The sequence below is a fragment of the Pelomonas candidula genome, assembly GCF_043555985.1.
GTDB lineage: Bacteria > Pseudomonadota > Gammaproteobacteria > Burkholderiales > Burkholderiaceae_C > Pelomonas > Pelomonas candidula.
In genome coordinates, this window is the sequence record NZ_JBIGIC010000001.1 from 551,490 (window position 1) to 740,543 (window position 189,054).

A 189,054-nucleotide genomic window follows, 5' to 3' on the forward strand; every position below is an offset into this window, starting at 1 on the left:
ATTCAATGCATCCGATCCACACACCCGAGAACGCCATGAAACTCGTCGCCTACGCTGCTGCCCTCCTCGCCTGCACCACACACGGCGCCCATGCCGAGCCCGGCACGCTGGACAAGGTGAAGGCGTCCGGCACCTTCACCGTGGCCTACCGTGACTCGTCCATCCCGTTCTCCTACCTCGGCGCCGACGCCAAGCCCACGGGCTTCGGCTGGGATATCTGCGCCAAGGTGGTGGAGCAGGTGAAGAAGGCCACGGGCCGCGCGGACCTGCACGTGGCCACGCAGGCCGTCACGTCGGCCAACCGCATCCCGCTGCTGTTGAACGGCACCATCGACATCGAGTGCGGCTCCACCACCAACAACAGCAGCCGCGGCAAGCAGGTCGCGTTCTCGATCAACTACTTCTACACCGGCACGCGGCTGCTGGTGAAGGCGGGCTCACCGGTGCATGGCTTCGGCGACCTGAAGGGCAAGAAGGTCGTGTCCACCACCGGCACCACCAACATGCTGGTGCTCCGCCGGTTCAATGCCGAGGAAGAAGCCGGCTTCGAGCTGCTGGGCGCCAAGGACCATGCCGAGGCGGCGCTGCTGGTGGAACAAAGCCGCGCCGATGGTTTCGGCATGGACGACATCCTGCTGTTCGGCCTGCGCGCCAGCGCGCCCGACCCTGCCGCACTGGCCATCGTGGGCGATCCGCTGCAGGTGGAGCCCTACGCCATCATGCTGCGCAAGGACGACCCGGCATTCAAGAAGCTGGTGGACGACACCGTGGCGACGATGATGAAGAACGGCGAGTTCGAGGCGCTGTACAAGAAGTGGTTCCTGTCGCCCATCCCGCCGCGCGGCATCAACCTGAATGCGCCGATGAGCAAGGATCTGCGCGACAACCTCAAGGCCTTGTCGGACAAGCCGTCCGTGTGAGCATGGACACCGTCGGCGTTCTCGGCGGCATGGGCCCGCTGGCCACCATCGACTTCATGCGCAAGGTGCTGGAAGCCACGCCCGCCGCGCGCGACCAGGATCACGTGCCGATGATCGTGTGCAGCCTGCCGCAGATCCCGGACCGCACGGCAGCCTTTCGGGGCGACGGCGATTCGCCGCTGGATGCCATCGTCGCGTGCGGGCGGCGTCTGCAGTCGGCGGGCGCGGACCTGATCGTCATGCCCTGCAACACCGCCCATCTGTGGTTCGACGACGTACAGCAGCAACTGCAGCTGCCCATGCTGCACCTGGTGGACGCTGCACTGCGCGAGGCGCTGGACCTGGCCGGCTCCGACGCCCGCATGGGCCTGTTGGCGACGGACGCGACGATCGCCTCGGGCCTGTACATCAACCGCCGCCTGCCCGACGCGCCGCCGCCGAACTGGCTGCTGCCCACGGCCGGTGAGATGTTGGAGCTGGTCATGCCGGGCATCGAAGCCGTGAAAGCAGGCCGCCTGCCCGATGGCCAGGCGTTGCTGGCCGCTGCAGCGCGGGCATTGGCGCAGCGCGGTGCCGACGTGCTGGTGCTGGGCTGCACGGAGATCCCCCTGGTGCTGGACACGGCCGCCTGCGGCCTGCCGGTGGTGGATGCCACCGCGGCGCTGGCGCGCCAGGTCGTCGCCCGCTGCCGCGATGCAAACAGGGCCTAGCCGTCCGACATCAGCGGCTCGCGCCGCAGGTTGGCGTCCACGTCCATCACACGCTGGCCAGCTCCAGCGTGCGCCACAACCCTTCGGGCATGGCCAGGATGGCCTCGGGGTGCGCGCCTGGCTGACCCAGGCGCCGATCTCGGCATGCTGTTCATCGGTCAGCAGGCAGCGGTCACGCGTCTCGTCGAGTGTCTGCGCGCGGAGCCTTTCACCGCGGAGACGCCGTTGGGAAGGCCGGCAGCGACTGGCTGCCGGCGTTGCAGCACAGGGCGCAGGCTGGGCTGAGCTTGCGAACCCCAACGTCCTGAGTCTGGATTGGCTGGGGTTCATCGCCTTCGCAACAGCCTGCCGCGTTGAAGTAAGACAAGCACGATCAGTTTGCGGCTCAACGTTCCAGACGGGCGGCCGGCTCTTGGCTGCCCGAGTCATTGCAGGGTGGGACGTCATCGCCCCCTGTCAAATTGAGGCGCATAGAAACCACCGGCGATTGCGTCTGTACCTGGATGCCAGCCGTGTATGTTGTACCGATCCATGGAAGAACGAACGTCCGGAAACGAGCACACGCCTCGTGCATCAAGTCGAAATTGAACGTGCGGCCCCCAACAGACAACGCCACTTTGCTAACCCATGTTCGATTCACCACATCGAACACACAACCGTTGTATGTCGTCTCCCCGATCTGCGCACCAGCCAATACCGTGTGGTTAAGCATTGGATCATCAGGGGCGATCCAGGACAGCGAGCCCCAGACCGGAAAGTTGTTGCCCGGCTGCTTCATCAGTTCCTTGCGAAGGTGCTGGATGTAGTGCCGAAAATCCTCTGCAAGCGACGTGGCATCAAGGAAAATTCGCACTTCTGTCGTCTTGACGCTCAGGCCTGGAATGGACTGCGCAATCTCGCGTATGCGATGTACTGCATCAACGAACGACCAGCAGCGTTCGAACGCGACCGGCAGCCTCTCTGGCGACGACTGCAATGTCGAGCAGAGTGGATGCAAATCGGCGTGAAGGTAGTCGATGACCGCGAACGACATCGCTAGGCCATCGAGGCAGCGGATAAGGCGGGTATCGGTCGACGGACGCATATTTTCTGACGTCTAACGATTGCGTTCTTCCGCGCCGTTAGGCACCGGCTGCAGCTGCGGGTTAGGGTGCATCGCTACAGGCGAGGCCATGTAGCCCAGTCTTCGAGATGGTTCTGGAGATCTACGCCGGAACAAATGAGGCGACCGTCGTCGTGGAGCACCATATTGAGTTGCCGGTAGTCGCCGGCCGGTGTCCCCAGGTGATTGTTCCGCACGTAGGCTCTGAGAACCGGCCGATCCATGAGCAAGAAGTGCCAAACACGCCCCTTGCGCATGACGAACACAAAGTGAAGTTCCGGCGTCTGTGCATTCTGAATCGCAGTCTCCCGCACCCGAAACTGATACGCGCGCGAGGTTGCTTGTGTTCGACCAAGCGAAGTCTTCACCTGTAGACGCCACATTGCACCCGTGGCGTCGTTGACTACGAAGACATCATCGCCTTTGTCGATCTCTGGCATTGCAGCGTTGTAGCCGCGCAAGCAGAACTCACCCATTACCGCTAGGTGGCCGGCCTTCCCCGTGTATTGAGTTCCAGGCATTGATACTCCCTTTGTTGTATGCGTTCTAACGCGCTTTAGGCAGATCGTTGACGATTTACGCCAAAACATTTGAGCATGCGCCCAGGCTGGCCGCCAGGCCGTTGCCACGCACTGCCACGCACACACCTGCCAGCGCCTGTTCCCGGCGACAACCACCCAGCCACGTGAACACCGATGGCCTGCGCCAACACCTGCGGCAAACTCCGCGCCAGCGATGACCCCGCCCCGGCCGCTGGCGCCGGTGGCCGCATGACCGACGCAGGGAGGGAGCGAACATGGACGACGCGGGCTTGAACGGCCTGACTGGTGGCACCGCCGCCGTGGCGGCCTCGGCCGAGCTGGCGGGGCTGGCCGCGGGCAGCAGCAAGCACGGGCGGCATGGCCACACGGGGCGCTGCCTGAACTGCGACACGGTGCTGGCGCCCGACGCCCGTTTCTGCAGCCAGTGCGGCCAGGACACGGCCAACCACCCGCCGTCGCTGTTCGAGTTCGTGCACGAGTTCGTCAGCCACTACATCGCCGTCGAGGGCACGCTGTGGAAGAGCCTGTGGGGCCTGATGGCCAAGCCCGGCTTCCTGACGCGGGAGTACCTCGCCGGCCGCAAGCAGCGCTACGTGCTGCCGTTGCGCCTGCTGCTGACGCTGGGGTTGCTGTTCTTCCTCGCGCTCAAGCTCATGCCCGGCAGCACGCAGACGCTGGGGCTGGAGCGGGAGGTCGACGAACAGATCACCGGGGTGACCGCGCCGGCCTCTGCACCAGCAGCGGCCTCCGCTGCCGCCTCGTCGACGGCCGCCCGGGCTGCGGCCAAGCTCGACACGGCCAGGGCCCGCATCGCGAAGGCCGACGTCGAGGCCCGCATCCTCAGCCCGGAGCTGGCGGCCAGGCTGCCGCAGAGCCTGCAGGAGCGCGTCCACCACGCCGAGGCGCGCTGGCGCGCCGACCCCAAAGACGCCGTGCGCGCAATGGGCGCCACGATGCTGGGGCTGGCGCCCTACGCGGTGCTGTGCTCGCTCCCCTTCTTCGCCGGCCTGCTGAAGCTGCTGTTCTGGCGCCAGCCCTATGGCGCGCACTTCGTGTTCGCGATGCACCTGCACGCGGCCTGGTACGGCATGCTGCTGGTGGCGGTGCTGCTGCCCTGGAGCGGCGTGGTCTTCGCGGCCTGGCTGTGGTCCAACCTCTACCCCGTCGTGGCGCTGAAGCGGGTGCACGCGGCCGGCTGGATGACGACGCTGCTGCGGGCCGGACTGCTGGCGGTGCTGCACTGGGGGCTCATCAGCCTGGGCGTGATGACGCTGGTCATGGTGGGCGTGCTGGCGGGCCACTGAACACCGGCCATCCGCGGCCGGTGCCATTCGCGCCCCGCAACCCGCCATCCAACCGAGGAGCCGGACCGCCCGCAGCGGCGGCCCGCATACTGCCGCCCACCGCAGCTTCCGAGAGTTCACGCATGCGCACCCTGGGCCGCCTCGCCCTGTTCGCGGCAACGTCCCTGCTGGCCTGGCCAGCGCTGGCCGCCTCGCCGCCCCTCAAGCCCTGCCGCATCGACGGCATCCCCAACGAGCTGCTGTGCGGCAGCGCGCAGCGCCCGCTGGACCCGGCGCGGCCGGACGGCGTGAAGATCGACGTGCACTACCTCGTCGTACCGGCGATGGCGCGCAACAAGCAGCCCGACGCCGTGCTGATGCTGGCCGGCGGCCCCGGCCAGAGCGCCATCGGCATCGCCGCGCGCGTGCTGCCGCGGCTGTCACGGCTGAACAACCGACGCGACATCGTCTTCATCGACCAGCGCGGCACCGGCAAGTCGGCGCCGCTGGAATGCCACGAGGACAAGAAGCCGGCCGACACCGAGCAGCTCGACACCGCCGCGCAGATGAAGCGGCTGGACACCTGCCGCGCGGCGCTGGAGACGCTGCCCTACGGGCGCGACGGCGGCCTGCGCTTCTTCACGACGACGATCGCGATGCAGGACATGGACGCCGTGCGCGAACAACTGGGCGTGCCGCAGTGGAACCTCATCGGCGGCAGCTACGGCACGCGCGCCGCGCTGGAGTACCTGCGCCAGTTCCCGACCAAGGTGCGCCGCACTGTCATCGACGGCGTGGCGCCGCCGGACATGGTGCTGCCCGCCAGCTTCTCGCCGGACACGCAGGCCGCGCTGGAAAAGCTCTTCGACGCCAACGCCAAGACCCACCCGCAGCTGCGCGCCGACTGGCAGGCGCTGCTGGCCTCGCTGCCCCGCGCCGTCACGGTGGCGCACCCACTGACGGGCAAGCCCGAGCACTTCACCGTTGACCGCGACCTGCTGCTGCGCGCCGTGCGTGCACCGCTGTACCAGCCGTCGCTGGCCGCAGCGCTGCCGGCCGCGCTGCACGCGGCTGCCACCGAGGGCCGCTTCGAAAGCCTGTTCGGCCTCACGTCGGCGTTCGGCGGCGGCAAGGGCGTGCAGCTGGCGACGGGCATGCACTTCTCCGTCATCTGCGCGGAAGACTACCCGCGCCTGCCGCAGGCCACCGACCGGCCCGGCGCGGACTACGGCCGGCTGGACGCCGAGCTCTACGCCCGCGTCTGCAAGACCTGGCCCCAGGGCGAGGTGCCGGCGGCGTTCTACACGCTGCCGCCCGCGCCCAGCCCCGTGCTCGTGCTCAGCGGCGGCGCCGACCCCGTCACGCCGCCGCGCCACGGCGAGCATGTGGCGAAGGCCCTGGCCAGCGGCCACCCGGAGCGCGTGCAGCATGTCGTCGTGCCCGAGTCGGGCCACGGCGTGATGGCCATCGGCTGCATGCGCGACGTCATGTTCCGCTTCATCGACGCCAAGACGGACGCCGCGGCGCTGCCGCAGGACGCCGGCTGCGCGACCCGCATCCCCCGCCCGACCGCCTTCCAGCCCGTGCAGCAGGAGGCCACGCCATGATCGAGATCCAGGACGTTCACAAGCAGTTCACCAGCCGCACCGGTGCGGGCCTGTTCAAGCGCGGCACCAAGCGCGTCGTGCAGGCCGTGCAGGGCGTGACGCTGCAGGCCGGCGACGGCCGCATCACGGGCCTGCTGGGCGCCAACGGGGCCGGCAAGACGACCACGCTGCGCATGCTGGCCGGGCTGTTCCCGCCGGACGCAGGTCACATCGCCGTCGACGGCATCGTCGTGAAGGACGAGTCACTGAAGGCTTTGGCCCGCATGGGCATCCTCGGCGACGCGCACGGGCTGTACCCGCGGCTGTCGGCGCGCGAGAACATCGTCTACTTCGGCCGCCTGCAGGGCATGGATGCCGACACGGCCAACGCACGCGCCACGGAGCTGGGCAAGCTGCTGGAGATGCAGGCCATCCTGGACCGCCGCGCCGACGGTTTCAGCCAGGGCGAGCGCATGAAGACGGCGTTGGCGCGCGCGCTGGTGCACGACCCCGCCAACATCGTGCTGGACGAACCCACCAACGGCCTGGACGTGCTGGCCACGCGCGGCCTGCGCGAGGCGCTGCGCTGGCTGCGCAGCCCCGAGGGCGGCGGCAAATGCATCGTCTTCTCCACGCACATCATGCAGGAGGTGGAGCAGCTGTGTGACGAGGTGGTCGTCGTCTCCAAAGGCCGCAGCGTGGCGCGGGGCAGCGTGCCGGCACTGCTGGAACAGGCCCAGGCGTCCCGCTTCGAGGACGCCTTCGTGAAGCTCGCATTCCCTGAAGAGGTCACACCATGAAATACACGACTGGCCATACGCGGGCCGAGCGCCGGGCCGCTCCCAAGCCGGCCCGCATCCCCTCGGGGGATCGGCCGATGTACTCATCGGACGAGGGGCTGACATGACTCAGACCTGGATCGTTTTTGCGAAGGAACTCGCCGACGCGCTGCGCGACCGTCGCACGCTGCTGCGCATCCTCATCCCCGCGCTGATGATGGGGCCGCTGCTGCTGGCCGCGCTGTCCAGCCTGATCGCGTCGCTGGAGGAACGCGCGGACCGCCGCGAGATCCTGGTCGTGGGCATGGCGCAGGCGCCGACGCTGCAGAACTTCATCGAGCGGCAGACCTACACGGTCAAGGAGGCGCCCAAGGACTACGAGGCCCGGCTGCGCGCGACGACGCTGCTGGAGCCGGTGCTGGTGGTGCCGGCCGACTTCGAGGCCAAGCTGCTCAAGGGCGAGGCGCCGACGGTGGAGATCGTCAGCGACAGCGCCAACCAGCGCGCCGGCGCGGGCGTCGGCCCCATCCAGCGCCTGCTGCAGGGCTTCAACAACGAGCGGGCGTCGCTGAGCCTGGCGATGCGCGGTGTGTCCATCTCGCTGCTGCAGCCGGTCGACATCGAGGAGCGCGACCTCGCCAGCGTGCAGGCCCGCGCCACGCGGCTGACCAGCATGATCCCGATGTTCATCGTCATGGCCGTGCTCTACGGCGCACTGACCGCCGCGCTGGACAGCACCGCCGGCGAGCGCGAGCGCGGCTCGCTGGAGCCGCTGCTGATGAACCCGGCCCCGCACGGCGCCATCGTCGTCGGCAAGTGGGGTGCCGTCGCGCTGCTGGGCCTGGTGGTGGCGCTGCTGTCGTCGCTGAGCTTCATCCCGGCGCAGTGGCTGCTGAAGAGCGATGTGCTGCAGGCGCAGTTCCAGTTCGGCATGGGCGAGGTGCTGGCCTTCTGGCTGCTGCAGTTCCCGCTGGCCGCCGGCCTGTCGGCGCTGCTGATGGCGCTGGCCATCCGCTCCAAGACCTTCAAGGAGGCGCAGGCCGGCAGCACGCTGGTCGTCACGGCCATCAGCCTGACGCCCATGGTCAGCCTGCTGAACCCCGGCGGCGACGCACCCTGGTACCTATGGGTGCCGGGCCTGGCGCAGAACACGCTGATGCTGCAAGTGCTCAAGGGCGAGGTGCTGCGCTGGAGCCAGGTGCTGCCGGGCGTGGTTGTCGGCTTCGCCATGGCGGCCCTTGCTTTGCTTTACGTGGCGCGGTCCATGCGGGCAGCGGTCGCGCGGTAAGCTGCGCGGCCCATGAAACGCATCGTCTCCCTGGCCGCCACGGCGCTGCTGCTGTCCGGCTGCGGCAGCTTCCAAGCCTTCCAACCCGCCACGCCGCCGGACTACACCGGCGCGACGGCCAACGTGGCCGACCAGGTCGTCGTCGTCAGCCCGCAGCGGCTGCACGTCTTCGAGATCACGCAGGTCGACGGCCGGCGCCTCGCCAGCAGCAGCACGGCCAGCACGCGGGCCGGCAAGGGCAGCGGCATGACGGTGACGCCGGTCTCGCTGACCAACGAGCTGCCGCTGCGCGAAACCAGGGTGCGGCTGCAGGCCGCGGTGCAGTACGCCTCGCCCGTGGTGTCCATGTCGAACCCGAGTTGCCGCACGGTCGGCGAGGTGAGCTTCACGCCCGTGGAAGGCAGGCGCTACACCGTCAACGGCCGCATCGCCGCCGATGCCTGCGAGGTCTGGATCGAGGACCTGGAGACGAAGCAGCCCGTCACCGGGAAGGTCACCGGGCCGGGCACGAGCCGCTAGGCCCACCGGCACCCATCGCCGGGATAGCCGCAAGCGATTGGCCGGCGGCGATGAGAATCATTAGCATCCAGCTATTCGATTCACTCAAGCGATAGCCACCATGGCCAAGACTCTCAGCTTCGGCGTCATGCACCTGGGCACCTCGTTCACGGTGACCTATGCGCTGACCGGCAGCATCGCGGTGGCCGGTGCGGTCACGTTCGTCGAGCCGCTGGCCAACACGGTGCTGCACTACTTCTTCGACAAGTACTGGGACCACCCGCGCTTCGAGGCATGGCGGGCGAGCTTCGGCCGCGGCCGGGCCGTTCAGCTGCTGCCGGAGGCCTGAGACGGCGCCGTCTGCTGCTCCATCCAGCCCAGCCAACGCATCGCCTGCTCGCGGCTGTCGCCGCACATCTCCTCGTGCGGCGGCAGCGAGCCGCAGACGGCCGGGCGCTCAGGCCGGCCGAAGATGCGGCAGCGCAGTTCATCGTCGAGCTGCACGCAGCGCACGCCTGCGGGCTTGCCTTGCGGGTGGCCCGGGATGGGCGAGCTGATCGATGGGGCGATGCAGCAGGCGGCGCAATGGGGGCGGCAGTCCATGGCCGGATTGTCGTGGCGGACGAGCGCCCTCAGCGCTGCTGGGGCTGGCCCGGTCAGTCGATCTTCTTCTTGCGCAGCTCCCAAGCCGGGTCGGTGCACAGGCCGCACTGCGCGCCGACGAAGGCGCGGGCGGCCTGCCGGTCGCCGCGCAGCTGCCAATCCAGCCAGGCGACGACGGCGGTTGCCGCCTTGCCGCCGTTGGGCTGCCCGTAGGTGCCGCCGTGGCCGACACCCAGCAGGTTGGCCATGGCCACCGGCACGTGGTTGATGCGGGCGAAATCGTCCATGCCGTTGTCATAGGCGATGTCGCTCGGGCCGCCAAGGATGTAGAGCGTCGGCGTGTGCAGTACATCGAGATGGGACTTGGGCACATCCATCTCGGGGACGTTGAAGCCGGTGCCCGGCCTGAAGAGGCCGCTGTTCATGACCACCACCGTGCGCACACGCGGATCGCCAGCAATGCGCAGCGCCTGGATGCCGCCGCAGCTGTAGCCGGACGCGGCCACCGCCCGCTCGTCGAACTTGCCGAAGTAGGGGCTCTTCGGGTCGGCGTTCTGCGCCGTGGCCCAGTCGATGGCCGCCAGCATGCCGGTGTAGCTCGTGGGCAGCGCCGCCATGATGGGGCGGCCCTGCGCGTCGAGCTGGCGCGGCGCGGCGGGCTGTGCCGGCGCTGCGGCACCCGGGCCGACGTGGATGCGGCCGAGCGCAATCGCCACGTAGCCGTGTGAGGCGATCTCCAGCAGGTGCAAGCGCGCCATGGCGCCATCGTCGGAGCAGGCACCATTGCCGAACACGTAGAGCCCGAGCTGCCGCGGCTTCACGCCGTCCAGCCTTGCGGGACGGTAGACGACGTGATCGGGCAACGAGACGGTTTCCTCCTTCAAGGCCGGGAACGGCCCGCTGCCCGGAGGATCGCCCGCCTCGGCCTGCGGCGCGGACGCTGCGGGCGCGGCCGGTTGGGCGTGGGCCGTGATGGCGAGTGCGCCGGCGAGCAGCAGCGCGAATGCTGACGGGAAAGCGGGGCGGGAGCGTGTCATGCAGAGACCTCGTGATGAAGGCCTGCACGACGGCCATCGTGCAGGCCGGCATTCTCCCTGCCCGAGAAATCCGGCGGGTGACTTATCCACAGCCACTTCGTAAAATTCGCGGTTCGCCTGGGCGCCCTGCCCAAGCGATCGCTCTTGCAGGAAACAGATGCTCTACCCCAAGGAATTCGATGTCATCGTCGTCGGCGGCGGCCATGCCGGCACCGAGGCGGCGCTGGCCGCCGCGCGCATGGGTGCGGCCACACTCCTGCTGACCCACAACATCGAGACCCTGGGCCAGATGAGCTGCAACCCGAGCATCGGCGGCATCGGCAAGGGCCACCTCGTCAAGGAGGTCGACGCGCTGGGCGGCGCGATGGCGCTGGCCACCGATGAAGGTGGCATCCAGTTCCGCATCCTCAACGGTTCCAAGGGTCCGGCCGTGCGCGCCACCCGCGCCCAGGCCGACCGCATCCTCTACAAGGCTGCCATCCGTCGCCGGCTGGAGAACCAGCCCAACCTGATGCTGTTCCAGCAGGCGGTGGACGACCTGATGGTCGAGGGCGACCGCGTCGTCGGCGCCGTCACGCAGGCCGGCATCCAGTTCCGCGCGCGCGCCGTCGTGCTGACGGCCGGCACCTTCCTGGACGGCCGCATCCACGTCGGCCTGCAGAACTACAGCGCCGGCCGCGCCGGTGACCCGCCGGCCGTGAGCCTGTCGGCCCGGCTGAAGGAGCTGAAGCTGCCGCAGGGCCGGCTCAAGACCGGCACGCCGCCGCGCATCGACGGCCGCACGATCGACTTCTCGAAGTGCGAGGCCCAGCCCGGTGACCTGGAGCCGGTGCCCGTGTTCAGCTTCATCGGCAACCGGGAGATGCACCCGCAGCAGGTGCCGTGCTGGATCACGCACACCAACCTGAAGACCCACGAGATCATCCGCAGCGGCTTCGACCGCAGCCCGATGTTCACCGGCGTCATCGAGGGCGTGGGCCCGCGCTACTGCCCCAGCATCGAGGACAAGGTCAACCGCTTCGCCGACAAGGACTCGCACCAGATCTTCCTGGAGCCCGAGGGCCTGACGACGCACGAGTTCTACCCGAACGGCATCTCCACCTCCCTGCCCTTCGACATCCAGCTCGCCGCCGTGCGCAGCATCCCCGGCCTGGAGAACGCCGACATCCTGCGCCCCGGCTACGCCATCGAGTACGACTACTTCGACCCGCGCGGGCTGAAGGCGTCGTTCGAGACCAAGGTCATCCAGGGGCTGTTCTTTGCCGGACAGATCAACGGCACGACTGGCTACGAGGAGGCCGCGGCCCAAGGCCTGTTCGCCGGCCTGAACGCGGCGCTGCAAGTCCGCGGCGACGGCCCGTGGACGCCCGCGCGCGACCAGGCCTACCTGGGCGTGCTGGTGGACGACCTCATCACCAAGGGCGTCACCGAGCCCTACCGGATGTTCACCAGCCGCGCCGAGTTCCGGCTGCAGCTGCGCGAGGACAACGCCGACCTGCGCCTGACCGAGGTCGGCCGCCAGCTGGGCCTGGTGGACGACGAACGCTGGGCCGCCTTCAACCGCAAGCGCGACGCTGTTTCACGTGAAACCGAGAAGCTCAAGAGCACGTGGGTTCACCCCGGCGTGTTGCCGGCGGCGGATGCCGAGCGGCTGGTCGGCAAGGCGCTGGAGCGTGAGTACAACCTGGCCGACCTGCTGCGCCGGCCGGGTGTCGTGTTCGACACGGTCGCCGAGGTCGCCGCGATTGCCCGACCTGACGCCGGTGTTTCACGTGAAACCTTGAACACCGAGCTGGGCGCTGAACTGGCGGCCCTCGTCACCGAACAGGTCGAGATCAGCACCAAGTACGCCGGCTACATCAACAAGCAGGTCGACGACGTCGCCCGTGCTGCCCACTTCGAGCACCTGAAGCTGCCGGAAGAGCTGGACTACAGCCTGGTCCACGCGCTCTCCTTCGAGGCCCGCCAGAAGTTGAACAAGCACCGCCCCGAGACATTGGGCCAGGCCTCGCGCATCTCCGGCATCACGCCGGCCGCGATATCGCTGCTGCTGGTGCACCTGAAGAAGGGCAAGTTCAAGGGCTTCACCGAGGCGGAAGCGGCATGAGGGAGACGCTCGGAAGCGCCGCCCGCGAACTCGGCCTCGAACTCAGTGACTCCCAGGTCGACCAGCTGCTGGCCTACCTGGCCCTGCTGCAGAAATGGAACAAGGTCTACAACCTGACGGCCGTGCGTGACCCGGCGCAGATGCTGAGCCACCACCTGGTGGACAGCCTCTCCGTCATCGCGCCGCTGAAGCGCCACGGCGCACCGGCCCGGCTGATGGACGTCGGCGCCGGCGGCGGCCTGCCGGGCGTCGTCATCGCCATCTGCTGCCCCGATACCGACGTGAGCTGCGTGGACGCCGTCGCCAAGAAGGCCACCTTCATCCAGCAGGTGGCGGCCGAACTGAAGCTGCCCAACCTGCATGGCGTGCACAGCCGCGTAGAGCAGCTGGCCACTGAGCCGTTCGGCGTCATCACGTCGCGCGCCTTCGCGTCACTGGTCGACTTCACCACGCTGACCCGCCAGCACCTCGCCGAAGGTGCCGTCTGGATGGCCATGAAGGGCCAGCATCCGGCCGACGAGATCGCCGCGCTGCCGGCCGACGTGGATGTGTTTCACGTGGAACAACTGGCCGTGCCCGGCCTGGATGCCCAGCGCTGCATCGTCTGGATGCGGCCGCGCTGAGCCCTGACTGACGCACTTTCGCGGGTCGAGCCCCAGGGCTGGCCCGCCTTCCGCCCGGTACGATGCCGGTTGTTCCCGGGACCCTCGCCATGGCCAAGATTTTCTGCATCGCCAACCAGAAGGGTGGCGTCGGCAAGACCACCACCACCGTCAACCTCGCCGCCGGCCTGGCGCAGATCGGCCAGCGCGTCCTCGTCGTCGACCTGGACCCGCAGGGCAACGCGACCATGGGCTCCGGCATCGACAAGCGCAAGCTGGAGCTGACCGTCTACGACGTGCTGCTGGAGTCCGCCTCCATCGCCGAGGCCAAGGCCCATGCCGACAAGGCGGGCTACGACGTGCTGGGCGCCAACCGCGAACTGGCGGGCGCCGAGGTGGACCTGGTGGCGCTGGAGCGCCGCGAGGCCCGACTGAAGGCCGCGCTGGCCGAGGCCGGCAAGGACTACGACTTCGTCCTCATCGACTGCCCGCCGTCGCTGTCCATGCTGACGCTGAACGGCCTGTGCAGCGCGCATGGCGTCATCGTGCCGATGCAGTGCGAGTACTTCGCGCTGGAGGGCCTGACGGACCTGGTCAACACCATCAAGCAGATCCACGCCAACCTGAACGCCGACCTGGAGATCATCGGCCTGCTGCGCGTCATGTTCGACCCGCGCATCACGCTGCAGCAGCAGGTCAGCGACCAGCTCAAGGCCCACTTCGGCAACAAGGTCTTCGACTCGGTCATCCCGCGCAACGTGCGCCTGGCCGAGGCGCCCAGCTACGGGCTGCCGGGCGTCGTGTTCGACCCCAGCTCCAAGGGCGCGCAGGCCTTCATCGACTTCGCCAAGGAGATGGTGAGGCGGATCGAGACGATGCGGTGAAACCCATTGGCTTGACCTGCTGGTCGCGATTAGCCGTACTGGGTCTGACATGCGGCATTGCGTCGGCCGCACACGCGGCACAACTCGTCCACTTCTGCGGCATTGCACAGATGGACAGGCCATCGCGCACAGAGTTGCGCGTCTATTTCGACGTACCGGATCCTGCCTTTCCTAGAAGAAAAAGGATCGTTTCCGACGCCGCCGGCCAGGAGCGTGATGTTCCGATTGCTGCGAACGATGGGAACTTGCTTGTAAAACCGGGGGAGAGACTGTCGATGTCTGACGGCCATCACGTGAGCTGCGTCGTCAGGGTCGAACAAGATGGCCCTGCTTTGCGCGCGAAATTTAGGTTGACGGTGTGCATGCCAAATCTGCCATGCGATCGCTCGGACAGAGAGTTTGAGTTCGCAGCTACCGATGACTGACATTCGCAGCAGCGTCCCAAAGCCAGAGTTAGCCCTCCGCGCCGAACTCGCCGGCCTGGACGCCTCCGCGCCACCACAGGAAGCAAACATCGACGGCTGGCTGATCCGCCTGTCGCCTGGCAAGGCCAAGCGCTCGCGCTGCATCAACGCGCTGCGCCAGGGCACGGTGCCGCTGGACGATCTGCTGGCCCGCTGCCAGCAGGCCTACGACGCCGCCGGCCTGCCGCTGGCCGTGCGCGTGACGCCCTGGAGCCAGCCGGCCGACCTGGACGCCCGCCTCGCCGCCAAGGGCTGGGGCGCGTTCGACGCGGCCGACGTGATGCTGCTGGACCGCCTCGTGCCCGAGCCCGCACCGGTCACGCTCCAGGCGCTGGACGCCCCGGCCTACGCCGCCCTCGTCGGCGCACTGCGCGGATCATCCGACACGGCCATCGCGGCGCACGCCGAGCGCATCGCTAATGCGCCAGTCACCTACCAGGGCTTCGCGCTGAACGACGCGGCCGGCGCGGTGCTGGCCTGCGGCCAGATGGTCGTCGACGGCGACCTCGTCGGCCTCTACGACATCGCGTCGGCCGTGCCCCGGCAAGGCCACGGCGAGCGCCTGTGCCGCGCGCTGCTGGCCCTCGCGCACGCACAAGGCGCCCGGCAGGCCTACCTGCAGGTGGGCAGCGACAACGCCGTCGCCCAGCGGCTCTACGCGCGCATGGGTTTCGTCTTCGCCTATCGGTATCACTACCGCAGCCCCGAGCGCGAGCTGGTCTGAAGGCAGCGGCCAGGGGCCGCGTCAGACCTTGTCACCAATTCGGCCGGATTCACCAGCCCGTGTCCCATGTTTGCAGGTCGGCCCCGCCACGGGCCGGCGCGTTGGCTGCGTCAACATCGCGCCACCCCACCCCCTGCAGCTCATGACGCCTACCCGCGCCGCTCTCGCCCTCCTCGCCTCTCTCTCGCTCGCCACCACGGCACTGGCCGAAGCCCCCAAGGCCGACGTCGCCAGGAGCGCGGACCACCCCGTCCTCAAGCGCTTCACCGGCAGCGTGCTTGCAGGCTACGCGCAGCAGGACTGGGAGCAACGCAGCTTCCCGGACGCCAGCGGCGTGTCCAAAAGCGACGACAAGTTCAACCGCCCGGTGAACATCGAAGGCAAGGTGACACGTCTGTTCTACCTGGCGCCCGTGGGCAAGAGTCCGCTGGAGGTCTACCGCAACTACCAGCAGGCGCTGGCCGCTGCCGGCTTCAAGGTGACCTGGCAGTGCGAAAGCGAGGCCCAGGGCTGCGCCAAGGCCTACTTCGCCCTCGACAAGTACGAACGCATGAAGGGCATGCGCTGGGCCGAGGGTGACCTGCCCGCCACCGGCGGCGAACACGCCGGCAGCAGCTGGAGCCTGGCCGGCGCCATCAGCTACGAGCAGGGCCGCATGCTGGTGGGCGCGCTTGCCAGCGGTGGCCGTTCGCTGAACCTGCTGCTCTACACCTCGGTCGCGGAGAACACCCACACCGGCCGCGCCGCCACCTACATCGAGATCGTCGAGCCCAAGGCCATGCCCACCGGCCAGGTCACGGTGGACGCCAAGGCCCTCGGCCTCGGCCTGCAGGCCGAGGGGAAGATCGCCCTCTACGGCCTGTTCTTCGACACCGGCAAGACCGACATCAAGCCCGACAGCAACGCGCAGCTGGACCAGATGGCCGCCGTGCTGAAGGCCCAGCCGGCGTTGAAGGTGCTGATCGTCGGCCACACCGACAACGTCGGCAGCATCGACGCCAACCTCGCGCTCAGCGAGGGGCGCGCGAAGGCGGTGGTGGCGGCGCTCACGCAACGCGGCATTGCGGCCGGCCGCCTCCAGGCCCGCGGCATCGCCAACTTCTCACCCGTGGCGTCCAACGCCGCCGAGGACGGCCGGGCCAGGAACCGGCGCGTCGAGATGGTCGTCCAGTAACCCCTCACGGAGCCCACGCCATGACGATGCGAACCCTCGCCCTGCCCACTGCCCTGCTGACACTGGCGCTCACCGCACCCGCTGCCCGCGCAATGGAAGGCATGCCCACCGCCGACGTGAAAGGCGGCGTCGACCACCCCGTCATCAGCCGCTTCACCGGCAGCCTGCTCGTCGGCTACGGCCAGCAGGACTGGGCCGCCACCGTGCTGCCGGGTGCCGGCGGCACCTCCAAGACCGAGCGCAACAAGTTCGCCGACCCGGTGCAGCTCGAAGGCAGGATCACGCGGCTGTTCTACCTCAGCCCCGAAGGCAAGACGCCGCTGGAAGTGTTCCGCAACCAGCAGCAGGCCCTGATGGCCGCCGGCTTCAAGCCGCGCTTCCTGTGTGAGGTCAAGGACTGCCTCGCGCCCGCCTATTTCGCGATCACTGACGAGGACCGCGGCAAGTCCATGAACTGGGCCAAGGGCTACCTCGTCGGTGTCAGAGGCAGCAACTTCAAGGGCGCGCGCTGGGGCATTCCGATGTCCATCACCTGGGAGGAAGGCCACATCCTGGCCGGCACGCTGAGCCGCGGCGGCACGACGCTGCAGGTCCTCGTCTTCACGTCGCAGGCCGCCAACGAGTACACCGACCGCGCCGCCAGCTACATCGAGATCGTCGAGCCCAAGGCCATGCCCACGGGCCAGGTCACCGTCGACGCCAAGGCCATCGCGTCGGGGCTGCAGGCCGAGGGCAAGGTGACACTGAATGGCATCCTGTTCGACACCGGCAAGACCGAGCTCAAGCCCGACAGCAACGCGCAGCTGGACCAGATGGTGGCCGCGCTGAAGGCCCAGCCTGCGGCCAAGGTCTTCATCGTCGGCCACACCGACAACGTCGGCAGCGTGGACGCCAACGTCAAGCTCAGCCAGGGTCGTGCGCAGGCCGTCGTCGCGGCGCTCACGCAGCGCGGCATCGCCGCCAACCGGCTGGCCGCCTACGGCAACGCCGGCTACGCGCCGGTGGCGTCCAACGCCAGCGAGGACGGCCGAGCGAAGAACCGCCGCGTCGAGATGGTGCTGCAATAACTTTTCAATCCGGCTGACCGATGAAAGCCACCTCCCGCCTCGCCGCCACGCTGCTGGCCGCCGCCTTCGCCACCGCAGCCTCGGCCGCCGACAAGCCCGTCACCGACGTCACCGGCGCCACGGACCACCCGCTCATCAAACGCTTCACCGGCTCCTGGCTGGCCGGCCAACGCATCTCGAACTGGGACGCTGCCCAGCTGCCCGGCAGCGCCGAGCTGTCCAAGGCCGACGCGCGCCAGTACCGCGAGCCGATCAACCTCGAAGGCAGGATCACCCGCACGCTCTACATCGCGCCGCGCGGCAAGTCGGCGCTGGAGGTGTGGCGCAACTACGAGCAGGCGCTCACCGCTGCCGGCTTCAGGAAGCGCTTCGCGTGCGAGGCCAAATGCGCCGACCTCTACTTCGCGTGGTGGAAGACCAGCGAGCCCAACAAGGGCATGACCTGGGCCAGGGGCGATATCGAGACCCCCACCGGCAACCGCTACAGCCTCACCTCGGCCACGTCCGTCGAGGACGGCCGCATGCTCGTCGGCACGCTGGGCAAGCCGGGGCAGGAAACGCATGTGCTGCTCTACAACTCGCTGGCCGCCAACGCCTCGACCGGCCTTGTCGCGACCTACCTCGAGATCATCGAACCCAAGTCCATGGCCACCGGCCAGGTCACGGTGGACCCCGCCGCGCTGCAGGCCGGCCTCGCCGCGGAAGGCCGCGTCACGCTGACCGGCCTGTTCTTCGACACCGGCAGGACCGAGCTCAAGACCGAGTCCAAGCCCCAGCTCGACGCGATGGCCGAGCTGCTGAAGAGCCAGCCCACGCTGAAGGCCTGGATCGTCGGCCACACCGACAACGTCGGCGCCTTCGAGGCCAACGAGAAGCTCAGCCTGGCCCGCGCGCAGGCCGTCGTCGCGGCGCTGACGGCGGCGCCGTACAAGGTCGACGGCAAGCGGCTGACGGCCAAGGGCCTGGCCTCGCTGGCGCCCGTGGCGGGCAACGGCGACGACACGGGCAAGGCGAAGAACCGGCGCGTGGAGCTGGTGGCGCAGTGATGCCATGCGTGCCGCCGCCGAGATTACGGCAGGCCGCGAACATCGGGCGGACGGACGCGGCGCTGGCCCTAAAGTGAGCCCATGCCCCGTGTCTCGTACTTCCTCTCGCTGCTCTCGCTGGCCTTTGCCTGCAGCGCCTTCGCCGCAGGAGGCGGCAAGCGGATCGCCATCACCATCGACGACGTCCCCGCGGCATCTGCCACGGCCATCACCCCCGACGAAACCACACGGCTCAACCAGGCGCTGCTGGCCGCCCTGAAGCGCCACGGCGCCAAGGCGGTGGGCTTTGTCAACGAAGACCGCCTGCTGGTTCCCGGCCACGTCGACGAAGGCATCGCCATCCTCGACGCCTGGCTGACGGCCGGCATGGAACTGGGCAATCACAACTTCGGCCATCTGGGTCTCTGGCAGTCGTCCCTGGAAGATGTCGAAGCGGCCGTGCTGAAGGGCGAGGTGCTCACCCGCCGGGCCGCCGAGGCCCATCACGCACCGCTGCGCTACTACCGGCACCCCTACACGCAGACGGGCCGGACCGAGGCGGAGCGGGAGGCCTTCGAGACCTTTCTCGCCACACACGGCTACACCGTGGCGCCGATGACGGTGGAGCACGACGACTACGTTTTCGCCTGCGTCTACGACCACCTGGTCGCCCAGCGCGACGACCCGGGTCGCCAGGCCGTGGCCGATGACTACGACGCCCACCTGCGCGCGTCCGTGCAGGTGTTTGAAACCATGTCGCAGGAACTGCTCGGCCGGCAGGTCCCGCAGATCCTGCTGATCCACGCGAGCCGACTCAACGCCGACACCCTCGACCGCACGCTGACGACGCTCACCGAACTGGGCTACAGCTTCGTTCCCCTGGACGAGGCCTTGCGTGACGAGGCCTACCGCCTGCCGGCGCGCGCCAGCGGCCGGTTCGGGCCGTCCTGGCTCGCGCGCTGGGCCCGCGCCCAGGGCGTCAAGCTCAGCGTCTACGGCCAGCCCGACCCCCAGGGTCGCACGGCGCAATGGCACACCCAGCTTTGCTCGCACTGATGCGGGCGTTCAGACCAGCCTCCCCATGACCACGCCCACCATCCTCTCGGTCGCCCCGCTGTCCATGCCCTGGGCCACGCTCGACCCCTTCCTCTTCTGCGTCCACCACGACGACGCCTACCCGCCCGGCAACGGCCATCACGGGCCCGACCCCGCGCTGCTGGCCGGCCGCCAGATCGGCTCGGACTTCTCCGGCCAGGCCGGCTGGAGCATGTACCACGGCGAGCAGGTGCCCGGCTTCCCCGCCCACCCGCATCGCGGCTTCGAGACCGTGACCATCGTGCGCCAGGGTCGCGTCGACCACTCGGACTCGCTCGGCGCCGGCGCGCGCTTCGGCGGCGGCGACGTGCAGTGGCTGACGGCCGGCAAGGGCATCGTGCACGCCGAGATGTTCCCGCTGCTGCACGAGGACCAGCCTAACCCGCTGGAGCTGTTCCAGATCTGGCTCAACCTGCCGGCCGACAGCAAGATGGTGGCGCCGCACTTCACGATGTTCTGGGCCCAGGACATCCCCCGCCACCGCTTCAGCGACGACGCCGGCCGCGAGACCGAGGTCGTCTGCATCGCCGGCGCCCTGCCCGCGCCCGACGGCGCGCTGCAGCCGCTGGCCCCGCCGCCCGACTCCTGGGCCTCGCACGAGCAGGCCGACGTCGCCATCTGGACGCTGCGCCTGGCGCCCGGCGCGCACTGGACGCTGCCCGCCGCCCTCGGCGACGGCACGCGCCGCAAGCTCTACTTCTTCGCCGGCCGCACGCTCACCATCGACGGCCAGTCGGTGCCGGTGCGCTCGGGCATCGAGGTGAAGGCGGGTGTCGCCGTCACGCTCGTCAACGGCGACGAACCCGCCGAGCTGCTGATGCTGCAGGGCCGCCCCATCGGCGAGCCGGTGGCGCAGTACGGCCCCTTCGTCATGAACACCGAGCAGGAACTGCGGCAAGCCTTCGAGGACTACCGCCGCACCCAGTTCGGCGGCTGGCCCTGGCCCGACGCGGCCCCGGTGCATGGCGACGACCCCACCCGCTTCGCGCGGCATGCGGACGGGCGCGTGGAGCGGCAAGGCCCGGCGGCTTGAGGCCGAAGCGCCTCACCCCCGGGCAAACGCGCAGTTCCGGCGGCCCCGATTGACGCGCCGCTGTACCGCCAGCCGGGTAGAGTCCGCCGGCCCTCTTTGAAAGCGCTTCCAAGCACGGCGGGGAAGCGCCGCATGCCATGAAATCGATGAATGCATCCCTGGTGGCCACGGCTGTGGCGCTCATGCTCTGCGCGGCCCCGGCGGGCCATGCTGCCACCGGCGCTGCGGCGCCGCCGACGACCGCTCAGCCCTGGGCCGACCAAACACGGACCTCCGCGCAACGCACCGAGCTGCTGCTCAAGGCGATGACGCTGGACGAGAAGCTGCTGCTGGTGTTCGGCTATGCGTCGGGCGACCAGCTGGCGCAGATCGACAGCAGCGTGATCCCCGGCGTCAACGTGAAGGAAGTCGTTGCAGCGGCCATCCCCGGCTCGGCCGGCTACGTGCCCGGCATCCCCCGCCTGGGCATCCCGGCCCAGCACGAGGCCGACGCCTCCATCGGCGTGCGCAACCCCAATATGCCGCGCACGTCCCTGCCCTCGTCGCTGGCCACGGCCGCGAGCTGGGACCCGCGCGTGTCCGAGGCGGGCGGCAGGATGATCGGCCAGGAGGCGCGGCTGTCGGGCTTCAACGTGCTGCTGGCCGGCGGCATCAACCTCACGCGCGAACCGCAGAACGGCCGCAACTTCGAATACACCGGCGAAGACCCGCTGCTTGCCGCCGAGATGAGCGCCGGGCTGATCCGTGGCGTGCAGTCCAACCACATCGTCTCGACGATCAAGCACTACCTGATCAACTCGCAGGAGACCGGCCGCCACATCGTCAGCGCGCAGGTCTCCGAGCCCGCGCTGCGCCAGAGCGACGCGCTGGCGTTCGAGCTGGCCATCGAGAAGTCCAGCCCCGGCTCGGTGATGTGCTCGTACAACCGCATCAACGACGTCTACGCCTGCGAGAACGACTGGCTGCAGAACCGGCTGCTCAAGGGCGACTGGGGCTACAAGGGCTACGTCATGTCCGACTGGGGCGCCGTGCACTCCACGGTGCGCGCCGCCACGGCCGGGCTGGACCAGCAGTCCGGCTTCCCGTTCGACAAGGTGCCCTACTTCGCCAGGCCGCTGAAGGATGCCGTCGAGGACGGCTCGGTGCCGCTGGCCCGCGTCGACGACATGGTGCGCCGCATCCTGTGGGCGCTGTTCGACAAGGGCGTCATGGATCACCCGGCCCAGGCCGGCCCCATCGACTTCGCCGCCAACGCGCAGGTCTCGCTGTCGGCGGCCGAGCAGTCGCTGGTGCTGCTGAAGAACGAGGCCGGCATGCTGCCGCTGACGACGCCGAAGCGCGTGGCCCTCATCGGCTCGTACGCCGACAAGGCCGTGCTGGCCGGCGGCGGCTCCGCCTCCGTCACGCCGATCGGCGGCAACGCGGTGCCCGGCCTCGGCCCGGGCGGCTGGCTGACCCAGGTGTGGCAACCCTCGTCGCCGATGAAGGCCCTGCAGAAGCTGCTGCCGGACACGCAGTTCACGTTCGACGCCGGCACCGATGCCACCACCGCGGCCCAGGCCGCGGCCGCGGCGGACGTCGCCATCGTCTTCGTGCACCAGTGGACCGCCGAGTCGCTGGACGCCTCGCTGAGCCTGGAGGGCACCCAGGACGCCGTCGTCGCCTCGGTCGCCAAGGCCAACCCGAATGCGGTCGTCGTCGTCGAGAGCGGCGGCGCCGTCCTCATGCCCTGGCAGAAGGACGTGAAGGCCATCCTCGCGGCCTTCTACCCCGGCGAGGCCGGCGGAGAAGCCATCGCACGCATCCTCACCGGCGCGGTGAATCCGTCCGGCCGGCTGCCCATCACCTTCCCCGCCGGCACCGATCAACTGGTGCGTTCGCAGATCGGCGGCAAGTCGGAAGGCCCGCCGTTCACCGTGCGCTACACCGAGGGTGCGGCCGTGGGCTACAAGTGGTTCGACCTGCACGGCCACAAGCCGCTGTACGCCTTCGGCCACGGCCTGTCGTACACGCGCTTCGAGCTGGGCGGCCTCCAGGCCCGGCAGGCCGGCGCGCGGGTGACCGTCAGCTTCTCGACCCGCAACGCCGGCAGCCGCGACGGCTCCTCCGTGGGCCAGGTCTACGTCCGCGCGCCGCAGAGCGCCCGCTGGGAAGCACCGCGGCGCCTGGCCGGCTTCGACAAGCTGAGCCTGAAGCCGGGCCAGGCCGGCACCAGCGCCGTCACGATCGACCCCCGCCTGCTGGCCACCTTCGACGCGGCGAGCGGCGAATGGGTGATCGCGCCGGGAACTTACGAAGTGCAGCTCGGCGCCGGCTCCGACGACATCCGCGCGACGACCCCGCTGACCCTGAAGGGCAGCCGGTTCAAGTCAGCACAGTTGCGGCGCTAGGCCGCGCCGGATCAGGCACCGGGTGCATGGCACACCGCCTCGATGTTGTGCCCGTCCGGATCGGTGACGAACGCCGCGTAGTAGTTCGCGTGGTAATTCGGGCGCAGCCCCGGCGGCCCGTTGTCCGCGCCACCCGCGGCCAGCGCCGCACGGTGGAACGCATCGACCTGCTCGCGCGTCTGCGCCACGAAGGCCAGGTGCAGGTGCGCCGGCTTCTCGTCCGTCTGGAACAGGCACAGCGTCGACACGTGGCCATCAACGAACAGCTCGATGCCGTATGCAGGCGAGCCCTCGGCGCCGGCCTTCACGCCCAGCGGCGCCAGGGCCTGCAGGTAGAACGCCCTGCTAGCGCTGTAGTCGCTGACGCCGAACTTGACGTGGTCGAACATGAACCCTCCTACATCGTCGACGGTTGCGCCGGCCGCCGCCTGCCTGTCTAGCGGGTGAGCTGCTTTCGGCAGCCAACGTCGGGCACAACGCTGCAACTCTCGACCGACCTCCACTGATTCGACTGGGTGTCGAAACAAGACCGGGTGGCTACATACGCACCCGGGCCGCCCCTGAACTCGGTCACAACGCAACCTTTCGTTCGGGCCAGGGCCGGCGCCGACGTTCCTGCAAACGAAGGGTCGCGCCGGAAGCTCTTGGCCTCGGGGTCGTAAACGTAGAGGTCGAACTCGACATAGGGGCCGCCACCAGCGATGTCGGTGCTGACGATGAGATCGAGGTAGCCGTCACCCGTGGCGTCGAGCAGACTGGCGCTGAACATCTCAGTACTGAGAGGCGACTGCACCACCAGCTTCTGAAGCACTTCGCCGGAACCGTACCTGATGTCGAGCAGATAGCTCTGATCCGGGTACCTTGTGTCATCGAGCGGGCAGCTGATCAGGACGACTTCGGTCATGTCAGCAGGCTGTCTGACGCGCTGCATGTGCCGCGTGGCCTCCTCGCTCTCGGTGAAGCTGCAATCCGGCAGCGGTCGCGGTGGCTGAGCCGGCCCATGCGCCTTCTTGATGGGCCGGGCGACCTTGAGCGCGCCTTCCGCTTGCGCACCCGTCGTCATCACGGGAATCATTGACGCCAGCAGCAAGACGGCTGCACTGGAAATGCCTCTGAAGGTCAGCATGATGGAATAGGCTCTGGCTCGATTCTGCTTGGCCCCACAGTTGCAAGCGGCACCGCGCTCACCGCAGCCGCCCGTCCAGCCAGCTCAGCACCCGCAGGTCCTGGAAGTAGTTGGTGTGATGCGTCTCGGCGCTCACGCCCAGGTCTTCCCATTGCGGCGCGGCCAGCGTCAGGTCACCCAGCCGGTTCATCGCCGCGCTGTCGACGACGAGGTCGTTGGGTTGGTCGAAGATCAGGTCGGCGCCGTAGTACATCGCCTGGCCCTTCAGGTTCGTCACGCGCTTCCAGAACTTCCACAGCGGCTCGTTGACCTCGCTCGGCATGAAGCTGCCGCCGATGGCGCGCACCTCGACACCGACGGGCAGCGGGTAGAGCTGGGCCAGCTCGAGGTTGTTGTTGACGCGCCCCTGCGCCAGCAGCCCGGGCACCAGGCCCACGGCAGCGTCGGCCAGCGGCGTGCGGGCGCCCAGCTGCAGCACCTTGCCCAGCACACAGGCCAGGCCGGCCACGCCCAGCGCCAGCGGCTGCAGGCCCGGCGGCGCGGCCTTGCCGGCCTTGAGCGCGGTCTCGGCCATCGCGTCGGCAAAGCTGGCCAGCGTGTCCAGCGCCTGGCGCAGCTTGTCCGGCGCGGCCAGCGACGTGCCCGCGAGCGGCGAGCCGACGAACAAGGCCTGGCGCGCCCGCAGCCCCGGCGCCAGGCGCAGCAGCCACGAGATGACGAGGCCGCCGCGGCTGTGGCCGACGAAGTCGAACTCGGCCGGGCAGGCACCCAGCGCGTCGCGCAACGCCAGCGCGTTGAGCCACGGCGCAACGGACAGCGTCGGGTGGTCAAAGGCCAGCACGGCGGCGTAGCTGCCGCTGGCGTCGGCCAGGCGCTGCAGCAGCGTCTGGCCATCCACCGTCGCAGTGAACTCCTTCGCGTACATCGCGCTGGCGCTGAAGGTGCCGTGCACCAGCACCAGCACACGGCCGGTCAGCGCCGCCAGCTCGCCGGCGGCCAGCGGCGCCCAGCCCTGGCCGTTCCAGCGGCGCAGCCCCTGGCCGGGCGTGGCGAGTGCGGCTAGCACCGGGTTGAGTCGGCGGTCCAGCCCCTGCAGCGCCTCGGTCAGCCGGTTGGCGCCCTGCTCGGGGAAGGCGATGCGCTGCACCGTCTCGCGCGGCTCGGTCCCGAAGGCCCGCCAGGCGCGCCGGCCCGGCATGGCGAGCGCGCGGGCGGGCGGCTCGTAGACCCAGCGCAGCAGGCCCTCGTCGCGCACCAGCCGCACGGCGGCGCGGCCATCGGCGGCCTGAGCGTCGAAGCCGCGGCGGCGGCGTTGCTGGATGGGCGCGCGCACCGCGTCGCCGGCGGGCGCAGCCACGTCGAGCTGCCCGGCCGCGTCGGCCCACAAGGTCTGGCTGGCGGCGGTCACGATGCGTCCCTCATGTCCATCAGCAGCGGCAACGGCGTGATCTGCCGCTGCCGCGCGGTGATGATGTCGAGCATGGAGTCGTAGTCCGCGCGGTCGCAGAGCGCGTCGACGCCGGCCTCGATGGCCTCGATGAAGCCGCAGTGCTCGGTCAGCCGCACGGTCTCGATGGGCACCAGCTTGCGCTGGCGGATGAGGTCGCGCACCTCGTCCCAGCTGGCGCGGCCGGCGTGCCAGGGCACCACCTGCGCGTTGGCAGCCGAGCTGCTGGTCTCGTTCGCCTGCACGGCGCCGCTGTAGTTGCCGGTCATCTGCATGTACTCGTCGCGGAACGACCCGTGCCGCCACCAGCCCGGCAGCGCATGGCCTTCGAGCAGGAAGACGACGGGGTAGATGTCCACCAGCTCCAGGCAGGCCGCGAACAGCAGCGCCAGGTCGATGCAGGTGCCGGCGCGCTCGGCCAGCACGGTCGACGGGGTGCGCAGCCGCTGCGAGTCCAGCTGCTTGCTGTAGCTGGGCGGCGGGTTGATGTAGGCGAGCTGCCAGTCGTGCAGCAGCGTGGCCCAGATGGCCTCGACCTGGCGGTCCACGCCGCGCAGCAGTTCCTCGTCGATGCGGCCATCGGCGGGCACGGCGCCGTCAGGCACGCACTGGTAGCCCTCGAAGCCGGCCGTGGGGTCGTCGCGCAGCACGCGGTTGTAGCGCTGCGACTGCGACACCGCACGCACCACGGCCGGGTCGCGCGGCAGCACGAAGGACGGCAGCCACTGGCCGTCGCGGCGGTTGTCGCGCCACTGGTCCACCGGCAGCAGGCGCAGCCGGTGGCTGTCGTGGTACAGCACCTTGTCGCCCTGGCGCACGCGCACCTGCAGACTGGTGTTGATGGCCTCGTGCACGCCGCGCGCGACGTCGGCCGTCAGCGGCACGTGGATGTCGCGCTTGAGGTTGTGGCGCACGTGCTGCAGCACGAAGCGGCTGGCGTAGCGCGCCTCCTCGCTGCCCATGTGCACGGTCACCTCGATGTCCAGCGGCTCGGCGCGCGCGGGCTGGTCGCACAGCAGCACGAAGTCCTCGAACAGCGGCTCGGCGTTGTGCAGCACGGCGTAGTTCAGCTGATCGAAGGGCTTGATGACGCAGCGCACCTCAGCCGTGGCCGGCGGCCCGGCGGCGGCCGCTGCGGCGCTGGCGCGCGCCTGGTGGGCGCGGTGCGTGGCCGCGTCCACAAAGACCGGCCCGTCAAGCCACAACGTCACGCCCGTCGCGTCCACCGACTCGGGCAGCACCCTCACCTCGCCCCACGCGGCGGCGAAGGCCGCGGGCAGGTCGAAGCCGCCGGCGAAGAGGTGGCGCCACAGCCTCGTCAACGCATACTCGGCCAGCGAGTCGTCGAAGGCGTCCTGGAAGCCCAGCGCCGCGCGCGTGGCGCCCTCGGCGACCAGCATGGGCGCGAGGCGGGCGGCGCTGTTCCAGACGTTCAGCGTCGTCAGGTAGGCCGGCCTGCCCACGCTCGCCAGCCGCAGCGCCAGCGTCTGCGCCGGCACCAGCTGCGGCATGCCGTTGCTGCCGCGAAGCAGCAGGCCGTCCACCATGCGCTGCCGGTCGGCGATGACCTCGGCCGCGCGGCAGATCTCGCCCAGGCCGACCATGCGCTGCGAGGCCGCATCCCAGCCCACCGGCTCGACCCACGCCGCATCGCCCTTGGCCTCGACCAGCTCACGCAGGCCCTGGTGGCTGTCCATCCCCGCAAAGTGCAGCAGGTGCGGCGGCCGGGCCTGGAGCTCGGCGGTCAGCTCGTCCAGGCTCGGGTAGTTCAGCACGCGCGGGGCCGGCACCCCGGGCGGCAGCGCCGCGGCCAGGTTCTTCAGCTCGGCGTCCACCGTCCAGCGCTCACCCAGCTCGGTGGGCAACGCGTTGACGAACAGCACGCGGAAGTCCTTCCACGCCGGGAAGACGACCGCCTCGCGCGGCACCGGCCGCCACTGGCCTTCCACCTCGTGCTGCACCTGCAGTTCGCGGATGACGGTCAGCGGCTTGCGCCCGTCGGCGCGGCGCTGCTCGCGCGTGGCGGCGGCCAGCACGTACTCCCAGGGGAAGACGCGCCCCTCCCAGCAGAGCGCCTCGTGCCGGTAGGGCACACGCACCACCAGCGTGTCAGCGCCACCCAGCGCCTGCAGATCGGCCGCGCTGAGGCCCAGCAGCTTCAGCGTCTCGGCCGCGTCGAGCTGGTGCTGCTCGCGCACCTGGGCGTCTCGCAGCCAGCGCTGGCGCGAGCGCAGCACATAGGTCCAGCGCAGCGCCTGCTGGGCCATGCTCTGGCGCGAGCGCTCGTCCACGCTGGCAAGTGCCAGGCCCTGCGCATCACCGGAGCTGGCGATGTGCACGGCTTCGAGCAGCCGCTCATGCCCGGGACTGCGCTCGGGCGGGGGCTGGCGGGTCTTCTTCGCTCTGCCGGAGGTGCTCACGGTCGGGCCTCTTCATCAAGACGGCCCGCAGTATCGCGACGCCGCGCTCCCGCGCAACGCCACGTTTCGGCTTCAGACCAGGCCCAGACTTTCTTCCAGGCCCAGGTGCACGTTCATGCTCTGCACGGCCGCACCGCTGGCGCCCTTGCCGAGGTTGTCCAGCCGCGCGATGACCAGCGCCTGCGTGTCGCTCGCGAACACGAAGATGTCCACGCGGTTGGTGTCGTTGCAGGCCTGCACGTCGAAGAAGCCGGTCTCCAGCGTGGCCGCGTCGCGCAGCGGCTTCACGCTGATGAAGCGCTCGCCCTCGTAGTGCGCGGCGAGCGCCGCCTGGATCTGCTCGGGCGTCGTACCGGCCTTGAGCTGGCTCAGGTGCAGCGGCACGCTGACGGCCAGGCCCTTGTAGAAGCTGCTGACGATGGGCATGAACACCGGCGGCGAGGCCAGCCCGGTGTGGGCCATCATCTCGGGCAGGTGCTTGTGCTTCAGGCCCAGCGCGTAAGGGCGCGGCGCCTTCAGGTGCTCGGGCAGCGGCTGCTGCTCGTACTCGGCGATCATGGACTTGCCGCCGCCCGAGTAGCCGGTGATGGACGTGGCGCTGACCGCCGCATCCTTCGGCAGCAGGCCGGCATCCACCAGCGGCCGCACCGCCAGGATGAAGGCGCTGGCATGGCAGCCCGGGTTGGCGATGCGCTTGGCCGCCCGGATGGCGCCGCGCTGGCCCTTGGCCAGCTCCGGCAGGCCGAACGCCCAGCCCGGCGCCGTGCGGTGAGCCGTGCTGGCGTCGATGAGGCAGGTGCGGTCGTTGTTGACCATGAACGCGGCCTCGCGCGACGCCGCGTCGGGCAGGCACAGGAAGGCCACGTCGGCGGCGTTCAGCAGGCGCGAGCGCTCGGCCGGGTCCTTGCGCTTGTCGGCGTCGATCTTGAGGACCTCGATGTCGGTGCGGGCCGCGAGGTACTCGTGAATCCGCAAGCCGGTCGTGCCCTCCTGGCCATCCACAAACACCTTGAACGTCATCGCCACTGCTCCAACCACTGAAAATCGAACTGTGCAGGATAAGGGCAAACCATGAAATCTGAGCGTGTACTGCTTCTCCCCGGCTGGCAAAACTCCGGCCCCGCCCACTGGCAGACCCGCTGGGAGACGCTGTATGGCGACCAGCGCGTCGAGCAGCACGACTGGGACTGGCCGCGCCGCGGCGACTGGATGGCGCGGCTGGACGAGGTGCTGCTGGCGGGCGACGCGCCGGCGCTGCTGGTGGCGCATTCGCTGGGCTGCCAGCTCGTGGCGAGCTGGGCCGAGCATTCGCAGCACACGGCCCGCGTGAAGGGTGCCCTGCTGGTCGCCCCGCCCGACACCGAGCGCGAGGACATGCCGCCACAGCTGCACAACTGGCGGCCCATCCGCCGCCCGCGCCTGCCCTTCCCCAGCATCACTGTCATCAGCAGCGACGACCCCTTCGGCGCCGCCGAGCGCAGCACGCAGATGGCGGCGGACTGGGGCGCCAGCGTCGTCATCGCCGGGCCGCGGGGGCACCTGAACGCCGATTCCGGCCTGGGCGACTGGCCCGAGGGGCGGGCGCTGCTGGAAAGCCTGGCCAGGGCCTGAAGGACAATCCGCCCCCATGGCAACGAAGAAACCCAAAGGCCTCGGCCTCGGTCTGGAAGCCCTGCTGGGCCCCAAGGTGAGCGACACCCCCGCCCCCGAGCGCGACGGCACGCCGTCGACGCTGAAGCTGGAGCAGCTGCAGGCCGGCAAGTACCAGCCACGCACGCGCATGGACGAGGGCTCGCTGTACGAGCTGGCCGAGAGCATCAAGAGCCAGGGGATCATGCAGCCCATCCTGGTCAGGCCGATCACGCCGGCCGGTGGCGTCAGCTACGAAATCATTGCCGGCGAACGCCGCTTCCGCGCCGCCAAGCTGGCCGGCCTGCGCGAGGTGCCGGTGCTGGTGAAGGCGGTGCCCGACGAATCGGCCGCCGCGATGGCGCTGATCGAGAACATCCAGCGCGAAGACCTCAACCCGCTGGAAGAGGCGCAAGGCCTCAAACGGCTGACCGACGAGTTCGGTTTGACGCACGAACAAGCCGCGCAGGCCGTGGGCCGTTCGCGCAGTGCCGCATCGAATCTGCTGCGCTTGTTGAACCTTTCCGCGCCGGTGCAGAACATGCTGATGGCCGGCGACCTGGACATGGGCCACGCCCGCGCGCTGCTGCCGTTGGACGGCGCCACGCAGATCACGACGGCCAGCGAGATCGCGGCCAGGAAGCTCAGCGTGCGCGAGGCCGAGAAACTCGTCGCCAAGACGCAGGGCGCCGCGCGCCAGGCGCCGCTGCTGCGCGTGAAGGCCGACAAGAGCCGCGATGTGCTGCGGCTGGAAGAGGAACTGGCCGATGCGCTGGGCGCCACCGTCGAGGTGCGCGTGAAGAAGGCCACCAAGCGCGGCGGCCAGAGCGGCGAGCTGGCCATCCACTTCGACTCGCTGGACGCGCTGTCCGGCATCCTCGACAAGCTGCGCGGCAGCTGAGCCGCCACCTCGCCGCCGCGCAACGCGGCGGTGTCCGACATCGTGACGGGGCCAGCCATCCAACACTAGGATCGACGTAACGGCGATGCCTCGCGCCGTCACGGAAGAGTGTGGCTTTCTCAACAGTTCTTCACCCCTGTCTGCACAGCGCCACAAGGCCCCCGGGTTCGTGTGGTTTGCCCGAAAAGTGCCAGGTCTTGCCTGAAAGCCGGGCGTATGCTGGACCGATCCTGTCAACCAAACATCGACATCGATTGTTGGAGGGCAGACGACGGCTTATTCTTGAGATTGACGAGGTGACGGCGAGCGGAAGCTGCTGATCAACCGAGTGGAGAGTTCTGATGACGCCTTGCAGTTGAGGCGCGATCAGAACCCCCCAGCCGACCATGGGCACGTATCGTGCTCACGGCCCTGTGGAGTTCAAACCGCAGGAGGTGGGGCATGGACGTCATCAGCCATTTCGCAGCGCGCTACGAGCGCACGAAGGTCGAGGAACTCTCGCTGGAGGAGTACCTCGCAGAATGCAAGAAGAACCCGTTGGTCTACGCCACGGCCGCCGAGCGCATGCTCCAGGCCATCGGCGAGCCACAGATGCTCGACACGCGCAACGACCCGCGGCTGTCGAGGCTGTTCGCGAACAAGACCATCAAGATCTATCCGGCCTTCGCCGAGTTCTACGGGCTCGAGGAAGCGATCGAGCAGGTGGTGTCCTATTTCAGGCACGCCGCGCAGGGGCTGGAGGAAAAGAAGCAGATCCTCTACCTGCTGGGCCCGGTGGGCGGCGGCAAGAGTTCCATCGCCGAGCGGCTCAAGCAGCTGATGGAGCAGGTGCCGTTCTACGCGCTGGCCGGCTCGCCGGTGAACGAGAGCCCGCTGGGCCTGTTCGACCCCGTCGAGGACGCGGCGCTGCTGGAGCGCGACTACGGCATCCCGCGCCGCTACCTGAACCGCATCCTGTCGCCCTGGGCCGTCAAACGTCTGGACGAGTTCGGCGGCGACATCCGCAAGTTCAAGGTCGTCAAGCGTTACCCCAGCGTGCTCAAGCAGCTGGGCGTGGCCAAGACCGAGCCGGGTGACGAGAACAACCAGGACATCAGCTCGCTGGTCGGCAAGGTCGATATCCGCAAGCTCGAGACCTACGCGCAGGACGACCCCGATGCCTACAGCTATTCCGGCGGCCTGTGCCTGGCCAACCAGGGCCTGCTGGAGTTCGTGGAAATGTTCAAGGCGCCGATCAAGGTGCTGCACCCGCTGCTGACCGCCACGCAGGAAGGCAACTACAAGGGCACCGAGGGCTTCGGCGCCATCCCCTTCGACGGCATCGTGCTGGCGCACAGCAACGAGAGCGAGTGGAAGACCTTCCGCAACAACAAGAACAACGAGGCCTTCCTTGACCGCGTCTACATCGTCAAGGTGCCGTACTGCCTGCGCGTCAGCGAGGAAGTCAAGATCTACGAGAAGCTCATCCGCGGCTCGTCCCTCGCCGAGGCCAAGTGCGCTCCCGGCACGCTGAAGATGATGAGCCAGTTCGCCGTGCTGACGCGGCTGAAGGAGCCGGAGAACTCGTCGCTGTATTCCAAGATGCAGATCTACGACGGCGAGAACCTCAAGGACACCGACCCGCGCGCCAAGAGCTATCAGGAGTATCGCGACTACGCCGGCGTCGACGAGGGCATGAGCGGCATCTCCACGCGCTTCGCCTACAAGATCCTGTCCAAGGTCTTCAACTTCGACTCGGCGGAAGTCGCCGCGAATCCGGTGCACCTGATGTACGTGCTGGAGCAGCAGATCGAGCGCGAGCAGTTCCCCAAGGAGCAGGAAGAGAAGTACGTCGGCTTCATCAAGGAGCAGCTGTCGCCGCGCTACGCCGAGTTCATTGGCAAGGAGATCCAGACCGCCTACCTGGAGAGCTACAGCGAGTACGGCCAGAACATCTTCGACCGCTACGTGACCTACGCCGACTACTGGATCCAGGACCAGGAGTACCGCGACACCGACACGGGCGAGGTCTTCGACCGCGCGGCGCTGAACGCCGAGCTCGAGAAGATCGAGAAGCCGGCCGGCATCTCCAACCCCAAGGACTTCCGCAACGAGATCGTCAACTTCGTGCTGCGGGCGCGCGCCAACAACGCGGGCAAGAACCCGCTGTGGACCAGCTACGAGAAGCTGCGCACCGTCATCGAGAAGAAGATGTTCTCCAACACCGAGGAGCTGCTGCCCGTCATCAGCTTCAACGCCAAGGCCAGCGCCGAGGACGCCAAGAAGCACGAGAACTTCGTGCAGCGCATGGTGGACAAGGGCTACACGGCCAAGCAGGTGCGGCTGTTGTGCGAGTGGTATCTGCGCGTGAGGAAGAGCAGCTAAGAAAGCAGGCGCTCGATGTCGCTTCAGCAAATCATCGATAGACGGCTGTCGGGCAAGAACAAGTCCATCGGCAACCGCGAGCGCTTTTTGCGCCGCCACAAGGACCAGATCCGCGAGGCGGTGAAGCGCGCGGTGGACGGCCGCGGCATCCGGGACATGGAGCGCGGCGAGGACGTGAAGATCCCGAAGAAGGACTTGAACGAGCCCGTCTTCGGCCACGGCGACGGTGGCGTGCGTGAGGTCGTGCGGCCCGGCAACACCGAGTACGTGAAGGGCGACCGCGTCGCCAAGCCCAAGGGTGGGCAGGGTGGCGGCGGGGGCGGCGGCGAGGCCAGCGACCAGGGCGAGGGGGACGACGACTTCGTCTTCCACCTCAGCAAGGAAGAGTTCATGCAGGTCTTCTTCGACGACCTGGCCCTGCCCAACCTCGCCCGCACGACGCTGGCCGATACGCCCGAGTGGCGATCACAGCGCGCCGGTTTCGTGTCCGACGGCACGCCCACCAACCTGCACGTCGTGCGCTCGATGCGCGGCGCCCTGGGCCGGCGCATTGCGCTGGGCATGGACAAGCGCCGCGAGCTGCACGAGCTCGAAGCCCGCGAGCAGGAGCTGCTGAAGGAAGACCGCCCGGAGACACCGCGCCTGCTGGCCGAGACGCGCGAGCGCATCCAGCACCTGCGCGAACGCCTCAACGCGATCCCCTTCCTCGACCCCATCGACCTGCGCTTCCGCGCCCGCACGCGCATCCCGGTACCGACCACGCGCGCCGTCATGTTCTGCCTGATGGACGTGTCAGGCTCCATGGACGAAGGCCGCAAGGACCTCGCCAAGCGCTTCTTCATCCTGCTCTACCTGTTCCTCACGCGGCACTACGAGAAGATCGACGTCGTCTTCATCCGCCATCACACCCAGGCGCAGGAGGTCGACGAACAGAACTTCTTCCACGCCACCGAGACCGGCGGCACCGTCGTGTCGTCGGCCCTCGTGCTGATGGAGCAGATCATCAAGGAGCGCTACTCGCCGACCGAGTGGAACATCTACGGCGCCCAGGCCAGCGACGGCGACAACTGGCACCACGACAGTGGCCGCTGCCGCGAGCTGCTGGCCGACAAGATCCTGCCGCTGTGCCGCTACTTCGCCTACGTTCAGGTCGCCGAACCCGAACAGAACCTCTGGGAGGAATACCAGAAGCTGCAGGAAGACGTCGGCCACTTCGCGATGCGCAAGGCCGTCGAGGCATCGCAGATCTACCCCGTCTTCCGCGAGCTGTTCAAGAAGGAAGGGGCCACAGCATGAGCACCCGAGAGGATCGACGCCACCCTGAACGGCATGCCACGCCGCCCAACGGCATGCCTGACCGCCGCCAGCGCCAGCCGCTGCAGCGCATGAAGCCGCTGCTGCAACGGCCCGGCCAACCGCTGCCCTCGCCCAACGACTGGACCTTCCAGCTCATCGAGGACTACCACGCCGTCATCAAGGAGACCGCCGAGCGCTTCGGCCTGGATACCTACGCCAACCAGCTGGAGGTCATCACCGCCGAGCAGATGATGGACGCCTACGCCTCCGTCGGCATGCCGGTGAACTACCGGCACTGGAGCTACGGCAAGGAGTTCATCGCCACCGAACGCAGCTACAAGCGCGGTCAGATGGGCCTGGCCTACGAGATCGTCATCAACTCCGACCCCTGCATCGCCTACCTGATGGAGGAGAACACGCTGGCCATGCAGGCCCTCGTGATCGCTCACGCCTGCTACGGCCACAACAGCTTCTTCAAGGGCAACTACCTGTTCCGCATGTGGACGGATGCGTCGTCCATCATCGACTACCTCGTCTACGCGAAGAACTACGTCGCCGACTGCGAGGAGCGCCACGGCCTGGACGCCGTCGAGACGCTGCTGGACAGCTGCCATGCGCTGATGAACCACGGCGTGGACCGCTACCGCCGGCCGGCCAAGCTCTCGCTCGCCGAGGAGCGCGCGCGGCTGAAGGACCGCGAGCACCACGCGCAGATGCAGATCAACGACCTCTGGCGCACGCTGCCCAAGAAGGCCGACCGCCCGGACGAGGCCGCCGAGAGCCGCCGCTTCCCCGAGGAGCCGCAGGAGAACCTGCTGTACTTCATCGAGAAGAACGCGCCACTGCTGGAACCCTGGCAGCGCGAGATCGTCCGCATCGTCCGCAAGATCGCGCAGTACTTCTACCCGCAGCGCCAGACGCAGGTCATGAACGAGGGCTGGGCCACCTTCTGGCATCACCGGCTGCTCAACCAGATGTACGACGACGGCTACCTGTCGGACGGCATGATGATCGAGTGGCTCAAGTCCCACACCAACGTCGTCTACCAGCACCCGGGCGCCAACCTCAACCCCTACGCGCTGGGCTTCGCGATGTACACGGACATCAAGCGCATCTGCGAGAACCCGACCGCCGAAGACCGCGACTGGTTCCCGGACATCGCCGGCAGCGACTGGCTGCCCACGCTGGACCACGCGATGCGCAACTTCAAGGACGAGAGCTTCATCGGCCAGTACCTGAGCCCGAAGATCATGCGCGACTTCCGCCTCTTCGCCATCCTCGACGACGAGGCCAAGAGCGAGTACGAGATCTCCGCCATCCACGACGAAGGCGGCTACCGCCACCTGCGCCAAGCCTTGTCGCGCCAGTACGACCTGTCCACGCGCGAGCCCAACATCCAGGTCTGGAACGTCAACCTGCGCGGCGACCGGTCGCTGACGCTGCGCCACCAGCAGCACCTGAACCGCCCGCTGCACGACAGCGCGCAGGAAGTGCTGCGCCACGTCGGCCGGCTGTGGGGCTTCGCAGTGAACCTGGAAAGCGTCAACGGCCGCGGCGACGTGACTCGGCGCTGGAGCGTGCCGGCGCAGGTGGGCTGATACTGGCCGGCATGCTCCGGCCCCTGCTGCTCTCCACCCTCGTCGCCACCGCCATCACCGCGGCCCTACCTGTCCACGCCGCCGGCCTGACCGAACGCCAGGCCTGCCTCAAGCTCATCGCCACCGCACACGCCGTGAAGCTGGCCGGGCCGAACCGGCGCGGCGACTACCGCTGCCGCCGCGATGCAAACGTGGAGAACGACTTCGTCTTCACGCTGCGCTTCGACGGCCCGAAGGAGCCGGCCGACGCCAGCCACCTGCTGGGCCGTTACGCCGTCGACAAGGTCACACGAGAGGCCTACGAGTGGGACGCCACGCTGCAAAAGCGCGGCGCTCCATTCGTGCCGCCGCCTCGCAAGCGCTGAGCCTGCGTCGCCCTCAGGACGCCAGCTTCAGCCCCACGATGCCGGCCACGATCAGCCCCAGGCTGACCAGCCGGCCCACGCTGGCCAGCTCGCCGAACAACACGATGCCCAGCGCCGCCGTGCCCACCGCGCCCACGCCCACCCACACCGCGTAGGCCGTGCCCACGGGCAGCGACTTCATCGCCACGCCCAGCAGCCCGACGCTCAGCACCATGGCCGTCACCGTACCCACCGTGGGCCACGGCCGCGTGAAGCCCTCGGTGTACTTCAGGCCGATGGCCCAGCCCACCTCCAGCAAGCCAGCGACGACGAGCAACAGCCAAGCCATGGTCAATGATCCGTTGATGAAGAAAAGCCTGGCATTCTGCCGACCCGGCCTTGCCGCCACGGCCCATGAGGCCATGCGCAACGGCTAGCCGCCGTAGGTGCGGATCTCGATCAGATGCCGGTTCGGGTCGTTGAAATACAGCGTCGGCGCCGGCCCGCGCGCGCCGACCTCGCTGCCCGGGCCGGTATTCGTGCCCACCGCATCGAAGGTCGGGCCGTAGCCCAGGCCCGCGGCACGGATGCGCGCAAAGATCGCGTCGAACTCGGCGGGCGACACCGCGAAGGCGTAGTGCTCGAAGCCCGGCGTGCCCCAGGGCGCAAGCTGCAGCTGGCAGTCCGGTCCGGCCCTCACCACCGTGAACGGGCCGTCGCGGCCGGCGTCGGTGAAGCCCAGCACCTCCGTGTAGAAGCGCAGGCTGGCCTCGAGGTCGTTGACCTTGAGGATCAGGTGGTCGAGCGTGGCCATGTCATCTCCCTGATGGCGGCAAGGCGCCTGGCCGGCAGGATGACCGAGGCGGGCAGCGGCAGCAATCCCTTCGTCAGCCAGGCCGGCTTGCCGGGGTAGGAAGCCATGCACTGCGCGTTGTGGCCGAAGTCGGCGAGACGGCTGCGAACGACCCACGCTAGCGCCGTGATGAAGGCCGCAGGCTGCCCAGCAAGGTGGTGTAGGCCGGGTGGTACTTGCGGTACTGCTCCTGCGGGGCCTCGATGCTGATGGCCACGTAGCCCCCGGAGGGCAGCAGGACATGCACCGACTCGCGGACGACGGCAGCCCCCGCCGTGACCGACGTGGCAATGAATCGATAGCTCGCCAACGCGCGCAACCGACGTGGCTCGAACCGCTGGAGCGCCAACTCCGAAGCCTCGGTGCGGGCCTCGAAGCCGTGCAGGTCCTTGTAGGCCGCCGTCGCCAGGGTCGCCTCGAAAACCTCGGGCGCCGCATCGATGGAGATCGAGCCGCCGCCGGGCAAGGGCAGGCTGCGTCCATGGTCGCCCATGCAGATACAGCCGTCGGGCGTCTGCGGCACGCATCTCGCGGAATTCCACCAGCCCTCCAGGCCCTTGGGAATCACGACGGTGAAGCCGTAGGAGTAGTTCCGATACCGCCCGGTGGTGGGACGCTCATCGGCGCAACCCACGTCCGCCGCCAGCGCCGTGGTCGAGGCGCAGAGCGCGGCAACGAGCGGCAACAGCCGCTTCGACAGGCGCATGGCCACCTCAGGCCTCCACGCGCTTGGCGTAGGCGTAGTAGACCTCGTCGCGCTGCCAGCCCAGCGACTCGTACACCGACTGCGCCGTCTTGTTGGTGCGGGCCGTCGTCAGCTCCAGCCGCGTACGGCCGGTGTTGCGCGCATGGCGCTCGGCGGCCTGCAGCAGGGCGCGGCCGGCGCCCACCCGCCGGGCCTCGGGCGCGACGAACAGGTCCGACAGCGAGTAGATGGGCTTGGCGTCGATGGAGCAGAAGATGGGGTAGAGCTGGCAGAAGCCGATGGCCTGCTGGGCCTCGTCCAGCGCCAGCAGGATGACGGATTCATCGCGCTGCAGGCGGTCACGGATGAAGTGCCGGGCCGCCGCGATGTCGGGCGCCTGCTCGTAGAACTGGCGGTAGGCATCGAAGAGCGGGGCAACGATCTCAAGGTCGGCCAGCGTGGCGATGCGGGTGCGAAGCGTGTTCATGGCGCGCGTTGTACACGGAGCGACCCACTCGCCGCTGACGCCTCAGCGCAGGCCGCCGACGTAGCGTGTCGCCACCGGCACCGCGCTGGCGCTCTTGGGCGACGGCGCGGGGGGTGGCTTGGGGAACAGCATGGCGCGCAGCCGCGCGCCCCAGTCGGCCACCTCCGGGTGCTCGGCCTGCTGGCAGGCCAGGCGGATGATTTCCTGCGCGTAGTCCGCATTGCGCACCAGCCACTCCACGTCCGTCACACGGCCCATCTTGCGCCGCATCAGCACGTGCAGGTGGGCCGCCACGGCCATCTTCTCGCTGTCGCTGTGCATCGTCGCCACCCTCACGCCACCTGCTCGCCATGCTGGCTGAGGTCCAGCCCCTGCTGCTCGCGCGCGGCATCCACGCGCAGCCCGCCCAGCATCAGGTAGACCAGCAGCAGGATGCCCGCCGTCATGCCCGCGCTGAAGGCCAGCGTGGCCACCACCGCCAGCGCCTGCGTGCCCAGCGACCCCGCCACGCCGCCGACACGCGGGTCGGCCAGCACACCGGTCAGCAGCGCGCCGACGATTCCACCCACGCCATGCACGCCGAACACGTCCAGCGAGTCGTCGGCGCGCAGCCAGCGCTTCAACCCGGTGGCGCCCCAGAAGCAGGCCGCACCGGCCACGAGGCCGATGAACGCCGCCGACCCCGGCGTGACGAAACCGCAGGCCGGCGTGATGGCCACCAGCCCCGCCACAGCACCGCTGCACAGGCCCAGCAGCGTCGGCGTGCGCCGCGTCACCCACTCAGTCGCCATCCAGGACATGGCCGCCGCGGCCGCGCCCAGCTGGGTGTTCAGCATCGCGATGCCGGCACGGCCGTCCGCCGCGCCGGCCGAGCCGCCGTTGAAGCCCATCCAGCCCACCCACAGCAGGCCGGCGCCGGTCATCGTGTAGGCCAGGTTGGCCGGCGTCAGCGGCGCGCGGCCGAAGCCCTGGCGCGGGCCCAGCATCCACGCAGCCACGAGGCCCGCAACGCCTGCATTGATATGCACGACGGTGCCGCCGGCGAAGTCCAGCGCACCCAACTGGGACAGCCAGCCCTGCGGCGCCCAGACCCAGTGCGCCACCGGCACGTAGACGCACAGCGACCACAGCCCGAGAAAGGCCAGCAGTGCCGCAAAGCGCATGCGCTCGGCCACCGCGCCGATGATCAGGCAGGGCGTGATGACGGCGAAGCTCAGCTGGAACAGCACGAACGCGGCCGCCGGCACGCTGGGCATCAGCGCATGCACGGCTACCGTGCCGGCCGCCTTGTCGTGCAGCACATTACCCAGCCCGGCGCTGCCCAGGCCGCCGATCCAGCGCTCCCACCCGGGCGCGCCGGGCTCGAACGCCAGGCTGTAGCCGCAGACGGCCCACAGCAGCGACACCAGCGCCGCGCAGGCCAGCGTTTGCGCCATGACGGCCAGGATGTTCTTCTTGCGCACCATGCCGGCGTAGAACAGCGCAAGACCTGGCAACGTCATCAGCAGCACCAGCGCCGTGGCGCTGAGCATCCAGGCGGTGTCGCCGGCGCTGATCTGGGTGACGGGAACCTGCTCGGTGGCCAGCGCGGGTGCGGCAAGCAGGCTAGCAAGCGGCGTGGCAAAGAGGCGGGGATGAATGGGCATGCGGAGGTGGCAAGTCGTTCCGCCGCACTGATAGCAATCTCTGCGCCAAGGGTGAATGCGGCGTTGCGCCGCACGCTGCTCAGCCCATCGATCAGCGCGGAGAAGAAGCCGCCAGTCGCAGGCGAGCCTTCAACTCGAAAGCCTTGCCGATGAGCTTGGTCTGCACTTCGTCGGAGGCCTTGTACAGAAAGATCACCTCGCCGTCCTCCGACACAGTGTTGGCGTCGGGATCGGGCTTGTCGAGGAACACGATCTCCAAGGTGTCCGGGTTGCCATCCGACTTGAACTTCGCGACCGGCCCGTCGATACCCATCCTGGCGTTGACCTGGGTCTCGGCCATCAGCTTCTGCCGCAGCTTGGCCAGCTCCTGAGGCGCTGGCTCCTGCGCCATCACGCCCAACGCATGAAAGGCCAGCGCAAAGGCGAGCAATCGGCGCATGTCGTCTCCCTGACGAAATTGTGTCCTCGCACTATGCAGAGGGACCGGTCATCAGTGATCACGCATCAACCCTCGGATTCCTCTCGTAACACGCTGCACGCCAGCACCTTCTTTCCCGGTGGCGTCACCCGCAGTTCGCGCGAATCGGGAGCTCGCCGCAGCCACCCCTTCGCCACCATCGCCTCCAACCACACCACCGCCAACGGCCCCGCAAAATGGTCGCGGCGTTCGGACCAGTCCACGCAGTCGTAAAGCACGCGGCCCGACGCGGAGAAGCCCTCGGGCATCAGTTCGGCCAACGCCACGCGGCCTTCGGCGCTGAGGTCGTAACGGCCCTCGGCAGATGCCGTCACCCAGCCCCTCGTCAGCAGCGTCTCGCGCCACCGCACGCCCAGTTCGCCGGCCAGGTGGCCGTAGCAGCTGCGCGCATGCCGCAGACCGCGCATCTCGGGCTTCTGCCAGCGTTTCAGGTCGGCGGCCGGGCCGGCATCGCGGCCATCGGCCACACGCAGCAGCGCTTCCAGCGCGTGCGCCACGTCGCCATCGGCCAGGCCGAAGTAGCGGTGCCGGCCCTGCGGCCTCACGCGCGCCAGGCCTTCGTCGACGAGCAGCTTGAGGTGGGCCGACATCGTCGCGGCCGTCACGCCCGCGTGCGCGGCCAGCTCGCCCGCGGTGTGCAGCCGGCCGTCAAGCAGCCGAGCGAGCACACGCGCCCGTGTCGGATCGGCGATCGCCGCGGCAACGCGGGCCAGTCGCGGCTCTGCGCTCATGCCGGCACCTGGGCCCGGTCGTTCAGGCCGTAGTCGCGCACGACATGGGCCACGCGCAGCCGGTAGTCGGCGAACAGCCCGCCGCGCCCGGCCGCCTGCGCCTCGCGGTGAAGGGCCATCTCACGCCAGCCCCGCACGGCGTCCTCGTCGCGCCAGAAGGACAGCGAAAGCAGCTTGTCCGGGTCGTGAAGGCTCTGGAAGCGCTCGACGGAAATGAAGCCGTCCATCTGCACCAGCAGCGGTTTCAGCGCGGCGGCGTGGTCGAGGTAGGCGGCGCGGCCTTCAGCGGTCGGCTGCACTTCGAAGATGACGGCGATCATGGCTGCACATCCTCACAGAAAGTGCGCTGCTCGCGGCGGATGAAGCGCTGCTGTTGTGCGAACTCGAAGTTGGCGCGCGCCTCGGGGTCGGCCTTGAGCTGCGTGCGGTAGGCCTCATAGGCCGCGAGCGAGTCGAAGCCGACCAGCCCCCAGGCCTCGTCGTTGGTGCCTTCCCACGGCAGCCAGTAGCCCAGCAGCCGGCCGCCCAGGCGCGGAATGATGCGGCCCCAGCTCTCGGCATAGCGGCGGAAGGCCTCGCGCTGAAAAGGATCGATCTCGTAGCAGATGAAGCAGGTGATGGGCATGGCGGGCTCGTGTTCAACAAGGAGGGCGCCAGTCTGTGCCGCAGCGCCCCCGCGATGCTTCGCCGTGCAACGAACTGTGTGCCCTCTCCCCCGGGCGGCGCGGCGGCGGCTATCCTCGTCGGCGCCCGCCTTCACCCACCGCCTCCACCGTGCCGGACACCCCGCCCCGCTCCTCGCCCGCCGCCACCGGCTGGCTGGACTGGCTGCTGGGTCCCGAAGGCCACGGCCGCGGCGCCGTGAAGCTGACGCTGCTGGCGCTTGCGGTCTACGGCCTGTTCGCGGTCAACGTGGCCGTGCAGGTCAGGCTGGGCCTGATGGACGCCAGCCCCGGCGCCTGGGTCAGCGGCATCAGCCTGGCCGGCATCGCGGCCTTCTACCTGCTGCTTCGCAGCGGCCTGAGCCGCCACCTGGCGAGCGACCCGACCTTGACGCTACCGCAGTCGGTCTTCGGCGTGCTGATCACGGCCTGGGGCTATGCCATCGACCCGCCGCTGCGCGGCGCCATCATCGCCATCATGCTGCTCAACCTCGTGTGGGGCATGTTCGTGCTGACGCAGCGCCAGGCCTTCGGGCTCTACCTGTTCGGGCTGTTCGCGCTGGGCGGCGCGATGGCGTTCGGCGCCACCACGGACCCGGTCCGCTTCCCGCCGGCCGTGGAGGCGCTGCACTTCAGCTTCGCGGCCATCCTGATGACGGCGGTATCGGTGCTGTCGGTCAACATGGCGCGGCTGCGCGCCAAGCTGGGCCGACGCACGGCCGAGCTGCACGCGGCGCTGGAGCGCATCCAGTACCTGGCCCACCATGACGAGCTCACCAGCATCAGCAACCGCCGCCACCTCAGCGAGCGCCTCGCCGCCGAGCAGCTGAACCAGCGCCACAGCGGCCAGACCATGAGCCTGGTGCTGATCGACATCGACCACTTCAAGCTCGTGAACGACCGCCACGGCCACGCGGCGGGCGACGCCGTGCTGCGTCATTTCGCGGCGACGCTGCAGGCCACGCTGCGCAGCACCGACTTCGCCGGCCGCTGGGGCGGCGAGGAGTTCCTCGTCGTCACGCCGCAAGCCAGCGCCGACACGGCCGCCGCGCTGGTGGAGCGGCTGCGCGAGGCACTGGCGGCGACGTCGTTCGACACCGCCGTGCCGGGCCTGCGCATCACCTTCTCGGCCGGCGTGGCCGAATGCGCGCCGGGTGAGGACCTGCACCTGGCCATCGACCGCGCCGACCGCGCGCTCTACCAGGCCAAGCAGACGGGACGTGACCGCACGGTCAGCGAGTTCGCACCGCTGTGAGCCCCTCGCTCAGTCTCGGCCCGCAAGACCGGGTCACAGCGGAGCGACAGGAATGCACAGCTCGCAGTCGAACACACCCGTCTGGTAGTCGAACCTCGACGCCGGCCGGTAGTGCTCGAAGCAGGGCCGCGCGTCCAGCTGCAGGCCGCTGCTGGGCAGCCAGCGGCCCATCATGGCCTGCCAGGCCGCGCCGATGTCGGCGGCCGTGCCTTCGAAATCCAGCGCGGCATAGCGGCCGCCCGGCAGTTCGGTGACGAGGGCACCGCCGTTGGGCACCCAATCGTCGGGCACCGCCACGCCGCAGTCGTAGCGGCATTGCTCGGGCGGCACGAGGCTGGGGTCGTCGTGGCCGATACCGAAGCGCGCCACGGGGCCGAGGTTCTGCGTGGCGAGCCAGGGGTTGAAGGTCTCGGCCCAGAAGCGGCCCAGCGCCGGGCCGTAGGCGCCCTGGTAGCGCAGATAGCCCATGCGGACGGGCGGTCGGTCGATGAGGCGGACGTTCACGGGATCTCCTTCGTCAGGGTTGCGGGAGAAGCCATGCTCGTCGTTGCTCCACGCGCCACCCTGATCCGGATTGCTGTCGGCCTGATCGAGCTTGCGCCACTGCGTCGGCGGCAGGCCGAAGCGCGCCTTGAACGCCCGCGTGAACGCCTCCGCCGAGCCATAGCCCACACCCAGCGCGATGCTCAACACCGTCGAATCCGGCTGGCCACGTAGCCGCTGGGCGGCCTTCTCCAGCCGGCGGCGCGCCAGGTAGTCGCCCAACGTCTGCCCCGTCCAGGCGAGGAACAGGCGGTGGAAGTGATAGGGCGAGAAATGCGCGACGGCGGCCACCGCCTCCAGGTCCAGCGGCTGGTCCAGGTGCAGGTCGATGTAGGCCTGCACGCGGTGCATGCGGACCTCGTACTGCCGGCGGCTGGCGTTGCTCATGACCAGGCCTTCACGAGCCAGCGCATCGCGCCCGCGTGCACGGCCGAGAGCGCGTCGGTCGATGCGCCCGAACCGGACTGCAGCGCGACGACCACCCACGGCGCGCGCCCGCCCGGCGGGAAGACCAACGCCACATCGTTGATGGCGCCGCGGCTTCCGGTGCCGGTCTTGTCGATGACGCGCCAGCCGGCGTCCGGCACGCCCGCGCGCAGCCGCTGCAAACCCGTCCGCGAGGCCTGCAGGTCGGCCCACAGCCGCGCCTGGCTGGCACGCGTGAGGCCCGGGCCGAGCAGCAGATGCTGAAGCGTCTTCGCAAAGGCGCGCGGCGTGCTCGTGTCGCGCTCGTCGCCGGGCGCGTTCTCGTTGAGCTCGGTCTCCCAGCGGTCCAGCCGCGTGACGGCGTCGCCCTGCTCGCGCAGCCAGGCGGTCAGGCCCGCCGGCGAACCGCAGCAATGGCGCAGCAGCACGTTGGCGCAGGGGTTGTCGCTCTCGACGACGATGCCCTGCACCAGCGCCGCCAGCGTGGCCCGGCCGCGCGGCAGCAGGCGGTCGAAGGCCGGCGCGTGCGGGACCCGGTCGCCGGCGCTCAGCGCCACCTCGTCCTCCCAGCGCCAGCGCCCGCCGTCCACGCCATGAGCCACGCGAGCGGCCAGCAGGATCTTGAACGTCGATGCGGTCGCGAAACGCTCGTCCGCGCGGTGGCCCAGCGTGCGGCCGCCGGCGGTGTCGATGGCGAAGAAGCCCAGCCGCCCCTGCGCTTCGCGCTCCAGCGCGGCGAGGTCGGGAAGCGGGGCCGCGTGGGCGGCCAGCGGCACGAGGGCCAGGCCGGCGAGCAGGGGGCGACGTTGCATGCGGCGCAGTTTGCCTCCCGCCGGGGCCCCTGGCCCGATCCCGGTGCGGTGCGCACCAAGCTCGCCCGTCTGGAAACTGACTACTCCGTCAGACTTGCGCAACAGCCCCCAACGTGACGGGTTTCACGTCACGAAACGGTCCGCACAATCGCCGCCGGCCCTGGATTTGGGGCCGTTTTCCTTTCCGGAGTTGTTGTCAGATGAATGCACCGCGCCTCAGCCTGCTGGCCATTGCCCTGGTCACTGCCCTGCCCGCCCTGGCCCAAGAAGCCCCGGCCAAGGACCGCAGCCAGCTCGACACCGTCGTCATCACGGCCGAGCGCCGTGCCGAGAACATCCAGGACGTGCCCAACGCCGTCAGCAAGATCAGCGGCGAGAAGCTCGACGTGCTGGCCTCCGGCGGCCAGGACCTGCGCTTCCTGTCGGGCCGCGTGCCCAGCCTGAACATCGAGTCCAGCTTCGGCCGCGCCTTCCCGCGCTTCTACCTGCGCGGCTACGGCAACACCGACTTCCGCCTCAACGCTTCGCAGCCCGTCAGCGTCATCGTCGACGACGTGATCCAGGAGAACCCCATCCTGAAGGGCTTCCCGATCTTCGACACCGCCGCGGTGGAAGTCGTCGCCGGCCCGCAGGGCACGCTGTTCGGCCGCAACACGCCGGCCGGCGTCGTCAAGTTCGACTCCGTCAAGCCCAGCCAGAAGCAGGACGGCTACGTCAGCGCCACCGTGGGCAACTACGGCACGGTCAACCTCGAAGGCGCGGCCAACCTGCCGCTGTCCGGCGACTGGGCCGCGCGCATCTCCGCGCAGAACCAGCGCCGCGGCGACTGGGTGGACAACACCGCCGCCAACGCCGCCACGCCCAAGACCGAGGGCTACCGCGACAGCGCCCTGCGCGCCCAGGTGCTGTACCAGCCGCACGCGCAGTTCAGCGCGCTGGCCAACCTGCACTTCCGCGACCTGGACGGCAGCCCCCGCCTGTTCCGCGCCAACGCCATCAAGCGCGGCACCAACGACCTGGCCGACGGCTTCTCGGCCGACACCGTGGCCTTCAACGGCGTCAACCAGCAGACGCTCAAGCAGACCGGCGGCAGCCTGCGCCTGAAGTGGTCGCTGCCCGAAATCAACATCTACTCGATCACGGGCTACGAGCACGTCAAGCCGCTGTCCCGCGGCGACATCGACGGCGGCGTGCCCGGCCAGACCGGCGTGCCCTTCCAGTCCGAGACCGGCAGCGGCATGAACGGCCACCGCCAGCTGACGCAGGAGGTGCGACTGGAGTCCAACGCCGCCGGCCCACTGAGCTGGCAGGCCGGCGTGTACCTCTTCGACGAGAAGTACACGATCGACAACATCACCTACGACACGACCTCCCACGTCGACACCGACCACATCTACACCGCGCAGACCAACAAGGCCTGGGCTGCCTTCGGCTCGGTGAACTACGCCGTCAGCAAGGACCTGACGCTGCGCGGCGGCCTGCGCTACACCAAGGACAAGAAGGACCTGTCGACGACCCACGTCGGCAGCGGCCTGTTCAACACCTCCACCGGCACCACCGCCAGCACCGACGACGGCAAGTGGAGCGGCGACCTGTCCGCCACCTACAAGCTCGACGCGACGACCAACCTCTACGCCCGCTACGCCAACGGCTTCCGCGCGTCGTCGATGCAGAACGCCTCGGCCTTCGCCGGCCAGTCGCAGGCCGGCCCGGAGACCGTCAACTCGTACGAGATCGGCTTCAAGAGCGAACTGCTCAAGCGCACGCTGCGCCTGTCGGGCTCGCTGTTCACCTATGACGTCAAGGACCTGCAGTTGACCGCGGTCGGCGGCAGCAGCAACGCCACCCGCCTGCTCAACGCCAAGAAGGCCACCGGCAACGGTGCCGAGCTGAACCTGGAAGCGCTGATCACGCCGGACTTCCTGGTCACCTTCGGCGGCTCGCTGAACAACACCAAGATCAAGGACCCGGCGCTGGGCGTGCCCCCGGGCGGCTCGCTGAAGGTCAACGGCGCCTACCCGACGGTGCTGAACCCCGTCGTCAACGGCAACGCCATGGTCGACGGCAACCCGCTGCCCAACGCGCCCAAGTACACGGTCAACCTGACCGCCCGCTACAGCTACCCGCTGCCCAGCGGCGACGAGGTCTACGTCTACACCGACTGGGCCTACCGCTCCAAGGTCAACTTCTTCCTGTACGAGGCCACCGAGTTCACCGGCAAGGCCCTCACCGAAGGCGGCCTGCGCGTGGGCTACCTGTGGAACAACGGCAAGTACGAAGTGGCCGGCTTCGCCCGCAACATCACCAACCAGATCCGCGTGACGGGTGCCATCGACTTCAACAACCTGACGGGCTTCATCAACGACCCGCGCACCTACGGCGTGCAGTTCAAGGCGCTGTTCTGAAGCCCCTCGCCTGGACTCGCACGCTGCACGCGAGCGAGTCCAGGCGGTCCCCCGAGGGGACGGCGATGCTTGCCGGCTCGACCGGCAAGCACATCGCCAGCGCGGGCCGGCTTGGGAGCGGCCCGGCGCTCGGCCCGCAATACTCGCTGGGAAGCAATCAGGCCTTGGGCAGTCGGTACACCGCGCAGAGCTTGTTGCCGTCCGGATCGCGCACGTAGGCCAGGTGCATCGCGCCCATCGCACTCTCGCGCAGGCCCGGCGGCTCCTCGATGGGCGTGCCGCCATTCGCCACCGCCACGTCGTGGAAGGTCTTCACCTGCTCGGGTGACTCGCACTTGAAGCCGATCGTGCCGCCGTTGGCGTGGCAGGCCGGCTCACCGTTGATAGGCTGGCTGATGCCGAAGCTGTTGCCTGCATGGCGGTAGAACACGCGCTGGTGGCCCGACGGCCCGGTGTTGGGAAAGCCCGCCGGTGCGCCGAGCACGGCCAGCACGGCGTCGTAGAAGCGCTTGCTGCGCTCGATGTCGTTGCTGCCGACCATGATGTGGTTGAACATCGTCTGTCTCCTGGATCAGGTGGAAAAGCGCTGCATTGTGGTCAAGTCCGCCCGGGCCGCTGTCACGCCGGCGCCGCACGGCACCCGCTACGCTGCGGCCCCATGACCCTGCGCTGTCTCCCCATCACCCTGTGGCTCGCCGCCAGCCTGGCGGCCTGCGCCGTGGCGCCGCTGGAGGTGATGCCGCCAGCCTCGCTGGCCGGCGTTGCGCCCTGGGCCGTCAGCGGCCGCCAGGGCTGGATGCCCAACCGCGCGCTGCGCTTTGGCGACTACGCCACGCGCGACCTCAAGTCCCGCGAAAGGGATCGCACCACGGCCTGCCCCGGCGGCTGCACCCACGTGGACCTGGGGCTCTACCAACGCCGCTACGACGACGCCTTCCGCACGGCCTCGCAGCAGTTGCGATTCACGCTCGTCGGGCCGGCAGGCGCCGAGGCCGACGTGCAGCTCACCAGCCAGCTCGACCAGCAGCGCCGCGACTGGATCACCCGCTGGTTCGGCGTGCCCACGGATTTCGGCGCCGACTTCACGCGCCAAATCAGCGTCATCGGCACCGTGCAACCGGCCGATGCGGCCCAGCCTGGCTGGCGCTTCGCGCTGCGAGACGACGGCACGCTGCCGCTGCAAGGCTGGGCCGAGGACGACACCGGCCGGCGCGTCACGCTGACGCCGCTGCAGCAGTTCAAGGGCCGCGATGGCCGCGCGGCGACGATGCCCGGCTTCGCGCAGGGGCAGGCATTCGGCTACGCCTTCGAGCTGGAGGGGCAGGCGGTGGCCGCCGTGTCCACGCACGGTGCCGGCACCGTGTGGATCAAGCCCGACGCGGCGCCCGAACTGCGCCTGTCGCTGGCCGGCCTCGCATCGGCACTGCTGCTGCGGCGCGAGTTCGGGCACTGACCCCACGGGTCAGCGCACTCGCGCCTTCAGCGTCATCGACAAGCCCACCGGCCCCATCGCCAGCTGCAGCAGCTCGCGCGGCGCCTGGCCGTCGGGCGTGTCCACCGACGTGATGTCGAAGTGGCGCAGCAGCGTGGCACAAGCCAGCTTGATCTCCATCAGCGCCAGGTAACGCCCCGGGCAGATGCGCGGCCCCGCGCCGAAAGGCATGGACAGCCGCTTGGCCATGCCAGCCTGCTTGGCATCGCGCAGCCAGCGACCGGGGTCGAACGCGGCGGCGTCGGGCAGGTGGCGCTCGCTGGTGGCGTCGTGCCGCATGACGGCCATGACCAGCGTGCCCGCCGGGATCTCCACATCACCCAACCGCGTGTCGCGCAGCGCCTGCATCGTGTTGATGGGCGCCACCGGCCGCAGCCGCATCGTCTCGTGCGCGCAGGCTTCGACGAAGTCCAGCGCAGCGAGTTGCGTCAGATCCGGCAGCGCCGCATCGCCCAGCACGCGGTCCACCTCCTCGCGCGCGGCGGCCAGCGCCTCGGGGTGCTGCCACAACAGCCAGATCATCCAGGCCAGCGTGTTGGCCGTCGTGTCCTCACCGGCCAGCAGCATCGTCAGCACGTTGCCGGCCACCTGTGCGTCATCGATGCTGCTGCCGGGCTCGTCGGCCGCCACCAGCATCGCTTCCAGCAGGTTGGACGGTTCGGCACGCAGACCCGGGTCGGCGGCCAGCCGCCCGCGCGCCTTCGTGATGAAGCCCTGCACGGCCACGTCGATCGCCGCCACGCTCTTCGTCAGCGCCCGGTCCTCGGCCGACGGCCACCAGCGCCAGGTCGGGAACGGCGCGAACATTCGCCGGAACAGCGCCGGGAAGATGCGGTTCAGGTGCTGCTGGATGATGTCCTCGTCGGACTGCAGCGTGTTGACGTCCTCGCCGAACGCCAGCCCCGCCACGGCGTCCACCGTGAAGCGCATCAGGTCCGCCTGCAGCTCGATGCGCCGGCCGTCGCTGGCTGCGATCTGCCAACGCGAGACGAGCCGCTGCGCTACGCGCAGCAGCGCCGGGTAGTAGCGCTTCACATGCACCGGGTCGAACCCGGCCATGACCATGCGGCGCTGGCGCTTCCACACCTCGCCGTTGGACGCGAACAGCCCGGCAGTCAGTCCCATCTCGGAGCCCACCTGCTCCAGCCGCTCCGTGCGCCGGAATCCATCCGGCCGGTCGCGCAGCAACGTGCTGATCAGCTCGTGGTCACCGACGACGACGACGCGGCGCTTGCCCAGCCGCAACTTGAAGACGCCGCTGTAGGCCTGGCACCAGGCCTCCACCTGCTGGTGCACGCGCGTCGAGTCCATCTGCAGCAGGTTGCCGAACACCGGCACGCCGCGCGGGCCGGGCAGGTCGTCGAAACGGCGCGGGGCGGTAGTGGTGTTGTCCATCGGGCCAGTCTAGGAGCCGAGGTTGCCGCGCGGGTCGTTCAACTTGAGGACGGCGCCACGAGGGTTTCGGGACTGGGTGCAGTTCGGTAGGTTGGGCTGAACGAAGTGAAGCCCAACAAATTCCGTTGGCCCAGATGCTGGTATTCGCGTGCTCATCCCAATAGATTGTTTGCGAAAACGCTGGGGTTCGCATAACTCACCCCAGCCTACCGAGATTTTTGGGGAAGCTTACGGTCCCTCTCGACGGAATTTTCAGGCGCTTTGAGGAAGTGCGCAAAAGTAAACTCTTGGTGCTGGCTCATAGTGAAGACGCAGATCAAAGTGCTCGAATGTATTGGAAAAGCTAAACCTCAATATTGACTCGCCTTCCCATGACTGGAAACCCCATGTGGCAACTTCTTCAACCGACAAGTTTGAAGTAGTGCCCTCTTTTTCGGTAATCAAGACATGAACCGACGACGAGTAACCCATCTTGAACGTGACAGTAAGTAGCCTGAAGTCTTCATAGCTTCGACAGAATGACAGAACAGCCTCTTCTGGATCATGCTCGGCGGCTAGCCCAAAGCCGTGATCGAACATTTCTAGTTCATCTGGTGGCTGAAATGGAGTTAAGAATCTCATTTCGCCCAACGTGTTTTCTGGAAACAGCCAACGCCGCTTATGCAGGCGCACTGCGCTATAAATCGCCGCGTGGCGTCATTGCCAAGTGATTGAATCTCCATAGAAACTCTCCCTTTCGGCTGCATTCCCTACAGCATTGAATTTCCGGCGGAAGCGGCACGTCGTGACAAGTTCTCCAGCAGCCGCTGACCACTTCAACCGGCGAATATCTTCCCCGGATTCATGATCCCCGCCGGGTCCAGCGCCGCCTTCACCGCCCGCATCACCGCCACCGCTTCCTCACCCGTCTCGTCCAGCAGGAAGCCCTGCTTGTGCAGCCCGATGCCATGCTCGCCGGTGCAGGTGCCCTCCATGGCAATGGCTCGCGCCACCATCTGGGCGCTGAGCCGCTCCGCCGTGGCCAGTTCCTGCGGATCGGCCGGGTCCAGCAGATAGGCCATGTGGAAGTTGCCGTCGCCCACGTGGCCGACGACGAAGTAGGGCAGGCCGGCGGCCTCGACCTCGGCGATGGACGCATTGATGTTCTCGGCCAGCCGCGAGATCGGCACGCAGGTGTCGGTCGTGATCGCGCGGCAGCCGGGGCGCATCTGCAGGCCGGAAAGGTAGGCGTGGTGCCGCGCCGTCCACAGCCGCGTGCGGGCCTCGGGCGTCGTGGCCCACTCAAAGGCCTCGCCACCAAACTCGGCCGCCACATCCTGCACGACGGCCGCCTGCTCGGCCACGCCAGCCTCGCTGCCGTGGAATTCCATCAGCAGCATCGGTGCTTCCTTGAGCCCCAGCTTGTCGTGCGCGTTGACGGCCTTGATGGCGTTGGTGTCCAGCAGCTCGCAACGGGCAATGGGCACGCCGATCTGGATGACCTGCATCGCCGTGCGCACGGCCGCGTCGATGCTGGGGAAGAAGCACACCGCCGCCGACAGGGCCTCAGGCAGCGGATGCACCTTCACGGTCAGCTCGGTGATGACGCCCAGCGTGCCTTCGCTGCCGATGACGAGCCGCGTCAGGTCATAGCCGGCGCTGCTCTTCTTCGCGCGCGAGCCGGTGCGCACGATGTCGCCGTTCGCGGCCACGAAACGCAGCGCCAGCACGTTCTCGCGCATCGTGCCGTAGCGCACGGCGTTCGTGCCGCTGGCGCGCGTGGCGGCCATGCCGCCCAGACTGGCGTCGGCGCCGGGGTCGATGGGGAAGAACAGGCCTTCGTGCCTGAGCGCCTCGTTCAGCGCCTTGCGCGTGACGCCGGGCTGCACGGTCACGGTCAGGTCCTCGGCGTCGATGCGCAGGATGCGGCTCATGCGCGACACGTCCAGGCTGATGCCGCCACGCACGGCCAGCAGGTGGCCTTCCAGCGACGAGCCGGCGCCATAGGGGATGACCGGCACGCGGTGCGAGGCGCACAACATCACGACACGCGCCACCTCCGCCTCGGTCTCGGCGAAGACGACGGCCTGCGGCGGCGGCACGTCGAAGATGGATTCGTCCCGGCCATGCTGCTCGCGCACGGCCAGCGCGGTCGAGCAGCGCTCGGCGAAGTCGGTGCGCAACGCGTCCAGCAGGGCGGCCGGCAGCGGCGGAGCGGAGAAGGGCGTGTCGGGCGCGTTCATGGCGGCTTCCAGGAGCGAAGCAGGAATTGTGTTGCAGCGCCCGCGCCGCAGTGACAGCATCACCACACCGATGTCCTGGGAGAGCCGCATGGACCCCACCCTGACCTGGCTGCTGCTCATCGCCGCCGCCGTCCTCATCATCGTCGGCGCGACGCGCTTCGACTTGTTGAGCATTCCTTGGCGCGAGGTCGCTGATAGCGCACCCAAGCCCCCGCAAAATGCCTCGCCGGCGCCACGGTGGCGTCCAGCTTCAGGCTTTCAGCCACACGACGCCCCCACGCGCAAGCCGGCCTTCCACCGTAGCGGCCGCCGACACTGACCGTCGGCGTGCGGGGTCACGCACGACTTCAGGGAGATAACACCATGACCCCGCAGACCAACTCAACGAGGACCAGCCTCACCATCAGCCGCAAGCTGCTGCTGCTGGCTTTGCTGGTGCTGATCGCCATCAGCATCCCTTCGGCCTTCCAGGTACGCCAGGCCCGCCAGCTGGCCCAGGCCGCGCAAGGTGAGCTCGACGGCCTGGCCCCCGCACGCCAGCTCGTGCGGCTCACCCAGCTGACGCAGCAGCACCGCGGTCTGTCGGCGGCGCTGCTGGGCGGCAACGACACCGTGCAGGCTGCGCGCTCGGCCAAGAACGCCGAGGTCATCAAACAATTCGCCGACGTCGACGCCCTGCTGAAAGACAGCGGCGCCACCGACGCGATGCGCGCCACATGGTCGGACGCACAGCAGCGCTGGCAGTCCCTGTCCAGCCAGGTCGGTGCCAGGGGCCTGAAGGCAGCCGAGAGCAGCACGCTGCACGCCCAGCTCATCCAGGTCTATTTCCGGCTGCTGGACCAACTCATCGATCAGACCGGCCTCATCCTCGACCCGCAGGCCGACACCTACTTCCTCATCAGCGCCACGCTGGCCCGCCTGCCCACCGCCACCGAGGCGCTGGGCCAGACACGCGCCCGCGGCGCCGGCTTCCTGGCCGAGGGCAGGATCGGCCCCGAAGGCCGCACGCTGCTGGCCGGTCTCGTGGCGCAGGCCGAGGAGCAGCACCACGGCATGGGCATCGCGTTCGACAAGAGCTTCGCCGTCAACGACGCGCTGAGGACGCGACTCAGCGGCAAGATCGCCGCGCTGGACGAGCAGGTCAAGGGCTCGCTGAAGCTCACGCGCGACGAGCTCATCGGCAAGGATGAACTCGGCTACGCCGCGCCCGACTACATCGCCAGCTACACCCACACCATCGACGCGATGTACGTTGTCGCCGACGACGCGATGACGGCGCTGGACGAGCTGCTCGCCGAGCGCGTCGCCGGCCTGCGCCGCAGCAGCTGGATCGTCGGCGCGCTGCTGGCCGGCATGCTGATCGTCGTCCTCGTCATCACCCGCAGCATCTCGCGCAGCATCACCGAGCCGTTGAAGCACGCCGCCGCCCTGGCCGAGCAGATCGCCGCGCGCGACCTGAGCGGTGAGGTGGTCGTGCGCAACCACGATGAGATCGGCCAGCTCACGACCGCGCTGCTGGCCATGCGCGACAGCCTGTGCGGCGTCATCGGCGAGGTGCGCAGCAACGCCGGCGAAGTGGCCCAGGCCTCGCAGGAGCTGGCCTCCGGCAACCGCGACCTGTCGCAGCGCACCGAGCAGCAGGCCTCGGCGCTGGAGGAAACCGCCAGCTCCATGGAAGAGCTGACCGCCACCGTGCGCAGCAACGCCGACCAGGCCAGCGACGCCAGCAGCCTGGCCCAGCGCGCCAGCACGGTCGCGGCCTCGGGCGGCCAGGCCGTCGAGCAGGTGGTCACGACGATGGGCGCCATCGAGACCAGCAGCCGGCGCATCGAGGAAATCATTGCCGTCATCGACGGCATCGCCTTCCAGACCAACATCCTGGCGCTGAATGCCGCCGTGGAGGCCGCGCGGGCCGGCGAGCAGGGGCGCGGCTTCGCCGTCGTCGCGTCCGAGGTGCGTGCGCTGGCCGGCCGCTCGGCCGAGGCGGCCAAGCAGATCAAGCAGCTCATCTCCGAGAGCGTCGGCCAGGTCGAGAGCGGTTCCCGCCTCGTGCAGGATGCGGGCACGACGATGCGCGAGACGGTGGATACCATCCGCTCGCTGGCCGAACTCGTCGCCAGCATCAGCCGCGCCTCCAGCGAGCAGAGCAGCGGCATCGGCCAGATCAGCGAGGCCGTGTCGCACATGGACCAGCTGACCCAGCAGAACGCCGCCCTCGTCGAGGAAACCGCCGCCGCCGGCATGAGCCTGCAACAGCAGGCCGAGAAGCTGGCCGGGCTGGTCAACACCTTCCGCATGCCGGCCGCACGGCATTGAGTGGCAGGATGCAGGTCCGTCCAACGACCTGCATCCGACCATGGGCAACCGCCTTTCCCAGATCGCCACCCGCACCGGCGACGACGGCACCACCGGCCTCAGCGACGGCAGCCGCGTCCCCAAGGACCACCTGCGCGTGCAGGCCATGGGCGACGTCGACGAGTTGAACTCCAACCTCGGCCTGCTGCTGGCCGAGCCACTGCCCGACGACATCCGCGACCTGCTGATCACGATCCAGCACGAGCTGTTCAACCTCGGCGGCGAGCTCTCATGGCCTGGTGGCGAACTGCTGAAGGACGCCGCCGTGCTGCGGCTGGACGAGGCGCTGGGGCACTACAACGAGCATCTGCCGCGGCTGAAGGAATTCATCCTGCCGGCCGGCACGCGCAGCGCAGCCATCGCGCATGTCTGCCGCACCGTGGCACGCCGCGCCGAACGCGCCGTCATCACACTCGCAGCGACCGAACAGATCCGCGCCGCGCCGCGGCAATACCTGAACCGCCTGTCTGACCTGCTCTTCGTGCTGGCCCGCGTGCTGAACCGCGCCAACCTCGACGGCCTGGGCGGCGACGACGTCTACTGGCAGAGCGAGCGCATGAAGCGGCTGGACGCGGTGGAATGAAGCACGGATTCGCCATCGCGTTGCTCGCCACCGCCAGAGCGGCACACGCCACGGCCTTCTTCGAGCCCTGCGAGTCGGCGCTGAAGACACCGGCGTTCAACGCGCTGCAGGTGTTCTACGCCGGCAAGCCCGAGTTGCCCAAGCCCGACGCCTGCTTCCGCCTGAACAACCGCGAATTCCTCGTCGTGGTCGCCGACACGGCGCCCATCGCGCAAGGCCTCTACTTCTTCGACGCGAGGACAGGCAGCTACGACTTCCCGGACGGTGCGCAACGCCGGGGCATCAGCGTGGCCATGGAGTTCGATGATCGCTCCGGCAAGCACTTCGCGCTGCTGAAGACCTCAGCCCTGGGGGGTGGCGAGTGGTTCACCGGCTATCAGGTGCTGCTGCTGCAACGCGGCAAGGGCACCGGCAGCTTCGCGCTGCAAAAGGTGATCGAGGTGCAGCCGACCCCGAATCCGGCCTGTGCGGCACCCACGTGAGCAAGGGCTCGGCCGCCGAAGTGAAAAGCGTGCGGTCCGACAGCGACGGCCAACTGGTGTTCCAGCTGGAAGAACAGCGCTGCCCCGCGGGCAACGACGCGTCAGGTCGAGAAGCGCTTCGTGTGGGACGGCCAGCGTTTCCAGCCGCGTTGATCCGTCAGCGCCTGCGCCAGATCCGCCAGGCCAGCCAGGCCCAGCGCAAGGCGCCCAGCAACTTGCCGCGGCGCTTCTGCCCCGCCGTCGCGAAGAAGGCAGCCGCGCCGCCTGCCGCTGCCAGCACGGTCGGGTCGGACAGCCAGCCGCGCACGACCAGCACACGGTGCACCACGGCGTCGGCGCGCTCGCCGAGATCGTCCACGTCGCGGCCCACCTGGCCTCGCAACAGCTCCGATGCCAGCAGCAGGTTGGCCTTGCGCTCGTCACGCAGCCGCGGGTCGTCGGGGATGGTCGGGATCATGGCCGGCGGCGCAGCGCGTCCGCGTCCTCGCACAATTCGCCGATGCTGGCGCGGAACAACGTCGTTGGCTGGGCCAGCAACGCCTTGAGCTTGGCGAACGCCACAGCCGCGGCCGCGAGCAGCACCACGGCAGCTCCACCGATGGCCAGCAGCCGGTAGCTGTCCCACAGCGCCACGACGACGAGCAGCAGCACCATCAACAGGCCGAAGCCCGCCAGCAACGCCGCGAGCACGGCCCACAGCGCCAGGCCGGCGACACGCTCCTTCTCTTCCTGCGCCTCGATGGCCAGCAGTTCGAGCCGGATGCGGCCCAGCGTCAGCAAGGAAGTTCCGAGCCGCCGCAGCGGCCCGGAAACGGGCTCCTTGGAATCGCTCAACGGCGGCCGATCAGCACGCCAAGCGCCAGGCCGACGGCCGCTGCAGCGCCGATGGCCTGCCAGGGATTGGCATGCACGTACTCATCGGTCGCGATCGCAGCATCCTTGGCGCGCTTCACCGCCTCATGCTGGGCGTCCAGCAGCTTGTCCTTGGCGCCGTCGAGACGGTCCCGGATGCGCTCGCGCAGCGCCTTGGCTTCGCCCGTGGCCTCCTTGCCGGTGGCCGTCATCAGCGCATCGATATCGTCCATCACGGCGCGGAAGTCCGACGCCAGCTTTTCTTTCGCCTGGATTGCATCACTCATTGCCAGCTCCTCAGTCGTGGATGACGGGTCAAGCCTAACGCGGTTGCCCGCCGGCCGACATGACATCCCTCAAACGAAGCGGGCTTGTCCTACAGGCCCGCCACCGCCTGCCGCAGCCGCTGCGCATAAGCCTCGCGCAGCGCCGCCGGCGCCACCACCTCGACCTGCCCAGCGTGGCGCAACAGGTCCATCAGCAACTCGGTGTCGTCGACGTAGGGCAACTGCAGCCGCCAGCGGCCGTCGGGCAGGAACTCGCTCTTCTGCGCCGGATGCCATTCCTCGCGCGACACCCAGGCCGCCGCTTCCGGGCTGAACAGCAACTCGGCCTCGCGCGGCGTGCCGCCGGCGAAGATGCCGTAGCCGCGATCCAGCTCGGCCTCCAGCTCGTCCAGGGCCAGGGCTTGCGCCTCGGCGTCCAGCAGCGTCGCCGCCTCGATGCCGTCCAGCGCGAAGCGGCGCAGGCCCTGGCTCCGGTGGCAGAAGGCGTCCAGGTACCAGGCGTGGCGGTGGTGCACCAGCCGCTGCGGCGACACCTCGCGCTCGCTGACGCCGCCGGCACCGGTCTTCTTGCGATAGCGGATCTGCAGCCGGCGCCGCTTCACGACGGCGCTGCCGACGGTCTCGAAGCTGTCGCTGGCCATGCGCCTTCTGGCCGTGCCGATGAGCTTGACGCGCCGCCGCAGTTCCTCGGCCTCGGCAGCGTCCACGCCCAGCATGCCGGTGATCTTGTCGAACATCGGCTGCAGGTGGCGGCCGACGACGCCCTGCTCATCCAGCCCCGCCAGCATCTGCTGCATCGTCAGCAGCGCGTGCAGTTCGGCCTCGTTGAACCATACGCCCGGCAGCTCGTGCTTGCCGCCGCGCCACTGCTGGCCGAAGCGGTAGCCGTTCTCGCCGGCGTCGTACTCGATGGGCGCGTCCAGCCGCTCGCGCAGATAGGCCAGGTCACGCTTGAGCGTGGCCGGCGACACCTCCAGCGCCTCGATCAACTCGGCGAACGACACGCAGCCGCGGGAGCGGATCAGGTGCTCGATCTTGTAGAAGCGTTCGGTGCGATCCATGGCGCGGCGGGTTCCTGAAAATATCCACAGTGTTTTCTCGGTGGATCATCTCATGAGCCACCAGGCTCACAGACTGCTTGCAAGGCCCGCGACTCATCGGCGTGCCTCTCACCTCAGGAGCACCGACATGCAAGCCGTCTTCAACACCCAAGCCGCCGTCCAGACCGCCTTCGTCCAGTTCGACCTGGACATGGACGAAGCCCCTGCCGCCATCAGCGCCCACGAACGCATCGGCCTGGCGCTGGGCCGCGACTACGCACTGCACGGCATCACGCCGCCCATCGCCCACCTCTACCCGCAGTCGCCGCTGCAGCGCGGCTGGATGGCCACCCGCGGCCGCCCCGTGCGCACGCCGGCCAGTCCGCAGGTCGAACTCTGGCTGGCGCTGCGCACCCACGCCTGGACGCGTGGCCGCAGCTTCGAGGACATCCAGCTCACGCCGCACCACCTCGCCCAGCTGGACACGACGCACTGCCCCATCACCCGCGAGCTGCTGGGCGACGACAACCGCAGCATCGACCGCGTCCGTGACGACGCCGGTTACGCGGCCGGCAACCTGGCCGTCATGAGCCAGCACGCCAACCGGGCCAAGGGCAGCCGCGGCCACCAGGCACTGCTGGACATGGCCGCCAGCTGCGCCGCCGGCCCGATCACGCGCATCGGCGGTCTGGCTGAAGCCGAATGGGAACGCCTGGCCGTGCTGGCCAGCTTCGTCACGCCGCTGAGCCACGAGGACGCCGCGCGGATTCCGCTGCGCGTGCTGCCGCCGAACCGGCTGCGCCTGTTCAACCCCATCCAGGCGTTGCAGGCCCTGGTCACACGCCAACTCGCCACGCCGGGCTGGAGCGCCCGCCTGAGCCGGCTCGAGGCGCTGCTGCCGACCGACGCGCTGCGCGGCGACTTCAATCGCTTCCTGCTGGCGCTGGCGCCGCGCGTGCTGGCTGCTGCGGAGCTGCAGGAGCCGCACGAAATCCGCTGGGCGCTGGAAGACGCCTGGGCGCTGCCGTTGGTGCAGAAGCGCTGGGCGCGTTTTGCGCTGCAGCTGACACCGGAGCAGGCCGAAGCGCTGGTGGAACGTGCCGCCGCGAAGAAGCTGTGCCCCGTGCATGTGCAGCGTCATGACGACGCGACCGACGGCTGGGCGCTGGCAACGGGAGGCTACATGTGAGCCCCTCGCCCAAGGAGTACCTTGGTCGGTCCCCCGAGGGGACGGCGATGCTTGCGGCATCGAGCCGCAAACACATCGCCCAAGGCGGGCCGGCTTGGGGCGGCCCGGCGCTCGTCCCGAAAAACTCTTTTAGACCAGCGAGCGGAACAGGCGGATTTCCTCGACGCGGGCGCCGCCAACTTCCGTCGTGCGGGCGCTGCCCAGCTCACGCTTGAAACCGGCCAGCTCGAAGAAACGCAGCGCACGCTCGTTGCGCAGGTAGCACCAGAGCGTAGCCTTGGTGCAGCCTTCTTCCTGCAGGCCATCGCGCGTGGCATCCCACAGCGCCAGGCCGACGCCCTTGTCCAGATGCTCGGGGCTGGCGAACAGCGCCCAGACCTCGCCGGTCGTGGCGGGCGTGCCCTTGTCGCGCGAACGGTCGAAGCCGGCGAAGCCCATGATCTTGTTGTCCAGATGGGCCACGATGACCTGCGGCTCGCAGAGGTCGATGGCCTCGCGCCAGAAGGCCTGGCGCTTCTGCACCGACATCGCGTCCAGCGCGGCGGCAGGCAGCAGGGACTTGTAGGCATCCTGGCTGGCGGCGACGTGGATCTCGGCGATGGCCTTGGCATCGCGCAGGGTGGCGGGGCGAACCTGGATCACGGACATGGAATTCTTCTTGAGCAATACACGGGCACGAAAGGCCGGGATTGTCCTTGCCCAAGTCGGTGCCGTTGGCTCTTGACAGAAATTTTTCCTTTGCTCAAGCCGGCTGTTTCTGCGCCTTTACATGCTCCACCAGGCCGCGCCTGAGCCAGCGCAGCGGCGTGCGCTGCAGGCAGGACAGCAGCGCGTGATCGACTTCCGCGCCATTCAGGTCCATCGCGAAACGGCTTGCGACTTCGGCACGCACCTTCAGCAGCAGCTCGGCCGTCACGAGTGCGTCGGCCATGGCGCGGTGCGCGCGGCCGCTGAAGCGGATGCCGTGAAAGTCCGTCATGGCGCCCAGCGAGTGACTCTTCGCCTCGGGCCACAGCCGCCGCGACAGCAGCACCGTGCAGGCGAACTCGTGTGCCGGGTCGGACGCGACACCTGCCTGGGCCATTTCGGCCTGCCAGAAGCCCCGGTCGAAGGACGCGTTATGCGCCACCAGCGGGCAGCCCTCGGTGAAGCGCGCGAGCTCACGCATGACGGAGGTCGAGTCAGGCGCATCGGCCAGCATCTCGTTCGTGATGCCGGTCAGGGCCTGGATGTAGGGCGGCACCCAGGCGCCGCTGTTCATCAGGCTGCTCCAGCGGTCCACGACAACGCCTTCGCGCACGAGCACGGCGGCGATCTCGGTGGCACGCCCTCCACTCGTCGGCCCGAGTCCGGTGGTCTCGAAGTCGACGACGGCGATGGTTTCCGTCCTCATCAAGACTTCTTCAGTGGCGGGTGCTTGATGGCGTTCATTGCCAGCTTGCGCTCGACCGCGGTTTCCAGATCCACGCCGCCGTGGTCGGCGATCTGGACGAGATAGAGCAGCACGTCCGACAACTCCTCACCAAGATGGCGACGCTGGTCGTCACTGAGCGACAGCGACTGCTCGGGTGTCAGCCACTGAAAGATTTCCAGCAGTTCGGCGGCTTCCACCGTCATCGCCATCGCGAGGTTCTTGGGGGTTTGGTAGGGCTGCCAGTCGCGCTCGTCGGCGAAGTGGCGCAGCCGACGCTGCAGGGCGGGGATGTCCATGGAGGAAAAGTTGTCCTATGTATTCCAAACTGTATTGAAGATTTAAAGGTAGTCGTGGTGGTAGAGGGCCGCCTGCGCTGTGGACAAGACCAAAAACCCGTTGCGTGGCAAGCGCTTGGCTGCAGCAAAAGCCTGTGCGCCACCCCCCGGACGAGTTGTCTCGCATTTGGGAACAACTCCGCGGACCGCGGCCGGCCTGTGGATATCTGGACGGTTGTCCCAGCACCATCCACAGGGTTGCTCAGGCCGAGTTAGAGGCTGCAACCTAAAGCGGTTTTCCGACCCTTCCAGAGCCCTTCTACGTTGTTCTTTACGCGCATTCAGGGAAAAAACGAACGACCGTTCGAAAAATGCCGCTATAGAGTTGCCCTCCCCGAATTTCATGCGACTGATGTAGTGCTGTCGCCTAGGAGACATTGATGAAACCCTTCCTGACCCGGATCGCTGCGGCCTCTGCCGCGCTGTTGAGCGGCCTGCTCGTATCGGGCTGCGGTGGCGGCGCCACGGCGGACACGACGCCCAAGGTCTCCATCAGCTCGGTCAAGGTGTTCGGCGACAGCCTGCAGGACAGCGGTACCTTCGGCTACAAGTTCACGGTCCAGGCGGCCAGCAATCCCATCTACGTCGAGCGCATTGCGTCCAACTACGGTCAGACGCTCTGCAACTTCTTCGCCTACAACGGCACGACCTTCGTCGCCAACACGGCCAAGACCGGCTGCACCAACTTCGCCATCGGTGGTGGCCGCATCACGGTGGCCGCGAGCCAGGGTGGCGCCGCGAACCCGCAGACCATCGGCACGCAGATGGCCACGTTTGCTGCAGCAGGCAGCTTCACGGCCAGCGATCTGGTCATCGTCGACGGCGGCGGCAACGACGCGGCCGATCTGGTCGGTGCCTACCTCGCGGCACCCAAGGACAGTGCGGCCAGCTACTCGGCCCTGCTCGGCACCCTGCTGACGCCTACCCAGATCACCACGGCGCTGACGGGTGGTGCGACGACGACGGCTGCCATCGGCGGCGCCTACATGACGGCCCTGGCCGACAAGTTCTACGCGTCCATCAAGGCCAGCGTGCTGGACAAGGGTGCGACCCACGTGGTCGTCATGAACATCCCCGACATCACGTTCACGCCGCGCTTCCAGATGGTGCTGGATAGCGTCGCCGCGGCCTACGGCGGCGGCACGGCCGGCGCCACGGCGCGCGCGCAGTCGCAGGCGCTGTTCCAGAGCTGGATCTCGGCCTTCAACACCGAGCTCGCCGCCAAGCTGGCCGGCAACGACAGTGTCATCGTCGTCGACTTCTACAAGGCCTTCCAGGATCAGATCGCCACGCCGGCGCAGTTCGGCCTGACCAACGTGTCGACGCCGGCCTGCCCCGCCACCGGTGTCGACAGCAGCGGCCTGCCGTCCTACACCTTCCCGACCTGCACGGACACCGCGCTGTCGGCGACTGCGGGCAAGACCAGCACCGACTGGTGGAAGAGCTACGGTTTCTCCGACAGTTTCCACCCCACGCCCTACGGCCACCAGCTGACGCAGCAGCTCATCGCCAAGTCCCTGTCCATCAAGGGCTGGCTGTAAGCCGCGGCATCACAGAATCGGAGACTTCCCATGAAAACCAAATTCCTCTTCGGTACGCTGGCCGCCCTCTTCGCCGCTGGCAGCGCCTTTGCGCAGTCGGCTGGCAGCATCGTGGTCTACGGCGGCGCCGCCCAGATCACGCCCAAGGTCGACAGTGGCGACCTCAGCGCGCCCAGCCTGGCCGGTACCAAGATCGACGTGAAGAAGGCCACGGCCTTCGTCGGTGGCATCACCTACTACTGGACCGATCACATCAGTATCGACCTGCCGATCTCGGCACCGTTCACGCACGATATCGTCGGCGCGGGCGCGATCCAGGGGGTCGGCAAGCTCGGCACGGTCAAGTCGCTGCCAGCCACGCTGCTGGCCCAGTACCGCTTCGGCGAAGCCAGCAGCGCCTTCCGTCCCTTCGTCGGTGCGGGTGTCACCTACGGCTACTTCTACAAGCCCAAGGCCACGTCGGTGCTGTCCGGCATCACCGGCGGTACGCCCAGCAACCCGACCACGCTGTCCATGAAGAGCCGCTTCGGCACGACGGTGGAACTGGGTGGCGCCTACAACTTGACGAAGGACTGGTCTGCCAGCCTGTCGGTCACCAAGACCTTCATCAAGACGACGGGCTCGCTGTCCACCGGCCAGACCATCGAGACGACGCTGGACCCGGTGTCCATCAAGTTCGGCGTCGGCTACCGCTTCTGATCGCGCTTCACGCCGATCAACGAAAGGGAGCCTGCGGGCTCCCTTTTCTTTTGCATACTGAACTTCATGAACCAAGCCGACGTCGTCGTCCTCTACCGCCCCACGGGGCCGGAGGAACTTGCCCTGGTCGAACAGTCAGGCTTTCGTGCCTGGCCGCCGCGTTTGCCGGATCAGCCGATCTTCTATCCGGTCACGAACGAGGATTACGCCATCCAGATCGCAAGAGACTGGAACGTGCCGGCAAGTGGCTACGGTTGCGTCACTCGCTTCGAGGTCAAGGCCGAATTCATGGCGGAGTTTCCCGTGCAGCAAGTGGGCGGCGGCCTTCACACGGAATGGTGGGTGCCCGCCGAACGGCTGGAAGAACTGAACGCCAATATCGTCGGCCTCATCGAGGTCGTCCGCGAGTTCGGCGTTCGCAAGCTGCCTAACCGAGGCTGACCTCAGGCGATCCCGACCACCTTGTGCATCTGTACCGACAGCCGCCACTGCGGGTGCCGCATGCAGTAGTCCACCGCCGCCTTCGTGTGCTCGCGCTTGAGCACCGAGTCCATCGGCTGCAGGAAGAAGTTCTGGAAGTTCAGCCCGGCGAAGCGTTCGGGCTGGGCCAACGGCTGCGGATAGACGAGCTTCAGCTCGTGGCCCGATGTCAGCACCAGCGGTGCGTCGGCCTTGGGGCTGACGCAGATCCAGTCCAGCCCGGGCGGCGCGGGCTGAGTGCCGTTGGTCTCGACGGCGATCTCGAAGCCGCGGGCGTGCAGCGCGTCGATCAGTGGTGTGTCCAGCTGCAGCAGCGGCTCGCCGCCGGTGCAGACGACGTACGGTTTCCCGCCGCCGGGCCACGTCTTCGCAATCGTGTCCGCCAGCTCGTCGGCCGTTGCGAACTTGCCGCCGCCCTCGCCGTCCGTGCCGATGAAATCGGTGTCGCAGAAGGTGCAGACCGCCGTCGCGCGGTCCTGCTCGCGGCCGGTCCAGAGATTGCAGCCGGTGAAGCGGCAGAACACGGCCGCGCGGCCGGCCTGGGCGCCTTCGCCCTGCAGCGTGTAGAACAGCTCTTTGACCGAATACGTCATACGGGAATCAATTCCTCGGAGTCAGCCCGGCTGACGATGGCACCCGAGCCGCGGGTTTCGTACAGGTCCACGCGGTCGATCTGCGGCAGCACGCCGCCGCCTTCGCGCAGCACCCAGGCGGCAATCGATGAGGCGTCACCGTCCGGCAGGTTGGCGATCTCGTACAGCGGGTGGTGATCCAGCCGCTTGAAGATGGGATTGAACAGCGACTTCACGTCGCCGAAGTCCACCGTCCAGCCCATCACCTGGTCCAGCGGCGCGGCCAGGTGCAGGCGCAGCGTGAACGTGTGGCCATGCGTACCGGCCAGCGGGTGGCCACCGGGCGCGTGCTTCATGCGAACGGCGCTGTCCAGCGTCATCTCCTTCCAGATGCGGTAGCTCTGGCCGTTGAAGTTGGCGCCGCTGGAGCCGGTCTCGTAGACGGTCACCCAGCTCAGCTCGGGCAGCGTCGGCTTGAGCCGATCCCACAGCCAGGCCGAGATGTTCTCGCTGGTCGGGTTCTGCAAGCCCGGGATGTCGTTCAGGCAGCGGTAGTTCAGCTCGAAATGCAGCGGCGCCCAGACCTCGTCGAGGTGGTCGTAGTCGATAGCGAGGTCACGCTCGCCGAGGTCCGCGTTGGCATGCAGGATGACCTCGAAACCGTGGCCATGCATGCGGCCGCACTGGTGGCCGGCCGGCACGTTGGGCAACTGGTGGGCGGCCTGGAAGCGGTAGCGCCGCCACACATGGGCGTGGCCGGCGCCGTCCAGGTCCACGCCGCTGTGCGTCGTGCTCTGCACGCCGACCTGCACGATGCCGGGAACGTCGGCGTTCAGCCGGCTGCGTACCCAGCGGGCCAGGTTCTCGTCGGTGGGCTCGGCGAGGTGGTCGTTCAGCAGCGCGTGGTCCAGCGGTGCGACGGTGTCGGCCATGCGGGCGCGCAGCGCCTCGACCTCGCCGCCAGGGAAGGCCGCCCAGCCGGCGGGCAAGGCCGTGCGCACGGTGGCGAAATAGCTGTGGCCATGCAGGCCGTGGCTGCGGTGCGAGGCGGGCAATGCGGGAATGCGGCAGGCCGACTCGAAGCCGGCCGAGGCGCAATGGAGGACCGAAACTGACATGCCCCGATTGTCCCCCGGGGTTCCCGAACCTGCTTGACTTGAAGTGGGCTTGAGCTTCTACGCTGCAAGCCATGAACCTCGCCGATCCCGTGACCCCGCCCATCGCTGCCTCCGAAAGCCTGTTCGCCCCCGGCCGCCGCGCCGCCTGCATCGGCGCCGTCGCGCTGATCTCCATGCTGGCCTTCGAATCCATCGCCGTCGCTACCGCGATGCCGGCCGTCGCCACGGCGCTGAATGGGCTGCCGCTGTACGCACTGGCTTTCGGTGCGACGCTGGCGACCTCTGTGCTGGGCATGACAGCCGCCGGCCAGCTGTGCGACAAGCGCGGGCCCTACCGCGCGTCGCTGGCCGGGCTGGCGGCCTTTCTTGCCGGGCTGCTGCTGGCCGGCTTCGCGCCCGACATGACGGTGCTGGTTGCCGGCCGGGCGCTGCAGGGCCTGGGCAGCGGCGTGCTGGGCGTGGCGTTGTACGTCGGCGTGGGTCAGGTCGTGCCGGCGCCGCTGCACCCCAGGCTGTTCGCGATGTTCGCCGGCGCCTGGGTCGTGCCCGGGTTGGTCGGGCCGGCGCTGGCGTCGTTCCTCGTGCAGGGGTTGGGCTGGCGCTCGGTGTTCCTGGCCGTCGCAGCGGCGGTGCCGGTGGCGGCGGCGCTGATGTTGCCGGCGTTGAAGCGCGCGGGCCGCGGCAGCGGCGAGGCCTTGCGGTGGGATGCGATGCGCTGGGCGCTGCTGGCCAGCGCCGGGGCGCTGATGCTGCACGCGGCCAGCCAGCAGCGCGGCGCCGGTGCGGCCGGGTTGTTCGGGCTGGGGCTGCTGGCCGCCTTCATCGCCGCACGCCGGCTGCTGCCGGCCGGCACGCTCAGGGCCGCGCGCGGCTTGCCGACGGTCATCCTGCTGCGCGGCTTCATCGCGGCGGCGTTCGCCAGCGCCGAGGCCTTCCTGCCGCTGCTGCTGACCCAGCATTTCGGCTGGAGCCTCACGCAGGCCGGCGTCGCGCTCAGTGCCGGCGCGGTCACGTGGAGCATCGGCAGCGCCGTGCAGGCGCGCGTCAGCGGCGAGGCCGCGCGGCGCCGGCTGCTGCCGTCAGGTTTTGCGCTGGCGGCAGCGGGGCTGGCCGTCGTCATGACACCGGTGGTGTGGGCAGCGCTGCCATCGTGGCTGGCGCTCGTGGGTTGGGTGGGCGTGGGGCTGGGCATCGGGCTGTCGTTCCCGATGCTGTCGGTGCTGCTGCTGAAGCTGTCGCCGCCAGCCGAGCAGGGCAGCAACACGTCCGCGCTGCAGTTGAGCGACGCCTTGGTCAGCAGCGCCGCGCTGGCGCTGGCCGGCCTGCTGTTCGATCCATCGACGCAGCAGGTGCTGCCGGTGCTGGCGATGGCCTGGGTGCTGGCTGGCGTGGCGTCGGCGCTGAGCCCGCGGGTCTGGCGCGTCGGCTAGCACTGCCAGAACAGATGCCCTTGGGGCGGTGATGCCTCGGTGTCCACGAAAAGGTAGGCCAGGCCTCCGCCGAAGTTTGGGCCGTCGCACCACAGCGAGGTGCCGTCCTCGTCGTTTGGGTTCAGGCGCGTGCGGGGCGGGCGCTGCAAGCGGTGGGCGCCCTCCAACTGGCCGACAAAGCGCCAGCCGTTCCCGTCGGGGGCCTCTTCCGGGCTCTGCACCCACAGCGGTACGCTGCCCAGGCGCGTGACGCCGGTGGGCAGATCACGCACCGCGTCGGGCAGCGCCAGGTAGGTGTCGAAGTCGCGCGCCAGGAAGGACTGCGCTTGCTCCGGTGTGATGCCGTCGTCCTGCGCGATCCAGTCCACCACGCGCAGTTCCAGTTCCAGAGGCACGCCGTCTTCGGGCACCGCCGTCGGGCTGTCCTGCAGCTGTTCGGGTTCCAAGACAAGGCAGGCGTTGGCGCCGGACGTGCCATCCCACGTCTCACACACGCCCGGGTCGTGCATGCACTGGAACGCGAACAACATGCGTCCGGGGCGGCCGAGATTCAGCCGCTGCGGGTGGTGCACGAACTGCGAGAGGAATGTTTGCGGTAGACCGCAGTCGGCACAGACGGGCCACAACTGCGGTGGCAGGCCCCAAGGTAGGCCGCCGAACTTGTCTTCCAGCGCGGTTTGCGTGGGCAGTTCGTCAGGGGCGACAAGATCGGGAATGAACGTGTTCATGGGCTGTGAGGTTAGCGCAGCGTCGCAGAACTTATGGCCGCTGGAACGCGGCCCCCAAGTACGAAGGCCGAGGCGCCTTGTCGGGCACCTCGGCCTGGACCGGGGGAGCGCTGTGCGCCGGTCAGCCGGCGCTGGGCCGCAGATCGGTGGCGCGCCGTCCGCGCCGCGACGCCGCCGTGCGCAGGTGCATCAGCGATTCGACGCGCTTGAGCAGCTCACGGTCGTTCCAGGGCTTCTTGAAGATGCCGTAGACGCCCTCGATCTGGCCCACGCGGCCGTGCAGTTCGTCGTGGCCGGTGATGGCGATGACGGGCAGGTCCTCGGTGGCCAGGCTGCCGTGCACGTCGGCGATCAGCTCGAAGCCGTCCTTGTTGGGCATTTCCAGGTCCGTGATCAGCACGGCGATCTCGGGCCGGCTCTCCAGCTCGGCCAGCGCCTCGTTGCCGTCGTTGACCTGCACGACCGTGAAGCCGGCGCCTTCGAGCAGGCGCTTGAGCTTGGTGCGCACGACGGCGGAGTCGTCGGCGATGAGCACGGCCGGCGGCCCCTCGGGCACCGGCGGGGGCGGCGGCAGCATCGGCGTGGGGGCGGTGACGAAGGCGCTGGCCATCGTCGGGCCGGCGCCGGGCTGGCCCGGCAGCGGCGGCAGCACGACCGGTGCCTGCGCGGCCCGGGGGCGCTGGCCCTCGGGCGGACGCGGTGGCGGCGTGTACTCGCGCGGCGGGCGGTAGTCGTCACGCTTGAAGGCGGCGATGAGCACGATGACCGCCAGCGGTATCGCGATCAATACCGGCATCAGGTAGGCGCCCAACAACTCCTGCAACTCGTGAAACATCGACTCCATCCCCGGGGTGTTTGGGCGGGAAGCCTATCACCCGTCACCATGCCTCACCATCGAGGAAAGCCGACTTTTCCGGGGGCATGGGCCGCAGATTTCCCCTCTTTGCGCAGTTTTTACAGTGGGCCGGCGGCGGGCGAGGGGTCAAAAGGTCACGACGAAGCAGGCGCCGCCACCCGGCCGCTTGGCGTGGCGCACCGTGCCGCCCAGGCCGTGCACCAGCTGGCGCACGACGGCCAGGCCCACGCCGCTGCCGCCTTCGCGAGTCGTGAAGAAGGGCGTGAAGATGCGCTGCTCCAGCCCCGGCGCGACGCCCGGGCCGTTGTCGGCCACCGTCAGCCGCAGCCGTGCGCCGCGGCTCAGGCGGGCGTCGACGGTCAGCTGGGGCGACGGCCGCCCGGCGCAGGCCTGCAGCGCGTTCTGCGCGAGGTTGATGAGCACCTGCTCCAGCTGGGCCGCGTCGGTGCGCAGCGCCAGCGTCTCGGGCGCCACGGTCACGACGACCGAACCCCCCGCCGCCTCCCAGGCCGGCGACACCAGCCGCTGTACGGCCTGCAGCAGCGGCTGCAGCGGCGTATCGACCAGCGTCGGCGCCGGTGGCTGGCTGACGCTGCGGTAGCGCTCGACGAAACCCTGCAGATGCGCCGCCCGCCGCGCCAGTGCGGCGAGCGCGGCCTGCAGTTCCTCGTGCTCGCCCGCCTCCAGCAGTGCCGGCGCGCTGGCGGCCAGCGACGCGATGGGCGTCAGCGAATTCATGATCTCGTGCGTCAGCACCTGCACCAGCTGGCGCCACGCCACCAGCGTCTCGGTCTCCAGCTCCGACTCGATGGGCGCCAGCGCCGCCAGCCGCCAGGCCTGGCCCTGCACGGTCAGCGCCGACACGGCCAGCACCGCGCGTTCCTGGCCGTGCTCGGTGGGCAGCGTGACGACGCGCCGGCCGGGCTGGGCGTCCAGCAGCGCGAGCAGCGCCGCGGGCTCGACGGCGCGGCCCGGTGCGATGAGGCGGCGCGCGGCGGCGTTCAGCGCCAGCGGCGCATGGCCGGCGACAAGGCGCCACAGCGCCAGCGGCGCGTGCTCCAGCGCGGCGTCCAGGTTGGGCTGTGGCACGGGCGGCGGGTCGGGTGGCAGTGGCGCGGGCCGGTGGGCGAGGCGGCTCAGCGCGGCCCAGCCGAAGGCCGCAGCGAGGAGGCCTACAAGCCCGCAGGCGACCAGCAGCCGCGGCGAGTCTGGCCACGCGGCCACGCCGGCCGTGCTGGCGGCCAGCAGCAGCGCCGCAAGGGCTGTGCGTGTCCTGTCAGAGCCCATGCTTCTCGAGCCGGCGGTACAGCGCCGCACGGCTCACGCCCAGCAGCCTGGCGGCCTGGCTGATATTGCCTTCGGCCTGCGCCAGCGCGGCCTGCACGGCCTCGCGCTCGCGTTGCTCCAGGTCCAGTGTGGGCTCCTCAGGCGCGGCCGGGGCCGTTCTGTCGACGAGGCCGAAGTCTGCCCACGTGAAGACCGGTCCGCGCGCCAGCAGCGTCGCGCGCTCGCAGGCCTGGCGCAGCTCGCGCACGTTGCCGGGCCAGCGGTAGGCGGCCAGGCGCGCGAGCGCGTCGGCATCGATGTCGCGCGCCGGCTTTGCGCCAGCGAAGTGAGCGAGATAGTGGCGCAGCAACCCCGTCACGTCAGCGGCGCCACGCTCGCGCAGCGGCGGCACGCGCAGCACCACGGTGTTGAGGCGGTACAGCAGGTCCGGGCGGAAGCGCCGCGCGTCGAACAGCTCGGCTTCGGGCACGTTGGTAGCGGCCAGCACACGCACGTCGACCGGCACCGGCTTGTCGCTGCCCACGGGCGTCACCTCGCGGCGCTCCAGCGCGGCCAGCAGCTTGGCCTGTTGCGGCAAGGGCAGGTTGCCGATCTCGTCCAGGAACAGCGTGCCGCTGGCCGCCGCGACGAAGCGCCCCGGCCGCGACTCGCGCGCATCCGTGAAGCTGCCGCGCTTGTGGCCGAACAGCTCGCTCTCCACCAGCGCCTCGGGCAGCGAGCCCATGTCCACGGCCAGCAGCGGCCCCGCCGCGCGGGGCGACGCACGGTGCAGCGCACGGGCCACCAGCTCCTTGCCGACGCCGTTCTCGCCGAGGATCAGCACGCTGGCTTCACTCGCGCCGACCTGCGCGATCTGCGCGCGCAGCGACTGCATCGCGGCCGATTCGCCCAGCAGCTCGCCGACGGCAGTTGCCGGCGCCCGGCGGGCAAGCGCGGCCTGCACGCAGGCGACCAGGCGTTCGTTGGGCCAGGGCTTGGTGATGAAGTCCACCGCGCCGCCCTTGAGCGCCTGCACGGCCAGCTCGACCTCGGCGTAGGCCGTCATGACAACGACGGCCGGCGCGTCGCGACGCGCGACGACCTCGCGCAGCAGCGCCAGCCCGGCCGCGCCGTCGCTGGCGCCGGGCATGAAGTTCATGTCCAGCAGCAGCACGTCGGGCGCGATCTCGTCCAGCGCCGCGATCAGTTGGCCGGGGTCGTTGCGTACGGCGACGGCACCGAGCCTGCGCAGCGCCAGCCGCGCGGCCAGCGCCACGTCGGGGTCGTCGTCGAGGATGAGGATGCCGGGCATGGAAGGCCGCGACTGTAGGTGTGCGGTGTCCGCCTCGGCAAGGCGGTGTCCGGAACCGGACAGTGCGTGTGTCCGCAAGCGGACGCTCAGCGGCCGAATGACCTCGCTTCCCGGGCAGAACCCGCTGGCCCGCCTTTTGCAGAAAGCCCGACCATGACCCTGATCACCGCCACCACCTGGCGCAGCGCCTGGCGCCAGCTGCGCGCCGAGCCCGGCACGTCCGCCCTCGTCATCGCCGGCCTCGCGCTGGGCCTGGCGCTCACGCTGCTGACGGCCAGCTTCCTGCACGACATGCTCTGGCCCGACGGCGACCTGCCCGAGCCCGAGCGCCTGGTCACCTTCGAGTGGCGGGTGCGGGGCCCCGGCGGCAGCACGACCCCCTGGTTCGGCAACGTGCCGGCCGTGCCCCTGCACGCCGCGCTGCTGGCCAACGGCGCGCCCATCGAGGCCGCGACGCGGGTGCTGCGCTCGCAGCTGCCTGCCCAGGCGGCCGAATCGCAGGGCGTGCAGCGCAGCACCCGGCTCGTCATCGCACTGGCCGACGCCGATGTGCAGGCCTTGTTCGCGCTGCGTCCGCTGGCCGGCGATCTGCAGGCGGCGCTGGGCTCGCCGGACGCTGTGGCGCTGAGCGTGGATGCCGCGGAGCGCCTCTTCGGCACGACGAAGGTGCTCGGCCGCAGCTTCACCATCTCGCTGCCGCCCGCGCCCGACGGCAGCGCGCCGGCCATGCAGTTCCCGCTGACCGTGCGGGCCGTGCTGCCCACGCCCAACCTCAACGGCTCGCTGACCTTCGACGTGCTGACAGGCTTCCACTCGCCTGCCGCCAAGACCTATCTCAAGCTGTCGGACAGCTGGAGCTCGTCCAACGGCCAGCTGTTCGCCCGCCTGCGGCCCGGCGCCACGGCCGGGCAGATGACGGCCCTGGCGCAGCGCCTGCTGGCGCAGCAGCCTACGCCCCCAGGCTTGCCCGCTGACTTTCTGAAGGGCGGTGGCGCCTGGGCCTACCTGCGCGCGATGCCTGTCGTGGACGTGGGCCTGTACGGCGCGGGCAGCCCGCAGCGCCGGCTGCAGCTGGGCAGCCTGGCCGCGGCGGCGGCCGGTGTGCTGGCACTGGCGGTCATCAACTTCGTCAACCTGTGGAGCGTGCGCACGCTCAGGCGCCAGCGGGAGATCGGGTTGCGCAAGTCGCTCGGCGCCGGGGCGGCGAGGCTGGCGATGCAGTTCTTCCGCGAGGCAGCCGTCGTCGCCGGCCTGGCCGGCATGCTGGGCCTGCTGCTGGCCTGGTGGGCCGTGCCGCTCGCCGAGGTGCTGATGCAGCATTCCTTCCACGCGCCGGTGCTCAGCCCCGGCATGGTGGCGCTGACCGGCGCACTGTGCGCCGGTGTTGCCGCACTCAGCGCATTGCCGCTGACGACCATCGCGCTGCGCGTGCGCCCCGCCGAGTCGCTGGCCGGCCGCAGCCACACCGAGGGCGCCGCCAGCCGCTGGCTGCGCCGCCTGATGACGACCGGCCAGTTCAGCGCTGCCGCGCTGTTCGCCGCGCTGGCGCTGACGGTGCTGTGGCAGACGGAGCACGCCGGCACGATGCCGCGGGGCTTCGAGCTGCAGGACCGCGTGGCCATCGAGCTGCCGTGGTGGTGCGAGCCCGCGCAGACGACATCGCTGCTTGACGAGGTGCGACGCTGGCCCGAGGTCATCGCCGCAGCGGCGGCCGACGACGTGCCGGGGCGCGACTTCGCCAGCTGGTATTCGGACTTCCGCGGCCCTGGCGGCGTGGCGGCGAACCTGCGCACCGGTGTCGATTTCACGCCGGGCTATCTGCAGACCTACGGCATGCGCATCGTCGCCGGCCGGCTGTCGGCCGACCACGTGGCCGAGGCCGCGCAGAACGCCATCGTGCTGGATCGCAGCGCCGTTCGTGCCCTCGGCTTTGCGAGCCCCGAGGCGGCCATCGGCCAGACGCTGGGCGTGGCGCCCACCTACCGCGACGGCAAGCCGGCCACGGTGGTGGCCGTCATCGACGACATCCGGCTGGAGGAACCGCGCAGCCCACCTCGGCCGCATGCCATCGCGCCGGTGGCCGGCCGAAGTGCCGGCGTCATCAGCGTGCACTCGCGTGACCCGCTGGCCACGCGCAACAAGCTGACGGCCCTCATCAACAAGACCTTCCCGGACGCCGAGGCGAGCGCGCTGCCGGCGCGCGACATGGTGCTGCAGCGGATGGCCGACGACACGCGGCTGGGCCGGCTGGTGGGCCTGGCCGGCCTGATGGCGCTGGGCCTGGCGGCCGTGGGCATCTACGCGCTGGCTGCCTACACGCTGCGATTGCGCGAGCGCGAGATCGTGCTGCGCAAGCTGCATGGCGCGGGGGCCGGTGCCGTCGCGCGGCTGCTGACGATGGAGTTCGCCGGCGTGCTGGCGGCGGCCTGCATCGTCGCGCTGCCGGTGGCGGCCTGGCTGTCGCAGCGCTACCTCGCGGGCTTTGTCGAACGCGCCCCGATGGGGCCGGGCTCGCTGCGGGTGCTGCTGGCGGTGGTCGTGCTGCTGGCCGTCGTCACGGCTGGCGCCGTGGCGCGCCACCTGCATGCTGCACTGGCGTTGCGGCCACTGCAGGCGTTGCGGCAATGAAGCCCCTCGTCCAAGGAGTACCTTGGTCGGCCACCCGCGGGGACCGCGAATCCAGCGGCGTTGAGCCGCTGGCACATCGCCAGGACGGGCCGGCTCGGGCGCAGCCCGGCGCTCGGCCCGTGGGCGCGAATTCCGGCGCCGCGATGGACCGCCGCGTGGTAGTGCCGCGGCGCTATGGGCTGGCCGCGTCGGCCGTCCTGGTCGCGTTGGTGGCGGCCTGGCTGCTGGTGCGCTACTGGCCGCGCGGCGTGCCGGTGTCACGGGCCGACGTGGAGATCGCCGCGGCCAGGGCCGGCGTCTTCCGCGACGTCGTCGTCGGCCGCGCGACGGCGCAGCCGCTGCAGTCCGTGCTGCTCGACGCGACGGAGGACGGCCGCGTCGAGCAGGTGCTGGTGAAGGACGGCGACCGCGTCGAGGCGGGGCAACTGCTGGTCGTGCTGAACAGCACGCAGCGGGCGCAGGAGCTGATGGCGCGCAGCAGCGAGGCCGCCCAGCAGCTGGCCAACTTCTCGACGCTACGCGCCGCGTGGATGCAGGCGCAGGCAGCGCAGCGCCGCACGCTGACCGAGGCGCAGTTCGAGCTGGAGCGCGTGCGCCGCCTGCACCGGCGCAACCGCGAGCTGGCGGCCACGGGCTTCCTGTCGCCGGCGGCGCTGGAGGATTCGGCGGACAAGCTGGCGATGGCTGAACGCCTGTTCGCGCAGCAGCAGGCCGACGGCCGCGAGGAGCTGGCCGTGCGCGAGCAGTCCGTGCAGGCCATGCAGCGTGCCGTGACGGACCTCGACAAGCGGCTGGACGCGATGCGCGCCGCCAGCGCGGGCCTCGCCGTGCGCGCGCCGGTGGCCGGCCGCGTGACCGGGCTGGCGCTGCAGGTCGGCGAGAGCGTGCGCAGCGGCACCCGCATCGCGAGGCTGGACAGCCTGGGCCGCTTCAAGCTGGACCTGCGGCTGGACGAGTTCCACCTCGGCCGCGTGCGCGAAGGCCTGGCCGCGCAGCTCACGCACGAGGGCCGCGAGCACGCGCTGCACGTTGCCCGCATCGACCCGCAGGTCAAGGACGGCCGTTTCAGCGTCGAGCTGACCTTCGACGCCGACCCGCCGCCGCTGCAGGTCGGCCAGGGCCTGGACGTGCGGCTCACGCTGGGCGAGGCCAAGCCCGTGCTGCTGCTGCCCGACGGCGGCTTCTACGCCGACACCGGCGGCGCCTGGGCCTTCGTGCTCGACGCCGACGGCCGCCACGCGCCGCGCCGCCCGCTGCAGCTGGGCCGCCGGGCTGATGGCGTCATCGAAGTCCTCGGCGGCCTGCAGCCCGGCGATCAGGTCGTCGTCTCTCCTTACCGCGCCTTCGTGGGCGCATCAGCCTTGGATCTCAACTGACATGTTCCAGCTCAAGCACCTCACCAAGACCTTCCGCACCGGCGACATCGAGACCACGGCGCTGGATCGCATCGACCTCGACATCGAGGCCGGCGAATACCTCGCCATCACCGGACCGTCGGGCTGCGGCAAGTCCACGCTGCTGGGCATCCTCGGCCTGCTGGATGCGCCCAGCGGCGGCGAGTACTGGTTCGACGGCCACAACGTGGCGGGCTGGAGCGAGAAGCAGCTCAACACGCTGCGCCGTGGCCGCATCGGCTTCGTGTTCCAGAGCTTCAACCTCATCGACGACCTGACCGTGGCCGAGAACATCGCGCTGGCGCTGGAGTACGGCGAGCTGCCCGCCCGGCAGCGGCGGGCGCGCGTCGCCGAGGTGATGGAGCGCCTGGGCCTGACCCACCGTGCCGGCCACCGGCCCAGCCAGCTCAGCGGCGGCCAGCAGCAGCGCGTGGCCATTGCCCGCGCAATCGCGGCGCGGCCCGCGCTGCTGCTGGCTGACGAACCCACCGGCAACCTCGACAGCGCCCATGGCGCCGAGGTCATGCGCATCCTGCGCGAGCTGAATGGCGACGGGACGACGCTGGTCATGGTGACCCACTCGCTGGAGCATGCGGCGCAGGCGTCGCGGACGTTGCGGTTGCTGGATGGGCGGGTGGTGGTGGATGCGGTGGCGGCGGTGGTGTGATGCTTAGGGTTGGCGCGTCTGAGACGTGCCGGGACGAAAACCGAAGGTTTCGCCGAAGGCAAATCCCGGCATGGGCCTTGGCGAAAAACCGCTGCTGCATAGTTCCGCATCCGATGTGCGGAACCGTGATGCTCGCCTCCCAATTCGTCTTCCACCTCGCCCTGCAGCGCGACAAGGTCGAGTCCTTCGACCGCTATCCGTTCAACCTGCCGGCGGTGCGAACGCTGGACCATCCGTTGGAGCTGCACCCCAAGGTGACGTTCTTCGTCGGCGAGAACGGCTCCGGCAAGTCGACGCTGCTGGAGGCGCTGGCGGTGTCGCTGGGCTTCAACGCCGAGGGCGGTAGCCGCAACTTCAACTTCGGCACGCGGGCGTCGCACTCCGTGCTGCACGAATACCTGCGCGTGGCCAAGGGCGTGAAGCGGTGGCGGGACGGGTACTTCCTGCGCGCCGAGAGCTTCTTCAACGTCGCCACCGAGATCGATCGTCTGGGGGTCGTGGACTTCTACGGCAACCGCTCGCTGCACGAGCAGTCCCATGGCGAGTCCTTCCTCAAGCTGCTCACCGAGCGCTTCGGCGGCCGAGGCCTCTACCTGCTCGACGAGCCCGAGGCGGCCCTCTCGCCGCAGCGCCAGCTGGATGCGCTGGAGCGCATGCACGATCTGGTACAGCAAGACTCGCAGTTCGTCATCGCGACGCACTCGCCCATCCTGATGGCCTACCCCGACGCCTGGGTCTACCGCTTCGACGCCGACGGCATCCACCGCGTGGGCTATGAAGACACGGAGCACTTCCGCGTGATGCGGGAATTCATGGCAGATCCGTGCAGGATGCTGGATCGGCTGCTGTCCTGAGGGGCGCCGGCACCGCCCGAGGCCCGGCCCGGCGCTTAGGATGCGTCTCATGTTCCACCCCCTAGTTCGTGGGCCCCTGGTGGCCCTGCTGATCGTGCTCGTCCTGGGCGTGGCCCGGGCCGATGCCGGGGCTGGCCCGCTGGAGGTGCAGTTCCGCAGCGTGACGGTGCCGCAGAACTCGGTGCCGGCCATCGCGCAGGACCGGGCGGGGCTGATGTGGATCGCGACGAGCAAGGGCCTGACACGCTACGACGGCTACCGGCTGCGGCCCATCGAGCTGGCCGGTGACGAGGCTTCGCCCAAGCGGGGCCTGGGCTGGGTGCGGGCGATGGCGCCATCGGCCGGCGGGCGGATGTGGATTGGCACGGAGTTCCTCGGGTTGGTGGCCTACGACCCGCTGACCGACCGCGTCGAGCGCCACGCCGAGAGTGCACCGCAGGCGCCCATCCGGGCCGTGGCCGAGGGCCGCGACGGTGCCGTCTGGGTCGGCACGATGGGCCGCGGCCTGTACCGCTACGACCCGGGCACGAAGCAGGTCGAGCCGCAGGTGCTGGCCTCGCACGGCGAGCCCGAGACGCGCGTGCTGTCGTTGCTGGCCGGTGCCGACGGCACGGTCTGGGCCGGCCACTGGCGCGGCCTGGCACGGCGCGTCGGCAAGGCCTGGCAGGAGCTGCCGCTGCCGGACCTGCCCGACCCGTCCCAGGGCGTGCCGGTGCTGGCTCTCGCCGAGGACAACCAGGGCCGGCTGTGGCTGGGTACGCAGGACGGGCACCTCGGCGTCGTCGAGCAGGGCCGCGTGCGCTGGGTGCAGGCGCTGGGCCTGCCCATCCAGGCGCTGGCGCAGGGGGGCGACGGCCGGTTGTGGGTGGGCAGCAAGAACGGTGTGTTCTGGGTCGACGCGGCCAGCGGCGCCGTCCAGGCCCGGCTGCGCCAGGACCCGCGCCGCGCGATGGGTCTGGCCGGCAACGACATCAGCGGCCTGCTGCGCGACCATAGCGGCGCGATGTGGGTCAGCGGCTACGGCCTGGGCGTGCAGCGCCACCTCAGCCACCCGGCGCTTGCCGTGCGCGGGCCGGACGCCGACCCCGGCGGCCCGCTGGCCGAGGCCGACGTGCGTGCGCTGCTGGCGTTGAAGAACGGTGAGGTGCTGGCGCCCACGCAGACCGGCCATGTCGTGCGCCTGGACGGCCGCCCCGGCCGCGACCTGGCCACGCTGGGCGAATGGCCGCGCGAGCGGCACACGGTTGTCGAGATCATGGCCGAGGCGGCGGACGGCAGCCTGTGGATGGCCGCGGCCGGCCGGCTGGAGCATCGCGCTGCCGACGGCCACCTGTTGCGTGACTGGGCGCTGGACGGCGGCCGTGCCCAGCAACTGCTGCTGCGCGCGGACGGCAGCGTCTGGCTGGGGATGCAGGAAGGCCTGTACCGGCTCGCCGGCCCCGACGCGGCGGCACTGGAGCGCGTGCATGCGCTGAACGACCAGAAGCTGCACGGTGGCATCTACGTGCTGCGCCAGGCACCGGACGGCCGGCTGTGGGTGGGCGGCCAGCCGGGGCTGCTGCGCGAGCGCGAGCCCGGCCGCGGCGGCCTGGAGCCCGTGCCGCAGTCACCGGACGAGGGGCTGGGCAGTCCGGCCGTCATCGCGCTGCTGTGGGCGCACGACGGGCGCCTGTGGGTGGACACCACGGCGGCCGGCCTGCACCGCCTGAAGGGGTGGGACGCCCAGGGCCGCGCGCGCTTCGAGCGCGTCAGCGAGCGGCTCGGCCTGGAGGGCGTGTTCGGCGGCCACCTGCACGAGGATGCGCAGGGCCGCATCTGGAGCCAGCTCTACGTCTACGACCCCGGCACCGACCGGCTGGACAGCTTCGGCAATGCCGAAGGCGCCAACTTCGGCAGCTTCTGGTTCTTTGCCAGTACCGAGCTGCCGGGCGGCGGCCTGCTGTTCGGCGGCAGCCGCGGCCTGCTGCGCGTGCTGCCCGATGCCTGGCAGCCCGAGCGCGGTGCGCCGCCGCTGGTCATCAGCGGCCTGCGCGTGAACGGCCATCGCTGGGCGCCACCGGGCACGCCGGGCCAGGCGCTGACGCTGCCGCCAGGCAAGCGCACGCTGTCCATCGAGTTCGCGGCGCTGGACTACGCCGACCCATCCCGCCTGCGCTACGAGTACCGGCTGCAGGGCCTGGAAGACGACTGGACGCGCGTCGACGCTGCTGGCCGCAACCCGAGCTTCGGCCCGCTCCGGCCCGGCCACTATGTGCTGCAGGTGCGCGCCACGGCACATCAGTCGCTGTGGAGCGGCGAGACGCTGCAGCTGCCCATCGACCTGGAGCCCGCCTGGTGGGAGACGGACCTGGCGCGCGCCGCCGGCCTCGTCGCGCTGCTCGCCGGCGTCTGGGGCTGGACGCGCTGGCGCACCCGCCAGCTGCGCCAGAACGAGGCCGAGCTGCAGGCGTTGGTGGACGAGCGCACCGCCGAGCTGCGCGAGCTCAGCCTCACCGACACGCTGACCGGCCTGCGCAACCGCCGCTACCTGGAGCTGCGGCTGGACGACGACCTTGCGTTGTGCCTGCGCCGCTTCGAGACGCCCGACGATGCCGGCCCGGGCCCGGACGCCGACCTGCTGCTGCTGCTGCTGGACCTGGACCACTTCAAGCGCATCAACGACCAGCACGGCCACGCGGCCGGCGATGCCGTGCTGGTGCAGCTGGCCGAGCGGCTGCGCGGCGTGTTCCGCGAGACCGACTCGCTGGTGCGCTGGGGCGGCGAGGAGATCCTCGTCCTGGCCCGCGAGACCGAGCGCCGCGACGCCGCCGAGCTGGCCGCGCGCGTCTGCGCCGCGGTGCGCGACAAGCCCTTCGACATCGGCCCCGGCGAGACCGTGCACGTGACCGTGTCCATCGGCTTCTGTGCCTTCCCGCTGGACCCGCGCCATCCGCGCCTGTGGGACTGGCGCGCCTGCCTGGGCCTGGCCGACTCGGCGCTGTACGCCGCCAAGGCACAGGGGCGTGACGGCTACGTGGGCGCCGTCCGCAGCAACGGGCTGAGCCCGCGGGAGGCGCCCGACAGCCTGGAGGCCTGGCAGCGCGAGACGCGGCTGGACGTGGCCCGCAGCGTGGACGACGACGCCTTCAGCCCGGCCTGAACAGGAATTTCAGCGCCGCCGGCAGCTCGGCGCGCCATGCAGCCTCGTTGTGCTGTGCCTCCGCGGCGATGTGGATGCCCAGCTGTTCCGGCGGCAGCTGACGTGCCAGCCGCCTGTGCATCTGACGCGTCTGCCCGGCCATGCTGCCGCCCTCGCGGCCGCCGCAGTACAGGTGGACGCGCGTATCCGTCGGCAGCGTGGCCCGGGCCGTGTCGTCGAACAGCTGCGGAGCGGCCCAGTACGACGGGCTGAACAGGCCGAAGCGGCTGAACGTGTCGCCATGCCACAGCATCGCCGCGTGGCTGATGAGGCCGCCCATCGAGCTGCCGATCATGGCTGTGTGCTCGCGCCCGGCCTGCGTGCGCCAGCCGGCGTCGATGAACGGCTTGACCGTCTTCACGATGAAGTCCAGGTAGGCCCGCCCTTCGGCCTTGCCCAGCTCCGGGTGGTCGTAGGGTGCCATCTCGGTGTTGCGGTGCTCGCCCCCGTTGTCGATGCCGACGACCAGCGCCTCGAAGCCGAGCGTCTGCATCGTTTCGTCCACGCCCCATTCGCCGGCGAAGCTGGTGGCCGCGTCGAACAGGTTCTGGCCGTCGTGCATGTAGATGACCGGGTAGCGCCGGCCCGGCTCGCTGGCGTAGCTGGCCGGCAGGCACAGGCGCAGCGTGCGCTGGCGGTCGAGGCCGGGCATGGCCAGCGGCGGCTCGATGACCCGGACGCTCGGCAGCGCCGTGGAGGCCGCGGCGCGCGCCGGCAGGGTGGTGAGCAGGGGCAGGGTCAGCAGCAGGCGGCGTCGCATGGAGGGCTTGGATGGGGTGGCGGCCGTGCGACGCTACCCGGCCGCCGCCGCCATGCCGCTCGTCACGGCGCCGCCGTGCGGAACCGGGCCATCAGCTCGCGCAGCGCCTGGGCCTGGCGCTGCAGGCTCTCGGCGGCGGCGGCACTCTCTTCCACGAGGGCGGCGTTCTGCTGGGTCGTGTCGTCCATCTGGTGGATGGCCACGCCGACCTCGTCCATGCTGAGGTGCTGGTCACGCGACAGCGTGCTGAGCTCGCCGATCACGCCCGCCACGCGGCCCACGGCCCCCACCACGCGCTGCATCAGCATGGCGGCCTCTTCGCCCTGCGCATGGCCGGTGCCGATGCGCTCCACGCTGCTGCCGATGAGGCTGCGGATCTCGCGCGCCGACGTGCCGGCGCGTTGGGCCAGCGCCCGCACCTCGCCGGCCACCACGGCGAAGCCGCGGCCGTGCTCGCCCGCGCGGGCGGCTTCGACGGCGGCGTTCAGCGCCAGGATGTTGGTCTGGAAGGCGATGCCGTCGATGGTGCCGATGATGTCGGCGATCTTCTGCGAGCTGGTCTGGATGTCGCGCAGCGTGCTGGCCAGCGTGCCCACCAGGCTGCCGCCGGACTCGGCCAGCTGGCGCACCTCGGTCGCCAGCTCGGCCGCGTGGCCGGACTGCCGCGCGCCGTGTTCCAGGCCTTGCCGCACCGTGTCGACGGACGCCGTGGTCTGCTCCAGAGCGGCGGCCTGCGTTTCGGTGCGCGAGGACAGGTCGGCGCTGCCCGAGGCGATCTCCTGGCTGGCGGTGGCCACCTCGTCGGCGCGGCTGCGCACCGTGCCGACCACCTCGCTGAGCCGGACCGCCATGTCCTGCAGGGCCACCGTGAGGCGCTCGCCCTCGTCGCGCGACTGCCGGTCCACGTCGGCACTGTGGGACAGGTCGCCGTCGGCGACGGCCTGCGCGATGCCCAGCGCCCGGTTCATCGAGCGCGAGGTCTGGCGCGCGATGGTCCACAACAGCCAGCCGCCCAGCGCGGCGAGCAGCAGGCAGAGCATGGCGCCGCCGACGAGCAGCCGGCGGTCACTGGCCAGTTGCCGCTCGAGATCCTGCTGCAGCGCCGTTGTGGCGGCGTCGCCGAGCGCGTACTGCGCATCGATGGCCGCCGTCGTGGCGGCCCACCAGTCCGTGGGCTTGATCTGTGGCGTGTCCGGCTCGATGACGCCCTTCAGCGCCAACTGCCGTGCGTCGGCGAGGCGGCTGTCCAGTTGCTCGGCGAGCGACTTCAGCCGCTGCTGGTCGGTGTTTTCCAGCGTCACATGCGACAGCGCACGCCGTGCGTTGGCCTGATCGGCCATCGCGCGTTCCACCAGCACGGCCAGCCGTTGCCGGTCCGCCGGTGCCAGCTCGCCCTTGGCCAGCATGCCCATGCCGGCGCCGCGCAGGCGGCCCAGCAGTTCGGCGCTGTGCGGCAGATGCTGCAGGGCGGCATCCTGCAGGAAATAGCCGTTGGAGAACGGATGCAGCACCAGCTCGGACGTGACCGAAGCTTCGTAGATCCAGGCCAGCCGGGTGTCGATCAGCTCGGTGTGGCGGCGGAAGCTGTCGGCCGCGTTGGTGGCGCGGCTGCCGACATCGGCAGCCAGCTGTTCCTGGGCGCGCCAATAGGCCTGCAGATCCTGCGTGAGTGCAGGGTTCAGCGCCGCTTCGGTCGCAGCGAGGCTGGGTGCCTTCAACGCCAGCAGCTCGGTCCAGACGGCGCTGCGCTTGGACTCGGCCGACGCGTCGCCGTTGAGCTGGCTGTTGGCCAGCCCGCGGTGCTGCGCCGTCAGCCGTGTGAGCTTCAAAGCCAGCGTGATGGCGGGCAGCGCATGAACTTCCCTGCTCATCTGCGCCTGCGACAGCATGGCCCGGTGCAGGAACAGCCCCGTTGGAATGCCGGTCGCCAGGGTGCACAGCAGTGCCACCCAACTCAGCTTGGCGCGTACGCTCAGTCGCTCGATCCAGCCTCTCATCGGCCTCTCCCGCAGTGGAGAACAAAGGTTAGCCGGGCGAGATGTGAGGGTCTTGCGCTGAAACAAACGCGGGGCCTGTCGCGGCGGTTTTCTAGAATCCGGCATGCTCGACAAGTCCTGTATCCGTGTAGAACTTCTCGCCCCCGCCCGCGACGCCGACATCGGCATCGAGGCCGTCAACCACGGCGCGGACGCCGTCTACATCGGCGGCCCCGGCTTCGGCGCGCGGGACAAGGCACCCAACGAGATCGGCGACATCGCCCGGCTCGTGAAGCACGCGCACCGTTTCAACGCGCGCATCTTCGTCACGATGAACACCATCCTGCGAGACGACGAGCTGGATGGCGCACGCCAGCAGGCCTGGCAGCTGTTTGAGGCGGGCGTGGACGCCCTCATCGTGCAGGACATGGGCCTGCTGGAGCTGGACCTGCCGCCCATCCAGCTGCACGCCAGCACGCAGACCGACATCCGCACGCCCGAGAAGGCGCGTTTCCTGCAGGACGTGGGCTTCTCGCAGATGGTGCTGGCCCGCGAGCTGGACCTGAAGCAGATCATCGCCATCCGCGAGCAGGTGCAGCACGCGACGCTGGAGTTCTTCGTGCACGGCGCGCTGTGCGTGGCCTACAGCGGCCAGTGCTTCATCAGCCATGCCCACACGGGCCGCAGCGCCAACCGCGGCAACTGCAGCCAGGAATGCCGGCTGCCGTACACGGTGACCGACACGAAGGGCCGCGTCGTCGCGCACGACAAGCATGTGCTGAGCCTGAAGGACAACGACCAGAGTGCCAACCTCGAGGCGCTCATCGACGCCGGCATCCGCAGCTTCAAGATCGAGGGCCGCTACAAGGACATGGCCACCGTCAAGAACGTGACGGCCCATTACCGCACGCTGCTGGACGCGATCATGGAACGCCGGCCCGAGCTGGCCTCCACCGGCCACGGCCGCTGCAGCTTCACGTTCGCGCCCGAGCCCGAGCAGGCCTTCAACCGCGGCGGCACCGACTACTTTGTCAACGGCCGCAAGATCGACATCGGCGCCTTCGACAGCCCCAAGCACGCCGGCCTGCCGCTGGGCGACATCGTGCGCGTCGGCACCGAGGACTTCGAACTCGACACCGGCGACGCGGTCAAGGTCGTCAACAACGGCGACGCGTTGACCTGGTGGGATCGCCAGGGCGAGCTGCAGGGCGTGCCGGTCAACGTCGCGACGCCCATCGGCGGCACACGCTGGCGCATCGAGCCGAACCTGTCCAAGGGTCAATCTTTTGCCGACCTGAAGGATCTGTTCCCCGGCACGGCCGTCAGCCGCAACCGCGACATGGCCTGGGAGCGGCTGCTCGCCAAGCCCAGCGCCGAGCGTCGCATCGCCGTGGACGTGACGCTGGCGCAGGTGAACGACGGCTTCGAGCTGACGCTGAAGGACGAGACCGGCGTGAAGGCGTCGGTGCGGCTGCCGCACGCGCACGAACCCGCACGCGACTCAAGCCAAGCCGACGCGCAGATGAAGGACGCGCTCGCCAAGCTGGGCGACACGATCTTCGAGGCCCGCCGCGTGCGGCTGGCGATGCGCGGCGAGCCGCTGTTCCTGCCGGCCAGCAAGCTCAACGCGCTGCGCCGCGATGCCGTGGCCGCGCTGGAGGCCGCCCGTGACGCCGCGTTCGAGCGCCTGCCGCGCGCCACGCCCGACGAGCCACCGGCGCCCTACCCCGACGACACGCTGACCTACCTCGCCAACGTCTACAACACACGGGCCGCCGCGTTCTACGCCCGCCATGGCGTCAAGGTCATCGGTGCCGCCTACGAGAGCCACGAGGAGCTGGGCGAGGTGCCGCTGATGATCACCAAGCACTGTGTGCGCTGGAGCCTGAGCCTGTGCCCCAAGCAGGCCAAGGGCGTGACCGGTGTGCAGGGCACCGTGCGCGCCGAGCCGCTGACGCTGACGCACGGCGAGGACACGCTGACGCTGCGCTTCGACTGCAAGCCCTGCGAGATGCACGTCGTCGGCGCGATGCGCAAGAACGTGCTGAAAGCATTGAAGGCCGAGCCGATGACGTTCTACAAGACGCGGCCCGCAGCGCGGGCAAATCCCGACCCGAATCCGGTCTGATCCTCTGACCGCCGCGCCGGCGCGGTGACACACTCGCGCTCCAAATCGAACAGAGGGAGACCGGTGTGTCGCAGACCCCGAACGGGCCATTCCAGCTGACGCGGCGCCGCGTCATCGGCAGCGGTGCCGCCGCCGTGACGCTGCTGGTGCACGACCTGGCGCTGGCCTTCAAGCCGCCCACGCCCCGCCTGACCGGCGCCCGCCCGCAGCCCGAGGGCACGCCCACGCAGCCGCACATGCCGCCCGGCGCGCCGGACTGGTCCGGCGGCCCCGGCAAGGCGCGTTTCCGCATCGACGGCCTGGCCAAGGTGACGGGCCAGAAGATCTACGCCCGCGACTTCCGCGCCGCCGACATGCCCGGCTGGCCCACCACCGAGCGCATGGCCATGATCCTGCGCGCGACGACGCCCAACCTCGCGTTCACGGGGCTGGACCTCAAGCGGCTCACCGAGGCCAAGGCCGAGCCGCTGCTCGTCATCACGCAGACGCCGCTGGGCGACTACACCGGGTCGCAGCGCGACCTGGCCTCGCTGAACCTGACGCTGCCGTTCTCCAGCGCGGGTGCCGACGGCGTCAGCCAGCTGCTGGTGCCGGTGGGCCAGGCGCCGCAGTTCTACGGCCAGCCGGTGGCCATCCTGATCTTTGCCGACGCCAACACCTACCGCCGCGCCAAGCGCGCATTGCAGTTCCAGCCCGACGTCGTGCTGACGGGCGGACCGGCTCCGGCGCCGAAGCAACCGTGGGTCATGGCCTACAGCCCGGTCAACTACTTGACGCGCTACGACGCACCCGGCCTCAAGCCGTTCTCGCAGGTGCAGGTGGGCTACGCGTCCGACCCCTACCAGCCCGACTCCTCCAGCCAGCCCTTCAACAGCACGGCCCGCGAGCTGCGCCTGCGCATCAACGCCACCTTGCAGGCGAGCGACCCACACGTGCTCCAGCTCGGCGGCAGCTACAGCACGCAGGTGCTGGACCCGATGTTCATGGAGCCCGAGGCGGGCCTGGCCTGGCTGGACCGTTCCGGCACCGGCACGCTGAACCTCGTGCTCGGCACCCAGGCCACCAACGGCGATGCGAGCGACAGCTGGACGATGTTCAGCAAGGACTGCCCCATAGCGGTCAAGACCGTGGTGCTGAACTCCTGCTACCCCGGTGGCGGCTTCGGCGGGCGTGACGTGTCCACCTTCCCGCCGCTGCTGGCCGTCACGGCCGCGCTGGCGGACGGACCCGTGCGCATCGCGCAGGACCGCTACGAGCAGTTCCAGGGCGGCCTGAAGCAGCTCGCCAGCAACATCACGCAGCGCATTGCCGTCGACGCGAAGACCGGCAAGTTCCTCGCCTTCGCGAGCAAGCAGGTGCTGCCTTCCGGCGGCCAGAACAACTACAGCCAGTTCGTCGCGATGCTGGCGGCCTACTGCGGCCTCAGCGGCTACGACATCAGGCAGGCCTACGTCGACGCCATCGCGCAGCCGAGCACCGGCGTCGTGGCCGGCTCCATGCGCGGCTTCGGCGGGCCGCAGGCGAGCTTTGCCGTCGAGACGCTGGTGGACGAGGTGGCCGTGGCGCTGAAGCGCGACCCCATCGAGCTGCGCGAACTCAACGCGCTGCGCGAGGGCGACCGCACCATCACCGGCGCGCCGCTGGAGCAGACCATGCGGTTGCACGAGATCTGCCGCCGTGCGCGCGGGCACGCGCTGTGGCGCGACCGCGAGGCGGTGAAGGCGCGCAAGGCGCGCGAGGGCATCCGCTACGGCGTCGGCTTCGCGCTCGCCAATCAGGCTTATGGCACCGGCAAGGACGGCGTCATGGCCGAGGTGGCGCTGGCGCCGGACGGGCGGCTGACTGTGCGCACCAACTGCGTGGACATGGGCAACGGCTCGGCCACGACGCTGGCCATCTCCACCGCCGGCTGGCTGGGCCGCAACGCGCACGACGTCGTCATGGGCGATGTCGGCAGCTTCAACGCGCTGGACCTGAACAGTGATCCCAAGGGCAACTGGAACGACCCGCGCTGGACGGCCGCGTTCTCGATGTCCAGCAGCGCGTGTCTCACGGCCTTCCACCAGGTCCACGTGACCGAGCAGGCCAGCCGCGTGCTGTTCGAGGCCGGCCTGCTGCCGGCGGCGGCGGCGCTCTGGGGCGTGCCGCTGGCGCAGGTCAGCGGCAAGACGCGCTGGGTCGGTGGTCATCTGGAGGCGCCGGGGTTCAAGGCCTTGCATCTGGCCGCGCTGGCCGCCAAGGTCCAGGAAGCCGGGCTGACGACCGCGGCCATGGTTCATGGCCTGTACGAAGCGGCCTGGGTGTCGGCCACCTACGCCGTGCCCACGGGGCCGGCGCTCAAGCTGCCCATCGACGGCCTGTCGCTGCGCGCGGGCGGCACGTCGGCGTGGACCTCGGTGCTGCGGCAGGACGTGGTGCCACCCAGGCCCGAGGCTGGGCTGTACGGCCGCAGCCTGTACGCGCCGTCGGGCGTGCTGGTGGCCGTGGAGATCGGGCCCGAGCACTTCGAGCCGCGCGTCGTCGCCGTCGAGCTGATGGTGGATGCCGGCAAGGTGCTGCAGCCCGACCTGCTGCTGGGCCAGGCCCAGGGCGGCGTGGCGATGGGCATCGGCTACGCGCTGCTGGAGAACCTGCCGCTGGAGGCGGGCGGAGCGGGCGACGGGCGCTGGAACCTGGACCGGTATCACGTGGCGTTGTCGGGCGATGTGCCGCTGGGACGGTTGAACATCACGACACTGCCTTCCGATGAGCCGACGGCCAAGGGCATTGCTGAGGCCGTGCTGTGCCCGATTGCACCGGCGATCGGGAATGCGATCGCGCACGCCACGGGAAAGCGGTTTCGGGCGTTGCCGATCACGGCGGCTGACATCGGGAGGGCCTTCGGATGAGTGGCTTCGTGCCTGCGCCCAGCCGGGAATTCGCCCCGGCGGGCGACCTTCTTTTTGAGCGACCAAAAAGAAGGCAAAAAGTCGCCCCTGCTCCGTCGCCCCTCGCTGCGCGAGGGGTTCCCTGCGATGCTCGCGACCCGATGCTCGCGCAGAACTCGCTTCGCTACGCTGCGCTCAGGCAGCTGCGCGAAGTCAGTCCACGCAGCGCGCTGCGCGCGCGCCTCGGGCCGCTGTGCTTCTCGGCTCCTCCAAAGGGGAGTGATGGAACAGCCAAACAGCCAACAGCCAAACCAGGAGGCCGGCTGGTGCCGGCTGTTGGGTATGCCCCCTTTAGCACCGCCGAGGAACGGAAGACCCGAGGCCCGCGTGCGCAGCACGCCTCGTCAACTGACTCGCGCCGCCTGTTTGAGCAGAGCGTAGCGGCGCGAGTTCGGCGCGGGGCCTCGGGTCTGAGTACCGCAGGGAACCCGCCGCGCAGCGGTGGGCGGTGCGGTCGGGGGGAGCTCTTTGCCTACTTTCTGGCGGTCCAGAAAGTAGGTCGGCCGCCGGGCCGAAATCCCGGCACCACTCTCGGCAAAAACCAACCCCAACGAGAGGCCTCCGAATGACCGACCTCGTCAAAGTCCAATTCCACGTCAACGGCAAACCCGTCGACGCCCAGGTCCCCACCGACCTCCCCCTCGTCGACTTCCTGCAGGAAGAACTGCGCCTCTCCGGCACCCGCCTGTGCTGCGGCATCGGTGTCTGCAAGGCCTGCACCGTCGCCGCGCGCCGCGTGCCCACCAGCCAGGCGCAACCGATGCTCGCCTGCTCCACGCCGGTGGCGCTGCTGCAGGGCCAGTCCATCACGACGGTGGAAGGCACTGGCAGCCCGGAAAAACCGAGTGCCATCCAGCAGGCCTTCCTCGACCACTTCGCCTTCCAGTGCGGCTACTGCACGCCCGGCTTCGTCATGGCGACGGAAATGCTCGTCGAGCGCCTGCGCGTGCAGCCGATTGCGCGCGAGCAGATCGACGCGGCCATCGAGGACGCCGTCGGCCAGCACATCTGCCGCTGCACCGGCTATGCCCGCTACCACCAGGCCATCCGTGCCGTCGTGCTGGCGGAGAAAGGGCTGGTGACCGCATGACACGCGCCCTCCTCTTGCTGCTGCTGGCCGGCACCGCCCAGGCCGAAACGCTGTTCGAGTACGGCCGCCAGTGCGCTGAACAGGTCACCGAGATTCCCGCGTTCAGCTGCATGGCCGGGCAGGAGATCCCCATCACCGTCGACGGCAAGCCCGTCCGGGCCGACACCGCGCCGGAGCGCTGCGACCGTCCGTCGCTGCTGCACCAGCCTGACGCCGTCAGCCAATGCGTGCCGGGCAGCCGCGCACTGGTGCTGCGCGACGACAAGACGGCGCAGATCAGCGCCATCTGCCGCAAGCAGCTGCCGCGGCCGGCCGGCAGCCCGTGGTTCGACGAGATCAACGTCGTCTCGCACAGCCTGAAGAACGGCAAGACCTGCTGGTTCACCGCCAAGGTCACCCCGCCGCCACCGTCCACGCCGGCCAGTGGCATCGACGGCCGCTGGGTGCCGTCGCCCAGCACGCTGACGCGCAAGCCCCAGCCTTCGAGCCCTGAGGGCCTGCAGCCCCTGCCGCCCGACAAGGTCTGGCAGACGCCGCAGCAGGTGGCCACCAGCAAGCCGGCCTGCATCCACTGCCACGACAGCGGGCCGTTCATGTATTCGCCCTACATCGCGCAGACGACGCAGCTGCCCGGCGACCCCTTCGGCTTCTACGAGCCCAAGGCCATCGGCGAAGACTTCAAGCGGGCCTGGGCCACGCTGCACGCCTTTGGCATCACGACGCGCGGCAACACCTGCACGGCCTGCCACCGCATGGGCAACATGAACTCATGCAATGTGGCAATGCAGCAGTCCACCGGCAACGCGGTTCAGGAGGGCGGTGACGAGTGGTCGAAGAAGTACCCGCAGTCGCACTGGATGAGCCCCGGCAACCTGCACAGCCGCGCGCAGTGGGACGAGCAGTTCAGCGAGAGCCTGAAGAAGCTGGCGGCGTGCTGCAAGGACCCGAAGGGGGCGGGGTGCAGGGTGGTGGAGTACGGCCGCAAGGACGCGCGGCGGTGAACGAGGCGGTGGTCGCCGAGGTGCTGCAGTCTAGAGGCTGCGTCATGCAGGCGTTTGAGCATCACGCCCACTTCTTTGGCAACTGGCGAGCGCGCTTCAGCCACGGCCAGCGCGGGTTCGAGGTCGTCAGCGACCATCGCGACGGCTGGATGGATATGTGGGAATACCCGCCCGATTGCACAGGCAGGCAGTTGCACGAACAACGGTCGCACACCTTCGACCAGGCCGACGAACTCGCCGTCCTCGCGAGCTGGCTCGACGAGACGCTTGTCCGCTAGCGTCTTAGCTCGTCAAGTCGCTATCCTGCTGCAAAGTTGCTGAGACCTTCGCTGAACTGCAGGTACTGGAACGGACTGGCCTCGAGCGCGTTCTTCAGCTCGGCGGTGACGAAGAAGTATTCGTCGTTCATCGTCAGGATGCGCATGCCTTCGAGGGGGATATCCCGTAAATCGTCTGGCCTGAAAAACTGGCTGACGACGATGCGGGAGTGCGTTCTATGCTCCTCGCCCGTTCCGCGATTGACGAGCACCGCTGGCTCGTAGCGTACGCGTTCTATCGGAAGACATTGCAGAAATTCGGCAAGACTGGATTCGACAAGCAGATGGCGATAGCCGGTCATTAGCGGAGCGATAGGCCCCTGCTTGATCAGCTGAAACCTGCCGTCAGCAAGCTCGTATAACCCGACGGCGGGCTCGGAACAGGTCAACAAAAAGGGCAACTGCACCGGCTACGTCTCAGCTCATCAAGTCATACGGCCCGCCCCGCTCCAGCGCCTTCTTGTACGCCGGCCGCGCGTGGATGCGCTCCAGAAACGCCTTGATCTTCGGGTAGCCGTCCATCGCCCCACCGCGCGCCGCGGCGGCTTCCAGCGGGAAGCTCATCTGCACGTCCGCGGCCGACATCTCCGCACCGGCAAACCACGGCCGCGCGGCCAGTTCGGCTTCGAGAAACTTCAACTGCGCGTCGATGTTGGGCTGCACGAAGCTGGTCAGCACCTTGTCGGCGATGCCCTTGGCGATGGGCTTCACGAAGAAGGGCATGGGTGCGCGCTTGATCTTGTTGAAGATCAGCTTCATCAGCAGCGGCGGCATCGCCGAGCCTTCGGCGAAGTGCATGAAGTAGCGGTAGTGCAGCAGGTCCTGCTCGCCCGTCGGCTTGAGCCGGCCCTGGCCGTACTTCTCCACCAGGTACTCCAGGATGGCGCCGCTCTCGGCCACCGTCAGCCCGCCGTCGGTGATGACCGGGCTCTTGCCCAGCGGATGCACGGCCTTGAGCTCGGGCGGTGCCAGCGAGGTCTTGGCATCGCGCTGGTAGTGCTTGATCTCGTAGGGCAGGCCCAGCTCTTCGAGCAGCCAGAGCACGCGCTGCGAGCGGGAGTTGTTGAGGTGGTGGACGGTGATCATGGCCGTGAGTTTAGGGACGGACCACCGCCCGGTGCCGTGGCAGTCAGAGCGCCATCATGGAACTCTTGTAGACGCCGCAGCCCACGTACAGGTCACCGGCCTTGACCACGTAGGACATCTTCTCCTGCGGCTTCTGGGTCTGCGGATGCGGCATGGTGTATTGCACCCAGCCCGGGCCTGCATCGGCCTGTTCGATGATGGCCCGCACCAGCCCGGCGCCGGCCGCGCCCGCCACGTCCTGCACGCGCTGGCCCACGCGGGCGGGGTTGCCGGCAAAGCCCAGGTAGCGGCCGTCGGCATCGAGGGCGAAGACGTACATGTCGCGGTCGAACAGGCCGCTGTCGGGTGCGTTGATGCGGCGCAGCAGCGCCTCGCGCCCGCCGCCCTCGCGGTGCAGGGCCAGCGTGCGGTCCACCAGCGCGCGGGCCTCGTCGGCCGTGCCCTGGGGCAGCTTGAACACGGCCACCGACTCGGTCAGCAGCTGGGCGCGGTTCTGCAGGTCGTTGGCCTGGGCCACGGCCTGCTCCACCATGGCGCCGTTGCGTTGCGTCAGCGTGTCGAGCTGGCGGATGGCGGTGGTGATCTCGGTGAGGCTGGCACTTTGCTCGGCGCTGGACGCGGAGATCTGCGACATGTGCTGGGCCACTGCACGGACGCCGCCGGCGATGGCCTCGATGCGGTTGCCGGCGGTGCGGATGAGCCCCACGCCGGCGTTGACCTGGTCCGAGGAGCTGGTGATGAGCTGGCGGATCTCCTTGGCCGATGCGGCCGAGCGCTGGGCCAGCGTGCGTACCTCCGACGCCACGACCGCGAAGCCGCGGCCGGCCTCGCCCGCGCGGGCCGCCTCGACAGCGGCGTTGAGCGCCAGGATGTTGGTCTGGAAGGCCAGCGAGTCGATGACGCCGACGATCTCGTCCATGCGCTTGGCGCCGGCGGCGATGGCCTCGATGGAGGCAATGGCGTCCTTCATGCCCGCAGCCCCCTGCTCGGCCGTCTCGCGCACCTGCTGGGCCGAAGCGTCGGAGGATTGCGCGGCCTCGGCGTTGACCTGCACGGTGGAGGCCAGCTCCTGCACGCTGGCCGAGGTCTCTTCCAGGTTGGCGGCCTGCTGCTCGGTGCGCTCCGACAGCGCCTGGTTGCCCTGCACCAGCTGGTCTCCCGAGCCCGACAGCAGGGCTGCGTTGCTGCGCACCGTGGCCACCATGAAGGCGATGTTGTGAACCATCACGGCCATGGCGCCGGACATGTCGGACAGCTCGTCGCGGCCGCGGAAGCGCACCAGGTGCTGCAGGTTGCCTTCGGCCGTGCTCTCCATGAAACGCAGCACCTGGCGCAGGTCGGCCAGGAAGCTGACCTGGAAGGCCAGCATCAGGTAGGTGAACAGCAGCATCACCAGGCCCGAGCCGCCGGCGACCAGCCAGGCCTTGCGCACCAGTTCGCCGCGCCGGGCCTGCAGCGTCTCGCGCATGGCGGTGTTGACGTCGTGCTGGTAGGCGCCCAGCACCTCGACGACGGCACCCGTGTCGGCGAAGTAGCGCTCGGCCTCGTCGGTGCGCATGCCGGTCTTGAAGCGCTGGCGGTGGTCCTGCACCAGCTGGTCCACCGCCGCGACGGCCTTGTCGAAGGTGGGCGTGGTGAAACCCTTCTCGGCCAGGATGCGCTGGCCTTGCCGCACGGTGCGCGTGTCGGAGGCGAGCTCGTCGACCAGCAGCCCCATGGTGGCGATGTCGGCGCCGTCGGCGCCCGGCGAGCTGAGGACAGTGGCGCCGCGCCCCCGCACGAGGCCCAGCTGGTCGCGCCAGCTCGGCAGCCGCATCACGGCCATGTCCATCAGCAGGTAGGTCAGCGGGTCGGGGTCGTAGAGCAGGTCGGAGCGTTCCGCCAGCTCGTAGGTCAGCCGTGACAGCTCCTCCACCAGCTCGCTGTGCAGGCTGAAGGCCGCGCCCACGGGCTGGCCCTCGAGCTTGCCGTACAGCTGACGCAGCCGGTCGCGCAGCGCGGGCCAGGCGGGCGGCGCGTCGGCACCGGCCGCCTGCATGGAGGCATCCAGGGCCACGATGGCCTTGTCGAGTTCGGCGCGCACGGCATCGCGGCGCGCCGCCAGCGAGTCGTCACCCAACAGCATCATGTTCGTCAGGCCCCGGTGGGACTGCAGGGCCCGCGTCAGCGTGTTGGACTGCTCGATCCAGCCAATGCCCTCCAGCTCGGTTGCCGTGAGGCGCAGGTCGTCCTGGTTGCGCAGCAGCATCATGGTGACGATGCTCACGAGCGGTACGGCCGCCAGGATGAACAGCAGCGTCAGCTTGGTGCCGAATCGCAGCTGCCGGACGGCCCACATGCCGGGGTTGAGCAACTCTTGAGCGCGCATGGATGACCTCCCAGAGTCTGCCAATGTGCCAGTGCTGCCCGGCAATTGCGCATCGATTGCAATCCGACCCGTGACCCAAATCACGTGAGATGGCCGGGTGGCGTCAGGCGGGCGCCGGCGGCGTCTCCTCCGGCGCCAGCAACTGCCCGAACAGCAGCTTCACTACCAGCAGCCCGACGCCTGCCGCTGCAACCAGCACCGCGTGCAGACCCCAGAACTGCGAACCCGGCAGCACGTCCAGCAGCCCAGCCAACCAGCCGACGAAGCTGTTGCCGAAGAACAGGTGCAGGTAGTAGATGCCGATCATCACGCCCTGCAGCCCGCGCGGCGCGGCGCGCGAGTACAGCGCCAGGCCTACCGGCATGATGTTGGCGAAGCCGATGTCGTTGACCAGCGTGTAGGCGAAGGTCCACAGGATGCTGATCTTGCCGCCGCCGGCTTCGATGGCCATGGCCGGGATCAGCAGCAGCGCCGGAGCACCGGCGGCGACGAAGCAGCCCAGCGCGATCTTCGTGACCTCGTCGGGCTCGCGGCGGCGCGTGGACCACCAGCGCCAGAAGGCGATGGAGCCCAGCATGGTCACGAAGCTCACCGTCGCGTCCACGGCCTGCAGCCAGGTCACGGGTACCTCGAAGCCGCCGACCGACATGTCCATGAACTTCTGCGACCACTGCGGGTAGGCGTTGTTGAACTGCTGGTTGCCGACGATGGACAGCATCAGCAGCGGCAGGATGGCCACCAGCAGCACCACCTGCAGCACGCCGCGGCGGCCGATGGGCGGGCGCGGCGCCGCCTCGGCGGTGGCCTGGCGCGGTGTCTCGGGTGGCAGGTAGCGCCGGCCGGACAGGTAGACCACCAGGCCGATCAGCATGCCCACGCCGGCGGCGCCGAAGCCCCAGTGCCAGCCCACGCGCTCGCCCAGCGTGCCGCAGACGATGGGCGCAGCGATGACGGCGATCTGCACCGCCAGCATGAAGATCTGGAAGGCGCTGGCGCGGCGCTTGTCGCCCGGCGCGTACAGGTCGCCTACCTGCGCGGCGATGTTGCCCTTGAAGCAGCCCACGCCCAGCAGCAGGCAGCCCAGCGCCGGCAGCAGCGCGGCCTCCAGCGCCATCAGGAAGTGGCCGGCCGACATCAGCAGCGCGCCGATGACGACCGTCTTCGTGCGGCCCAGCACGCGGTCGGCCAGCAGCCCGCCGAAGATGGGCGTGAGGTAGACGAAGCCGGTGTACAGGCCGAAGACGATGGAGGCCAGCTGCTGCGTCGAGCGCGGGCCGGTGATGCCTTCGATGAGGCGGCGGAACCCGTCCATGCCGGCCACGACGCCGACATGCTCGGGCATGAACAGGTAGTTGCTGAGATAGAGGATCAGCAGCGCCTGCATGCCGTAGTAGCTGAAGCGCTCCCACAGCTCGCAGAAGGACAGCCAGCCGAGGCCGGCAGGGTGGCCCAGGAAGGACCGGTCGTGGCGGGCGCGTGCGTCGCTTGTGGCGTCGGCGGCCGCCTTCAGGGTGGCGGAGGTCAAGGGGGTGTCCCGTCAGATTCGAAAGCCGCGACTGTCTCCTGCCGTGCCCGGGCTGGCAATTCGCAGTCGCCCGCGGGTGACGAGGGTCATGGTCCTGTCGGCTGAGCACCGTCCAAGTTCTGGTGCAATGCGCCGCATCAAGGGGAGATCGAATGGACGTCGAGAACACATCGGGCCAAGGTCCGGCGAGCCGCGTGCCACCGGAAATCCGGCGCTGGAACTGGGGTGCGTTCCTGCTGAACTGGATCTGGGGCATCGGCAACAACACGCTGGCGGCGTTGCTGGTGATGGTGCCGTTCGTGGGCCTGATCTGGATCTTCGTGCTGGGCGCCAAGGGCAGTGAATGGGCCTGGCGCAACAAGCGCTGGGAAAGCGTCGAGCAGTTCCACGCCACGCAGCGCCAGTGGGCTAAGTGGGGCGCCATCGTGTGGGGCGCCTCGCTGGCGGTTTTCGCACTGATCTTCGTGCTGGTCTTCGGCCTGCTGAAGGACTCCGAGGCCTACAAGATGGCGCAGGCCCGCCTCGCCGCAGACGCGCGCATCGTGGAGATCGTCGGCCAGCCGATGTCGACCGGCATTCCGATGGGCAGCATCCAGGTGTCCGGCCCTGACGGCTCGGCGCAGCTGTCCTTCAGCGTGGAAGGCCCCCGCGGCAAGGGCACGGCCTACGTCGCGGCGCGCAAGTCGCTGGGGCAATGGAAGATCGAGGGTCTGGCCTTCCAGGAAGACGACACGCAGCGGCGCATCGAGCTGGTACCAGACACGCATGGCGCCGATGTGGAGTCCGCCACGTGACCGCGTTGCCACGCATCCTCGTCACCGGCGGCACCGGCTACATCGCCGGCGTGCTGATCCGCCAGCTGCTGGCCGCGGGCTGGCAGGTCCACACCACCGTGCGCGACCTGGCGCGCGAGCCCGCGCTGCGCGGGCTGCTGGGCGTGGCGCCGGGTGACGAACAGCTGCGCTGCTTCCGGGCCGACCTGCTGCACGACGCCGGCTGGGCCGAGGCCGCGGCCGGCTGCAGCCACGTCGCCCATCTCGCGTCGCCGCTGCCGCCCGGCGTGCCGCGCGATGCCAACGAGCTCATCGTGCCCGCCCGCGACGGCGCGCTGCGGGCGCTGAAGGCTGCGCGGGATGCGGGCGCGCGGCGGGTCGTCATGACATCGTCCGTTGCCGCCATCGCCTACGGCCACGGTCCCGGCGAGCACCACTTCACCGAGCGCGACTGGACGCGGCTGGAGACGCCGGGCATCCCGGCCTATGTGCAGTCCAAGACCATCGCCGAGCGCGCCGCGCGCGACTGGGTGGCGCGCGAGGGCGGCGGGCTGGAGTTCTGCGCCGTGAACCCGTCCGTCGTGCTGGGCCCGGTGGCCAGCGCGGACTACTCGGCCAGCGTCTTCCTCGTGCAAAGCCTGCTGCAGGGCAAGCTGCCCGCCCTGCCGCGCATCGGCTTCGGCGTCGTGGACGTGCGCGACGTGGCCGAGCTGCACTGGCGCGCGCTCAACGCGCCCGGCATGGCCGGCGAACGCTTCATCGCCTGTGGCGGGTTCACGTGGCTGCGCGATGCCGCGGCGCTGCTGCGCGAGGAACTGGGCGACCAGGCGAGGCGGGTGCCGACGCGGCCATTGCCCGACTGGGCCGTGCGCCTGCTGGCGAAGGTCAGCCCGACCGTGCGTGCAGCGGCGAGCGAGCTGGGCGTCGTGCGGCACCAGGATTCGACGCATGCGCGCGACGTGCTGGGCTGGGTGCCACGGCCGCCGCGGGAGGCCATCCTGGCGTCGGCGCGGGACTTGATCGCGCTGGCACACGCCCCGGCCGGGCGGCCGGCGCGCTGATGCGGCGGCTGGCGCCCGTCAGCCCAGCCACTGGCGCAACCAGGCGTACACCTCGGCACTCGACAACAGGTCCAGGTGGCCCGTGTCGTGCACCAGGGCCTGGTGCTCCGGCTCGAACCCGAGGCCCAGCGCGCTGGTGACCGGCACCAGGCCGTCGCCCTGCAGCGATGCCTTCGCGCTCCCGCCGGCCGGGCCGACGCAGGCGGCAACGGCAAAGCAGCGGGCACCGCCCGGCAAGCCGATCCGGTCGGCTTCAGTCGTGCCATCGTCGCTGGCCGGACCTTTCAGGACGTTGCCCAGCCGGAAGTCGTTGATGCCAGCACTGCGCATCTGGCCCAGCCGGGCCAGCGGGGCCGCGTACAGAGCGCCGCCGAGCAGTGGGTCCACGCCATGACCCGTGGGGTCCGGCGCGCCGAGGTGCGGCGTGCCCAGGCAGACCAGATCGTCCACGCGCCCCGGCCAGCGCAGGCCGCCGCGCTGCATCAGCGGGCCGTGATGGATGGCGCTGCGCGCGACCAGGCCACCCATGCCGTGCCCGACCATCACCAGCCGTTCGACCGGCTGCGGCCAGGCGCTGTACAGCCCCTCCATCAAGGGCGCCAGGATTCGGCCGTTGGTCGAGACGCTCAGGCCGCTGTTGTAGTGCAGGTAGACAGGCGTGTAGCCCAGCTCACGCGCGAGCGCCTCGCCATGGTCGTGCCCGGCGCGCTGCCATTGGAGGTCGTTCAGGCACAGGTCGTGCAGCAGCACCAGCAGCTTTGGCGTCGTTCCGCCCGGGCGCGAGCGCAGCGCATGGCGCTCCAGCGGCAGCGGGCGGCCGGCATGGCGGAATTGCATGGCAATGGCCAGCGGGTGGTCCGTCGTCGCGAGATGGTCGCCCAGCACGCCGTTGAGCGCCGCCAGCGTGGCCTCCCGCTCCGGGCTCGGGGCCTGGCGCGCATCGGGGCCAGCCAGGGCCGGCGCCAGCCAGCCCAGCAGGGCTTCGGCGCTGTCGTCCGCGTTGCGTGTCGCGCCGTGCTCGTGCGGCGCGGTGGCGCCCGGCCCCGGCTGCTGCGGGAGGCTGCTGACGCGGGTATGTATCGCCTCGACGAGGCTGGCCAGGCCAGCCACGGTGTCGGCCGTGAGATGCGCGGCACCGCGCAGGTCGGCGGCTTGCAGAAGAGGTTGCGTCATGGTCGGGCAGGGCTCTCGCCGGTGGTCAGGGTCATCAGCACGTCGGCGTACCAGGCGCAGTTCAGGCCCAGTGATTCGTCCAGTACGGCGTCGCGCGTCGCCATGTCCATGCGGCTGGAGTGCACGCCCAGCAGGCACCAGCGCGGCCGGGCCGGCGTGGCCGGGTCGACCCGCGTCAGCACCGGCGAGCCGCTGCAGCCCCGGTGCATGCGCCCATCGGTCAGAAAGTAGCCCAGCCCCTGGAAGCGGATGCCGTAGCAGGAGGCGACGCTGGCCTGCCGCACGACGGGCAGGTGATGCACCGTGTCGAAGAACCCCAGCGGGAATGCCGGGATGGCGAGTCGGTCGCCGACCTCGAACAGGTCGAATCCGACCGCCAGGTGCTGGGGCCCGAAGGCGCACACCACGCAGTGGGTCGGCATCGCCGCCCGGTCGATCTCCAGCAGCGCGACGTCGATCTCGCCGCCGCTGTCCTGAGCCTGGCGCCACACGGCCACGCCGTCACGGTGCAGCAGGATCGACAGCCGGCTCACCTGCGTCAGGTCACTGGCGTCGGTGTGAAGCTCGATCTCGATGCGATCCGGCGCATGCTGGGTGGGAGCGTCGAACAGCACATGGCGGCTGGTGACGAGGTAAAGCCGGCCATCGCGCTCGAAGAAGAAGCCGCTGGCGGCCGTCAGCGCCGTGTTGCCGGAGAAGGTCAGCACCCGTGTCACGCCGAAAAGGGCTTCGTCCTGGGTGCGCTCGTTGGCGGCGGTGCCGGGGCGGGTCAGCAACGCCACGGGCAGCTGCCGCGAGCCGTGCCCGCGCTCCCAGGCGTCGCGCCGGTCGGACCACACCTGCTCGGTCTCACCGGTGGCGCCGGGCTGGTTGACGGCATCGAGCATCGGGTTCGACGCCAGCGACTCGCCGCGCGCTGCCGACTTGGCGCCTTGGCGCTGCAGTTCGGCGTGCTCTGCGGAAACGGTCGCAACGGGCGTGTTGTCCGGCTGCTCGCTGGCGGCAGCCGGAGCCGCATCAGCGATGGGGGTATCGGATCGGGACGACATGGGACAACTCCTCTCAAGGACTTGTCCCGACAAGGGCGACGCTTCCGCCGGTGGCGCTTCAAGCTAGCCAGTGCGGGGCGGTGTCACTGCAGCGTGCCCCGGTAAGCGGCTAATGTACTGCCAGGCCCTGCGGCACGCCTGCCGGGCGCTCACCGCCCGCGCCGCTGCCACAACGCCTTCTTCCCCTTCAACTGCCGCTCGATGCCGTCGTTGAGCCGGCCGCGCAGGTCGATGACCTCCTCCACGTAGCCGAACACGCCGGGGAAGCGCAGGTCCAGCCACAGCCACAGCGTGCAGATGCGCAGTGCCTGCTCCATGCGGTCCAGGCGGCTGTGCTGGTCGACGTCGTCGAGGAAGTAGGGCTCGCCGGCCTTGCCGGTGCGCGCGTGGTTGGCGGCCCAGCTGCCGTACTGCTCCACCAGCATCGGCAGCCGCGAGTCCACCGGCGCCTGCGCGTAGCGGAAGCGCTCCTGCAGCGGCAGCGCGCCGGCGTTGCGGTCCAGCATCTCGGCCAGCTCCAGCATCTGCTCCAGCTCGGCCACGGCGAAGTGGGCGTCGTCCAGGCGCAGCTGCTGCATGAAGATGTTCAGCACGGCGTGCAGCTTGTCCTCACCCAGGCGCTTGGAGATGGTGTGCACATGGCGCCAGTTCGGCGCCACCGGGCACTTGAAGTCGCGCGGCGCGCGTGGCTCCTTGGGCAGCAACTGGCGCAGCGTCTTCATCGCGTCGGCCTCGGCTTCCTTCAGCACGCTGACGAAACCCTCGTCGTGCATGCCGTAGCGGCCCGCGCGGCCGGCGATCTGGTGCACCTCGCTGACGGAGAGCTCCCGGTCGCCGACGCCGTCGAACTTGGTCAGCGTCGAGAACAGCACGCGGCGGATGGGCAGGTTCAGGCCCATGCCGATGGCGTCGGTGGCCACCAGCACGTCGCTCGCGCCGACGGCGAAGCGCTCGGCCTCGCGGCGGCGCACCTCGGGCGGCAGCGCGCCGTAGATGACGCTGACGGCGCGGCCGTCCTGCGCGATCTGGTCGCGCAGCATCAGCACGTCGCGGCGGCTGAAGGCCACCACCGCATCGCCCGACTGCAGGTGCGTCATCGGCACCGGCGCAGGCATCAGCTGCACCTGCTGCTTGCGCTCGAACACGCGGATCTCGGGCTTCTCGCCGCACAGCAGCAGCAGGCGCTCGATGGCGGGCGCCGCGTAGGCGGACGCGATGATGATGACCTCGCGCGCGGGCACGCCGACGATGGCCTGCGTCCACGCCCAGCCGCGCGAGTCGTCGAAGATCATCTGCGCCTCGTCGATGACGGCCACGTCGATCTCGTCGCGCGTGTTGACCATCTCGATGGTGCTGGACACCACGCGCGCATCCGCCGCCGGCACGTTCTCCTCGCCGGTCAGCAGCGAGCACGGCACGCCGCGGCCCACCAGCCGGTCGCGGCCTTCCAGCGCCAGCAGCCGCAGCGGCGCGAGGTAGGCGCCGTCCAGCGCCTGCGCCAGCCGCTCGAAGGCGGCATACGTCTTGCCGCTGTTGGGCGGGCCGAGGTACAGCGTGACCTTGCGGCCCAACTTGCGCGCGGAGTCGAAGCTGTCCGGGTAGCCCTGGAAAGCCAGCTCGCGCCCGAGGCTGGCCAGCGTGTCCTGCTCCTCGACCTGCTGTTCCCAGCGGTCCTGCGCGCGCGTCAGCGCGGCCTTCAGGTCGCCGAACGGCATCGGCACGCCGCACTCGGCCTGCAGGCGCGGCAGCAGCGAAGCCAGCTGCGCCTCGTTGCCGAAGGCCTCGCTGCGTGCGACGAGGTGGTTCAGGTGCAGCGCCAGCTCGGCGGTGTACGAATACTCGGGCGCCTGGCCCAGCGCGTGCCGCAGCGCGGCCTGGTCGCCGTCGCGGAAGAAGGCCCAGACGGGCTCCTCCGGCACCGGCACGCGGTGCGACAGGTCGATGCGCCAGCCGGCGTGCGCCAGCGTGATCGGGTGGATGCACAGCCGCGTGAACACCAGGCCTTCGCGGCGCAGGCCCAGGCTTTCGAGCTGGTGCAGCCGCTGCTGCATCAGCGGGCGCAGCGTGTTGGCCAGTGGCGTGGCGTCCAGCTGAGCGATGGCGACGGCGACGTGCTGCGGCAGCAGCCAGCGACTCGGCCGGCCACCGCCGGCGGCCTTGGAGACCTGGATGCAGCCCAGACGGTCCAGTGCGTCGTCGCTGCCGTCGTCGAGGTCGGCCGGCACCAGCACCTGGGGCAGCGCGTGCGCGGCCTGACGGATGCGGGCCCAGTCTTCGGGCGCGAGACCTGCCGGCAGGCGCGCGGCGTGACGGGGTTGGGGCAGGGGGAAGGCCGGTGCGGGCGGCCGGGCCGGCTTGGCGGCTTGGGGGGACGGAGGGACTTCGGAATTCACGGCGGAAGTGGAACACAGGCGCGTCGGCGCCTGCCCGCCGGCCCGGGCAGCCTCAGCGCAGGGATCGCCCGCCGGCGCGGTTCAGCAAGGTCGTGAGGTGCTTGCACACGTTCTCGCCGGTCGTCGTCAGGCGCAGCGTGCCGCCCTGCCATTCGAGCCAGTGCAAGGCCACGTAGTCGTCGATGTAGTCCTCGGGGATCTCGCCCGCGCGCCGCTGCTTGAGCAGGTCGACGGTGGGTAGCAACCGGTCACGGAGCACGTCGCGTCGCGTTGCAGCGGGGGACGAGGCGGATGAGGTCATCGAGATCTCCGGAAAGGATCAACGCGGACGGGGCTTCGTGCCGGAGTGGAACACAGGTGGGGGGAAGGTTGATGTCAGGGGTGCGAAATCGGCGTGGCGGCGCCCGGGTAGGTTGGGGTGAACGGAGTGAACCCCACCGAACCGTGCCGGCCCGACGTTGGGGTTCGCGGGCTCACCCCAACCTACCGAGCTGGCACCAACCCAGGCGAATAAAGCCGCTGCTGCATAGAAAGCGCCGAAGAGCCCTCCCGCCAGAGCCTCTGTACGCGAAAGCTCGAAGGTCTCCACCGCTCGTCCCTGTTGCGTTTGGACGAGTACGTAGAGCAACCATGCAGCAAGTTGCGCCACAAAGACTCCGGCAAGCCAAGGCGGGAAACCGTCACGCTTCGTGATAAGCAGGTAGACGCAGAAGGCCCTCCAAATCCATTCGATGATGGAAAAGACAGTGACTGTTGCGGCGTGCAGCTTTCCTGATCGAATCAAGCAGCAATCCAGCACCTGCGCAGCGCCGATTGCCAAGGCGCAGAGCATCAACGGCGATTCAAGCGCCATTTGTTTGGTGCTGGTGTTGAGGTGAAATCACAAGGCCTTCGGCCTCGTCGCATCCGACGGACTCGCGATCCACCCCTGCAGCTCCGCCGCCCGCGCATGCTTGGGCGCCAGTTCCAGGAAGGTCTTGTAGGCCGCCATGGCCTTGGTGTCGTCGCCGGCCTGCAGGCGCGCGTCGCCCAGGTTGAGCCAAGCCAGCGAGCGGCTCGCGTCCATGTCGACTGCCTTCTCGAACCAGCCGGCCGCATCGCTGAACTTGCCGCGGCGATACAGCACGAAGCCGAGGTTGTTGGCCGCCAGCGCGAACTTCGGCTGCAACGTCAAAGCCTCCTTGAACGCGGCCTCGGCCTCGTCGTAGCGGCGCTCGCGGTAGAGCTGCAGGCCGCGGTCGTTGGCGCGTTGGGCGGTCACACGGGCGCTGGCGTCGACACGGGCCGTCGGCGCGGCCAGCGCCTGGTCCTTGCCGTCCAGCCCTTTGATCGTCACCTGCACGGCGCTCGCCGCGCCACTCGCGGCCGACGGCTGGCGGCCGGCGGTGCTGGCTTCGTCGACCTTCAACGCGAGCTGGCTGGCCTTGTCGTCCAGCTGCGCCACGGCGCCGCTGAGCGCGGGCTCGGCCGACTGCGGCAGCTCGAAGACGAACTCGCCGCCTTCGCTGCCCGGCAGGCTGCCGAAGGCCGGCGTCTGGTGCGCGATGGCCGACACGGCCGGCGCCACGTAGGCGGCCAGCTCGGTGGCGGTGATGAGGCCGTCGCCGTTCAGGTCGGCCTTGCCGCTCAGCGCCTGCAGCAGCGTCCACGTGAAGACGGAATGGCCGCCGGGGCCGTCGTCGGCCACCTGCTGGTCGGCGCCGCCGGCGGTCATCATCTGGCGGCCGATGCGGCGCGCGTTGGTGCGGGCGAAGTTGCTGTCCGCCGCAGCGCTGCCGCCGCGCGTCAGGCCCAGCCCCGAGTAGCAGGCGTCGATGACGAACAGCGCGTGCTTGGCCGTGATGGCCTCGGCCACCTCCTGCAGCTGCGGCATCGCGATGGCGTCGGCCTGCAGGTCGTTGAGGCCCGCGTCCACCGGCACGATGTAGCCCACCTCGCGGCCGCTGGGCAGCTGGCGCGTGCTGCCGTGGCCGGCGAAGAAGACGAACACGCGGTCGTCGCGCTTGACGCGCTTGGGGTCGCCGAAGCGTTCGTTCAGCGCCTTCAGGATGTTGGCACGCGTGGCGTCGGCATCGGTCAGCAGCGTGACGTGGTCGGCCGCGAAGCCGAAGCGCGTGACCAGCGTGTCGCGCATGGCCTGGGCGTCGCGCACCGCGTGCGACAGCTTGGGCCAGGCCGTGTAGCTGTTGATGCCGATAACCAGCGCATGGCTCTCGCGGTACAGCTCGCCCGGCGCGGGGGGCGGCGCGGCGGCGGTCTTGTCGCTGGTGACGACGAACTGGCCGTTCTGGTAGCTCGCGAAGCGCCAGCCGTCGGCAGCCAGCTGCGCCAGCACCAGCGGCAGCGCCTGCACGGTGCGGGCGTGGATGTCGTGGAACAGCACGATGCCGCGCTGCTGCTTGTCCAGCTCGTCCAGCACGCGCGCGGCGATGCTCTTGGGGATGGGGTCGCTCCAGTCCAGCGAGTCGACGTTCCACATCATCGAGCGCAGCTTCAGTGCCTCGATGGTGCTCAGAGCGCCGTCGTTGCGCGCGCCGTACGGGAAGCGAAACAAGGCGTCGCCGTTGCGACCCGCCGCATCCAGCAGCGCCTCCGTGTTGGCGGCTTCTTCCTTGACCTTCACCAGCTCGAACTTGCTCATCAGCCCGTGCGTGAAGCTGTGGTTGGCGATCTGGTGGCCGGCGGCCAGCACGCGCTTGGCGACGGCGCTGCCGTTGCCCGGCAGCGGCTTGCCGTCGGGGCCGACCTTGCCGAGGTTCTGGCCCAGCTCGAAGAACACGGCCGGCGCGTTGTAGCGCTTCAGGATCTCCAGGATCTCGTCGGTGTAGCGCGCGTGCGGGCCGTCATCGAAGGTCAGCAGCACGGTCTTGGGCGGCAGCTTGTCGCCGAAGACCTCGCGGTCCTTGGCGGCGACACCACGCATCGCGCCTGACGCGGCGGACGCCGGCGGCTCGGGCGCCAGGTCGGCGGCAGCCGGCAACTGCGCGCCGTACTGCTTCATGATGGCCTCGCGCGTGTGCAGGCTTTTCAGCTTGGCAATGTAGTCGGCCCACTTCTCGCGCTTGAGCTCGATGCCGCGCTTGGCGAAGCCGCCGAACACCTCCTTCAGCTCCTGCTCGTAGGCCTTCTCCACCTCGGCCAGCGTGTCGAGGTCGTCCTGTGCACGGCGCGAGAGCTTGATGCCGTCCAGCGTCTGGGCGCTCTTGAGCCCCGTGGCGAGCTGGGCCAGCACCTCCTTGAAGGCCAGGCGGTCGGCGTCGAACCAGTCAGGCAGGCTCTCGATGCGTGTGAGCAGCGCCGTCGTCGCGTCCAGCGCCTCGGGCTTCAGTGCTGCGTCGGCCAGCTGCTGCTGGCGTTGCAGCAGCTCGTGGAAGAGCTGCTGGCCCAGCGCCTGCACCTCGCGGCGCTGGGCGGCCGGCAGCGCGGCCTCGCCGTCCATCAGCACGACGATCTGGCGGTGCAGCGTCAGCAGCCCGTCGGCCTGCGTGCGCAGCTGCGTCGTCGCGTTGGCGTCCTGCGGGGCGGAGGCCGCGGGCAGGGCGGCGGGAACATCGTTGACGCGCTGGCAGGCGGCCAGTGCGAGGGCGGCGGTCAGCAGCAGGGCGGTCGGGGCGTGGCGCAGGACGGGCATGGTCAGGGTGGGGCCGAGGACGGGCGTGATTGTGCTGCCCGTCATCTGCGCGCTTGCCGGCATTCGTTACTTCGAGTATTCTGGAAATATGGATGAACAAGACGTCGTCAAAGCCCTGGCCGCGCTGGCCCAGCCGGTGCGGCTGAAGGTCTTCCGTGCGCTGGTCGTCACGGGCGAAGCCGGGCTCACGCCCGGCACCATGGCCGAGGGGCTGGACATCCCGGCCAACACGCTGTCCTTCCACCTGAAGGAGCTGGTCAACGCCGGCCTCGTGACGCAGGAGCGGTCCAGCCGCAACCTCATCTACCGCGCCGCCTATCCGCGCATGAACGCGCTGCTGGGCTACCTGACCGAGAACTGCTGCCAGGGTGCTGCCTGCGCAGTGCCCGCCTCTTCATCTTCCTGCTGCTGAACAAGGAGTTCCCATGAAGCGCTTTCACGTGCATGCCCATGTCGAGGATCTGCAGGCCAGCGTGGCCTTCTACGCCAAGCTCTTCGGCGCGGCGCCCACGCGGCTGGAGAGCGATTACGCCAAGTGGATGCTGGACGACCCGCGCATCAACTTCGCGATCTCCACGCGCGGCGGCAAGCCGGGGGTGGACCACCTCGGCATCCAGGCCGACACGGCCGAAGAGCTGGCCGAGCTGAAGGCCCGCGCCCGCGCGGCGGATGCGCCGGTGCTGGACGAGGGCGCCACGACCTGCTGCTACGCGCAGAGCGAGAAGCACTGGGTCACCGACCCGCAGGGCATCGCCTGGGAACACTTCCAGACGCTGGCCGACATCCCCACCTTCAGCGCCAGCCAGGCCACCGCGCCGCAGGCGGCCTCGGCCTGCTGCCCCGGCGATGCGCCGCGCGGCAAGCCGGTCGGCATCGCCGTCAAGCCCGCGTCGAACTGCTGCTGACCCATGACCACGCACGTTCTCATCCTCTGCACCCACAACTCGGCCCGCAGCGTGCTGGCCGAGGGCATGCTCAACCACTGGGCCGCCAGGCTCGGCGTCGACGTGCGCGCCCACAGCGCCGGCAGCGCGCCCAGTGGCCGCATCAACCCCTTCGCGCTGGAGGCGCTGCGGAGCGCCGGCGTCGACACTGCGGGTGTGCGCAGCAAGAGCTGGGACGAGTTCACGACGCCCGACGCGCCGCCGCTGTCCATCGTCATCACGGTCTGCGACAGCGCCGCGGCCGAGAGTTGCCCCGTCTTCTTCGGGGACGGCAACCAGCCGGTCAAGGTGCATTGGGGCTACCCCGATCCGTCCAACGCCGACGGCGGCGACGAAGGCAAGCGCCGCGCGTTCGAGCTGACCCGCCAGGCCATCGGCTATCGCATGCTGCAGCTTCTGGGGCTGCCCCTGGCCACGCTGAGCCGGGCCGAGCAGCAGCAGCAGCTCACCGCCATCGCGGCGTCCTGACGATGGCCCTGCCCCGTCGCCTGCTGGCCGAGTGCCTCGGCACGGCCTTGCTGCTGGCCGTGGTCATCGGCTCCGGCGTCATGGCCGAGCGCCTGTCGGGCGGCAATGTCGCCGTCGCGCTGCTGGCCAACACCCTGGCCACGGTGGGTGGCCTGTACGTGCTGATCGAGGTGTTCGGGCCGGTCAGCGGCGCGCATTTCAACCCGGCGGTGTCGCTGACCCTGGCCGTGCGCGGCGAGCTGTCTGCCGCCGCGCTGGGGCTTTACGTCGCCGCCCAGTTGCTGGGCGCGGTGCTGGGGGCCTGGCTGGCCCACGCGATGTTCGACATGAGCCTGCTTCAGTTCTCCACCAGGCCGCGCGGCGGCACGGGGCAGTGGATCGCCGAAGCCGTGGCCACGTTCGGCCTGCTGCTCGTCATCCTGCGCGCGCCGCCCTCCCGGGTGGCGGCGATGGTGGCGGCCTACATCGGTGCGGCCTACTGGTTCACGGCTTCCACGTCGTTTGCCAACCCGGCCGCCGCCTTCGGCCGCATGTTCAGCGACAGCTTCGCCGGCATCGCGCCAGCCAGCGTGCCGGGCTTCATCGCGGCCGAGCTGGCCGGTGCTGCGTTGGCGCTGTGGGTGCATCGTGGTCTTGGGGCAGACTCGCGAGATGGCTGACATCACCCTCTTCCACAACCCCAGGTGCGGCACGTCGCGCAACGTACTGGCGCTGATCCGCCACGCCGGCCTGGAGCCGCGCGTCGTCGAGTACCTGAAGACGCCGCCGAGCCGCGACGAGCTCCGCGCGCTGGCCGCGGCCACCGGCCAGCCGCTGCGCACGCTGCTGCGCGACAAGGAGGCCGTGTTCGCCGAACTGGGCCTGGCCGACCCGGGCTTGAGCGACGACGCGCTGCTGGACGCCATCGAGCAGCATCCCATCCTGCTGAACCGCCCCATCGTCATGACGCCGCTGGGCACGGCGCTGTGCCGGCCGTCGGAGGCGGTGCTGGAGCTGCTGCCGGTCGGTCCGCTGCCGCCGTTCACGAAGAGTGACGGCGAGGTCGTGGTGGACCATGGCCGGCGGCGCGGCTGACCATGCGCCGGCTCCGCTACAACTGCGCCGCCACGCTGGACGGCTTCATCGCCACGGCCGACGGCGGCTACGACTGGATCGTCGATGACGCGAGCATCGACTTCGGCGCGCTGTTTGCCGAGTTCGACACCTTCGTCATGGGCCGCAAGACCTACGAGGTCATGCAGGCCCAGGGCGACGCGAATCCGCTGCGCGGCAGACGCGTCGTCGTGGCGTCGCGCACGCTGGCGGCGGCGGACCACCCGGACGTGACGCTGGTGCGCGACGACATGGCCGGCCACATCGCCGCGCTGAAGGCCGAGGCGGGCGGGCGCGACATCTGGCTGTTCGGCGGCGGCGACCTGGCCGGCCAACTGCTCGAAGCCGGGCTGGTGGACCGCGTCGAGGTCGCGCTGATGCCGGTGCTGCTGCGCGACGGCATTCCACTGCTGCCGCCAGGGCCGCGGCAGCGGCTGAGCCTTGTGTCGGCGACCTCGCTGGCCAGCGGCATCCAGATGCTGGTCTACGACGTGCTGCGCTGAGGCCGGCCTCAGACGATGCCGCCGTTGGCGCGCAGCGTCTGCCCGTTGATCCACGCGCCCTGCGGCCCGACCAGCAGGCTGACGACGTTGGCGATGTCCTCGGGCTGGCCCAGCCGCTCCAGCGGCGCCATCTTCGCGAGCTGCTCGACGCGTTCCGGGGTCTTGCCGTCCAGGAACAGCGCCGTCGCCGTGGGGCCGGGCGCCACCGCGTTGACGGTGATGTTCCGGCCGCGCAGTTCCTTGGCCAGGATGTTGGTCATCGTCTCGATGGCGCTCTTGGTCGCCGCGTAGACGGCGTAGCCTGGCAGCGCCAGGCCGATGACGCTGGTCGAGCAGTTGACGATGCGGCCGCCAGATCGCAGCCGCTTCGCCGCCTCGCGCATCGCGAGGAAGCTGCCCTTCACGTTGATATCGAACAGGCGGTCGAAGGTCGCGTCGGACGTGTCGGCCAGGTGCGGCAGCTCACCCGCCATCGCACCGGCGTTGTTGACGAGCACGTCGACGCCGCCGAAGGCCTCCGTCGCGGCGTCGAAGAGGAGCCGGGCGGCGTTCGCGTCGGCCACGTCGGCCTGCACCGCGATGGCGCGGCCGCCGCGGCCGGTGATGGCGGCGACGACCTTTTCGACCTCGGCGCGGCTGCCGGCGTAGTTGACGACGACGGCATGGCCGTCCGCCGCCAGCCGCTGCGCAATGGCCGCGCCGATGCCGCGCGAGGCGCCGGTGACGATGGCGACGGGGGAGGAAGAGGCGTGGGTCTGGGTCATGACAGGGCTCCGGTTCGGTGGGGTGAAGTCACTGTATTGATCGCCCCTAGTCGGATAAACAGGCTGTCCAACACATCACAATCCATTCCGTCTAAACAATCGGAGCTGCCATGGACCGACTTGACGCGATGCGCCTGTTCATCCGCATCGTCGACCTGGCCAGCTTCACGAAGGCGGCGGACGAGTTGCAGCTGCCGCGCGCCTCGGTCAGCCTGGCCATGCAGCAGCTGGAGGCCCGGCTGGGCGTGCGGCTGCTGAACCGCACGACGCGCCACGTCAGCCCCACGCCGGACGGCGAGGCCTATCACGCGCGCTGCCAGCAGATCCTGCAGGACGTGGGCGAGGCCGAGGACCTGTTCCGCAGCACCCAGCTGCAGCCCCGCGGCCGGCTGCGCGTGGACATGCAGGGCAACCAGGCGCAACGCTTCGTGCTGCCCTTCCTTGGCGACTTCCATGCCCGCTACCCGGACATCGAGCTGGAAATCGGCCTCGGCGACCGCCTGGTGGACCTGGTGCGCGAAGGCGTGGACTGCGTGCTGCGCTCGGGCGAGCCGCGTGACTCGTCCATGGTGGGCCGGCGCGTCGCGCAACTGCGCCAGGTCACCTGCGCCAGCCGCGGCTACATCGACCGCCGCGGCCTGCCCGCCACGCTGGCCGAGTTCGCGACGCACCAGGCCGTCAACTACGTCGGCAGCAGCGGCCGCGTGCTGCCGTTCGACTTCGTCGTCGACGGCCAGCCCACCAGCCTGACGCTGGCGGGCCCGGTCACCGTCAGCAGCGCGTCGGCCTACGGCGCCTGCTGCCTCGCGGGCCTTGGTTTCATCCAGGCGCCGCGCTACAACTTCGAGGCGTCACTGGCCAGCGGCGAGCTGGTCGAGGTCTTCCCTGACTGGCAGCCTGCGCCAATGCCGGTCTACGTGCTGTACCCGCACGCGCGGCAGCTGTCGTCGCGGGTGCGGGTGTTTGTGGACTGGGTGGCGGAGAGGATGGCGGCGGCGAGCTGAGCCGCGAGAGCACTGCCCAATCGCGCCGGCAGGTTCAGTCCAGCGGCCAGGGCACGCCCTTGGGCATCTTGCCCGGGTCGTCCGGCTCGGCCGGCTTCACGCGCTTGCCGGCGGGCTTGTCCGCCGCCCGCCACCACGGCGCAGCCCGCTCGCCGTGCGATGGCTCCACGGCCTCGCCCAGCCGCGGCATCAGCAGCTGAGCGCCCTGCTTCGGACCGAGCTCCAGCAGCGTCTCGGCCGGCTGGTCCCAATCGTGCAGCGCCAGCGAAAACGTGCCCCAGTGCACCGGCAGGAAGGCGCCGCCGCCGAGGTACTGCAGCGCCTTCAGCGCGTTCTCCGGCCCGAGGTGGATGTCGCCCCACGACGGGTGGAAGGCGCCGACCTCCAGCATGACGAGGTCGAAGGGCCCGAGGCGCTCACGGATGGCCGTGTACTCGCTCGTCAGGCCGGTGTCGCCGCTGAAGAACACGCGGTGCTTCGGCGACTCGATGACGATGGACGACCACAGCGTCGCGTTGCGGTCGTTCAGCGAGCGGCCCGAGAAGTGCTGCGACGGCGCCGCGTGGATGCGCAGCTCGGCCGCGGGGTGCTGCCAGTGCTCCCACCAGTCCAGCTCGACGATGCGCTCGGCCGGCACGCCCCAGGCCTGCAGGTGCGCCCCCACGCCCAGCGACGTGATGAAGGGCACGTCCTGCAGCGTCACCAGTTCCTTGATGGTGCCGATGTCGAGGTGGTCGTAGTGGTCGTGCGAGATGACGACGGCGTCCAGCGGGGGCAGCGCCTTCAGCGTGAGCGGCACGGGCTGGAAGCGCTTGGGCCCGGCCAGCTGCGACGGCGACGCGCGCTTGCCCCAGACCGGGTCGGTCAGCACGCGCAGCCCGTCGATCTCGATCATCACCGTGGAATGGCCCAGCCACGTCGCCCGCAGGCCGCTGCCGGCGGGCTTGAGCCAGGCGTCCAGCGGGTTGACCGACGGCAGTGGGCCGGCCGGCGTGCGGCGGCCTTCGGCGCACAGGAAGTCGGACAGCGACGGCCGCTCGGTACGGTCCCGCAGGCCCGGCTGGATGGGATGGACGTTGTGGAAGCCTTCGCCGCTGTCGGTGACGCGGTAGCGCGGCGACGCCCGCATGCGTTCGAGGCGGAGGCCGGTGGCGCGTTTGCCGAGGGATTTCATCGGGGAGCCGAAGCAGCTGCAAGACCAGCCGATGTGGCGGCGCCAGCCAGCGTTTCAAGCCCATGCGCCGCCCGCGCCTTCAAACACTGCGCGTCGCCCGGCTGCACGCCGCGACAGGTGCTGGAGCGCTGCTCGTAGATGCCGCAGCCGACCGACCGCCCCACCTCGCCCTGCAGCGCGACGCAGCGCACCGGCCGCGCCTCGGTACCGGCCATACAGCGGTGCAGCGCGCCGACCGGCCGCGTCAGCGCCACGGGCACCGTGCCGCCGGGCGCGTCGTCGGCTTCGGCCCAGTAGAAGGACACGCGGAAGACGGCGCAGCAGGCGCCGCAGCGCTGGCAGTCGAATTCGTCGTCCATCGGGGGTGTCATGCGGTCGCGGCGGGTGAAGGTGAACAGCCAGGTTGCCGGGCCGGCGCTGAGCCCGGGCCTGCCTACACTGGATCTTCCGTCCGCCGGAGTTTCCACGATGTCCATGAGCGCCAAGTCCCTGCTGCCCGGCCTGCTGGCCTGCGTGCTGCTGCCACTGACCGCCGTCGCCGGCGACCTCGAGGTGCTGCACCGCTACACCCTCGGCGGCGAAGGTGGCTGGGACTACCTGAGCTATGACGCGCCGTCGCATCGCCTCTTCATCTCCCGCGGCCAGCATGTGCAGGTGGTGGACCCACGCAGCGGCAACGTCGTCGGCGACATCCCCGACACACCGGGCGTGCATGGCATTGCGCTGGCGCCCGAGCTGGACAAGGGCTTCACCAGCAACGGCCGCGACAACTCGGTCAGCGTCTTCACCGTCAGCAGCCTGAAGACGACGGGCAGGATCGCGACGCCGCTGGGCCAGAACCCCGACTTCATCGCCTACGACGAGAGCACCCGGCAAGTGCTGGCCTTCAACGGCCGCAGCCACAACGCCAGCGTCATCGACGCGGTGGGCGAGAAGCTGGTGGCGACCATTGCCCTCGCCGGCAAGCCCGAGGCCGCCGTGCCGGATGGGCGCGGCACCGTCTTCGTCGACATCGAGGACAAGAACGCGCTGCAGGTCATCAGCCTGAAGACCGGCGCCGTCGTGGCCACATGGCCGCTGGCCGGCTGCGACGAGCCCGCCGGCCTGGCCATGGACCGCAGCGCGCGCCGGCTCTTCGTGGGCTGCCACAACAAGACGCTGCTGGTCGTCAACGCCGACACCGGCAAGACCGTGGCGCAGCTGCCCATCGGCGAGGGCGTGGATGCCAACACCATCGACGCGCAGCGCCAGCTCGTCTTCAGCTCGCAGGCCGACGGCACGCTGTCGGTCATCCAGGCCGCGGGGGCCGACAGCTTCAAGGTCCGGCAGACCGTGGCCACGGCCCGCGGTGCCCGCACGATGGCGGTCAACACCGCCGACCATGAGGTCTATCTGGTGACGGCGGAGTTCGACGAGCAGCCGCCAGCCCAGGGCCAGACGCGCCCGCGCCGCACCATGAAGCCCGGCTCGTTCACGCTGCTGGTGGTGGGCGAGAAGTAGGCCACGGCCAACGGCGCTACGGCGCCTTCTGGCCGGGCGCGCGCCGCATCGAGCGCACCAGCGCGAGCGCCTGTGACGTGGGCTCGGCCGGCTCGCCGTTGACGAGGATGGTGAAGGTCACGCGTAACTCGCCCATGCCGACGGCACCCTGCGACATCGACTTGAAGCCGCCCGGCTCCGGCGCCGCGTCGGTGGCGGAGAAGTAGTAGCCCACCTTGCCAGTCGCATCCAGGTCGTGCAGCTTCAGCTCGGGCTCCACCGCGCGGGGCCGGATGCGGTCGGCCGAGCGCTGCACCATCGAGCGGATGTCGTCCGGCGTGGGCGCCTTGGCGCCGCCCGTCGGCCACAGCGGCGTGACGAGCACCTGCAGCGTCGCGGCGTTCGGGCCGGTGATCGCGACGGTGGGCGGCAGGTCAGCGCGCGGCCGCTGCACCTGGCCGTGCCAGCCGTCCGGCACGTCGATCACCAGATCGTCGCGGTTGGGCAGCGGCACGCGCAACTCGGCGGCGAGGGCCGGCAGGGCCAGGATCAGCGCGACCAGCGCGGCGGCGGTCTTGAGCATGGGGGATCTCGGAGCGGCGGAGGGCTGATGTTGCCTGATGGCGAGCCACGCCGGGCTCAGGCCTCGGCAATCGCCGCGACCGACACCTTCAACCCCGGCACGCGCGCCGGCAGCTTGGCGCCCTGGCGGGCTGGCGGATTGCTCGGGAACCAGCGCAGGTATTCCTCGTTCATGCCGGCGAAGTCGTCCTCGTCGGCGAGCACGAGGGTCACGCTGACGATCTTGTCCATCGAGCTGCCGGGCGCCTCGAGGACGGCGGCGATGTTGGTCAGGCACTGGCGCGTCTGCGCCTGCACCGTCAGCTTGTCACGCCCCCAGGTCTTGAAACCCGGCGCCGTGGCGGCATCTGCGGGTCATGGCTTCCGTCATCCGTCTCACCGTCCCCACCGAACTCTTGCCGTTCGTGCGCTATGCCCAGCTGCTGCAGGCGCTGGACGGCCAGGGCGGCGCGGCCGACCCGCACCAGTACCGGCTGCTGGTGCAGAAGATCGGCGCCGAGTTGCAATCCCATCAGGGCCACGAGGCCCTGCCCGCGCTGCTGGACCACTTCCCGGCCAGCGCCGAGATCTACGAGAACCTGCAGTACGCCCATGCCGGGCTGGTGCGGGCGCCGCTGGAGCAGTCGCTGGATTCGGAACTGGCGGCGAGGGATCTGCTGGAGCGCGTGCGGCGCGGGTGATTCGTCATCGGCGGAAAGCACCGGCCCGGATCTGCTCCTCCTGTTGTTTTGACAAGCGGTTCAGCATGGCGCCCGAAGGCAGCAGGAAGCGCAGCGTTCGCGTCGACAGGTCGAACTCGCCAACGAATTGGCGCATGCCGATGTAGAGCTTCTTCTCATCGGGCGAGAGCACGGCGGAGGTCGGATACAGGCCGCTCCACGGCATGTCGGCGGCGAGCACATCGACATGGCGTCCGCCGTCAAAGGCGACCAGGCTGTCCGACAGCACGACCAGGCTCTCGCCCTGTTTCGTCACGGCGATCGCGTAGGGCGCGGCAGGCAGCTGTGCCGCCGTGTCGACTCGCCATCGATCCTGGAGCGTGTCGCGAACGATGCGGATGATGGAACCCCTGGAGACCAACATGTGGTTCAGGCCTTGGATGGCCCCCAGTTCATCGCCGAGGGCAAAGAAATCGACCACCTGCGGATCGAGCTGGTTCTCCGACATCCGGTAATGGCGCGTCCCGTCCGTGCTGAACCAGTACAGCGCAGCGCCGAACTCGCCGTGATTGAACGCAACGAGCCAGCCGTCCGCCACGCGCGCGAAGCGTGACGCGCCCCGAAAACCGTCGGCTTCGGCCTTGAATGCAGGGCGCGCGCCGACCAGATCGCCCCGCTTGTAGGTGTCGGCGCAGATGCGGCCGTCCACTAACGAGACACGCCACGCCTGCGGCGAGTAGTTGGCGGCATAGGTCCATAGCGCATGTGAGACCCGGTCGCTGGGCGGTGGCATGTCGATTTCGCTGGCCTGAGCGACGTCGTGAGCACAGGTCTGCGCGCTGGTCGGTGAGGCCAACGTGCAGGCCGACAGGGCCGCGATCGAAGCGATGCTGCGGAGACGGGAAGTGTCTAGCTTCATGAGTTCTATGCCTGACGCCTGAGGGCGATCTCGAAGACGACGCCATCATCCACATTGCGCGCGCCGATGCTGCCGCCCATCTTCGCGAGGTACGTCTTTGCCACGAACAAGCCCTGCCCGCGCCGCACGCCGTCCTGCGGTTCGGCGTCGCTGACGCCGTAGTCGAAGACGCGCGTGATCACGTCGTCCGCGATCTGCGGGCCCTGGTTGTGGATGTCCACTGCCGCCAGCTCCGCCTCGACGCGCAGCGTCAGCGTGATCGGCGTGCCCGGCACGCGGTAGCGGTCGGCGTTGGTCAGCACATGGGTGATGGCGTCCTCCAGCGGGTACTCGTCGGCCTGGACCCAGACGGGCTCGGGCGCTGGCGTGTAGCTCACGTCGGCGATGCCGGCGTAGGCCGCGTTCTCGGCCACGCCGCGCAGGAAGGCGTCCAGGTCCAGGCGGCCGATGGCCAGCGTCGCCGCGGCCAGCGCCTCGCTGGGCGAGGCCTGGCCGTAGAGCACCTTCACGGCCTGCTGCATGCGCTGCACGTAGCGGCGGCTGGGGTCGTCTTCCGACCCGTGCAGCAGCATCAGCGACTGCAGCGGCGACATGATCTCGTGGCCCACGGCGTGCCACTGGTCGTGCTCGCGCTCGGCGCGCAGCTGCTCGCGGCGCAGGCTGTCGCGGGCGTGCTGCAGCAGGTCGGCCAGCGTGCCGGCCAGGATGCCCAGCTCGTCGCGGCCGCGCAGGTCGGCCACGTCCAGCGTGCCCAGCTCGAAGCGCTCGGGCTGCTGCAGCTGGTGCGACAGCGTGGCGGCGCGCTTCGTCAGCGTCGCCACGCGGCGGATCAGCCCGATCTCGATGATGAGCCAGGCCAGGCCCAGCGCGGCCAGCATCGCGCCCACCGGCCAGGCCAGCCGCGCGGCGCTGGCGCTCAAGGACCGGTCCAGCCCCTGCAGGTCGCCGGTCAGCGTCACCTCGAAGCGGCCGACGGGCGTCGTCACGGTGTCTCGGGCGGTCAGCGTGCGCGGCGTGGCTGGCGCCGGCAGGTGCTGGATCAGCGCGGTCAGCCACGGTGACGGCGGCGTGCTGGTGTCGTCGGCGCCCTGCAGCAGCGCGACGACGTGGCTGCCGCGCGTGATCGTCAGCGTCTCGCCGGGCGACAGCGTGCCGGACAGCCGCGCCAGCGTCAGCGGCGGCTGCGCTCCGGCGGCGGCGCTGTCGAACAGCGTCGTGCCGCCGGGGCCCAGCAGCGCCAGTTGCAGGCCGGTGCGGGCCAGGTCGGCGGGCGGCCACTGTGGGCCGCCGGGGCGGAACAGCGCCTCGCGGAAGGCCTCCACCGGCAGCCGCAGCGAGATCGTCGTGCGGCGCGGGCAGGGCTCGCCGCCGGCGCCTTCACCGTTGGCGAGGCAGGGCCCCTCGCGCCAGACCCAGCCGCGGAAGTCGCGCTGCGGCCGGGCCTTGTGCGGCAGCACAGCGGTGTCGCCGGCCCCGACGGTGAAGCCCGGCAGCTGACCGCGTTGCGCGTCCAGCATCTCCACGGGCGCGAGCCAGTGCTGCTCGGCGCCGTTGCGCGTCAGGCTGATGCGCACGCGGTGCACGTCGGCGATGTCCAGCGCGCCGCGCTCGCGCGACACCAGCGGCGGCGCGTCCAGGCTGGCCACGAGGTAGACGAAGCCGCCCGCGTAGGCATTGCTGCCGACGGCCGCGCACAGGCTGGCGCCGCCGGGGTATTGCAGGCCGCAGCCGGCCATCTCGATGGCGCGCTGTGCCTTGGTCGCGTCGTCGAAGTCGATGGCGCCGAACGGCAGCACCAGCGGCGCCACCCAGCCGGCGTCGACCTGCGGCGGCTCGGGGTTCAGCAGGGCGAGCTGGCCCGACGGATGGCGCAGCTGCGCGACGACCTCGGCCAGCGACTTCGCGAATGTCTGCTCGTAGCGCTGCGCGTTGCGCTGGCGCTCCTCGTTCAGCAGCGCCACGGCCAGCGCCAGCGTGGCCAGCGTCAGCGCGATGAAGACGAGGTGGAAGACGATGCGGTTGCGGAACGCCGCGAGGCCCAGGCGCGGCATGTCGGGCAGCGGGAAGTCGACCCGGCCCAGCTTCATCCGCCAGGCGTCCAGCGAAAGCCCCGCATCGGGACGTTCTCGATGCCGTCGAACGTCGGGTCCACGTCGCGGAAGGCGTCGCGGATGGTCGCGACGTGCTTGCGCACGTTGTCGCGGTTGCGGCCGCTCTTGACGACGTCGAACAGCTCCTCGTAGCTGACCACCTCGCCGGCCCGCGCGTGCAGCGTCGCGAGGATGCGCTGCGCCGTCAGCGGCAGGTTGATGCGCTGGCCGCGCCACATCGGCGTGCGCTGCTTCAGCGGGTCCAGCTGCAGGCTCTCGTCGGCCTTGGCCGACGCCGGCTTGGCCGCGGGTTCCTTCAGCCGCGCGGTGCGCAGGATGTCGAGGAAGGTCTCGACGAACTCGGCCTCGTCGAAGGTCGTCTTCTGCAGGTAGTCCCAGGCGTCCAGCGCCTTCATGATGCTGCGGTAGATGGCCGCCGGCATGGCCGACACCACCAGCACCGGCGTTCCCAGCCCCTGCTTGTTGATCTCGTTGATCAGCGCGACGCCGGCGTTGCGCTCGCGGCCCAGCTCGATGTCCAGCACGACGAGGTCGTAGCGCTCACGCAGCAGCGCGGCCTCGGCGGCGTCGCGGTCGAAGTGCTGGTCGACGACGAGCTCGGGGCGGGCGGTGCGAATCCAGCCGGCCAGCTGCTCGCTGGTGGTGGGGTCGTCTTCGATGACGGCGATGCGGGGCATGGCGTTGATTATGGGGAGCGAGCCCCAAGCCCAGGCGGAAGGATTCTTCCGCGTGCTCCTTGCTTCAGCTCATGAAACGAGGCGTCGCATCGCCGTGCGCAAGCCGGACCATCGAGTGGTGCGATCCATCGAGATCGGCACCAGGCGCCAGCTGCCCCAAGGGTTGGTGTAAAGCGAGTTGTCGCCGTGGTCGGGGCCGGGATCGTCATGCAGTCGATACACAGGAGCCCCGTTTTCCGTGCTGAAGGTTTGGCCTGCGAGCAGGGTGGGCGATTCGATGACCAGGTAGCGCGTGAAGACTCGTAGCAACTCGACCGCGGCTGCCGTGCCGGCGTTCTCGATGATGGCATCACGCAAACCGAGGTTGTGCATGCCACAGGAGTAGACCTGCGGCCCGGTGATGTAAAGCACATAGGCGCGGTGGGCGCTGAACAGATGGATGTCGGTGCAAAGGGCACGCCAGTCGTCGGGGCTGTGCGCGACGCCGCTGCTTTCGACCTTGACGCCCAGACCGCCTGCGTCCAGCAGCGCTGCGGCGGCGAGCATCAGCGCGTGGGCGTCGCCGCGGAAGCCACCGGGGCCGATCAGATAGACGACGCTGGCGTGCTGGCCAATGGCGTTCATCGCCGGTGTGTCGCGCCAGTGCGGCCCCGCCGCGCGGAACGCGTCGGCCATGCGCGGGTCGTGGGCGTGGAACTCCAATTCGAACGCCTGCCGGGTGGGCGCGTGCATCAGGATCTGCCCGGCATACAGGTAGCCGCGTTCGCTGCGGGCGATGGCTTCGATCAGTTCGGTGCGCGATGACCACATCCCTGGCACGCAAAGGATGATGGATGGGCGCGGCTGGCTTGCGGACACCAAGGTCAATTGCCAATCACTCCACACGCCACCCGCGCCCCACCACCACCCAGCGGCGCGGGATGGTCAGCATGGTTGTCGCCGCCGGCGTGGATCATCAGTGCGCGGTTCTTCACGTCGGCGAGCTTGAGTCGAGGGCCCAGCACGGGAGACGTGGCAGCGCCGTCGGCGCTCACGTACAGCGGCGGCAGGTCGCCCAGGTGGCCGTCGCCCCAGGGCTCGCCGTGCTTCCTGGTGCCGGCCGGGTCCAGGTGGCCGCCGGCGGCGCCGGCCGGGACCGTGGCGCCGTTGGCCTCGGCTGGCGCGCAGGAGGGCTTCTCGTGGACGTGGAAGCCGTGCAGGCCGGGCGGCAGGCCCTTGAGGTCGGGGTAGAAGGCCAGGCCGTAGGGTGTCTCGACGATGCGCACGGTGCCCAGCGCCTGGCCGGTGCCCTGTTTCTCGGCCGCGTTGACGGGCACGGTGATCTCGGCGCTCTGGGCCAGCGCGCTGGCGGCGAGGCAGGTGGCGGCAATGAACGTGGCTTTCATCGGTGTTTCCCTTCAGGTGAGGTCGCCGAGGATAAGCAGCCGTCGTGACGATGGATAGCCGGCGCGTCCCGGCTTGGGGCTACAGCACCCCTTCGGCGCCAGGGCTGTTCCGTCGGCCGCTGGTGGCCGTGTGCCGCGTTCGAGGGCAGGACCGGCCCGGAAGAATCCTTCCGCCCGCGCGGAAGACACCCACCCTGCGGCACTCTCGTCCCTTCCCGCAGCACCGGGAACCATGGCCGCCATGCATCAAGCCGATGCAACCGGCCCAAGGAGCCACCATGCTGCAACGCCTCAAGACCCTCGCCGCCTCCCTCCGTCACGCCTTCAGCCGCGGTGCCAGCCGTGGGCTGGAGGCCGCGTCCACTGCCGCGCCGGGCGCCGGCCGTTCGCTGCGCCGCGCGCTGCCGCCGCTGCTGGCGCTCACGGCCGTGACGGCGGCTGGCTACGCCGTCGTCATGCACCCGCCCGTCCAGGCCGTGCCGCACGGCCAGGCCGCGGTGCGCACGAACCAGTTCAGCGGCGGTACCAGCGAGTTCCGCGACGGCAGCTTCATCCGCATCCCCGGCCTGCACGAGGTGCGGCTGTTCCCGCTGCGCGACCAGAGCTTCCGCCCCGAGGCGCTGGCCAAGGCCACCGGTCCGGCGCCGCTGCAGTCGGTGGAGGGCCTGTCGCTGGGCCTGGACATGACGGTTCGCTGGACGGTCGACCCGACCCGCCTGGCCGAGCTGTCGCGCAAGCTGCCGGACGACATCGAGGGCGACGTCATCAACCCTGCCGTGCAGGCCGTCGTCTACAAGCAGATCGCCAAGCACACGGTGCGCGAGATCTTTTCCAGCCAGCGCGCCGAGATCGCCGCGTCGCTGGAGGCCGAGCTGCGCGCCCGGCTGGCGCAGGACGGCATCCAGTTGAAGGGCGTACAGATCGGCTCGGTGGACCTGCCGCCCGACTACCGCCAGGGCATGGACCGGCTGCTGGCCGACAGCCTGGCCAGCGAGCGCATGCGCTACACGCTGGAGATCAGCGAGAAGCGCGTCAAGGAGACCGAGTTCCAGGCCGCCGCCGACAAGGTGCGCCGCGAGACGGCCGCGGAGGCCGCCGGGCGCGAGCAGATCATCGCGGCCCAGGCGCAGGAAGAAGCCATGAAGCACGTGCTGCCCTTCAAGCAGAAGCAGATCGAGCAGCGCGCGCTGGAGGCCCAGGCCGAGAACGCCGCGCGCGTGAAGCAGGCCGAAGGCGCGGCCGAGGCGCGCCGCATCGAGGTGGCCGCCGAGGCCGCCGCGCGCCAGAAGCTGGCCGACGCCGAGGCCTACCGCGTGGCCCAGGTCGGCAAGGCCAACGCCGGCCAGATGGCCACCGAGGGCGAGCTGTTGACCAAGCACCCGTTGCTGGTGCAGAAGGCCATGGCCGACAAGCTGTCCGACAAGGTGCAGGTCATCATCGCGCCGCCCGGCTCGGGCGGCTTCATCGGCAGCGCGCTGCTGGCCGGCGTGTCGCCGGCGCCGAAGGCCGCGCCGGCCGATGGCAACGCCGACGCGCAGAAGGAGTAAACCGCCATGCGTCGCTTTGCTCTCGTCGTGGTGGCCGCCACGCTGGCCGCCGTCTTCATGACCGAGGCCCGTGCGGCCGAGTTCCCGCGCGCCGGGCTGGTGTCCCAGGACTCGCCGCTGCGCGGCGCGCCGCGCGACACCGCGTCGCTGCAGGCCCAGCTGGGCCGCGGCGAGGCGCTGGAGATCCGCGCCGAGCGCGGTGATCATTGGCAGGTGTGGGACTACCGCCGCGAGCGCGGTGGCTGGCTGCGCAAGAGCCAGGTACTCGTCATGCCGCGCGGCGACGGCGCCACGGCCGAGCTGTTGTCGCAGCTGCGCCTGGCTCGCCAGCAGTGGGGCACCGAAGGCCTCGGCCTGGGCCTGGCCGCGGCCTATGTGCAGGCGGCCACGCCGGCCGAGCTGGCCGGCCCCGGCGGCGCGGAGGCGCTGGACGCTTTTGGCACCTTCGCCGAGCGCATCGCCGACCGTGCGTCGTTGCCCAATGCCAAGCTCGGCGAGGGCCAGCTCGCCGCGCAGCTGGACGTGGCGGCGCGCTACGGCCTGAAGTTCGAGCAGTTCGACGCCGAGGACGGCCGCGTGCAGGTCTGCTACGACGGCGATGCCTTCCGCCGCGTGCTGGCCACCGCCGCGACGCCCGAGCAGCGCGTGCGGGCCGCGCTGGCCGTCACGCGGCCCGACTGCCTGAACCCGAAGGCCACCGTGCGCGAGCAGGAAGCGCGCGACCAGTGGCGTGCGCAGGTGCTGGCCCAGGTCGATGCGGCGACGCTGCCCGTGCACTGGAAGAACCGGCTGCTGATGCGCCGTGCGTCCGTCTCCGCGAGCCTGGCCTTCGCGCAGGCCCGCCGGGGCGATGCGGTGCAGCCGCAGGCGCTGGCCGACTTTGCCGGCATCGTGCCGACGGAGCTGACCGAGGACGACCAGGCCGCCTACGCCGACGCCGCGATGCGCGTGAACGCCGCGCGCTGGCTCGGCACGGCACAGGCGTCGCGTGACTTCGGCGCGGTGCAGCTGGCGCTGCTGCCGGGTGCCGACGGCGAGCGCTGCGTCGAGCTGAAGGAGGGCAGCAAGCTGGCCGTACGCCGTTGCAGCTTCGGCCAGGTCGCGCTGGCGTCCGCGTCGCTGAACCGCGAGGGCCGCGCGCTGGCGCTGGCCGTGCAGCCGCTGGATGGCTGGCGCGAGCTGTGGCTGTTCGTCAAGGATCGCGAAGGCTGGCATGTCGAGGTCATGCCGCCTGCGCCGGCCCAGCCGGGCCTGGGCGTCGCCGAGTTCGCCGGCTGGGTGCCTGGCGGCGCGCAGATGCTGGTGGCACGCGAGTTCCGCGCCGAGGGCAAGTACCGCCGCAGCTTCGAGGTCGTGTCGCTGGCGACGCTGGCCACCGAACGCCAGTCCGCCGAGCCGGCGCTGATGGGGGCCTTCCAGCGCTGGAGTGACCCGGCCTGGCGCGGTGGCTCGCCGATCCGGCGTTAGGCGGCGAGGGCGAGCGACGCGGTGGCCTGCATCGGCAGCTCCAGCGTCGCCACCGTGCCCTCGCCCTGCCGGCTCTCCAGCTGCAGGCTGCCGCCCAGCATGCCGCTGACGAGGCTGTGGGCGACGAACAGGCCCAGACCGCAGCCGCCCTGGCCGAAGGTGGTCGTGAAGAAGGGCTCGAAGGCGCGGGCCACGTCGGCGGCGGGCATGCCCACGCCGTTGTCATGCACCTCCAGCGTCAGCCGCGCATCGCTGCTGCGCCGCGCGCTGACGCGGATGTAGCCCGAGCGGTCGTCGCGGAAGCCGTGCACGCAGGCGTTCTCCAGCACCTGCTCCAGCACCTGCTGCAACACCTCGGGGTAGCCGTCGAGCACGAAGCCGTCGGGCAGCTCGCAGGCCAGGCGCACGCGGTCCACGCTCAGGCGGGTCTGCACGCGCGCCCAGGCCAGCAGCACGGCCCCGCGCAGGTCGAAGCGCGAGCGCACCGCGCGGCCACTGTCCTCGGTGAGCTGCTTGAAGCGGTTGATGAGCCGCAGCGCGCGCTCGACGTTCTGCTCCACCAGCTCGGTGCCCGCGCGTGTCTGCGCGACCCAGTCGGCCAGCTCCTGGCGCTTCAGCGGCGCGCCGTCGGCCATGCGTTCGGCGAAGCTGGCGCTGCCGTCGCGCAGCGCACTGGCGCTGAGCAGTGCGTTGCCCAGAGGCGTGTTCATCTCGTGCGCGATGCCGGCGAGCAACTGGCCCAGGGCGGCGAGCTTGCGGCTGTTGACGAGCTCGTCCTGCGTGGCCAGCAATTCCTTGGTGCGGGCCTGGACCTGGATCTCCAGCCACTGCGCGGCGCGGCGGCGCTCCTCGGTGCGGCGTTCCTGGTCGATGGCGATACCGGCCAGGTGGCTGGCGGCGTTCATCGCGGCCAGCTCATCGGGACTGGGCTTGCGTACCTCGCGGTAGTACATCGCGAAGCTGCCGATGACGCGCTGGTCCGGCCCGTGGATGGGCGCTGACCAGCAGGCCCGCAGGCCGTGGGGCATGGCCAGGTCGCGGAAGTTCGTCCACAGCGGGTGGGTGGCGATGTTGTCGACGACGACGAGGCGGTCGTCGAACATGGCCGTGCCGCAGGAGCCCACGGTAGGGCCGATCTCCAAACCCTCCAGCGACTGCAGGTATTCCGGCGGCATGCGCGGGCCTGCGCCCACGTGGGCATGGCGGCCATCCAGGTCCAGCAGCAGCACGCTGCAGTACAGGCCGTCGAACTGCGACTCGACGACGGCCGTCAACCGGTTCAGCACCTCGTCCAGTGGCCGGCCCGTGGCGACCATCTCCAGCAGCTCGTTCTTGGCCTGGTTCAGCGCTTCGGCGAACTGCATGCGGCTCATGTCCACCAGGCAGACGGCCAGCTGCGGCTCGCCATCGCGCTCGCTCAGCGTCAGGTGCAGCACGTGGGGCCGGGACTCGCCGGTGCGGGTCTGGAAGTGCCATGGCAGGCTCAGCGAACCGGCCTGCTGCACCTGGGCCAGCACGTCGTCCAGCGTCTCGCCGGAGGCGCGGCCATCGGGCTGACGCAGCGGGCACAGCAACGCCAGTGGCATGCCGCGCAGCGCCTGCGGGTCGTAGCCCAGCACCTTGGCCCGGCCCGAGGCCGCGCCGATGATGGGCAAGCCAGGTGCGGCCTTCACGAGCAGTATTGCGACACGGGTCATGTCGTCCATCTCGGCCTCCGCTGAGTTGCGGCCTTATGCCGGAGCAATGCCGCTAGGCCCCCAACTGTGCCGCATCTGGGGGATGACGCAACCGAATTCACCGGAGCCCCTCGTCCAGCCTGTTGCCGCTGAACACAGGCGCGGCGCTCGGCCCGGATGCGCGGGCAACTGACATATCCGTGACACCGGTGCCGCCAGAATCTCGGCCATCGTTTCTCGACCGCGGACCTGCCATGCCCCAGATGCTTTTCATCGTCGAACCCGTCGGCCAGCGCGCCGAGCGCGGCCGCGCCGCGGGCGAGGCCGTCTACCAGCGCATGCTGGACTTCACCGCCGAGCTGCAGGCCGAAGGGCTGCTGCTGGGCGTCAACTCGCTGGGTACCGCCGCGAAGCGACTGGCCAAGCGTGACGGCACTGCCCAGGTCTGGGACGGCCCTTTCGCCGAGGCCAAGGAGATGGTGGGCGGCTATTTCCTGCTCGACACCGAGGACCCGGACGTCGCGCTGGCCTGGGCCGAGCGCTGCCCGGCGGCAGAGTGGGCGACGGTCGAGATCCGGGGCGTGGGGCCCTGTTACATGTGAGCCCCTCGTCCGGTTGGGTACCGCTGAACGCGGGCCGGATACCCCAAGCTTCGAAATACGGGTAGTTACCCGAAGACTGTCGAATCCGGCGCGCATGGATCGTCGTGGGAATGAAGGCGCGAACAGACGACCGCGCCGCCTCAGCCATCCCAGGAAGGAAATGCCATGCGATTCATGATCCAGGTCCGCGCCACTGCCGTCAGCGAGCGCGGCGACCCGCCCGGCCCCGAGTACGCCAAGCTGTTCGAGGAAATGGGCGCCTTCCACGGCGAGATGGCGCGTGCCGGCGTGCTGCTGGACGGCGCCGGCCTGCGCCCCAGCCGTGACGGCTGGCGCCAGCGCTACGAGGCCGACGGCCGCGTGCAGGTCATCGACGGCCCGTTCACGGAGTCCAAGGAACTGATCGCCGGCTACACGCTGATCCAGGTGCGCTCCGAAGAGGAGGCGCGCGCCTGGGCCAGCCGCTTCCCGATGCCGTTCGTGGGCATGGCCTGCGAGATCGAGGTGCGCCGGCTCTACGAGGACGCCGACTTCGCGCCCGGCGGCGACATGGCCTTGCGCAGCGAATGAAGGGGGCGGCCATGAGCAACCTCTCACTCATCCTCGTGGGTCTCGGCGTCGCGCTGCTGATGCTGCTGGCCTATGCCGCGACGCGGCCCGGCGAGTTCCGCGTCGAGCGCCGCCTGCGCATTGCCGCGCCGGCCGAAGCGCTGTGGCCGCTGGTCGGCGAGCTGCGCGGCTTCAACCGCTGGAATCCCTACGAGCGCAAGGACCCGATGCTGAAGAGCGCCTACAGCGGCGCGGCCAGCGGCATCGGATCGCGCTACGACTGGGACAGCAAGGCGGTCGGCACCGGCAGCCTGGAGATCACCGGCCAGCAGCCCGGCCGCGCCGTGCAGATGAGGCTGGACTTCGTGAAGCCCTTCGAGGCCCACAACCAGGCGGAGTTCGCGCTGCAGGCCGCGCCCGATGGCTCGACCGAGGTTTGCTGGACGATGAACGGCCCGGCTAACTTCATGAGCAAGCTGATGGGTATCTTCATCGACATGGACCGGATGGTGGGCCGCGACTTCGAGGACGGGCTGCAGAACCTGCGCCAGATCGCCGAGGCCAGGCCGTGAAGGATCTGCAGTTCGGGGTCGACATCGCGGGGCCCGCCGGCATGCACCTCGCCATTCAGCTGCGCAGCCGCGGAGCGATCGCCACAACGCCCATCTGACCGGGAACACACCATGCAGATCAAGATTTCCACCGTCTTCGTCGACGACCAGGAGAAGGCGCTGGCCTTCTACACGGAGAAGCTCGGCTTCAGGAAGATGGCCGACATCCCGATGGGCCCCACCTACCGCTGGCTCACGGTCGTCTCGCCCGAGGGCGCGCACGGCGTGGAGCTGGCGCTGGAGGCGCTGGGCTTTGCGCCGGCCAAGGCCTTCCAGAAGGCACTTTACGACGCCAACATGCCCTGCACGGCCTTCATCACCGACGACGTCGAGGCCGAGGCGCAGAAGCTGCGCGAGCGCGGCGTCGTCGTGCGCGGCGAGCCCGTCGACATGGGCCCGATCAAGGCCGTCATGTTCGAGGACGGCTGCGGCAATCTCATCCATCTCGTCCAACCGCTGATCAAGCCGGAGTGAACCTCATGCACAAGCAGATCTACGTCAACCTGCCCGTCAAGGACCTGGCCAGGACCAAGGCCTTCTTCGAGGCCGTGGGCTATCGCTTCAACCCGCAGTTCACCAACGACAAGGCCGCCGGCATGGAGCTGGGCGACAACCTCTACGCGATGCTGCTGTCCGAGGACTTCGCGCGCACCTTCACGCCCAAGGCCTTCCCGGATGGCAAGACGGCGACGACCGGCTGGGTGTGCCTCTCCTGCGAGAGCAGCGAGGAGGTCGATGCGCTGGTCGCCAAGGCCAGGGCCGCCGGCGCCACCATCCCGAGCGAGGCGCAGGACCACGGCTTCATGTACGGCCATGGCTTTGAGGACCCGGACGGCCATCACTGGGAGCTCGTCCACATGCGCGGCATGCCCCCACAGGGCTGAGGAGCTTCCCATGAAGATCCAGCAAAAGCTCACGCCCTTCATCTGGTACGAGAAGGGCGTCGAGGACGCGGTGGCGCATTACCTGAAGGTGTTCGGCGACGGCCAGGTGACGCACACGCAGCGCTGGGGCGAGAACTCGCCCGGCGCGGCGGGCAGCGTCATGGTCGTGCAGTTCGAGCTGCTCGGCCAGCAGATGACGGCCTTCAACGGCGGCCCGCACTTCAAGCTGAGCGAGGCCTTCTCGTTGATGGTCGCCTGCGAGGACCAGGCCGAGGTCGACCACCTCTGGGAGCGGCTGCCCGCCGGCGGCGGCCGGGAGAAGGCGTGTGGCTGGGTGGAGGACGCCTGGGGCCTGTCCTGGCAGATCATCCCGAAGGCCTGGTTCGACATGATCCGCGACCCTGACGCCGCCCGCGTGCAGCGTGTCTTCCAGGCGATCTGGCAGATGCAGAAGATCGACCTCGCGGCCCTCCAGCTGGCCTACGACGGCGCATGACATGAATGCCCCCACGCGCACTGCGTTTGCTGCCTCCCGAGGGGGCGCGCCTGTGGCTTCGGGCGGCCGGGCGCCACGGCCGTGAGCCATGCCGACATTGCTGCCGGCGTCTGGCGTATCGAGCGCAGCCGCCTCGTCGGCGCGGCGGCCAAGCTGCTGCGTGACCTCGACGAAGCCGAGGACTGTGCGCAGGACGCCCTCATCGCCGCGATGGAGCACTGGCCGCGCGACGGCCAGCCTGCCAACCCTGCCGCCTGGCTGATGACCGCCACCCGCAACAAGGCCCTGGACCGACTGCGCCGCCGCGCGATGCTGGAGCGCGAGCACGAGCACCTCGCGGCCGACGACGAGGCAATGGGCACCCATGTCGTGCCCGACTTCAGCGACCACCTCGATGCCGCGCGCGACCAGGCCGAGATCGGCGACGAGCAGCTGCGCCTCATCTTCATTGCCTGCCACCCGGTGCTGCCGCGCGAGGCCCAGGTCGCGTTGACGCTGCGGCTGCTGGGCGGCCTGGAGACGGCCGAGATCGCGCGCGCCTTCCTGCAGCCCGAGGCCACCGTCGCGCAGCGCATCGTGCGCGCCAAGAAGGCCCTGCACGGCCAGGCCTACGAGCTGCCCGGCCCGGCCGAGCGCGCCCAGCGCCTGGGCGCCGTGCTGGCCATCGTCTACCTGATCTTCAACGAGGGACACAGCGCCGGCAGCGGGGCGACGCTGCTGCGCCCGGCGCTTTGCGACGAGTCGCTGCGTCTCGCGCGCCAGCTGCAGCACCTGCTGCCGGGCGACTCGGAGGTGCACGGCCTGGCTGCGCTGCTGGAGATCCAGGCCTCGCGCCTGCCAGCGCGGCTGGATGCGCAAGGCCGCCCCGTGCTGCTGCCCGACCAGGACCGTCGCAAGTGGGACGCGCTGCTGATCCGCCGCGGCCTGGCCGCGCTGGAGACGGCGCTGGGCCTGGGCGAACCCGGTCCCTACACGCTGCAGGCCGCCATCGCTGCCTGCCACGTGCGCGCCGCCCGCAGCGAGGACACGGACTGGAACGCCATCGTTGCTGGCTACGACCGCCTGCTGGCGCTGAATCCCTCGCCCGTCATCGCGTTGAACCGCGCCGTGGCCGTCAGCTTCGCCCATGGGCCGGCGGCGGCGCTGCCGCTGCTGGAGGCGCTGGCCGCCGAGCCGCAGCTCAAGCGCTACCCTTTCCTGGCCGGCGCCCAGGCCGACGTGCTGGAACGCCTGGGCCGCGTCAGCGACGCGCGCGACGCCTACCTGCGCGCCGCGGAGCTGACGGACAACGACGTGCAGCGCGACCTGCTGCTGGCGCGGGCGAAGCGGCTCGCGAGTTGAACCTGGAGAGACCGGCCATGACCTCCGACGAACAGGCGATCCGTGACATGCATGCGGTCTGGATGACCGCCGTCAACGCCGGCGATCTCGCCCGGCTGCTGACGATGATGAGCGACGACGTCGTGCTGCTGAACCCCGGCGGCCCGCCGCTCGGCAAGCGCGAGTTCCCGGACAAGTTCCTGGCCGGGCACGAGCAGTTCCAGCTGCGCTGTGTCAGCGAGCCGCTGGAGGTCAGCGTCGCCGGCGACCTGGCGTACACGCTGTGCCGCGATGCCTTGCACCTCGTGCCGAGGGCCGGCGGTGAGGCCATCGACCTGGCCGGCCACCGGCTGACCGTCTATCGCCGCGCCGCCGACGGCCGCTGGCTGCTGGCGCGCGACTCGCACAACCTCTCGCTGGCCGCCTGACGACGCGTGCCGGCGCGGCCTGTCAGGACCGTGCCAGCAGCGCCTTGGCCGCCTCGATGCGCAGCGCCAGCGTGACGGTCTCGTCGTTCAGCACACGCTGCAGGAAACGCCGCGGGTCCACGTCGGGGGTGTCGCCAGAGGCCGGGGCCAGCGTCGCAGGTGGCATGGCAGCAGCGGCATCGCCGGGCTGCAGGCCCTGCATCGCGGCGTCGAATGCGGCGGGCCTGATGCTTTCCAGCCGGGCCAGCAGGTCGGCCTGCCCCTCGGCGCCGGGCGGGATGTCCAGCCATGGCGTGTCGACGAAGACCGCCGCGAGGTCGGGCGCGACGAAGGCGGACCAGTTGCCCGTGGCCGGCTGCTCGGCCGGCACCGGTGGCAGCTCGGCCGCGGGCGGCGTCAGGCGCAGGCGCGCCGGGGCGATGTCGGCCAGGTAGCGGGCGCGCAGGCCCGCCAGGAACTCCGCGCCCCGGGCTGCGTTCACCGGGGCTTGCAGCGAGAACCACAGCTGCAGCCCGTCGCTGCCCGACACGGCGATGGCCGGCGCAGGCAGGGCCAGGTCCGCCTGCACGCCGCGCCAGACGCGCGACAGCGCCTCCCAGTCGGCCGGGCGGCCCAGCTCCAGCACCAGCGCGCGCACATCGCCCGGCGCGGCGGTGGAGGGTAGCCGGTACAGGCGTTGCAGCTCGGACTCGAGTCGGTTCATGGCGATGGTTTTGAGAGGCAGGCGAAGCGAGGGGCTAAGCCTGCCACACCGCGTAGCCCTGCTCACGCAGCGCGATGGCGAGTTCCACTTCCATGTCGCGTGCCGCCTCGTAGGGCATGGGGTTGTAGACCTCGTAGAGCTCCGGAACGAGCCTCACGCCGTACTTCAGCACGAAGCGGTTGGCCTGCACGCCGGCCATGTGGCGGTCGAAGCGCAGGTCGGGGTCCAGGCCGGTCATGCCGACGTACAGGCAGGGCTTGAGGATGTCGTGGCCCGGGTTGGCCTTGCGGAACGCCGGCTCGTTCCAGACCTGCTCGGACAGCAGCACGACGTAGACGTGGTGGTGGTCGCGGGACGGCCGGCGCGGCATGGCCTGGGCTGACGGCAACGGGCGCAGGTCAGTGCTCGGTCGTGTTCTCGCGCAGCATGCGCTGCATCAGCGTGAAGAAGCGGTCGTAGAACTCGCCGGCGGGAATCGTCTCGGAGGCGACCTTGACGAGCGAATCCTCGCTGGACGACAGCGGCACCGAGATCGAGCCCAGCGCGCTGACGCCCAGGCTGGCGCCCTGAGTGCTCTTCTTCAGCGCGTAGCGGTCCTGCTGGGCGCTGACGTAGGCGGTGGCGATCTGCTGCTTGGGGCCGTCGCCGACACAGACCACGTTGAAGGCGATCTCCACGTGCACCTCGCCACCAGGCTGGAAATGCTTGCTGCCGCGCACGACGCCGCTCTCGGCCTTGCTGATCACGTAGCCCTGGCTCAGCAGCGCACGTCGCGCGGCTTCGCAGGTGGTGTCGACGTCGGCGTCGAACAGGCGCGAGAACGTTTCTTCGGCGGCGAAGCTCTCACGCTGGTAGACCCGGCCGGCAGCCTTCTCGGCCGAGGACGGGGGCAGCGTGTTGCACCCGGCCAGCAGCGAGCCGAGCAGCAGGGTCAGGATCAGGGAACTGAGGCGATGCATGTCGCGATTATTCCGTCGTCGGGTGAGCCCGGGGTGACCGCGGGCCGGCATGGCGGCAGTCGTCGATAGCCGCCAACGCGCCAGGTACCACCACCGATGACAGGGGCTGGTCTTTTCCTGGTGAGCCGGCGCTCACTTGACGCCGACCCGGCTCGGATGGCACGGCGGGAGGGGGCAGCCCGAGCGAGCATCGCATCGCCGTCAATGTCCTGGCCACCTTCGAAAACTGGGCATGTTTGCACCATGAACATGCCCGGTTTCCGTGCGCGACGAAAAAAAGCCCCGAGTTGGTTCAACCCGGGGCATGAATCCATCCAGGCGGATGGAGGAGACAACTTTGACTAAGCAGTAAAAGCAGGAGTCGTGCCAGCGAAGAGGCGCATCTGGCGGCGATCAGGCAGGCCGCAGACATGCGCGCGAGCGTCACAAAGCAGGTGAAGACGGCGAGCTCGCGCCATACGGACCTGCGTTGAGCCGACGCTTGCCTGGGGGGCGCCTGCGGGGACATGAGCGCTGTGCCCGACGGGTAGCCTACTTCAGCTGGGCGACGAGCTCCTCGGGGCCTTTCTCCAGGCCGACACGGGCGGTGCTCATGGCGTTTGGGTACCCGCTGCTGAGCAGCCGCCCACACGAGCTTCGGCACTAGGAACGTGGTGGGTGCCCGCCAGAGCCCTGGCGGTTGACTCTGAACGGCACCAGCAACCAAGCGCTTGGATACTTTGACATCTGCCGGCTGCTGGCTTCGGCCAGGTGGTTCGATACATTGATCCCCAGTTCGACATTTTGTTATCAACTACCTATCTCAGCAGGAGCCTTCGATGGACAACCCCAGCGTCACCCTGATCCAGCGTCAGGGCTACCAGTTCGAACACCACTACGCGCCGGACCTGCCGGTGCTGCTGTCCGACGAGCCTGCACCGTTCGGCACGGGCCTTGGCCCCGACCCGGTCGAGCTGCTGGCCTCGGCCGTCGGCAACTGCCTGAGCGCGTCGCTGTGGTTCGCCTGCCAGAAGTACAAGGACGACCCCTCGCCGCTGCGCACGGAGGTCAAGGCGACGGTCGGTCGCAACGCGCAGGGACGCAACCGCGTGCAAGGCCTGGCGGTGGGCCTGCATCTGGGCCGGCCGGCCGCCGAGCTGGGCCACATCCAGCGCGTGCTGGACACCTTCGAGGACTACTGCACCGTCACGCAGAGTGTCGCGCCGGCCATTCCCGTCACGTTGCGCGTGCTGGACAGCACGGGCGCCGTGCTGAAGGGTTGAGGAAGCGCTGAACCCCTCCCTCGCGGCGTTGCGTCCCGCTGCCAGACGCGCCCGCTCGCCGGGACGGGCTCAGTGCTTCCTAAGCCGGCATCTCCAGGCCCAGCTCCTTCAGGATCGCCTCGCGCAGTTGGTCCATCTCCGGGCTGATGAGCCGCCGCGGGTGAGGCATGTCCAGCTCGAACCGGGCCTGGATGCGCGTGGGCCGGGGCGACAACACCAGCACGCGGTCGGCCATGTAGAGGGCCTCGTCGACGTCGTGCGTGATGAGCAGCACGGTGTGCTTCTCCTCGGCCAGGATGCGCAGCAGCTCGTTGCGCATGCGCAGGTTCATCAGCGCGTCCAGTGCCGAGAACGGCTCGTCGAGGTAGAGGATCTCGGGCTTGACGATGAAGGCCCGCGCCAGCTCCACACGCTTGAGCATGCCGCCGGACAGCTCGTGCGGGTAGGCGTTCTCGAAGCCCTTCAGGCCCACCATGGCCGCGTAGTGGTCGGCCAGCTCGGCGTTGGCCGTGCCGCTGGCCCTGGCGTCCAGGCCGAACATCAGGTTCTGCTGCACGGTCAGCCACGGGAACACCGAGCCGTGCTGCGAGATGACGATGCCCTGCGGGCTGGGGCCGGGGTGGGGCTTGCCGTCGAGAGCCAAGCTGCCGGCGTCGGGTTGCTCGAAGCCGGCCAGGATGTTCATCAGCGTGGACTTGCCACAGCCCGACGGGCCGACGATCGCCACGAATTCGCCTTCGGCGACGTCGAAGTCCACGCCGTCGATGACGGGCAGCAGCTTGCCCTTGGCGGCCTTGAAGCTCTTGCTCAGGGCCTTGACGGCGATCTTGGGAGGCTTGTTTTCAGCGGACATAGCGCCACCGCACGGTCTTGAGTTTTTCGAGCAGACGGGTGATGCCGTCCAGCAGCAGGCCGATGATGCCGATGAGGACCATCGCGGCGATGACGAGGTCGTAGCGGTTGCCGGCGTTGCGCGAGTCCATGATGAGATAGCCCAGGCCCGAGCGCAGCGCGATCATCTCGGCAGCGACGACCACGAGCCAGGCCACGCCGATGCCAATGCGCATGCCGATGATGATCTCGGGCAGCACGGCCGGGATGACGACGCGGCGGAACAGCACGCCGCGCGTGACGCCGAAGTTGGCTGCCGCGCGCAGATAGCGCCGGTCGATGGTGTGCACGCCCGACGTGGTCTGCACGATGAGCGGGAACACCGAGGCCATGAAGATCAGGAAGATCGGCGACGCGTCGCCAACGCCGAACCACAGGATGGCCAGCGGAATCCATGCGATCGGCGAGATGGGGCGCAGCATCTGGAAGATCGGGTTGAAGGTGCGGTACGCGCCGCCCACCCAGCCCATCCAGAGCCCGAGCGGAATGCCCACCAGCATGGCCAGGCCGAAGCCGATGCCCACGCGGATCAGCGAGGCGCTGATGTGGTCCCACAGCGTGCCGTCCTGCGCCAGCTCCAGCGTGCCGGTGACGACGGCCCAGGGCGTCGGGAAGATGGGGCTCTCGGTATAGACGACGATGCCCCACCAGGCCGCAATGACCAGGGCGATGACCGCCAGCGGCGGGAGGATGCGACTCAGGCGCAGGTTCACCGGTTCTCCTTCTTGCTTGTCCACTGTTGCCAGCGCCACTTCAGCGTCGGCCAGCCACGCGCGGGCGTGGGCGCGACGACGATGCTCATCTGGCCGCTGGCGTGCGCCGTGCAGGCGAAGCTGTAGGTCGAGGCGACCTCGAACGGCAGCCGGAAGCTCTGCCCCGGCATGACCAGCACCGGGCCGAACTGCTGCGGTACGTCGTCGAGGTTGCGCAGCAGCAGCTGGTCGTTCAGGCCCAGCGTGAGGTGGATGGTGTCGGGCAGGATCTCGACCTTGTCGCCGGCCATGCGGCGGGCGTAGGTGCCCTTGGGGATCTCGAACAGCTCGTCGCGCGTGGGCGGCTCGATGGGCGCGAAGGCGGCCCAGGCGAGGGGTGCCAGCACGATGACTGACAGGAGCAGCCAGAGCCAGCGCTTCACGTGGTTTGCCTAACTCGGGCTATGCATGCGGGCCCAGCGCTGGGCTGCTCCCGAGCCGGCCCGTCCTGGCGATGTGCCTGCGGTTCAATGCCGCAAGCATCGCCGTTCCCCCGGGGGAACGGCCAAGGGACTCCTTGGACGAGGGGCCTCATTTCGCCAGCAGCAGTCGGATGTCGTGCACGAAGTCCTTGGCGTCGTGGCCGTAGGGCATCATGGCCCGCAGCTTGCCCGTGCGGTCGATGAGCCAGACCGACGTGGAGTGGTTCATGCCGTAGGCGTTGGCCTGCGGAACCTTCTCGGCGACCACACCGTAGCGCTTGCGCATCTCGGCCAGCCTGGCCGGCGTGTCGGTGCCGCCGATGAAGGTCGTGTCGAAGGCTGCGAGGTACTGGCGGATGCGCTCGATGCTGTCGCGCTCGGGGTCCACGGTCACATAGACGACCTGGACGTCGGCCGCATCGGCGCCAAGCTGCTTGCGGGCCTGGGCGAGGGTCGCGAGCGTCGTCGGGCAGACCTCGGGGCAGTTCGTGAAACCGAACGCCAGCAGCACCAGCTTGCCCTTGAAGCGGGCCAGGCTCAGCGCGCCGCCGTCGGTACCCTTGAGCGAGAACTCCGGCGCGGCCTGGGCGGGCTCGAAGACGCCGGCCTTCGGCCGCTCCGTCGCCGCCAGCGACGGCAGCGGCAGCGTGGCCAGCAGCAAGGTCCGGCGCTTCATATCGGGATGGGGGCGGCCTTGGCGGCCTTGACGAAGCTGTCGTCGACGTAGCGCTCGTAGGCCACTGGCGCCTTCAGCGTGCCGGCCTCGATGGACAGCTGCATCAGCTCGTCGAACTCGGCGCGGATCATGCGCAGGTCGCCGTAGGTGACACGGTCCGTCGGGTTCTCCATGACGAAGCGCAGGATGTTGGGGTCCTGGTTGAAGAACTTGCGGCCCGCGGCGATCTGGATGGCCTTCTCGCGGTTGGCGGGCTGCAGGTCCAGCCAGTTGCCGGCGCCCTGCACGTGGTTGACGAGGTCCTGTACCAGCGGCCGGTTGCTCTTGATGAGTTCCTCGCGCACGGTCAGCACGCAGCAGATGTAGTTGCGCCACTCGTCGCGCGTCATGCGCAGCGGCTTGGCGTAGCCGGCGCGCTGTGCCGCGGCGCCGAAGGGCTCGCCGGTGCAGTAGCCGTCCACCGCCTTGGCGAACAGCGCGGCCGGCATGTCGGGGGGCGGCATCTCGACGATCTGCACGTCCTTCGGGCTCATGCCTTCCTGCGCGAGCATCTTGCGCAGGAACAGGAAGTCCACGGCGAAGCGGCTGGGGATGGCGATGCGCTTGCCCGTGAGGTCGCGGAACTTCTTGTAGGGCGAGTCGGTGCGCACCATGATGACGGCGCCCGAGCGGTGGCCCAGCGAGACGATCTTGACGGGAATCTTCTTGTCCGCCAGGTCCATCACCAGCGGTGCCAGCATGTAGGCGGCCTGGATGCCGCCCGTCATCAGCGACTCCTTGATCTCCGGCCAGCCGTTGTACTTGCTGTACTCGAACTGCAGGGCCGAGCTGCCCGACGCCTTGTTGGTCGCGCTGCGCGCCGTGCACGCGATGGGCAGCGTCAGGTTGCAGGTGACGGGCAGGCCGCCGACGACCAGCGGCTTGTCGGCCGCCAGCGCGGGCAGGCCCAGCGCCGGCAGCGCGGACGCCACGGCGCCGCGCAGGAGTTGCCGACGATCCAGGCCGGTGGAGATGGATGGGGGCAGGTCGGGCATCATGGCAACAGTCGCAAGGCCCGCAAGACTGGGCCCGATGGCCCGGTCCGTCCATCGGTGCTGACAGAATTGTGCCTACGTACCTACGTCACGGATGTCCGAAGTTTCGGCCGGGTTACGCGTCGACGGGTAGCCCGTCGCGGTCGGTCAGGGGTACAGGCCGCGCTCCTCGCGCGCCTGCAGCACGCGCGTGCAGGCCACCGTGAAGGCCGCCGTGCGCAGCGGGATCTTGTGCTGCTCGCCGGTCTCCCAGATGTGCTTGAAGGCGCCGATCATGATCTTGTCCAGGCGCACGTTGATCTCGTCTTCGGTCCAGAAGAAGGACGAGAAGTCCTGCACCCACTCGAAGTACGACACCGTGACACCGCCCGCATTGGCGATGACGTCGGGCACGACCGTGATGCCGCGGTCGGCCAGCACGGCTTCGCCGTCGGGCGTGGTCGGGCCGTTGGCGCCTTCCAGTACCACGCGGGTCTGCAGGCGCTGGGCGCGCTCGGCGGTGATCTGGCCTTCCAGGGCGGCGGGGATGAGCACGTCGCTCTTCACGTCCCAGAAGTTCTCGTCGGCGATCTTGTCGCCGCCCGCAAAGCCGGCGACACCCTTGTAGGTGTTCACGTGCTCCAGCAGGTTGGCCATGTCGAAGCCGTTCTCGTTCAGGATGGTGCCGGTGTGGTCCTGCACGGCCACGACCTTGGCGCCGTTGGCCGCGAACAGCTTGGCCGCGATGGAGCCGACGTTGCCGAAGCCCTGCACGGCGATGCGGGCGCCGTCCAGGTCGATGTTCAGGCGGCGCAGGGCTTCACGCCCGACGACGAACACGCCGCGGCCGGTGGCGGCCACGCGACCCAACGAACCGCCCAGCGGGATGGGCTTGCCGGTGACGACGCCGGTCGCCGTGGCGCCGGTGTTCATCGAGTAGGTGTCCATCATCCAGGCCATGATCTGGCCATTGGTGTTGACGTCCGGCGCGGGGATGTCCTGCTGCGGGCCGATGATGATGCCGATCTCGCTGGTGTAGCGGCGGGTCATCTTTTCCAGCTCTTTCTGGCTGAGCAGCTTGGGGTCGACGCGGATGCCACCCTTGGCGCCGCCGTAGGGCAGGTTGACGGCGGCGTTCTTGACCGTCATCCAGGCCGACAGCGCCATCACTTCTTCCAGCGTGACGTCCGGGTGGTAGCGCACGCCGCCCTTGCCGGGGCCGCGCGTCAGGCTGTGCTGCACACGGTAGCCCTCGAAGTGGGCGATGGTGCCGTTGTCCAGCTCGATGGGGATGTCCACGATGAGCGCGCGCTTGGGGCGGCGCAGCGTCTCGACCCAGCGCGCCAGGTGCCCGAGGTAGGGCTCGACGGCGTCGATCTGGGACAGATACGTCCCCCACGGGCTGTTGCGCGTGGGCGAAACGAAGGACAGGTTGGGCATGAAACGCTCCGTAACTTTGAGTGGGGCGAACGGTAGCGCGAAGGCTGGGTTCGCCTCAACAACTTGTCTAGCCAAGTGAGTATTGGCTTATGCAAGCAACGCATGGCCTTGCGAACCTGTGAGGGATTTCACTCCCAGGCGGCCCCCAAGGGAAGCCCCTGAGGCGCCCGAATACCATCGGGAGGTGACCTCCCTGGACCTCGCTCTCCTCTATCTCGTCGCCGCGGTGCTGGGCGTCGTGGCCTGCCGTTCGCTGAAGCTGCCGCCCATGCTGGGCTACCTGGCCGTGGGGGTGCTGATCGGGCCCAACGCGCTGGCCTTCGCCCACGACTCGGCCAGCATCCAGTACCTCGCCGAATTCGGCGTCGTCTTCCTGATGTTCGCCATCGGGCTGGAGTTCAACCTGCCCAAGCTGCGCGCGCTGAAGACGGCGGTGTTCGGGCTGGGGCTGTCGCAGGTGGTGCTGACCATCGCCGGCGCCATCGTGGGCAACGTACTGCTGATGACCGGCCTGACGCTGCTGGGGCGCGCCTGGGACCTGCGCTGGGAGGGCGCCCTCGTGCTGGGCGCGGCGATGGCCATGAGTTCGACGGCCATCGTCGTCAAGCTGATGGCCGAGCGGCTGGAACTGGAGAGCCCGCACGGCAAGCTGGTCATGGGCGTGCTGCTGTTCCAGGACCTGGCCGTGGTGCCGCTGCTGGTGTTGATCCCGGCCCTGAACAGCAGCGGCAGCGAGATGGCCGAGGCGCTGGCCTGGGCCGGTCTGAAGGCCGTCGTGTTGCTGGGCCTGCTGCTGTTCGGCGGCCAGAAGCTGATGCGCTGGTGGCTGACGCTGGTGGCCCGGCGCAAGAGCGACGAGCTGTTCATGCTGAACCTGCTGCTCGTCACGCTGGGCCTGGCCTGGCTGACCGAGCACGCCGGCCTGAGCCTGGCGCTGGGTGCGTTCGTCGCCGGCATGCTGATCTCGGAGACCGAGTACCGCCACCAGGTGGAGACCGACATCCGGCCCTTCCACGACGTGCTGCTGGGCCTGTTCTTCATCACCATCGGCATGAAGCTGGACTGGCATCCGCTGGTGGACAGCTGGTGGCTGGTCATCGCGCTGACGATGCTGCCGGTGCTGGCCAAGTTCGCGCTCATCGCGGCGCTGGCGCGGCTGTTCAAGTCGCCGCCGGGCGTGGCGCTGCGTACCGGCCTGTACCTGGCGCAGGCCGGCGAGTTCGGCTTCGTGCTGCTCACGCTCGGCGCGCAGCAGAACCTCATCGCCGCGCAGTGGGTCAGCCCGGTGCTGGCCAGCATGGTGCTGTCCATGCTGGCCACGCCCATCCTCGTGATGTACAGCAACCGCATCGTCATGAAGCTGTCCAGCAGCGACTGGCTGATGCAGTCCGTGCAGCTGACCAGCATCGCCAAGAAGAGCATCAAGACCGAGGCCCACGTCATCATCTGCGGCTACGGCCGCTCGGGCCAGAACCTGGCGCGCCTGCTGGAGGGCGAGCACATTCCCTACATGGCGCTGGACCTCGACCCCGACCGCGTGCGCCAGGCCGCTGCCGCGGGCCAGAGCGTCGTCTTCGGCGACGCGGCCAAGGTGCAGAGCCTGATGGCCGCTGGCCTGGCGCGCGCCAGCGCGGTCGTCGTGAGCTATCACGACACGCCGTCGGCGCTGAAGATCCTGGACCTGGTGCGCGCCCACGCACCGCGCGTGCCGGTCGTCGTTCGCACCATCGACGACGCCGACCTGGAGCGGCTCAAGACCGCCGGCGCGACGGAAGTCGTGCCCGAGGCCATCGAGGGCTCGCTGATGCTGGCCTCGCACGCGCTGGCGCTGGTGGGCGTGCCGATGCGCCGCGTCATCCGCATCACGCGCGACGCGCGCGACAAGCGCTACGGCCTGCTGCGCGGCTACTTCCACGGCGCCGACGACGACACGGTGGACGAGATCGAGCAGGCCCGCCTGTCCTCCGTCACGCTGCCCACGGCCAGCGCGCATGCCGGCCGGCCGCTGGACGACCTGGCGCTGCATGCGATGGGTGTGGCCGTCGTGTCGCTGCGCCGCGCCAACGGCAAGGGCCAGTTCGTCGACGGCGCCACGCTGGAAGGCGGCGACACGCTGGTGCTCAGCGGCATGCCGGCCGCGCTGGCGCTGGCCGAGCAGAAGCTGCTGGCCGGCTGACCGTGCTGATGCCTGGGTGACAAGCGCGCGGACGCGGCTGCGCCACACTGGCGCCGTCGCACAGGAAACCCGCGCCATGAACTTCGACTACAGCCCCAAGGTCGCGCAGATGCGCGAACGCCTGCTCGCCTTCTTCGACGAGCACATCTACCCGAACGAGCGGCGCTACCTGGAAGAGGTCGAGGCCAACCGCCGGGCCGGCAACCCCTGGCAGGCGACCAAGGTCATCGAGGAACTCAAGCCCAAGGCCCGTGCGGCCGGGCTGTGGAACCTGTTCCTGCCGCGCTCGGACCGTGCGCCCGAGGGGCTGTCCAACCTCGAATACGCGCCGCTGTGCGAGATCATGGGCCGCGTGTTCTGGGCCCCCGAGGTCTTCAACTGCTCGGCACCGGACACCGGCAACATGGAGACGCTGGAGCGCTACGCGAGCGAGTCGCTGAAGGACCGCTGGCTGGAGCCTTTGCTGCGCGGCGAGATCCGCTCGGCCTTCCTGATGACGGAGCCGGCCGTGGCCTCCAGCGACGCGACCAACATCGAATGCCGCATCGAGCGCGATGGCGACGACTACGTCATCAACGGCCGCAAGTGGTGGAGCTCCGGCGCCGGCGACCCGCGCTGCGCCGTCTACATCGTCATGGGCAAGACCAACCCCGAGGCGGGCCGCCACGAGCAGCAGTCCATGATCGTCGTGCCGGCCGATGCGCCCGGCATCACCGTCATCCGCCCACTCAGCGTGTTCGGCTATGACGACGCGCCGCACGGCCACATGGAGGTGGAGCTGAAGAACGTGCGCGTGCCGGCCGCCAACATCCTGCTGGGCGAAGGCCGCGGCTTCGAGATCGCGCAGGGGCGCCTGGGCCCGGGCCGCATCCACCACTGCATGCGCAGCATCGGCGCCGCCGAGCGCGCGCTGCAGCTGCTGTGCGAGCGCGCCATCGCGCGCACCGCCTTCGGCAAGACCATCGCGCAACAGACGGTCACCCAGGAGCGTATCGCCGAGTCGCGTTGCGCCATCGAGCAGGCCCGTCTGCTGACGCTGAAGGCCGCCTACATGATGGACACGGTGGGCAATAAGGTCGCCAAGGCCGAGATCGCGATGATCAAGATCGTCGCGCCCAACATGGCGCTCAAGGTCATCGACTGGGCCATCCAGGTCTTTGGCGGCGCAGGCGTGTCGCAGGACACGCCGCTGGCCATGATGTGGGCCCATCAGCGCACACTGCGCTTGGCCGACGGCCCCGACGAGGTGCACCGCAACTCGCTGGCCAAGCTGGAGCTGGCCAGCCACATGAAGCTGCCCGCCGACAAGATCACGATGCCCGTCACGCGGGGGAGCTGAGGCCCCTCGTCCGGTCCTGCCACGCTGAACGCGGGCAGGGCCAGCCGGGACCGCTCTGCGGCCAATGGCCGCAGAGCGTCGGCAGGCACAGGCCGTCCACTGGACGCCCCGTGTCCGGCCTCAGCCCCCAAGGGGACGGCGATGCGTGCGGCGTCGAGCCGCACGCATATCGCCGCGCGGGCCGGCTTGGGAGCGGCCCGGCGCTCGGCCCGAATACTGCGACGCCCGTCACGCGCGGGCGCTGATCCCCGCTGACGGACGCCTCGCAGCAAGGCAGCGCCGCTAGAGTCCGTGCTCCAACGAAGGAGCATGACCCTGTCCATGGAAGTCCATCCGCAGTTCGACCGACACGTGAGGTACCTGGAGTCCCAGGCCCTTCCGTTCGCCACCGGCTGGGTGGAGGCCATGCTGCAGGCCATGCGCGATCCGGCCGAGGCCGGCCTCACGGGGCTGGTGGACCGCAAGCACCTCTCCGGCCTGCTGCTCGCCACCGAGCCGCTGCGCATGCACATCGGCGAATGCCTCGCCGGCCACCTGCTGCACGGCATCCAGGGCGCCGAAGCCCGTGCGCTGGGCCGCGCGGCCGTGGCGTCGGCGCTGAGCGGCTTCGACATCGACGAGCTGACCCTCGTCGACGAGACCCAGGCCGAGAAGGACATCGAGATCTCGCGCGTCGTGCAGCTGGCCGACCTCAAGCTCGAATGGGAGCTGCGTGAGCTGCAGGGCCTGGCCGCGCTGATGTTGCCGGAGGTGCGCTGGGGCGAGGACCCGACCGCCTGCGGACCGGCCGTGTTCGCGCGCGCCATCAGCCAGACCATCTACGAGCAGGTGCTGGAGCCCGAGCAGCGGGCGCTGTGGATGCGCCTCGCGGGCCCGATGCTGGTCGCGCAGCTGCGGCCCTTCCTGCCGGGCGTGACAGAGCGACTCAAGGCCGCCGGCCTGCAGGCGCCGCGCTACCGAACCATCCTGGCGCCCAACTCCGGTGGCGTCGTGAAGGACGCTCCGGGCGAGGCCGGCGCCGCCGCCCTGACCACCATCCCGGCCGATCAGCTGCAGGCCCTGCTGCGCAGCATGCCGCTGCTGCAGCGCGGCCTGCCCGGCGGTGGCGCGCGGGCCGCGGCGCCCGCCATGCCACTGGCCGAGGGCGAGCCCGAGTTCCGGCTCGAGCCCATGGGCGATGCGGGTGCCGAGAGCACGGGCGTCAGCCATGCGCTGCTTGGCCGGCTGTTCGAGCGGCTGCTGGCCGACCCGCAGGTGGCGCCGGCGCTGCGCGGGTCGCTGGCGCGGCTGGAGACGCCGGTGCGCGCACTGGCCGCCAGCGACCCTGGCGTGCTGAGCTCGGAGCAGCACCCGGCCTGGGCGCTCATCAACAAGATCGCGGGGCATTCCAGCGCGCTGCCGGCGCAGGACACCGAGCGCGGCGAGGCCTTCCAGCGCTTCGTCGACCCGCTGGTCGCGCGGCTGACCCAGGGCGCACCCGACAAGCCCGAGGCCTACGCCGCAGCCCTGCAGCAGGTGCAGGCCTACATCGATGACGAACAGCAGGAGCAGATCGAGCGCACGCGGCCCTCGATGGACGCGCTGGGCCAGATGGAGGCCGAGCGCCGGCTGCTGCCGCTGCTGCGCGACCAGGTCGAGGTGCAGCTGGGCAAGGCCCAGGAAGTCAGCCCCGCGTTGCAGACCTTCCTGCGCGGCCCGTGGATCGAGGTGCTGGCCAAGGTCATGGCGACCGAGGGTGCGGAATCGACCGAGGCCCAGGCCCTGGTGGGTACCGTGGACGAGCTGCTGGCCAGCCTGCAGCGGCCCGAGACGGCCGACGGGCGGGCCGACCTCCGCCGTCGCCTGCCGACGCTGATCGGCCGCGTGCAGCAGGGCATGGCCCTCATCGACCTGCCGCAGCAGCATCGCAACCGCGTGCTGGCCGAGCTGATGCAGACGCATCGCCGCAACCTGGCCGAGACCGTGCCGGCCCAGCCTGCATCCCAGGCCACGGCGCCGGTCCCGGCGCCCGTGGCTGCCGCAACGACCCCGCCGCCGGCACCGCCCGCTGCCCGGCCGCCGGAGCCCGCGGCGCCCCTCGAGACGGCGGCGCCGCGCGACTGGCAGGGCCACGACACCCACGTCGGCACGCTGCCGACGGTGCCCATGCAACTCGAAGGCGCCACCGATGGCGACCCGGCGAACGACTGGATCGCCGCGCTGCGGCCCGGCCTGCGCTGCAAGCTCAACCTGCAGGGCGCCTGGGCCACGGCGCAGCTGGCCTGGATCAGCGACAACGGCGCCTTCTTCATGTTCACCAGCAACCTGGCCGGCGGCATGCACTCCATGACGCGCCGTGCGCTCAAGCGCCTGCGCAGCGAGGGCCTGGCCACCGAGGTGGCCGAGGCCAGCCTGGTGCAGCGCGCGCTGGGCGGCCTGCTGCAGGAGCTGGGCACGGCGGCACGCTAGCGCGGCGGCCGTGAGCGCGCGGACAATGCGCGCCATGGCCAAGTCCGCACCCAAGCTCTCGCCCGACGAAATCAAGCGCGTCATCGCCACCGCGTGGGAGGACAAGCCGCCCTACAGCCAGGTACTGCGCGAGCACGGCATCGGCCACGGCGAGCTGGTGGCGCTGCTCAAGCGCGAGCTGACGCCCGCCGCCTACAAGCTGTGGGCGGCCAAGGGCAAGACGGCCAAGGGGCCGGTGTCCAAGTCGACCTGGCCACATGGCCGCTGACGTGGCGGGCCTGCGCCGCCGGCCCGTGCTGGCGCTGCTGGCCGCGCTGGCGGCCTGCAGCGACCCGGCCTCGCGCGACCGCAGCCGCATCGACGCTGCCTGGCATCGCGCCGACCTCGACCGCCTGTTGCAACGCTGGCTGGCGCACGCGCCGCAGCCGGGCGGCGGCTTCCAGCTGCTGTTCAGCCGCGACTGGCAGCCGCAGCCGCAGCCCGAACTGGAGCTGACCGGCCAAGCCCGCCTCGTCTACGCCTTCGCGGCCGGCCACGAGATCACGGGCGATGCGCGCTGCCTCGACGCCGCGCGGCGTGGTGCGGACTACCTGCTGGACCGCTTCGTCGACCCCGTGCACGGCGGCTTCTTCCACACCGTGGCGCCGGACGGCAGCCCGCGAGCCACCATCAAGCGCGCCTACGGCCACGCCTTCGTGCTGCTGGCGCTGACGCAGCTCTACCGGACGGGCCGGGACGCGCGCCACCGCGATGCCGCGCTGAAGGCCTGGAATGCGATCCGGACCGGCTTCTTCGAGGCCGGCGGCGGCCTCGTCAACGAGTGCAACCGCGACTTCAAGCCCATGGGCGGCATGCACACGCAGAACCCGGTCATGCACATGTTCGAGGCCTTGCTGGCGCTGTCCGAGGCGACCGGGGACAAGGGCGTGCAGGCCGGTGCGCGGCTGCTGGGCGACTTCGTCTGCTACCGGCTGCTGCAGGGGCAGGCCGATGGCGGCGCGCGCATTCCCGAGTGGTACGACGCGGCCTGGCAGCCGCTGGCCACCAAGGAGGCGGGCGGCTACATCGACCTGGGCCATCAGTTCGAATGGGCCCACCTGCTGACGTCGGGGGCGGCGCTGTCGCCGGTCTACGCGCAGGTCGCGGAGCGGGTGCTGGCCTATGCGTTGTCGGCCGGCTATGACGACAACGACGGCGGCTGCGGCCAGCGTGCCTTTCCGGACGGCGCCCGCACCGATGCGAGCAAGGGCTGGTGGCAGCAGGCGGAGTGCCTGCACGCGCTGGTCGTCACGGCCGGCACCAGCGGCCGCAACGACTTGTGGCGGCGCTACGAGCAGACGCTGGGGCTCGTGCGCGAGCAGCTCGCCGATGCCGAGCAGGGGGGCTGGCGCGCGGCCTATGCCCTGCCATGCAAGAGCGGCGGCTGCAAGGACGAACAGCCCGACCCGTATCACATGGTGTCGCTGCACCGCGCGGCGCTGCAGCAGGCCGGCGCACTGCCGGCAACGGGCGCGGCCTCGCGCTGACGGCCGCCGCCGGCGCCCGGGCCTCCGGCCGCGCGGGACCTCTTCCACGGCCCGCCGCCCGTGCGCCATGGGCGCTGTTGTGAAAGCTCTACATCGGTCAGCGACGAGCAAGCTGCGTCTCACGGCCGTCCTGTCCCAGGTACAGCCGGTTTCTTCTAGGGAGATCTCGGGGCTAACCCGGACGCTCGATGCAAAAACGGGCATCGAGAAATCCAAAAATGTGATTAGTCGCAGATCGGTCCGACCCATAGCATGAAATCAGACCCCAGCCCCACAGGCCCGCCACAGAGGCTCTGGACGGTTGCCGAGGTTGGCCGCTCCCTCCCATAACGATCCCGGAGACAAGATGAAGAAACCAGCCCTGGTGCTGCTGCGTGCAGGCACCGATACCCAGCGCTTCGCCCTCAGCCTGACGGCCGCCGCCGCCCTGGCCGCCCTGTCCGCCACTGCCGTGGCCCAGGAAGCCGCCAAGCCCGCCGAGACGCAGCTGGAAACGGTGACCGTCACCGGCGTGAAGGCCTCGCTGACCAAGAGCCTGGCGATCAAGCGCACCAGCGACCAGGTCGTGGAATCGGTCGTCGCCGAAGACATCGGCAAGCTGCCGGACAACAACGTCGTCGAAGCGCTGCAGCGCGTGACCGGCATCCAGGTCACCAACCGTGGCGGCGGCGAGGTCGGCGCCCTGTCCATCCGCGGCATGCCCGACGTGGCCACCACCTGGAACGGCCGCAACATCTTCACCGCCTCCGGCACGCAGGTCGCGCTGCAGGACATCCCGTCGACGCTGGTGCGCCAGATCGACGTCTACAAGACCCGCGACGCCAGCCAGCTGGAAAACGGCATCGCCGGCCAGATCGACGTGAAGTCGCTGCGCCCGTTCGACTTCAAGGGCGCCAAGCTCTCGCTGTCGGCGCGTGAAACCTATCTGCAACCCGCCGACAAGGCGAACCCGCAGCTGAGCGTGCTGGCCAGCAACCGCTGGAAGACCGGCGCGGGCGACATCGGTGCGCTGGTCAACCTGTCGGTCAACAAGACGAACTACCGCGACGAAAGCGTGACGCCGGGTGCCATGGTGCCGTTCGTCAGCGCCACGGCCGGCCAGATTCCGGCGGGCTACACCGCCCTGCAGCGCGTCTTCGACGCCAACGTGTGGACGGCTGGCACGTACACCGGCCTGTCGGAGGCCGCGGGTGCCACGCTGAACTTCAACGGCACGGCCTACCCGTACTACCTGTCGCGTGACGCCGTCTTCCAGGCCGACGGCCGGGGCGAGCGCGAGCGTCCGGCCGCGAATGTCGCCCTGCAGTGGCAGCCGAACGAGGATTCCGTCTACACGTTCGAGGCGATGTACAACGGGTACCGCAACAAGTACTACAACCAGCTGCTGTTCAGCTTCGTGGACTGGTGGCAGGCTCTCGGCAGCAACCCGGCGGCGTCGTTCACCACGTTCCCCGGCACGAACATCATGAAGACGCGTACGGTCGGCTCGGTCTACGGCTTCAACAGCGGCGACTACACCACGTCGGCGACCGACTCCTTCGTCTACGCGCTGAATGGCAAGTGGAACCTGGGTGACCGCCTGCGCCTGGAAGGCGATGTGTCGTACCAGACCAGCAAGTACCACTCGGAGTTCACCGCCCAACGGATCGATCGCGTCGCACCGTCGATCACCGTCGACTTCAATTCCGGCGGCGGCAACACGTCGTTCCATTTCGACGACGACACCGCGCTGACCAAGGCGTCCACCTGGAACGTCGCGCAGTTCTACGACAACGCCAACCGCAACGAGGGCAGTGCCGCGACGGCCAGCCTGGGGGGCTCCTATGACGCCGACTGGGGTGCGGTCAAGACGATCCACTTCGGCGCGCGCTTCGACGACCGCAAGGCGTCGGAGGCCAACCGGACGCAGTCGTCCTTCCTGGGCAAGAACCTGTCGACGCTGGATGCGAAGTACCAGTACGTCAACTCGGGCTTCGGCACGGACATCGCCAGCGTTCCGCAGTCGTGGATGGACGTCAACGGCTACGCCGTGCGCGACAACATCGACGCCTGGCGCAAGATGTACGCCGCCGTCGATCCGAACTTCCTGACGACGGACAAGCTGTTCCTGCAGAAGACCTTCGACGTCGACGAGAAGACGTCCAACCTCTACGTGATGGCGGATACCGACAGCGAGCTGTTCGGCCATCGCCTGCGGGGCAATTTCGGCGTGCGCTATGTGCAGGTCGACACCAGCATGACGGCCTACAAGGTCGATGCCACCACCAAGGCGGTGACACCGACCTTTGGCAGCAAGACGGCCAAGAAGTTCCTGCCCAGCCTGACGCTGCGCTACGAGCCGGTCAAGGATGTCCTGGTGCGCTTCAACTACGGTGAAACGCTGCGCCGTCCTGGCTTCGGCGACCTGAACCCCATCGTCCAGCCCAGCGACGACGTCTCCAAGGTGGGCTACGGCGGTGGTAGCGGCGGCAACCCCAACCTGGAACCGACACGCTCCAAGAACCTCGACCTGACGGGCGAGTGGTACTTCCAGAAGGACAGCGCGCTTTATGGCACGGTGTTCGACCGCAAGATCGACGGCCTGGTCGTGCCCCTGCGCCGCCGCATCCACCTCTCCGCGGCAGACGATCCGTTCCGCAACTCCACCTCGGGCCTGAGCCACGCCAACGGCTATGACTACGTCATCAGCTCGCCGGTCAATGCGTCCAACGGCAAGATCAGCGGCCTCGAGCTGGGTGCGATCTACTTCCCGAAGGGCCTGCCGTGGTACCTGGACGGCCTGGGCTTCCAGGGCAGCGTGACGCGCCTGACCTCGTCGCAGAACGTGCCGACCGCCGACAGCGCCGGCAACATCGTTTCGGAGCTCACGACGGGCTTCTTCGGCGTGTCCAAGCTGTCCTGGAACGCCACGCTGGCTTACGAGAAGGGCCCGATCGGCGCACGCCTGTCGTACGTCCATCGCTCGGCCTTCCTGTCCGCCAACGAAGCCGCGCTGTTCGCCAACCCGATCGGCATCTGGCGTCGCCCGGAGCAGAGCGTGGACTTCCAGCTGAGCTACGAAATCAACAAGGACATGTCGGTGGACTTCAGCGGCGTCAACCTGACGAACGAGATGCAGCAGCAGTACTACCACTTCGGCAATGCAGGCAGCCCGGACACGACCAATTTCGGTACGTTCCAGATCGGCCGCTCGTTCGCGCTCGGCTTCCGCTGGAAGATCTGAGCCTGACATGCGCACGGGCCTCGTGTCGGAAGGGGGAGACCCCTTCGAACTCGACGCATGAGGCTCGCGTGCGCTTGATCGGCTGGCCAGTGCGCTGGCAGCCGTCACCGAGGGGCTGAACCCATCCTCGTTCGGGCGTTGCACGGGCCCTCCCGGGCAACGCCCTTTTTCCTTTGCGCAGTACCCCATGTCCGACCTGCTTGAGCCGCTGATCCGCCAGCGCGCCGATCCCCACATCTCCCGGCACGCCGACGGGCTGTACTACTTCATCGCCTCGGTGCCGGAGTACGACCGCATCGAGCTGCGCCGCGCGCCGACGGTCGAGGGCCTCGCCAGTGCGCCGGCCTTCGTCGCCTGGCGCAAGCCGGACGCGGGGGCCTGGTCCGAGCTGGTCTGGGCGCCGGAGCTGCACTTCAACCAGGGCGCCTGGTACGTCTACTTCGCCGCGGCCCACACCCGTGCGCTGGATGAGCTGGGCATGTTCCAGCACCGCATGTACGTGCTGCGCAACACGGCGGCCGACCCGTTCACGGGCGAGTGGGAGTTCCTGGGCCAGGTGGACAGCGGCATCGACAGCTTCTGCCTGGACGCGACGACCTTCACGCACAAGGGCCAGCTCTACTACCTGTGGGCGCAGAAAGACCGGGCCATCGCCGGCAACTCCAACCTCTACATCGCGCCGATGAAGACGCCCTGGCAGCTGGCCGGCACGCCCGTCATGCTCAGCAAGCCCGAGTTCGACTGGGAATGCCGCGGCTTCCTCGTCAACGAGGGCCCGTCGGTGCTGCAGCGCCATGGCAAGGTGTTCATCAGCTACTCGGCCAGCGCGACGGACGAGAACTACGCGATGGGCCTGCTGTGGGCCGACGACGCTGCCGACCTGCTGGACCCGGCCAGCTGGCACAAGTCCGCCGAGCCGGTCATGAGGAGCGCGGCCGAGGACAGCGTCTTCGGCCCCGGCCACAACAGCTTCACCGAGACCGACAACCCCGACGAGGTGCTGCTGGTCTACCACGCCCGCACCTACACCGAGATCGTCGGCGACCCGTTGTGGAACCCCGATCGCCACACCTTCGTGAAGCCGCTGCGCTGGTCGGCCGACGGCATGCCGCTGTTCGGCAAGCCCTCACGCGTCGATTGATATCAAAAACAACATCGGTACGCCGAGGAAATTGATTGGATTGCAATTCCCCCGGCCTCTAGCATCGTTTCAAAGGGCTTCGCGCGCGTCTCAGGACAGCGCCACCCCGCCCGACACCATGAAACCCTGCGCAACCGCCTAGTCAAGCGATCCTCCGCGCGCCTCCAGAACGACATCGAGACAAGACATGACGACTGACGACAAGAAGAGCAAGGTCAAGCTGCGTTCCGCCGAGTGGTTTGGCACCCAGGACAAGAACGGGTTCATGTACCGCTCCTGGATGAAGAACCAGGGCATCCCCGACCACGAGTTCCAGGGCAAGCCCATCATCGGCATCTGCAACACCTGGAGCGAGCTGACACCCTGCAACGCCCACTTCCGCAAGCTCGCCGAGCACGTGAAGAAGGGCATCCTGGAGGCGGGCGGCTACCCGGTGGAGTTCCCGGTGTTCTCCAACGGCGAGAGCAACCTGCGCCCCACCGCCATGCTGACGCGCAACCTCGCCAGCATGGACGTCGAGGAAAGCATCCGCGGCAACCCGATCGACGCCGTCGTGCTGCTGGTCGGCTGCGACAAGACCACGCCCGCGCTGCTGATGGGCGCGGCCAGCGTGGACGTGCCGGCCATCGTCGTCACCGGCGGCCCGATGCTCAACGGCAAGCTCAACGGCAAGAACATCGGTTCGGGCACGGCCGTGTGGCAGCTGCACGAGCAGGTCAAGGCCGGCGAGATCAAGATGCACGACTTCCTGGCCGCCGAGGCCGGCCACTCGCGCTCGGCCGGCACCTGCAACACGATGGGCACCGCGTCGACGATGGCCTGCATGGCAGAGTCGCTGGGCACCTCGCTGCCGCACAACGCCGCCATCCCCGCCGTCGATGCACGTCGTTATGTCCTGGCCCATCTGTCCGGCATGCGCATCGTCGACATGGTGTGGGAAGACCTGCGCCTGTCCAAGGTGCTGACCAAGGAAGCCTTCGAGAACGCCATCCGCGTCAACGCGGCCATCGGCGGCTCGACCAACGCCGTCATCCACCTGAAGGCCATCGCCGGCCGCATCGGCGTGGACCTGGAGCTGGAAGACTGGACCCGCATCGGCCGTGGCACGCCCACCGTGGTGGACCTGCTGCCCTCGGGCCGCTTCCTGATGGAAGAGTTCTATTACGCCGGTGGCCTGCCGGGCGTCATCCGCCGCCTGGGCGAAGCCGGCAAGCTGCCCAACCCCGGCGCGCTGACCGTCAACGGCAAGAGCCTGTGGGACAACTGCGCCGACGCGCCGATCTACGACGATGAGGTCATCCGCAAGATCGACAACCCGCTGATCGAAGACGGCGGTATCTGCATCCTGCGTGGCAACCTCGCGCCGCGTGGTGCCGTGCTGAAGCCCTCGGCGGCCACGCCCGAGCTGATGAAGCACCGCGGCCGCGCCGTCGTGTTCGAGAACTTCGACGACTACAAGGCCCGCATCGGCGATCCCGACCTGGACGTCGACGCCAGCTGCATCCTCGTCATGAAGAACTGCGGCCCCAAGGGCTATCCCGGCATGGCCGAGGTCGGCAACATGGGCCTGCCGCCCAAGATCCTCGCCACCGGCGTGAAGGACATGGTGCGCATCTCCGACGCGCGCATGAGTGGCACCGCCTACGGCACTGTCGTGCTGCACGTGGCGCCCGAGGCACGTGCCGGCGGCCCGCTGGCCGTCGTCAAGGAAGGCGACTTCATCGAGCTGGACTGCGCCGCCGGCCGCCTGCACCTGGACGTCTCCGACGAGGAGCTCAAGGCCCGTCTGGACGTCTGGGCCGCCGCGCAGACCGTGGACCCGGCCGACGCCACCGGCTACCGCCACCTCTACGTGCAGCACGTGCTGCAGGCCGACGAGGGCTGCGACTTCGACTTCCTGCGCGGCTGCCGTGGCTCCGCCGTGCCGCGCCACTCCCATTAAGGATTCATCATGAGCAACACGATCCAGGGCCTGGCCCTGATCAACGGCCAGGCCGTGCGCGGCGCCGGCAAGCCCTTCCAGGCTTTCGACCCGAGCAAGAACGAAGCGATCGGCCCTGACTTCAACGCCGTCGACGTGGCGCAAGTGGAAGAAGCCTGCGCCCTCGCCGGCGCTGCCTTCGACGCCTTCCGCGCCACCAGCGACCACGAGCGCGCTGACTTCCTCGACCTCATCGCCGCGCAGATCCTTGCACTGGGCGACGACCTCATCGTCCGCGCGATGGCCGAGACCGGCCTGCCGCGCGCCCGCCTGGAAGGCGAGCGCGGCCGCACGATGAACCAGCTCAAGCTGTTCGCCGAGCTGCTGCGTGAAGGCTCCTGGCAGGACGCCCGCATCGACACCGCGCTGCCCACGCGCACGCCGCCGCGGCCGGACCTGCGCCTGCGCTTCGTCGGCGTCGGGCCCGTGGCCGTGTTCGGCGCGAGCAACTTCCCGCTGGCCTTCTCGGTCGCCGGTGGCGACACCGCCGCGGCGCTGGCCGCCGGCTGCCCCGTCGTCGTCAAGGCGCACTCGGCCCACCCGGGCACTTCCGAGCTTGTCGGCCGCGCGGTCGTCGAGGCCGTGCGCCAGTCCGGTTTGCCGGCCGGCGTGTTCGCGCTGCTGACTGGCAGCGGCCACGGCATCGGCGACACGCTGGTGCGCCACCCCGCCATCCAGGCCGTCGGCTTCACCGGCTCGCGCAGCGGTGGCACGGCGCTGATGGCCGCCGCCGCCGCCCGCCCGCAACCCATCCCGGTCTACGCCGAGATGAGCAGCATCAACCCCGTCGTCCTGCTGCCTGGCGCGCTTGCCAAGCGCGGCGCCGACATCGCGACCGGTTTCGCCGGCTCGCTGGTCATGGGCGTGGGCCAGTTCTGCACCAACCCCGGCCTGGTGCTGGGCATCGCCGGCGCCGACTTCGACCGTTTCGCCGCGGCCGCTGCCGAGGCGCTGAAGCCCGTGCCCGCCGCGACCATGCTGACCCCCGGCATCGCCGGCGCCTACCAGCGTGGTGAAGACCAGCTCGCAGGCCAGGCGCAGGTCGACACGCTGCTGCGTGGCCAGTCGGCCGGTTGCCAGGGCGCGCCCAGCCTGTTCAAGACCACCGGCGCGGCCTTCCTCGCCAACCACGCGATGTCGTCCGAGATCTTCGGCCCGGCCTCGCTGCTGGTCGCGTGCAAGGACCTCGCCGAGCTGCTGGCCGTCATCGAGGGCCTGGAAGGCCAGCTGACGGCCACGCTGCAGCTGCAGGATGATGACGAGGCCGACATCGCCGCCGCCCGCACGCTGCTGCCCGCGCTGGAGCGCAAGGTCGGCCGCATCCTGGCCAATGGCTATCCCACCGGCGTCGAGGTGTCGACGGCCATGGTCCACGGCGGCCCGTTCCCGGCCACGTCGGACGGCCGCAGCAGCTCGGTCGGCACGGCCGCCATCCAGCGCTTCCTGCGCCCGGTCTGCTATCAGAACCTGCCGCGTGCGCTGCTGCCGGCAGTGCTGCGCGAGCCGAACGAGCGCGGCGTCTGGCGCCGCCGCGACGGAGTCCTCACGCGCAACTAAGACGCGTCGGTTCCATCAAGAACAACCCCTACGGAGACAAACCGATGAAGAAGCAATTGCTGGCCCTCGTGGCCACGCTGGCAGTCGGCGCGAGCGCGCTGGCCGCCGACGTCAAACTGGTCGTCAAGGCCGACCAGCCCGGCCCCGTCATCCACCGCAACATCTACGGCCAGTTCGCCGAGCACCTGGGCACCGGCATCTACGAAGGCATGTGGGTGGGGCCCGAGTCCAAGATCCCCAACGTGCGCGGCTGGCGCAAGGACGTCGTCGCGGCGCTGAAGGAACTCAAGGTGCCGCTGGTTCGCTGGCCGGGTGGCTGCTTCGCCGACGAATATCACTGGCGCGACGGCATCGGCCCGCGCAGCAAGCGCCCCGTCAAGATCAACACCAACTGGGGTGGCGTGCCCGAGAACAATGCCGTCGGCACGCACGAGTTCTTCGACCTCGTCGAGCAGCTGGGCGCCGAGGCCTATGTGAACGGCAACCTCGGCACCGGCAGCGCGCAGGAGATGTCGGAGTGGCTGGAATACATGACCGGCGAGGGCAAGTCCACGCTGACGGACCTGCGCCGCAAGAACGGCCGTGACAAGCCCTTCCGCGTGCACTACTTCGCCGTCGGCAACGAGGCCTGGGGCTGCGGCGGCAACATGCGCCCCGAGTACTACGCCGACCAGTTCCGCCAGGTCGCCAGCTTCCTGAAGACGCCGCCGGACAACCGCCCCATCCTCATCGCCAGCGGCGGCAACGGCATGCAGACGGAATGGACGGAGGCGCTGAGCAAGGGCGTGCACAGCGTCAACGCCATCTCGCACCACTCCTATACGCTGCCCACCGGCAAGTGGGAGCACAAGGGCGCGGCCGTCGGCTTCCCCGAGAGCGAATGGATCTCGACGCTGGCCAACGTCGGCAACATCGACACCATCATCACCAAGAACAGCGCGGTCCTGGACAAGAACGATCCGTCCAAGAAGATCGGCTTCTACTTCGACGAGTGGGGCAGCTGGTACGACCCGGACCCGGGCAGCAACCCCGGCTTCCTGGTCCAGCGCAACACGCTGCGTGACGCGCTGCTGGCGGCGCTGCATTTCAACGTGTTCCACGCTCACGCCGACCGCGTGCAGATGACCAACATCGCGCAGATGGTCAACGTGCTGCAGGCCATGATCCAGACGTCCAAGGACAAGCTGGTGCTGACGCCGACCTACCACGCGTTCGCGCTGTACACGCCGTTCCAGGACGCGACCTCGCTGCCCGCGACGATCGAGAACAACCCGGTCTACAAGGTCGGCGACACCTCGATGCCCGAGCTGAGCGCCACCGCCGCGCGCGGCAAGGACGGCAAGCTCTACGTCGGCCTCGTGAACGCCAACGCCACGCAGGGTGCCGAGCTGACGCTGCAGGTCGGTGCCGGCGCGCCCAAGGCCGTCAAGGGCAAGCTGCTGACCGCCGGCGCGATGGACGCTCAGAACGAGCTTGGCAAGCCCGCGCAGGTCACGCCCGTGGCCTACGAGGCTCAGGCCGTCGACGGCAAGCTCACGCTGAAGCTGCCGGCCAAGTCCATTGTCGTGGTGGCCGTCGAAGGCTGATCGCCCCGCACGGCCGCAACCTCCCCGCTGCTGATCGCCAAGCCTGGGCCCGCCATGTTGCTAGCCCAGGCTTTGCGCTGCGTCCGTGCCCCGCATGTGGCATATCAAAACCAGGATCGACCGCGCCTGCAATGTCATTGGTGTGCCGCCGCCGAGCCTCATAGGCTGCGCCGGCAATCAACACCCGACGCGGAGACAAACACACCATGGCCCTTCAGAATCGACGCAACTTCCTTGCAGGTTCCGCCGCCCTCGCCTTGACCGCCTGTGGCGGCGGCGGTGGTGGTGGTAGCGACAGCTCCGGCAGCACCGGCACCACGCCTGTCACCCCGACGCCGACGAACCCGAACGCGGTCCAGACCGCGCTGACCTTCGGCAACGCGTCGGTGCATGACCCGTCCGTCATCAAGACCAACAGCACGTACTACGTCTTCGGCTCCCACCTCGCGGCAGCCAAGACGACGGACCTGATGAACTGGACCAAGCTGGCCGACGGCGTCGACAACAACAACCCGTTGTTCGGCAACAAGGTCACGACGGAGCTGGCCGCCACCTTCGCGTGGACCACCGTGACCGACCTGTGGGCCCCCGACGTGGAGCAGCTGCCCGACGGCAAGTTCTACATGTACTACTGCTCGTGCCAGGGCAGCAGCCCGCTGTCGGCGCTGGGCGTGGCCGTGGCCACCAGCGTCGAAGGCCCGTACGCGAACAAGCAGATCCTGCTGAAGTCCGGCATGGTGGGGGTGTCGGAAGACGGCACCACCTACGACGCGACCAAGCACCCCAACGTCGTCGACCCGCAGGTCTTCAAGGACGCGTCGGCGGCAGGCAACTGGTGGATGGTCTACGGCTCGTACTCCGGCGGCATCTTCATCATGAAGATCGATCCGACGACGGGCCTGCCCGTGGCCGGCCAGGGCTATGGCAAGCACATCCTGGGCGGCAATCACGCCGAGATCGAGGGCGCCTACATCCTCTACAGCCCGACGAGCAAGTACTACTACCTGTTCACGTCCTGGGGCGGCCTGGCGGCCAACGGCGGCTACAACGTGCGTGTCGCTCGCTCGCTGAATCCGGACGGCCCCTACCTGGACGGCTTCGGCACCGACATGGCCACCGTGCGGGCCAGCGTGCCCTTCGACCGCCCCAGCATCCAGGACAACGGCATGAAGATGATGGGCGGCCACAACTATGTGAACGCCGCCTTCGAGACCGGCACGGCGCTGGGCTACGTCTCGCCGGGCCACAACTCGGCCTACTACGACGCGACGACGGACAAGTACTTCATCATCTTCCACACGCGCTTCCCGAGCCTCGGCGAGTACCACGAGATCCGCGTGCACGAGATGCACCTGAACGAGGACGGCTGGCTGGTCATCGCGCCGCTGCGTTATGCGCCGCTGAGCCTGGCCAGCCCCGCGCAGGCGGCCACCGTCACCGCCACGGATGCCGCCGGCACGTACAAGCTGGTCAACCACGGCAAGGACATCACGGCGACGAGCAAGGCCTCCATCGTCGTGACGCTGAACACCGACGGCAGCGTCGGTGGCACCGGCGGCATGACCGGCACGTGGACGCACAACGGCAACAACAAGATCACCATCGTGAGCGGAGGCGTGACCTACAAGGGCGTACTGTCCCGTCAGTGGAATACGAACTCCAGCGCCTTCGTCGTGAGCTTCAGTGCTATCTCGTCGACCGCCTCCACGGCGGCCGCGACTGGCGTCTCGCTGTGGGCCGTGCGCCTGAGCAGCTGACCATGAAACGCCTGCTGGCCGCATTCGCGCTGGTGCTGTGTGCTCACGGTGCGGGCGCGGCGACGCAGGCCTTCCCGCTGGATCGGGTCCGTCTGCAGGATGGGCCCTTCCTCGACGCGCAGAACACCGACCTGCATTACCTGCTGGCGCTCGACCCCGAGCGCCTGCTGGCACCCTTCCGCCGCGAGGCCGGCCTGCCCGTGCCGGTGCCCAGCTACGGCAACTGGGAGTCCTCGGGGCTGGACGGCCACATGGGCGGCCACTACGTCTCGGCACTCGCGCTGATGTGGGCGTCCACCGGCGACCCGGTCGTCAAGCAGCGGCTGGACTACGTCATCGCCGAGCTCAAGCGCTGCCAGGACAAGATCGGCACCGGCTACCTCGGCGGCATCCCCGACGGCGCCAAGGCCTGGGCGGAAGTCGGCGCGGGCAACCTCAAGGTCGACAGCTTCTCCGTCAACGGCCGCTGGGTGCCCTGGTACAACCTGCACAAGCTCTTCGCGGGCTTGCGCGACGCCTGGGTGCACGCCGGCAACGCCGACGCGAAGGCGATGCTGATCCGCCTGAGCGACTGGGCGCTGCGCCTCACCACGCCGCTCACCGACGCGCAGATGCAGGACATGCTGCGCGCCGAGCACGGCGGCATGAACGAGGTGCTGGCCGACGTGTCGCAGATGACCGGCGACCTGCGCTATCTCGCGCTCGCGCGGCGCTTCTCGCACCAGGTCATCCTGCAGCCGCTGGCCGCCGGCCAGGACCGGCTCACGGGCCTGCACGCCAACACGCAGATCCCCAAGGTCATCGGCTTCCAGCGCATCGCACAGCTTGCGGGCGAGGACGAAGGCCACCGCGCGGCCGAGTTCTTCTGGAAGACGGTGACGGAGAAACGCACCGTCGCCATCGGCGGCAACAGCGTCAAGGAGCACTTCCACCCGGCCGACGACTTCCGGCCCATGCTCAACGAGGTGGAAGGCCCGGAGACCTGCAACAGCTACAACATGCTGAAGCTGACGGCGATGCTGTCGGAAGTCCAGCCCGAGCAAGGTGCCTACACCGACTTCTACGAGCGCACGCTCTACAACCACATCCTCGCGTCGCAGCATCCGGGCGAGGGCGGCTTCGTCTACTTCACGCCCATGCGGCCACAGCATTACCGCGTCTACTCCAAGGTGGACGAGGCCATGTGGTGCTGCGTGGGCTCCGGCATCGAGAGCCACGCCCGCCACGGCGAGTTCATCTACACGCACGACGACGACTCGCTCTACGTCAACCTCTTCATCGCGTCGAAGCTCGACTGGCGCGAACGCGGCATCCACATCACGCAGAGCACGCGCTTCCCGGACGAGCCACGCACGCGGCTGACGGTGAACGACGACGGCGAGTTCGCGCTGAAGATCCGCTACCCTGGCTGGGTCGCGCCCGGCGCGCTGAAGGTCAAGCTCAACGGCAAGCCCGTCGCGGTGACGGCCAAGCCGGGCGGCCACGTCGAACTGCGCCGTGCGTGGAAGGCGGGCGATCACGTCGATGTCGAGCTGCCGATGCGCACGACGCTGGAGCCCATGCCCGGCCTGAAGAACTACGTCGCCGTGCTGCACGGCCCCATCGTGCTGGCCGCCAAGACGCCGCAGGCCGGCGAGAAGCTGGCCTTCACGGCCGATGGCTCGCGCATGGGCCACATCGCGCAGGGCGCGGTCTGCCCGCAGGACGCCGCGCCCGTGTTCGTGAGTGACCAGGCCGACTTCATCCGCCGCTTCAAGCCCGTGCCGGGCCAGCCGCTGACCTTCACGGCGCCCGGCCTGATCCAGGGTCGCAAGGATGCCGACAAGCTGCAGCTGATTCCCTTCTTCCGCCTGCACGACTCGCGCTACATGCTCTATTGGCCGCGTGCCACGACAGCCCAGCAGAGCCTGCTGCGCGTGGAGCTGGCCAAGGCCGAGGAAGCCCGCCTGGCGCTGGACGCGCAGACCATCGATCAGGTCGCGCCCGGCGAGCAGCAACCCGAGTCCGACCATGGCTTCAAGGGCGAGGGCGCCGAGAACGGCATCGCGCCGGCCGGCCGCTGGCGGCATGCGAAGCAGTGGTTCAGCTACGACCTGAACGACGCCAAGGCCGAAGCCCGCGCGCTGAGGTTGAGCTTCGCCAAGGGCGACGCCGGTCGCCGCTTCGACCTCGTCGTCAATGGCCAGCTCATCGCCGAGATCACGCTCGACCGGCCCGACACGCCGGACGAGATCTACACGCGCGACTTCCCGCTGCCCGCCGAACTCGTGCGTGCGGCCGGCGGCAAGCTCAACGTGAGGTTCGTTGCCAAGCCGGGCAGCATCGCCGGCGGGCTGTACGGACTGCGTCTGATGAGGTGACCGAATGAAGCGAAGGCAGGCTCTGAAGCAGTTGTCCGCCCTGGCTTCGGCCGGGGCGCTGCCGTTGGCACGGGCGGCAGATCCGAAGGCGGCATTCCAGCCCAGTTGGGAGTCGCTGGCCGGCTACGCGACGCCCGACTGGTTCCGCGACGCCAAGTTCGGCATCTGGGCCCACTGGGGCCCGCAGTGCCAGCCGGAGTTCGGCGACTGGTATGCCCGCGAGATGTACGTGGAGGGCAGCCGCGCCTACCGGCATCACGTCGCCACCTACGGCCACCCGTCCAGGTTCGGTTTCAAGGACGTCATCCACGAATGGCGTGCCGAGCACTGGGACCCGGACGAGCTGCTGGGTCTCTACAAGTCGGCTGGCGCGCGCTACTTCATGGCGCTGGCCAACCACCACGACAACTTCGACCTGTTCGACAGCCGGCACCACGCGTGGAACGCCACGCGCATCGGCCCGCAGCAGGACATCGTCGGCCGCTGGGCGCAGGCGGCGCGGCGTCAGGGTCTGCCCTTCGGTGTCAGCGTGCACGCGGCTCATGCCTGGACCTGGTACGAGACCGCCCAGCGTGCCGACAAGACCGGCCCGCTGGCGGGCGTGCGCTACGACGGCCGGCTGCGGCGCGAGGACGGCCGCGGCCAGTGGTGGGACGGTCTGGACCCGCAGGCGCTGTACGCGCAGGACCACCCCTTCAGCGCGGGCAGCGAGGCCGACCACCGCGCCATCCACAAGCAGTGGGAATGGGGCAACGGCGCGAGCCCGCCGTCGCCGGCCTACTGCCGCAATTTCCTCGCCCGCACGCTGGACCTGCTGGACCGCTACCAACCCGAGCTGCTGTACTTCGACGACACGGCGCTGCCGCTGTGGCCCGTCAGCGACGTGGGCCTGGAGATCGCGTCCCACTTCTACAACCAGCACCTGCGTGCCGGTGGCAGGACCGACGCCGTCCTGTTCGGCAAGATCCTCGACGAACAGCAGCGCCGCTGCATGGTGTGGGACATCGAGCGCGGCCAGAGCCAGCAGATCGAGCCGCTGCCCTGGCAGACCGACACCTGCATCGGCAACTGGCACTACGACCGCGCTGTGCTGGAGCGACATGGCTACAAGTCCGCCGCCACCGTCGTGCAGACGCTGATCGACGTGGTCAGCAAGAACGGCAACCTGCTGCTCAGCGTGCCCGTCAAGGGCGACGGTCGCATTGACGCCGACGAGCGCCGCATCGTCGAGGGCGTCGGCGCCTGGATGCGCGTCAACGGCGAAAGCATCTACGGCACGCGGCCGTGGACGACCTTCGGCGAAGGCCCGGCGCTGGCCGCCTCGGCGCCGCTGACGGCCCAGGGCTTCAACGAAGGCAAGGGCCTGCCGCTGGGCGCCCAGGATTTCCGCTTCACCGCCAAGGGCGAGGCCGTCTACGCCAGCAGCTTCGCGCTGCCTGCCGATGGCCGCTGGCTGATCCGCAGCCTGGCCCAGGGCCGCCACCCGACCGTGCGCCGCGTCGACCTGCTGGGCGGCCCCGAGGCGCTGGCCTTCGAGCAGACGGCCGAGGGCCTGCAGGTCCAGCTGCCCGCCGGCGTGGCCCCTGGCCCGGCCCAGGTGTTGAGAATCACCTGACGCCGGCGCCGGAAGTCATATCGAAAGTGACATGACTCCGGCCAAAAAAGTCATTGGCCGCACATCACCCACCTTCTAGCATCCGCCTACAACACTGGAGACAACCGAATGATGAAGCTGATCGCCCGCCGCACGTTGCTTGCTGCCGCGCTGGCCCTGCCCTCTGTCGGCGCCCTGGCCGCCGGCTTGACGATGGGCTTTTCCCAGGTCGGTGCCGAAAGCGAATGGCGCACCGCCAACTCCGCGTCCATCAAGGCCGCCGCCAAGGAGGCCGGCATCACGCTGAAGTTCGCCGACGCGCAGCAGAAGCAGGAGAACCAGGTCAAGGCCATCCGCAGCTACATCGCGCAGAAGGTCGACGTGATCGCCTTCTCGCCGGTCGTCGAGAGCGGCTGGGACACGGTGCTGAAGGAGGCCAAGGCCGCCGGCATCCCCGTCATCCTGACCGACCGCGCCGTCAAGGTCGCCGACCCGTCGCTGTTCGTCACCTTCATCGGCTCCGACTTCGTCGAGGAAGGCCGCAAGGCCGGCCGCTGGCTGCTGGAGCGTGCGGCCAAGACACCGAACGCCAGCCTGAACATCGTCGAGCTGCAGGGCACCGTGGGCTCGGCGCCGGCCATCGACCGCAAGAAGGGCTTCGAGGAAGTCATCAAGACCAACCCCAAGCTGCAGATCATCCGTTCGCAGTCCGGCGAGTTCACGCGCGCCAAGGGCAAGGAAGTGATGGAGTCCTTCCTGAAGCAGCGCGACAAGAAGATCGACGTGCTGTATGCGCACAACGACGACATGGCCATCGGCGCCATCCAGGCGATCGAGGAAGCCGGCCTGAAGCCGGGTGTCGACATCGTCATCATCTCCATCGACGGCGTGCGCGGCGCGTTCGAGGCGATGAAGGCCGGCAAGCTGAACGTGACGGTCGAGTGCAACCCGCTGCTGGGCCCGCAGCTGATGCAGCTGGCCAAGGACATCGTCGCCAAGAAGCCGGTCGACAAGCGCATCACGGTGAACGAGGGCGTGTTCCCGGCTGAAGTGGCCGCCAAGGAACTGCCGAACCGGAAGTACTGAGACAGCAACTGGGACGGGCGTTGGGGCCCGTCCGTTGCCTCATGAAGGGCTCGGCGCCTGAGGGCGCCGGGCATGAGCGAGAACTATGAACGTCGACAAATCTGCGCCGGTGCTGGCGCTGTCCGGCATCCACAAAGGCTTCCCCGGCGTCAAGGCGCTGAGCGACGTCAGCCTGCGCCTGTTCCCGGGCGAGGTCCACGCGCTGATGGGCCAGAACGGCGCCGGCAAGTCCACACTGATCAAGGTGCTGACCGGGCTGTACCAGCCCGATGCCGGCACGATCACGCTCGACGGCAAGGTCATCGCCCCCAAGCGCACCGAAGACGCGCAGGAACTGGGCATCCGCACGGTGTACCAGGAGGTCAACCTCTGCACCAACCTCAGCGTCGCGGAGAACATCTGCGCCGGGCGCTTTCCGCGTAAATGGGGTCGCATCGACTGGGCCGCCGTCAACGCCGAAGCGAAGCGAGTGCTGTCGCAGATGGATATCGACATCGACGTCACCGCGCCGCTGTCGCGCTACTCGCTGTCCATCCAGCAGATGGTGGCCATCGCCCGGGCGCTGCGCATCTCGGCGCGCGTGCTCATCCTCGACGAGCCCACGTCCAGCCTGGACGACGCCGCCGTGCAGCGCCTGTTCACGGTGCTGCGCCGCCTGCGTGACCAGGGCCTGGCCATCCTGTTCGTCACCCACTTCCTCGACCAGACCTATGCGCTGGCCGACCGCATCACGGTCATGCGCAACGGCGAGACCGAAGGCGAGTACCTCGCGAGCGACCTCAGCCGCCTGGCCCTCGTCAACAAGATGGTGGGCGCGCCGCCCGACCAGCAGCCGACCCGCCTGGACAGCCGCGCCCCGAAGACCGGCGCCCCTGTATTGAAGGCGGAAGGGCTGAGTCGGCGCGGCGCGCTGCACCCTCTGGACCTTGAACTCAGGCGCGGCGAAGTGCTGGGCCTGGCCGGGTTGCTCGGTTCCGGCCGCACCGAGGCTGCGCGGCTGCTGTTCGGTGCCGATGCCGCCGACGCAGGCCACGTCGCCACCGAAGGCCGCACGGGCCGCTGGCACTCGCCGCGCGAGGCCATCGCCGCGGGCGTGGCCTTCTGCTCCGAAGACCGCAAGCACGAGGGCGCCATCCTGGACCTTTCGGTGCGCGACAACATCCTGCTGGCGCTGCAGGCCAGAGCCGGCCTGCGCCTCGTCATGAGCCGCGAGCAGCAGCAGGCGCTGGCTGACGACTACATCAAGCGCCTGGGCATCAAGACGGCGAGCGCCGACACGCCCATCGGTCAGCTGTCCGGCGGCAACCAGCAAAAGGCGCTGCTCGCGCGCTGGCTCGCGACCGAGCCCGCCGTGCTCATCCTCGACGAGCCCACGCGCGGCATCGACGTGCGCGCCAAGGAAGACTTGATGGACGCCGTGCGCGCGCTGGCTCACAAGGACGATGGCACGGGCATGTCCATCCTCTTCATCTCGTCCGAACTGCCCGAAGTCCTGCATTGCAGCGACCGTGTCCTCGTGCTGCGCGACCGCCGCGCCGCCGGCGAATACCGCCGCGGCGAGCTGGACGAACGCAGCGTGCTTGAAGTGATTGCCGCGGAGCCTGCAGCGGCATGAATTCCCCGAGTCTCCCCATGTCCACCCCAAGTGCCCCGTCCGCCGTATCGCGGGCCTGGAAACATCCGCTCGCGCGGCCGGTCGCCGCGCTCGCGCTGCTGCTCGCCGTCGCCGCCCTCTTCGTGCCCGGCTTCCTGCATCTCGAGATCAAGGACGGCCACCTCTACGGCAGCCTCGTCGACATCCTGAACCGCGCCGCGCCGCTGATGCTGGCGGCCTTGGGCATGACGCTGGTCATCGCCACGCGCGGCATCGACGTGTCGGTGGGCGCCGTCGTCGCCATCGCCGGCACCGTCGCCTGCGTGCTGGTCGGTGAGCACGGCCTGGCTGTGGCCTTCGCGGCCGCGTTGGGCGCCGCAATGCTGTGCGGCCTGTGGAACGGCTTGCTGGTGTCCGCCCTGGGCCTGCAGCCCATCATCGCGACGCTGATCCTCATGGTTGCCGGCCGCGGCCTGGCGCAGCTCTTCACCGACGGGCAGATCATCACCGTCTACGAGCCTGCCTCGTTCTTCTGGTTGGGCGCCGGCCATCTGCTGGGCCTGCCGGTGTCGCTGTTCGTCGTCGCCATCGTCGGCGGCCTGACCGCGCTTCTGATGAAGCGCACCGCTTTAGGCCTGTTCATCCAGACCGTCGGCATCAACCCCGTTGCCGCACGCCTGGCGGGCGTGCGTACGGCGGCCATCGTCTTCTTCGTCTACGTCTACTGCAGCCTCGGCGCGGGGCTGGCGGGGCTGATGATCTCGTCCAACATCAAGAGCGCCGACGCCAACAACGCCGGCCTGCTGCTGGAGCTGGACGCCATCCTGGCCGTCACGCTCGGTGGCGGCCAGCTCAGCGGCGGCAAGTTCAGCCTGGCGGGCAGCCTCATCGGCGCCCTCATCATCCAGACGCTGACGTCCACCATCTACGCCCTCGGCGTGCCGCCGCAGGTCACGATGGTCGTCAAGGCCGTCGTCGTGTTCGCGGTCTGTATCTCGCAGTCCTCCGCCTGGTCCACCTGGAGGAAGGCATGAAGGTCCCGAAAGCACTGAACGCGGCCATGGCCGCGCCCTCCTTCACCGCCTGGGTCAGCGTCGTGCTGATGGTGATCCTGTTTATCGCCGGTGCCACCTGCTACACCGGCTTCGGCTCCACGCAGGTCGTGCTGAACCTGCTGATCGACAACGCCTTCCTGCTCGTCATCGCGGTGGGCATGAGCTTCGTCATCCTGTCCGGCGGCATCGACCTGTCCGTGGGCTCGGTGCTGGCGCTGACGACGATGGTGGCGGCCTGGCTGCTGCAGGTGGCGCACTGGCCAGCCGAGCTGGTCATCCTCATCGTGCTGCTCGGCGGCGCGGCGTTCGGTGCGCTGCAGGGCGTGGTCATCCACGTGTTCAAGCTGCAGGCCTTCATCGTCACGCTGGCCGGCATGTTCCTGGCGCGCGGCCTGTGCTTCCTCATCAGCGTGGACAGCATCACCATCGATTCGCCGCTGTTCGTCACGCTGTCGCAGACACAGATTCCGCTGTTCGGTGGTGCCTTCCTGTCGCCCGGTGCGGTCATCGCGCTGGTCGTGCTGGCGGCGGGCCTGTACGTCGCGCACTGCACGGCCTTCGGCCGCACCGTCTATTCGCTGGGCGGCAACGAGACGTCGGCACTGATGATGGGCCTGGCCGTGGGCCGCACCAAGATCGCCGTCTATGCCTTGAGCGGCTTCTGCGCGTCGCTGGCCGGCCTGCTGTTCGCGTTCTACATGCTCAGCGGCTACGGCCAGCATGCGCAGGGCGTGGAGCTGGATGCCATCGCGGCGGTCGTCATCGGCGGCACCGTGCTGACGGGTGGCTATGGCTACGTGGCGGGCGCGCTGTCGGGCGTGCTGGTGCTCGGGCTCATCCAGACGCTGATCGCCTTTGACGGCACGCTCAGCTCCTGGTGGACCAAGATCGTCATCGGCGCGCTGCTGTTCGTGTTCTGCGCCGTGCAGCGGCTGCTGTCCCTGAAGAAAGCCCAAAGCTGATGAAGAAGCTCCTGCTTGCCGCCGCGCTCGCGTGCGGCCTGGTGTCGGCGCAGGCCGCCATGAACCCGCTGTTCGCTCCGCTCTACACCGCCGACCCGGCCGTGCTGGTGGATGCGGGGCGCGTCTACCTCTTCACCGGCCGCGACGAGGCCCAGCCCGGCGGCAAGGACTTCGTCATGCACGAGTGGCGCGTGTTCTCCACCTGCGACATGGCGACCTGGAAGGACGAGGGCGTCCCCATCAAGGCCAGGGACTTCGCCTGGGCCAAGGGCCGTGCGTGGGCGTCGGACATTACCAAGCGCAACGGCAAGTACTACTTCTACGGGACCGTCGAGCACGCCACCGTGCCGGGCTTCGCCATCGGCGTGGCGGTGTCGGACTCGCCCACCGGGCCCTTCGTCGATGCGCGCGGCACCGCGCTCATCACCAACGACATGACGAAGCAGACCGACATCGCCTGGGACGACATCGACCCGGCCATCTTCATCGACGACGACGGCCAGGCCTATCTGTACTGGGGCAACACGGTGCTGAAGTACGCCAAGCTCAAGCCCAACATGACCGAGCTGGACGGGCCGATCATGGACGTGCCGGTGGCGAACTTCGTCGAGGCGTCCTACCTGCACAAGCACAAGGGCACGTACTACCTCAGCTACTCGCAGCATTTCCCCGAGGAGACGGCCTACATGACCGGCCCGTCACCTACCGGCCCGTGGACACCGCAGGGCGTCGTCATGGAGCGCAACACGAAGACGCCCACCATCCACCAGGCCTTCTTCGACTTCAACGGCAAGAGCTACGTGGCGTATCACAACGCCGAGCTGCCGGGCGGTGGCGAGTACCGGCGCTCGGTGGCGGTCGAGGAGTTTGCGTACCGGGCGGATGGGACGATTCCGTTCATTCACCAGACCCAGTCCGGCCCCAAGCCGAATCCGTCGGCGGGTTGCAAGCCCTGAGTTAAATCCGCGTCCGGCGACGAATAGCGGCGGGTGATGGCCGGCTGAGCGACGCCTTCTGAGGGCGGCTCCGCGGCGACCGGTGCCGCGCCATCTCGTGTCTGGCAGCCTGAAGCGGCGATGCGCATCGCCGTGTTCCGGCGCCGGCCATATCTGCAGTTGGCTGCAGCGAGTATGGATTCAGAGGCTCTACAGAATCTCCGGTAGATCCTGATTCCTCTATCTCAGATAGCGCATCACGCCACAAATCCGGATTGAATGGCTCGACGCCGCTGCCAGGGCGTCATGGTGCCGTCTCCATGTCGATATCAGCAGCGGAAGGCTGCGGGCGACGATATTGCACGCAAAGCCAATCGTCAGTTTGACTCGTGCCATTCGGCGGTGCCACCAGGCCACGGATCACCCCCGAGAGCCCTGCGGGCTGGATGACGTCACCGATACGAATGAGGGTGCTATCTCGCTGATAGCGATATCTCAAGCCCTCACATCAGAAATTCTAATATTTTAGTAGACGCCTTCTCCGTGTTTACCATGAGGTAGCGGTACCACGTTTACAGGGCAGCAACGGGCAAACCCCCAATTTTTACTTTTGGCATTGAACTAGATTTCTCCGCTGATGCTTTGGTGGCCTCACAAGGTAGCGCAATCATCCGCTGGCTGAGCGTGCGTCGGATCAGATGTCTGGCTTGCGTGGCAGTCCGCCGAGCATTTCTAGGCCCCAACCGAAAACATAGCTTGGAGAGAGACATATGAATTGCCAAAAGACTCGTCGGCTTGACGCCAATCGAGGCCGCAAAAAGCCGGTCGTCATCGCCTGCCATTTGACGGCCGCCCTTTTCGCGACTACCGCCGTTCACGCCCAGGAAGAGAAACAATCCCTCGAAACCGTGGTCGTCACGGGTATCCGCAAGTCGCTGGAGACGACGCAGAACCTGAAGCGCATGGCCACCGGCCTCGTCGACGGCATCGTGGCCGAAGACATCGGCAAGTTCCCCGACACCAACCTCGCCGAGTCGATGCAGCGCATCGCCGGCGTGTCGATCGACCGCAACATGAGCGGTGAAGGCTCGCAAGTCACCGTTCGCGGCGTCGGCCCGCAGTTCAACATGGTGCTGCTGAACGGCCGGCAGATGCCGACCTCCAACGGCGCCGGCCGCGCCTTCGACTTTGCCAACCTGTCGTCCGATTCCGTCTCCGCGCTGGAGGTGTACAAGACCGCCCGTGCCTCGTCGCCGACGGGCGGTATCGGCGCCACGATCAACGTCAAGACAGCCCGCCCGCTGGATGTGCGCGAGCGCATTGCCAGCATCGGCATCAAGGCCAACTATGACGAATCGATCGGCCGCCTGCCGAGCGAGATTGCGGGCTCCAAGGTCACGCCCGAAATCTCCGGCATCTATAGCGACAGCTTCGCTGACCGCAAGATCGGCATCGCCATCAGCGGCAGCTACTCCAAGCGCAACTCGGGCTCCAACAACGCATTCACGGGCAACGGCTGGCAAACCGAACCCATCACGACCGGCACGACCGGGACTGCCTATGCGGGTGTGCCGGCCAGCAACCTGGCCAATTTCCCGACCAGCGGCTACGTGACGCACACGAATGATGTGCGTTACCGCGTGACCGACCTGGAGCGCGAGCGTTGGAACGGTCAGGCCGTCCTGCAGTTCGCCCCGACGAAGGACCTGAAGTTCACGCTGGACCACACGCTGGCCATCAACGCGACCAAGCAGAACGCCGTTGAGAACTCCTCCTGGTTCGGCCCGTCGTTCTCGGGCCCCTTGAATGGCCAGCCGCCCACGACCTTCGCCGCGACGAGCCAGGTCTACGACCCGATCATCCAGACGGCCACCTGGGACGGCACGCACGACTACGCGATGTATGTCGCCCAGCAGGCGGTCAAGACCAAGCTGAACTCCACCGGCTTCAATGCCGCCTGGAAGGTCAGCGAGAAGTTGAACTTCGATTTCGACGCTCACCATTCAACGTCCCGGACGAATCCGGACAGCCCCTATGGCGACACCAACGTCATTGACCTGGCACTGTTCAACCAGGGCAACACGACGATGTACTACGACCAGAAGTTCCCGGTCATGAGCTCGCCCGGCTTGAAGTACGACCCCACCAAGACGACTGTCACGGGCTCGCAGTTCACGAACAACATCTCGTACCAGGATGTGGACCAGGTCCAGGCCAGCGGCACCTACAAGCTGAGCGCCGAGGACAAACTGCTGGCGGGTCTCGGCTTCACCAAGCTGAAGAACCGTTCGGCCGGCTCCAACAACTTCCACGGCGACTGGGGTGGCATCGGCCCGCAAGGCTCGTTCAAGGACATGAACGTGGCCCAGTACAGCATCGCCAGCTTCTACGGCCGGATTCCCGGCAGCAGCGACCCGCGTCAGTTCCCGACGTTCTTCGTGCCGAACTTCGACCAACTCCGCGCGCAGGCCGTCAAGAACGCGCAGTTGTATCGTCCGACGTCGCTTTCGGGCACCGGCGGGCTGACCGCGGCGGAGGCAGACGCCTATTTCAAGCCGTACACCGACTTCACCAACGGCAACGACTGGCGGACCACCGAGAAGTCGACGTCGGTCTACGGTCAGTGGGACCACGCCTTCGACACCCAGATCCCGATGAACCTGTCGGTCGGTCTGCGCTATGAGCAGACGAAGATCACATCCTCGTCACAAGTCACTTCCTACAACGGCACCACCTGGTATGCGGAAAACGAGGTGAGGCTCGATGGCGCAACCACGACCTTCGGTACCAAGGACGGCAAGTACAGCTATGTGCTGCCCAGCATCGACTGGGATGCCGACCTGACGGACAAGCTCAAGGTGCGTGCGAGCTTCGGCGAGAACATCGGTCGCCCGAACTTCGGCGACATGCTCGGCGGCGTCTCTCTGAACGCGAACTCGGGCCGCTACAACATCCATGGCGCCGGCTCGACCGGTGACCCGGCACTCAAGCCGCTCAAGTCCAAGAACTTCGACTTCTCCGCCGAGTACTACTACGCCAAGTCGTCGTATGTCGCAGCGGGCGCCTTCTACAAGAAGGTGACCGATTTCACCAGCACGAAGACGGTTCAGCAAACCTTCGCCGGCCTGAACCAGCCCGCCAGCGGCACGTACTACGACGCCGCCCGTGCATCGGGTATTCCTGCTGACAGTCCCAAGCTGCTGCGTAACTACATCTTCCAGCACTACAACGGCCAGCCGGGTGTCACGGTCACCGATGCCAGCGACCCGACCTTCCTGAAGGGCAACATTGCGGGCACCATCCCGGGCGCCCAGCCGCTGATCTTCGACATCACGACACCGTCCAATGCCGGTGGTGACAACATCAAGGGCCTGGAGTTCAACTTCCAGCACATGTTCAACAACAGTGGCTTCGGCGTCTCGGGCAACTACACGCTGGTCCGCACTGGCCTGAAGTACCGCAACGACGCGGCAAGCACCGATGTGCAGTCCCCTCTGCCGGGCGTCAGCGATTCCGCCAACTTGGTGGGCTTCTTCGAGAACGACCAGTGGTCGATCCGTGCCGCCTACAACTGGCGTGATTCGTTCCTCTTGGGTAACGACAACGGCAACAACCCGCGGTACACCGAGGCCTATGGTCAGTTGGACGCGTCCATCGGCTACAAGATTGGCAAGAACCTGACTCTGCAGGCCGACTTGCTGAACCTGAACGATGGCTACATCCGCACCCACGGCCGCAGCAAGAACGAGATCATCTCGGCGATCCAGACAGGTCGCCGTTACCTGGTCGGTGCTCGCTATCGCTTCTAGGCGCTAGCCGCTGGCGACCCCGGCCCCGCGTCATCGCTGGGCCGGCAGGAGTTCAGCCTGGATTCCGATCTGGGCTCATCGCCCCTCACGCAAAACCGGCCGCGGCCGGTTTTGCTTTTCGGGCTCAACGGCCGTCGGCGCGCTTTCGCGCCGACACTGGGGTCATGCGCCTGCTCACCTTCGACCTCACCGACAGCTCCGACGACATCCTCACGCTGGAAGCCATGGCCTCCACCCGTGAGGCCGAGCATGCGGCTGTGATGGCTGAGGCGGAGCAGGTACTGGCCTGGGCGCAGGCCGAGTTCGGTGGCCGGCAGGGGCCGGTGGAGGACGGGAACGCCTGGGACCACGAATTGCTGGTGCAGCGCGAAGAAGGTGGCTGGGTGACGGTGACGCTGACGTTCAGCGCGTCGGCCGAGTTTGCCGAGGCGTTTCAGGCCAGGTTCGCTGAACCCGACGAGGACTGAAGCCGCGGAGTCGGCACATCAGCGCCGCGCCGCCCGAGCGGTGCCGCATCGGCTTTCCAACTCGTGGGCACGGCGTGCCCTTCAGCGATAGACAGGACGATGAGACGTATCTACACCGCATGGAGCGACACCGAAGGTGGCGATATCACGGGCCTCTCGCGTGGCGAGGACCGGCCGACGACGGCTGACGGCGAACCCCTCCCGGGCCACGTGTTCCCGGTCTGGCGGCTGGAGGCCGGAAGCCATGAGGAGGCGATGGCGGTCTACAACATCCGGCGCGGCTTCGGCCCGTACAAGCCATTGGGCGAGCCGGCGCCGTGCCCGGCGTGCGGTGCCCCCTACTACCCCGAAGGCAGCGCGCAGTGCTGGAACTGCGACCACGAGGGCTGAAGCCGCACCGCTCGTGCAGACACCCCTCCTGTCGGGCCGGTGTCGCCGGTGGCTCACTTCACCGCGTCGAGCTTCAGAATCCAGTCGACCAGCTGGCGCGCATCGGCCTCCTTGATGGCCACCTCGTTGGGCGGCATGGCCAGCCCGCTGACCTTGCCCTTCCAGTGGCTGCTGTACGGGTTGGAGCCGGCCATCACGGTGCGTGTCAGCTGGTCGGCGGCGCCCGGCGTGCCGCGGTAGCGTGCGGCGACGTCGCGCCACGCGGGGCCGATCGGGGCGAGGCCGTCGGGGCCCTTGGCGCCGGGCTCGATGTGGTGGCAGGTCATGCAGCCGCTGCCGCTGGCCAGCTTCAGCATCGTGGCGTCGTCGGCCGCAGGCGCGCCCCAGGCCGGCAGTGTGGCCATCGCGATGGCAAGCAGTGAAATGGTCCGTGATGTCATGGTGTCCCTCCGTGAAAGAAGCCGAGTTCGAGCTCAGGCTAGGGACGGCGGCATGAGCCGACTTTGACGATCGTCAAGCGCATCGGCGGAATTGCCAGGGTGGAACACGGGGGCGTCGTCGCCGCAACGCAGCTGCTCCGGCCTGGAGCAGCGCCGCCGACCCGGGTTGTCCCGGTTCGGTACAGGGGCCTTGAGGCCTGGCGATGACAGGTTGATCGGCCGCGAACCCCGCTTGCGCGACAGGCAAGTCCCGAGGGCGGAGTTCGTGACGCGGTGCTACGTTGTCGCCCGCACTGGGTTGGCCATCCACCGGTGCGGTGAATCCACACGATGGCGACGGAGGCGAACATGGCTTGGCAATGGTTGAAGGCAACGGGCATCGCGGCGTTGGCCGTCGTGGCGGGGTTGGCGGCGCTGCCGGCCCAGGCGTCGGGCGAGGGCTTCGGCTCGCGGGACCGGCCGGACGTCTCGTTCATCCAGTTCTCCTCGCCCAACCTGCTGGCGCCCGGCACGCCGCTCACCATCCAGGGCAAGCTCAGCATCCCGCGCCGTGACGGCGACTGGGGCCACGGCCGCCGCAAGCTGCCGGCCGTGCTGATCCTGCACGGCTCGGCCGGTGTCGATGCGCGCGGCGATTTCTATGAGGCGGCGCTGAACGCGGCGGGCATCGCGACGCTGCAGATCGACATGTGGCAGGCGCGCGGCTACACGGCGCCCGGCCAGCGGCCCGCCGCGCCCATCCTGACCTACCCCGACGCGTTCTCGGCGTTGGCCTTCCTGGCGCAGCAGCCGGGCATCGACGGCGCGCGCATCGGCGTGCTGGGCTTCTCGTGGGGCGGCCTCGTCAGCCTGGGCGCGGCCGAGCGGCTGTATGCGGGTCAGTTCGGCGGCGGCCTGACGTTCAAGGCGCACGTGGCGCACTACCCCGTCTGCTACGCCTGGAACAACACGGCGCTGCTGGCCGCGGTGCACAGCACGCCGGCGGCGTATGGCGTGCAGTGGATCAACCTGACCGGCGCACCGGTGCTGATCGAGGTCGGCACCAAGGACGACTACGACAACAGCAGCGCGCCGTGCGAGGCGCTGGCGCAGTCGGCCAACGCCGGCAACGGCGGCAGCGTCGTCAGCGTGAACGCCTACCCTGGCGCCACGCATGGCTGGGACCGCCTGATGGTGCCGATGACGGTGACCGACCCGTTCGCGAACCAGGGCAGCTACTTCAGCACCGGCGTGCCGCCGACGGTGCACTTCACGCCCGACGCCGAGCAGGCCTGGCAGTCGCGCGCCCGCGTGGTGCGGTTCTTCGAGAAGAAGCTGTAGCCGGCGCGGCGCGCCGGGCGTCAGTACAGGTCCCGCGCCGCCAGCCGCACCTCGTGCAGCAGCTGGCGCGCCGCCGGCGACATCAGGTGGCCCTCGCGGGTGATGATGCCGAAGGCGTCCATGTGGCAGGGCAGCTCGATGGGCAGGATGGCCAGCACGTTGAGCGATGCGTAGTAGCGCGCCACCTCCACCGGCATCACGTGCAGCGAGTCGGTCTGCTGCAGCAGCGCGGTGATGAGCAGCAGCGCCGTCGTGTCGACGACGTTGCTCGGCGGCTCCAGCGCGGCGCGGCGGAACATCAGCTCCCAGCGATGGCGCAGCACGCTGCCTTGCGGCGGCAGTATCCACGGTTGCGGCGCGAGGTCGGCGAGCTTGAGGTTGTCGGCCTTCAGCAGCGGGTGGCCCACGCGCGCGACGGCGCAGGCGGGCTCGACGGTCAGCTCTTCGTAGTGCAGGCCGGCGGCGCCCTCTTCCTCGACGATGCGGCCGATCATGAAGTCCAGCTTGCCCCGCTGCAGCATGTCGACGAGCACCTTGCTGGCCTCCATGTGCACGCCGATGCGCAGCTTGGGCGCCTGCAGCTTGATGCGCGAGATCGCGCGCGGCAGCAGGCCCATGGCCGGCGTCATGATGACGCCGACCTCGACCTGGCCGGAGAGGCCGTGCTTGAGCGCGACGATGTCGTCGTGCGCGGCGGACAGGCTGGTCAGCGCCATGCGCGCGTGGCGGATCATCGTCTCGCCGTACAGCGTGGGCTCCATGCCGCGCGGGTGACGCTCGAAGAGCTTCACGTCCAGCATGTCCTCCAGGTCCTTGAGCTGCTTGGACGCGGCCGGCTGCGTCATGCACAGCACCTCGGCGGCGCGGTGGATGTTGCGTTCGTCGTCCAGCGCGATCAGCAGCAGCAGCTGGCGCGTCTTCAGCCGCGCGCGCAGGAACCAGTTCGGGTTGGGGCTGGCGTCGGTCAGCGCGCCGTGGTCATCGTCATCGTCTTCGCGGGCCATGTTGTTGTTCTTCCTCAGGCGAGATTGACGCGGCCATCATTGGCCAGGACGCTGTTGATGTCGTCGCCGGTCTCGTCCAGCTGCACCAGCGTCGCCTGGCGAGCACCCAGCGGGTCGCGGGCCTGCAGCGCGGTCAGGATGGCCTTGTGGCGCGGCAGCGAGAGCTCGTGCGTGTTGGGCAGCTGGCTGCTCAGGATGATGGATTCGCGCAGCGCCAGCGACAGCATGTTGCCGATGTACGCCAGCAGGTCGTTGCCGGTGGCCTCGGCGATGCGGCGGTGGAAGGCGAGGTCGGGCTCCAGCAGCTCGGCCGTCGTCTTGGCCGCGGCCATGCCCTCGTAGGCGGTGGCAATGCCGGCCAGCTGCTCGTCCGTCGCGGCGCGGGCCGCCAGCGCGGCGGCGGCGGGCTCGAAGATCTGGCGCACTTCCAGCAGCGTCTGCACGAAGTCGCGTTGCGGCTGGGCCTGGATGAGCCAGTACAGCACGTCCGGGTCCAGCATGTGCCATTCGTTGCGCGGGCGCACGATGGCGCCGGCGCGCTGGCGGGACACGACCAGGCCCTTGGCGACGAGCACGCGCACGGCTTCGCGCAGCACGGGGCGGCTGATCTCGTAGCGTTCGAGCAGCTGGGCTTCGGGCGGCAGCTTGTCGCCGGGCTGCAGTTCGCCGCCGATGATGGCCAGGCCCAGCTCGCTGACGATGCGGCCGTGCTGGCTCTTGCCCTCGGCCGGGGCGCTGTAAGTGGAGTGATCCGCGCGAGTCTTCATCGGCGCCAGGCTGGTGAATAGGTCCCGCATTATCGAAAGCGCGCGACGAAGCCGCCGTGGGGCGCCAGCGTCAGCTTCCCCGCCGGGGCGGCAAGCTTGCCTTGCGAGAACTCGCGCGGGCCCTCGCCGTCCGTGATCAGCTGGCCTTCCCGGGCACCCAGCCAGGCCAGATCGAGCGTGACGTCGCGCGGTGTGTCGCCGGCGTTCAGGCCGGCGACGAACCACTGCTTGCCGGCGCGGCGGGCCAGCACGACGAACTTGCCGGGCTCGCCGTCCAGGAAGCGCACCTCGTCCCAGTGGCGTGGCAGTTCGCGCAGCAGGCCCTTCACGTAGGGCGGCACGGTGGCCATGCCTTCGGGCGTCTCGGCGAAGTGCTGGATGCCGGACAGGAACAGCACGCTCTCGGCCAGCTCGAAGCCGTTGCGCGTGGCGCGCTTGATGTTGGGGATGTCGCCGAACACCATGGGCGTGAAGTCCATGGGGTCGAACAGGTTGCGCGTGAACGGCAGCATGGCGGCATGCGTGACGACGGCGTCCTGGTCGTCCTGCGTGAAGGTCGTGAACTCCAGGCCGCGCACCGCCTCCATCGTCATCAGGTGCGGGTACGTGCGGCTCCAGCCTCGCGGCAGCGTCGCGCCGTGGAAGTTCATCAACAGCCCGGCCGCGGCCGATTCCTTCAACAGGTCCACGTAGTACGCCTGCATGGAGGCGCCGTCGCCGCCGAAGAAGTCCACCTTCAGGCCCGCCACGCCCATGGCCTTGACGCGCGCGAACTCGCGTTGCCGGTCCGCGCGGGTCAGCAGCTTGCTTCGTGGCGTCTGCGGGGTGTCGTTCCAGTCTCCCGCGGAGTTGTACCAGGCCAGCAGGCCGATGCCCTTGGTCTTGCCGTAGCTGGCCAATTCCTTCATCTTGGCGTCGCCGATCTGGCGGTCCCATTCGGCGTCGACCAGCGTGTAGTTCCAGTGCATGTCGGCGGCGTAGTCGATGAAGCGCTTCTGCACGTCGAACACGGTCGCCTCGTCCTTCAGCAGCGCCCAGCTCCAGGACGCCTGGCCGGGCTTGAGCTTCGCCTTGTCGAACGGCACGGCGGGCGCGGCGAGGTCGGTGCCGAGGGTGGACTCCATGACCGTCTTCAACGGTCCGATGGCGAGCACGCGCCACGGCGTCGTCAGCGGGCCATCCACGTCCGCAAGCAGGCCGCCGCCGGTGAAGACCTCGCGCGGGTCTGGCAGGCCGAAGCGGTAGACGCCGCCGGCCGAGTCGGGACGCAGGCGCGAGGCGTGGAAACGGCCGTCCATGCCGGCCTCGGTCAGCGCCACCCAGTTCGCGCCACTGCGGAACAGCGCAGGGAAGACCCAGCCGGCCGGCGACGGTGAGGGCGTGCCGACGGCAATGTCCATCTGGTAGTGCTCTTCGTACGACGGATTCACGCGCTTGTAGCCCGACTTGGCCTCTGCCATGGGCTGCAGCCAGGCGCGCGCCTCGGGCGCGAAGGCGAAGCTCGTCAGCTCCTCCTTGAACTGCTTGCGGCCGGCCCCGGGCACCGAGTAGCGCAGCGCCAGGCCGTCGTTGGACGCGCGCACCGTCAACAGCAGATGCTGGCCGGCGGCGTTCGCGACCTCGAAGCTCTGCTCGTTGGCCACGTAGTCGATCTGGCTGCGCTTGCCCGCCGCCAGCGTGTAGTGCTCGCGGTGGATCTTCACGGGCGACGTGGAGGCCAGCTTCAGGCCGTTCGCGTAGTCACCCTGCTCCAGCACGAGCCCCAGGCGCGAGGCCAGCAGCACGGGCTGGCCGGCGCGCTGCACCGTGTAGACCAGCTGCTGCTGGTCGTTGACCGAGACATCCACCTGCAACTGGCCGTCGGGGCTGCTGAGGGCGTGGGCGAGTGCGGGCACTGCGAGCAGGAACGAGGCGATGAGCTTCATGGTTTCAGACCGTGTAAGGACCATCGGCCATCGGCGTGCCGAAGTCGGGGAAGCCGTCCGTGCGCCAGCCGAAGGCCTGCACGCGGGTGTGGCGGTTGGGGTCGTTCAGCGGGTCGCCGACGATGTCGCGGTAGTTGCGTGCGTGATAGACCAGCAGGTCCGTCTTGCCGTCGGGCGTCGTCGTGAAGCTGTTGTGGCCGGGACCGAACTGGCCGACCGATGCATCGGTCGTGAACACTGGCGTGGGCGACTTGTGCCAGCTCCTCGGGTCCAGCAGGTCGGCGTTCTCATCGGCCCACAGCAGGCCCATGCAGTAGTTGGCGTCGGTGGCGGCGGCCGAGTAGGCGATGAAGACGCGGCCGTGGCGCTTCAGAACGGCCGGGCCTTCGTTGACGCAGAAGCCGATGCGCTCCCAGGCCAGCTCAGGGCGCGTGATGACGACCGGCTCGGTTTTCAACGTCCAAGGGTTGGCCAGTTCGGCGATGTAGAGGTTGCTCTCCGTGGGCGGGCTCTTCTGCGCCCAGCACAGGAAGCGGCGGCCGTGGTGCTCGAAGGGCGTCGCGTCCAGCGAGAAGCCTTCCTCGGGTGTCGCGATCTGGCCTCGCTCGATCCATTCGCCGGTGAGCGGGTTCTCGCCCTGGCACTCCAGCACGTACATGCGCAGCTTCCAGATGTCGTCGCGCTCGCTGGCCGCGAAGTAGACGAGCCAGCGGCCGTCGATGCGGTGCAGCTCCGGCGCCCACACGTGGAAGCTCATCGGGCCGCTCTCGTGCTTGCGCCAGATCACCTTGGTGGGCGCGGTTGCGAGACCCGCGATGCTGTCGGCGCTGCGGATCTCGATGGCGTCGTAGCGGGGCACCGACGCGGTGAACCAGTAGCGGCCGTCGACGAGGCTGATCTGCGGGTCGGCGCGCTGTTCGATGAGAGGGTTGTTCCAGGCGGTGCTCATGCGCGCAGGGCTTTCGTGACGATGACGTTCCAGGAGGCGGGTTTCAGCCGCACGCTCAAGCCGTCGTCGAGGGTGGCGATGCCATCCAGCGGTTGGGGTGCGACACGGTCGGGCGCGTCGGCGGTGTTGCTGGCGTTCAGGTCGGCACTGTGCAGTTGCTCGGCGCTGACCAGCTGGCGTTCGATGCCCAGGCCTCGCAGGGCAATGGACAGATCCATCTCGTCCGTCAGGTGGCGGTTGAGCAGGAAGATGGCCGTCTGGCCCGTGGCCGCGTCGTCCACGACGCTGGCGCACAGGTATGGCAGCTCGCCATGGCGGGCGTTGGCGAAGCTCGGCGACTCGATCACCGGGCGCAGCACGTCGCCCCGGGCCCAGCGCGCCGCCTGCGCGAACGGATGGAAGATGGTCTGGCGCCAGGCCGGGCCGCCCGGCTCGGTCATGATGGGCGCGATGACGTTGCACAGCTGCGCCATGCAGGCGACCTTGAGGCGGTCGGCATGGTTCATGAACATCGTCAGCATGCCGCCGATGAGCAACGCGTCCTCGGCCGTGTAGACCTCTTCCAGCAGCCGTGGTGCCTCGGGCCAGCCGGCCTGCTTGAGGTGCTCGCCGTGGCGGGCGCGGTACCAGACGTTCCATTCGTCGAAAGACAGCATCAGGCGCTTGTTCGACCGCTTGCGCGTTGCGACCGCATCGGCGATGGCGACCGTGTCCTCGATGTAGCGCGCATTCGTCTCGATCTGCGCGAAGAAGCTCTCGGTGCTCGTGTCCGCCGGGGGCTTCACGAAGTAGCTGTGCAGCGACAGGTAGTCCACGAACTCGAAGCAGTGCTCCAGCACGCGGTCTTCCCAGACGCCGTAGGTCGGCATGTCGTAGGCCGATGAGCCGCAGGCCGCCAGCTCGACGGTCGGGTCCACCCAGCGCATCAGCTTGGCGGTCTCCTTGGCGATGCGGCCGTATTCGTCGGGAGTCTTCTGGCAGATCTGCCAGGGGCCGTCCATTTCGTTGCCCAGGCACCAGAACTTGATGCCCAGCGGCTCCTCCGCGCCATGGCTGCGGCGCAGGTCCGACAGCGCCGTGCCGCCGGGATGGTTGCAGTACTCGAGGTAGTGGCGCGCTTCGTCCGGCCCTCGCGTGCCGAGGTTGACGCCGAACATCGGCTCGATGCCGACCTTGCGGCACCAGTGCATGAATTCGTGCGTGCCGACCTGGTTGGTCTCGGTGGAGAACCAGGCCAGATCCAGCCGGCGCGGGCGCTGCTCCTTCGGGCCGACACCGTCTTCCCAGTTGTAGCCCGACATGAAGTTGCCGCCGGGGTAGCGAACGATGGTCGCCCCCAGCTCCTTCGTCAGCTCGGCGACGTCGCCGCGAAAGCCGTGCTCGTCGGCGCTGGGGTGGCCCGGTTCATGGATGCCGTTGTAGACGCAGCGGCCCAGATGCTCGACGAACACGCCGAACAGGCGGCGGTCCAGCGGCGCGATGTCGAAATCGCGGTCGACGATGAGGGCGGCTTGGAACGTCATCGGCGGGCCTTCTTGAGAGCTTTGTTGACGCGCTTCTCGACGCTGTCCTGCACCTCGTCGACGGGCTTGCCGGAGATCATCACGTTGGCCACGTCCTCCCCGATCAGCAGCTCGATGGCGCGCTGCGTCGGCACGTTGCCCGGCATGCCGATGCCGGTTTGCGTGATCTCGGTCAGTGCCGCGCGCATCGGCAGCGCCTTGAAGGCGGCGCTGTCCGCGACGGTCTTGCTGACGGGCAGGTGGCCTGTGCGCGACCACTCGGCGCTGTGGTCCCAGACGAACTTCAGGAACTGCAGGCTGGCCTCGTGCGCCTTGGCGTCCTTGGCGCCGCCCTTGAACAGCGCCCACGAGTGGCCGTCGGCGAACACGGCCGGCTTCTCGTAGAGCTGCGGGAAGGGCTTCACGATGTAGGCGCCCTGGAGCTTGGAATCGGGCTTCTGCGACTCGCGCAGGAACTGGTCGATGGTCCAGGTGCCGACGATGACGACGCCTGCCTCGCCGTTCAGGAAGGCCTGGTTGGCGGCGGCGTAGTCGAGGTTGGGCCGCACATGGCCTTCCCGGTACAGCGTCTGCATCAGCGTCAGCGCGTTGACCACGCCCGGCTGGTGCATGTCGATGGTCTTGCCGTCGTCCGAGAACAGCTTCGTGTTCTGCTGCGCGACCAGCGTCAGGAAGGTGCGGTCGTTGGCCGCCGTCTCGTTGGCCACGGCCCAGGCGAAGTAGGGCTTGCCGGTGCGCTGCTTGAACTGGCGCGCCTGCGCGAGCAGCTCCTCGGGCGAGTGCGGCAGCAGGGGCTGGCCGTCGGCGCCGAGCAGGCCGGCCTTCTTGAACAGGCCGGTGTTGATGTGCCACAGCCAGGCCCAGGTGTCGAACGGCAGCGCATAGGTCTGGCCGTTGAAGCTCGTGCCGCGGCGCGCATGCTCGGTGAAGTCGTCCACCGGCACGCTGATGCGCTTGAAGTCCTCGTCCAGCGGCAGCACCAGCTTGCGGCGCACATAGTCGCCCAGCGCCGACTCGTGCATGACGGCGATGGTCGGGATGTCCTTGGCGACTAGGCGCGCGGTGAGCTGGTCGTAATACGGTCCCCACTCGCCGATCTGCGTCTTCACGACGATGTCGGGGTGTGTCGCGTTGAACTCGTTGACCAGCGCAGTGATGATCCCGCACTCGCCCACGCCGTCGGACGTCTTCACGACCTGCCCATACTGCGCCTCGCAGCTGCCGAAGAAGCGCATCAGCGTGATCTCGGTCTTGCCCGAGGTGTCCTTGCTCGCGCCGCAGGCGGCGAGCAGTACGGCGGAAAAACAGATCAGCAGGCGCTTCATGACTTGCCCGTCCCTGCGACCGCGGTGACCAGGTGGCGCTGGAAGAAGAGATACAGCAGCAGCGCCGGCATGCCGGCGAACACGGCCTGCGCCATCAGGAAGCCCAGGCCCTCGGACTGCGCGAAGTTGGTCTGCGTGGACGCGAGGCCCCGGGTCAGCGTGTACATGTCCGGCTGCGTCGCGATGACCAGCGGCCAGAGGTAGTCGTTCCAGCAGGCCAGGAAGGTGAAGATGCCGAGCGTCGCCTGCGCGGGCAGGCTCAGCGGCAGGATGATGCGCAGGAAGGTCTTGAAGCGCGACGTGTTGTCCAGCATCGCCGCCTCTTCCAGCTCGGTCGGGATGGCCTTGAAGTACTGCGTCATCAGGTACACGCCGAACGGCGCGGACAGGCCTGGCAGCGTGAGGCCGGCGATGGTGTTCTGCAGGTTCCAGTCCGAGAACAGCCGGTGCAGCGGGATGAAGACCGACTGCGCCGGCACGGCCAGGCCGAACATGACGAGGGCGAACAGCCACTTGCGACCCGGGAACTCGCAGCGCGCAAAGCCGTAGCCCGCCAGCGACGACAACACCAGCACGCCCACCGTCTGCAGCAGCGCGACCAGCGCGCTGTTGCCCAGCCAGCGGAACACCTGCGAGGTCTGCAGGATGTCCAGGTAGTTGGTCAGCGTGTAGGGCGGCGCCAGGAAGACGTCCGTGTGCGTCAGCAGGAACTCGTTGGGCTTGAAGGACAGCGCGACGACCCACAGCAGCGGCGCCATCCAGGCCAGGGCCAGCAGCGTCAGCGCGGCCATCACGAAGCGGTCGAACCAGCTTCTACGGAGCAGCGGATTCATCGCTGGCCTCCCTTGTCACGTTCCAACCAGAGCTGCGTCGACACGCCCACCAGCATGATCGCCAGCAGCACCTGCGAGGCGGCCGTGGCGTAGCCCAGCGACAGCTGCATGAAGGCCTGTTCGTAGATGAACTGCACGACGGAGCGCGTCGTGTTGTTGGGGCCGCCGTTGGTCATCAGCATGATCTGCGGGAAGACCTGGAACTGGCGGATCACCTCGATCAGCGCGACGAGGATGATGGCGCGCTTGAGGCTCGGCAGCGTGATGTGCGTCAGCACGCGCCAGCGCGGCGTGTTGTCCAGCGCCGCGGCCTCGTAGATGTCGCCCGGGATCTGCTGCAGCGCCGACAGGAACATGATCATCGGCAGGCCGATGATCCACCACACGGTCACGAGGGCCACGGTCAGCAGCGCGAGGTTGTCGCTGGTCAGCAGCGGCAGCTCCTGCAGCCCCATGGCCGCGAAGAACTGGGCGATGAGGCCGCGCTCGGGCATCAGCGCGAGCTTCCAGACCAGCGTGATCAACGTCACCGAGAAGACCGAGGCGCAGAAGAACGTGGCGCGCAGGAAGGTGGCTAGCTTGCCCGGCCGGTTCAGCGCCAGCGCCAGCGTCAGCGACAGCACGACGAAGATCGGCGTGCTGATCGCGACGAAGCGGATGGTGTTCCAGACGACCTGTTGAAAGACCTCGTCGCCCCACAGCTCCTGGTAGTTGGCCAGGCCCACCCACAGGCTGTCGTCGGACAGCAGGTCGTGGTCGTGGAAGCTGATCCACACGCCCTTGGCGAGCGGCCACAGCAGCAGCGCGATGTAGATCGCGACGAAGGGCAGCACGAAGAGGGCGTAGGCGGGGCGGGAGGCGCGCAGGCCCACCGTCGGGGTGGTGGTGCTCATGGCAACACCTCCAGCAGCTTGTGAGCGTGGTGCCGGGAGTTCGCCCCGGCGGGCGACCTACTTTCTTGTGTCGACAAGAAAGTAGGCAAAGAAGCGACCCCCGATCCGCCCGCCCCTCGCGTTGCTCGGGGTTCCCTGCGCTGCTCAGGCCTTGAGGGCTCGCGCAGAACTCGCTTCGCTACGCTGCGCTCAGACAACCGCGCGAAGTCAGTCGTCGAAGTGCGCTGCGCGCACGCCCTCAAGGCCTTGCGCTGCTCGGCGGGCTCAGAGGGGGGAAGACAAATGCCTCGGTGCGAACGGCTTTGGTGCTTGGCTGTTGGCTGTTGCGGCTGTTCGGCTGTTTCTTCACCCCCCTTTGGAGGAGCCGAGAAGCGCAGAACGGCGAGGCGCGTGCGCAGCACGCTTCGTGGACTGACTTCGCGCGGCTGTCTGAGCGCAGCGTAGCGAAGCGAGTTCCGCGCGAGCCTCGCCGTTCGAGCATCGCAGGGAACCCCGAGCTCCGCGAGGGGCGACGGAGCAGGGGCGACTCTTTGCCTACTTTCTGGTCGCCCAGAAAGTAGGTCGCCCGCCGGGGCGAATTCCCGGCTGGGCCTGGGCGTCAAGCCGCTCATTGAAGCGCCTCCTGCGCATGATGGGCGCGGCCCGTCTCGTCGAACAGATGCGCCTCGGCCACATCCACGCTGACGGCGACATGCGAACCCAGCTTGGGCGAGACGCCCGCCGGCACCGTGACGATGAGCGGCGTGCCGCTTTCGAGCTTCAGGTGGGCCAGCGTGCGCTCGCCGAGGAACTCGACCAGCTCGACGCGGCCGCGCAGCGGGCCTTGCTCGGCGACGCGCAGGTTCTCGGGGCGCACGCCCAGCACCAGGCCTTGCGGCGGCAGCCCGTCCACCGGGACGCGCGTCGTTACGGTGGCCCCACCCGGGACCGTGACGACGGCGCGGCCGCGGTCGTCGGCTGCGCGCTCCACCGGCACGAAGCCCATGCCAGGCGTGCCGATGAAGCTGGCGACGAAGCGCGTGGCGGGGCGGCGGTACAGCTCGGCGGGCGTGGCCACCTGCTCGATGGCGCCGCCCTTCATGACGACGATGCGCGTGGCCAGCGTCATGGCCTCGATCTGGTCGTGCGTGACGAACACCATCGTCGCCCCCAGGCGCTGGTGCAGTTGCGCCAGCTCCAGCCGCGTGCGGCCGCGCAGCGCGGCGTCCAGGTTGGACAGCGGCTCGTCGAACAGGAAGATGCCAGGCTCCTTGACCACCGCGCGGCCGATGGCCACGCGCTGGCGCTGGCCGCCGGACAGCTGGCCGGGCTTGCGCTCCAGCAGCGCGTCCAGCTCCAGCATGCGGGCCGACTCGGTGATGCGCCTGGCGATCTCGTCGGCCGGTATGCCGATGTTCTTCAGTCCGAACGCGAGGTTGTCGCGCACGGTCATGTGCGGGTACAGCGCGTAGTGCTGGAACACCATGGCAAGGTTGCGCAGGCCGGGCGCCGCGTGGGTGACGTCCCGCTCGCCGATGAGGATGCGGCCCCCCGTCACCTCTTCCAGCCCCGCGATCATGCGCAGCAGGCTGGTCTTGCCGCAGCCCGACGGGCCCAGGAAGACGACGAACTCGCCGGGCGCCACGTCCAGCGACAGGTTCTCGATGACCTGCACCGCGCCATAGCGCTTGCAGATGTTCTCCAATTTCAAGCCAGCCACGGTGGGTGTCTCCGGTTCATTCTTCTTGGGGGATCACGGGCCAGCCGTCGTCGGACCAGCTCAAGCGCTTGATGCGCAGTTGCGGCCTGCCGCCGTGTTCGGCGTCGTAGGCGTGGTGGACGATCCAGTCGCCGACAACGTCCTGGTGGCCCGGGCCCTTCCAGCGCGCGCCGCCGGATAGCAAGGGCGTGCCGCCGGCGTCCATCAGGTCCTTGCCGTCGCGGTCCAGGTAGGGGCCGGTCACGCTGCGGGCGCGACCGACGCGGATGTTGTAGCTGCTGTCGGCGCCGCGGCAGCACAGGTCGAACGACGCGAACAGGTAGACCCACTCGCCGTGGCGCACGAGGGTGGGCGCCTCGATGCCGCTCTTGCGGCGTGCGATGAAGCGCGTCTCGCCGATGGGGCGCAGCGTGTCGGCGCTCAGCTCGGTCAGGCGGATGCCGCCCCAGAACGAGCCGTAGCTCATCCATAGCCTGCCGTCGCCGTCCCTGAAGAGGTCGGGATCGATGGCGTTGAAGTTGTCCTCGGCACGGCTTTGCACGACGAGGCCCTCATCGCGCCATTCGCCGTCGGGCCGATCGCTGCTGACCAGGCCGATGGCCGAGCGGTTCTTGCCGAACGAAGAGATCGAATACAGCGCCCAGGTGCGGCCGCGGTGCTCGAACAGCTTCGGTGCCCAGACGTCCAGACCCTTGTGCTCGGGCACGGCGTCTTTCCACCAGGCGGGTGCCTCGCTGAAGACAGGTGCCAGGCGCCGCCAGGTCTTGCCGGCGTCCGCGGATTCGAGCCGCTGCAGGCCGCGTCCGGTCGTGAAGACGAACCAGCGCTCGCCCTGGATCAGCAACGTCGGGTCGTGGGCGCCCGTGTCGCCTTGCAGCTCCACGGCGTCCACGCGGGCAGCCAGCAACAGCGCCAGCGTCGCCACCAGCGCCCAGAGGGCCCGCATTACTTGCCCCAGCGCAGGACCAGGGGATCGAGTCGCTTGGCGGCGTCCAGCAGGCCGGCGCGCACTTCGGGGCTCATCTCGGGGAAGGGGTGGCGCGGCGCGTCGCTCTTGATGACGCCGCCTTCCTTCATCAGCGCCTTGGCGGTCAGGATGCCGCCCTGGCGGTTCTCGTAGTTGATCAGCGGCAGCCAGCGTCCGTACTCGACGACGGCGGTCTCGCGGTCGCCGGCGTGGAAGGCGTCGAAGATCTTGCGGATGCCGTCGGGGAAGCCGCCGCCGGTCATCGCGCCGGTGGCGCCGGCGTCCAGGTCGGCCAGCAGCGTGATGGCTTCTTCGCCATCCCACGGGCCTTCGATGGCGGCACCGCCGACGCGGATCAGCTCGCGCATCTTGCTGGCGGCCTGCGGCATCTCCAGCTTGAAGTACTTCACGTTGGCGATGTTCGTGGCCATGCGTGCCAGGAAAGGCACCGACAGCGGCGTGCCGGCCACCGGGGCGTCCTGGATCATGATGGGGATGCTGATCGCGTCCGACAGGCGCTGGTAGAAGCTCTCGATCTGGCCTTCCGACACGCGGAACGTGGCGCCGTGGTACGGCGGCATGACCATGACCATGGCGGCGCCGAGCTGCTGCGCCAGCTGGCTGCGCTCGATGCAGATCTGCGTCGAGTAGTGCGTCGTCGTGACGATGACGGGCACGCGGCCGGCCACGTGGCCGAGGATGGCGCGGGTCAGCGTCTCGCGTTCGGCGTCCGACAGCACGAACTGCTCGGAGAAGTTGGCCAGGATGCACAGGCCCGTGGAGCCGGCGTCGATCATGAAGTCGACGCAGCGCAGCTGGCCCGGAACGTCCAGCGTGCCGTCGGCGTTGAAGATGGTCGGAACGACGGGGAAGACGCCGCGGTACGGGCGGGTGGTGGAGGCGCTCATGGGTGCGGTCCCTTGTCTCTGGGGAAGTTGGATCAAGCACCGACGCGCGGCGCAGGGCCGGCTGTCATCGTCGGCATGGCGCTCATTAAAGTATGACTATTTGACGAAGATCATTGGGGTTAACCCGTGATTTGCCGTCTTTGCAAACAAAAAAGTATGACTAATAATTCGGTCATCGCCAGGCCGCAGAAGCCGGCCAGCATCCGACCGGAGACATTCCCGATGAGTTCCTACGCCCAATACCCCAGCCTGCAGGACCGCGCGGTCCTGATCACCGGCGGGGCCACCGGCATCGGCGAGACGCTGGTGGAGGCCTTTGCCGCCCAGGGCGCCAAGGTGGCCTTCATCGACCTGGCCGCCGACGAGGGCAACGCCCTCGCCGCCCGCCTGGCCGCCACCTGCCGCCATGCGCCGCAGTTCATGGCCGCGGACCTGAGCAAGGTGGAGTCGCTGCGCGCCGCCATCGCCGCGCTGCGCGAGCGCACCGGCCCGTTCACGGTGCTGCTGAACAACGCCGCCAACGACAAGCGCCACGAGGTCGAGGAGACCACGTCCGAGTTCTGGGACGCCAGCGTCGCCGTCAACATCAAGCACCAGTTCTTCACGGCCCAGGCCGTGCTGCCCGACATGAAGGCGGCCGGCGGCGGCTCCATCATCAACTTCGGCTCCATCAGCTGGATGCTCAAGCAGGGCGGCATGCCCGCGTACACGGCCAGCAAGGCCGCGGCCCAGGGCCTGACGCGCTGCCTGGCGCGCGACTTCGGTCCGCACAAGATCCGCGTCAACACACTGGTGCCGGGCTGGGTCATGACCGAGAAGCAGCTCAAGCTGTGGGTCACGGAAGAGACCAAGAAGGAGATCGCCAAGGGCCAGTGCATCAACGAGCCGCTGATGCCGCAGCACATCGCCAACATGGCCTTGTTCCTGGCTGCGGACGACTCGGCGATGTGCACCGCGCAGGACTTCATCGTCGACGGTGGGTGGGTATGAGCGCCGCGCCGGGCCGCCCCCAGCAAGCTCGCTCCCGCTTGGCGGGACAGGCCGCAGGCCGAAGGGTGCACCAATGACCATGGAGCGTCGCGACTACGGCCTGCTGCCCGATGGCCGGCCGGTGCATGAGTACACGCTGAGCAACGGCCAGGGCCTGAAGCTGACCGCCATCACGCTGGGCGGCATCGTCACGGGCCTGTGGGTGCCGGACGCGCAGGGCCGCAGCGGCAACGTCGTGCTGGGTTTCGACAACCTGGACGACTACGTCCACCGCAACCCGTCGTTCGGCATCATCGTCGGCCGCTACGGCAACCGCATCGCCGGTGCGAGCTTCGAGCTGGACGGCGAGACGCATGCCTTGAGCCGCAACGACGGGCCGAACTGCCTGCATGGCGGCACCGAGGGCTTCGGTCACCGGCTGTGGACGGCCGAGCCTGTCGAGGCGCGCCCGGGCGAGGCCGAGGCGCTTCTGTTCAGCTACACCAGCCCGCACGGCGAGCAGGGCTTCCCCGGCGAGCTGACCGTTCGCGTGCGCTACGCGCTGAGCGCGACGGACAACAGCTGGCGCATCGACTACGAGGCGACGACCGACCGCGCCACCGTCGTCAACCTGACGCACCACGACTACTTCAACCTCGCGGGCCAGGGCTGGGTGCTGCGCCACCGCCTCACCATTCCGGCCTCGCGCTACAGCGAGGTCGACGCGCACCTGATCCCACTGCAGCATGCGCCCGTGCAAGGCACGCCTTTCGACTTCCGCGAGGCCACGCCCATCGAGGCCCGCATCCGCCAGTCGCACCCGCAGTTGCTGCGCGCCAAGGGCTATGACCACAACTGGCTGCTGGATGGCGAGCCGGACGCGCAGGGCCTGCGGCCCGCCGCGACGCTGGAGGACCCGCACTCCGGCCGGCGCATGGACATCCTGACCAGCGAGCCCGCGCTGCAGTTCTACTCCGGCAACTTCCTCGACGGCAGCCTGGCCGGGCCGGAAGGCCGCATCTACCGCCAGGGCGACGGCCTGTGCCTGGAAACCCAGCACAACCCCGACTCGCCGCACCACGAAGCCAGCGCCGACTGGCCGTCCACGGTGCTGAGGCCGGGCCAGACATTCCGCAGCACGACAATCCACCGCTTCGCCTGACCGGAGCTGCCATGGACCTGCCCGCACACCAACTGACGATGACGGTGTTGATGACACCGGACACCGCCAACTTCTCCGGCAACGTCCATGGCGGCAACATCCTCAAGCTGCTGGACCAGGTGGCCTATGCCTGCGCCAGCCGCTACGCCGGGCGCTACGTCGTCACGCTGTCGGTGGACCGCGTCATCTTCCGCCAGCCCATCCATGTCGGCGAGCTGGTCACCTTCCTGGCCTGCGTCAACCACACCGGCACCTCGTCGATGGAAGTCGGCATCAAGGTGGTGGCCGAGAACATCCGCACGCAGGAAGTGCGGCACGTCAACAGCTGCTACTTCACGATGGTGGCCGTGGGCGACGACAACAAACCCGTGCCGGTGGCGCCCCTGCGCCCCTTCACGCCCGACGAGCGCCGCCGTCATGCCGGCGCCATCGCCCGCAAACAGGCCCGCGCGGCCCTTGAAGTCAGACCTGACGTCAAACCTGATGAGCAACGCTGAACATCCCTTCGTCCTCGCCCTCGCCCAGGCCAACAACCTCGGCGAAGGCCTGCAATGGCACGCTCCTTCGGGCCGCTGGTGGTGGACCGACATCGAGGGCGCCTGCATCCACGCCTGGACACCCGGTGCCGCCGCGACGCTGCAGGTGCGCCTGCCGGAGCGCGTCGGCTGCTTCGTGCATGGCCGCTCCGGCGCCATCTACCTGGCGATGGCCAAGCGCGTCGCGCGGCTTCGGATTCCCGACCTGCAGGCCACCGGCAGCCTCTTTGCCGAGCCTGAGACGCTGGCGCCGCTGGAAGTGAACCTCACGAGCAACCGTGCCAACGACGGTCGCTGCGACCGCAGCGGTGCCTTCGTCTTCGGCACGCTGTACGAGACCGAGCCGCGCCAGCCCGTCGGCGGCTTCTACCAGTACACGCTGGCCCACGGCCTGCGCCGCCTGCCGCTGGACGGCGTGGCCATCGCCAACAGCATCAGCTTCAGCCTGGACGGCCGTCGCATGTACTACTGCGACACGACGCAGCGCCGCATCATGGTCTGCGACTACGACTCGGCCACCGCCCGCGTCAGCGAGCCGCGCGTGTTCGTCAAGAAGGAAGCCCACGAGGGCTTCCCCGACGGCTCCTGTGTCGACGCGCAGGGCTGCCTGTGGAACGCCGAGTGGGGCGCCGGCACGGTGGTCCGCTACGGCACCGACGGCCGCACGCTGGCCCGCTACACGGTGCCCGTCAGCAACACCACCTGTCCGGCCTTCGGCGGCCCGGCGGGCGACCAGATCCTCGTCACGACCGCGCGCGAAGGCCTCAGCACGGCCGACCTGATGGCCCGCCCACTGTCGGGCAGCCTGTTCGGCATGACGGTGGAGCCGGGGCTGTTCCTGGCCGAGGCGCTGTTCAACGACGATTGAACGCGCTGCGGAACACGGCACCGTCGCCATCCACGCCCGTGGCGGCCGGCAGCCCCATCAGCTGTCGCAGCAGCGGGTAGACCTCGATGTTCTCGAACTCCGGCAACACCTTGCCCGCGGCGAACGCGGGGCCATTGGCGATGAACAGCGAGTTCATCTCCGGCGCCATGTTGTCGTAGCCGTGGTTGCCGCCGATGGCCGGCTTGCGCGGCGCGTTGGCCAGCACGAGCCAGCCGGGTTCCGCCAGGCACAGGATGGGCGGGATGCGCGGGTTCGAGCCGTAGTGGAAGCGCGCCGGGATGTCGGCCTTGCGCCAGCACTGCATGTGCTCGTGGGGCACGAGCAGGGCCTTCTCGACCTGCGCGTCCATGCCGGGCAGCGGCGCGAGGCTGGCGAAGGTGCCGGTCTCGACGAGGTGGTAGAGCTTGGGGTCGAGCAGCTTGTCCAGCGCGATCACGCGCTCGCTGCTGGTGGCGGCCATGCCGTGGTCCGCCACGATGACCAGGTTCGCCGGCTGGCCCAGGCCCTTCAACCCTGCCAGCAGCGCGCGGATCGCGTCGTCGACCCGGGCCACCGCCTGCGTGGTCTGCGCGCCGTCCGGGCCGTAGTCGTGGCCGGCGGTGTCCACCTCGTCGAAGTACACGGTGATGAACTTCGGGCGGATCTCCGGCGGGCGGCGCAACCAGTCCAGCACCGTGTTGACGCGCTGCACGTCGGTGATGGCCTGGTGGTACTGCATCCAGTCCGAGGGGCGCGTGCCCGGCACCTGCTTCTGCCCGTCGTCGCCCTGCAGCTCGCCGATGGCGACGTTGGCGCCCGGCCAGAACATGATGGCGGTGCGCAGGTCGGCCTTCTCCGCATCCACCCAGATCGGCGTCGCGCCGTTCCACCACCACGGGTCGTCGGTGGCCATCGTGAACGGCGCCTTGCGCTCGGGCGACTCCATGCGGTTGCCGACGATGCCGTGGCGGTCCGGACGCAGGCCGGTGACCAGCGTCCAGTGATTGGGGAAGGTCTTGGTCGGGAACGACGGGTGCATGACCGCGGTCACACCGCTGGACGCCAGCTGCGACAGCGTGGGTGTCACGCCGCGTCGCAGGTAGTCCTCGCGGAAGCCGTCGATGGAGACGAGGAGCGTCACGGGCTGGCGCTGCTCGGCGGCGTGCGGCGCGGCTGTGGTGGCGGGGGCCGCGGCCGGTGTCTGTGCCGCGCAGCCGGCCAGGGCCAGCACGGCGGCGGCCAGCAGGGCGACGGCGCCGGAAAAGTGGCGGGCAGCGCGAGGGGCGGGTGTCGGCATGGGAGCGCTGAAGAATGAACCTTTGTTCACTTTAGCGTCCAGCGCGTTGGCCTTCGCCCACGGTCACCCCTGAAGTGGACGGCAATCCTGGCGGAGCGCGCTGGCAACGGCCCGGGGTTTCGCGAGCGCCTGCAGGCGATGGCGGTCGTCGTGTGCGTATTACGCTGATCGTCGGCATCTGGTCCAGCGCGTTGAGCCCGCAATTCGTGTCACCACGAGCATCGGCAGCGAACAGGAAGCGAATGGGACGGTGCGGCGGATTTGCAGCGGGTGCCGTCATCGACGATCAGCCACCGAATTCACGCTCTTTGGCATGACGCGGACGCTGGCGCGCTTGGCCGGCTCATGGGTTCAACGACCGGTGTAGAGGGCGCTGCGGTCGTTCAGCAGAGCTGCCCACGGCGGTCGTTGTCGAATGTCTGCTGCTTGACGCGTTGGATCGGCGCTCCCGACCCGTTACGGAACTTCAAACGATGAGGTTCGACGCCCGAGAGCCGTCCTTGGACCACGCGTATCCGAAAGAGCACAGCAGCGGCTTCGGCTTCAAAATCACTGCAAGAGGCGCTCAATTGGAGC

At 69.2% G+C, this 189,054-nt stretch carries 179 protein-coding genes; 95 read left to right on the plus strand and 84 right to left on the minus strand.

The features are described 5' to 3' along the window. Nucleotides 1-35 precede the first annotated feature (35 nt). Complete coding sequence (locus ACG04R_RS02645) at nucleotides 36-920, plus strand: amino acid ABC transporter substrate-binding protein (RefSeq protein WP_394406247.1); 885 nt, start codon at nucleotides 36-38, stop codon at nucleotides 918-920. A gap of 2 nt (nucleotides 921-922) precedes the next feature. After that, nucleotides 923-1,630, plus strand: coding sequence for a cysteate racemase (cuyB, locus tag ACG04R_RS02650; RefSeq protein WP_394406488.1), 708 nt, complete (start codon nucleotides 923-925; stop codon nucleotides 1,628-1,630). A gap of 385 nt (nucleotides 1,631-2,015) precedes the next feature. Here cuyB and ACG04R_RS02655 read toward each other — a convergent pair whose 3' ends face one another. Beyond that, on the minus strand, nucleotides 2,016-2,714 hold the full coding sequence (locus ACG04R_RS02655; RefSeq protein ID WP_394406249.1) for a hypothetical protein: 699 nt from the start codon (nucleotides 2,712-2,714) through the stop codon (nucleotides 2,016-2,018). Nucleotides 2,715-2,788: 74 nt separating this feature from the next. Further along, on the minus strand, nucleotides 2,789-3,193 hold the full coding sequence (locus tag ACG04R_RS02660; protein ID WP_394406250.1) for a hypothetical protein: 405 nt from the start codon (nucleotides 3,191-3,193) through the stop codon (nucleotides 2,789-2,791). A 335-nt stretch (nucleotides 3,194-3,528) separates the two neighbouring features. On the opposite strand from ACG04R_RS02660, the gene ACG04R_RS02665 reads away from it, so the two are divergent. From ACG04R_RS02665 to ACG04R_RS02690, 6 genes are all read left to right on the plus strand, one after another. Next, on the plus strand, nucleotides 3,529-4,578 hold the full coding sequence (locus tag ACG04R_RS02665) for a DUF3667 domain-containing protein (RefSeq protein ID WP_394406252.1): 1,050 nt from the start codon (nucleotides 3,529-3,531) through the stop codon (nucleotides 4,576-4,578). A gap of 122 nt (nucleotides 4,579-4,700) precedes the next feature. Then, entirely contained in the window at nucleotides 4,701-6,164 is a 1,464-nt protein-coding gene (locus ACG04R_RS02670) for an alpha/beta hydrolase (RefSeq protein ID WP_394406254.1), read from the plus strand. Next, on the plus strand, nucleotides 6,161-6,943 hold the full coding sequence (locus tag ACG04R_RS02675; RefSeq protein ID WP_394406256.1) for an ABC transporter ATP-binding protein: 783 nt from the start codon (nucleotides 6,161-6,163) through the stop codon (nucleotides 6,941-6,943). Before ACG04R_RS02670 ends, ACG04R_RS02675 begins: the two co-directional genes overlap by 4 nt. Before the next feature lie 103 nt (nucleotides 6,944-7,046). Then, nucleotides 7,047-8,210 (plus strand): ABC transporter permease, encoded by a 1,164-nt coding sequence (locus ACG04R_RS02680; protein WP_394406257.1) that lies wholly within the window; start codon nucleotides 7,047-7,049, stop codon nucleotides 8,208-8,210. 12 nt (nucleotides 8,211-8,222) lie between these two features. After that, nucleotides 8,223-8,729, plus strand: a complete 507-nt coding sequence (locus ACG04R_RS02685) for a metal ABC transporter substrate-binding protein (protein ID WP_394406258.1) — start codon at nucleotides 8,223-8,225, stop codon at nucleotides 8,727-8,729. Between the two features lie 100 nt (nucleotides 8,730-8,829). Then, a complete protein-coding gene (locus tag ACG04R_RS02690) occupies nucleotides 8,830-9,057 on the plus strand; it encodes a DUF2061 domain-containing protein (RefSeq protein ID WP_394406260.1) in 228 nt (75 codons plus the stop codon). Here ACG04R_RS02690 and ACG04R_RS02695 read toward each other — a convergent pair. Both ACG04R_RS02695 and ACG04R_RS02700 read right to left on the minus strand, forming a co-directional pair. After that, on the minus strand, nucleotides 9,036-9,311 hold the full coding sequence (locus ACG04R_RS02695) for a YkgJ family cysteine cluster protein (protein WP_394406262.1): 276 nt from the start codon (nucleotides 9,309-9,311) through the stop codon (nucleotides 9,036-9,038). The genes ACG04R_RS02690 and ACG04R_RS02695 overlap by 22 nt on opposite strands. A 53-nt stretch (nucleotides 9,312-9,364) precedes the next feature. Further along, nucleotides 9,365-10,348 (minus strand): alpha/beta hydrolase, encoded by a 984-nt coding sequence (locus ACG04R_RS02700; protein ID WP_394406264.1) that lies wholly within the window; start codon nucleotides 10,346-10,348, stop codon nucleotides 9,365-9,367. Nucleotides 10,349-10,505: 157 nt separating this feature from the next. On the opposite strand from ACG04R_RS02700, the gene mnmG reads away from it, so the two are divergent. The 10 genes from mnmG (at nucleotide 10,506) to ACG04R_RS02750 (ending at nucleotide 22,913) form a co-directional block, all read left to right on the plus strand. Further along, on the plus strand, nucleotides 10,506-12,455 hold the full coding sequence (gene mnmG, locus ACG04R_RS02705; RefSeq protein ID WP_394406265.1) for a tRNA uridine-5-carboxymethylaminomethyl(34) synthesis enzyme MnmG: 1,950 nt from the start codon (nucleotides 10,506-10,508) through the stop codon (nucleotides 12,453-12,455). Beyond that, complete coding sequence (rsmG, locus tag ACG04R_RS02710; protein ID WP_394406267.1) at nucleotides 12,452-13,078, plus strand: 16S rRNA (guanine(527)-N(7))-methyltransferase RsmG; 627 nt, start codon at nucleotides 12,452-12,454, stop codon at nucleotides 13,076-13,078. Before mnmG ends, rsmG begins: the two co-directional genes overlap by 4 nt. Nucleotides 13,079-13,167: 89 nt before the next feature. Beyond that, on the plus strand, nucleotides 13,168-13,941 hold the full coding sequence (locus ACG04R_RS02715; protein WP_394406269.1) for a ParA family protein: 774 nt from the start codon (nucleotides 13,168-13,170) through the stop codon (nucleotides 13,939-13,941). 417 nt (nucleotides 13,942-14,358) lie between these two features. Beyond that, nucleotides 14,359-15,129 carry a GNAT family N-acetyltransferase gene (locus ACG04R_RS02720; RefSeq protein ID WP_394406270.1) on the plus strand — a complete coding sequence of 257 codons (771 nt, stop codon included), beginning with the start codon at nucleotides 14,359-14,361 and terminating at the stop codon, nucleotides 15,127-15,129. 142 nt (nucleotides 15,130-15,271) lie between these two features. Then, nucleotides 15,272-16,303 carry an OmpA family protein gene (locus ACG04R_RS02725; RefSeq protein ID WP_394406272.1) on the plus strand — a complete coding sequence of 344 codons (1,032 nt, stop codon included), beginning with the start codon at nucleotides 15,272-15,274 and terminating at the stop codon, nucleotides 16,301-16,303. Nucleotides 16,304-16,323: 20 nt separating this feature from the next. Continuing rightward, complete coding sequence (locus ACG04R_RS02730; RefSeq protein WP_394406274.1) at nucleotides 16,324-17,370, plus strand: OmpA family protein; 1,047 nt, start codon at nucleotides 16,324-16,326, stop codon at nucleotides 17,368-17,370. Nucleotides 17,371-17,390: 20 nt separating this feature from the next. Further along, on the plus strand, nucleotides 17,391-18,416 hold the full coding sequence (locus ACG04R_RS02735; protein ID WP_394406276.1) for an OmpA family protein: 1,026 nt from the start codon (nucleotides 17,391-17,393) through the stop codon (nucleotides 18,414-18,416). 81 nt (nucleotides 18,417-18,497) lie between these two features. Further along, nucleotides 18,498-19,451, plus strand: a complete 954-nt coding sequence (locus tag ACG04R_RS02740) for a polysaccharide deacetylase family protein (protein ID WP_394406278.1) — start codon at nucleotides 18,498-18,500, stop codon at nucleotides 19,449-19,451. Between the two features lie 25 nt (nucleotides 19,452-19,476). Continuing rightward, nucleotides 19,477-20,523 carry a pirin family protein gene (locus tag ACG04R_RS02745; protein WP_394406279.1) on the plus strand — a complete coding sequence of 349 codons (1,047 nt, stop codon included), beginning with the start codon at nucleotides 19,477-19,479 and terminating at the stop codon, nucleotides 20,521-20,523. 146 nt (nucleotides 20,524-20,669) lie between these two features. Further along, nucleotides 20,670-22,913 carry a beta-glucosidase family protein gene (locus tag ACG04R_RS02750; RefSeq protein ID WP_394406281.1) on the plus strand — a complete coding sequence of 748 codons (2,244 nt, stop codon included), beginning with the start codon at nucleotides 20,670-20,672 and terminating at the stop codon, nucleotides 22,911-22,913. 11 nt (nucleotides 22,914-22,924) lie between these two features. On the opposite strand, the gene ACG04R_RS02755 is transcribed toward ACG04R_RS02750, so the two are convergent. The 5 genes from ACG04R_RS02755 to argC form a co-directional block, all read right to left on the minus strand. After that, nucleotides 22,925-23,302, minus strand: a complete 378-nt coding sequence (locus tag ACG04R_RS02755; protein ID WP_394406282.1) for a VOC family protein — start codon at nucleotides 23,300-23,302, stop codon at nucleotides 22,925-22,927. A 47-nt stretch (nucleotides 23,303-23,349) separates the two neighbouring features. Further along, nucleotides 23,350-24,039, minus strand: a complete 690-nt coding sequence (locus ACG04R_RS02760) for an XAC2610-related protein (protein ID WP_394406284.1) — start codon at nucleotides 24,037-24,039, stop codon at nucleotides 23,350-23,352. Between the two features lie 58 nt (nucleotides 24,040-24,097). Next, a complete protein-coding gene (locus tag ACG04R_RS02765) occupies nucleotides 24,098-25,447 on the minus strand; it encodes an esterase/lipase family protein (RefSeq protein WP_394406286.1) in 1,350 nt (449 codons plus the stop codon). After that, complete coding sequence (locus tag ACG04R_RS02770) at nucleotides 25,444-27,906, minus strand: hypothetical protein (protein WP_394406288.1); 2,463 nt, start codon at nucleotides 27,904-27,906, stop codon at nucleotides 25,444-25,446. The genes ACG04R_RS02765 and ACG04R_RS02770 overlap by 4 nt, the downstream gene beginning before the upstream one ends. Before the next feature lie 72 nt (nucleotides 27,907-27,978). Next, a complete protein-coding gene (argC, locus tag ACG04R_RS02775) occupies nucleotides 27,979-28,926 on the minus strand; it encodes an N-acetyl-gamma-glutamyl-phosphate reductase (protein ID WP_394406290.1) in 948 nt (315 codons plus the stop codon). Nucleotides 28,927-28,977: 51 nt separating this feature from the next. On the opposite strand from argC, the gene ACG04R_RS02780 reads away from it, so the two are divergent. From ACG04R_RS02780 to ACG04R_RS02805, 6 genes are all read left to right on the plus strand, one after another. Beyond that, nucleotides 28,978-29,517: an RBBP9/YdeN family alpha/beta hydrolase gene (locus ACG04R_RS02780; protein WP_394406292.1), complete on the plus strand. Its 540-nt coding sequence runs from the start codon at nucleotides 28,978-28,980 to the stop codon at nucleotides 29,515-29,517. Nucleotides 29,518-29,533: 16 nt separating this feature from the next. After that, a complete protein-coding gene (locus ACG04R_RS02785) occupies nucleotides 29,534-30,436 on the plus strand; it encodes a ParB/RepB/Spo0J family partition protein (protein WP_394406293.1) in 903 nt (300 codons plus the stop codon). A 441-nt stretch (nucleotides 30,437-30,877) separates the two neighbouring features. Beyond that, nucleotides 30,878-32,800, plus strand: a complete 1,923-nt coding sequence (locus tag ACG04R_RS02790; RefSeq protein ID WP_394406295.1) for a PrkA family serine protein kinase — start codon at nucleotides 30,878-30,880, stop codon at nucleotides 32,798-32,800. Nucleotides 32,801-32,815: 15 nt separating this feature from the next. Then, nucleotides 32,816-34,096 carry a YeaH/YhbH family protein gene (locus tag ACG04R_RS02795; protein WP_394406297.1) on the plus strand — a complete coding sequence of 427 codons (1,281 nt, stop codon included), beginning with the start codon at nucleotides 32,816-32,818 and terminating at the stop codon, nucleotides 34,094-34,096. Then, nucleotides 34,093-35,694: a SpoVR family protein gene (locus tag ACG04R_RS02800; RefSeq protein ID WP_394406298.1), complete on the plus strand. Its 1,602-nt coding sequence runs from the start codon at nucleotides 34,093-34,095 to the stop codon at nucleotides 35,692-35,694. Before ACG04R_RS02795 ends, ACG04R_RS02800 begins: the two co-directional genes overlap by 4 nt. Nucleotides 35,695-35,705: 11 nt before the next feature. Then, nucleotides 35,706-36,059, plus strand: a complete 354-nt coding sequence (locus ACG04R_RS02805; protein WP_394406300.1) for a hypothetical protein — start codon at nucleotides 35,706-35,708, stop codon at nucleotides 36,057-36,059. 13 nt (nucleotides 36,060-36,072) lie between these two features. On the opposite strand, the gene sugE is transcribed toward ACG04R_RS02805, so the two are convergent. The 11 genes from sugE to ACG04R_RS02860 form a co-directional block, all read right to left on the minus strand. Next, nucleotides 36,073-36,387 carry a quaternary ammonium compound efflux SMR transporter SugE gene (sugE, locus tag ACG04R_RS02810; protein WP_394406301.1) on the minus strand — a complete coding sequence of 105 codons (315 nt, stop codon included), beginning with the start codon at nucleotides 36,385-36,387 and terminating at the stop codon, nucleotides 36,073-36,075. 84 nt (nucleotides 36,388-36,471) lie between these two features. Further along, entirely contained in the window at nucleotides 36,472-36,852 is a 381-nt protein-coding gene (locus ACG04R_RS02815) for a VOC family protein (protein WP_394406302.1), read from the minus strand. Next, nucleotides 36,831-36,959, minus strand: a complete 129-nt coding sequence (locus ACG04R_RS02820) for a hypothetical protein (protein WP_394406304.1) — start codon at nucleotides 36,957-36,959, stop codon at nucleotides 36,831-36,833. The genes ACG04R_RS02815 and ACG04R_RS02820 overlap by 22 nt, the downstream gene beginning before the upstream one ends. A gap of 50 nt (nucleotides 36,960-37,009) precedes the next feature. Further along, nucleotides 37,010-37,603: a hypothetical protein gene (locus ACG04R_RS02825; protein ID WP_394406305.1), complete on the minus strand. Its 594-nt coding sequence runs from the start codon at nucleotides 37,601-37,603 to the stop codon at nucleotides 37,010-37,012. 1 nt (nucleotide 37,604) lies between these two features. After that, on the minus strand, nucleotides 37,605-38,063 hold the full coding sequence (locus ACG04R_RS02830) for a GNAT family N-acetyltransferase (RefSeq protein ID WP_394406306.1): 459 nt from the start codon (nucleotides 38,061-38,063) through the stop codon (nucleotides 37,605-37,607). Nucleotides 38,064-38,105: 42 nt separating this feature from the next. Beyond that, nucleotides 38,106-38,384, minus strand: a complete 279-nt coding sequence (locus tag ACG04R_RS02835; protein ID WP_394406308.1) for a hypothetical protein — start codon at nucleotides 38,382-38,384, stop codon at nucleotides 38,106-38,108. 11 nt (nucleotides 38,385-38,395) lie between these two features. Continuing rightward, entirely contained in the window at nucleotides 38,396-39,709 is a 1,314-nt protein-coding gene (locus ACG04R_RS02840; RefSeq protein WP_394406310.1) for an ammonium transporter, read from the minus strand. A 91-nt stretch (nucleotides 39,710-39,800) separates the two neighbouring features. Then, the gene (locus ACG04R_RS02845) at nucleotides 39,801-40,148 is read right to left on the minus strand and encodes a hypothetical protein (RefSeq protein WP_394406311.1); all 348 of its coding nucleotides are present in this window, start codon (nucleotides 40,146-40,148) and stop codon (nucleotides 39,801-39,803) included. Nucleotides 40,149-40,213: 65 nt separating this feature from the next. Further along, nucleotides 40,214-40,918, minus strand: a complete 705-nt coding sequence (locus ACG04R_RS02850) for an ArsR/SmtB family transcription factor (RefSeq protein WP_394406313.1) — start codon at nucleotides 40,916-40,918, stop codon at nucleotides 40,214-40,216. Next, nucleotides 40,915-41,238 carry an antibiotic biosynthesis monooxygenase family protein gene (locus ACG04R_RS02855; protein ID WP_394406315.1) on the minus strand — a complete coding sequence of 108 codons (324 nt, stop codon included), beginning with the start codon at nucleotides 41,236-41,238 and terminating at the stop codon, nucleotides 40,915-40,917. The genes ACG04R_RS02850 and ACG04R_RS02855 overlap by 4 nt, the downstream gene beginning before the upstream one ends. Next, nucleotides 41,235-41,543: an NIPSNAP family protein gene (locus tag ACG04R_RS02860; RefSeq protein ID WP_394406317.1), complete on the minus strand. Its 309-nt coding sequence runs from the start codon at nucleotides 41,541-41,543 to the stop codon at nucleotides 41,235-41,237. The genes ACG04R_RS02855 and ACG04R_RS02860 overlap by 4 nt, the downstream gene beginning before the upstream one ends. Before the next feature lie 149 nt (nucleotides 41,544-41,692). On the opposite strand from ACG04R_RS02860, the gene ACG04R_RS02865 reads away from it, so the two are divergent. After that, the gene (locus ACG04R_RS02865) at nucleotides 41,693-42,835 is read left to right on the plus strand and encodes a GGDEF domain-containing protein (protein ID WP_394406319.1); all 1,143 of its coding nucleotides are present in this window, start codon (nucleotides 41,693-41,695) and stop codon (nucleotides 42,833-42,835) included. Between the two features lie 33 nt (nucleotides 42,836-42,868). Here the strand turns inward: ACG04R_RS02865 and ACG04R_RS02870 are convergent, their stop codons facing one another. Beyond that, a complete protein-coding gene (locus ACG04R_RS02870; RefSeq protein ID WP_394406321.1) occupies nucleotides 42,869-43,765 on the minus strand; it encodes an AraC family transcriptional regulator in 897 nt (298 codons plus the stop codon). Further along, complete coding sequence (bla, locus tag ACG04R_RS02875) at nucleotides 43,762-44,616, minus strand: class A beta-lactamase (protein ID WP_394406323.1); 855 nt, start codon at nucleotides 44,614-44,616, stop codon at nucleotides 43,762-43,764. The genes ACG04R_RS02870 and bla overlap by 4 nt, the downstream gene beginning before the upstream one ends. A 200-nt stretch (nucleotides 44,617-44,816) precedes the next feature. On the opposite strand from bla, the gene ACG04R_RS02880 reads away from it, so the two are divergent. After that, nucleotides 44,817-47,021 carry a TonB-dependent receptor gene (locus ACG04R_RS02880; protein ID WP_394406324.1) on the plus strand — a complete coding sequence of 735 codons (2,205 nt, stop codon included), beginning with the start codon at nucleotides 44,817-44,819 and terminating at the stop codon, nucleotides 47,019-47,021. A 157-nt stretch (nucleotides 47,022-47,178) separates the two neighbouring features. Here ACG04R_RS02880 and ACG04R_RS02885 read toward each other — a convergent pair whose 3' ends face one another. Continuing rightward, a complete protein-coding gene (locus tag ACG04R_RS02885) occupies nucleotides 47,179-47,577 on the minus strand; it encodes a VOC family protein (RefSeq protein ID WP_394406325.1) in 399 nt (132 codons plus the stop codon). A gap of 102 nt (nucleotides 47,578-47,679) precedes the next feature. Here ACG04R_RS02885 and ACG04R_RS02890 point away from each other — a divergent pair, with 102 nt between their 5' ends. Further along, nucleotides 47,680-48,474, plus strand: a complete 795-nt coding sequence (locus ACG04R_RS02890; protein ID WP_394406326.1) for a hypothetical protein — start codon at nucleotides 47,680-47,682, stop codon at nucleotides 48,472-48,474. Nucleotides 48,475-48,483: 9 nt separating this feature from the next. Here the strand turns inward: ACG04R_RS02890 and ACG04R_RS02895 are convergent, their stop codons facing one another. The 3 genes from ACG04R_RS02895 to ACG04R_RS02905 form a co-directional block, all read right to left on the minus strand. After that, entirely contained in the window at nucleotides 48,484-49,908 is a 1,425-nt protein-coding gene (locus tag ACG04R_RS02895) for a cytochrome P450 (RefSeq protein ID WP_394406328.1), read from the minus strand. A gap of 252 nt (nucleotides 49,909-50,160) precedes the next feature. Beyond that, the gene (locus tag ACG04R_RS02900) at nucleotides 50,161-50,580 is read right to left on the minus strand and encodes a hypothetical protein (protein WP_394406330.1); all 420 of its coding nucleotides are present in this window, start codon (nucleotides 50,578-50,580) and stop codon (nucleotides 50,161-50,163) included. A 143-nt stretch (nucleotides 50,581-50,723) separates the two neighbouring features. Further along, on the minus strand, nucleotides 50,724-52,130 hold the full coding sequence (locus ACG04R_RS02905) for an FAD-binding oxidoreductase (RefSeq protein WP_394406332.1): 1,407 nt from the start codon (nucleotides 52,128-52,130) through the stop codon (nucleotides 50,724-50,726). Nucleotides 52,131-52,218: 88 nt separating this feature from the next. On the opposite strand from ACG04R_RS02905, the gene ACG04R_RS02910 reads away from it, so the two are divergent. Genes ACG04R_RS02910 through ACG04R_RS02925 form a run of 4 tightly spaced genes read left to right on the plus strand, consistent with a single transcriptional unit; the run spans nucleotide 52,219 to nucleotide 55,550 of the window. Then, a complete protein-coding gene (locus ACG04R_RS02910; protein WP_394406334.1) occupies nucleotides 52,219-52,449 on the plus strand; it encodes a hypothetical protein in 231 nt (76 codons plus the stop codon). A gap of 44 nt (nucleotides 52,450-52,493) precedes the next feature. After that, the gene (locus tag ACG04R_RS02915; RefSeq protein WP_394406336.1) at nucleotides 52,494-54,446 is read left to right on the plus strand and encodes a methyl-accepting chemotaxis protein; all 1,953 of its coding nucleotides are present in this window, start codon (nucleotides 52,494-52,496) and stop codon (nucleotides 54,444-54,446) included. A gap of 40 nt (nucleotides 54,447-54,486) precedes the next feature. Continuing rightward, nucleotides 54,487-55,068 carry a cob(I)yrinic acid a,c-diamide adenosyltransferase gene (locus ACG04R_RS02920; RefSeq protein ID WP_394406338.1) on the plus strand — a complete coding sequence of 194 codons (582 nt, stop codon included), beginning with the start codon at nucleotides 54,487-54,489 and terminating at the stop codon, nucleotides 55,066-55,068. Further along, a complete protein-coding gene (locus tag ACG04R_RS02925) occupies nucleotides 55,065-55,550 on the plus strand; it encodes a hypothetical protein (protein WP_394406340.1) in 486 nt (161 codons plus the stop codon). Before ACG04R_RS02920 ends, ACG04R_RS02925 begins: the two co-directional genes overlap by 4 nt. A 157-nt stretch (nucleotides 55,551-55,707) precedes the next feature. On the opposite strand, the gene ACG04R_RS02930 is transcribed toward ACG04R_RS02925, so the two are convergent. The 4 genes from ACG04R_RS02930 to ACG04R_RS02945 form a co-directional block, all read right to left on the minus strand. Then, nucleotides 55,708-56,007, minus strand: coding sequence for a hypothetical protein (locus tag ACG04R_RS02930; RefSeq protein ID WP_394406342.1), 300 nt, complete (start codon nucleotides 56,005-56,007; stop codon nucleotides 55,708-55,710). Next, a complete protein-coding gene (locus tag ACG04R_RS02935; RefSeq protein ID WP_394406343.1) occupies nucleotides 56,004-56,384 on the minus strand; it encodes a phage holin family protein in 381 nt (126 codons plus the stop codon). Before ACG04R_RS02935 ends, ACG04R_RS02930 begins: the two co-directional genes overlap by 4 nt. Continuing rightward, nucleotides 56,381-56,689, minus strand: a complete 309-nt coding sequence (locus tag ACG04R_RS02940) for an ElaB/YgaM/YqjD family protein (protein ID WP_394406345.1) — start codon at nucleotides 56,687-56,689, stop codon at nucleotides 56,381-56,383. The genes ACG04R_RS02935 and ACG04R_RS02940 overlap by 4 nt, the downstream gene beginning before the upstream one ends. 89 nt (nucleotides 56,690-56,778) lie before the next feature. Beyond that, complete coding sequence (locus tag ACG04R_RS02945; protein WP_394406347.1) at nucleotides 56,779-57,750, minus strand: helix-turn-helix transcriptional regulator; 972 nt, start codon at nucleotides 57,748-57,750, stop codon at nucleotides 56,779-56,781. 127 nt (nucleotides 57,751-57,877) lie between these two features. Between ACG04R_RS02945 and ACG04R_RS02950 the strand changes: the two genes are divergently transcribed. Next, nucleotides 57,878-58,918, plus strand: a complete 1,041-nt coding sequence (locus tag ACG04R_RS02950) for a hypothetical protein (protein WP_394406349.1) — start codon at nucleotides 57,878-57,880, stop codon at nucleotides 58,916-58,918. 129 nt (nucleotides 58,919-59,047) lie between these two features. Here the strand turns inward: ACG04R_RS02950 and ACG04R_RS02955 are convergent, their stop codons facing one another. From ACG04R_RS02955 to ACG04R_RS02965, 3 genes are all read right to left on the minus strand, one after another. Continuing rightward, complete coding sequence (locus ACG04R_RS02955; protein ID WP_394406351.1) at nucleotides 59,048-59,566, minus strand: GNAT family N-acetyltransferase; 519 nt, start codon at nucleotides 59,564-59,566, stop codon at nucleotides 59,048-59,050. Nucleotides 59,567-59,660: 94 nt separating this feature from the next. Continuing rightward, the gene (locus ACG04R_RS02960; RefSeq protein WP_394406353.1) at nucleotides 59,661-60,311 is read right to left on the minus strand and encodes a 3'-5' exonuclease; all 651 of its coding nucleotides are present in this window, start codon (nucleotides 60,309-60,311) and stop codon (nucleotides 59,661-59,663) included. Continuing rightward, nucleotides 60,311-60,628 carry a nucleotide pyrophosphohydrolase gene (locus tag ACG04R_RS02965; RefSeq protein WP_394406355.1) on the minus strand — a complete coding sequence of 106 codons (318 nt, stop codon included), beginning with the start codon at nucleotides 60,626-60,628 and terminating at the stop codon, nucleotides 60,311-60,313. The genes ACG04R_RS02960 and ACG04R_RS02965 overlap by 1 nt, the downstream gene beginning before the upstream one ends. Before the next feature lie 419 nt (nucleotides 60,629-61,047). Here ACG04R_RS02965 and ACG04R_RS02970 point away from each other — a divergent pair, with 419 nt between their 5' ends. The 3 genes from ACG04R_RS02970 to ACG04R_RS02980 all read left to right on the plus strand — a co-directional run bounded on the left by ACG04R_RS02970 (nucleotide 61,048) and on the right by ACG04R_RS02980 (nucleotide 63,348). Next, nucleotides 61,048-62,208 carry an SGNH/GDSL hydrolase family protein gene (locus ACG04R_RS02970; protein WP_394406356.1) on the plus strand — a complete coding sequence of 387 codons (1,161 nt, stop codon included), beginning with the start codon at nucleotides 61,048-61,050 and terminating at the stop codon, nucleotides 62,206-62,208. A 30-nt stretch (nucleotides 62,209-62,238) separates the two neighbouring features. Beyond that, the gene (locus ACG04R_RS02975) at nucleotides 62,239-62,907 is read left to right on the plus strand and encodes an OmpW/AlkL family protein (RefSeq protein ID WP_394406358.1); all 669 of its coding nucleotides are present in this window, start codon (nucleotides 62,239-62,241) and stop codon (nucleotides 62,905-62,907) included. Between the two features lie 66 nt (nucleotides 62,908-62,973). After that, nucleotides 62,974-63,348, plus strand: a complete 375-nt coding sequence (locus ACG04R_RS02980; RefSeq protein ID WP_394406360.1) for a hypothetical protein — start codon at nucleotides 62,974-62,976, stop codon at nucleotides 63,346-63,348. A 2-nt stretch (nucleotides 63,349-63,350) separates the two neighbouring features. On the opposite strand, the gene queE is transcribed toward ACG04R_RS02980, so the two are convergent. Both queE and ACG04R_RS02990 read right to left on the minus strand, forming a co-directional pair. Beyond that, on the minus strand, nucleotides 63,351-63,980 hold the full coding sequence (gene queE / locus ACG04R_RS02985) for a 7-carboxy-7-deazaguanine synthase (protein WP_394406362.1): 630 nt from the start codon (nucleotides 63,978-63,980) through the stop codon (nucleotides 63,351-63,353). Next, nucleotides 63,977-65,077, minus strand: coding sequence for a 6-carboxytetrahydropterin synthase (locus ACG04R_RS02990; RefSeq protein ID WP_394406364.1), 1,101 nt, complete (start codon nucleotides 65,075-65,077; stop codon nucleotides 63,977-63,979). Before ACG04R_RS02990 ends, queE begins: the two co-directional genes overlap by 4 nt. Nucleotides 65,078-65,148: 71 nt before the next feature. On the opposite strand from ACG04R_RS02990, the gene ACG04R_RS02995 reads away from it, so the two are divergent. Then, entirely contained in the window at nucleotides 65,149-66,507 is a 1,359-nt protein-coding gene (locus ACG04R_RS02995) for an MFS transporter (protein ID WP_394406366.1), read from the plus strand. Here ACG04R_RS02995 and ACG04R_RS03000 read toward each other — a convergent pair. The 4 genes from ACG04R_RS03000 to ACG04R_RS03015 form a co-directional block, all read right to left on the minus strand. Then, nucleotides 66,504-67,235: a hypothetical protein gene (locus ACG04R_RS03000; RefSeq protein WP_394406368.1), complete on the minus strand. Its 732-nt coding sequence runs from the start codon at nucleotides 67,233-67,235 to the stop codon at nucleotides 66,504-66,506. The genes ACG04R_RS02995 and ACG04R_RS03000 overlap by 4 nt on opposite strands. 121 nt (nucleotides 67,236-67,356) lie before the next feature. Further along, nucleotides 67,357-68,079, minus strand: coding sequence for a response regulator (locus tag ACG04R_RS03005; protein ID WP_394406370.1), 723 nt, complete (start codon nucleotides 68,077-68,079; stop codon nucleotides 67,357-67,359). A gap of 138 nt (nucleotides 68,080-68,217) precedes the next feature. Further along, the gene (locus tag ACG04R_RS03010; protein WP_394406371.1) at nucleotides 68,218-69,378 is read right to left on the minus strand and encodes a sensor histidine kinase; all 1,161 of its coding nucleotides are present in this window, start codon (nucleotides 69,376-69,378) and stop codon (nucleotides 68,218-68,220) included. Beyond that, complete coding sequence (locus ACG04R_RS03015) at nucleotides 69,368-70,669, minus strand: sigma-54-dependent transcriptional regulator (protein WP_394406373.1); 1,302 nt, start codon at nucleotides 70,667-70,669, stop codon at nucleotides 69,368-69,370. The genes ACG04R_RS03010 and ACG04R_RS03015 overlap by 11 nt, the downstream gene beginning before the upstream one ends. Nucleotides 70,670-70,822: 153 nt before the next feature. Here ACG04R_RS03015 and ACG04R_RS03020 point away from each other — a divergent pair, with 153 nt between their 5' ends. The 5 genes from ACG04R_RS03020 to ACG04R_RS03040 all read left to right on the plus strand — a co-directional run bounded on the left by ACG04R_RS03020 (nucleotide 70,823) and on the right by ACG04R_RS03040 (nucleotide 79,351). Continuing rightward, nucleotides 70,823-73,297 (plus strand): ABC transporter permease, encoded by a 2,475-nt coding sequence (locus ACG04R_RS03020; RefSeq protein ID WP_394406375.1) that lies wholly within the window; start codon nucleotides 70,823-70,825, stop codon nucleotides 73,295-73,297. Nucleotides 73,298-73,416: 119 nt separating this feature from the next. After that, nucleotides 73,417-74,673: an efflux RND transporter periplasmic adaptor subunit gene (locus ACG04R_RS03025; RefSeq protein WP_394406377.1), complete on the plus strand. Its 1,257-nt coding sequence runs from the start codon at nucleotides 73,417-73,419 to the stop codon at nucleotides 74,671-74,673. A gap of 1 nt (nucleotide 74,674) precedes the next feature. Then, nucleotides 74,675-75,358: an ABC transporter ATP-binding protein gene (locus ACG04R_RS03030; protein WP_394406379.1), complete on the plus strand. Its 684-nt coding sequence runs from the start codon at nucleotides 74,675-74,677 to the stop codon at nucleotides 75,356-75,358. A gap of 128 nt (nucleotides 75,359-75,486) precedes the next feature. Beyond that, nucleotides 75,487-76,212 (plus strand): AAA family ATPase, encoded by a 726-nt coding sequence (locus tag ACG04R_RS03035; RefSeq protein ID WP_394406380.1) that lies wholly within the window; start codon nucleotides 75,487-75,489, stop codon nucleotides 76,210-76,212. 79 nt (nucleotides 76,213-76,291) lie between these two features. Further along, nucleotides 76,292-79,351: a ligand-binding sensor domain-containing diguanylate cyclase gene (locus tag ACG04R_RS03040; RefSeq protein WP_394406381.1), complete on the plus strand. Its 3,060-nt coding sequence runs from the start codon at nucleotides 76,292-76,294 to the stop codon at nucleotides 79,349-79,351. On the opposite strand, the gene ACG04R_RS03045 is transcribed toward ACG04R_RS03040, so the two are convergent. Together ACG04R_RS03045 and ACG04R_RS03050 are read right to left on the minus strand one after the other, a co-directional pair. Further along, complete coding sequence (locus tag ACG04R_RS03045; RefSeq protein ID WP_394406383.1) at nucleotides 79,338-80,150, minus strand: alpha/beta hydrolase; 813 nt, start codon at nucleotides 80,148-80,150, stop codon at nucleotides 79,338-79,340. The genes ACG04R_RS03040 and ACG04R_RS03045 overlap by 14 nt on opposite strands. Nucleotides 80,151-80,212: 62 nt before the next feature. After that, nucleotides 80,213-82,147 carry a methyl-accepting chemotaxis protein gene (locus ACG04R_RS03050; protein WP_394406385.1) on the minus strand — a complete coding sequence of 645 codons (1,935 nt, stop codon included), beginning with the start codon at nucleotides 82,145-82,147 and terminating at the stop codon, nucleotides 80,213-80,215. A 103-nt stretch (nucleotides 82,148-82,250) separates the two neighbouring features. On the opposite strand from ACG04R_RS03050, the gene ACG04R_RS03055 reads away from it, so the two are divergent. The 5 genes from ACG04R_RS03055 (at nucleotide 82,251) to ACG04R_RS03075 (ending at nucleotide 89,550) form a co-directional block, all read left to right on the plus strand. Then, the gene (locus tag ACG04R_RS03055; RefSeq protein WP_394406387.1) at nucleotides 82,251-84,254 is read left to right on the plus strand and encodes a peptidase U32 family protein; all 2,004 of its coding nucleotides are present in this window, start codon (nucleotides 82,251-82,253) and stop codon (nucleotides 84,252-84,254) included. Nucleotides 84,255-84,319: 65 nt separating this feature from the next. After that, entirely contained in the window at nucleotides 84,320-87,142 is a 2,823-nt protein-coding gene (locus ACG04R_RS03060) for a xanthine dehydrogenase family protein molybdopterin-binding subunit (protein ID WP_394406389.1), read from the plus strand. A gap of 604 nt (nucleotides 87,143-87,746) precedes the next feature. Beyond that, nucleotides 87,747-88,271 (plus strand): (2Fe-2S)-binding protein, encoded by a 525-nt coding sequence (locus ACG04R_RS03065; protein ID WP_394406390.1) that lies wholly within the window; start codon nucleotides 87,747-87,749, stop codon nucleotides 88,269-88,271. Beyond that, entirely contained in the window at nucleotides 88,268-89,272 is a 1,005-nt protein-coding gene (locus ACG04R_RS03070) for a hypothetical protein (protein ID WP_394406391.1), read from the plus strand. Before ACG04R_RS03065 ends, ACG04R_RS03070 begins: the two co-directional genes overlap by 4 nt. Beyond that, the gene (locus ACG04R_RS03075) at nucleotides 89,269-89,550 is read left to right on the plus strand and encodes a hypothetical protein (protein WP_394406392.1); all 282 of its coding nucleotides are present in this window, start codon (nucleotides 89,269-89,271) and stop codon (nucleotides 89,548-89,550) included. Before ACG04R_RS03070 ends, ACG04R_RS03075 begins: the two co-directional genes overlap by 4 nt. A 20-nt stretch (nucleotides 89,551-89,570) precedes the next feature. Here the strand turns inward: ACG04R_RS03075 and ACG04R_RS03080 are convergent, their stop codons facing one another. The 4 genes from ACG04R_RS03080 to ACG04R_RS03095 form a co-directional block, all read right to left on the minus strand. After that, on the minus strand, nucleotides 89,571-89,996 hold the full coding sequence (locus tag ACG04R_RS03080; RefSeq protein ID WP_394406393.1) for a hypothetical protein: 426 nt from the start codon (nucleotides 89,994-89,996) through the stop codon (nucleotides 89,571-89,573). A 10-nt stretch (nucleotides 89,997-90,006) separates the two neighbouring features. Continuing rightward, complete coding sequence (locus ACG04R_RS03085) at nucleotides 90,007-90,675, minus strand: glutathione S-transferase family protein (protein WP_394406394.1); 669 nt, start codon at nucleotides 90,673-90,675, stop codon at nucleotides 90,007-90,009. Nucleotides 90,676-90,718: 43 nt separating this feature from the next. Next, nucleotides 90,719-93,043 (minus strand): methyl-accepting chemotaxis protein, encoded by a 2,325-nt coding sequence (locus ACG04R_RS03090; RefSeq protein ID WP_394406395.1) that lies wholly within the window; start codon nucleotides 93,041-93,043, stop codon nucleotides 90,719-90,721. Nucleotides 93,044-93,146: 103 nt separating this feature from the next. Further along, nucleotides 93,147-94,568 (minus strand): peptide MFS transporter, encoded by a 1,422-nt coding sequence (locus tag ACG04R_RS03095; RefSeq protein WP_394406396.1) that lies wholly within the window; start codon nucleotides 94,566-94,568, stop codon nucleotides 93,147-93,149. A gap of 152 nt (nucleotides 94,569-94,720) precedes the next feature. Between ACG04R_RS03095 and ACG04R_RS03100 the strand changes: the two genes are divergently transcribed. Both ACG04R_RS03100 and ACG04R_RS03105 read left to right on the plus strand, forming a co-directional pair. Further along, nucleotides 94,721-95,362 carry a cytochrome c oxidase assembly factor Coa1 family protein gene (locus ACG04R_RS03100; protein ID WP_394406397.1) on the plus strand — a complete coding sequence of 214 codons (642 nt, stop codon included), beginning with the start codon at nucleotides 94,721-94,723 and terminating at the stop codon, nucleotides 95,360-95,362. Then, nucleotides 95,359-96,402, plus strand: a complete 1,044-nt coding sequence (locus ACG04R_RS03105) for an NAD-dependent epimerase/dehydratase family protein (protein WP_394406398.1) — start codon at nucleotides 95,359-95,361, stop codon at nucleotides 96,400-96,402. The genes ACG04R_RS03100 and ACG04R_RS03105 overlap by 4 nt, the downstream gene beginning before the upstream one ends. 18 nt (nucleotides 96,403-96,420) lie before the next feature. On the opposite strand, the gene ACG04R_RS03110 is transcribed toward ACG04R_RS03105, so the two are convergent. The 4 genes from ACG04R_RS03110 to ACG04R_RS03125 all read right to left on the minus strand — a co-directional run bounded on the left by ACG04R_RS03110 (nucleotide 96,421) and on the right by ACG04R_RS03125 (nucleotide 101,318). Beyond that, the gene (locus ACG04R_RS03110; RefSeq protein ID WP_394406399.1) at nucleotides 96,421-97,575 is read right to left on the minus strand and encodes an esterase/lipase family protein; all 1,155 of its coding nucleotides are present in this window, start codon (nucleotides 97,573-97,575) and stop codon (nucleotides 96,421-96,423) included. Beyond that, nucleotides 97,572-98,624 (minus strand): CrpP-related protein, encoded by a 1,053-nt coding sequence (locus ACG04R_RS03115; protein ID WP_394406400.1) that lies wholly within the window; start codon nucleotides 98,622-98,624, stop codon nucleotides 97,572-97,574. The genes ACG04R_RS03110 and ACG04R_RS03115 overlap by 4 nt, the downstream gene beginning before the upstream one ends. 149 nt (nucleotides 98,625-98,773) lie before the next feature. Continuing rightward, nucleotides 98,774-101,017 carry a helicase-related protein gene (locus tag ACG04R_RS03120; protein WP_394406401.1) on the minus strand — a complete coding sequence of 748 codons (2,244 nt, stop codon included), beginning with the start codon at nucleotides 101,015-101,017 and terminating at the stop codon, nucleotides 98,774-98,776. 52 nt (nucleotides 101,018-101,069) lie between these two features. After that, a complete protein-coding gene (locus tag ACG04R_RS03125) occupies nucleotides 101,070-101,318 on the minus strand; it encodes a hypothetical protein (protein ID WP_394406402.1) in 249 nt (82 codons plus the stop codon). 430 nt (nucleotides 101,319-101,748) lie between these two features. Here ACG04R_RS03125 and ACG04R_RS03130 point away from each other — a divergent pair, with 430 nt between their 5' ends. Further along, the gene (locus ACG04R_RS03130; protein ID WP_394406403.1) at nucleotides 101,749-101,895 is read left to right on the plus strand and encodes a hypothetical protein; all 147 of its coding nucleotides are present in this window, start codon (nucleotides 101,749-101,751) and stop codon (nucleotides 101,893-101,895) included. Nucleotides 101,896-101,897: 2 nt separating this feature from the next. On the opposite strand, the gene ACG04R_RS03135 is transcribed toward ACG04R_RS03130, so the two are convergent. Further along, nucleotides 101,898-104,648, minus strand: a complete 2,751-nt coding sequence (locus ACG04R_RS03135) for a polysaccharide deacetylase family protein (RefSeq protein WP_394406404.1) — start codon at nucleotides 104,646-104,648, stop codon at nucleotides 101,898-101,900. A gap of 88 nt (nucleotides 104,649-104,736) precedes the next feature. Here ACG04R_RS03135 and ACG04R_RS03140 point away from each other — a divergent pair, with 88 nt between their 5' ends. From ACG04R_RS03140 to ACG04R_RS03165, 6 genes are read left to right on the plus strand one after another with little or no spacing between them, the layout of a single operon-like run. After that, entirely contained in the window at nucleotides 104,737-105,060 is a 324-nt protein-coding gene (locus ACG04R_RS03140; protein ID WP_394406405.1) for an ArsR/SmtB family transcription factor, read from the plus strand. A 13-nt stretch (nucleotides 105,061-105,073) separates the two neighbouring features. Next, a complete protein-coding gene (locus tag ACG04R_RS03145) occupies nucleotides 105,074-105,553 on the plus strand; it encodes an ArsI/CadI family heavy metal resistance metalloenzyme (protein ID WP_394406406.1) in 480 nt (159 codons plus the stop codon). A 3-nt stretch (nucleotides 105,554-105,556) separates the two neighbouring features. Then, nucleotides 105,557-106,060, plus strand: coding sequence for an arsenate reductase ArsC (locus tag ACG04R_RS03150; RefSeq protein ID WP_394406407.1), 504 nt, complete (start codon nucleotides 105,557-105,559; stop codon nucleotides 106,058-106,060). 2 nt (nucleotides 106,061-106,062) lie between these two features. Further along, nucleotides 106,063-106,719, plus strand: coding sequence for an aquaporin (locus tag ACG04R_RS03155; protein ID WP_394406408.1), 657 nt, complete (start codon nucleotides 106,063-106,065; stop codon nucleotides 106,717-106,719). Then, nucleotides 106,712-107,134, plus strand: coding sequence for an arsenate reductase (glutaredoxin) (arsC, locus tag ACG04R_RS03160; RefSeq protein WP_394406409.1), 423 nt, complete (start codon nucleotides 106,712-106,714; stop codon nucleotides 107,132-107,134). The genes ACG04R_RS03155 and arsC overlap by 8 nt, the downstream gene beginning before the upstream one ends. Nucleotides 107,135-107,136: 2 nt before the next feature. Continuing rightward, nucleotides 107,137-107,655: a dihydrofolate reductase family protein gene (locus ACG04R_RS03165; RefSeq protein WP_394406410.1), complete on the plus strand. Its 519-nt coding sequence runs from the start codon at nucleotides 107,137-107,139 to the stop codon at nucleotides 107,653-107,655. Nucleotides 107,656-107,663: 8 nt separating this feature from the next. Here the strand turns inward: ACG04R_RS03165 and ACG04R_RS03170 are convergent, their stop codons facing one another. After that, a complete protein-coding gene (locus ACG04R_RS03170) occupies nucleotides 107,664-108,419 on the minus strand; it encodes an SDR family oxidoreductase (RefSeq protein WP_394406411.1) in 756 nt (251 codons plus the stop codon). Between the two features lie 110 nt (nucleotides 108,420-108,529). Between ACG04R_RS03170 and ACG04R_RS03175 the strand changes: the two genes are divergently transcribed. Continuing rightward, on the plus strand, nucleotides 108,530-109,423 hold the full coding sequence (locus tag ACG04R_RS03175) for a LysR family transcriptional regulator (protein ID WP_394406412.1): 894 nt from the start codon (nucleotides 108,530-108,532) through the stop codon (nucleotides 109,421-109,423). Nucleotides 109,424-109,457: 34 nt separating this feature from the next. Here the strand turns inward: ACG04R_RS03175 and ACG04R_RS03180 are convergent, their stop codons facing one another. Both ACG04R_RS03180 and ACG04R_RS03185 read right to left on the minus strand, forming a co-directional pair. Further along, nucleotides 109,458-110,597, minus strand: a complete 1,140-nt coding sequence (locus ACG04R_RS03180; protein ID WP_394406413.1) for an MBL fold metallo-hydrolase — start codon at nucleotides 110,595-110,597, stop codon at nucleotides 109,458-109,460. Continuing rightward, nucleotides 110,594-110,956 carry a YkgJ family cysteine cluster protein gene (locus tag ACG04R_RS03185; protein WP_394406414.1) on the minus strand — a complete coding sequence of 121 codons (363 nt, stop codon included), beginning with the start codon at nucleotides 110,954-110,956 and terminating at the stop codon, nucleotides 110,594-110,596. Before ACG04R_RS03185 ends, ACG04R_RS03180 begins: the two co-directional genes overlap by 4 nt. A gap of 115 nt (nucleotides 110,957-111,071) precedes the next feature. Here ACG04R_RS03185 and ACG04R_RS03190 point away from each other — a divergent pair, with 115 nt between their 5' ends. Continuing rightward, the gene (locus tag ACG04R_RS03190) at nucleotides 111,072-112,097 is read left to right on the plus strand and encodes a YncE family protein (protein ID WP_394406415.1); all 1,026 of its coding nucleotides are present in this window, start codon (nucleotides 111,072-111,074) and stop codon (nucleotides 112,095-112,097) included. A gap of 16 nt (nucleotides 112,098-112,113) precedes the next feature. Here ACG04R_RS03190 and ACG04R_RS03195 read toward each other — a convergent pair whose 3' ends face one another. Both ACG04R_RS03195 and ACG04R_RS03200 read right to left on the minus strand, forming a co-directional pair. Then, nucleotides 112,114-112,659 (minus strand): hypothetical protein, encoded by a 546-nt coding sequence (locus tag ACG04R_RS03195; RefSeq protein ID WP_394406416.1) that lies wholly within the window; start codon nucleotides 112,657-112,659, stop codon nucleotides 112,114-112,116. Between the two features lie 56 nt (nucleotides 112,660-112,715). Further along, the gene (locus tag ACG04R_RS03200; protein WP_394406417.1) at nucleotides 112,716-112,955 is read right to left on the minus strand and encodes a RidA family protein; all 240 of its coding nucleotides are present in this window, start codon (nucleotides 112,953-112,955) and stop codon (nucleotides 112,716-112,718) included. A 59-nt stretch (nucleotides 112,956-113,014) separates the two neighbouring features. Here ACG04R_RS03200 and ACG04R_RS03205 point away from each other — a divergent pair, with 59 nt between their 5' ends. Next, on the plus strand, nucleotides 113,015-113,338 hold the full coding sequence (locus tag ACG04R_RS03205) for a hypothetical protein (RefSeq protein WP_394406418.1): 324 nt from the start codon (nucleotides 113,015-113,017) through the stop codon (nucleotides 113,336-113,338). A gap of 4 nt (nucleotides 113,339-113,342) precedes the next feature. Here ACG04R_RS03205 and ACG04R_RS03210 read toward each other — a convergent pair whose 3' ends face one another. The 5 genes from ACG04R_RS03210 to sodC form a co-directional block, all read right to left on the minus strand. After that, nucleotides 113,343-114,236, minus strand: coding sequence for a YncE family protein (locus tag ACG04R_RS03210; RefSeq protein WP_394406419.1), 894 nt, complete (start codon nucleotides 114,234-114,236; stop codon nucleotides 113,343-113,345). Nucleotides 114,237-114,241: 5 nt separating this feature from the next. Next, entirely contained in the window at nucleotides 114,242-116,323 is a 2,082-nt protein-coding gene (locus tag ACG04R_RS03215) for a sensor histidine kinase (protein WP_394406420.1), read from the minus strand. Continuing rightward, nucleotides 116,320-117,024, minus strand: coding sequence for a response regulator transcription factor (locus tag ACG04R_RS03220; protein WP_394406421.1), 705 nt, complete (start codon nucleotides 117,022-117,024; stop codon nucleotides 116,320-116,322). Before ACG04R_RS03220 ends, ACG04R_RS03215 begins: the two co-directional genes overlap by 4 nt. Nucleotides 117,025-117,093: 69 nt before the next feature. Beyond that, complete coding sequence (locus ACG04R_RS03225) at nucleotides 117,094-117,891, minus strand: hypothetical protein (RefSeq protein WP_394406422.1); 798 nt, start codon at nucleotides 117,889-117,891, stop codon at nucleotides 117,094-117,096. After that, a complete protein-coding gene (gene sodC / locus ACG04R_RS03230) occupies nucleotides 117,888-118,409 on the minus strand; it encodes a superoxide dismutase [Cu-Zn] SodC (RefSeq protein ID WP_394406423.1) in 522 nt (173 codons plus the stop codon). The genes ACG04R_RS03225 and sodC overlap by 4 nt, the downstream gene beginning before the upstream one ends. 278 nt (nucleotides 118,410-118,687) lie before the next feature. On the opposite strand from sodC, the gene ACG04R_RS03235 reads away from it, so the two are divergent. Then, nucleotides 118,688-119,956, plus strand: coding sequence for a prohibitin family protein (locus ACG04R_RS03235; RefSeq protein ID WP_394406424.1), 1,269 nt, complete (start codon nucleotides 118,688-118,690; stop codon nucleotides 119,954-119,956). A 6-nt stretch (nucleotides 119,957-119,962) separates the two neighbouring features. Next, a complete protein-coding gene (locus ACG04R_RS03240; protein ID WP_394406425.1) occupies nucleotides 119,963-121,423 on the plus strand; it encodes a hypothetical protein in 1,461 nt (486 codons plus the stop codon). On the opposite strand, the gene ACG04R_RS03245 is transcribed toward ACG04R_RS03240, so the two are convergent. Continuing rightward, a complete protein-coding gene (locus ACG04R_RS03245; RefSeq protein WP_394406426.1) occupies nucleotides 121,420-123,129 on the minus strand; it encodes an ATP-binding protein in 1,710 nt (569 codons plus the stop codon). The genes ACG04R_RS03240 and ACG04R_RS03245 overlap by 4 nt on opposite strands. Before the next feature lie 224 nt (nucleotides 123,130-123,353). On the opposite strand from ACG04R_RS03245, the gene ACG04R_RS03250 reads away from it, so the two are divergent. From ACG04R_RS03250 to ACG04R_RS03285, 8 genes are all read left to right on the plus strand, one after another. Continuing rightward, entirely contained in the window at nucleotides 123,354-123,701 is a 348-nt protein-coding gene (locus ACG04R_RS03250) for a YciI family protein (RefSeq protein ID WP_394406427.1), read from the plus strand. A gap of 165 nt (nucleotides 123,702-123,866) precedes the next feature. After that, nucleotides 123,867-124,271 (plus strand): YciI family protein, encoded by a 405-nt coding sequence (locus ACG04R_RS03255; protein ID WP_394406428.1) that lies wholly within the window; start codon nucleotides 123,867-123,869, stop codon nucleotides 124,269-124,271. 11 nt (nucleotides 124,272-124,282) lie between these two features. Beyond that, nucleotides 124,283-124,822, plus strand: a complete 540-nt coding sequence (locus ACG04R_RS03260; RefSeq protein ID WP_394406429.1) for an SRPBCC family protein — start codon at nucleotides 124,283-124,285, stop codon at nucleotides 124,820-124,822. 111 nt (nucleotides 124,823-124,933) lie between these two features. After that, nucleotides 124,934-125,335 carry a VOC family protein gene (locus ACG04R_RS03265; protein WP_394406430.1) on the plus strand — a complete coding sequence of 134 codons (402 nt, stop codon included), beginning with the start codon at nucleotides 124,934-124,936 and terminating at the stop codon, nucleotides 125,333-125,335. Between the two features lie 5 nt (nucleotides 125,336-125,340). After that, nucleotides 125,341-125,745: a VOC family protein gene (locus ACG04R_RS03270; RefSeq protein WP_394406431.1), complete on the plus strand. Its 405-nt coding sequence runs from the start codon at nucleotides 125,341-125,343 to the stop codon at nucleotides 125,743-125,745. Nucleotides 125,746-125,755: 10 nt separating this feature from the next. Then, nucleotides 125,756-126,241, plus strand: coding sequence for a VOC family protein (locus tag ACG04R_RS03275; protein WP_394406432.1), 486 nt, complete (start codon nucleotides 125,756-125,758; stop codon nucleotides 126,239-126,241). 81 nt (nucleotides 126,242-126,322) lie between these two features. After that, complete coding sequence (locus tag ACG04R_RS03280) at nucleotides 126,323-127,582, plus strand: RNA polymerase sigma factor (RefSeq protein ID WP_394406433.1); 1,260 nt, start codon at nucleotides 126,323-126,325, stop codon at nucleotides 127,580-127,582. 17 nt (nucleotides 127,583-127,599) lie between these two features. Further along, nucleotides 127,600-127,989: a YybH family protein gene (locus ACG04R_RS03285; RefSeq protein WP_394406434.1), complete on the plus strand. Its 390-nt coding sequence runs from the start codon at nucleotides 127,600-127,602 to the stop codon at nucleotides 127,987-127,989. Nucleotides 127,990-128,011: 22 nt separating this feature from the next. On the opposite strand, the gene ACG04R_RS03290 is transcribed toward ACG04R_RS03285, so the two are convergent. Genes ACG04R_RS03290 through ACG04R_RS03300 form a run of 3 tightly spaced genes read right to left on the minus strand, consistent with a single transcriptional unit; the run spans nucleotide 128,012 to nucleotide 129,651 of the window. Then, nucleotides 128,012-128,692 (minus strand): hypothetical protein, encoded by a 681-nt coding sequence (locus tag ACG04R_RS03290; protein WP_394406435.1) that lies wholly within the window; start codon nucleotides 128,690-128,692, stop codon nucleotides 128,012-128,014. A gap of 34 nt (nucleotides 128,693-128,726) precedes the next feature. Continuing rightward, entirely contained in the window at nucleotides 128,727-129,062 is a 336-nt protein-coding gene (locus ACG04R_RS03295) for a hypothetical protein (RefSeq protein ID WP_394406489.1), read from the minus strand. A 28-nt stretch (nucleotides 129,063-129,090) separates the two neighbouring features. After that, on the minus strand, nucleotides 129,091-129,651 hold the full coding sequence (locus tag ACG04R_RS03300; protein ID WP_394406436.1) for a DUF2242 domain-containing protein: 561 nt from the start codon (nucleotides 129,649-129,651) through the stop codon (nucleotides 129,091-129,093). Between the two features lie 818 nt (nucleotides 129,652-130,469). Here ACG04R_RS03300 and ACG04R_RS03305 point away from each other — a divergent pair. After that, nucleotides 130,470-130,913, plus strand: coding sequence for an OsmC family protein (locus ACG04R_RS03305; RefSeq protein ID WP_394406437.1), 444 nt, complete (start codon nucleotides 130,470-130,472; stop codon nucleotides 130,911-130,913). Between the two features lie 79 nt (nucleotides 130,914-130,992). Here ACG04R_RS03305 and ACG04R_RS03310 read toward each other — a convergent pair whose 3' ends face one another. From ACG04R_RS03310 to ACG04R_RS03335, 6 genes are all read right to left on the minus strand, one after another. Further along, complete coding sequence (locus ACG04R_RS03310; RefSeq protein WP_394406438.1) at nucleotides 130,993-131,766, minus strand: ABC transporter ATP-binding protein; 774 nt, start codon at nucleotides 131,764-131,766, stop codon at nucleotides 130,993-130,995. Further along, nucleotides 131,756-132,517: an ABC transporter permease gene (locus ACG04R_RS03315; protein WP_394406439.1), complete on the minus strand. Its 762-nt coding sequence runs from the start codon at nucleotides 132,515-132,517 to the stop codon at nucleotides 131,756-131,758. Before ACG04R_RS03315 ends, ACG04R_RS03310 begins: the two co-directional genes overlap by 11 nt. Next, the gene (locus ACG04R_RS03320) at nucleotides 132,514-132,939 is read right to left on the minus strand and encodes a cupredoxin domain-containing protein (RefSeq protein WP_394406440.1); all 426 of its coding nucleotides are present in this window, start codon (nucleotides 132,937-132,939) and stop codon (nucleotides 132,514-132,516) included. The genes ACG04R_RS03315 and ACG04R_RS03320 overlap by 4 nt, the downstream gene beginning before the upstream one ends. Before the next feature lie 148 nt (nucleotides 132,940-133,087). After that, nucleotides 133,088-133,654, minus strand: coding sequence for an SCO family protein (locus ACG04R_RS03325; protein ID WP_394406441.1), 567 nt, complete (start codon nucleotides 133,652-133,654; stop codon nucleotides 133,088-133,090). Further along, nucleotides 133,651-134,688 (minus strand): ABC transporter substrate-binding protein, encoded by a 1,038-nt coding sequence (locus ACG04R_RS03330; protein ID WP_394406442.1) that lies wholly within the window; start codon nucleotides 134,686-134,688, stop codon nucleotides 133,651-133,653. Before ACG04R_RS03330 ends, ACG04R_RS03325 begins: the two co-directional genes overlap by 4 nt. A 147-nt stretch (nucleotides 134,689-134,835) precedes the next feature. Then, on the minus strand, nucleotides 134,836-136,107 hold the full coding sequence (locus ACG04R_RS03335; RefSeq protein ID WP_394406443.1) for a Glu/Leu/Phe/Val family dehydrogenase: 1,272 nt from the start codon (nucleotides 136,105-136,107) through the stop codon (nucleotides 134,836-134,838). Between the two features lie 184 nt (nucleotides 136,108-136,291). Here ACG04R_RS03335 and ACG04R_RS03340 point away from each other — a divergent pair, with 184 nt between their 5' ends. From ACG04R_RS03340 to ACG04R_RS03440, 21 genes are all read left to right on the plus strand, one after another. Further along, entirely contained in the window at nucleotides 136,292-138,283 is a 1,992-nt protein-coding gene (locus ACG04R_RS03340) for a monovalent cation:proton antiporter family protein (protein WP_394406444.1), read from the plus strand. A 76-nt stretch (nucleotides 138,284-138,359) separates the two neighbouring features. Continuing rightward, a complete protein-coding gene (locus ACG04R_RS03345; protein WP_394406445.1) occupies nucleotides 138,360-139,622 on the plus strand; it encodes an acyl-CoA dehydrogenase family protein in 1,263 nt (420 codons plus the stop codon). Nucleotides 139,623-139,931: 309 nt separating this feature from the next. After that, nucleotides 139,932-142,070 (plus strand): DUF1631 family protein, encoded by a 2,139-nt coding sequence (locus ACG04R_RS03350; RefSeq protein WP_394406446.1) that lies wholly within the window; start codon nucleotides 139,932-139,934, stop codon nucleotides 142,068-142,070. A 34-nt stretch (nucleotides 142,071-142,104) separates the two neighbouring features. Next, a complete protein-coding gene (locus ACG04R_RS03355) occupies nucleotides 142,105-142,338 on the plus strand; it encodes a DUF2805 domain-containing protein (RefSeq protein WP_394406447.1) in 234 nt (77 codons plus the stop codon). Continuing rightward, a complete protein-coding gene (locus ACG04R_RS03360) occupies nucleotides 142,328-143,596 on the plus strand; it encodes an AGE family epimerase/isomerase (protein WP_394406448.1) in 1,269 nt (422 codons plus the stop codon). Before ACG04R_RS03355 ends, ACG04R_RS03360 begins: the two co-directional genes overlap by 11 nt. Before the next feature lie 346 nt (nucleotides 143,597-143,942). Continuing rightward, nucleotides 143,943-146,819 (plus strand): TonB-dependent receptor, encoded by a 2,877-nt coding sequence (locus ACG04R_RS03365; protein ID WP_394406449.1) that lies wholly within the window; start codon nucleotides 143,943-143,945, stop codon nucleotides 146,817-146,819. A 187-nt stretch (nucleotides 146,820-147,006) separates the two neighbouring features. After that, complete coding sequence (locus tag ACG04R_RS03370) at nucleotides 147,007-147,960, plus strand: glycoside hydrolase family 43 protein (RefSeq protein ID WP_394406450.1); 954 nt, start codon at nucleotides 147,007-147,009, stop codon at nucleotides 147,958-147,960. Between the two features lie 187 nt (nucleotides 147,961-148,147). Further along, nucleotides 148,148-149,902 (plus strand): IlvD/Edd family dehydratase, encoded by a 1,755-nt coding sequence (locus ACG04R_RS03375; RefSeq protein WP_394406451.1) that lies wholly within the window; start codon nucleotides 148,148-148,150, stop codon nucleotides 149,900-149,902. A gap of 9 nt (nucleotides 149,903-149,911) precedes the next feature. Next, nucleotides 149,912-151,498, plus strand: a complete 1,587-nt coding sequence (locus tag ACG04R_RS03380; RefSeq protein WP_394406452.1) for an aldehyde dehydrogenase (NADP(+)) — start codon at nucleotides 149,912-149,914, stop codon at nucleotides 151,496-151,498. Nucleotides 151,499-151,542: 44 nt separating this feature from the next. Beyond that, entirely contained in the window at nucleotides 151,543-153,084 is a 1,542-nt protein-coding gene (locus ACG04R_RS03385) for an alpha-N-arabinofuranosidase (protein ID WP_394406453.1), read from the plus strand. A 206-nt stretch (nucleotides 153,085-153,290) separates the two neighbouring features. Further along, nucleotides 153,291-154,841: a family 43 glycosylhydrolase gene (locus tag ACG04R_RS03390; RefSeq protein ID WP_394406454.1), complete on the plus strand. Its 1,551-nt coding sequence runs from the start codon at nucleotides 153,291-153,293 to the stop codon at nucleotides 154,839-154,841. A gap of 2 nt (nucleotides 154,842-154,843) precedes the next feature. Further along, nucleotides 154,844-157,201 carry a beta-L-arabinofuranosidase domain-containing protein gene (locus tag ACG04R_RS03395; RefSeq protein WP_394406455.1) on the plus strand — a complete coding sequence of 786 codons (2,358 nt, stop codon included), beginning with the start codon at nucleotides 154,844-154,846 and terminating at the stop codon, nucleotides 157,199-157,201. Nucleotides 157,202-157,205: 4 nt separating this feature from the next. Next, the gene (locus ACG04R_RS03400; RefSeq protein WP_394406456.1) at nucleotides 157,206-158,816 is read left to right on the plus strand and encodes an alpha-L-fucosidase; all 1,611 of its coding nucleotides are present in this window, start codon (nucleotides 157,206-157,208) and stop codon (nucleotides 158,814-158,816) included. Nucleotides 158,817-158,927: 111 nt separating this feature from the next. Beyond that, complete coding sequence (locus ACG04R_RS03405; RefSeq protein WP_394406490.1) at nucleotides 158,928-159,881, plus strand: ABC transporter substrate-binding protein; 954 nt, start codon at nucleotides 158,928-158,930, stop codon at nucleotides 159,879-159,881. Nucleotides 159,882-159,966: 85 nt separating this feature from the next. Continuing rightward, the gene (locus tag ACG04R_RS03410) at nucleotides 159,967-161,496 is read left to right on the plus strand and encodes a sugar ABC transporter ATP-binding protein (RefSeq protein WP_394406457.1); all 1,530 of its coding nucleotides are present in this window, start codon (nucleotides 159,967-159,969) and stop codon (nucleotides 161,494-161,496) included. Then, on the plus strand, nucleotides 161,493-162,509 hold the full coding sequence (locus tag ACG04R_RS03415) for an ABC transporter permease (RefSeq protein WP_394406458.1): 1,017 nt from the start codon (nucleotides 161,493-161,495) through the stop codon (nucleotides 162,507-162,509). The genes ACG04R_RS03410 and ACG04R_RS03415 overlap by 4 nt, the downstream gene beginning before the upstream one ends. After that, nucleotides 162,506-163,492 carry a galactofuranose ABC transporter, permease protein YjfF gene (gene yjfF, locus ACG04R_RS03420; protein WP_394406459.1) on the plus strand — a complete coding sequence of 329 codons (987 nt, stop codon included), beginning with the start codon at nucleotides 162,506-162,508 and terminating at the stop codon, nucleotides 163,490-163,492. The genes ACG04R_RS03415 and yjfF overlap by 4 nt, the downstream gene beginning before the upstream one ends. Continuing rightward, a complete protein-coding gene (locus ACG04R_RS03425) occupies nucleotides 163,492-164,448 on the plus strand; it encodes a glycoside hydrolase family 43 protein (protein WP_394406460.1) in 957 nt (318 codons plus the stop codon). Before yjfF ends, ACG04R_RS03425 begins: the two co-directional genes overlap by 1 nt. Nucleotides 164,449-165,335: 887 nt before the next feature. Continuing rightward, on the plus strand, nucleotides 165,336-168,236 hold the full coding sequence (locus tag ACG04R_RS03430) for a TonB-dependent receptor (RefSeq protein ID WP_394406461.1): 2,901 nt from the start codon (nucleotides 165,336-165,338) through the stop codon (nucleotides 168,234-168,236). A gap of 164 nt (nucleotides 168,237-168,400) precedes the next feature. Next, nucleotides 168,401-168,703: a hypothetical protein gene (locus tag ACG04R_RS03435; RefSeq protein WP_394406462.1), complete on the plus strand. Its 303-nt coding sequence runs from the start codon at nucleotides 168,401-168,403 to the stop codon at nucleotides 168,701-168,703. Nucleotides 168,704-168,802: 99 nt separating this feature from the next. Beyond that, the gene (locus tag ACG04R_RS03440; protein WP_394406463.1) at nucleotides 168,803-169,093 is read left to right on the plus strand and encodes a hypothetical protein; all 291 of its coding nucleotides are present in this window, start codon (nucleotides 168,803-168,805) and stop codon (nucleotides 169,091-169,093) included. A gap of 53 nt (nucleotides 169,094-169,146) precedes the next feature. Here the strand turns inward: ACG04R_RS03440 and ACG04R_RS03445 are convergent, their stop codons facing one another. Beyond that, on the minus strand, nucleotides 169,147-169,533 hold the full coding sequence (locus ACG04R_RS03445; RefSeq protein ID WP_394406464.1) for a c-type cytochrome: 387 nt from the start codon (nucleotides 169,531-169,533) through the stop codon (nucleotides 169,147-169,149). Nucleotides 169,534-169,881: 348 nt separating this feature from the next. Between ACG04R_RS03445 and ACG04R_RS03450 the strand changes: the two genes are divergently transcribed. Beyond that, nucleotides 169,882-170,853, plus strand: a complete 972-nt coding sequence (locus ACG04R_RS03450) for a dienelactone hydrolase family protein (protein WP_394406465.1) — start codon at nucleotides 169,882-169,884, stop codon at nucleotides 170,851-170,853. 20 nt (nucleotides 170,854-170,873) lie between these two features. Here ACG04R_RS03450 and ACG04R_RS03455 read toward each other — a convergent pair whose 3' ends face one another. The 11 genes from ACG04R_RS03455 to ACG04R_RS03505 form a co-directional block, all read right to left on the minus strand. Beyond that, complete coding sequence (locus ACG04R_RS03455) at nucleotides 170,874-171,857, minus strand: LysR family transcriptional regulator (protein ID WP_394406466.1); 984 nt, start codon at nucleotides 171,855-171,857, stop codon at nucleotides 170,874-170,876. A gap of 14 nt (nucleotides 171,858-171,871) precedes the next feature. Beyond that, nucleotides 171,872-172,624 carry a FadR/GntR family transcriptional regulator gene (locus ACG04R_RS03460; RefSeq protein ID WP_394406467.1) on the minus strand — a complete coding sequence of 251 codons (753 nt, stop codon included), beginning with the start codon at nucleotides 172,622-172,624 and terminating at the stop codon, nucleotides 171,872-171,874. A 29-nt stretch (nucleotides 172,625-172,653) separates the two neighbouring features. After that, nucleotides 172,654-174,549 carry a glycoside hydrolase family 97 protein gene (locus ACG04R_RS03465; RefSeq protein WP_394406468.1) on the minus strand — a complete coding sequence of 632 codons (1,896 nt, stop codon included), beginning with the start codon at nucleotides 174,547-174,549 and terminating at the stop codon, nucleotides 172,654-172,656. Nucleotides 174,550-174,553: 4 nt separating this feature from the next. Further along, complete coding sequence (locus tag ACG04R_RS03470; protein ID WP_394406469.1) at nucleotides 174,554-175,498, minus strand: glycoside hydrolase family 43 protein; 945 nt, start codon at nucleotides 175,496-175,498, stop codon at nucleotides 174,554-174,556. Beyond that, complete coding sequence (arfA, locus tag ACG04R_RS03475) at nucleotides 175,495-177,021, minus strand: arabinosylfuranosidase ArfA (protein WP_394406470.1); 1,527 nt, start codon at nucleotides 177,019-177,021, stop codon at nucleotides 175,495-175,497. Before arfA ends, ACG04R_RS03470 begins: the two co-directional genes overlap by 4 nt. After that, nucleotides 177,018-178,346 (minus strand): extracellular solute-binding protein, encoded by a 1,329-nt coding sequence (locus ACG04R_RS03480; protein WP_394406471.1) that lies wholly within the window; start codon nucleotides 178,344-178,346, stop codon nucleotides 177,018-177,020. Before ACG04R_RS03480 ends, arfA begins: the two co-directional genes overlap by 4 nt. Continuing rightward, nucleotides 178,343-179,179, minus strand: coding sequence for a carbohydrate ABC transporter permease (locus tag ACG04R_RS03485; RefSeq protein ID WP_394406472.1), 837 nt, complete (start codon nucleotides 179,177-179,179; stop codon nucleotides 178,343-178,345). The genes ACG04R_RS03480 and ACG04R_RS03485 overlap by 4 nt, the downstream gene beginning before the upstream one ends. After that, on the minus strand, nucleotides 179,176-180,072 hold the full coding sequence (locus ACG04R_RS03490) for a carbohydrate ABC transporter permease (protein ID WP_394406473.1): 897 nt from the start codon (nucleotides 180,070-180,072) through the stop codon (nucleotides 179,176-179,178). The genes ACG04R_RS03485 and ACG04R_RS03490 overlap by 4 nt, the downstream gene beginning before the upstream one ends. A gap of 607 nt (nucleotides 180,073-180,679) precedes the next feature. Continuing rightward, complete coding sequence (locus tag ACG04R_RS03495) at nucleotides 180,680-181,771, minus strand: ABC transporter ATP-binding protein (RefSeq protein ID WP_394406474.1); 1,092 nt, start codon at nucleotides 181,769-181,771, stop codon at nucleotides 180,680-180,682. Between the two features lie 16 nt (nucleotides 181,772-181,787). After that, nucleotides 181,788-182,717 (minus strand): arabinan endo-1,5-alpha-L-arabinosidase, encoded by a 930-nt coding sequence (locus ACG04R_RS03500; protein WP_394406475.1) that lies wholly within the window; start codon nucleotides 182,715-182,717, stop codon nucleotides 181,788-181,790. Then, nucleotides 182,717-183,646 carry a dihydrodipicolinate synthase family protein gene (locus ACG04R_RS03505; RefSeq protein WP_394406476.1) on the minus strand — a complete coding sequence of 310 codons (930 nt, stop codon included), beginning with the start codon at nucleotides 183,644-183,646 and terminating at the stop codon, nucleotides 182,717-182,719. The genes ACG04R_RS03500 and ACG04R_RS03505 overlap by 1 nt, the downstream gene beginning before the upstream one ends. 222 nt (nucleotides 183,647-183,868) lie before the next feature. Here ACG04R_RS03505 and ACG04R_RS03510 point away from each other — a divergent pair, with 222 nt between their 5' ends. From ACG04R_RS03510 to ACG04R_RS03525, 4 genes are all read left to right on the plus strand, one after another. Next, on the plus strand, nucleotides 183,869-184,636 hold the full coding sequence (locus ACG04R_RS03510) for an SDR family NAD(P)-dependent oxidoreductase (protein ID WP_394406477.1): 768 nt from the start codon (nucleotides 183,869-183,871) through the stop codon (nucleotides 184,634-184,636). Nucleotides 184,637-184,709: 73 nt separating this feature from the next. After that, nucleotides 184,710-185,777 (plus strand): aldose epimerase family protein, encoded by a 1,068-nt coding sequence (locus ACG04R_RS03515; RefSeq protein ID WP_394406478.1) that lies wholly within the window; start codon nucleotides 184,710-184,712, stop codon nucleotides 185,775-185,777. 11 nt (nucleotides 185,778-185,788) lie between these two features. Beyond that, entirely contained in the window at nucleotides 185,789-186,274 is a 486-nt protein-coding gene (locus tag ACG04R_RS03520) for an acyl-CoA thioesterase (protein ID WP_394406479.1), read from the plus strand. Next, nucleotides 186,261-187,181, plus strand: coding sequence for an SMP-30/gluconolactonase/LRE family protein (locus tag ACG04R_RS03525; protein WP_394406480.1), 921 nt, complete (start codon nucleotides 186,261-186,263; stop codon nucleotides 187,179-187,181). Before ACG04R_RS03520 ends, ACG04R_RS03525 begins: the two co-directional genes overlap by 14 nt. Here ACG04R_RS03525 and ACG04R_RS03530 read toward each other — a convergent pair. Next, the gene (locus ACG04R_RS03530) at nucleotides 187,168-188,478 is read right to left on the minus strand and encodes an alkaline phosphatase family protein (RefSeq protein ID WP_394406481.1); all 1,311 of its coding nucleotides are present in this window, start codon (nucleotides 188,476-188,478) and stop codon (nucleotides 187,168-187,170) included. The genes ACG04R_RS03525 and ACG04R_RS03530 overlap by 14 nt on opposite strands. 383 nt (nucleotides 188,479-188,861) lie before the next feature. Continuing rightward, nucleotides 188,862-189,054 (minus strand): hypothetical protein (locus tag ACG04R_RS03535; RefSeq protein ID WP_394406482.1); only part of this gene is annotated, 193 nt, incomplete at its 5' end.

What these genes read in the sequence shown, in the direction of transcription:
- ACG04R_RS02645 (WP_394406247.1), top strand. Translation starts at nt 36, where the DNA reads ATGAAACTCGTCGCCTACGCTGCTGCCCTCCTCGCCTGCACCACACAC.
- cuyB (WP_394406488.1), top strand. Translation starts at nt 923, where the DNA reads ATGGACACCGTCGGCGTTCTCGGCGGCATGGGCCCGCTGGCCACCATC.
- ACG04R_RS02655 (WP_394406249.1), bottom strand. Translation starts at nt 2,714, where the DNA reads ATGCGTCCGTCGACCGATACCCGCCTTATCCGCTGCCTCGATGGCCTA.
- ACG04R_RS02665 (WP_394406252.1), top strand. Translation starts at nt 3,529, where the DNA reads ATGGACGACGCGGGCTTGAACGGCCTGACTGGTGGCACCGCCGCCGTG.
- ACG04R_RS02670 (WP_394406254.1), top strand. Translation starts at nt 4,701, where the DNA reads ATGCGCACCCTGGGCCGCCTCGCCCTGTTCGCGGCAACGTCCCTGCTG.
- ACG04R_RS02675 (WP_394406256.1), top strand. Translation starts at nt 6,161, where the DNA reads ATGATCGAGATCCAGGACGTTCACAAGCAGTTCACCAGCCGCACCGGT.
- ACG04R_RS02680 (WP_394406257.1), top strand. Translation starts at nt 7,047, where the DNA reads ATGACTCAGACCTGGATCGTTTTTGCGAAGGAACTCGCCGACGCGCTG.
- ACG04R_RS02685 (WP_394406258.1), top strand. Translation starts at nt 8,223, where the DNA reads ATGAAACGCATCGTCTCCCTGGCCGCCACGGCGCTGCTGCTGTCCGGC.
- ACG04R_RS02690 (WP_394406260.1), top strand. Translation starts at nt 8,830, where the DNA reads ATGGCCAAGACTCTCAGCTTCGGCGTCATGCACCTGGGCACCTCGTTC.
- ACG04R_RS02695 (WP_394406262.1), bottom strand. Translation starts at nt 9,311, where the DNA reads ATGGACTGCCGCCCCCATTGCGCCGCCTGCTGCATCGCCCCATCGATC.
- ACG04R_RS02700 (WP_394406264.1), bottom strand. Translation starts at nt 10,348, where the DNA reads ATGACACGCTCCCGCCCCGCTTTCCCGTCAGCATTCGCGCTGCTGCTC.
- mnmG (WP_394406265.1), top strand. Translation starts at nt 10,506, where the DNA reads ATGCTCTACCCCAAGGAATTCGATGTCATCGTCGTCGGCGGCGGCCAT.
- rsmG (WP_394406267.1), top strand. Translation starts at nt 12,452, where the DNA reads ATGAGGGAGACGCTCGGAAGCGCCGCCCGCGAACTCGGCCTCGAACTC.
- ACG04R_RS02715 (WP_394406269.1), top strand. Translation starts at nt 13,168, where the DNA reads ATGGCCAAGATTTTCTGCATCGCCAACCAGAAGGGTGGCGTCGGCAAG.
- ACG04R_RS02720 (WP_394406270.1), top strand. Translation starts at nt 14,359, where the DNA reads ATGACTGACATTCGCAGCAGCGTCCCAAAGCCAGAGTTAGCCCTCCGC.
- ACG04R_RS02725 (WP_394406272.1), top strand. Translation starts at nt 15,272, where the DNA reads ATGACGCCTACCCGCGCCGCTCTCGCCCTCCTCGCCTCTCTCTCGCTC.
- ACG04R_RS02730 (WP_394406274.1), top strand. Translation starts at nt 16,324, where the DNA reads ATGACGATGCGAACCCTCGCCCTGCCCACTGCCCTGCTGACACTGGCG.
- ACG04R_RS02735 (WP_394406276.1), top strand. Translation starts at nt 17,391, where the DNA reads ATGAAAGCCACCTCCCGCCTCGCCGCCACGCTGCTGGCCGCCGCCTTC.
- ACG04R_RS02740 (WP_394406278.1), top strand. Translation starts at nt 18,498, where the DNA reads ATGCCCCGTGTCTCGTACTTCCTCTCGCTGCTCTCGCTGGCCTTTGCC.
- ACG04R_RS02745 (WP_394406279.1), top strand. Translation starts at nt 19,477, where the DNA reads ATGACCACGCCCACCATCCTCTCGGTCGCCCCGCTGTCCATGCCCTGG.
- ACG04R_RS02750 (WP_394406281.1), top strand. Translation starts at nt 20,670, where the DNA reads ATGAATGCATCCCTGGTGGCCACGGCTGTGGCGCTCATGCTCTGCGCG.
- ACG04R_RS02755 (WP_394406282.1), bottom strand. Translation starts at nt 23,302, where the DNA reads ATGTTCGACCACGTCAAGTTCGGCGTCAGCGACTACAGCGCTAGCAGG.
- ACG04R_RS02760 (WP_394406284.1), bottom strand. Translation starts at nt 24,039, where the DNA reads ATGCTGACCTTCAGAGGCATTTCCAGTGCAGCCGTCTTGCTGCTGGCG.
- argC (WP_394406290.1), bottom strand. Translation starts at nt 28,926, where the DNA reads ATGACGTTCAAGGTGTTTGTGGATGGCCAGGAGGGCACGACCGGCTTG.
- ACG04R_RS02780 (WP_394406292.1), top strand. Translation starts at nt 28,978, where the DNA reads ATGAAATCTGAGCGTGTACTGCTTCTCCCCGGCTGGCAAAACTCCGGC.
- ACG04R_RS02785 (WP_394406293.1), top strand. Translation starts at nt 29,534, where the DNA reads ATGGCAACGAAGAAACCCAAAGGCCTCGGCCTCGGTCTGGAAGCCCTG.
- ACG04R_RS02790 (WP_394406295.1), top strand. Translation starts at nt 30,878, where the DNA reads ATGGACGTCATCAGCCATTTCGCAGCGCGCTACGAGCGCACGAAGGTC.
- ACG04R_RS02795 (WP_394406297.1), top strand. Translation starts at nt 32,816, where the DNA reads ATGTCGCTTCAGCAAATCATCGATAGACGGCTGTCGGGCAAGAACAAG.
- ACG04R_RS02800 (WP_394406298.1), top strand. Translation starts at nt 34,093, where the DNA reads ATGAGCACCCGAGAGGATCGACGCCACCCTGAACGGCATGCCACGCCG.
- ACG04R_RS02805 (WP_394406300.1), top strand. Translation starts at nt 35,706, where the DNA reads ATGCTCCGGCCCCTGCTGCTCTCCACCCTCGTCGCCACCGCCATCACC.
- sugE (WP_394406301.1), bottom strand. Translation starts at nt 36,387, where the DNA reads ATGGCTTGGCTGTTGCTCGTCGTCGCTGGCTTGCTGGAGGTGGGCTGG.
- ACG04R_RS02815 (WP_394406302.1), bottom strand. Translation starts at nt 36,852, where the DNA reads ATGGCCACGCTCGACCACCTGATCCTCAAGGTCAACGACCTCGAGGCC.
- ACG04R_RS02820 (WP_394406304.1), bottom strand. Translation starts at nt 36,959, where the DNA reads ATGGCTTCCTACCCCGGCAAGCCGGCCTGGCTGACGAAGGGATTGCTG.
- ACG04R_RS02830 (WP_394406306.1), bottom strand. Translation starts at nt 38,063, where the DNA reads ATGAACACGCTTCGCACCCGCATCGCCACGCTGGCCGACCTTGAGATC.
- ACG04R_RS02835 (WP_394406308.1), bottom strand. Translation starts at nt 38,384, where the DNA reads ATGCACAGCGACAGCGAGAAGATGGCCGTGGCGGCCCACCTGCACGTG.
- ACG04R_RS02840 (WP_394406310.1), bottom strand. Translation starts at nt 39,709, where the DNA reads ATGCCCATTCATCCCCGCCTCTTTGCCACGCCGCTTGCTAGCCTGCTT.
- ACG04R_RS02845 (WP_394406311.1), bottom strand. Translation starts at nt 40,148, where the DNA reads ATGCGCCGATTGCTCGCCTTTGCGCTGGCCTTTCATGCGTTGGGCGTG.
- ACG04R_RS02850 (WP_394406313.1), bottom strand. Translation starts at nt 40,918, where the DNA reads ATGAGCGCAGAGCCGCGACTGGCCCGCGTTGCCGCGGCGATCGCCGAT.
- ACG04R_RS02855 (WP_394406315.1), bottom strand. Translation starts at nt 41,238, where the DNA reads ATGATCGCCGTCATCTTCGAAGTGCAGCCGACCGCTGAAGGCCGCGCC.
- ACG04R_RS02860 (WP_394406317.1), bottom strand. Translation starts at nt 41,543, where the DNA reads ATGCCCATCACCTGCTTCATCTGCTACGAGATCGATCCTTTTCAGCGC.
- ACG04R_RS02870 (WP_394406321.1), bottom strand. Translation starts at nt 43,765, where the DNA reads ATGAGCAACGCCAGCCGCCGGCAGTACGAGGTCCGCATGCACCGCGTG.
- bla (WP_394406323.1), bottom strand. Translation starts at nt 44,616, where the DNA reads ATGCAACGTCGCCCCCTGCTCGCCGGCCTGGCCCTCGTGCCGCTGGCC.
- ACG04R_RS02880 (WP_394406324.1), top strand. Translation starts at nt 44,817, where the DNA reads ATGAATGCACCGCGCCTCAGCCTGCTGGCCATTGCCCTGGTCACTGCC.
- ACG04R_RS02885 (WP_394406325.1), bottom strand. Translation starts at nt 47,577, where the DNA reads ATGTTCAACCACATCATGGTCGGCAGCAACGACATCGAGCGCAGCAAG.
- ACG04R_RS02890 (WP_394406326.1), top strand. Translation starts at nt 47,680, where the DNA reads ATGACCCTGCGCTGTCTCCCCATCACCCTGTGGCTCGCCGCCAGCCTG.
- ACG04R_RS02895 (WP_394406328.1), bottom strand. Translation starts at nt 49,908, where the DNA reads ATGGACAACACCACTACCGCCCCGCGCCGTTTCGACGACCTGCCCGGC.
- ACG04R_RS02905 (WP_394406332.1), bottom strand. Translation starts at nt 52,130, where the DNA reads ATGAACGCGCCCGACACGCCCTTCTCCGCTCCGCCGCTGCCGGCCGCC.
- ACG04R_RS02910 (WP_394406334.1), top strand. Translation starts at nt 52,219, where the DNA reads ATGGACCCCACCCTGACCTGGCTGCTGCTCATCGCCGCCGCCGTCCTC.
- ACG04R_RS02915 (WP_394406336.1), top strand. Translation starts at nt 52,494, where the DNA reads ATGACCCCGCAGACCAACTCAACGAGGACCAGCCTCACCATCAGCCGC.
- ACG04R_RS02920 (WP_394406338.1), top strand. Translation starts at nt 54,487, where the DNA reads ATGGGCAACCGCCTTTCCCAGATCGCCACCCGCACCGGCGACGACGGC.
- ACG04R_RS02925 (WP_394406340.1), top strand. Translation starts at nt 55,065, where the DNA reads ATGAAGCACGGATTCGCCATCGCGTTGCTCGCCACCGCCAGAGCGGCA.
- ACG04R_RS02930 (WP_394406342.1), bottom strand. Translation starts at nt 56,007, where the DNA reads ATGATCCCGACCATCCCCGACGACCCGCGGCTGCGTGACGAGCGCAAG.
- ACG04R_RS02940 (WP_394406345.1), bottom strand. Translation starts at nt 56,689, where the DNA reads ATGAGTGATGCAATCCAGGCGAAAGAAAAGCTGGCGTCGGACTTCCGC.
- ACG04R_RS02945 (WP_394406347.1), bottom strand. Translation starts at nt 57,750, where the DNA reads ATGGATCGCACCGAACGCTTCTACAAGATCGAGCACCTGATCCGCTCC.
- ACG04R_RS02950 (WP_394406349.1), top strand. Translation starts at nt 57,878, where the DNA reads ATGCAAGCCGTCTTCAACACCCAAGCCGCCGTCCAGACCGCCTTCGTC.
- ACG04R_RS02955 (WP_394406351.1), bottom strand. Translation starts at nt 59,566, where the DNA reads ATGTCCGTGATCCAGGTTCGCCCCGCCACCCTGCGCGATGCCAAGGCC.
- ACG04R_RS02960 (WP_394406353.1), bottom strand. Translation starts at nt 60,311, where the DNA reads ATGAGGACGGAAACCATCGCCGTCGTCGACTTCGAGACCACCGGACTC.
- ACG04R_RS02965 (WP_394406355.1), bottom strand. Translation starts at nt 60,628, where the DNA reads ATGGACATCCCCGCCCTGCAGCGTCGGCTGCGCCACTTCGCCGACGAG.
- ACG04R_RS02970 (WP_394406356.1), top strand. Translation starts at nt 61,048, where the DNA reads ATGAAACCCTTCCTGACCCGGATCGCTGCGGCCTCTGCCGCGCTGTTG.
- ACG04R_RS02975 (WP_394406358.1), top strand. Translation starts at nt 62,239, where the DNA reads ATGAAAACCAAATTCCTCTTCGGTACGCTGGCCGCCCTCTTCGCCGCT.
- ACG04R_RS02980 (WP_394406360.1), top strand. Translation starts at nt 62,974, where the DNA reads ATGAACCAAGCCGACGTCGTCGTCCTCTACCGCCCCACGGGGCCGGAG.
- queE (WP_394406362.1), bottom strand. Translation starts at nt 63,980, where the DNA reads ATGACGTATTCGGTCAAAGAGCTGTTCTACACGCTGCAGGGCGAAGGC.
- ACG04R_RS02990 (WP_394406364.1), bottom strand. Translation starts at nt 65,077, where the DNA reads ATGTCAGTTTCGGTCCTCCATTGCGCCTCGGCCGGCTTCGAGTCGGCC.
- ACG04R_RS02995 (WP_394406366.1), top strand. Translation starts at nt 65,149, where the DNA reads ATGAACCTCGCCGATCCCGTGACCCCGCCCATCGCTGCCTCCGAAAGC.
- ACG04R_RS03000 (WP_394406368.1), bottom strand. Translation starts at nt 67,235, where the DNA reads ATGAACACGTTCATTCCCGATCTTGTCGCCCCTGACGAACTGCCCACG.
- ACG04R_RS03005 (WP_394406370.1), bottom strand. Translation starts at nt 68,079, where the DNA reads ATGGAGTCGATGTTTCACGAGTTGCAGGAGTTGTTGGGCGCCTACCTG.
- ACG04R_RS03010 (WP_394406371.1), bottom strand. Translation starts at nt 69,378, where the DNA reads ATGGGCTCTGACAGGACACGCACAGCCCTTGCGGCGCTGCTGCTGGCC.
- ACG04R_RS03015 (WP_394406373.1), bottom strand. Translation starts at nt 70,669, where the DNA reads ATGCCCGGCATCCTCATCCTCGACGACGACCCCGACGTGGCGCTGGCC.
- ACG04R_RS03020 (WP_394406375.1), top strand. Translation starts at nt 70,823, where the DNA reads ATGACCCTGATCACCGCCACCACCTGGCGCAGCGCCTGGCGCCAGCTG.
- ACG04R_RS03030 (WP_394406379.1), top strand. Translation starts at nt 74,675, where the DNA reads ATGTTCCAGCTCAAGCACCTCACCAAGACCTTCCGCACCGGCGACATC.
- ACG04R_RS03035 (WP_394406380.1), top strand. Translation starts at nt 75,487, where the DNA reads ATGCTCGCCTCCCAATTCGTCTTCCACCTCGCCCTGCAGCGCGACAAG.
- ACG04R_RS03045 (WP_394406383.1), bottom strand. Translation starts at nt 80,150, where the DNA reads ATGCGACGCCGCCTGCTGCTGACCCTGCCCCTGCTCACCACCCTGCCG.
- ACG04R_RS03050 (WP_394406385.1), bottom strand. Translation starts at nt 82,147, where the DNA reads ATGAGAGGCTGGATCGAGCGACTGAGCGTACGCGCCAAGCTGAGTTGG.
- ACG04R_RS03055 (WP_394406387.1), top strand. Translation starts at nt 82,251, where the DNA reads ATGCTCGACAAGTCCTGTATCCGTGTAGAACTTCTCGCCCCCGCCCGC.
- ACG04R_RS03065 (WP_394406390.1), top strand. Translation starts at nt 87,747, where the DNA reads ATGACCGACCTCGTCAAAGTCCAATTCCACGTCAACGGCAAACCCGTC.
- ACG04R_RS03070 (WP_394406391.1), top strand. Translation starts at nt 88,268, where the DNA reads ATGACACGCGCCCTCCTCTTGCTGCTGCTGGCCGGCACCGCCCAGGCC.
- ACG04R_RS03085 (WP_394406394.1), bottom strand. Translation starts at nt 90,675, where the DNA reads ATGATCACCGTCCACCACCTCAACAACTCCCGCTCGCAGCGCGTGCTC.
- ACG04R_RS03090 (WP_394406395.1), bottom strand. Translation starts at nt 93,043, where the DNA reads ATGCGCGCTCAAGAGTTGCTCAACCCCGGCATGTGGGCCGTCCGGCAG.
- ACG04R_RS03100 (WP_394406397.1), top strand. Translation starts at nt 94,721, where the DNA reads ATGGACGTCGAGAACACATCGGGCCAAGGTCCGGCGAGCCGCGTGCCA.
- ACG04R_RS03110 (WP_394406399.1), bottom strand. Translation starts at nt 97,575, where the DNA reads ATGACGCAACCTCTTCTGCAAGCCGCCGACCTGCGCGGTGCCGCGCAT.
- ACG04R_RS03115 (WP_394406400.1), bottom strand. Translation starts at nt 98,624, where the DNA reads ATGTCGTCCCGATCCGATACCCCCATCGCTGATGCGGCTCCGGCTGCC.
- ACG04R_RS03125 (WP_394406402.1), bottom strand. Translation starts at nt 101,318, where the DNA reads ATGACCTCATCCGCCTCGTCCCCCGCTGCAACGCGACGCGACGTGCTC.
- ACG04R_RS03130 (WP_394406403.1), top strand. Translation starts at nt 101,749, where the DNA reads ATGATGGAAAAGACAGTGACTGTTGCGGCGTGCAGCTTTCCTGATCGA.
- ACG04R_RS03135 (WP_394406404.1), bottom strand. Translation starts at nt 104,648, where the DNA reads ATGCCCGTCCTGCGCCACGCCCCGACCGCCCTGCTGCTGACCGCCGCC.
- ACG04R_RS03140 (WP_394406405.1), top strand. Translation starts at nt 104,737, where the DNA reads ATGGATGAACAAGACGTCGTCAAAGCCCTGGCCGCGCTGGCCCAGCCG.
- ACG04R_RS03145 (WP_394406406.1), top strand. Translation starts at nt 105,074, where the DNA reads ATGAAGCGCTTTCACGTGCATGCCCATGTCGAGGATCTGCAGGCCAGC.
- ACG04R_RS03150 (WP_394406407.1), top strand. Translation starts at nt 105,557, where the DNA reads ATGACCACGCACGTTCTCATCCTCTGCACCCACAACTCGGCCCGCAGC.
- ACG04R_RS03155 (WP_394406408.1), top strand. Translation starts at nt 106,063, where the DNA reads ATGGCCCTGCCCCGTCGCCTGCTGGCCGAGTGCCTCGGCACGGCCTTG.
- arsC (WP_394406409.1), top strand. Translation starts at nt 106,712, where the DNA reads ATGGCTGACATCACCCTCTTCCACAACCCCAGGTGCGGCACGTCGCGC.
- ACG04R_RS03165 (WP_394406410.1), top strand. Translation starts at nt 107,137, where the DNA reads ATGCGCCGGCTCCGCTACAACTGCGCCGCCACGCTGGACGGCTTCATC.
- ACG04R_RS03170 (WP_394406411.1), bottom strand. Translation starts at nt 108,419, where the DNA reads ATGACCCAGACCCACGCCTCTTCCTCCCCCGTCGCCATCGTCACCGGC.
- ACG04R_RS03175 (WP_394406412.1), top strand. Translation starts at nt 108,530, where the DNA reads ATGGACCGACTTGACGCGATGCGCCTGTTCATCCGCATCGTCGACCTG.
- ACG04R_RS03180 (WP_394406413.1), bottom strand. Translation starts at nt 110,597, where the DNA reads ATGAAATCCCTCGGCAAACGCGCCACCGGCCTCCGCCTCGAACGCATG.
- ACG04R_RS03185 (WP_394406414.1), bottom strand. Translation starts at nt 110,956, where the DNA reads ATGGACGACGAATTCGACTGCCAGCGCTGCGGCGCCTGCTGCGCCGTC.
- ACG04R_RS03190 (WP_394406415.1), top strand. Translation starts at nt 111,072, where the DNA reads ATGAGCGCCAAGTCCCTGCTGCCCGGCCTGCTGGCCTGCGTGCTGCTG.
- ACG04R_RS03195 (WP_394406416.1), bottom strand. Translation starts at nt 112,659, where the DNA reads ATGCTCAAGACCGCCGCCGCGCTGGTCGCGCTGATCCTGGCCCTGCCG.
- ACG04R_RS03205 (WP_394406418.1), top strand. Translation starts at nt 113,015, where the DNA reads ATGGCTTCCGTCATCCGTCTCACCGTCCCCACCGAACTCTTGCCGTTC.
- ACG04R_RS03210 (WP_394406419.1), bottom strand. Translation starts at nt 114,236, where the DNA reads ATGAAGCTAGACACTTCCCGTCTCCGCAGCATCGCTTCGATCGCGGCC.
- ACG04R_RS03215 (WP_394406420.1), bottom strand. Translation starts at nt 116,323, where the DNA reads ATGAAGCTGGGCCGGGTCGACTTCCCGCTGCCCGACATGCCGCGCCTG.
- ACG04R_RS03220 (WP_394406421.1), bottom strand. Translation starts at nt 117,024, where the DNA reads ATGCCCCGCATCGCCGTCATCGAAGACGACCCCACCACCAGCGAGCAG.
- sodC (WP_394406423.1), bottom strand. Translation starts at nt 118,409, where the DNA reads ATGAAAGCCACGTTCATTGCCGCCACCTGCCTCGCCGCCAGCGCGCTG.
- ACG04R_RS03235 (WP_394406424.1), top strand. Translation starts at nt 118,688, where the DNA reads ATGCTGCAACGCCTCAAGACCCTCGCCGCCTCCCTCCGTCACGCCTTC.
- ACG04R_RS03240 (WP_394406425.1), top strand. Translation starts at nt 119,963, where the DNA reads ATGCGTCGCTTTGCTCTCGTCGTGGTGGCCGCCACGCTGGCCGCCGTC.
- ACG04R_RS03245 (WP_394406426.1), bottom strand. Translation starts at nt 123,129, where the DNA reads ATGGACGACATGACCCGTGTCGCAATACTGCTCGTGAAGGCCGCACCT.
- ACG04R_RS03250 (WP_394406427.1), top strand. Translation starts at nt 123,354, where the DNA reads ATGCCCCAGATGCTTTTCATCGTCGAACCCGTCGGCCAGCGCGCCGAG.
- ACG04R_RS03255 (WP_394406428.1), top strand. Translation starts at nt 123,867, where the DNA reads ATGCGATTCATGATCCAGGTCCGCGCCACTGCCGTCAGCGAGCGCGGC.
- ACG04R_RS03260 (WP_394406429.1), top strand. Translation starts at nt 124,283, where the DNA reads ATGAGCAACCTCTCACTCATCCTCGTGGGTCTCGGCGTCGCGCTGCTG.
- ACG04R_RS03265 (WP_394406430.1), top strand. Translation starts at nt 124,934, where the DNA reads ATGCAGATCAAGATTTCCACCGTCTTCGTCGACGACCAGGAGAAGGCG.
- ACG04R_RS03270 (WP_394406431.1), top strand. Translation starts at nt 125,341, where the DNA reads ATGCACAAGCAGATCTACGTCAACCTGCCCGTCAAGGACCTGGCCAGG.
- ACG04R_RS03275 (WP_394406432.1), top strand. Translation starts at nt 125,756, where the DNA reads ATGAAGATCCAGCAAAAGCTCACGCCCTTCATCTGGTACGAGAAGGGC.
- ACG04R_RS03285 (WP_394406434.1), top strand. Translation starts at nt 127,600, where the DNA reads ATGACCTCCGACGAACAGGCGATCCGTGACATGCATGCGGTCTGGATG.
- ACG04R_RS03290 (WP_394406435.1), bottom strand. Translation starts at nt 128,692, where the DNA reads ATGAACCGACTCGAGTCCGAGCTGCAACGCCTGTACCGGCTACCCTCC.
- ACG04R_RS03295 (WP_394406489.1), bottom strand. Translation starts at nt 129,062, where the DNA reads ATGCCGCGCCGGCCGTCCCGCGACCACCACCACGTCTACGTCGTGCTG.
- ACG04R_RS03300 (WP_394406436.1), bottom strand. Translation starts at nt 129,651, where the DNA reads ATGCATCGCCTCAGTTCCCTGATCCTGACCCTGCTGCTCGGCTCGCTG.
- ACG04R_RS03305 (WP_394406437.1), top strand. Translation starts at nt 130,470, where the DNA reads ATGGACAACCCCAGCGTCACCCTGATCCAGCGTCAGGGCTACCAGTTC.
- ACG04R_RS03310 (WP_394406438.1), bottom strand. Translation starts at nt 131,766, where the DNA reads ATGTCCGCTGAAAACAAGCCTCCCAAGATCGCCGTCAAGGCCCTGAGC.
- ACG04R_RS03325 (WP_394406441.1), bottom strand. Translation starts at nt 133,654, where the DNA reads ATGAAGCGCCGGACCTTGCTGCTGGCCACGCTGCCGCTGCCGTCGCTG.
- ACG04R_RS03330 (WP_394406442.1), bottom strand. Translation starts at nt 134,688, where the DNA reads ATGCCCGACCTGCCCCCATCCATCTCCACCGGCCTGGATCGTCGGCAA.
- ACG04R_RS03335 (WP_394406443.1), bottom strand. Translation starts at nt 136,107, where the DNA reads ATGCCCAACCTGTCCTTCGTTTCGCCCACGCGCAACAGCCCGTGGGGG.
- ACG04R_RS03345 (WP_394406445.1), top strand. Translation starts at nt 138,360, where the DNA reads ATGAACTTCGACTACAGCCCCAAGGTCGCGCAGATGCGCGAACGCCTG.
- ACG04R_RS03350 (WP_394406446.1), top strand. Translation starts at nt 139,932, where the DNA reads ATGACCCTGTCCATGGAAGTCCATCCGCAGTTCGACCGACACGTGAGG.
- ACG04R_RS03355 (WP_394406447.1), top strand. Translation starts at nt 142,105, where the DNA reads ATGGCCAAGTCCGCACCCAAGCTCTCGCCCGACGAAATCAAGCGCGTC.
- ACG04R_RS03360 (WP_394406448.1), top strand. Translation starts at nt 142,328, where the DNA reads ATGGCCGCTGACGTGGCGGGCCTGCGCCGCCGGCCCGTGCTGGCGCTG.
- ACG04R_RS03365 (WP_394406449.1), top strand. Translation starts at nt 143,943, where the DNA reads ATGAAGAAACCAGCCCTGGTGCTGCTGCGTGCAGGCACCGATACCCAG.
- ACG04R_RS03370 (WP_394406450.1), top strand. Translation starts at nt 147,007, where the DNA reads ATGTCCGACCTGCTTGAGCCGCTGATCCGCCAGCGCGCCGATCCCCAC.
- ACG04R_RS03375 (WP_394406451.1), top strand. Translation starts at nt 148,148, where the DNA reads ATGACGACTGACGACAAGAAGAGCAAGGTCAAGCTGCGTTCCGCCGAG.
- ACG04R_RS03380 (WP_394406452.1), top strand. Translation starts at nt 149,912, where the DNA reads ATGAGCAACACGATCCAGGGCCTGGCCCTGATCAACGGCCAGGCCGTG.
- ACG04R_RS03385 (WP_394406453.1), top strand. Translation starts at nt 151,543, where the DNA reads ATGAAGAAGCAATTGCTGGCCCTCGTGGCCACGCTGGCAGTCGGCGCG.
- ACG04R_RS03390 (WP_394406454.1), top strand. Translation starts at nt 153,291, where the DNA reads ATGGCCCTTCAGAATCGACGCAACTTCCTTGCAGGTTCCGCCGCCCTC.
- ACG04R_RS03395 (WP_394406455.1), top strand. Translation starts at nt 154,844, where the DNA reads ATGAAACGCCTGCTGGCCGCATTCGCGCTGGTGCTGTGTGCTCACGGT.
- ACG04R_RS03400 (WP_394406456.1), top strand. Translation starts at nt 157,206, where the DNA reads ATGAAGCGAAGGCAGGCTCTGAAGCAGTTGTCCGCCCTGGCTTCGGCC.
- ACG04R_RS03405 (WP_394406490.1), top strand. Translation starts at nt 158,928, where the DNA reads ATGAAGCTGATCGCCCGCCGCACGTTGCTTGCTGCCGCGCTGGCCCTG.
- ACG04R_RS03410 (WP_394406457.1), top strand. Translation starts at nt 159,967, where the DNA reads ATGAACGTCGACAAATCTGCGCCGGTGCTGGCGCTGTCCGGCATCCAC.
- ACG04R_RS03415 (WP_394406458.1), top strand. Translation starts at nt 161,493, where the DNA reads ATGAATTCCCCGAGTCTCCCCATGTCCACCCCAAGTGCCCCGTCCGCC.
- yjfF (WP_394406459.1), top strand. Translation starts at nt 162,506, where the DNA reads ATGAAGGTCCCGAAAGCACTGAACGCGGCCATGGCCGCGCCCTCCTTC.
- ACG04R_RS03425 (WP_394406460.1), top strand. Translation starts at nt 163,492, where the DNA reads ATGAAGAAGCTCCTGCTTGCCGCCGCGCTCGCGTGCGGCCTGGTGTCG.
- ACG04R_RS03435 (WP_394406462.1), top strand. Translation starts at nt 168,401, where the DNA reads ATGCGCCTGCTCACCTTCGACCTCACCGACAGCTCCGACGACATCCTC.
- ACG04R_RS03440 (WP_394406463.1), top strand. Translation starts at nt 168,803, where the DNA reads ATGAGACGTATCTACACCGCATGGAGCGACACCGAAGGTGGCGATATC.
- ACG04R_RS03445 (WP_394406464.1), bottom strand. Translation starts at nt 169,533, where the DNA reads ATGACATCACGGACCATTTCACTGCTTGCCATCGCGATGGCCACACTG.
- ACG04R_RS03450 (WP_394406465.1), top strand. Translation starts at nt 169,882, where the DNA reads ATGGCTTGGCAATGGTTGAAGGCAACGGGCATCGCGGCGTTGGCCGTC.
- ACG04R_RS03455 (WP_394406466.1), bottom strand. Translation starts at nt 171,857, where the DNA reads ATGGCCCGCGAAGACGATGACGATGACCACGGCGCGCTGACCGACGCC.
- ACG04R_RS03460 (WP_394406467.1), bottom strand. Translation starts at nt 172,624, where the DNA reads ATGAAGACTCGCGCGGATCACTCCACTTACAGCGCCCCGGCCGAGGGC.
- ACG04R_RS03465 (WP_394406468.1), bottom strand. Translation starts at nt 174,549, where the DNA reads ATGAAGCTCATCGCCTCGTTCCTGCTCGCAGTGCCCGCACTCGCCCAC.
- ACG04R_RS03470 (WP_394406469.1), bottom strand. Translation starts at nt 175,498, where the DNA reads ATGAGCACCGCCTGGAACAACCCTCTCATCGAACAGCGCGCCGACCCG.
- arfA (WP_394406470.1), bottom strand. Translation starts at nt 177,021, where the DNA reads ATGACGTTCCAAGCCGCCCTCATCGTCGACCGCGATTTCGACATCGCG.
- ACG04R_RS03480 (WP_394406471.1), bottom strand. Translation starts at nt 178,346, where the DNA reads ATGAAGCGCCTGCTGATCTGTTTTTCCGCCGTACTGCTCGCCGCCTGC.
- ACG04R_RS03485 (WP_394406472.1), bottom strand. Translation starts at nt 179,179, where the DNA reads ATGAATCCGCTGCTCCGTAGAAGCTGGTTCGACCGCTTCGTGATGGCC.
- ACG04R_RS03490 (WP_394406473.1), bottom strand. Translation starts at nt 180,072, where the DNA reads ATGAGCACCACCACCCCGACGGTGGGCCTGCGCGCCTCCCGCCCCGCC.
- ACG04R_RS03500 (WP_394406475.1), bottom strand. Translation starts at nt 182,717, where the DNA reads ATGCGGGCCCTCTGGGCGCTGGTGGCGACGCTGGCGCTGTTGCTGGCT.
- ACG04R_RS03505 (WP_394406476.1), bottom strand. Translation starts at nt 183,646, where the DNA reads ATGAGCGCCTCCACCACCCGCCCGTACCGCGGCGTCTTCCCCGTCGTT.
- ACG04R_RS03510 (WP_394406477.1), top strand. Translation starts at nt 183,869, where the DNA reads ATGAGTTCCTACGCCCAATACCCCAGCCTGCAGGACCGCGCGGTCCTG.
- ACG04R_RS03515 (WP_394406478.1), top strand. Translation starts at nt 184,710, where the DNA reads ATGACCATGGAGCGTCGCGACTACGGCCTGCTGCCCGATGGCCGGCCG.
- ACG04R_RS03520 (WP_394406479.1), top strand. Translation starts at nt 185,789, where the DNA reads ATGGACCTGCCCGCACACCAACTGACGATGACGGTGTTGATGACACCG.
- ACG04R_RS03525 (WP_394406480.1), top strand. Translation starts at nt 186,261, where the DNA reads ATGAGCAACGCTGAACATCCCTTCGTCCTCGCCCTCGCCCAGGCCAAC.
- ACG04R_RS03530 (WP_394406481.1), bottom strand. Translation starts at nt 188,478, where the DNA reads ATGCCGACACCCGCCCCTCGCGCTGCCCGCCACTTTTCCGGCGCCGTC.